General features: G+C 70.5%; 175 protein-coding genes, 8 tRNA genes, 1 other RNA gene and 1 pseudogene. 52 read left to right on the top strand and 133 right to left on the bottom strand.

The window, feature by feature from the left end; translation table 11 throughout:
- Window positions 1-96 precede the first annotated feature (96 nt).
- The 6 genes from ACPEH2_RS09655 to ACPEH2_RS09630 form a co-directional block, all read right to left on the bottom strand.
- A complete protein-coding gene (locus ACPEH2_RS09655) occupies window positions 97-378 on the bottom strand; it encodes a YgaP-like transmembrane domain (RefSeq protein WP_016465082.1) in 282 nt (93 codons plus the stop codon).
- Window positions 375-752, bottom strand: coding sequence for a thioredoxin family protein (locus ACPEH2_RS09650; RefSeq protein ID WP_016465083.1), 378 nt, complete (start codon window positions 750-752; stop codon window positions 375-377). The genes ACPEH2_RS09655 and ACPEH2_RS09650 overlap by 4 nt, the downstream gene beginning before the upstream one ends.
- A gap of 45 nt (window positions 753-797) precedes the next feature.
- On the bottom strand, window positions 798-1,163 hold the full coding sequence (locus ACPEH2_RS09645) for a rhodanese-like domain-containing protein (protein ID WP_359918644.1): 366 nt from the start codon (window positions 1,161-1,163) through the stop codon (window positions 798-800).
- 25 nt (window positions 1,164-1,188) lie between these two features.
- On the bottom strand, window positions 1,189-1,962 hold the full coding sequence (locus tag ACPEH2_RS09640) for a sulfite exporter TauE/SafE family protein (RefSeq protein ID WP_033107195.1): 774 nt from the start codon (window positions 1,960-1,962) through the stop codon (window positions 1,189-1,191).
- Between the two features lie 22 nt (window positions 1,963-1,984).
- Window positions 1,985-3,397 carry an MBL fold metallo-hydrolase gene (locus tag ACPEH2_RS09635; protein ID WP_033107194.1) on the bottom strand — a complete coding sequence of 471 codons (1,413 nt, stop codon included), beginning with the start codon at window positions 3,395-3,397 and terminating at the stop codon, window positions 1,985-1,987.
- 175 nt (window positions 3,398-3,572) lie between these two features.
- On the bottom strand, window positions 3,573-3,758 hold the full coding sequence (locus ACPEH2_RS09630) for a hypothetical protein (protein WP_016465088.1): 186 nt from the start codon (window positions 3,756-3,758) through the stop codon (window positions 3,573-3,575).
- Between the two features lie 98 nt (window positions 3,759-3,856).
- Between ACPEH2_RS09630 and ACPEH2_RS09625 the strand changes: the two genes are divergently transcribed.
- Entirely contained in the window at window positions 3,857-4,141 is a 285-nt protein-coding gene (locus ACPEH2_RS09625; RefSeq protein WP_016465089.1) for a metal-sensitive transcriptional regulator, read from the top strand.
- 162 nt (window positions 4,142-4,303) lie between these two features.
- Here ACPEH2_RS09625 and ACPEH2_RS09620 read toward each other — a convergent pair.
- The 4 genes from ACPEH2_RS09620 to ACPEH2_RS09605 form a co-directional block, all read right to left on the bottom strand.
- A tRNA-His gene (locus ACPEH2_RS09620) sits at window positions 4,304-4,376 on the bottom strand.
- A 34-nt stretch (window positions 4,377-4,410) separates the two neighbouring features.
- Window positions 4,411-5,031 (bottom strand): oligoribonuclease, encoded by a 621-nt coding sequence (orn, locus tag ACPEH2_RS09615; protein WP_082886092.1) that lies wholly within the window; start codon window positions 5,029-5,031, stop codon window positions 4,411-4,413.
- Between the two features lie 45 nt (window positions 5,032-5,076).
- Window positions 5,077-5,149 (bottom strand) — tRNA-Arg (locus tag ACPEH2_RS09610).
- Between the two features lie 27 nt (window positions 5,150-5,176).
- A complete protein-coding gene (locus ACPEH2_RS09605) occupies window positions 5,177-5,785 on the bottom strand; it encodes a YczE/YyaS/YitT family protein (RefSeq protein ID WP_359918647.1) in 609 nt (202 codons plus the stop codon).
- Window positions 5,786-5,845: 60 nt separating this feature from the next.
- Between ACPEH2_RS09605 and ACPEH2_RS09600 the strand changes: the two genes are divergently transcribed.
- Entirely contained in the window at window positions 5,846-7,270 is a 1,425-nt protein-coding gene (locus ACPEH2_RS09600; RefSeq protein WP_217531814.1) for a PLP-dependent aminotransferase family protein, read from the top strand.
- Between the two features lie 8 nt (window positions 7,271-7,278).
- On the opposite strand, the gene ACPEH2_RS09595 is transcribed toward ACPEH2_RS09600, so the two are convergent.
- Entirely contained in the window at window positions 7,279-7,524 is a 246-nt protein-coding gene (locus ACPEH2_RS09595) for a hypothetical protein (protein ID WP_359918648.1), read from the bottom strand.
- Window positions 7,525-7,646: 122 nt separating this feature from the next.
- On the opposite strand from ACPEH2_RS09595, the gene msrA reads away from it, so the two are divergent.
- The 5 genes from msrA (at window position 7,647) to ACPEH2_RS09570 (ending at window position 11,558) form a co-directional block, all read left to right on the top strand.
- Complete coding sequence (gene msrA, locus ACPEH2_RS09590; protein WP_359918650.1) at window positions 7,647-8,171, top strand: peptide-methionine (S)-S-oxide reductase MsrA; 525 nt, start codon at window positions 7,647-7,649, stop codon at window positions 8,169-8,171.
- A gap of 168 nt (window positions 8,172-8,339) precedes the next feature.
- Window positions 8,340-8,813, top strand: a complete 474-nt coding sequence (locus ACPEH2_RS09585) for a single-stranded DNA-binding protein (protein WP_217531820.1) — start codon at window positions 8,340-8,342, stop codon at window positions 8,811-8,813.
- A 45-nt stretch (window positions 8,814-8,858) separates the two neighbouring features.
- Entirely contained in the window at window positions 8,859-9,356 is a 498-nt protein-coding gene (locus ACPEH2_RS09580; protein WP_359918652.1) for a DUF6993 domain-containing protein, read from the top strand.
- A 50-nt stretch (window positions 9,357-9,406) separates the two neighbouring features.
- Window positions 9,407-11,086 carry an energy-dependent translational throttle protein EttA gene (gene ettA, locus ACPEH2_RS09575; protein ID WP_217531822.1) on the top strand — a complete coding sequence of 560 codons (1,680 nt, stop codon included), beginning with the start codon at window positions 9,407-9,409 and terminating at the stop codon, window positions 11,084-11,086.
- Complete coding sequence (locus tag ACPEH2_RS09570; protein ID WP_217531824.1) at window positions 11,079-11,558, top strand: acyl-CoA thioesterase; 480 nt, start codon at window positions 11,079-11,081, stop codon at window positions 11,556-11,558. The genes ettA and ACPEH2_RS09570 overlap by 8 nt, the downstream gene beginning before the upstream one ends.
- Window positions 11,559-11,564: 6 nt before the next feature.
- Here ACPEH2_RS09570 and ACPEH2_RS09565 read toward each other — a convergent pair whose 3' ends face one another.
- The gene (locus ACPEH2_RS09565) at window positions 11,565-12,437 is read right to left on the bottom strand and encodes an acyl-CoA thioesterase (RefSeq protein WP_359918654.1); all 873 of its coding nucleotides are present in this window, start codon (window positions 12,435-12,437) and stop codon (window positions 11,565-11,567) included.
- Between the two features lie 53 nt (window positions 12,438-12,490).
- Between ACPEH2_RS09565 and ACPEH2_RS09560 the strand changes: the two genes are divergently transcribed.
- The gene (locus tag ACPEH2_RS09560; protein ID WP_359918656.1) at window positions 12,491-13,165 is read left to right on the top strand and encodes a hypothetical protein; all 675 of its coding nucleotides are present in this window, start codon (window positions 12,491-12,493) and stop codon (window positions 13,163-13,165) included.
- Window positions 13,166-13,178: 13 nt separating this feature from the next.
- Here the strand turns inward: ACPEH2_RS09560 and ACPEH2_RS09555 are convergent, their stop codons facing one another.
- The 7 genes from ACPEH2_RS09555 to pepN (ACPEH2_RS09525) form a co-directional block, all read right to left on the bottom strand.
- Window positions 13,179-13,628: a globin gene (locus ACPEH2_RS09555; RefSeq protein ID WP_359918657.1), complete on the bottom strand. Its 450-nt coding sequence runs from the start codon at window positions 13,626-13,628 to the stop codon at window positions 13,179-13,181.
- A complete protein-coding gene (locus ACPEH2_RS09550) occupies window positions 13,625-14,689 on the bottom strand; it encodes a mechanosensitive ion channel family protein (RefSeq protein ID WP_359918659.1) in 1,065 nt (354 codons plus the stop codon). The genes ACPEH2_RS09555 and ACPEH2_RS09550 overlap by 4 nt, the downstream gene beginning before the upstream one ends.
- Before the next feature lie 44 nt (window positions 14,690-14,733).
- Complete coding sequence (locus ACPEH2_RS09545; protein ID WP_359918660.1) at window positions 14,734-15,396, bottom strand: response regulator transcription factor; 663 nt, start codon at window positions 15,394-15,396, stop codon at window positions 14,734-14,736.
- Window positions 15,393-16,643 carry a sensor histidine kinase gene (locus ACPEH2_RS09540; RefSeq protein ID WP_359918662.1) on the bottom strand — a complete coding sequence of 417 codons (1,251 nt, stop codon included), beginning with the start codon at window positions 16,641-16,643 and terminating at the stop codon, window positions 15,393-15,395. The genes ACPEH2_RS09545 and ACPEH2_RS09540 overlap by 4 nt, the downstream gene beginning before the upstream one ends.
- Before the next feature lie 9 nt (window positions 16,644-16,652).
- Window positions 16,653-17,471 carry an ABC transporter permease subunit gene (locus ACPEH2_RS09535; protein WP_359918663.1) on the bottom strand — a complete coding sequence of 273 codons (819 nt, stop codon included), beginning with the start codon at window positions 17,469-17,471 and terminating at the stop codon, window positions 16,653-16,655.
- Window positions 17,468-18,382, bottom strand: coding sequence for an ABC transporter ATP-binding protein (locus ACPEH2_RS09530; protein ID WP_359918665.1), 915 nt, complete (start codon window positions 18,380-18,382; stop codon window positions 17,468-17,470). Before ACPEH2_RS09530 ends, ACPEH2_RS09535 begins: the two co-directional genes overlap by 4 nt.
- Window positions 18,383-18,488: 106 nt before the next feature.
- A complete protein-coding gene (pepN, locus tag ACPEH2_RS09525) occupies window positions 18,489-21,038 on the bottom strand; it encodes an aminopeptidase N (protein WP_359918666.1) in 2,550 nt (849 codons plus the stop codon).
- Between the two features lie 124 nt (window positions 21,039-21,162).
- Between pepN (ACPEH2_RS09525) and ACPEH2_RS09520 the strand changes: the two genes are divergently transcribed.
- The 6 genes from ACPEH2_RS09520 to lnt are packed head-to-tail and all read left to right on the top strand — an operon-like array spanning window position 21,163 to window position 27,000.
- Window positions 21,163-21,699: a ribose-5-phosphate isomerase gene (locus ACPEH2_RS09520; protein WP_217531842.1), complete on the top strand. Its 537-nt coding sequence runs from the start codon at window positions 21,163-21,165 to the stop codon at window positions 21,697-21,699.
- Entirely contained in the window at window positions 21,699-22,691 is a 993-nt protein-coding gene (locus ACPEH2_RS09515; protein ID WP_217531844.1) for an Fpg/Nei family DNA glycosylase, read from the top strand. The genes ACPEH2_RS09520 and ACPEH2_RS09515 overlap by 1 nt, the downstream gene beginning before the upstream one ends.
- Window positions 22,692-22,713: 22 nt before the next feature.
- Window positions 22,714-23,358, top strand: a complete 645-nt coding sequence (locus ACPEH2_RS09510) for an FMN-binding negative transcriptional regulator (RefSeq protein ID WP_217531846.1) — start codon at window positions 22,714-22,716, stop codon at window positions 23,356-23,358.
- A complete protein-coding gene (locus ACPEH2_RS09505) occupies window positions 23,355-24,857 on the top strand; it encodes an amidohydrolase (RefSeq protein WP_359918669.1) in 1,503 nt (500 codons plus the stop codon). Before ACPEH2_RS09510 ends, ACPEH2_RS09505 begins: the two co-directional genes overlap by 4 nt.
- Before the next feature lie 11 nt (window positions 24,858-24,868).
- On the top strand, window positions 24,869-25,399 hold the full coding sequence (locus tag ACPEH2_RS09500; protein WP_217531850.1) for a gamma carbonic anhydrase family protein: 531 nt from the start codon (window positions 24,869-24,871) through the stop codon (window positions 25,397-25,399).
- A 47-nt stretch (window positions 25,400-25,446) separates the two neighbouring features.
- A complete protein-coding gene (gene lnt / locus ACPEH2_RS09495) occupies window positions 25,447-27,000 on the top strand; it encodes an apolipoprotein N-acyltransferase (protein WP_217531852.1) in 1,554 nt (517 codons plus the stop codon).
- A 3-nt stretch (window positions 27,001-27,003) separates the two neighbouring features.
- Here lnt and ACPEH2_RS09490 read toward each other — a convergent pair whose 3' ends face one another.
- The 4 genes from ACPEH2_RS09490 to ACPEH2_RS09475 form a co-directional block, all read right to left on the bottom strand.
- Window positions 27,004-27,375, bottom strand: a complete 372-nt coding sequence (locus ACPEH2_RS09490; protein ID WP_217531854.1) for an RNA polymerase-binding protein RbpA — start codon at window positions 27,373-27,375, stop codon at window positions 27,004-27,006.
- A gap of 109 nt (window positions 27,376-27,484) precedes the next feature.
- Window positions 27,485-28,258 carry a glycerophosphodiester phosphodiesterase family protein gene (locus ACPEH2_RS09485; protein WP_359918671.1) on the bottom strand — a complete coding sequence of 258 codons (774 nt, stop codon included), beginning with the start codon at window positions 28,256-28,258 and terminating at the stop codon, window positions 27,485-27,487.
- On the bottom strand, window positions 28,255-29,199 hold the full coding sequence (locus tag ACPEH2_RS09480) for an SPFH domain-containing protein (protein WP_217531858.1): 945 nt from the start codon (window positions 29,197-29,199) through the stop codon (window positions 28,255-28,257). The genes ACPEH2_RS09485 and ACPEH2_RS09480 overlap by 4 nt, the downstream gene beginning before the upstream one ends.
- Window positions 29,196-29,666, bottom strand: a complete 471-nt coding sequence (locus tag ACPEH2_RS09475) for an NfeD family protein (RefSeq protein ID WP_217531859.1) — start codon at window positions 29,664-29,666, stop codon at window positions 29,196-29,198. Before ACPEH2_RS09475 ends, ACPEH2_RS09480 begins: the two co-directional genes overlap by 4 nt.
- Window positions 29,667-29,802: 136 nt before the next feature.
- Between ACPEH2_RS09475 and ACPEH2_RS09470 the strand changes: the two genes are divergently transcribed.
- A complete protein-coding gene (locus ACPEH2_RS09470) occupies window positions 29,803-30,564 on the top strand; it encodes an SDR family oxidoreductase (RefSeq protein WP_359918672.1) in 762 nt (253 codons plus the stop codon).
- A 13-nt stretch (window positions 30,565-30,577) separates the two neighbouring features.
- Here ACPEH2_RS09470 and ACPEH2_RS09465 read toward each other — a convergent pair whose 3' ends face one another.
- Complete coding sequence (locus ACPEH2_RS09465; RefSeq protein WP_359918674.1) at window positions 30,578-31,510, bottom strand: AEC family transporter; 933 nt, start codon at window positions 31,508-31,510, stop codon at window positions 30,578-30,580.
- A gap of 85 nt (window positions 31,511-31,595) precedes the next feature.
- Here ACPEH2_RS09465 and ACPEH2_RS09460 point away from each other — a divergent pair, with 85 nt between their 5' ends.
- Together ACPEH2_RS09460 and ACPEH2_RS09455 are read left to right on the top strand one after the other, a co-directional pair.
- Entirely contained in the window at window positions 31,596-32,060 is a 465-nt protein-coding gene (locus tag ACPEH2_RS09460; protein WP_359918676.1) for a DUF2975 domain-containing protein, read from the top strand.
- The gene (locus ACPEH2_RS09455) at window positions 32,060-32,281 is read left to right on the top strand and encodes a helix-turn-helix domain-containing protein (protein WP_359918677.1); all 222 of its coding nucleotides are present in this window, start codon (window positions 32,060-32,062) and stop codon (window positions 32,279-32,281) included. The genes ACPEH2_RS09460 and ACPEH2_RS09455 overlap by 1 nt, the downstream gene beginning before the upstream one ends.
- A gap of 326 nt (window positions 32,282-32,607) precedes the next feature.
- Here ACPEH2_RS09455 and ACPEH2_RS09450 read toward each other — a convergent pair whose 3' ends face one another.
- Complete coding sequence (locus tag ACPEH2_RS09450; RefSeq protein ID WP_064002032.1) at window positions 32,608-32,910, bottom strand: DUF427 domain-containing protein; 303 nt, start codon at window positions 32,908-32,910, stop codon at window positions 32,608-32,610.
- A 66-nt stretch (window positions 32,911-32,976) separates the two neighbouring features.
- On the opposite strand from ACPEH2_RS09450, the gene ACPEH2_RS09445 reads away from it, so the two are divergent.
- Window positions 32,977-34,290 (top strand): MFS transporter, encoded by a 1,314-nt coding sequence (locus tag ACPEH2_RS09445; protein ID WP_359918679.1) that lies wholly within the window; start codon window positions 32,977-32,979, stop codon window positions 34,288-34,290.
- Between the two features lie 58 nt (window positions 34,291-34,348).
- Here ACPEH2_RS09445 and ACPEH2_RS09440 read toward each other — a convergent pair whose 3' ends face one another.
- The 6 genes from ACPEH2_RS09440 to polA all read right to left on the bottom strand — a co-directional run bounded on the left by ACPEH2_RS09440 (window position 34,349) and on the right by polA (window position 42,313).
- Window positions 34,349-34,606: a DUF6458 family protein gene (locus tag ACPEH2_RS09440; RefSeq protein WP_064002034.1), complete on the bottom strand. Its 258-nt coding sequence runs from the start codon at window positions 34,604-34,606 to the stop codon at window positions 34,349-34,351.
- Window positions 34,607-34,696: 90 nt separating this feature from the next.
- Entirely contained in the window at window positions 34,697-35,458 is a 762-nt protein-coding gene (locus ACPEH2_RS09435) for an SGNH/GDSL hydrolase family protein (protein ID WP_359918680.1), read from the bottom strand.
- A 20-nt stretch (window positions 35,459-35,478) separates the two neighbouring features.
- On the bottom strand, window positions 35,479-36,828 hold the full coding sequence (locus tag ACPEH2_RS09430; protein ID WP_359918682.1) for an MFS transporter: 1,350 nt from the start codon (window positions 36,826-36,828) through the stop codon (window positions 35,479-35,481).
- A 35-nt stretch (window positions 36,829-36,863) separates the two neighbouring features.
- Complete coding sequence (locus tag ACPEH2_RS09425) at window positions 36,864-37,895, bottom strand: LLM class flavin-dependent oxidoreductase (RefSeq protein ID WP_217531871.1); 1,032 nt, start codon at window positions 37,893-37,895, stop codon at window positions 36,864-36,866.
- Window positions 37,896-37,977: 82 nt separating this feature from the next.
- Window positions 37,978-39,654, bottom strand: coding sequence for a DUF885 domain-containing protein (locus ACPEH2_RS09420; RefSeq protein ID WP_359918684.1), 1,677 nt, complete (start codon window positions 39,652-39,654; stop codon window positions 37,978-37,980).
- A 31-nt stretch (window positions 39,655-39,685) separates the two neighbouring features.
- Window positions 39,686-42,313 carry a DNA polymerase I gene (polA, locus tag ACPEH2_RS09415; RefSeq protein ID WP_359918685.1) on the bottom strand — a complete coding sequence of 876 codons (2,628 nt, stop codon included), beginning with the start codon at window positions 42,311-42,313 and terminating at the stop codon, window positions 39,686-39,688.
- 83 nt (window positions 42,314-42,396) lie between these two features.
- Here polA and ACPEH2_RS09410 point away from each other — a divergent pair, with 83 nt between their 5' ends.
- Complete coding sequence (locus tag ACPEH2_RS09410; RefSeq protein ID WP_359918687.1) at window positions 42,397-42,843, top strand: PaaI family thioesterase; 447 nt, start codon at window positions 42,397-42,399, stop codon at window positions 42,841-42,843.
- Between the two features lie 6 nt (window positions 42,844-42,849).
- On the opposite strand, the gene ACPEH2_RS09405 is transcribed toward ACPEH2_RS09410, so the two are convergent.
- Window positions 42,850-43,362, bottom strand: a complete 513-nt coding sequence (locus tag ACPEH2_RS09405) for a GNAT family N-acetyltransferase (protein ID WP_359918689.1) — start codon at window positions 43,360-43,362, stop codon at window positions 42,850-42,852.
- Window positions 43,363-43,372: 10 nt separating this feature from the next.
- On the bottom strand, window positions 43,373-43,996 hold the full coding sequence (locus ACPEH2_RS09400) for an ANTAR domain-containing response regulator (RefSeq protein ID WP_064002042.1): 624 nt from the start codon (window positions 43,994-43,996) through the stop codon (window positions 43,373-43,375).
- Window positions 43,997-44,053: 57 nt separating this feature from the next.
- On the opposite strand from ACPEH2_RS09400, the gene ACPEH2_RS09395 reads away from it, so the two are divergent.
- Window positions 44,054-44,139: transfer RNA gene (locus ACPEH2_RS09395), tRNA-Leu, on the top strand.
- Window positions 44,140-44,188: 49 nt separating this feature from the next.
- On the opposite strand, the gene ACPEH2_RS09390 is transcribed toward ACPEH2_RS09395, so the two are convergent.
- The 34 genes from ACPEH2_RS09390 to pyrR all read right to left on the bottom strand — a co-directional run bounded on the left by ACPEH2_RS09390 (window position 44,189) and on the right by pyrR (window position 82,090).
- Window positions 44,189-44,455: a GlsB/YeaQ/YmgE family stress response membrane protein gene (locus ACPEH2_RS09390; protein ID WP_064002043.1), complete on the bottom strand. Its 267-nt coding sequence runs from the start codon at window positions 44,453-44,455 to the stop codon at window positions 44,189-44,191.
- A gap of 148 nt (window positions 44,456-44,603) precedes the next feature.
- Window positions 44,604-46,052, bottom strand: a complete 1,449-nt coding sequence (gene pyk / locus ACPEH2_RS09385; RefSeq protein ID WP_217531877.1) for a pyruvate kinase — start codon at window positions 46,050-46,052, stop codon at window positions 44,604-44,606.
- Window positions 46,053-46,101: 49 nt separating this feature from the next.
- Window positions 46,102-47,568, bottom strand: coding sequence for a glutamate synthase subunit beta (locus tag ACPEH2_RS09380; protein WP_217531879.1), 1,467 nt, complete (start codon window positions 47,566-47,568; stop codon window positions 46,102-46,104).
- Complete coding sequence (gene gltB / locus ACPEH2_RS09375; RefSeq protein WP_217531881.1) at window positions 47,561-52,165, bottom strand: glutamate synthase large subunit; 4,605 nt, start codon at window positions 52,163-52,165, stop codon at window positions 47,561-47,563. Before gltB ends, ACPEH2_RS09380 begins: the two co-directional genes overlap by 8 nt.
- Window positions 52,166-52,218: 53 nt before the next feature.
- Window positions 52,219-53,190: a prolipoprotein diacylglyceryl transferase gene (gene lgt / locus ACPEH2_RS09370; RefSeq protein ID WP_359918692.1), complete on the bottom strand. Its 972-nt coding sequence runs from the start codon at window positions 53,188-53,190 to the stop codon at window positions 52,219-52,221.
- 10 nt (window positions 53,191-53,200) lie between these two features.
- Entirely contained in the window at window positions 53,201-54,001 is an 801-nt protein-coding gene (gene trpA / locus ACPEH2_RS09365) for a tryptophan synthase subunit alpha (RefSeq protein WP_217531885.1), read from the bottom strand.
- Window positions 53,998-55,257 carry a tryptophan synthase subunit beta gene (trpB, locus tag ACPEH2_RS09360; RefSeq protein ID WP_359918694.1) on the bottom strand — a complete coding sequence of 420 codons (1,260 nt, stop codon included), beginning with the start codon at window positions 55,255-55,257 and terminating at the stop codon, window positions 53,998-54,000. The genes trpA and trpB overlap by 4 nt, the downstream gene beginning before the upstream one ends.
- Window positions 55,254-56,030: an indole-3-glycerol phosphate synthase TrpC gene (gene trpC, locus ACPEH2_RS09355; RefSeq protein ID WP_359918696.1), complete on the bottom strand. Its 777-nt coding sequence runs from the start codon at window positions 56,028-56,030 to the stop codon at window positions 55,254-55,256. Before trpC ends, trpB begins: the two co-directional genes overlap by 4 nt.
- Before the next feature lies 1 nt (window position 56,031).
- Window positions 56,032-56,259: a DUF6704 family protein gene (locus ACPEH2_RS09350; RefSeq protein ID WP_217531891.1), complete on the bottom strand. Its 228-nt coding sequence runs from the start codon at window positions 56,257-56,259 to the stop codon at window positions 56,032-56,034.
- Window positions 56,260-56,345: 86 nt separating this feature from the next.
- Entirely contained in the window at window positions 56,346-56,936 is a 591-nt protein-coding gene (locus tag ACPEH2_RS09345) for a Trp biosynthesis-associated membrane protein (protein WP_359918698.1), read from the bottom strand.
- On the bottom strand, window positions 56,933-57,292 hold the full coding sequence (gene hisI, locus ACPEH2_RS09340; protein ID WP_359918700.1) for a phosphoribosyl-AMP cyclohydrolase: 360 nt from the start codon (window positions 57,290-57,292) through the stop codon (window positions 56,933-56,935). Before hisI ends, ACPEH2_RS09345 begins: the two co-directional genes overlap by 4 nt.
- The gene (gene hisF / locus ACPEH2_RS09335) at window positions 57,289-58,053 is read right to left on the bottom strand and encodes an imidazole glycerol phosphate synthase subunit HisF (RefSeq protein WP_064002053.1); all 765 of its coding nucleotides are present in this window, start codon (window positions 58,051-58,053) and stop codon (window positions 57,289-57,291) included. Before hisF ends, hisI begins: the two co-directional genes overlap by 4 nt.
- 1 nt (window position 58,054) lies before the next feature.
- Window positions 58,055-58,897 carry an ATP phosphoribosyltransferase gene (hisG, locus tag ACPEH2_RS09330; protein ID WP_217531897.1) on the bottom strand — a complete coding sequence of 281 codons (843 nt, stop codon included), beginning with the start codon at window positions 58,895-58,897 and terminating at the stop codon, window positions 58,055-58,057.
- Between the two features lie 46 nt (window positions 58,898-58,943).
- Window positions 58,944-59,207 carry a phosphoribosyl-ATP diphosphatase gene (locus ACPEH2_RS09325; RefSeq protein ID WP_359918702.1) on the bottom strand — a complete coding sequence of 88 codons (264 nt, stop codon included), beginning with the start codon at window positions 59,205-59,207 and terminating at the stop codon, window positions 58,944-58,946.
- A 52-nt stretch (window positions 59,208-59,259) separates the two neighbouring features.
- Window positions 59,260-59,943 (bottom strand): ribulose-phosphate 3-epimerase, encoded by a 684-nt coding sequence (gene rpe, locus ACPEH2_RS09320; RefSeq protein ID WP_217531899.1) that lies wholly within the window; start codon window positions 59,941-59,943, stop codon window positions 59,260-59,262.
- Between the two features lie 32 nt (window positions 59,944-59,975).
- Entirely contained in the window at window positions 59,976-61,331 is a 1,356-nt protein-coding gene (locus tag ACPEH2_RS09315) for an RsmB/NOP family class I SAM-dependent RNA methyltransferase (protein WP_217531901.1), read from the bottom strand.
- A complete protein-coding gene (gene fmt / locus ACPEH2_RS09310; protein WP_359918704.1) occupies window positions 61,328-62,260 on the bottom strand; it encodes a methionyl-tRNA formyltransferase in 933 nt (310 codons plus the stop codon). Before fmt ends, ACPEH2_RS09315 begins: the two co-directional genes overlap by 4 nt.
- An 8-nt stretch (window positions 62,261-62,268) precedes the next feature.
- On the bottom strand, window positions 62,269-64,218 hold the full coding sequence (locus tag ACPEH2_RS09305; protein WP_359918706.1) for a primosomal protein N': 1,950 nt from the start codon (window positions 64,216-64,218) through the stop codon (window positions 62,269-62,271).
- 4 nt (window positions 64,219-64,222) lie between these two features.
- Window positions 64,223-65,416, bottom strand: coding sequence for a methionine adenosyltransferase (gene metK, locus ACPEH2_RS09300; protein ID WP_359918707.1), 1,194 nt, complete (start codon window positions 65,414-65,416; stop codon window positions 64,223-64,225).
- 116 nt (window positions 65,417-65,532) lie between these two features.
- Window positions 65,533-65,787 (bottom strand): DNA-directed RNA polymerase subunit omega, encoded by a 255-nt coding sequence (gene rpoZ / locus ACPEH2_RS09295; protein ID WP_064002061.1) that lies wholly within the window; start codon window positions 65,785-65,787, stop codon window positions 65,533-65,535.
- A gap of 108 nt (window positions 65,788-65,895) precedes the next feature.
- Window positions 65,896-66,435 carry a CoA-binding protein gene (locus ACPEH2_RS09290; protein WP_423718627.1) on the bottom strand — a complete coding sequence of 180 codons (540 nt, stop codon included), beginning with the start codon at window positions 66,433-66,435 and terminating at the stop codon, window positions 65,896-65,898.
- On the bottom strand, window positions 66,432-67,769 hold the full coding sequence (locus ACPEH2_RS09285; protein ID WP_359918711.1) for an O-acetylhomoserine aminocarboxypropyltransferase/cysteine synthase family protein: 1,338 nt from the start codon (window positions 67,767-67,769) through the stop codon (window positions 66,432-66,434). Before ACPEH2_RS09285 ends, ACPEH2_RS09290 begins: the two co-directional genes overlap by 4 nt.
- A 25-nt stretch (window positions 67,770-67,794) precedes the next feature.
- A complete protein-coding gene (acs, locus tag ACPEH2_RS09280; RefSeq protein ID WP_359918713.1) occupies window positions 67,795-69,813 on the bottom strand; it encodes an acetate--CoA ligase in 2,019 nt (672 codons plus the stop codon).
- Complete coding sequence (locus ACPEH2_RS09275) at window positions 69,810-70,634, bottom strand: ABC transporter permease (protein WP_359918715.1); 825 nt, start codon at window positions 70,632-70,634, stop codon at window positions 69,810-69,812. Before ACPEH2_RS09275 ends, acs begins: the two co-directional genes overlap by 4 nt.
- A gap of 2 nt (window positions 70,635-70,636) precedes the next feature.
- Complete coding sequence (locus ACPEH2_RS09270) at window positions 70,637-71,659, bottom strand: aliphatic sulfonate ABC transporter substrate-binding protein (RefSeq protein WP_359918717.1); 1,023 nt, start codon at window positions 71,657-71,659, stop codon at window positions 70,637-70,639.
- Window positions 71,656-72,495, bottom strand: a complete 840-nt coding sequence (locus tag ACPEH2_RS09265) for an ABC transporter ATP-binding protein (RefSeq protein WP_359918718.1) — start codon at window positions 72,493-72,495, stop codon at window positions 71,656-71,658. The genes ACPEH2_RS09270 and ACPEH2_RS09265 overlap by 4 nt, the downstream gene beginning before the upstream one ends.
- A gap of 76 nt (window positions 72,496-72,571) precedes the next feature.
- Entirely contained in the window at window positions 72,572-73,468 is an 897-nt protein-coding gene (gene gmk, locus ACPEH2_RS09260; protein ID WP_064002068.1) for a guanylate kinase, read from the bottom strand.
- Window positions 73,461-74,324, bottom strand: coding sequence for an orotidine-5'-phosphate decarboxylase (gene pyrF / locus ACPEH2_RS09255; RefSeq protein ID WP_359918720.1), 864 nt, complete (start codon window positions 74,322-74,324; stop codon window positions 73,461-73,463). The genes gmk and pyrF overlap by 8 nt, the downstream gene beginning before the upstream one ends.
- Entirely contained in the window at window positions 74,321-77,608 is a 3,288-nt protein-coding gene (carB, locus tag ACPEH2_RS09250) for a carbamoyl-phosphate synthase large subunit (protein ID WP_359918722.1), read from the bottom strand. Before carB ends, pyrF begins: the two co-directional genes overlap by 4 nt.
- Window positions 77,601-78,764, bottom strand: coding sequence for a glutamine-hydrolyzing carbamoyl-phosphate synthase small subunit (gene carA, locus ACPEH2_RS09245; RefSeq protein ID WP_359918724.1), 1,164 nt, complete (start codon window positions 78,762-78,764; stop codon window positions 77,601-77,603). Before carA ends, carB begins: the two co-directional genes overlap by 8 nt.
- The gene (locus tag ACPEH2_RS09240; protein WP_253035574.1) at window positions 78,761-79,294 is read right to left on the bottom strand and encodes a hypothetical protein; all 534 of its coding nucleotides are present in this window, start codon (window positions 79,292-79,294) and stop codon (window positions 78,761-78,763) included. The genes carA and ACPEH2_RS09240 overlap by 4 nt, the downstream gene beginning before the upstream one ends.
- A complete protein-coding gene (locus ACPEH2_RS09235; protein WP_359918725.1) occupies window positions 79,291-80,595 on the bottom strand; it encodes a dihydroorotase in 1,305 nt (434 codons plus the stop codon). Before ACPEH2_RS09235 ends, ACPEH2_RS09240 begins: the two co-directional genes overlap by 4 nt.
- Entirely contained in the window at window positions 80,592-81,563 is a 972-nt protein-coding gene (locus tag ACPEH2_RS09230) for an aspartate carbamoyltransferase catalytic subunit (protein WP_217531931.1), read from the bottom strand. Before ACPEH2_RS09230 ends, ACPEH2_RS09235 begins: the two co-directional genes overlap by 4 nt.
- Window positions 81,560-82,090, bottom strand: coding sequence for a bifunctional pyr operon transcriptional regulator/uracil phosphoribosyltransferase PyrR (pyrR, locus tag ACPEH2_RS09225; RefSeq protein WP_064002075.1), 531 nt, complete (start codon window positions 82,088-82,090; stop codon window positions 81,560-81,562). The genes ACPEH2_RS09230 and pyrR overlap by 4 nt, the downstream gene beginning before the upstream one ends.
- Window positions 82,091-82,198: 108 nt before the next feature.
- Between pyrR and ACPEH2_RS09220 the strand changes: the two genes are divergently transcribed.
- Together ACPEH2_RS09220 and ACPEH2_RS09215 are read left to right on the top strand one after the other, a co-directional pair.
- Window positions 82,199-82,717, top strand: a complete 519-nt coding sequence (locus tag ACPEH2_RS09220; protein ID WP_359918728.1) for a hypothetical protein — start codon at window positions 82,199-82,201, stop codon at window positions 82,715-82,717.
- A 167-nt stretch (window positions 82,718-82,884) separates the two neighbouring features.
- Entirely contained in the window at window positions 82,885-83,697 is an 813-nt protein-coding gene (locus ACPEH2_RS09215) for an endonuclease domain-containing protein (RefSeq protein ID WP_359918730.1), read from the top strand.
- Between the two features lie 115 nt (window positions 83,698-83,812).
- On the opposite strand, the gene nusB is transcribed toward ACPEH2_RS09215, so the two are convergent.
- The 15 genes from nusB to ACPEH2_RS09140 form a co-directional block, all read right to left on the bottom strand.
- Window positions 83,813-84,220: a transcription antitermination factor NusB gene (nusB, locus tag ACPEH2_RS09210; RefSeq protein WP_359918732.1), complete on the bottom strand. Its 408-nt coding sequence runs from the start codon at window positions 84,218-84,220 to the stop codon at window positions 83,813-83,815.
- A gap of 7 nt (window positions 84,221-84,227) precedes the next feature.
- Window positions 84,228-84,788 (bottom strand): elongation factor P, encoded by a 561-nt coding sequence (gene efp / locus ACPEH2_RS09205; RefSeq protein WP_217531939.1) that lies wholly within the window; start codon window positions 84,786-84,788, stop codon window positions 84,228-84,230.
- Window positions 84,789-84,879: 91 nt separating this feature from the next.
- The gene (locus tag ACPEH2_RS09200; RefSeq protein WP_359918734.1) at window positions 84,880-85,323 is read right to left on the bottom strand and encodes a type II 3-dehydroquinate dehydratase; all 444 of its coding nucleotides are present in this window, start codon (window positions 85,321-85,323) and stop codon (window positions 84,880-84,882) included.
- A gap of 9 nt (window positions 85,324-85,332) precedes the next feature.
- The gene (locus ACPEH2_RS09195) at window positions 85,333-85,866 is read right to left on the bottom strand and encodes a GNAT family N-acetyltransferase (protein ID WP_359918736.1); all 534 of its coding nucleotides are present in this window, start codon (window positions 85,864-85,866) and stop codon (window positions 85,333-85,335) included.
- Window positions 85,863-86,942 carry a 3-dehydroquinate synthase gene (gene aroB, locus ACPEH2_RS09190; protein ID WP_064002082.1) on the bottom strand — a complete coding sequence of 360 codons (1,080 nt, stop codon included), beginning with the start codon at window positions 86,940-86,942 and terminating at the stop codon, window positions 85,863-85,865. Before aroB ends, ACPEH2_RS09195 begins: the two co-directional genes overlap by 4 nt.
- A complete protein-coding gene (locus ACPEH2_RS09185; RefSeq protein WP_359918738.1) occupies window positions 86,939-87,484 on the bottom strand; it encodes a shikimate kinase in 546 nt (181 codons plus the stop codon). Before ACPEH2_RS09185 ends, aroB begins: the two co-directional genes overlap by 4 nt.
- On the bottom strand, window positions 87,471-88,697 hold the full coding sequence (gene aroC, locus ACPEH2_RS09180) for a chorismate synthase (protein WP_359918740.1): 1,227 nt from the start codon (window positions 88,695-88,697) through the stop codon (window positions 87,471-87,473). Before aroC ends, ACPEH2_RS09185 begins: the two co-directional genes overlap by 14 nt.
- Window positions 88,698-88,701: 4 nt before the next feature.
- Window positions 88,702-89,532, bottom strand: coding sequence for a shikimate dehydrogenase family protein (locus ACPEH2_RS09175; RefSeq protein ID WP_359918742.1), 831 nt, complete (start codon window positions 89,530-89,532; stop codon window positions 88,702-88,704).
- Window positions 89,532-90,884: an endolytic transglycosylase MltG gene (mltG, locus tag ACPEH2_RS09170; RefSeq protein ID WP_359918743.1), complete on the bottom strand. Its 1,353-nt coding sequence runs from the start codon at window positions 90,882-90,884 to the stop codon at window positions 89,532-89,534. Before mltG ends, ACPEH2_RS09175 begins: the two co-directional genes overlap by 1 nt.
- Before the next feature lie 20 nt (window positions 90,885-90,904).
- Complete coding sequence (gene ruvX, locus ACPEH2_RS09165) at window positions 90,905-91,357, bottom strand: Holliday junction resolvase RuvX (RefSeq protein WP_359918745.1); 453 nt, start codon at window positions 91,355-91,357, stop codon at window positions 90,905-90,907.
- Window positions 91,354-94,020, bottom strand: a complete 2,667-nt coding sequence (alaS, locus tag ACPEH2_RS09160; RefSeq protein WP_359918747.1) for an alanine--tRNA ligase — start codon at window positions 94,018-94,020, stop codon at window positions 91,354-91,356. The genes ruvX and alaS overlap by 4 nt, the downstream gene beginning before the upstream one ends.
- Window positions 94,021-94,088: 68 nt before the next feature.
- A complete protein-coding gene (locus ACPEH2_RS09155) occupies window positions 94,089-94,340 on the bottom strand; it encodes an ATPase (RefSeq protein ID WP_217531957.1) in 252 nt (83 codons plus the stop codon).
- Window positions 94,341-94,415: 75 nt separating this feature from the next.
- Window positions 94,416-95,045, bottom strand: a complete 630-nt coding sequence (gene rpsD / locus ACPEH2_RS09150; RefSeq protein ID WP_082886095.1) for a 30S ribosomal protein S4 — start codon at window positions 95,043-95,045, stop codon at window positions 94,416-94,418.
- Window positions 95,046-95,211: 166 nt separating this feature from the next.
- Window positions 95,212-96,114, bottom strand: coding sequence for a tetratricopeptide repeat protein (locus tag ACPEH2_RS09145; protein ID WP_359918748.1), 903 nt, complete (start codon window positions 96,112-96,114; stop codon window positions 95,212-95,214).
- Window positions 96,107-97,426 carry a replication-associated recombination protein A gene (locus ACPEH2_RS09140; protein WP_423718625.1) on the bottom strand — a complete coding sequence of 440 codons (1,320 nt, stop codon included), beginning with the start codon at window positions 97,424-97,426 and terminating at the stop codon, window positions 96,107-96,109. Before ACPEH2_RS09140 ends, ACPEH2_RS09145 begins: the two co-directional genes overlap by 8 nt.
- A 129-nt stretch (window positions 97,427-97,555) precedes the next feature.
- On the opposite strand from ACPEH2_RS09140, the gene ACPEH2_RS09135 reads away from it, so the two are divergent.
- The 3 genes from ACPEH2_RS09135 (at window position 97,556) to ACPEH2_RS09125 (ending at window position 99,848) form a co-directional block, all read left to right on the top strand.
- Window positions 97,556-97,882 (top strand): dioxygenase, encoded by a 327-nt coding sequence (locus ACPEH2_RS09135; RefSeq protein ID WP_359918751.1) that lies wholly within the window; start codon window positions 97,556-97,558, stop codon window positions 97,880-97,882.
- A 58-nt stretch (window positions 97,883-97,940) separates the two neighbouring features.
- Window positions 97,941-99,203, top strand: coding sequence for a DUF349 domain-containing protein (locus ACPEH2_RS09130; RefSeq protein WP_423718624.1), 1,263 nt, complete (start codon window positions 97,941-97,943; stop codon window positions 99,201-99,203).
- Between the two features lie 93 nt (window positions 99,204-99,296).
- Complete coding sequence (locus ACPEH2_RS09125) at window positions 99,297-99,848, top strand: type IV toxin-antitoxin system AbiEi family antitoxin (protein ID WP_423718623.1); 552 nt, start codon at window positions 99,297-99,299, stop codon at window positions 99,846-99,848.
- Here ACPEH2_RS09125 and ACPEH2_RS09120 read toward each other — a convergent pair.
- The 10 genes from ACPEH2_RS09120 to pdxS form a co-directional block, all read right to left on the bottom strand.
- A complete protein-coding gene (locus ACPEH2_RS09120) occupies window positions 99,827-102,094 on the bottom strand; it encodes a RelA/SpoT family protein (RefSeq protein WP_359918755.1) in 2,268 nt (755 codons plus the stop codon). The genes ACPEH2_RS09125 and ACPEH2_RS09120 overlap by 22 nt on opposite strands.
- Window positions 102,095-102,163: 69 nt before the next feature.
- Window positions 102,164-103,153, bottom strand: a complete 990-nt coding sequence (secF, locus tag ACPEH2_RS09115) for a protein translocase subunit SecF (RefSeq protein ID WP_217531645.1) — start codon at window positions 103,151-103,153, stop codon at window positions 102,164-102,166.
- The gene (secD, locus tag ACPEH2_RS09110; RefSeq protein ID WP_217531646.1) at window positions 103,153-104,868 is read right to left on the bottom strand and encodes a protein translocase subunit SecD; all 1,716 of its coding nucleotides are present in this window, start codon (window positions 104,866-104,868) and stop codon (window positions 103,153-103,155) included. The genes secF and secD overlap by 1 nt, the downstream gene beginning before the upstream one ends.
- 38 nt (window positions 104,869-104,906) lie before the next feature.
- The gene (locus ACPEH2_RS09105; protein ID WP_064002096.1) at window positions 104,907-105,356 is read right to left on the bottom strand and encodes a preprotein translocase subunit YajC; all 450 of its coding nucleotides are present in this window, start codon (window positions 105,354-105,356) and stop codon (window positions 104,907-104,909) included.
- A gap of 76 nt (window positions 105,357-105,432) precedes the next feature.
- On the bottom strand, window positions 105,433-106,464 hold the full coding sequence (ruvB, locus tag ACPEH2_RS09100) for a Holliday junction branch migration DNA helicase RuvB (protein WP_359918757.1): 1,032 nt from the start codon (window positions 106,462-106,464) through the stop codon (window positions 105,433-105,435).
- Entirely contained in the window at window positions 106,457-107,068 is a 612-nt protein-coding gene (gene ruvA / locus ACPEH2_RS09095) for a Holliday junction branch migration protein RuvA (protein ID WP_359918758.1), read from the bottom strand. The genes ruvB and ruvA overlap by 8 nt, the downstream gene beginning before the upstream one ends.
- 61 nt (window positions 107,069-107,129) lie before the next feature.
- The gene (gene ruvC / locus ACPEH2_RS09090) at window positions 107,130-107,693 is read right to left on the bottom strand and encodes a crossover junction endodeoxyribonuclease RuvC (RefSeq protein WP_359918759.1); all 564 of its coding nucleotides are present in this window, start codon (window positions 107,691-107,693) and stop codon (window positions 107,130-107,132) included.
- A gap of 53 nt (window positions 107,694-107,746) precedes the next feature.
- The gene (locus ACPEH2_RS09085; RefSeq protein WP_217531651.1) at window positions 107,747-108,511 is read right to left on the bottom strand and encodes a YebC/PmpR family DNA-binding transcriptional regulator; all 765 of its coding nucleotides are present in this window, start codon (window positions 108,509-108,511) and stop codon (window positions 107,747-107,749) included.
- 58 nt (window positions 108,512-108,569) lie between these two features.
- Window positions 108,570-109,163, bottom strand: a complete 594-nt coding sequence (pdxT, locus tag ACPEH2_RS09080) for a pyridoxal 5'-phosphate synthase glutaminase subunit PdxT (protein ID WP_359918760.1) — start codon at window positions 109,161-109,163, stop codon at window positions 108,570-108,572.
- Complete coding sequence (gene pdxS / locus ACPEH2_RS09075; protein ID WP_359918762.1) at window positions 109,157-110,047, bottom strand: pyridoxal 5'-phosphate synthase lyase subunit PdxS; 891 nt, start codon at window positions 110,045-110,047, stop codon at window positions 109,157-109,159. The genes pdxT and pdxS overlap by 7 nt, the downstream gene beginning before the upstream one ends.
- Window positions 110,048-110,086: 39 nt before the next feature.
- On the opposite strand from pdxS, the gene ACPEH2_RS09070 reads away from it, so the two are divergent.
- Both ACPEH2_RS09070 and pdxY read left to right on the top strand, forming a co-directional pair.
- Complete coding sequence (locus ACPEH2_RS09070; protein ID WP_359918764.1) at window positions 110,087-111,439, top strand: aminotransferase class I/II-fold pyridoxal phosphate-dependent enzyme; 1,353 nt, start codon at window positions 110,087-110,089, stop codon at window positions 111,437-111,439.
- Window positions 111,436-112,287 (top strand): pyridoxal kinase PdxY, encoded by an 852-nt coding sequence (pdxY, locus tag ACPEH2_RS09065; protein ID WP_217531657.1) that lies wholly within the window; start codon window positions 111,436-111,438, stop codon window positions 112,285-112,287. Before ACPEH2_RS09070 ends, pdxY begins: the two co-directional genes overlap by 4 nt.
- Before the next feature lie 21 nt (window positions 112,288-112,308).
- Here the strand turns inward: pdxY and ACPEH2_RS09060 are convergent, their stop codons facing one another.
- Both ACPEH2_RS09060 and thrS read right to left on the bottom strand, forming a co-directional pair.
- Complete coding sequence (locus ACPEH2_RS09060; protein WP_359918765.1) at window positions 112,309-112,857, bottom strand: HIT family protein; 549 nt, start codon at window positions 112,855-112,857, stop codon at window positions 112,309-112,311.
- Complete coding sequence (gene thrS / locus ACPEH2_RS09055) at window positions 112,854-114,863, bottom strand: threonine--tRNA ligase (protein ID WP_359918766.1); 2,010 nt, start codon at window positions 114,861-114,863, stop codon at window positions 112,854-112,856. The genes ACPEH2_RS09060 and thrS overlap by 4 nt, the downstream gene beginning before the upstream one ends.
- Before the next feature lie 155 nt (window positions 114,864-115,018).
- Here thrS and ACPEH2_RS09050 point away from each other — a divergent pair, with 155 nt between their 5' ends.
- Window positions 115,019-116,185, top strand: coding sequence for an SLC13 family permease (locus ACPEH2_RS09050; protein ID WP_359918768.1), 1,167 nt, complete (start codon window positions 115,019-115,021; stop codon window positions 116,183-116,185).
- Between the two features lie 2 nt (window positions 116,186-116,187).
- On the opposite strand, the gene ACPEH2_RS09045 is transcribed toward ACPEH2_RS09050, so the two are convergent.
- Both ACPEH2_RS09045 and ACPEH2_RS09040 read right to left on the bottom strand, forming a co-directional pair.
- A complete protein-coding gene (locus ACPEH2_RS09045) occupies window positions 116,188-116,844 on the bottom strand; it encodes a DNA alkylation repair protein (RefSeq protein WP_359918770.1) in 657 nt (218 codons plus the stop codon).
- A 1-nt stretch (window position 116,845) separates the two neighbouring features.
- Complete coding sequence (locus ACPEH2_RS09040) at window positions 116,846-117,358, bottom strand: glycine cleavage system protein R (protein ID WP_311862038.1); 513 nt, start codon at window positions 117,356-117,358, stop codon at window positions 116,846-116,848.
- A gap of 76 nt (window positions 117,359-117,434) precedes the next feature.
- Between ACPEH2_RS09040 and ACPEH2_RS09035 the strand changes: the two genes are divergently transcribed.
- Window positions 117,435-118,478, top strand: a complete 1,044-nt coding sequence (locus ACPEH2_RS09035; RefSeq protein ID WP_359918772.1) for an NAD(P)-dependent alcohol dehydrogenase — start codon at window positions 117,435-117,437, stop codon at window positions 118,476-118,478.
- Window positions 118,479-118,496: 18 nt separating this feature from the next.
- On the opposite strand, the gene ACPEH2_RS09030 is transcribed toward ACPEH2_RS09035, so the two are convergent.
- Entirely contained in the window at window positions 118,497-118,847 is a 351-nt protein-coding gene (locus tag ACPEH2_RS09030; protein ID WP_064002111.1) for a YnfA family protein, read from the bottom strand.
- Window positions 118,848-118,983: 136 nt separating this feature from the next.
- Between ACPEH2_RS09030 and ACPEH2_RS09025 the strand changes: the two genes are divergently transcribed.
- Entirely contained in the window at window positions 118,984-119,298 is a 315-nt protein-coding gene (locus ACPEH2_RS09025) for a hypothetical protein (protein WP_217531671.1), read from the top strand.
- Between the two features lie 90 nt (window positions 119,299-119,388).
- Here the strand turns inward: ACPEH2_RS09025 and ACPEH2_RS09020 are convergent.
- The 3 genes from ACPEH2_RS09020 to ACPEH2_RS09010 all read right to left on the bottom strand — a co-directional run bounded on the left by ACPEH2_RS09020 (window position 119,389) and on the right by ACPEH2_RS09010 (window position 119,685).
- Window positions 119,389-119,460: transfer RNA gene (locus ACPEH2_RS09020), tRNA-Val, on the bottom strand.
- Between the two features lie 24 nt (window positions 119,461-119,484).
- Window positions 119,485-119,558: transfer RNA gene (locus ACPEH2_RS09015), tRNA-Cys, on the bottom strand.
- Between the two features lie 55 nt (window positions 119,559-119,613).
- Window positions 119,614-119,685, bottom strand: a tRNA-Gly gene (locus ACPEH2_RS09010).
- Between the two features lie 159 nt (window positions 119,686-119,844).
- Between ACPEH2_RS09010 and ACPEH2_RS09005 the strand changes: the two genes are divergently transcribed.
- Window positions 119,845-119,917: transfer RNA gene (locus ACPEH2_RS09005), tRNA-Val, on the top strand.
- A 52-nt stretch (window positions 119,918-119,969) separates the two neighbouring features.
- Here ACPEH2_RS09005 and ACPEH2_RS09000 read toward each other — a convergent pair.
- The 5 genes from ACPEH2_RS09000 to zapE all read right to left on the bottom strand — a co-directional run bounded on the left by ACPEH2_RS09000 (window position 119,970) and on the right by zapE (window position 124,163).
- A complete protein-coding gene (locus ACPEH2_RS09000; protein WP_308210385.1) occupies window positions 119,970-120,674 on the bottom strand; it encodes an MBL fold metallo-hydrolase in 705 nt (234 codons plus the stop codon).
- Between the two features lie 44 nt (window positions 120,675-120,718).
- Window positions 120,719-121,165 (bottom strand): DUF6098 family protein, encoded by a 447-nt coding sequence (locus ACPEH2_RS08995; RefSeq protein WP_359918774.1) that lies wholly within the window; start codon window positions 121,163-121,165, stop codon window positions 120,719-120,721.
- A 100-nt stretch (window positions 121,166-121,265) separates the two neighbouring features.
- The gene (locus ACPEH2_RS08990; protein WP_359918776.1) at window positions 121,266-121,613 is read right to left on the bottom strand and encodes a hypothetical protein; all 348 of its coding nucleotides are present in this window, start codon (window positions 121,611-121,613) and stop codon (window positions 121,266-121,268) included.
- 105 nt (window positions 121,614-121,718) lie between these two features.
- The gene (locus ACPEH2_RS08985; protein WP_359918778.1) at window positions 121,719-122,936 is read right to left on the bottom strand and encodes an ammonium transporter; all 1,218 of its coding nucleotides are present in this window, start codon (window positions 122,934-122,936) and stop codon (window positions 121,719-121,721) included.
- Between the two features lie 195 nt (window positions 122,937-123,131).
- Window positions 123,132-124,163: a cell division protein ZapE gene (zapE, locus tag ACPEH2_RS08980; RefSeq protein WP_359918779.1), complete on the bottom strand. Its 1,032-nt coding sequence runs from the start codon at window positions 124,161-124,163 to the stop codon at window positions 123,132-123,134.
- Between the two features lie 64 nt (window positions 124,164-124,227).
- Here zapE and ACPEH2_RS08975 point away from each other — a divergent pair, with 64 nt between their 5' ends.
- Window positions 124,228-124,932, top strand: coding sequence for a dihydrofolate reductase family protein (locus ACPEH2_RS08975; protein WP_359918781.1), 705 nt, complete (start codon window positions 124,228-124,230; stop codon window positions 124,930-124,932).
- Here ACPEH2_RS08975 and ACPEH2_RS08970 read toward each other — a convergent pair.
- Complete coding sequence (locus ACPEH2_RS08970; protein WP_359918783.1) at window positions 124,904-126,124, bottom strand: alpha/beta hydrolase family protein; 1,221 nt, start codon at window positions 126,122-126,124, stop codon at window positions 124,904-124,906. The two genes, ACPEH2_RS08975 and ACPEH2_RS08970, sit on opposite strands and share 29 nt — an antisense overlap.
- Before the next feature lie 25 nt (window positions 126,125-126,149).
- Between ACPEH2_RS08970 and ACPEH2_RS08965 the strand changes: the two genes are divergently transcribed.
- The 4 genes from ACPEH2_RS08965 (at window position 126,150) to ACPEH2_RS08950 (ending at window position 131,351) form a co-directional block, all read left to right on the top strand.
- On the top strand, window positions 126,150-126,731 hold the full coding sequence (locus ACPEH2_RS08965) for a DUF3000 domain-containing protein (protein WP_217531682.1): 582 nt from the start codon (window positions 126,150-126,152) through the stop codon (window positions 126,729-126,731).
- Window positions 126,724-127,920, top strand: a complete 1,197-nt coding sequence (locus tag ACPEH2_RS08960) for a ribonuclease D (protein WP_359918785.1) — start codon at window positions 126,724-126,726, stop codon at window positions 127,918-127,920. Before ACPEH2_RS08965 ends, ACPEH2_RS08960 begins: the two co-directional genes overlap by 8 nt.
- 72 nt (window positions 127,921-127,992) lie before the next feature.
- Entirely contained in the window at window positions 127,993-129,198 is a 1,206-nt protein-coding gene (locus tag ACPEH2_RS08955; protein ID WP_064002119.1) for a thiolase family protein, read from the top strand.
- Window positions 129,199-129,209: 11 nt separating this feature from the next.
- Window positions 129,210-131,351: a 3-hydroxyacyl-CoA dehydrogenase NAD-binding domain-containing protein gene (locus tag ACPEH2_RS08950; RefSeq protein WP_359918787.1), complete on the top strand. Its 2,142-nt coding sequence runs from the start codon at window positions 129,210-129,212 to the stop codon at window positions 131,349-131,351.
- Window positions 131,352-131,407: 56 nt separating this feature from the next.
- Here the strand turns inward: ACPEH2_RS08950 and pepN (ACPEH2_RS08945) are convergent, their stop codons facing one another.
- The 8 genes and pseudogenes from pepN (ACPEH2_RS08945) to dut form a co-directional block, all read right to left on the bottom strand.
- The gene (pepN, locus tag ACPEH2_RS08945; protein WP_359918789.1) at window positions 131,408-133,930 is read right to left on the bottom strand and encodes an aminopeptidase N; all 2,523 of its coding nucleotides are present in this window, start codon (window positions 133,928-133,930) and stop codon (window positions 131,408-131,410) included.
- Window positions 133,931-133,958: 28 nt separating this feature from the next.
- Window positions 133,959-135,926, bottom strand: coding sequence for a 1-deoxy-D-xylulose-5-phosphate synthase (dxs, locus tag ACPEH2_RS08940; RefSeq protein WP_311862023.1), 1,968 nt, complete (start codon window positions 135,924-135,926; stop codon window positions 133,959-133,961).
- A 74-nt stretch (window positions 135,927-136,000) separates the two neighbouring features.
- Window positions 136,001-138,865 carry an aconitate hydratase gene (locus tag ACPEH2_RS08935; protein ID WP_359918791.1) on the bottom strand — a complete coding sequence of 955 codons (2,865 nt, stop codon included), beginning with the start codon at window positions 138,863-138,865 and terminating at the stop codon, window positions 136,001-136,003.
- A 150-nt stretch (window positions 138,866-139,015) separates the two neighbouring features.
- Window positions 139,016-139,276 (bottom strand): hypothetical protein, encoded by a 261-nt coding sequence (locus ACPEH2_RS08930; RefSeq protein ID WP_423718631.1) that lies wholly within the window; start codon window positions 139,274-139,276, stop codon window positions 139,016-139,018.
- A 61-nt stretch (window positions 139,277-139,337) separates the two neighbouring features.
- Window positions 139,338-139,649 (bottom strand): annotated as a pseudogene (locus ACPEH2_RS08925) (LON peptidase substrate-binding domain-containing protein); the annotation flags it as partial.
- 57 nt (window positions 139,650-139,706) lie between these two features.
- Window positions 139,707-140,486: a DUF3159 domain-containing protein gene (locus ACPEH2_RS08920; protein WP_217531696.1), complete on the bottom strand. Its 780-nt coding sequence runs from the start codon at window positions 140,484-140,486 to the stop codon at window positions 139,707-139,709.
- Complete coding sequence (locus tag ACPEH2_RS08915; RefSeq protein WP_064002126.1) at window positions 140,483-141,067, bottom strand: DUF3710 domain-containing protein; 585 nt, start codon at window positions 141,065-141,067, stop codon at window positions 140,483-140,485. The genes ACPEH2_RS08920 and ACPEH2_RS08915 overlap by 4 nt, the downstream gene beginning before the upstream one ends.
- On the bottom strand, window positions 141,064-141,513 hold the full coding sequence (gene dut / locus ACPEH2_RS08910) for a dUTP diphosphatase (RefSeq protein ID WP_359918795.1): 450 nt from the start codon (window positions 141,511-141,513) through the stop codon (window positions 141,064-141,066). Before dut ends, ACPEH2_RS08915 begins: the two co-directional genes overlap by 4 nt.
- 12 nt (window positions 141,514-141,525) lie before the next feature.
- Here dut and ACPEH2_RS08905 point away from each other — a divergent pair, with 12 nt between their 5' ends.
- Window positions 141,526-141,996 (top strand): DUF3093 domain-containing protein, encoded by a 471-nt coding sequence (locus tag ACPEH2_RS08905; protein ID WP_359918796.1) that lies wholly within the window; start codon window positions 141,526-141,528, stop codon window positions 141,994-141,996.
- Window positions 141,997-142,016: 20 nt separating this feature from the next.
- On the opposite strand, the gene ACPEH2_RS08900 is transcribed toward ACPEH2_RS08905, so the two are convergent.
- The gene (locus ACPEH2_RS08900; RefSeq protein ID WP_018186686.1) at window positions 142,017-142,310 is read right to left on the bottom strand and encodes a DUF4193 domain-containing protein; all 294 of its coding nucleotides are present in this window, start codon (window positions 142,308-142,310) and stop codon (window positions 142,017-142,019) included.
- Between the two features lie 218 nt (window positions 142,311-142,528).
- On the opposite strand from ACPEH2_RS08900, the gene sepH reads away from it, so the two are divergent.
- Window positions 142,529-143,551: a septation protein SepH gene (gene sepH / locus ACPEH2_RS08895; RefSeq protein WP_217531700.1), complete on the top strand. Its 1,023-nt coding sequence runs from the start codon at window positions 142,529-142,531 to the stop codon at window positions 143,549-143,551.
- A gap of 3 nt (window positions 143,552-143,554) precedes the next feature.
- Here sepH and ACPEH2_RS08890 read toward each other — a convergent pair whose 3' ends face one another.
- Window positions 143,555-144,685, bottom strand: coding sequence for an alkaline phosphatase family protein (locus ACPEH2_RS08890; RefSeq protein WP_359918797.1), 1,131 nt, complete (start codon window positions 144,683-144,685; stop codon window positions 143,555-143,557).
- A 75-nt stretch (window positions 144,686-144,760) separates the two neighbouring features.
- Here ACPEH2_RS08890 and ACPEH2_RS08885 point away from each other — a divergent pair, with 75 nt between their 5' ends.
- From ACPEH2_RS08885 to ACPEH2_RS08875, 3 genes are all read left to right on the top strand, one after another.
- The gene (locus tag ACPEH2_RS08885; RefSeq protein ID WP_423718618.1) at window positions 144,761-147,214 is read left to right on the top strand and encodes a DNA gyrase/topoisomerase IV subunit A; all 2,454 of its coding nucleotides are present in this window, start codon (window positions 144,761-144,763) and stop codon (window positions 147,212-147,214) included.
- A gap of 12 nt (window positions 147,215-147,226) precedes the next feature.
- Entirely contained in the window at window positions 147,227-147,835 is a 609-nt protein-coding gene (locus ACPEH2_RS08880) for an SRPBCC family protein (RefSeq protein ID WP_359918801.1), read from the top strand.
- Window positions 147,836-147,947: 112 nt separating this feature from the next.
- Window positions 147,948-148,499: a DUF4166 domain-containing protein gene (locus tag ACPEH2_RS08875; RefSeq protein ID WP_423718617.1), complete on the top strand. Its 552-nt coding sequence runs from the start codon at window positions 147,948-147,950 to the stop codon at window positions 148,497-148,499.
- A 1-nt stretch (window position 148,500) separates the two neighbouring features.
- Here the strand turns inward: ACPEH2_RS08875 and ACPEH2_RS08870 are convergent, their stop codons facing one another.
- Together ACPEH2_RS08870 and ACPEH2_RS08865 are read right to left on the bottom strand one after the other, a co-directional pair.
- Window positions 148,501-148,749: a DUF4287 domain-containing protein gene (locus ACPEH2_RS08870; RefSeq protein WP_359918804.1), complete on the bottom strand. Its 249-nt coding sequence runs from the start codon at window positions 148,747-148,749 to the stop codon at window positions 148,501-148,503.
- A gap of 31 nt (window positions 148,750-148,780) precedes the next feature.
- Window positions 148,781-150,853 (bottom strand): DNA gyrase/topoisomerase IV subunit B, encoded by a 2,073-nt coding sequence (locus tag ACPEH2_RS08865; protein ID WP_423718616.1) that lies wholly within the window; start codon window positions 150,851-150,853, stop codon window positions 148,781-148,783.
- A 194-nt stretch (window positions 150,854-151,047) separates the two neighbouring features.
- On the opposite strand from ACPEH2_RS08865, the gene ACPEH2_RS08860 reads away from it, so the two are divergent.
- A complete protein-coding gene (locus ACPEH2_RS08860) occupies window positions 151,048-151,269 on the top strand; it encodes a DUF7455 domain-containing protein (RefSeq protein ID WP_018186680.1) in 222 nt (73 codons plus the stop codon).
- A 61-nt stretch (window positions 151,270-151,330) separates the two neighbouring features.
- On the opposite strand, the gene ACPEH2_RS08855 is transcribed toward ACPEH2_RS08860, so the two are convergent.
- The 5 genes from ACPEH2_RS08855 to ACPEH2_RS08835 form a co-directional block, all read right to left on the bottom strand.
- On the bottom strand, window positions 151,331-152,344 hold the full coding sequence (locus tag ACPEH2_RS08855; protein ID WP_217531711.1) for a sugar-transfer associated ATP-grasp domain-containing protein: 1,014 nt from the start codon (window positions 152,342-152,344) through the stop codon (window positions 151,331-151,333).
- 24 nt (window positions 152,345-152,368) lie between these two features.
- Window positions 152,369-153,382 (bottom strand): sugar-transfer associated ATP-grasp domain-containing protein, encoded by a 1,014-nt coding sequence (locus ACPEH2_RS08850; protein WP_359918807.1) that lies wholly within the window; start codon window positions 153,380-153,382, stop codon window positions 152,369-152,371.
- Between the two features lie 11 nt (window positions 153,383-153,393).
- A complete protein-coding gene (locus ACPEH2_RS08845; RefSeq protein ID WP_359918809.1) occupies window positions 153,394-154,098 on the bottom strand; it encodes a coenzyme F420-0:L-glutamate ligase in 705 nt (234 codons plus the stop codon).
- Window positions 154,095-155,414 carry an RNA polymerase sigma factor gene (locus ACPEH2_RS08840; RefSeq protein WP_064002136.1) on the bottom strand — a complete coding sequence of 440 codons (1,320 nt, stop codon included), beginning with the start codon at window positions 155,412-155,414 and terminating at the stop codon, window positions 154,095-154,097. The genes ACPEH2_RS08845 and ACPEH2_RS08840 overlap by 4 nt, the downstream gene beginning before the upstream one ends.
- A gap of 222 nt (window positions 155,415-155,636) precedes the next feature.
- The gene (locus tag ACPEH2_RS08835; RefSeq protein ID WP_064002137.1) at window positions 155,637-156,566 is read right to left on the bottom strand and encodes a proteasome assembly chaperone family protein; all 930 of its coding nucleotides are present in this window, start codon (window positions 156,564-156,566) and stop codon (window positions 155,637-155,639) included.
- A gap of 86 nt (window positions 156,567-156,652) precedes the next feature.
- Here ACPEH2_RS08835 and ACPEH2_RS08830 point away from each other — a divergent pair, with 86 nt between their 5' ends.
- The 3 genes from ACPEH2_RS08830 to sucB all read left to right on the top strand — a co-directional run bounded on the left by ACPEH2_RS08830 (window position 156,653) and on the right by sucB (window position 161,268).
- Complete coding sequence (locus tag ACPEH2_RS08830; RefSeq protein ID WP_359918811.1) at window positions 156,653-158,125, top strand: leucyl aminopeptidase; 1,473 nt, start codon at window positions 156,653-156,655, stop codon at window positions 158,123-158,125.
- Window positions 158,122-159,492 (top strand): dihydrolipoyl dehydrogenase, encoded by a 1,371-nt coding sequence (gene lpdA / locus ACPEH2_RS08825; RefSeq protein ID WP_359918813.1) that lies wholly within the window; start codon window positions 158,122-158,124, stop codon window positions 159,490-159,492. Before ACPEH2_RS08830 ends, lpdA begins: the two co-directional genes overlap by 4 nt.
- 63 nt (window positions 159,493-159,555) lie before the next feature.
- Window positions 159,556-161,268 (top strand): 2-oxoglutarate dehydrogenase, E2 component, dihydrolipoamide succinyltransferase, encoded by a 1,713-nt coding sequence (gene sucB, locus ACPEH2_RS08820; protein ID WP_359918815.1) that lies wholly within the window; start codon window positions 159,556-159,558, stop codon window positions 161,266-161,268.
- A gap of 14 nt (window positions 161,269-161,282) precedes the next feature.
- Here sucB and ACPEH2_RS08815 read toward each other — a convergent pair whose 3' ends face one another.
- The gene (locus ACPEH2_RS08815; protein WP_359918817.1) at window positions 161,283-162,557 is read right to left on the bottom strand and encodes a hypothetical protein; all 1,275 of its coding nucleotides are present in this window, start codon (window positions 162,555-162,557) and stop codon (window positions 161,283-161,285) included.
- 117 nt (window positions 162,558-162,674) lie between these two features.
- Here ACPEH2_RS08815 and ACPEH2_RS08810 point away from each other — a divergent pair, with 117 nt between their 5' ends.
- On the top strand, window positions 162,675-163,385 hold the full coding sequence (locus ACPEH2_RS08810; protein WP_217531720.1) for a DUF4191 domain-containing protein: 711 nt from the start codon (window positions 162,675-162,677) through the stop codon (window positions 163,383-163,385).
- A gap of 9 nt (window positions 163,386-163,394) precedes the next feature.
- Here ACPEH2_RS08810 and ACPEH2_RS08805 read toward each other — a convergent pair whose 3' ends face one another.
- Complete coding sequence (locus tag ACPEH2_RS08805; protein WP_359918819.1) at window positions 163,395-163,823, bottom strand: RDD family protein; 429 nt, start codon at window positions 163,821-163,823, stop codon at window positions 163,395-163,397.
- Between the two features lie 131 nt (window positions 163,824-163,954).
- On the opposite strand from ACPEH2_RS08805, the gene glnA (ACPEH2_RS08800) reads away from it, so the two are divergent.
- Window positions 163,955-165,379 (top strand): type I glutamate--ammonia ligase, encoded by a 1,425-nt coding sequence (gene glnA / locus ACPEH2_RS08800; protein ID WP_253034587.1) that lies wholly within the window; start codon window positions 163,955-163,957, stop codon window positions 165,377-165,379.
- Between the two features lie 63 nt (window positions 165,380-165,442).
- On the opposite strand, the gene ACPEH2_RS08795 is transcribed toward glnA (ACPEH2_RS08800), so the two are convergent.
- The 5 genes from ACPEH2_RS08795 to ACPEH2_RS08775 form a co-directional block, all read right to left on the bottom strand.
- Window positions 165,443-165,709 (bottom strand): hypothetical protein, encoded by a 267-nt coding sequence (locus tag ACPEH2_RS08795; protein ID WP_253034586.1) that lies wholly within the window; start codon window positions 165,707-165,709, stop codon window positions 165,443-165,445.
- A gap of 48 nt (window positions 165,710-165,757) precedes the next feature.
- Window positions 165,758-166,666: a DUF808 domain-containing protein gene (locus ACPEH2_RS08790; protein WP_359918821.1), complete on the bottom strand. Its 909-nt coding sequence runs from the start codon at window positions 166,664-166,666 to the stop codon at window positions 165,758-165,760.
- Window positions 166,667-166,693: 27 nt separating this feature from the next.
- Window positions 166,694-169,675: a bifunctional [glutamine synthetase] adenylyltransferase/[glutamine synthetase]-adenylyl-L-tyrosine phosphorylase gene (locus ACPEH2_RS08785; RefSeq protein ID WP_253034584.1), complete on the bottom strand. Its 2,982-nt coding sequence runs from the start codon at window positions 169,673-169,675 to the stop codon at window positions 166,694-166,696.
- 4 nt (window positions 169,676-169,679) lie between these two features.
- A complete protein-coding gene (glnA, locus tag ACPEH2_RS08780; RefSeq protein ID WP_064002148.1) occupies window positions 169,680-171,017 on the bottom strand; it encodes a type I glutamate--ammonia ligase in 1,338 nt (445 codons plus the stop codon).
- A gap of 78 nt (window positions 171,018-171,095) precedes the next feature.
- Window positions 171,096-171,278 (bottom strand): hypothetical protein, encoded by a 183-nt coding sequence (locus ACPEH2_RS08775; RefSeq protein ID WP_064002149.1) that lies wholly within the window; start codon window positions 171,276-171,278, stop codon window positions 171,096-171,098.
- A 92-nt stretch (window positions 171,279-171,370) separates the two neighbouring features.
- Here ACPEH2_RS08775 and ppgK point away from each other — a divergent pair, with 92 nt between their 5' ends.
- Window positions 171,371-172,192, top strand: coding sequence for a polyphosphate--glucose phosphotransferase (ppgK, locus tag ACPEH2_RS08770; protein ID WP_217531734.1), 822 nt, complete (start codon window positions 171,371-171,373; stop codon window positions 172,190-172,192).
- Window positions 172,193-172,208: 16 nt separating this feature from the next.
- On the opposite strand, the gene rnpB is transcribed toward ppgK, so the two are convergent.
- The 3 genes from rnpB to ACPEH2_RS08755 form a co-directional block, all read right to left on the bottom strand.
- An RNA gene (rnpB, locus tag ACPEH2_RS08765) (RNase P RNA component class A) lies at window positions 172,209-172,573 on the bottom strand.
- A gap of 58 nt (window positions 172,574-172,631) precedes the next feature.
- Entirely contained in the window at window positions 172,632-174,329 is a 1,698-nt protein-coding gene (locus ACPEH2_RS08760; RefSeq protein ID WP_423718630.1) for a bifunctional 3'-5' exonuclease/DNA polymerase, read from the bottom strand.
- Window positions 174,326-175,057 (bottom strand): zinc ribbon domain-containing protein, encoded by a 732-nt coding sequence (locus ACPEH2_RS08755; RefSeq protein ID WP_217531803.1) that lies wholly within the window; start codon window positions 175,055-175,057, stop codon window positions 174,326-174,328. The genes ACPEH2_RS08760 and ACPEH2_RS08755 overlap by 4 nt, the downstream gene beginning before the upstream one ends.
- Window positions 175,058-175,163: 106 nt before the next feature.
- On the opposite strand from ACPEH2_RS08755, the gene ACPEH2_RS08750 reads away from it, so the two are divergent.
- The 4 genes from ACPEH2_RS08750 to ACPEH2_RS08735 all read left to right on the top strand — a co-directional run bounded on the left by ACPEH2_RS08750 (window position 175,164) and on the right by ACPEH2_RS08735 (window position 180,866).
- Window positions 175,164-176,645 (top strand): amino acid permease, encoded by a 1,482-nt coding sequence (locus ACPEH2_RS08750; RefSeq protein ID WP_217531736.1) that lies wholly within the window; start codon window positions 175,164-175,166, stop codon window positions 176,643-176,645.
- Between the two features lie 45 nt (window positions 176,646-176,690).
- Window positions 176,691-176,763: transfer RNA gene (locus tag ACPEH2_RS08745), tRNA-Val, on the top strand.
- Window positions 176,764-176,928: 165 nt separating this feature from the next.
- Window positions 176,929-179,655, top strand: coding sequence for a pyruvate dehydrogenase (acetyl-transferring), homodimeric type (gene aceE, locus ACPEH2_RS08740; protein ID WP_423718612.1), 2,727 nt, complete (start codon window positions 176,929-176,931; stop codon window positions 179,653-179,655).
- 8 nt (window positions 179,656-179,663) lie between these two features.
- Entirely contained in the window at window positions 179,664-180,866 is a 1,203-nt protein-coding gene (locus tag ACPEH2_RS08735) for a PucR family transcriptional regulator (RefSeq protein ID WP_359918830.1), read from the top strand.
- The last annotated feature ends 8 nt before the right edge of the window (window positions 180,867-180,874 follow it).

The following is a 180,874-nucleotide window of genomic DNA, read 5'->3' as shown; positions in this document are numbered from 1 at the left end:
GGCCTGGCTCGACCACTACAACCTAGACAGGCACCATCTCGGCATCGGAGGCCACCCACCCATCGACCGAATCAACAACGGTCGAGGTCAGTACATCTAGCGGGGGCCTCGCTGGTCGAGCGGCTGGCGGGCTTCGGGGATGCCAAGCGTGTTGTGCTCTGCGGCGGTGGCACTGACTCGCGCGAGCAGCGATGCCGGGCACCAGCCGCGGACTGCGCCGGTGAGGAGGAGCGCAGCGCCGAGCGTGGCGGCGATGGCGAGCGGCGCGTCGTGCAGGTTGCTGAGCGCGAACGCGCCGGTCAGCGCGCCGACAGCGGCCTGCACGACGCGTTCGATGCTTCCCGGAGCGCAGACCGGGGCGCGGCGGCGGGAAGTCACGGCGCCTCGGCGGCTGCGCGCTGCTCGGCGACCTGGCGGCGCACGTCGTCCATGTCGAGCGCGCGGACGCCGGCGATGAGGCTGTCGAGCTGGGCCTGGCCCAGCGCGCCGGGCTGCGAGAAGACGAGGATCCCGTCGCGGAAGGCCATGAGCGTCGGGATGGACGTGATGCGGAACGCCGCGGCCAGCTGCTGCTGGTCCTCGGTGTCGACCTTACCGAACACGATGTCGGTGTTCGACGCGGCAGCTCGGTCGAAGACGGGCGCGAAGCTGCGGCAGGGGCCGCACCATGCCGCCCAGAAGTCGAGGAGCACCATGCCGTCGCCGGCGATGGTCGAGTCGATCGTTTCGATGGTGATGTCACGCGTGGTCATGTTCGGGGTTGCTCCCTGGATCGGTGATGGTCGGATGGGCCGGCGTCAGCGCCCGATTGCGAGGCCGGTCGCCGCTGACGCGCTCTTGAGCGCGCCGAGGTCGGTGACGTCCGCGAAGCCGGCCTCGCGCATGAGCGCGACCGCCTGTGCTGACCGGCTGCCGGACCTGCAGTGGACGAAGTAGGGCGCATCAGGGTCGAGCGAGGGCAGTGCCGCGGTGAGGTCGCCGTTCGACACGTCGAGGAGGACCGCGCCGTCGAGGTGACCGGATGCCAACTCGGGCGCGGTGCGCACGTCGATGACGACGGCGTCCGCTGGAGCTGCGACGCTGCCAGGGGGCGTTGATGCGCAGCCTGTCGTGACGGCGGCGAGCGCGAGGCCGGCGAGGCCGGCGAGCTGGGTTCTGGTCATGGTGTTCTCCGGTGAGCGGTGTCGTTCAGGTGAGCGGGAGGTGGAGCGCGAGCTGCTGCACGAGCAGCGCGACGGCCACGCTGAGCACGAGCACCGCGAATCCGGTGCGCAGTGCCCGTTCGGGGATGCGGCCGGTGAGCGCCGAGCCGAGGAAGGAGCCCGCCACGGCGATTGCGGTGAACGGCAGCACCAGCGCCCAGGGGATGTCGGGGAGTGCTGGTTGGGCCGCGAGCCCGGCGAGCGATTGCATCGCGATGACGAGCAAGGATGTGCCGATCGCGGCCGACGCGGGCAGGCCGGCGAGCAGGATCAGCGCGGGGACGATGAGGAAGCCGCCCCCCGCGCCGACCAGCCCGGCGAGTGAGCCGACAACCGTTCCGAGCACGAGGACGAGGGCGATGCGCGGCCGAGCGGGCTCCGCCCGGTCGTGACGCGGGCGCCGGCGAAGCATCGCCACCGCGGCGGCGATCATCGTGCCGGCGAGCAGCACCATGAGCACGCCTGGGGGCAGCGTGCGGCCGAGCAGCCCGCCGACGAGCGCGCCGACGACACCGGCCGCTCCGAAGACTACCCCGACACGCCAGCGCACGCGGCCCGCGCGAGCGTGCTGCAGCAGTCCGAGGGCGCTCGTCGTGCCGACGATGAGCAGTGACGACGCGATGGCCGCTCGCGGCTCCACGCCGCCGACGGCGGTCAGGATGGGCACGGCGAGGATCGAGCCGCCGCCGCCCAGCAGGCCGAGGCTGATGCCGACCAGCAGGGCGAGCGCAAGAACGGCGATGGTGGCGGTCGGCGTCATCGGGCGCCTCGATCCTCGGCGGTCAGCTGGTCGCCGGCTCGCGCCCGGTTGTCTGGAGCCACCCGAGGTAGGAGCCGTCGAGCTCGACGACGTCGACGCCGGCCCGGCGCAGTGCGCTGGCGACGACGCTGTTGCGCACGCCGCTCTGGCAGTACGTCACGACGGTGCCGTCCGCGGGCAACTCGTCGAGGTGCCACAGCGCGCGGCCGCCGCTGAGGTGCGCGGAGCCGGGGATGTGCCCGTCGGCGTGCTCGGAGCTGCCGCGCACGTCGACCAGGTTCACGTCGGCGAGGCCGTCGAGCTCCTCCGGCTGCAGCAGTCGGGGCTGCACCAGCTCGAGCCCGTCGAGGGAGCGGATGAAACCGTCGACGGCGTCGATGCCGACCCGCACGAGGTGGTCGCGCATCCGCTCCGCCTCCTCGCGGTCGTCCGCGAGGAGAACGAGCGGCCGGTGCTCCGCCTCCGGATCGTAGACCCACGCCCCGTAGGTCGCGGCCTTCGCTGCGCCCGGGATGTTGAGGGAACCGACCACGGTGCCGTCGTGCACCTGCCGGCGGTCCCGAGTGTCCACCAGGATCGCGAGGTCGCGCTCCAGGAGGTGCTGCACCTCCGCAGTGGACCGCTCGGGGAGCGGTGCGCGGGGGTGGAGCACCGCGGGGCCGGTGCGGTTCTGGGACTTCATTCGGGCGAAGTACGCGTGGGCGTCGGGCTGGCCGGAGAGTAGCTCGTCGACGAAGCCTTGCTCGTCGTCGGCGGCGAGGTAGGGAGCCCACCACGAGAAGGCGCGCTCGTAGCCGACGGTCGTCGCCGCGATCGCGCCGAGCGACTTGCCGCACGCGCTGCCGGCACCGTGCGCTGGCAGCACCTGGACGTAGTCGGGCAGTGTCAGGAAGCGGTCGCGCAGGCTCGCGAAGAGTTGGTGAGCGCCCTCGAAGCGGGTGTCGACGCCGCCGGCCGCCTCGTCGAGCAGGTCCGGTCGGCCGACGTCGCCGACGAACACGAAGTCGCCGGTGAGCATGAAGCCCGGCTCCTGGGCCTGCGCGCCGTCGGTCACGAGGAACGACAGGTGTTCGGGCGTGTGGCCGGGGGTGTGCACCGCTCGCAGCGTCACGTTGCCGACGACGATCTCGTCGCCGTCGTGCATCCGGTCGGCGTCGTCGAAGCCGGTGCCGTAGGTCCAGTCGGGTCCGCCCTCGTCGGAGACGTGCATGCGGGCACCGGTGCGCGCCGCGAACTCGCGGGTGCCTGAGAGGTAGTCGGCGTGGATATGGGTCTCGGTGACGTGCGCGATGCGCAGGCCGTGCTTGTCGGCCAGTCGCATGTACTCGTCGACGTCGCGGCGGGGGTCGATCACGATCGCCTCGCCGGTCGCCTGGCAACCGATGACGTAACTCGCCTGTGCGAGGTCCTCGTCGTAGATGCGCTCCAGCAGCATGATGCTCTCCTTGTTCGTCGTCGTCGTCGTTGTAGTCGTCAGCAGTGGCAGCGGTCGGCCGCCGGGACGCCCCCGAGGGCCTCCTCGACGTGCTGGCCGCATCCGGCCCAGCTCGGCTTGCCGCAGCGGTCGCAGGTGATGCGTGCGCACATGGTGATGTCCTCTCGTCAGTGGATCAGCGGCCGAACAGGCGCGCGAGGAAGCCGGGTCGCGAGGCCTTCGCCTCATCGATGTCGCGCTGCGTGTGCCGGCCGGGGCACCAGTCGGATGCCGGGACCGTGCGGCGCACGTCGTTCACGTGCTGGCCGCAGCCAGCCCAGGTCGTCTTCCCGCAGATGTTGCACTTCGCGGCTCTGCACATCTCGCCCTCCTGGCGGTGTCGATGAAGGTTGAATACCCCGGGGGGTATCCAAACTATACCCTGGGGAGTATGGTGGATGTCAACCCAGGAGGAATCCGATGAGCATCAGCCCAGACATCGTCGCGGCGCACGACCCGGAGGCGAAGCGCAAGATCGTGAATCGGCTGCGGCGCGCGCACGGCCAGCTGGCAGCCGTCATCGCTGCGGTCGAGGACGAGGCCCACTGCCGCGACGTCGTGCAGCAGCTCTCCGCAGTGTCGAAGGCCGTCGACCGGGCTGGCTTCCTGGTGGTCGCCGGTGCCCTGAAGGAGTGCCTAGCCGAGGAGCCGGGCGACGGCGAGCGCATCGACGAGCTGGAGAAGCTCTTCCTCTCGCTCGCTTAGAGATTCCGGCGGGCGTCTCCGTGCCTCGGTAAGCACGCCGAGCAAGTGTGGCCCTCGCCATGCTTTTCCCTGGTGGGCCGCCGAGGCAAAGAAATAGGGCCAGGTGCGAACTTCCTCCAAGGGTGGTCCCTTGGTCGAAAGTTCACACCTGACCCGTCTGTGGGTGAGTAACGGGACTCGAACCCGCGACCCCCTGGACCACAACCAGGTGCTCTACCAACTGAGCTATACCCACCATGTGCCCGTCTCCGGGCAACCACACAAGTGTATTACAGACCCGAGGCGAACGAGGACACCGTCGCGGCCGCGGCGCTCCGCGCGTCGTCGCTCGTCGGTCCGGGGGCGGCGACGAAGACCGTCTCGCGGTAGTACGCGAGTTCGCGGATGCTCTCGCGGATGTCGGCGAGGGCGCGGTGTCCGCCGTCCTTCGCGGGGGCGTTGAAGTACGCGCGGGGGTACCACCGCCGGGCCAGTTCCTTCACGCTCGACACGTCCACGTTGCGGTAGTGCAGCCACCGGTCGACACGCGGCATGTAGCGGGCGAGGAACATCCGGTCCGTGCCGATCGTGTTGCCCGCCAGCGGCGCCTTGCCCTCGGGCACGAAGCGCTGGATGTACTCGAGCACCTGGAACTCGGCGTCGGCGAGGCTGACGCCGTTCGGGATCTCGGTCAGCAGCCCCGAGCTCTCGTGCATCTTCGTGACGAAGTCGTTCATGTGGGCGAGGGCCGAGTCGTCCGGCTTGATGACGATCTGGAACCCCGGGTCGAGCACGCGGAGGTCGAAGTCGGTGATCACGACGGCGACCTCGACGAGCTCGTCCACCGACAGGTCGAGGCCCGTCATCTCGCAGTCGATCCAGACGAGGCGGTCGTTCTCCGCAGCTGACACGTGGTCTCCTCCCACAGGAGTCGGCGTGGTCACGGCGACTCGGAGCCCCTCCAGGAGGATTCGAACCCCCGACCTGGCGGGTAGAAACCGCTCGCTCTGTCCACTGAGCTATGGAGGGAAGGATGCTCGTTCCCCAGGCTACCGCTCAGACCGCGATGGTCGCTCGGCGCACACGCAGCGCCCGCCAGCGTGCCGACAGGGCGAGGGCGAGGTGGACGCCGGGGCCGATGAGCACGGCGAACAGGACGGTCCCGAGCCCGACCGTGCCGCCGAGGAGCCATCCGGTGACGAGCACGCTGCCCTCGACCGCGAACCGGCACACCCAGATCGGCCAGCCGAACCGCGCGTGCAGCCCCGTCATGAGTCCGTCCCGAGGGCCCGGCCCGAGGTCGGCCCCGAGGTAGATCCCGGATGCGGCGGCGATGAGCGCGATGCCCAGGAGGAAGACGACGACGCCCCAGAGGTAGTTCCCGACCGGGGGGATCACGGCCAGCGCGCCCTGCATGACCGTCCCGACGACGAGGATGTTCGCGATCGTTCCGATCCCGGGCTTCTGGCGGAGCGGGATCCACGCCACGAGGACGAGGGCGCCGGTGAGGACGACGATCCAGCCGATGCCGATGCCGGTCTGCAGCGCGAGTCCCTCTGCGAGCACCGTCCAGGGGTCGAGGCCGATGCCGGCCTGGACGAGCACGGCGCATCCGACGCCGAAGAGAGCGAGGCCGACGACGAGACGGATGAGGCGGAGGCTCATGAGTCCATTCCAGCGTACGATTGGCCTCCTGCACACAGTCCAATCTCGGATCGGTGGACCATGGACTCTCGAATCGGCGCCCGGACCCTCGCCGGCGCCCTCGGCGGCTGGCGGACGCGGACGCCCACCTACGAAGCCCTCGCCGACGGCATCCGGCTGCTCTGCCTCGACAACCGCATCCCGGCCAACACCGCCCTTCCCGCCGAGCGGGAACTCGCCGTGACCCTCGGACTCAGCCGCGCGACCGTCGCCGCCGCGTACCGCTCGCTGCGCGACAGCGGTCACATCGAGAGCACCCGCGGATCGGGGAGCGTGACGCTCCCGCAGGTGCGTCGCGGGACGGGCCGGGTCTTCGACGACGGGGACGGCATCGATCTGCAGCAGGCGAGTCCGGCCGCGTGGCCCGGCCTCGCGGGGATCATCGCCGACGTCGGTGCCGATGCGGCATCCCTCGTCGGCCGGCCGGGCTACGACATCGTCGGCAGCAGCGAGCTGCGCACGGCGATTGCGGACCGGTACACGATGCGCGGCCTCCCGACTGCTCCCGACGAGATCCTGGTGACGAACGGCGGCCAGCACGCCATCCATCTCGTCACCTCCGCCCTCCTGCGTCCGGGCACGACGGCGCTGCTCGAGACGCCCACCTACCCGCACGCGACCGAGGCGATCAAGGCGACGGGCGCGAGGGTGACGGGGACACCGGTCACGGTGGAGGACGGCTGGGACCTCGACCGAGCGGTCCAGGCCTTCCGCCGCGCCCGGCCCACCCTCGCGTACCTCATGCCGTGGTTCCAGAATCCGACGGGACGGAGCATGACGACGGCGGATGCGGCGACGTTCCGCTCCGCGGCCGCCGGCGCGGGCACCGTGCTCGTGATCGACGAGACGACGGCGGAGCTCTCCATCGACGGCGACACCCCCGCCGCGCTCGACTTCGGCCCGCGCGCCGTCCGGATCGGATCCCTCGGCAAGACGGTCTGGGGCGGACTGCGTGTGGGGTGGGTCCGCGCCGAGCGGGCGTTCGTCCGCCGCCTCGTCGCGTCGCGGCCGCGGCGGGACCTCGGGACGGCGGAGTTCGAGCAGGCCGTCGCGACGCGCCTGGTCCGTTCGATGCACGAGATCCTGCCCCAGCGGGCGGAGCTCCTCGGGCGGGGGAGGGATGCCGCCGTCGCCGCGCTGCGCGAGACGGTGCCGACCTGGTCGGTGCCGGTGCCCCGTGGCGGTGTCTCGCTCTGGGTCGGGCTGGACGCGCCGCGCAGCGGCGGCCTGGTCCTGGCGGCTCGTCGCGAGGGGGTGCTCCTCTCGGCGGGTCCGCGCTTCTCGGTGGACGGCGGCTACGACGGACACCTGCGCCTGCCCTTCACCGCACCGCCGGAGCAGATCCGTCAGGCGGTCGCCGTCCTGGCACGCGTGTGGCCGGAGGTGACCGGTCGCACCGCGCTTCACCCCGTCGAGGAGCGCGAAGCGATGGCCGCAATCGTCTGATTCGTCGCTCAGCGGGAATCGTGGAGGGCCGCGACGGCGTCGTCCATACGCCAGAACTCCCCGACGTCGACGAAACCGCCCGCCGAGGCGCGGTAGCGTCGGGCGAGGTAGCGGCATCCGTCGCCGTCACCGGTCCGTGCGACGTGGCCGATCACGCGGCCCGACCCGTCGACGACACGGGCCACGCGGTCGGACACCGCGACCAACCGGTACGCACGGAGCCGGTGGGCGGTGCTCGCTGCGATGGTGCTCATGGACCCTCCTCCGACGGTTCCACACGGTACGCTCGGCCTCCGACACTCCTCCCTCGGGGAACAGCGCAGCCGTCGCGCGCGTTGTCACCGGTGACGATCCCACAGTGAAAGGAAGGTCTCGCATGCAGACCTATGTGCTTGCCGGAGGCTGCTTCTGGTGTCTCGACGCCGCCTACCGCGCTCTCAACGGAGTCGTCTCGGTGGAGTCGGGATACGTCGGCGGATCGGTGCCGTCGCCCACCTACGAGCAGGTGTGCACCGGGACCACCGGGCACGCCGAGGCGGTCAAGGTGACCTTCGACGAGGAGGTCATCCCGTCGGACGTCATCCTCGATGCGTTCTTCACGATGCACGACCCGCGGCAGCTGAACCGTCAGGGCAACGACGTCGGCACCCAGTACCGCTCGGCGCTGTTCCCCGCCGACGACGCGCAGCGCGAGACGTTCGAGCATGCCGCCGAGCGCGCGGCCGACTGGTGGGGCGGCGGACTCGTCACCACCATGGAGCCGCTGACGGAGTGGTACCCGGCCGAGGACTACCACCAGGACTTCTTCGCGAAGAACCCCGGTCAGGGCTACTGCCTCGCCGTCGCCGTCCCGAAGGTGAACAAGGTCCGGGCGCGGTTCGGCGAGTACGCCCGCAGCTGAGCCTCCTCCACAACGCCTCGGCCCCCGATCGGATCCACCGGTCGGGGGCCGAGGCGTTCGTGCGTGCGGCTCCGGCGCGATTCTGAGGGGGCTCCGACGCCCGCCGGGCACGCGGGCGTCGGAGCATCATCCGGGCACGCCGTGCCCCCGACCTCTCAAGGAGTCGCAATGAAGGATCACATCACGATCGTCGGCAACGTCGGCGCGGACCCCGAGTTCCGGCGGCTGCCCGACGGCACACCGGTGGTCTCCCTGCGGGTGGCGAGCACCGAGCGCCGGTACGACGCGAAGGCCGGCGCGTGGGTCGACGGACACACGAGCTGGTACCGGGTGTCGGTGTTCCGCGCCCTCGGCGAGCACGTGGCCGCCTCCGTCCGACGGGGACAGCGCGTCGTCGTGCTCGGCACCCTCGCGATCAAGCGGTGGGAGGCCGGGGAGAAGTCGGGGACGGATGCCGAGATCGACGCTCTCGCCGTCGGGCACGACCTCGCGTTCGGGACGACCGTCTTCACCGGAACGAGTCGGCCGCGGGAAGAGGCCCGACCGGTCGAGGCGGATGCCGAGTGGGCACCGGCCGGGCCGGTCGAGGACTCCGCGGACGACCGCGTCGACCGCCCCGAACCGGTCGCGACGCCGTTCTGAGGGGACCCAGCCGGCTCGGAGGGCGCACGCCCTAGACTCTGGCCCGTGCGCCGACACCAGTCCCCGCGGGGAACCCGCCTGCTTCTCATCGCGTTCGCCCCCGCCGTGGCCGTGTCCCTCGTCGCGTGCGCGCCGGAAGCGGCGCCGCGTGCCTCCGAGCCGGCCTCTCCTTCGCCGTCGGTGTCGTCGCCCGGTCCCACGCCCACGGGGACCCCGGGTCCTGCGGACGGCTCGGCGGAGGCGCTCCTGCCGACCTTCACCTCCGTCATGGACGAGGTGTGGCGCGGATCGAAGTCCGTGAAAGGCCGCGACTACGTCGACGCGCTCGTCGCCGCCGGATTCGCGAAGGACGCCATGCAGGTCACCTTCGACGAGACGTCCGTCGGCCTCCCGGCCGACAGCATCCAGTTCTCGGTGCGCATCGATGACGAGTGCCTCGTCGGGCAGGTCGGTCCGTCGGTGCCGGGCCCGACCGCGCTCGTGATGCCGGGGCTTCCCGCGGGGGAGTGCCTGGTGGGGGAGACCCGCCCGATCGACTGGTGACCGCTCCGCGGTGCCGCAGGACGAAGCGTCGCCCGTAGACTTGGGTCGTTATGGCCGAATACATCTACTCCATGGTCCGCGCCCGCAAGGCCGTCGGCGAAAAGCTCATCCTCGACGACGTCACGATGGCGTTCCTGCCCGGTGCCAAGATCGGCATGGTCGGCCCCAACGGCGCCGGTAAGTCGACGATCCTGAAGATCATGGCGGGCCTCGACACCCCGTCCAACGGCGAGGCGAAGCTCTCCCCGGGCTTCTCGGTCGGCATCCTCATGCAGGAGCCCGAGCTCGACGAGTCCAAGACGGTCCTCGAGAACATCCAGGACGGCGTGGCGATCAAGCCCAAGCTCGACCGCTTCAACGAGATCTCCGCCCTCATGGCGGACCCCGACGCCGACTTCGACGCGCTCCTGGCCGAGATGGGCACCCTGCAGGAGGAGATCGACGCCGCCGACGGCTGGGACCTCGACTCCCAGCTGGCGCAGGCCATGGACGCGCTGCGCACCCCGCCGGCCGACGCCGCCATCGCGCCGCTGTCCGGTGGTGAGAAGCGCCGCGTCGCCCTCGCCAAGCTCCTGCTCCAGAAGCCGGACCTCCTGCTCCTCGACGAGCCCACCAACCACCTCGACGCCGAGAGCGTCCTGTGGCTCGAGCAGCACCTGCAGGCCTACAAGGGCGCCGTCATCGCCATCACCCACGACCGGTACTTCCTCGACAACGTCGCGGAATGGATCGCCGAGGTCGACCGCGGGCGCCTCATCGGCTACGAGGGCAACTACTCGACCTACCTGGAGAAGAAGGCCGAGCGCCTCGACATCCAGGGCAAGAAGGACGCCAAGCTCGCCAAGCGCCTGAAGGAAGAACTCGACTGGGTGCGCTCGAGCGCCAAGGGCCGCCAGACCAAGTCGAAGGCGCGCCTGGCCCGCTACGAGGAGATGGCCGCCGAGGCCGAGCGCACGCGCAAGCTCGACTTCGAGGAGATCACGATCCCGCCCGGGCCGCGTCTGGGCAACGTCGTCATCGAGGCGAAGAAGCTGCAGAAGGGCTTCGGCGACCGTTCGCTCATCGACGGGCTCAGCTTCAGCCTGCCGCCGAACGGTATCGTCGGCGTCATCGGCCCCAACGGCGTCGGCAAGACGACCCTCTTCAAGACGATCGTCGGTCTCGAACCCCTCGACGGCGGCGACCTGAAGATCGGCGAGACCGTCAAGATCAGCTACGTAGACCAGTCGCGCGCCAACATCGACCCCAACAAGACGCTGTGGGAGGTCGTCTCGGACGGGCTCGACATCATCACGGTCGGCAAGACCGAGATCCCCTCGCGCGCCTACGTGTCGAAGTTCGGTTTCAAGGGACCGGACCAGCAGAAGAAGGCCGGGGTGCTCTCCGGTGGTGAGCGGAACCGCCTGAACCTCGCCCTCACCCTCAAGGAGGGCGGCAACCTGCTCCTCCTCGACGAGCCGACGAACGACCTGGACGTCGAGACCCTGAGCTCGCTCGAGAACGCCCTGCTCGAGTTCCCCGGCTGCGCCGTGGTCATCACCCACGACCGGTGGTTCCTCGACCGCATCGCGACGCACATCCTCGCCTACGAGGGCACGGCCGAAAAGCCCGACCAGTGGTACTGGTTCGAGGGCAACTTCGAGGCGTACGAGGCGAACAAGGTCGAGCGACTGGGCGCGGATGCCGCCAACCCGGCCAAGTCGACCTACCGTAAGCTGACGCGTGACTGAGGCCCGCATCCGGGTCCCCATCCACCTCCGGTGGGGGGACCTGGACGCGTACAACCACGTCAACAACGCGTCCATGCTGAAGCTCCTCGAGGAGGCGCGCGTCCGCGCCTTCTGGATGCCGGGCGCCACCGAGCGCGCCGTGCCCACCGCGGTCATCGACGCGAGCCACGGTGCGGCGCAGCTGACGCTCATCGCGCGGCAGGAGATCGAGTACCTCGCGCCGGTGCCGTACCAGCGGGACCCGATCGACGTGCAGATGTGGTTCGGCAAGATCGGCGGATCGAGCGCCGAGGTGCACTACGAGGTCTTCACGCCCGAGGGCCACGAACCGCGCACGCTGTACGCACAGGCATCCACCGTCATCGTCCAGGTGGATGCGGTCACCGGGCGCCCTGTGCGGCTGTCGCCAGAGACGCGTGCCGCTTGGGAGCCCTACCTCGGCGAACCGCTGCCGCCGCTCGGACGCCGCTGAGGCGGCTCACTCGGGTGCGGGCACCCGGATCATGATCTCCTGCGCGACCGAGGCCACCAGCTGACCGTCGCGGGAGAAGATCCGGCCCGTCGCGAGCCCGCGACCGCCCTGCGCGCTCGGCGACTGCTGCACGTACAGCAGCCACTCGTCGACCCGCGCCGGGCGGTGCCACCACATCGCGTGGTCGAGGCTCGCGACCTTGAGGCCGGGGGTGGACCACGACGTGCCGTGCGCCCGCAGCACCGACTCCTGGATCGTGAGATCGCTCATATAGGCGAGGGCGGCCCGGTGCAGGCGCGGGTCGTCGGGCAGGTCGCCGCGGGTGCGGACCCAGACGGATTGCTGCGCCACCTTCTCCTCGCCCGCCGTCGCGTAGAGGGGCTGCTCGACGTGACGCACCTCGATGGGACTCTGGTCGAAGTGCCGCTTGCTCATCGGGTGGAGTCCGGCGAGCACCGCGTCGTCCGAGAGGTCCTCGGGTCCGGGGATGCCCGCCGGCATCTCGTCCTGGTGCTCGAGCCCCATGGCATCCGTCTCGAACGACGCGATCATCGAGAAGATCGGGACGCCCTCCTGGAACGCCTGAGTGCGGCGGGTCGAGAACGACCGGCCGTCGTGGATGCGGTCCACGGAGAAGGTCATCCCGCGCGTCGAGTCACCTGGCCGCAGGAAGTAGCCGTGCATCGAGTGGGCGGCGCGATCGTCCTCTACGGTGCGCTCCGCGGCGATGACCGCCTGTGCGAGGACCTGCCCGCCGAACACCCGTCCGAGCGGCATCGACTGCGAGACCCCGGTGAAGATGTCCTCGGTCGTGCGGGCATCGCTCGACGCGAGATCCAACACCGCCAGCAAACCGTCGACGTGATCCGATTCGCGCACAGCGTCCCCTCCCAGGCGACCCGAGGCGGCGCCCGGTTGGTAGTTTAGGTCGGATGGCCCCGCAGCTCGTTTTCCCCGACCCGCTCTCGGCGGCAGACCTCCTCACGTTCGCCGGACGCGCCGCCCGACTGGGCGATCCCGCCGTTCGCCTCCGCGCCGCCGCCGGCACGCTCGCCGTCTCCGCGGCCCCGCTCTCGCCGCGCGGGTTCGGGGAGGACACCCCGACGGTGCTCGGCATGCGGTTCCTGCGCATCGACCCCGAGCTCGCCTGCGATCTGGTGGTGGATGCCGGTGCCCTCCGCGCGGGGGACGACGCCACCCGTGTCGCCCTGCCCGACAGCGGCGTCTCAGCGGCGTGGGCGGGCATCTCCCCGCCGCGCGGAGGATGGGTGCCGGGCGATCCGGTGCCGGTCGAGAACCTCGCGCGCGCCGTGCGTCGCGGCGTCGACGAGGTGGCCCGTGCGCTCCCCGCGTCCCCCGGGGAGGACCTCGTCCGCACCGTCCGCGCCGCCGTCTGGGGCGCCGTGGACACCGAGTTGAACGGGCTCATCGCCGGGGTCGCCTTCGCGGCCGACGCACTCGGGTTCCTCGGACCGGATGCGGGAGGGGAGGCATCCGTCCTCCGGACCGGCACGTGGACACGTGTCACGCTGCCCCGCGGTCACGTCCTCGTCCGGGCGGGCAACCCGACGGGGCTGACCGCCGTGCGCGCGACCGGCATCCGCTGAGCGGACGACGGGCTCAGGACTCGGGACGCACCGGCAGCGTCGATCCGCCGTGCGGCTTCGCGGTCGGTCCGATGCCCGTCGGCTCGAAGGTGTTCACCATGGCGTGGGCGGCACGCTGGAGGTAATCCCACAGCGTCGCCTCGTGCAGCGGCGACAGGTGCGCCTCGTCGACCGCGATGCGCATGGCTCGCAGCCAGCGGTCCCTGGCGTCCGGGTTGACGTGGAACGGCGCGTGGCGCATCCGCAGGCGCGGGTGACCGCGCGTCTCGCCGTAGGTGGTCGGACCGCCCCAGTACTGCTCGAGGAAGAGCAGCAGCCGTTCGGCGGCGGGACCGAGGTCCTCCTCCGGGTACATGGGTCGGAGCACGTCGTCGGCGGCGACCTCGCGGTAGAACACGTCGACGATGCGCCGGAACACGTCGTGCCCGCCGACCGCGTCGTAGAAGCTCACGGTCTCGCTCACGGAGCCGAGCTCCCCTCGGGTGCGTCCCCGTCGGTGCGCCCGCGCTTCTTCGGCCGCCACGCCAGCCGCGGCGGGGCGATGGGAGCGACCTGCTGGGGCTTGGTCTTCGGCGGGTTCGCTCCGAGGATGCTCTGCACGGCGTCCGCACCCTCGAGCAGGGTGGACTGGAGCTGGGGGAGCGGCACACCGAGCGTGTCGAGCGCCGACTTCAGGCGCTTGCGCAGCGCACGCGAGACGTCGTCCTTCGCGTTCGGACGGGTCTTCAGCACGAGACGCGTCACGAGGGTGTCCCCGTCGATCGATTCGAGCCCCCAGATCTCGGGCTTGTCGATGATGCGCGTACGCCACTTCGGTTCGCGGACGAGATCCTTCGCCGCGGTGAGCATGGCGTCCTCGACGGCGTCGATGTCGGCATCGGCCGGGACCCCGACGTCGATCACGACGCGCGCCCAGCCCTGCGACATGTTGCCGATGCGGGTGATCTCGCCGTTGCGGACGAACCAGAGCGTGCCGTTGACGTCGCGCACGTGGGTGACGCGGACGCTCACGTACTCGACGATGCCGGTCGCGAGCCCCACATCGACGACGTCGCCGATGCCGATCTGGTCCTCGGCCACGATGAAGATGCCGTTGAGGACGTCCTTGACGATGTTCTGCGCGCCGAAGCCCAAGCCCGCACCGATGGCCGCGGACAGCAGGGCGAAGGAGCCGAGCACCCCCTGGTTGATGATCGACACGATCGTGAGCACCGCGACGATCACGATCGCCACGTTGACGATGTTGGTGAGGATCGATCCCAGCGTGCGGGTGCGCTGGACGAGCCGGACCCGCGCCAGCGGCGACATGTCGATCGCGCGCGTGTCCTCGGCGGCCGCGCGGGACTTGGCGCCCGTCACGATCCGGTCCACGACGCGGGCGATGAGCCGTCGCATCAGCCACGACGCGGCGAGGGCCACCACGACGGTGACCGCCACCCACAGGATGTTCCAGCCCGCATCGACGAGGAAGCGGAGGAAGCCGTCGCGGACGGTCTCCCAGTCGACAGCACCCGTTCCGTTCATCCCACCGATCCTATCGAGCCCGTCCCGGACCGGCCTGAGACGCGTTAGGAGTCGCCCGGGTCCGCCAGCCCGTGGGCGATGAGCACAGCGTGCACCCGGTCGCGCGCCGGGAGCTTGGCGAGGATCCGCCCGACGTGCGTCTTGACGGTGGATTCGCCGAGGAACAGCGCCGCGGAGATCTCCGCGTTCGTGAGCCCGCGCGCCATCGCGTCGAGCACCTCCTGCTCGCGGGCCGTCAATGCGGCGCTCCGGTGCGGCTCGGGGTGCGGTCGCCCTCCCGCGGTGACCAGCTCGATCATCCGGCGTGTGACGCGGGGCGAGAGCGTGGCCTCGCCGGCAGCGACCGCCCGGACGGCCGCGACGAGCTCTTCCCGCTCGGCATCCTTCAGAAGGAAGCCGCCGGCACCGGCGCGGAGCGCTCCGAAGGCGTACTCGTCTAGGTCGAACGTCGTCAGGACGAGCACGCGGGTGCCGGGATGGTCGCGACGGATGCGGCGGGTCGCCTCGATGCCGTCCATCCCCGGCATCCGCACGTCCATCAGGACGACGTCGGGCGCGAGCGCGGCGACGGCGTCGACGGCCGCGGCTCCGTCCGCGGCCTCGCCGACCACCTCGACGTCGTCGGCGGCCTCGAGCACCATCCGGAACCCCAGGCGGATGAGGGACTGATCGTCGGTGATGACCACGCGGATCGGTCGCTCGCTCATCCCTGCTCCTCCCGCGGCAGCCACGCCCGCACCGTCCATCCTCGCTGCTCGCCGGGGCCGGCCGTCACGGTACCGCCCGCGAGTTCGACGCGCTCGCGCACACCCTGGAGGCCGAAGCCTCCCGCCGCCGAGGGAATCGGGGCGGACAGGCCGTCGTCGACGACCGAGACCGTGACTCCTTCGTCGGTGTACCGGATGTCCACGTCGATGCGGGTGGCCGCACGGGCATGGCGCAGCACGTTGGTCACCCCCTCCTGGACGATCCGCGACACCGCCAACCGCGTCGCCGTCGGCACGTCGGGCTCGCCCACCACCGTGAGGTGCGTCTCGAAGCCCGCAGCGCGGGCGGAGGCGACCGTCTCCGCCGTCGTGTCACGGACGAGGGGCGCGAGGGGAGCGGCATCCGTGTCCCGCAGGACGCCGAGGGTCGCCCGCATGTCGCGGAGCGCCTCGCGACCCGTCGCCGAGATCGCCTCCGCACCGGGACGGGCCTGCGCGGCATCCTTCGACGCGGCCACCCCCTCGGCCAACGCGACCATCACCGTCAGCGAGTGGGCGACGATGTCGTGCAGCTCGCGGGCGATCCGCTCGCGCTCGGCTGCGGCGGCGAGCTGCGCCTGCTGATCCCGCTCGACGAGGAGGCGGCGGGAGTGCGCGATGAGGGCTTCGACGTAGCGTTTGCGGCCGCCGACGTTCGCGCCGACGAGCCCTCCGATCAGCATCAGAAGCGCTTCGCCGATGAGGACGTTCCAGGCGATGTCGGGGGCGATGATGCCGCTGAACCCGAGCGCACCCGCCACGACGACCAACAGCGAGAGCCCCGCTCCCACGGCGATCAGGCAGACCCGATTGCCGCGGTAGACCGCGACGGTGTAGGTCGCGATCCCGACGAGCGGCCCGCCCAGCGACACCGGGGAGAAGAGGTAGGCCGCCGCGACGAGGACGGTGATCGCGAAGACCCCGACGGGGTTGCGACGACGGACGAGGAGGGCGAAGCTCCCGAGGACGACGACCGACGCGAGGACCGGCCAGATGCGGTCCCAGGTCTGCGGGTCGATCCGATCGTCTGCGACGGCCCGGTCCGGCAGGGCGACGACCGGAGCGACCGAGAGGAGCAGACAGAAGCCCGCGATCGCGATGTCGGTGAGGACCGGGTGACGCGCCCAGAACCGCCGGAGGACGCCGGGGGGACGCGGAAGCCGCGGCTCGGCCTCGGGAGAGGCGTCGCCACGGCTTCCGGTGATCACCCGATGACCTTACGCGTCGCGGGTGCGCAGCACGGCCCAGCCGAGGAGCAGGGCGCCCGCGGGCCAGGCGACGGTCGCGGCGAGAGAGGGCCAGAAGACCTCTCCGTCCAGGTCCGTGAGCGCCGCGGCCGCGTTGCCCGGCAGCCAACGGCCGAGATCGACGATCCACTGCCACGACTCGCCGAACAGCATGAACAGCTGCAGCACGAGGGGCAGGACGAACAGGATGCCGACGGTCGTCGCGATCGCCCCGGCACCGTTGCGGACGATGAACCCCCACCCGAGGCCGAGCAGGCCGAACGTGGCCATGGCCAGCACGCTGAGCAGCAGCGGCAGCCACAGCTCCTTCGCGTCGCCCCAGGCGTAGGCGTCGGCGCCGAGGATCGGCATGATCACGAGCCCGGCGATCGCCGACGTCACGGCCGCGAGCAGGGCGAGGGTCGTCGCGATCACGACGGACTTGGCCACGAGCACCCGACCACGGCGGGGCTCGGCCGTGAGGGTCGAGCGGATCATCCCGGTCGAGTACTCGCCGGTGATCGCCATGGCGCCCAGGATGCCGGCCACGAGCATTGTGAACTGGACGGGCAGGGTGATGGCGGCGACGGGGCTCAACCCAGGACCGAAGCTCGACGACGCACCGGCGATCATCGCCGCCAGTCCGACAGTGAGGAGGGCGGCGATGCCCAGGGACCACCAGGTCGAGCGCAGCGTGAACAGTTTGAGGAACTCGCTGCGCACGAGGCGACCGAACGACAGCCGGGCGGACGGGTGACCCGGGGCGGAGGTCTGACGGGTCAGGGGAGCGGGCGGGGCGACGGCGGTCATCGCGCGACCTCCTTGGTCTGGTACTCGACGGCACCCTCGGTGAGGGCGAGGTAGGCGTCTTCGAGCGATCCGCTGCGCGGAGTCAGCTCGTGGAGCGGAATGCCGGCACGGGCGGCGGTGTCGCCGATCGCCGCGGCGGTGAGGCCGGTGACCTCGAGCACGCGGTCGGCACCGGACGAGACGGTGACGTCCGCGGCGGCCAGCGCGTTCGCGAGCTCGGCCGCGCGGGGGGAGCGCACCAGCACGGTGGTCCGGGTCCATGCGCGGACGATCTCATCGATGCCCGCATCGGCGAGCACGCGCCCGCGACCCAGGACGATGACGTGGTCCGCCGTCTGCGACATCTCGCTCATCAGGTGGCTCGACAGCAGGACGGTCCGCCCCTCGGCGGCCTGCGCTCGCACGAATTGGCGGACCCAGCGGACACCCTCGGGGTCGAGTCCGTTGACGGGCTCGTCGAGGATGAGGGTGCGCGGGTCGCCGAGCAGGGCGGCGGCGATCCCGAGGCGCTGGCCCATGCCGAGCGAGAACCCGCCGGCGCGTTTGCCGGCGACGCTCTGGAGACCCGTGATCTCGATCACCTCGTCGACGCGCGAACGCGGGATGCCGTGGGTCGCGGCCATGGCCCGCAGGTGACTGCGCGCGCTGCGGCCGGTGTGGACCGCCTTCGCGTCGAGGAGGATGCCGACCTCCGTCAAGGGCGAGCGCATCGACCGGTACTCGCGTCCGTCCAGGGTGACCCGGCCGGCCGTGGGCCGGTCGAGCCCGACGATCATGCGCATCGTCGTCGACTTCCCGGCGCCGTTCGGGCCGAGGAATCCCGTCACCTTGCCGGGTTGGACGGCGAAGTCGATCCCGTCGACGGCGGTCTTGTCTCCGTACTTCTTCGTGAGGCCTTCTGCAACGATCATGACCTCGACGTTACGGACCGGATGCGTCCGCCGCGTCCCCCGTGAGGGCGATATCGACGAGGGGGCGTCGTACCACGGTACGACGCCCCCTCGTGTGTCCTGCGGCTCAGTCCTGGCGGTCGCGCTCCTGCACGGAGAGGGCACGCTCGACGCCGGCGAGGTTCTCGTTCACCAGGCGTCGGAGGGCAGCGGGCGCGTCCCGGTGCTCGGCGAGCCAGCCGCGCGTGGCGTCGCGCAGGGCGGCATCGGCGAGGGGAGCCGGGTACAGCCCCACGATCAGGTACTGCGCGATCTGGTAGGTGCGCGACTCCCACACCGGCAGCAGCATGTCGAAGTACGCGTCGACGAACTCGCGGAGCGCAGGCACGCCCGCGGGGTGTACGAATCCGGCCGCGGCCGAACGCACCACGGTGTTGGGCAGGTCGGCGCTGTCGACGAGGGACTGCCAGGCGGCGCGCTTGGCCTCCACTGACGGGAGCGCCGCGCGCGCCTGTGCGGCGAACTCGCCGCCCTTCGCGGTGTTGTCGGCCGCCAGGGCCTCGTCGATCTCCGCTGCGGAGACGACTCCGCCGGCGGCGAGCGACACGAGGAGCGCCCACGAGAGGTCGGCGTCGATCTCGAGCCCGGGCAGCTCCTGCGCGCCGGAGCGCAACTGCGCGACGCGCTCCCACTGAGCGGGGGTGGATGCCGCCGACGCGTACGCCGTGACGAACTGCAGCTGGCTGTCGCTGCCGGCCTCGGCATCCTGCGCGAGGGCCCAGAGGCCCTCGGCGACGCGCTCACGAGCGGCGTCCCGGGTCGCCGGGTCCACGTACGAGTTCGCGGCGAGCTGCAGCTGGGCGAGAGTGGTGCGCACGGTGGTCGACTCGGTCTCGGTGCCGATGTTCTGCAGCACCAGGTCGAGGTACTCGGTCGCCGACGCCTCTCCGTCGCGCGTCTGGTCCCACGCCGCGCCCCAGACGAGCGAGCGGGCGAGCGGGTCGCTGATCTTGCTGAGGTGCGCCGTGGCGGTGCGCAGCGACTTCTCGTCGAGGCGGATCTTGGCGTACGCGAGGTCGTTGTCGTTCAGCAGCACGAGGTCCGGCTGCCGGTGCCCCACGAGGTCGGGGACCTCGGTGAGGTCGCCGTCGACGTCGAGCTCGAGGTGGTGCGTCCGGACGAGCTCCTCGCCCTGCAGCGTGTAGAAGCCCACTCCCAGGCGGTGCGGGCGGATCGTCGGGTAGTCGGCCGGGGCTGTCTGGACGATCGCGAAGCGCGTGATCACACCGTCGCCGTCGACGCGGATCTCGGGAGCGAGCGTGTTGACGCCGGCCGTCTCGAGCCACTTCTTGGACCAGGTGGTGAGCTCGCGCCCGCTCGTGCTCTCGAGCTCCACCAGGAGGTCGCTGAGCTCGGTGTTGCCCCACGCGTGCTTCTGGAAGTACGCCGACACCCCGGCGAAGAACGCCTCGATGCCCACCCAGGCGGCGAGCTGCTTGAGGACGGATCCGCCCTTGGCGTACGTGATGCCGTCGAAGTTGACCTGCACGTCCTCGAGATCGTTGATCTCGGCGAAAACGGGGTGCGTCGAGGGGAGCTGGTCCTGACGGTACGCCCAGGTCTTCTCCATGGCGTTGAACGTCGTCCACGCCTCGGTCCACTCCGTCGCCTCCGCCGTGGCGATGGTCGACGCCCACTCGGCGAACGATTCGTTCAGCCAGAGGTCGTTCCACCACTTCATGGTGACGAGGTCGCCGAACCACATGTGCGCGAGCTCGTGGAGGATCGTGACGACGCGGCGCTCCTTGACGGCATCCGTCACCTTCGAGCGGAACACGTAGGTCTCGGTGAAGGTGACGGCGCCGGCGTTCTCCATGGCGCCCGCGTTGAACTCGGGCACGAACAGCTGGTCGTACTTCGCGAACGGGTAGGGGACGCCGAACTTGTCCTCGAAGTAGGCGAAGCCCTGGCGGGTCTTCTCGAAGACGTAGTCGGCGTCGAGGTACTGCCACAGGCTCTTGCGCGCGTAGACGCCGAGCGGGATCGTGCGCCCGTCCGAGCTCGTGAGCTCCGAGAACACCTGCTCGTACGGACCGGCGACGAGGGCCGTGATGTACGACGAGATGCGCGGCGTCGGCTCGAACGACCAGGTCGCGAGGCCCTCACCCGCGGGCTGCGGCTCGGGGGTAGGGGAGTTGGAGACCACCTTCCACGCGTCGGGAGCCGTCACGGTGAAGCGGAACGTGGCCTTCAGGTCGGGCTGCTCGAAGACCGCGAAGACGCGACGCGAGTCCGGCACCTCGAACTGCGTGTAGAGGTAGACCTCGCCGTCGACGGGGTCGACGAAGCGGTGCAGGCCCTCCCCGGTGTTCGTGTACTCGCAGTCGGCGACGACGACGAGCTCGTTCTCGTCGGTGAGTCCCTCGAGCGCGATGCGCGAATCGGCGTACACCGCGGCGGGGTCGAGCGAGCGACCGTTGAGCGTGATCTCGCGGACGGTGCGGGCGATCAGGTCGACGAAGGTCGACGCGCCGGCGGTGGCGGCGAAGCGGATGACGCTCCGCGACGCGAAGACCTCGTCACCGGTGGTCAGATCGAGGGCGACGTCGTACGCGTGCGTCTCGACGGTCGCGCGGCGCTCCTGCGCTTCGATGCGGGTGAGGTTCTCTCCAGGCACGTTCGTGTCTCCCAGGGGTGAGGGTGGGGTGCCGTGGACAGGCGCTGCTGGCGCCGACGGCAACCGTCCCAGCCTACGCCGACGACTCGCCGGAACGGGGGATCCGCCTCCCTAGAATCGTCACATGCGCATCCACATCGCGACCGATCACGCGGGCATGGAGTTCTCGACCCGCCTGCAGCACCACCTGGCCGAAGCCGGTCACGACGTCGTCGACCACGGTCCCGTCACCTACGACCCCCTCGACGACTACCCGGCCTTCTGCATCCGCGCCGCCCAGGCGGTCGCCGAGGACCAGGCGCGCGGCATCCCGACGCTCGGTGTCGTGTTCGGCGGTTCCGGCAACGGCGAGCAGATCGCCGCGAACAAGGTGCGCGGCATCCGCGCGGCCCTCGTGTGGAACATCGCGACGGCCGAACTCGCGCGCGAGCACAACGACGCCAACGTCATCGCGATCGGCGCGCGCCAGCACACGTTCGACGAGGCGGTCGGGTTCATCGACCGCTTCATCGCGACCCCGTTCCCGGGGGAGGAGCGTCACGCGCGTCGCATCGCGCAGCTCGCGGCGTACGAGACGGACGGCACCCTCGAGGCCGATCCGCGCGCCGCGAAGCCCGACGTGCTCGACGCCTCGGAGACCTTCGACCCGGAAGCGGGCTGATGCCCGAGGGTCATTCCGTCCATCGCATCGCCCGTCAGTTCGACCGCAACTTCGTCGGCCGCCCGGTCGCCGCCTCGAGCCCGCAGGGACGTTTCGCGGAGGGCGCCGCCGTCCTCGACGGCCGGACCCCCACGCAGGTGCGCGCGGTCGGCAAGCAGATGTTCCTCGAGTTCGATGCTGACGTGTGGCTGCGGGTGCACCTCGGGATCTACGGCGCGTGGGACTTCGCGGGTGAGATCCTCCTCGACCCCACGATCGCGTCGGCGAACGGACGGATGGGGCAGACGAACCAGCGCGGGGTCGATCCGGTCTACGACGACGCGGGCGAGAACTCGCTGTCGTCGATCGGAGCGCCCCGTCGCACGCGCGGCGCGGTGCGGATGAGCGAGCAGACCCGCGGACTCGACGAGACGACGGATGCCGAGTGGCCGCCGCCCGTCGTCGGGCAGGTGCGCCTGCGACTGCTGACCGCGTCGACCTCCGCGGACCTGCGCGGCCCCACAGCGTGCGAGCTGCAGACCGTGGACGAGATGCTCGCCACCGTCGCCGCACTCGGACCCGACCCGTTGGTGGACGACGTGGCGGAGGGCGAGGAGCGTTTCGTCGCCGCCGTCCGGCGCAAGCCGACGCCCATCGGCCAGGTGCTGATGGATCAGAAGGTCGTGAGCGGGATCGGGAACGTCTATCGGGCCGAGCTGCTCTTCCGCGCAAACCTCAACCCGCACACGCCGGCGCGCGACGTGCCCGAGGAGACGGTGCGGGTTCTGTGGCAGGACTGGGTGCGCCTGCTCGCGATCGGTGTCGAGACCGGCCAGATGATGACGATGGACGACCTCGACCCGGAGGCGTACCGCCGTGCCATGGCGCACCGCGACGACCGCCACTGGGTCTATCACCGCGCAGGGCTCCCATGCCGTGTGTGCGGCACGGCGATCGTCCTCGAGGAGATGGCCGCGCGGAAGCTGTACTGGTGCCCGCGGTGCCAGGCATGATCCGGGACGGGAAGGGCGCACGGTGAGGCAGAACCCGAGTTTCACGATGACGGATGCCGCCGAGCTCCGCCGCGTGATCGACGAGAACCCCTGGGTCACGATCGTGAGCGACACTGAGGCGGGACTGGTGGCGTCCCACTACGCGGTCCTGCTGGACCCGACACGCGAGGACCTGACGATCGTCGGGCACGTCGGACGCCCGGACGATCTCATCCACGGCCTCGGCGAGGCCGAGATCCTCGTCGTCGTCCAGGGCCCGCACGGATACATCTCGCCCGGCTGGTACGGCGACGGCCCCGCCGTCCCCACCTGGAACTTCGTCTCGGTGCACCTGCGCGGTGTACCCGAGATCCTCTCGGCGGAGGAGAACCTCGCTGTCCTCGACCGTCTCGTCGACCGGTTCGAGGGGTCGATGCCGCAGCCGCGCCGCATGTGGGAGGCGCCGAACGACGACGAGTTCGTGCGCCGGCTGGAGAAGGGCACGGTCGGCTTCCGACTGACTCCGACGCACGTGACGGCTAAGCGCAAGCTCAGCCAGAACCGTCCCGACGAGGTCGTCGACACGATCATCGACCGCCTCGACGCCGGTGACAGCCCGTATGCCGATCCGCGTCTGGCCGACGAGATGCGACGCGCCCACGACGCGATCCGGGCGGCACGCTCGTGACGGCGTCGTGCGGCGAGCAGGTCGACGTCATCGCCGGCGTCCGGTTGACCGGCGCCGGGCGGGTCGACCCGTTCGGCGACGCGCCGGTCGACGTGCACCTGCGCGGCGGCGTCATCACGGACATCGCCCCGGCCGGTGCGCTGCCCCGCCGTGGTGTCGTCGTCGAGGGCGACGGCGGATGGCTCGTCCCGGGGCTGTGGGACCACCACGTCCACACCGTGCAGTGGGCCCTCGTCGCGCAGCGGACGCCGCTCGGCGGCGTGACGAATGCGGTGCAGGCGGCATCCGTCATGGGGCACTCTCCCGTCCTCGACGACGGACGACGCGTCGGCACCGGCTTCCGTGACGCGCTGTGGCCCGACACCCCCTCGCTCCGTCTGCTGGACGAGCACACCGGCGAGGTCCCGACGTATCTCATCAACGCGGACGTCCACAGCGTCTGGCTGAACAGCGCCGCGTTCCGCCGCGAGTCGATCGCCCCGACCGCGGACGGCATCCTCCGCGAAGGACCGGCGTTCGAGATCTCGCGCCGGCTCAACGACGTGGATCCCCCCGTCTCGGACGGCTTCGTCCGCGACGCCCTCGACCGTGCCGCCGCCCGCGGCGTGACGGGCATCGTCGACCTCGACATGGCGTGGAACGCGGATGCCTGGGCCCGCCGCCTGGATGCCGGCTTCGACAGCCTGCGCGTCTCGTTCGGCGTGTACCCCGACCTCCTCGACCGCGCGATCGCCGTCGGACTGGCCACCGGCGACGCCGTCGACCCGCTCGGGCTGGTGCGCATGGGCTCCCTGAAGGTCATCACCGACGGCTCCCTCGGCACGAGGACCGCCGCGTGCTCGCATCCGTACCCCGACGATCCGCACAACACGGGTGTCCTGACGGTGGCTCCCGACGAGTTGGTGGAGCTGATGATCCGGGCCACCGGCGCCGGGCTCTCCTGCGCGATCCACGCGATCGGCGACGTCGCGAACTCGCACGCGTTGGACGCCTTCGCCCTCACCGGCGCCACGGGCACGATCGAGCACGCTCAGCTCGTCGCGCACGCCGACATCCCACGCTTCGCCCGACTCGGCGTCGGTGCCAGCGTGCAGCCCGAGCACGCCGTCGACGACCGGGACCTGACCGATTCGGTGTGGGCGGCGCAGACCGCGCTGCCGTACCCGCTGCGCGCCCTCGCCGAATCGGGGGCGAATCTGCTCTTCGGATCGGATGCCCCGGTGTCGCCGCTCGACCCGTGGGCCGCGATGGCGGCCGCCGTCCACCGCACCCGCGGGGGACGCGCCCCGTGGCGCCCCGAGCAGGGTCTCGACGCGGCGACCGCGCTCGCGGCGTCGACGGCGGGCGGCTCCGCCACCGGGAGTGCGCTCGAGCCCGGCCTGACCGCGGACCTCGCCCTGATCGACCGCGATCCTCTCGCCGCCGACGACCCCGGTCTCCGCGCGACACGCGTGGGCGCGACGACGGTCGCAGGCCGGCTCACCCACATCGCCCCCTGAGGAGACCCCCGATGACCGTGTCCGACCAGGCCACCCTGCTCGCCCTCCCGGAGGCGACCCCCGAGGTCGCCGAAACCGCCTTCGTCGCCGCCGGCGCGCGCGTGGTCGGCGCGGTCACCCTCGGCGACCGCGCGAGTGTCTGGTACAACGCGGTCCTCCGTGGCGACAGTGCGCCGATCTCGATCGGTGCCCGCAGCAACGTGCAGGACGGCGTCGCCGTCCACGTCGACGCCGAACACGGCGTCGAGGTGGGGGAGGACGTCTCGATCGGCCACAACGCCGTCGTCCACGGCTGCCGCATCGGCGACGGCACCCTCGTCGGGATGGGCTCGGTGATCCTCTCCGGCGCGGTCATCGGTGCGGGATGCCTCATCGCCGGGGGAGCGGTCGTGCTCGAGGGCGCCGTCATCCCCGACGGCTCGCTGGTCGCGGGAGTCCCCGCGACGGTGCGTCGCCCCCTCACCCCGGAGGAGCGGGCGGGGATCCTCCGCAACGCCGCGATCTACCTCGACCACTCCGCCCGTCACGGCGACGCGGCGTGAGGCGGCTTCTCAGCGTCGCCATAGCGGGTCTCATCTAGGCTTCCTCCATGCGCGACCGCCCCCTCCTCCCGCTCTGGCTGGCCCTGCCCGTGGCGGTCGCCGGCGGCGCCGTCCTGGACCTCGCCTTCCCCGACATCGGGGTCTGGCCGCTCGCCTTCGTCGGCGCGGCGATGACCCTGGTGACGCTCATCGGCCGGTCCGCATGGGGTGCGGTCGCTGTCGGTGCGGCGTTCGCGGCATCCTTCTACCTGCTGCACATCGCGTGGATCACCCGCTACCTCGGCCCGGTCCCGTGGTTCGCCCTCGCCGGGGTCGAGACGGTGCTGAATGCCGTGGGCGCGATCGCCATCACGCTGGCCTACAGATGGTTGCCGAAGGTGCTGCCCGGCCCGTGGGCGCGCGTCGCCGCACTGCCTGCCCTCGTGGCCGCCGCCTGGACGGCGCGCGAGCAGTTCGTCGGATCGTGGCCGTACACGGGGTTCCCGTGGGCGCGGCTCGGGATGAGTCAGTCCGACGGTCCGCTCGCCGAGCTCGCCTCGTGGCTCGGCGTCAGCGGCCTGACCTTCGTCATGGTCTTCCTGACGGCCGCCGTCATCGAGGCCGTCCGCCTGCGGGTGTGGCGTCGCGTACGGCTCGCCGTGCCCGCGGCCGTCGCCGCCGCCCTTCTCCTGCTGGTACCGCAGTTCCCGACGACGGATGCCGGGACGATGCGTGTCGGCGCGGTGCAGGGGAACGGCCCGTCGGGGTACTTCGACCAGCGCGAGCCCTACGCCGTCTTCCGCGCCCAGCTCGCCGCCACGCAGCCCCTGATCGGCCAGGACCTCGACCTCCTGCTGTGGCCGGAGGGAGGCGTCGACGCCGACCCGATCAACAACTCCTCCATCGCCGATGCGCTCGACGACCTCTCCACCCAGGTCGACGCGCCGCTCCTGGTGAACGCCGCGACCGAGCGCGGCGACAAGATCTACAACACCTCGATGCTATGGCAGGCCGGCGCGGAGAACCCGCTCGCACTCCACGACAAGACGCGTCCCGTCCCGATGGGGGAGTACGTCCCCGACCGATGGTTCTTCGAAGCGCTCGCGCCCGACCTCGTCGGGTTGATCCAGCGTGAGTACACCCCGGGCACGAACCCGCCCTTCTTCGACGTGGACGGCGTCGGCGTCGGGCTGGCCATCTGCTTCGACGTGATCTACGACGACGTCATCTGGGACGGTGCCCGCGACGGCGCCGAGGTCTACATGTTCCAGACGAACAATGCCGACTTCCGCGGGACCGACGAGAACGTTCAGCAGCTCGGTTTCGCCCGCATGCGCGCCATCGAGACGGGCCGCTCGGTCGTCAACATCTCCACCGTCGGGACCAGCCAGGTGATCGCCCCGGACGGCTCCGTCATCGACGGCCTCGCCGCCGACACGGCCGGGGCGCTCCTGGTCGACGTGCCGCTACGATCCGGACTCACCCCCGCGGTCGTCCTCGGTCCGGCCCTCCAGTGGCTGCTGGGGTGGTCGGCGCTTCCGATGCTCGTCCTGCTCGGGATCCTCGCCCGCCGGCGCACAAAAGCGGCGCCGTCCGAAGAGGACGACGCCGCTGGAGTGTGAGGGTCAGGCGCTCAGCTTGTCCGAGCTGCCGCCGCGACGGGCGCGCAGCAGAGCGAGCCGCTCCTCCAGGAGCTCCTCGAGCTCGGGGATGGTGCGACGCTCCATCAGCATGTCCCAGTGGGTGCGTGCGGCCTTGTCACCGGAGTGGTCGATCACGGCGACCGTGTCGCCGATGCGTCGAACGGCCTCGGAACCGCAGGTGCGGCACTCCCAGGCCTCGGGAACCTCGGCGTCTGCCGCGAACGTGAGAACAGTCTCGCGCTCGCACTGGGTGCAGACGTAGGTGTGGTTGGTGCGCTCCACGAACACGACGCCCTCTTCGCTCTGTAGGCTCGAAGCGCCGAGACGCATGCCGCGCAGGCTGCGATCTGCCATTGTGTGGTCCTCTCGTCGTCGTCCTCAGGTATAACGAACTCACCTGTGCGGATCATCCGAGAAGACCTCAACGAGTGTGCTATTCACAGCCGATCTCCAGGACCGCCGGTTATACGCGAGATGCCCTCGTCGAAACGCCGACATCGGTTCGATCGGTCACGACGCCGTCGACGCCCATGTTCCACAGATGGTGCATGCGAGCGGGGTCGTCGACGGTCCACACGTGCACCTCGACGCCCGCCGCGTGCGCGGCGTCGATGAGGCGCGGGGACAGGATCCGGATGCCGCGATGACGCTCCGGGATCTGGAGCGCGTCGAGCCCCTCGAGGTGCCGCGCCGCGAGGCGGGGGAGTCGGGCCGTGACAGCCGCCAGCACCAGCGCGAGCGTGCGAGACCCCGCGGACGTCGCCGGCTCGCCACCGCGCGCGCGAGCCGCGGTGAGGGCCGCGGCGCGGCGGGCATCCGAGAAGCTCGTGAGGAGCACGCGGTGCGACTCGCGCGCGGTGAGCCTGCCGACGGGTTCGGCCGCGGCATCCGCCTTCACGTCCAGATTGAACCGCGCGTCCGGGAACGCATCGAGGACATCGGGCAGCACGGCGAGGCCGCCGCGCGTCGACATGATCTCGACGAGTTCGCGGGTGCGGACGGTCGCGACGGGGCGGGGGTCTCCGGTGACGCGTCGCAGATCGTCGTCGTGGAAGAGGATCACGTCGCCATCGGCGGTGACGTGGCAGTCGGACTCGAGGTAGACGGTGCCGGTCGCGCGCGCGGCGGCGAGGGCGGCGACGGAGTTCTCGACGACCTGCTCGGAGTCCGGCGGCACGAACCCGCGATGGGCGAGTACCCGCGGGGCCTCCTCACCGAGGAACCACGAATGCGTCATGGTGCCGGTGTCGTCCCGTCCGTCGGCCGGGCGGGTCCGCCGAACGCGGTGCTGAATGACTTGAGGGCATCGGTGAACTCGCTGGGGATGACCCAGAGCTTGTTCGACGCCCCTTCGCTGATCTTCGGCAAGGTCTGCAGGTACTGGTAGGCGAGCAGCTTCTCGTCGGGGTCGCCCTTGTGGATCGCGTCGAAGACGTACTGGATCGCCTGGGCCTCGCCCTCGGCGCGGAGGACGGCTGCCTGCTTGTCACCCTCGGCCCGGAGGATCTCGGCCTGCCGGCGGCCCTCCGCTTCGAGGATCTGGGACTGCTTGGACCCCTCGGCGGTGAGGATCGCGGCACGCCGGTCGCGTTCGGCGCGCATCTGCTTCTCCATGGAGTCCTGGATGGACACGGGCGGATCGATCGCCTTCAGCTCGACGCGCGAGACGCGGATGCCCCACTTGCCGGTCGCCTCGTCGAGGACGACACGCAGCTGCGTGTTGATGTTGTCGCGGCTGGTGAGGGCCTCTTCGAGGTTCAGACCACCCACCACGTTGCGGAGCGTCGTCGTCGTGAGCTGTTCGACGGCACCGAGGTAGTTGTTGATCTCGTACGTCGCCGCGCGTGCGTCGGTCACCTGGAAGTAGACGACCGTGTCGATGGAGACGACCAGGTTGTCCTCGGTGATGACGGGCTGCGGCGGGAAGGACACCACCTGTTCGCGCATGTCCACCAGCGGGAGGAGCCGGTCGATGAAGGGAACGAGGAGGTTCAGGCCGGGGGAGAGGGTGCGCTGATAGCGACCCAACCGCTCCACGACACCCGCGTACGCCTGCGGGATGATCCGGATGGAGCGGAACAGGACGACGACGACGAAGATCGCGACGACGACCAGGAGGACGACGACGAAGATCTGGCCGACGAACGCGCCGACGTCGACGCGGGCGGGGAAGGTCATGCGGGGTTCCCTTCTTCGGGTGCCACCACGACGGTGGCGCCGCGGACGGCGGTGACGGTCACACGTTGACCCGGTATGACGGATGCCGTGGCGTCGAGCAGACGGGCGGTCCAGGTCTCGCCGTTGTCGAGCTTGACCGAGCCGTCGCCGTCCACGAACGCCGAGACCGCCCGCGCCGACATCCCGGTGAGCGCGTCGACGTTGGTCGGGACGTGCTGGCTGGAGCGATGCAGGGCGCGCAGCAGGAGCGGGCGGATCGTGAAGAGGAGGAGCGCCGACACCGCGGCGGCGGCGAGCACCTGGAGCCACCACACCCCTCCGGCGAGGTTCGCGCCGAGGCCGCCGATGAGGGTGCCGGCGGCGAGCATCAGGAACGTGAACTCGAGGGTGAGCAGCTCGATGATGACGAAGAGGACCGCGAGCACCAGCCAACCGATCCACAGGTACTGGATGAGATCGGGGAACATCGTCGGCTCCTTCGGTGAGCGTGTCCTCGCACCCTACCAACCGGGGTCGACGGCCAGGCCGAACCGCCCCCGATTGATAGGCTCGTCCCCGTCCCGTCCGTCTCGTGCACCCGCCGAGCACCCCGCAGGAGTCCCCATGTCGCAGCCCGTTCCCGCCGCATCCCTGACCGGCCAGACCGCCCTCGTCACCGGATCGTCCCGCGGGATCGGCGCCGACACCGCCCGCTACCTCGCGCAGGCGGGCGCGAACGTCGTCATCAACTTCCGCAACAAGGCACCGCGCGCCGAGAAGCTCGCGACGGAGCTGCGCGGCCTCGGAGTCGATGTGCTCACGGTCGGTGCGGACCTCACGGATCCGGCATCCGTCTCGGAGATGTTCGCCGCGGTGAAGGAACGCTTCGGTTCTCTCGACATCCTCGTGCTCAATGCCTCCGGCGGCATGGAAGGCGGCATGGCCGAGGACTACGCGCTGACGCTCAACCGCGACGCGCAGGTTGGCACCCTCGAAGCGGCGCTGCCGCTGATGTCCGAAGGCAGCCGGGTCGTGTTCGTGACGAGCCACCAGGCCCACTTCATCGAGACCACGCCGACCATGCCCGAGTACGAGCCGGTCGCGAAGTCCAAGCGCGCCGGCGAGGACGCCCTCCGCGAGCGGATCCCGGCCCTGACCGAGAAGGGCGTCGAGTTCGTCGTCGTCTCGGGCGACATGATCGAGGGCACGATCACGGCGACCCTGCTCGAGCGCGCGAACCCCGGAGCGATCGCGGAGCGCCGCGAGAGCGCCGGCAAGCTCTACAACGTCGCGGAGTTCGCCGCCGAGGTCGCCCGGGCCGCCGTCGAGCCGATCCCGGCCGACCACACGCGTCTCATCGGCGACACCAGCTCCTTCGGCGCCTGAGACCGCCGGCCGGTCAGGCCGAGGGCCCCAGCAGCAGCACCACGAGGAAGAGCACGGGGACGCATCCGATCGTCGTCAGGAAGACGGTGTCGCGCGCGATGGTCCTCCCCGTCGCGTACCGCTGCGCGTAGTTGAAGACGTTCTGCGCGGTCGGGAGGGCCGCCAGCACGGTGACGACGAGGACCTCGGCAGAGGAGAGGCGGAACAGTAGCGCCGCCACGACCCATGCCACCGCCGGCATGGCGAGCAGCTTGAGCCCGCTCGCCAGGAGGATGTCGCGGCGTCGTCCCGTCGTCCCCAGCACGCGTTGACCGTTGAGCGAGATGCCGTAGCTGATGAGCAGGATCGGGACCGCGGCGTTCGCGACCAGCTGCAGCGGGTCGAGGACGATCGGCGGGAGCGGGATGCCGGTGGCCGACACGATCGTGCCGAGGAGCGAGCCGACGACGATCGGGTTGGTGATCGTCCGCCGCAGGATCGGCCAGGGCCGCCGCCCGGTGGGGGAGGTGAGCGCCTCGAAGATCGCCATCGTGATCGGGGTGAGCACGAGGAGCTGGAACAGGATGACAGGAGCGGGGTAGGCCGCGCTTCCGAGGACGTAGAGCGACAGGGGGATGCCGATGTTGTTCGAGTTCACCTGCCCCGCCGACAGCGCGCCGATGAGCACCTCGCCGGCCGGGCGCCGCCAGATGGCGCGCGCGACGAGAACGTAGACGGCGAACATGGCGACCGCCGCGATCGCCGAGACCGGCAGCAGCGACGAGAAGAGCGTGCGGACGTCGGCTTGGGACAGGACCACGAACAGCAGGAACGGGCTCAGGACGAAGAAGGTCAGCCTGCTGAGCACCTGCCCACCGGTCGGGCCGAGCAGATCGATGCGCCCGATCAGCCATCCCACGGCGATCGCGACGCCGATGACGAGGAATCCCGTGAGGACTGCGAGCACCCTTCGAGCCTAGGGCGGGTCTCCGGTTGCGGAGGACCGGGGGAGAGGCTATCGTTTTTCGATAGATTGAGATCGAAAGACGATGATGAGCACAGCAACGATCCTGACGCTCCGAACGGCGCTGGTGGCGTCCCTCGTGGGCTCGCTCCTCGTGCAGGTCGGCATCCTTCCCGCGATCTGGCGGGACCTCGAGACCGTGCCGCTCGCGTGGCGGGTGGCCGCCGTCTCGATCCTCGCACTCTGGGTCGTGTGCCTGCAGGTCGTCGCGGTGTGCATCTGGCGGCTCGTCTCGATGGCCGCCATGGAGGCCGTGTTCTCGGTCGGTGCTTTCCGCTTCGTCGACATCATCATCGGTGCGATCACGGTCGCCGCCGTCCTGACCGCCGGCCTCGCCACGCTGCTCGTGCCCGGAGACGTCGCCCCGGGTGTCGTCGGCCTCATCTACGGAGCCGCCGTGGCGACCGCGGGAGTCGCGCTCGTCGTGGTCGTCATGCGCTCACTGCTGCGCAAGGCGATCGAGATGCGCACCGAGCTGGACGAGGTGGTCTGATGCCGATCATCGTCGACATCGACGTCATGCTCGCATGGCGGAAGATGGCCGTCGGGGACCTCGCCGCACGCATCGGCATCACGCCGGCCAACCTCGCCGTCCTGAAGAACGGTCGCGCGAAGGCGGTGCGCTTCACCACCCTGGATGCGCTGTGCGAGGTGCTGGAGTGCCAGCCCGGCGACCTCCTGCGCTGGGAACCGGAGACGGATGCCGACGGATGAGAGAGCCCCTCGCCTCGGACGACGACCCGCCGGCGGGTCCGACGGCCGAACGGATGGAGACCTCGGGGCCGTATCGGGAAGCGTACGCTCTGGCTCGCCACTGGGTGAGAGAGGTCGAGAGCGGCATCCGCGCGAGGTCGAGACGCGATCTGCCGGATTGCCGATAATGTACATTATGTCAACTCAATGATGCGAGCGCTCGGCCCCGCTCTCCTCGACCGAGTGCGCTGCGGACGGTGATCGAGCTCGAGCAGCCGCTCCCCGTCACCGCCCGGTTCGTCCGCGCCGCCGAGCTCGGCCCGCTGCACGAGTGAGCGGATGCGGCGTCAGGCGCCGACCGTGACCCCCGGCGAGAAGGCGACGTAACCCGAGAAGTCCGCACCGACGCGGTCGAACGCCGACGGGTACGGGTTCGGGTACGACCAGGCGCCGTCCGCGAGGCGCTCGGAGCCCGCTTCGATGTGGAAGTACTGGCACTCGCCCTTCCACGGACACGTGTACGGGGTCGGACTCTCGACGAGCACGCCGTCCTTCACCGACGAGGGCGGGAAGTAGGCGTTCCCCTCGATGCGGATGATCTGGTCGTCGTCCGCCTCCGCGATGACGGTGTCGCCGATGGTGGCCTTCATGTCGTCCTCCGTTCCCCCGGGTGGGGTGGAGCCAGCGTACGCCCACCGGAGAGTAGCGTGGGCGGGGTGAGTCGAACCGGTCCGAGCGTGCGCGCATGGATCATCTGGGGCACCGGCGTCGCCGCGTACGTCCTCGCCGTCACCAACCGCACCTCGCTCGCCGCGGTCGGCGTCGACGCGGCGGAGAGGTTCCAGGCGGATGCCGCGACCCTGTCGTTGTTCGCGGTCGTCCAGCTGGCCGTCTACGGCGGGATGCAGATCCCCGTCGGCATCCTCCTCGACCGCTTCGGCTCGCGTCCGATCATGACCGCCGGCATGATCCTCATGGCCATCGGTCAGCTGACGATGGCCCTCTCCCCCAGCGTCGGTGTCGCGATCGTCGCGCGCATGCTCCTCGGTGCGGGTGATGCGGCGGTGTTCCCGGGTGTGCTCCGCCTCGTCGCGACCTGGTTCCCCGCGCAGCGCGGACCGCTCATGGTGCAGCTCACCGGCATCCTGGGTCAAGCGGGTCAGCTCGTCGCCGTCATCCCCATCGCGACGATCCTTCACGCGACCTCCTGGTCGGTCACCTTCGGCGGGATCGCCGGACTGTGCGTCCTGTTCGCCGTCCTCGTGTTCGCGCTCGTCCGCAACCGTCCACCGGACCTCGCGCGCGACGTCAGCGTCGACACCGACACGGGGGCGATCCGGGTCGTGACCTCGACGATCGACACCGGTGTCGGCATCCGCGCCGCCCTCGCGCATCCGGGCACACGTCTCGCGTTCTGGTCCCACTTCACGACCCCCTTCGCGGGCACGGCGTTCATCCTCCTGTGGGGTTTCCCGTACCTGACGGCGGGCGAGGGGCGGACGGTCGCCGAGGCGGGCGCCCTCACCTCGCTCTACGTGTTCGCCGGCATGGCCCTCGGTCCCGTCCTCGGCGAGCTCTCGCGGCGCGTTCCGCACCGGCGCTCCCGCGCGCTCGTCCTGCCGGCCGTCGGCTTCCAGTTCGCGGCGTGGTCGGCCGTCATCCTGTGGCCGGGCCCCGCGCCCCTCTGGCTGCTGATCGTCCTCCTCGTCGCCCTGGCGATGGGAGGACCGGCGTCGATGATCGCCTTCGACCACGCCCGCACGCACAATCCGTCGCACCGGCTCAGCACCGCGACGGGCGTCACGAACGCCGGCGGCTTCCTCGCCGCGCTGCTGGCGATCTTCGCGATCGGCCTCGTCCTCGACCTCCAGGGCGCGGGCACCCCCGACACCTACCGGCTCGAGGCCTTCCGCATCGCCTTCCTCGTCCAGATCCCGCTCTGGCTCGTGGGCGCGACGTTCATCAGCATCGAGCGGCGGCGCACCCGCATCCGCCTCGGGATGGATCCGCCCCGCCGGCCGCGCCGGTGACCGCCCGCACGACGAAGGCCCGCCCCCTGGGGGACGGGCCTTCGAAGTCTGTCACGCGTCAGTACGTGCCGTCTCCCGACGTGCGCGTCTCGGAGCGGGTGACCCGCTCCCCCGCAACAGGGTCGACCGTTCGGACGGTCGACTCGCTGGAACGCCGCCGCAGCATCAGCACGAGTCCGATGATGAAGACGACAGCGCCGGCGGCCATCAGGATGTAGCCGATCATGTCGAGGTTGACGTACTGGACGTCGACGTTGACGGCGAACACCAGGATGGCCCCGATGACGAACAGCACGATTCCGGTTCCGATGCTCATGCGCACACTCCCTTTCTAGGCTGTGTGCTCCGATCATCCCGGATGCTGCAAAGATCCTGGATCCTCTTGACAGGACGGTCGAATCCGGTTTCAGCGCGGCTCGACCGTCAGCCAGTCGGCGAACTTCGGCTCGCGTCCGTCTCCCGACGACGTGCCCGTGAGCCGGCGCCGCAACCACGGCCCGAGATGCTCGCGGAAGTAGCGTCCGCGACCGAGGGCGACCGCCGTGTCCTCCTCCTCCAGGCGCCACCACTCGGTCGGGGGCTGCTCCCCCAGCGCCTCCAGCACGCGCGCAGCGACGCGGTGATGCCCGCGCGCGTTCATGTGCAACCGGTCCGCCGACCAGAACGACGGGTCCGAGAGCTCGCTGTCGGGCCAGTTCAACGCGACGACCAGGTCGTGGCGTCCGCGGATGCGGTCGGCCACCGCGCGAGACAGTTCGTCGCCGCGCCGCTGGATGAGGCCCGCCAGCGGCAACTGCGCGGACGGGTTCGCCCCCGACAGGACGATCATCGTGACGCCCTCCTCGTCGCAGCGGCGGAGCACGTGCGAGAACGCGTCGGCGATGCGCGCGATCGGCGTGCGCGGACGCAGCATGTCGTTGCCGCCGCCGTTGAAGGACAGGTGAGTCGGCCGGAGGGCGAGCGCGCGTTCGAGCTGCTCCTCGACGATCGGCTGCATGAGCTTGCCGCGGATGGCCAGGTTCGCGTACGAGATCGCTGCGGCGCGGGAATCCGCCCAGCCCTGCGCCACGAGGTCCGCCCAGCCGCGAACGCTCCCGTCCTGCAGCTCGTCGCCGACACCCTCCGTGAACGAGTCCCCGATCGCGACGTAGCGGATGTCCTGCGGCATCCCTCCAGCGTAGGACGCGCTCACTCGGCGAGGCTCCGCCCGCGGGACTCGGCGAGCCCCCACGTCGCCGCGGCGGCGACGGCGAAGAACGCGCTGAGGACGACGAAGACCACCGGGACGCCGCCCATCGCCTGAAGTGCGGGCACGGCAGGCGGCGCCAGGATCGACGCGATCCGGCCGATGCCGGCGGCCCAGCCCGCGCCCGTCGCGCGCAGCGACGTCGGATAGGTCTCGGGGGTGACGGCGTACAGGGCGCCCCACGCGCCCAGGTTGAAGAAGGACAGCGCCATCCCGGCCCCGAGGATCATGGGCACGGTCGTGGCCTGGCCGAACACGATCGCCGCCACCGCGGAGCCCGCGAGGAAGACCGACAGTGTCGCGCGGCGGCCCCACACCTCGATGAGCCAGGCGGCGACCGCGTACCCCGGTACCTGGGCGAGCGTGATGATGAGGGTGAACTCGAAGCTGCGCACGAGACCGAACCCCTGCGAGACGAGGAGCGTCGGGATCCAGATGAACGCGCCGTAGTAGGAGAAGTTCACGCAGAACCACACGGCCCATAGCGCAGCGGTGCGTCGCCGCATCCCCGGCGCCCAGAGTCCTCGGAGCCGCATCGCCACGGTCGTGGCCGGAGCGGCCGGCGCCTCGACCACGTCGACCGCGGCCGGAGCGAGGCGTCCGAACACCGCGGGAGAGGACTCGAGCCCCGCCACGACCCGTTCGGCGTCCGCCGTCCGCCCGCGGGAGGCGAGCCAGCGCGGCGACTCCGGCAGCCCCCAGCGCACGACGAGCGCGTAGACCGCGGGGATCGCGCCGATCGCGAGCGCCCACCGCCACCCCTCCGCGGCCGTCGGGATCACGAGGTACCCGATGAGCGCGGAGGCCGTCCACCCGACCGCCCAGAACGCCTCGAGCACGACGATGGTGCGTCCCCGCATCCGTGCCGGTGCGAACTCGCTCACGTAGGTGCTCGCCACGGGCAGTTCGGCGCCGAGACCCAGGCCGACGACGAAACGCAGCGCGATGAGCGCGACGAGACCGCCCGCGAGCGCACTCGCGCCCGTCGCGATGCCATAGACGAGGAGCGTCAGCGCGAAGACGGAGCGGCGTCCGATGCGGTCGGCGAGCAGTCCGCCGACGGTGGCGCCGACCGCCATGCCGGCGAAGCCCGCCGAGGCGATCCACGACGTCTGCGAGGTCGACAGCTGCCACTGCTCCACGAGGGCCGCGATCACGAAGGAGATGAGCCCGACGTCCATCGCGTCGAGCGCCCAGCCCGTTCCCGATCCGGTGAGGACGCGCAGGTGGGTGCGCGTGAACGGCAGCCGATCGAGACGGGCGGTCAGCGTGCCGGTCGAGGTCGAGGTCATCCCTGCATCGTATGAGGGCCGGGGCCGCGCCCGGGTCACTCGCCGAGCATCTCGCGCACGAGTGGGATGACCTTCGTGCCGTAGAGCTCGACCGAGCGCATGAGCTTGTCGTGGCCGAGGGTGCCGTTGGCGTACTTCAGGTCGAAGCGGCCGGCCCCCAGGGTCCTCACCGTGTCGGCGATCTTCCGCGCGACGGTCTCGGGCGAGCCGGCGTAGATCGACCCCTCGGGTCCGATCTCGTGCTGGAACCGCATCCGGCTGTACGGCGGCCAGCCGCGGTCGCGGCCGATCGTGTTGTTCTGCGCCTCGAAGCCCGGGTACGCCTCCTCCCACGCCTGTTCGTCGGTGTCGGCGATGTGACCGGGCGAGTGGATGCCGATGGGCTGCGCCTCGGTGCCGAGCTCGCCGATCGCTCGGTGGTAGAGGTCCACGTACGGGCGGAAGCGCGCGGCCGGGCCGCCGATGATGGCGAGCATGAGGCCGTACCCGTAGCGCGCGGTGCGGATCACCGATTCGGGGGATCCCCCCACGCCTACCCAGGCGCGTATGCCCGCCTCGGTCTTCGGGAAGACGTCCGCCTGCTGCAGTGCGGGGCGGGTCGTCCCCTGCCACGTCACCGGCTTCTCCTGGCGCAGGAGCGAGAACAGCTCGAGCCGCTCCTCGAAGAGCGTCTCGTAGTCCGACAGGTCGAAGCCGAAGAGCGGGAAGGACTCGATGAACGACCCGCGCCCGAGGATCACCTCAGCGCGCCCCTCGGAGATCGCCGCGAGCGTCGCGAAGCGCTCGTAGACGCGTACCGGGTCGTCGCTGGAGAGGACGGTCACGGCCGTCCCGACCCGGATCCGTTCGGTGCGCGCGGCGATCGCGGACAGCACGATCTCGGGGCTCGAGACGGCGTACTCGGCGCGGTGGTGCTCCCCGACCCCGATGAAGTCGACCCCCACCTGATCGGCGAGTTCCGCCTGCGCCAGCAGGTTGCGGATCGCCTGCGCGCCCGACACGCGCTCGCCCCGCTCGTCGACGGTGATGTCCCCGAAGGTGTCGAGGCCCAGCTCCACTGCGGTCATGTCCGCCCCTTTCATTCAGCTGAATGAACGATAACGGGGATGCCGGCTATTCCCGGCATCCCCGTTCGTCTGTCCGCGTCGCTCAGTCGTCGCGCAGAGCGGCCCGCAACGTGTCGAGACCGACGCCGCCGAGGCGGAGTGCCCGCATGTGGAACTGCTTGATGTCGAAGTCGGCGCCCCCGCGCTGCGCCGCCTCGTCGCGGATCTGCTCCCAGATACGCTGGCCGACCTTGTACGACGGGGCCTGGCCGGGCCAGCCGAGGTAGCGGTTCACCTCGAAGCGGATGAACTCGTCCGACATGTTGACGTTGCGACGCATGAACTCGAGCGCGTAGTCGGCATCCCACACCCCGGTGCCGTCCAGACGCGGCTTGCCGAGGTGCACGCCGATGTCGAGGACGACACGGGCGGCGCGCATCCGCTGACCGTCGAGCATCCCGAGGCGGTCGGCCGGGTCGTCGAGGTAGCCGAGCTCAGCCATCAGGCGTTCGGCATAGAGCGCCCAGCCCTCGGCGTGGCCGCTCGAGCCCGCCAGGAGTCGACGCCACGAGTTGAGCTCTGCGCGGTTGTAGACGGCCTGGGCGATCTGCAGGTGATGCCCGGGGACGCCCTCGTGGTAGACGGTCGTGAGTTCCCGCCAGGTGTCGAACGAGTCGACGCCCTCGGGGACCGACCACCACATGCGGCCGGGCCGCGAGAAGTCGTCGGTGGGCCCGGTGTAGTAGATACCGCCCTCGTTCGTGGGGGCGATCATGCACTCGAGGCGACGGATCGGCTCGGGGATGTCGAAGTGCGTGCGGCCGAGTTCTTCGACGGCCCGGTCGCTGGTCTCCTGCATCCAGGCCTGCAGAGCCTCGGTGCCGTGGAGCTTGCGGCTCTCGTCCTGCTCGAGGAAGGCGACCGCCTCCTCGACGGTGGCGCCGCTCTTGATCTCGTTCGCGATGGCCTCCTGCTCGGCGACCATGCGGGCCAGTTCCTCGACCCCCCACTCGTAGGTCTCGTCGAGGTCGATCGTCGCACCCAGGAAGCTGCGGGAGTGGAGGGCGTAGAGCTCCCGGCCGACGGCGTCGGTCTCGGACGCGACGGGTACCAGCTCGTCGCGCAGGAATGCGGCGAGCTGATCGTAGGCGACCCGCGCGGCGCCGGCGTTGTCGGCGAGGTCGCGGGCCAGCGAGGCGGGGAGGTGCCCTTCGGCGGGCGCGGCCTCACCGACGAAGGACGCGAAGAAGCCCGTGTCGCTCGTGTAGCGCGCGATCTGCGTCACGACCTCCCGGACCTGCCGCTGCGCGGGGACGACACCCTCCGAGATGCCCTGTCGGAGTGTCTCGACGTAACCGGCGAGGGCCCCCGGGATGGCGGCGAGGCGTGTGGCGACGACCGACCAGTCGTCGACCGTGTCGGTCGGCATCAGATCGAAGACGGAGCGGATGTCCTGCGACGGCGACGCGATGACGTTCAGGTCGCGCAGGTGCGACTTCGCCGCGTGGAGGTCGAGGTGGAGCCCCAGCTCGGCCGAGAGGTCCATCTTCGTGACCTCGTCGACGTCGTCGACCGCGTCCGCAGCGTCGAGCGCGCGGAGCGTCTCGGCTGCAGCGGCGGCCAGACGCTCGTGCCCGGCGGGCGAGTAGTCGTCCAGTCGGCCGTTGTGCTCCGTGCGCCCGATGTAGGTCGCGAGGCTCGGGGAGAGTTCGGCCAGCGTGTCCACCCAGCGGTCCGCGATCGTGTCGATCGGAGTGGGTGTGCGTTGTGCGTCGGTCATCCTCCGAGCGTAGAGCGTCGCACGCTCCGCGTCAGTGAGCCGCCTCGTCCCAGTCGCCGCCCCGGCCGATCTGCACCTCGAGCGGCACCGAGAGGTCGGCCGCGTCGCCCATGCGCGTGCGGACGATCTGCTCCACGGCATCCCACTCCCCCGTGGCCACCTCGACGACGAGTTCGTCGTGGATCTGCAGCAGCACGCGTGAGCCGAGACCCTGATCGAGGAGGTCCTGGTGGATCTCGACGAGGGCGATCTTCATGATGTCCGCGGCGCTGCCCTGGATGGGAGCGTTGAGCGCGGCCCGCTCGGCGTTCTCGCGGAGCACCCGGTTGGGGCTCGTCAGGTCGGGGAACGGGCGGCGGCGACCGAAGATCGTCTCGGTGTACCCGTCGATGCGGGCCTGCTCGACCGAGGACCGCAGGTAGTCCCGCACGGCGCCGAACCGCGCGAAGTACTCGAGCATGAGCTGCTTCGCCTCGGACTGCTCGATGCGCAGCTGCTTCGACAGGCCGAACGCGCTGAGGCCGTAGACGAGCCCGTAGGACATCGCCTTGACCTTGGTCCGCATCGGAGCCGTCACCTCGGCGGGCTCGACGCCGAACACGCGGGCGCCCACGAACCGGTGCAGGTCCTCGCCCGAGTTGAACGCCTCGATGAGGCCGGGGTCGCCGGACAGGTGCGCCATGATGCGCATCTCGATCTGCGAGTAGTCGGCCGTCAGGAGGGTCTCGTACCCCGCCCCGACCTCGAACGCCGCGCGGATCCGGCGCGACTCCTCGTTGCGGATCGGGATGTTCTGCAGGTTCGGATCCGTGCTCGAGAGCCGCCCCGTCTGGCTGCCGGTCTGGACGTAGGTCGTGTGGATGCGGCCGTCGTCGGCGATTCCGACCGTCAGCGACTCGATGATCTGGCGCAGTTTCGTGGCCTCGCGGTGCTGCAGCAGCAGGCCGAGGAACGGGTGCGGGTGGGTGTCCTGCAGGTCGGCAAGGACCGCGGCATCCGTCGAGTACCCGGTCTTGGTCTTGCGGGTCTTCGGCAGTTCGAGCTGGTCGAACAGCACCTCCTGCAACTGCTTCGGCGAGCCGAGGTTCACCTCGCGCCCGATGATCGCGTACGCGTCCTGCGCGATCGCGTCGGCGCGGGCGGCGAGCTCACCCGAGAAACCCGACAGCTTGTCGCGCGAGACCGAGACGCCCGCGAGCTCCATGTCGGCCAGGGCGTCGAGGGTCGGGAGCTCGATGTCGGTCAGCACCGCGGAGACGGATGCCGGGAGTTCCACCCGCTCGGCGGCCGCGACGCGCAGGGCGAACCAGGCGAGCTGACCCGGGGTCGCGCCCTCGGTCTCGGGCACCAGCTGCGACGGGTCGGCCTCGGGGAGCTTCTCGTCGAGGTAGCGGTCGACGAGGTCCGCGAGGTTCTTGTCGGGCAGGCTCGGCCGCAGCAGCCACCCGGCGAGGAGGACGTCGAACGCGAGCCCGCCGAGGCGCACGCCCGCCCGGCGCAGCGCCTTCACCTGCGGCTTCGCGTCGACCATCACCTTCGGCGCGTCGCCCTCGAGCCACGGGGCGAGCGCGGTGCGGGCGGACTCATCCCACGCGGTCTCGCGCACCGCATCCGTCGTCGCGACGCCGACGCGGGTCGGGAGCCCGCCCGTGACCGCGACGGTGAGGGCGAGCTCGCCGCTCTGCTCCGCCAGCCACGCCGCGAGGGTCGCGGCATCCGTCTCCTGCGGTTCGGGGGCCGCCACCTCGGGAGCCGGCGGCTCGGCGTCCGCACCGAACGCGTCGAAGACGCGTGGCAGGAGGGTCCGGAACTCCAGGCGGGCGAAGATGTCGCGGACCGCCTGCGTGTCCATGGGCTGGACGGCGAGGTCCTGCGGGGTGAGCTCGAGCTCGACGTCGCGCAGGAGGGCGTTGAGCTGACGGTTGCGGCGGACGTCGTCGAGGTGCTCGCGGAGGTTGCCGCCGACGACCCCCTTGATCTCGTCGGCGCGGTTCAGCAGTTCGTCGAGCGACCCGAACTGCGTGAGCCACTTGACGGCCGTCTTCTCGCCGACCTTGGGGACGCCGGGGAGGTTGTCGCTCGTCTCGCCGACGAGCGCCGCGATGTCGGGGTAGTTCTCGGGCGGCAGGCCGTACTTCTCGACGACGGCGTCCGGGGTGTAGCGCTTCAGCTGCGAGACCCCCTGCACGCTCGGGTAGAGCAGCGTCACGTCGTCGGTGACGAGCTGAATCGTGTCGCGATCGCCCGAGCACACGAGCACCTGGAAGCCGCTCTCGACACCCTGGGTCGCGAGCGTCGCGAGGATGTCGTCGGCCTCGACGTCCTCCTTCGTGAGGACCGGCACGCCCATCGCCGCGAGGCAGTCCTGCAGCAGCGGGATCTGCCCCTTGAACTCGGCCGGCGACTCGGACCGGTTCGCCTTGTACTCCTCGTAGACGCGGGTGCGGAACGACTGCCGCGAGGTGTCGAACGCGACCGCGAGGTGCGTGGGACGTTCGGCCTTCACGAGGTTCACGAACATCGACAAGAAGCCGTAGATGCCGTTGGTGTGCTGGCCGTCCTTGGTAGAGAAGTTGTCGACCGGGAGCGCGAAGAACGCCCGGTAGGCCAGCGAGTGGCCGTCGACGACGAGCAGAGTAGGCTGTGCGGAGTCGCTCACCCAGCCAGCCTAGTTCGGGCGTGCGACATCGACTCCCCCGCATCGGCGCCGGGTCGGCGCCACCCGAAGCCGAGGTTCGAGCCATGTCCGAGAACGCCCCCTCCCCCGATGCCCTTTCCGCCGGCGACGGCCTGAGCTGGGCGAAAGAGCGCGGCCTCGGCGCCCTCGCCGACAAGATGGGGATCGAGCTCGTCGAGTTCACCCTCGAGAAGGCGGTGGCACGGATGCCGGTGGCCGGCAACACCCAGCCGGTCGGTCTCCTGCACGGCGGCGCCTACGTCGTGCTCGGCGAATCGCTCGGATCGATGCACGCCAACCTGCACGCGGGACCGGGGCGCCTCGCCGTCGGCATCGACATCAATGCGACCCACACCCGCTCCGCGACGGAGGGCTGGGTGACGGGCGTGTGCACCCCGCTGCATCTCGGCCGCAGCCTCACGGTGCACGAGATCGTGGTGACCGACGACCGGGGCAGGCGGTGTTCGACGGTCCGGATCACCAACATGGTGCGGGACCGGCCGGCATCCTGACCCGGCTCAGCGCGAGACGGGGTACTTGAAGCCGATGTGCGAGTCGACGAAGCCCAGCCGCGTGTAGAACCGGTGCGCCTCGGTGCGCGCCGCATCCGACGTGAGCTGGACGAGGGACGCGCCTACGGCACGCGCCGCGACGTCGGTGACCCACGTCATCATCGCGGCTCCGATCCCGCCCGAGCGCTGCGAGCCGGCGACACGCACGGCCTCGACCATGAGGCGTGTGCTCCCCCGCCGCGCCATGCCCGGCACCACGGTCAGCTGCATCGTCCCGACGATGCGACCCTCGCGCTCGACGACGAGCAGGTCGTTGCCCTCCGCGGCGAGGATGCGCCGCAGCCCCCGCAGATAAAGCGGGCGGTCATCCGATGCCGCGACGTCGCCGCGTCCCGCGCTCACGGGGTCGTCCGACAGCAGCACGATGATCGCGTCGAGGTCGCCCTCCTCCGCACCGCGAAGCGTGACCGACCCGCGACGCGAGGCGAGGTCGACCGGGAGATCGAGCTCGTCGATCACGGCGACCGCGTCAGGACTTCTTGGGCGCGAGCTGCTCGATGATCGCCTTCGCGACGTCCTGCATGGTCAGTCGGCGGTCCATCGACGCCTTCTGGATCCAGCGGAAGGCCTCGGGCTCGGACAGGCCCATCTTCTCGTTGAGCAGGCCCTTGGCGCGGTCGACGAGCTTGCGGGTCTCGAAGCGCTCGACCATGTCGGCGACCTCGGCCTCGAGCGTGATGATCTGCTCGTAGCGTGCGAGGGCGATCTCGATGGCCGGCAGGAGGTCGTTCGGGGTGAACGGCTTCACGACGTAGGCGAGGGCGCCCGCCTCGCTCGCCCGCTCGACGAGCTCCTTCTGACTGAAGGCCGTGAGAAGGACCACGGGGGCCACGTGGTTCTTGCTGAGCTTCTCCGCCGCGCTGATCCCGTCGAGGATCGGCATCTTCACGTCCATGATGACGAGGTCGGGACGCAGCTCGGTGGCCAGCTGGACGGCGGTCTCACCGTCGCCCGCCTCGCCGACGACGTCGAAGCCGCTGTCACGCAGGATCTCGACGATGTCGAGGCGGATCAGCGACTCGTCCTCCGCGACGACGACGCGTCGGGGAGCCGGGGCAGCCTGGGGGGCGGTGGAGGGTTCCTGCTCAGTCACCCGTCCATCCTAGGCCAGGGCGACCCGCCATCCTGCGGTATCGTCGTTGAGGCTCGCGCCGGTGTGGCGGAATGGCAGACGCGACCGACTCAAACTCGGTTGCCCGAAAGGGCGTGTGGGTTCGACTCCCACCACCGGCACCACAGCGGAACGGCGCCCCCGCAGGGGCGCCGTTCCGTGTTCTCCGCGTCGTCAGGTGGTCCGACGACGGCCGACGATCAGGCCGTAGATCAGCAGGACGATGAGCGAGCCGCCGATGGCGAGCAGCCACGTCTGGATGCTGAAGAACTCTTCGAGGGGCGCGTTGAACAGCACGCTGCCCAGCCACCCTCCCAAAAGCGCTCCGACGACGCCCAGGATGAGCGTGACGAACCAGCCCCCGCCCTGCTTGCCCGGAAGGATCAGCTTGGCGATGGCGCCGGCGATGAGCCCCAGGATCAGAAAACCGAAGAACCCCATGATGACCTCCTGCGATCGGGTGGTGACTACTTTCCGCCCGACCCTACGCCCGCCGGAATCTCCGGCCGGGGGCCTTCCGCCGCGGCATCCCGAGTGCTAGAAAGCGGGCAGTCCCGAAGGACTGCCCGCTTCCGACGACCGTGAGGCGTCAGCTCTCCGCCTTGTAGATCGGTGCCTTGCCGTGGACGGCGTCGCCGATCTTGTGGATGCGGATGTCGTTGGTCGCCCCGATGATCCCGGGAGGGGAACCGGAGATGACCACGACCTTGTCGCCCTCCTCGAGGAGGCCGCGCGAGAGGAAGTAGTCGTCGACCTGCAGGAACATGAGGTCCGTGTGTGCCACATGCTCGACGAGGGCCGACTGGATGCCCCACGTGATCGCCATACGGCGACGGATCGCCGGGTCGATCGCGAACGCCAGCATCGGGATGCCGGGGCGCAACCGCGACATGCGGCGGGCGGTGTCTCCCGACTCGGTGAACAGGCAGATGAACTTCGCCTCGACGAACTCGGCCACCTCGTTGGCAGCGAGGGTGATGATGCCACCCTGCGTGCGGGGCTTGGCCGTCAGCGGCGGGATGCGCTCGAGCCCGTGGGTCTCGGTGGCATCGATGATGCGCGCCATCGTCTCGACGACGCCGACGGGGTGCTTGCCGACGCTCGTCTCGCCCGAGAGCATGACGGCGTCCGCACCGTCGAGGACGGCGTTGGCGACGTCGCTCGTCTCGGCGCGGGTGGGGACCGGGTTCTCGATCATCGTCTCGAGCATCTGCGTCGCGACGATGACGGGCTTGGCCATGCGGCGGCAGAGCTCGACCGCGCGCTTCTGCACGATGGGCACCGCCTCCAGCGGGAGTTCGACGCCCAGGTCGCCGCGGGCGACCATGATGCCGTCGAACGCGTCGATGATCTCCTCGAGCGCGTCGACCGCCTGCGGCTTCTCGATCTTGGCGATGACGGGGACCTTGCGTCCCTCCTCCGCCATGATCTCGTGCACGCGCGTCACGTCGGCGGCGTTGCGCACGAACGAGAGGGCGATGATGTCGGCACCGGCCCGCAGACCCCAGCGGAGGTCGGCCTCGTCCTTCTCGGAGAGAGCCGGGACGTTGACGGCGACACCGGGCAGGTTGATGCCCTTGTTGTTCGACACGTAGCCCGCGACGATGACCTCCGTCGTGACGACGGGGCCCTCGACACCGGTGACCTGGACGCGGACCTTGCCGTCGTCGATCAGGAGGAAGTCACCCTTCTTCACGTCGTCGGGCAGCCCCTTGAAGGTCGTGCCGACGATCTCCTTCGTGCCCGCGATGTCCTCGGTCGTGATCTTGAAGACGTCGCCCACGGCGAGGAAGTGGGGGCCTTCGGCGAAGCGACCGAGACGGATCTTCGGTCCCTGAAGGTCCACGAGGACGGCGACGGCACGGCCGGCGTCGTCCGACGCCTTCCGGACGTTGGCCAGTCGGGCGTCGTGGTCGGCGTAGTCGCCGTGGCTGAGGTTGAAGCGGGTCACGTCCACACCGGCGTCGATGATCGCGCGGACCATCTCATAGCTCTCGGTGGCGGGACCCAGCGTGGCGACGATCTTCGCGCGTCTCACAGAAATAGCTCCGTCGGGTAGTGATTCGGGATCTGGGATCGGTTCCAGCCTAGGCGTGCGGGAGACCGATCGCGACGTCGGTCGGACGGACCGGCGCCGGGAGGCTGGTCGACCCCATGAGGTACTCGTCGACAGCCGAAGCGGCCGCGCGTCCCTCCGCGATCGCCCAGACGATGAGGGACTGGCCACGCCCGGCATCCCCCGCCACGAACACGCCCGGGGCGGTCGACTGCCAGTCATCGGCACGCTCGACGTTGCCGCGCGTGTCGAACACCGTGCCGAGCTGCTCCTCGAGGGCGGTGCGTTCGGGGCCGGTGAAGCCCATCGCGATGAGGACGAGGTCGGCGGGGATCTCGCGCTCGGTCCCGCTCTTGGGGACGCGGCGGCCGTCGACGAACTCGGTCTCGGCCACGCGCAGGGCACGCACCTCGCCCGCCTCGTTGCCGAGGAACTCGACCGTCGAGGCGAGGTAGGAGCGTTCGCCGCCCTCTTCGTGCGCCGAGGCGACCTCGAAGATCGTGGGCATCATGGGCCACGGCTGGTGGTCCGGCCGCGACTCCGGCGGCTGCTTGCCGATCGCGAGGTTGGTGACGCTCAGCGCGCCCTGGCGGTGAGCGGTGCCGATGCAGTCCGCACCGGTGTCGCCACCTCCGATGACGACGACGTGCTTGCCCTCGGCGTGGATCTGGTGGGCAACCTGGTCGCCCGCGACGGCCTTGTTGGACTCGACGAGGTACTCCATGGCGAAGTGCACCCCGTCGAGGTCGCGCCCGGGGATCGCCAGGTCGCGCGGAACGGTGGCGCCGGTGGCGACGACGACCGCGTCGTAGCGGGCGCGCAGGTCCGCCCACGACAGGTCCTTGCCGATCTCGACCCCCGCGCGGAAGCGGGTGCCCTCGTCGCGCATCTGACGCAGGCGCGTCTCGAGGTGTCGCTTCTCCATCTTGAAGTCCGGGATGCCGTAGCGCAGCAGACCGCCGATGCGGTCGTCGCGCTCGTACACGGCCACGGTGTGACCGGCGCGGGTCAGCTGCTGAGCGGCGGCGAGACCCGCGGGCCCCGAGCCGACGACCGCGACCGTCTTGCCGGTGAGGCGCCCGGGGGGCTCGGCCTCGACCCAGCCGTTGGCGAAGGCCTCGTCGATCGTCGAGACCTCGATCTGCTTGATCGTGACGGCCGGCTGGTTGATGCCGAGCACGCAGGAGCTCTCGCAGGGGGCCGGGCACAGTCGACCCGTGAACTCGGGGAAGTTGTTCGTCGCGTGCAGCCGCTCGATGGCCGCACGACCCTCGCCGCGCCACGTGAGGTCGTTCCACTCCGGGATGAGGTTGCCGAGCGGGCAGCCCTGGTGGCAGAACGGTACGCCGCAGTCCATGCAGCGGCCGGCCTGTCGGCGGAGCACGGCCTGGTCGCCCTGCTCGTACACCTCCTTCCAGTCCATGATGCGGACGGGAACGGGCCGGCGCGGCGGCAGCTCGCGCTCGGTGACTTTGAGGAAGCCCTTCGGATCAGCCACCGGTCACCTCCAGGATGCGGGTCCAGACGACGTCGCTGTCGGGGTCGAGCCCCTCAGCGGCCGCCTCTTGGCGGGTTTTCAGAACGGCCGCGTAGTCCCGCGGCAGGACCCGAGTGAAGTTCGCGACCTCGGTGTCGAGGTTCGCGAGCAGTCGCTCGGCGAGGTCCGATCCGGTCTCCTCGGTGTGACGGCTCAGCAGGTCGCGGAGGATCTCGACGTCGCCGGCACCCAGCTCGAGCAGCTCGAGTTCGCCGGTCGCGAGCGCCTCGCGGTTGATGAGCGCCCGGTCGAGCCGGTAGATGTAGGCCGAACCGCCCGACATGCCCGCCCCGAGGTTGCGCCCGGTCGGGCCGAGGATGACGGCGAGTCCCCCGGTCATGTACTCGAGCGCGTGGTCGCCGACACCCTCGACGACCGCGGTCGCGCCGGAGTTGCGGACGAGGAACCGCTCGCCGACCACGCCGCGCAGGAACATCGAGCCCCGCGTCGCGCCGTAGCCGATGACGTTGCCGGCGATGACGTTCTTCGACGCGTCGAAGGTCGCCGCACGCGGCGGCCGGACGACGATCTCGCCGCCGGAGAGTCCCTTGCCGACGTAGTCGTTCGAGTCGCCCTCCAGGCGCAGCGCGATCCCCGACGGGAGGAACGCGCCGAAGGACTGCCCCGCCGACCCGGTCAGGTTGACCTCGATCGTGCCGGAGGGCAGACCGTTCTCGCCGTGCACCTTGGTGACGTGGTGGCCGAGCATCGTGCCGACGGCGCGCTCGGTGTTGCGCACCGGCAGGTCGATCGTCAGGTGGCCGCCGTGCTCGACGACGTCGCGCGCCCGGTCGAGCAGGGCGACGTCGAAGTGCTCCTCGAGCTCGTGCTCCTGCTCCTGCACCCGGCGTCGCGGCGCGTCGTCGGAGAAGGCGGGACCCCGCAGGATGGGCGACAGGTCGAGGCCGTGCGCCTTCCAGTGGTCGACGGCGGGCTGCACGTCGAGGACCTCGGTGTGCCCCACGGCCTCGTCGATCGAGCGGAAGCCGAGCTCGGCGAGGTACTCGCGGACCTCCTGGGCGATGAACTCCATGAAGTTGACGACGTGCTCCGCCTTGCCCGTGAAGCGCTTGCGCAGCTCGGGGTTCTGCGTCGCGACACCCACGGGGCAGGTGTCGAGGTGGCAGACGCGCATCATGATGCACCCCTCCACCACGAGCGCGCTCGTCGCGAAACCGAACTCCTCGGCGCCCAGGAGCGCGGCGATGAGCACGTCGCGCCCGGTCTTGAGCTGACCGTCGGCCTGCACGACGACGCGGCCGCGCATGTCGTTGATCATCAGCGTCTGCTGCGTCTCCGCAAGACCGAGCTCCCACGGGGTGCCCGCGTGCTTGAGGGAGTTGAGCGGGCTCGCGCCCGTCCCCCCGTCATGACCGGAGACGAGGATGACGTCGGCCAGCGCCTTCGCGGTGCCGGCCGCGACCGCGCCGATGCCCGACTGGCTCACGAGCTTGACGTGCACCCGCGCGGACGGGTTGGCGCGCTTCAGGTCGAAGATGAGCTGCTTGAGGTCTTCGATCGAGTAGATGTCGTGGTGCGGCGGCGGCGAGATCAGGCCGACGCCCGGGGTGCCGCCGCGCGTGCGGGCGATCCACGGGTACACCTTGCCGGGGGGCAGCTGACCGCCTTCGCCGGGCTTGGCGCCCTGGGCGAGCTTGATCTGGATGTCGTCGGCGTGCGTCAGGTACATGCTCGTGACACCGAAGCGTCCCGACGCGACCTGCTTGATGGAGCTGCGCCGCTCGGGGTCGAGCAGACGATCGACGTCCTCGCCGCCTTCACCCGTGTTGGACTTCGCGCCGAGACGGTTCATCGCGATCGCGAGGGTCTCGTGCGCCTCCTTCGAGATCGAGCCGTAGCTCATCGCGCCCGTCGAGAAGCGCTTGACGATCGAGGACACCGGCTCGACCTCGTCGATCGGCACCGCCGGACGCACCCCGGTCTTGAGGCGGAACAGTCCGCGGAGCGTCTTGAGCTCGGCGGCCTGCTCGTCGATCAGGTGGGTGTACTCGCGGAAGATGTCGTACCGACGGGTCCGCGTCGCGTGCTGCAGACGGAAGATCGTATCGGGGTTGAAGAGGTGCGGCGAGCCGTCGCGACGCCACTGGTACTCGCCACCGGTCCACAGCCGCTCGTGCGCACGGGCGGCCTGGTCCGCAGGGTAGGCGAACTCGTGACGGGCCAGGTTCTCGCGCGAGATCTCCTCGATCCCGATTCCGCCGAGCTTCGTCTCGGTGCCGGTGAAGTAGGTGTCGACGAACTCCTGCGACAGGCCGACGGCCTCGAAGACCTGCGCTCCCGCGTACGAGGACACCGTCGAGATGCCCATCTTCGACATGATCTTCAGCACGCCCTTGCCGAGCGCGTAGATCAGGTTCCGGACGGCCTTCTCGGGCTCGACACCGGTGATGTATCCGGCGCGGACGAGGTACTCGACCGTCTCCATCGCGAGGTACGGGTTGACCGCCGACGCGCCGTAGCCGATCAGGGTCGCGACGTGGTGCACCTCGCGCACATCACCGGCCTCGACGACGAGACCGACCTTCATGCGGTTCTCGTTGCGGATGAGGTGGTGGTGCACCGACGAGAGCGTCAGCAGGGACGGGATCGGAACCAGGTCCGAGGTGGAGTCGCGGTCGCTGAGGATGATGAACTCGACACCGTCGGCGATGGCGGCATCCACTTCGGCGTTGATCTCGTCGAGGCGCGCACGGAGCGAGTCCGCGTCGTCGTCGGCGCGGTAGAGACCGCGGATCGTGATGGAGCGCCGACCGGGCAAGGCGCGGTCGATGTTCTGCAGCTTCGCGAGTTCGTCGTTGTCGATGACCGGGAAGTCGAGCGTGATGACACGGGTGTGGTCCGGTCCGGATGCCAGCAGGTTGCGCTCGGGACCGAGGCCGAGCCCGAGCGAGGTGACGACCTCTTCACGGATGGAGTCCAGCGGCGGGTTCGTCACCTGGGCGAACTGCTGCACGAAGTAGTCGAACAGCAGGCGGGGACGCTCACTGAGGACGGCGATGGGCGTGTCGGAGCCCATCGCTCCCAGCGGCTCGGCGCCCGTCTGGCCCATCGGCGTCAGGAGGATGCGGACCTCCTCCTCGGTGTAACCGAAGGTGCGCTGGCGGCGCGTGATCGAGGCGATGGGGTGCACGATGTGCTCGCGCTCGGGGAGGTCCTTGAGGCGCACGCGACCCTCGTCGAGCCACTCCTGCCAGGGGTGGAGGGTGGCGAGGTCGCGCTTGATCTCGTCGTCCTCGACGATGCGGCCCTGGGCCGTGTCGACGACGAACATGCGCCCGGGTTGCAACCGGCCGCGGCGCTTGATGCGCTCGGGCTCGAAGTCGAGCACACCGGTCTCACTGCCGATGACGACGAGTCCGTCGGTGGTCTCGGTCCACCGACCCGGACGCAGACCGTTGCGGTCCAGCGTCGCCCCCACGAGCGAGCCGTCGGTGAAGATGAGGGCGGCCGGACCGTCCCACTGCTCCATCTGCATCGAGTGGTACTCGTAGAAGGCGCGCAGGTCGGCCGGGATGTCGGCCTGCTTCTCGTAAGCCTCGGGCACCATCATCATGATGGCGTGCGGCAGGCTGCGCCCGGTCAGCGTCAGCAGCTCGAGCACCTCGTCGAACGAGGCCGAGTCGCTCTGGCCCGGGCTGCAGATCGGCAGGAGCGGACGGATGTCGCCGAGCAGCTCGGACTCGAGTTGCGACTGACGCGCCCGCATCCAGTTGCGGTTGCCGTTGACGGTGTTGATCTCACCGTTGTGCGCCAGCATGCGCAGCGGCTGCGCGAGCGGCCACGATGGGAACGTGTTGGTGGAGTACCGCGAGTGGACGACGGCGAGCTCGGTCGCGAACCGCTCGTCCTGCAGGTCCGGGTAGAACGGCTCGAGCTGCAGGGTCGTGACCATGCCCTTGTAGCCGAGGGTGCGGCTCGAGAGCGAGACGAAGTAGGCGTCCAGCTCGTGCTGGGCGCGCTTGCGGAGGCGGTAGGTCCGCCGGTCGAGCGCGATGCCCGACAGCGCCGGCGCGTCGCCGACCGCCGGCCGCGACACGAACAGCTGCTCGAAGGCCGGACGGGCGTGGAACGCCAGCTTGCCGAGGTTCTCGTCGGCCGTCGGCACCACGCGCCAGCCGAGGACGGTGAGGCCCTCGCTCCGCGCGATCGCCTCGATCGCGCTCTTCTGGGCCGCGCGCTCGTCGTGGTCCGTCGGGAGGAACGCGAGACCCGCGGCGTACTCCCCCACGGGCGGCAGGTCGATGTCGACCACCGCGCGCAGGAACGCGTCGGGCATCTGCGTCAGGATGCCGGCGCCGTCACCGGTACCGGCATCCGACCCGATCGCGCCGCGGTGCTCGAGGTTGCGCAGCGCGGTGAGGGCGAGGTCCACGATGTCGTGGCCCGCCTCACCGCGCAGCGTCGCGACCATCGCCAGACCGCAGGCGTCCTTTTCGAACGCCGGGTTGTACATCCCCTGTTTCGCAGGGAACGAACCACCGGTGATGGTCCCGGCCGACCGGGTCGTGGTGTCTTCGTGACGGGAGCTCGAGGGCATGCCTACCGTCCTCACATGGGTGCTCAACCTGGGACGACGTCGGCCCTGCGGTGCTATCGGGTGGTGACTGAGCTTGTGGCCGAGTCGGAGGATTCTTCGGACGCGGGGGGTGCGCTCACGTCGACGAAGTCATCGGTTCCCTGCGAGTGTACCGCGCCCGGAGGCGTCCATTCGCGTCCCGGCTGATACGGCGACGGCTCGAACCCGGGGTGCCGGCGCTTCTGCACGATCATGATGACCAGACCCACGACGACGCCGAGGAACGATGCCCACACGTTCGTGCGCAGGCCGAGGAAGACCTCGCTCGGATCGATGCGGATGGACTCCCACGCGATGCGGCCGGCGGAGTACCACACGAGATACAGGCCGAACAGGCGACCCCACTGCAGCCGGAAGCGGCGACCCGCCGCGGCGATGATGATCACACCCATGACGTTCCAGATGACCTCGTAGAGGAAGGTCGGGTGGAAGAGGGTGCCTTCGGGCAGACCCGCCGGCCAGGCCGGGTTCGGGTACCTGATCTCCAGGCCCCACGGCAGGTCGGTGGGCAGGCCGTAGAGCTCCTGGTTGAACCAGTTGCCGAAGCGGCCGAACGCCTGCGCCAGCAGGAGCGCGGGCGCGAGCGCGTCGGCGAAGGTCCAGAAGCGGATGCCGCTCCACTTGCAGCCGAGCCACGCACCCACGGCGCCGCCGATCAGGGCGCCGAAGATGGCGATGCCGCCCTCCCAGATGCGGAAGATCGCCCACAGGTCCTTGTCCTCGCCGAAGTAGAACCCCGGGTGCGTGAGGACGTGGAAGATGCGTGCGCCGATGATGGCCAGCGGCACCGCGAGCAGCGCGATGTCGATGACGACCCACGGCTCCGCGCCGCGCTTGGTCAGACGGCGGTTGGTCCAGAACGTGGCCACCACGATGCCCGCGAGGATGCAGAGGGCGTAGAAGTAAATCGTCAGTGGGCCGAGCTGGAACGAGTTGATCGGCGGGCTGGGGATGCTCGCGACGACGGAGAGGGCTGCAGAAGTCACGACGGCGAGTCTACGCGGTGCCCGGACGCGGACCTGCGCCGCGGGACAGCTCACGGGTCGTCGCGGCGAGGCCGTCCACACCGCCGTCGCGGAGCGCGCGCACGAGCGCGGTGCCCACGATGGCGCCGTCGGCGTAGTCGAGGACACCGTCGACTTGGTCGGCCGTCGAGATGCCGATGCCGACGCAGGCGTTCTCGACGCCGTGCGCGCGCAGGCGATCGACGAGGGCGCGGGCCGCGGCATCCAATTCCGTCCGCTCCCCCGTGATGCCCATCGTCGAGACGGTGTACACGAAACCGGTGGAGTGCTCGGCGATCATCCTGATGCGCTCGTCGGTCGAGGATGGTGCCGCGAGGAAGATGCGATCGAGCCCGGTGCGCTCGGACGCGGCGATCCACTCGGCCGCTGCGTCGGGCGTGATGTCGGGGGTGATGAGTCCCGCACCGCCGGCGGCGGCGAGGTCGTCGGCGAACCGGTCCACGCCGTACTGGAACACGGGATTCCAGTACGTCATGACGACGATCGGCACATCGACGCGTTCGGCGATGGCGCGGACGGCCGTGAACGTGTCGCGGAAGCGGAAGCCCGCCGCGAGGGCGGCCTGCGTGGCCTCCTGGATGACGACGCCGTCCATGACGGGGTCGGAGTAAGGCGGGCCGAGCTCGAGGATGTCCGCGCCGTTGTCGGCCAGGGCCACGGCGGCGTCGATGCTCGTCTGCAGGTCGGGGTATCCGATCGGGAGGTAGCCGACGAACGCGCCCCGACCGGATTCCTTCGCGGCGGCGATCGCGGCGGCGACGCGCGAGGTCACAGCTCGACCCCTTCGCCGCTGCCGTGCTCGGGGTCGGCCGGGATCTCGACGGGCTCCTTGTCGGCGTCGTACAGCTCGAACCAGCGCGCGGCGGTGTCCATGTCCTTGTCGCCGCGGCCGGAGAGGTTGACGGCGAGGATCGCGTCCGGACCGAGCTCGCGGCCGATGCGGAGTGCGCCGGCGAGGGCGTGCGCCGATTCGATCGCGGGGATGATGCCCTCGGTGCGGCTCAGCAGGCGCAGCGCCTCCATGGCCTCGGTGTCGGTCGCGGGGATGTACTGCGCGCGGCCGATGCTCGCGAGCCACGCGTGCTCGGGCCCGACGCCCGGGTAGTCGAGGCCGGCGGAGATCGAGTGCGACTCGGTCGTCTGCCCGTCCTCGTCCTGCAGGACGAAGGTCTTCGCACCGTGGAGGATGCCGGGACGGCCGCGTTCGATGGACGCCGCGTGCTTCGGCGTGTCGACGCCGTCACCGGCAGCTTCCACTCCGTACAGCGCGACGCCTTCGTCGTCGAGGAACGCGTCGAACATGCCTATCGCGTTCGACCCGCCGCCGACGCACGCGATGACGGCGTCGGGGAGGCGGCCGGTCTCGTTGAGGAGCTGCTGACGCGCCTCCTCGCTGATGACCTTCTGGAAGTCGCGCACCATCGCGGGGAACGGGTGCGGGCCCGCGGCGGTGCCGAAGATGTAGTTGGTCGTCTCGACCGAGGCGACCCAGTCGCGGTACGCCTCGTTGATGGCGTCCTTGAGGGTGCGGGAGCCGGTCGTGACCGGCACGACCTCAGCGCCCAGCAGCCGCATCCGAGCGACGTTGAGGGCCTGGCGCTCGGTGTCGACCTCGCCCATGTAGATCGTGCACTCGAAGCCGAACAGCGCGGCGGCGGTCGCGGTGGCGACGCCGTGCTGGCCGGCGCCGGTCTCGGCGATGACCCGCTTCTTGCCGAGCTTCTGCGTGATGAGCGCCTGACCGATCACGTTGTTGATCTTGTGCGACCCGGTGTGGTTGAGGTCCTCGCGCTTGAGGAAGATGCGTGCGCCGCCGGCGTGCTCGGCGAACCGTGGCACCTCGGTGAGGGCGGAGGGCCGCCCCGCGTAGACGTTCAGCAAGCGGGCGAACTCGGCCGCGAAGGCGGGGTCGGCCTTCGCGTCCTCGTAGACCGCCGTGAGCTCGTCGATCGCCGCGATCAGCGACTCGGGCATGTATCGCCCGCCGAACTCGCCGAAGAAGGGACCGTTCACTGCGCGAAGACTCATGAGCCTGCCTCCAGGAAGGCGGCGAGCGTCGACACGGGGTCGTTCGTGACGAGCGCTTCGCCGATCAGGACGACGTCGGCGCCGGCGCCGTGGTAATGGGCGACGTCGGCGGGTGAGAGCACGGCGGACTCGGCGATCTTGATCACGCCGTCCGGCAGCTCGGGGGCGAGCCGGCCGAAGAGGTCCCGGTCGAGCTCGAAGGTGGAGAGGTTGCGGGCGTTGACACCCACCAGGCGCGCGCCGATGTCGCCCGCGCGCGCGACCTCTTCGGCGGAATGGGTCTCGACGAGCGGCGTCATGCCGAGTTCGACGACGAGGTCGTACAGCTCGGCCAGCACGCGCTGCTCGAGACCCGCCACGATGAGGAGAACGAGGTCGGCGCCGGCGGCGCGGGCCTCGAACACCTGGTACGGCGTCGCGATGAAGTCCTTGCGGAGCACCGGGAGGGTGACGGCTGCCCGCACCGACTCGAGGTCGGCGAGCGAACCCTTGAACTTGCGCCCCTCGGTGAGCACCGAGATCGCGGACGCTCCCCCGATCTCGTAGCGACGCGCCTGCAGCGCGGGATCGGGGATGTCAGCGAGATCACCGCGCGACGGGCTCGCGCGCTTGACCTCGGCAATGATCTTGACGCTGTCGGCGGGGGCGAGAGCGGCCAGCGCATCGATGGCGGCAGGCTGCGCGAGCGCGAGCTTCTCCACCACGGCCAGGGGGCGGACGGTCTCCCGCTCCCGTGCATCCTCCACCGCGCCGGCCGTCAGGTCGGCGAGCACGTCAGTGCTGCTTCGAGACGGTCTTGGATCCGCCGACGCCGTAGCCCGCCTTGGTCATGATGTAGCCGACGATGAGGCCGATGACCAGCAGGACGACCGAGAGCCAGACCATGAGCGGCATCTCGAGGAAGAAGAAAACGGTGCCGATCGTCAGGGCGATGAGCATGATGACGACCGTCGTCCATGCCGCCGGGGAGTGTCCGTGGCCGGGGTCCTCGATGCCGCTCATTGTTCTCCTTCGCATGCAGGTTCGGGGCGGCCGGAGCCGCACCACCAGTCTAGCGGGGCGGGCACCCTCCCCCCGCCCCGGACGCGTCAGCTCGTCGGATCCTCACCGCGGGACAGGTCGTCCCAGGAATCGATGCTGTCGCGGGGGCCGGTCCCCGCGGCCCCCGTCGTGCGGTACTTGCGGCCGCCGGCGCTCCACCGGTGGGCGGTCGCGAGGATGAGGACGCCGCCCAGCACGATGAGGACGGATGCCGCGGCCGTCACCCCGGGCCAGGGCGTCGCCGTGATCCCGGACACGATGCCGGAGATACCCTGCGCGCCGCTGAGGCCCGTGGCATCCGTCACCGGCCCTGCGACGGCGTCGATGGGCTGCTCCGCTGCGATGCGGTACGAGCCCCCGCCGAGCCCCGCCCCCAGGCCGATCGCGACGACCGCGAAGACGTAGCGGAGCGCACGCCCGACGATCGTGAGCGCGAGGCCGAGCGCGAGCGCGGCGAGGCTGAGCGGCGCGAGCACCGCCAGCGCGTCGGCGCCGGGGACCGGGACCGCGAGCTGCGAGCCGTCGTTCAAGGTCGCGTTCAGCCAGGTCTGGGTCGACCCGATGATGCCGACCGCGCCGCCGAGGAGGATCGCCAGCACGGCGGACAGCCGCATCCGGCGCGCGGTGGCCTCGCTCACGAGAACTCTCCGATCACGGGGTCGAGGTCGTCGGCGTCGAAGCACGTGCGGTCGCCGGTGTGGCAGGCGGCCCCGACCTGCTCGACGCTCACGAGGAGGGTGTCGCCGTCGCAGTCGAGGCGCACGCCGCGGACGAACTGCGCGTGGCCGGAGGTGTCGCCCTTGCGCCAGTACTCCTGCCGGGACCGCGACCAGAACGTCACGCGACCCTCGGTCAGCGTGCGGCGGAGGGCCTCGGCATCCATCCACCCCAGCATGAGGACCTCGCGCGTGTCGTGCTGCTGCACGATCGCGGGCACGAGGCCGTCGGCGTTGTAGACGACCCGCGCCAGGCGTTCGTCGATCGATCCGGTCATCGCCGCACCTCCACACCCGAGGCCGCGAGGGCCTGTTTCACGTCGCCGACGGTCAGCTGGCCGGAGTGGAAGACGGATGCCGCGAGCACCGCGTCGGCGCCGGCCTCGATCGCCGGGGCGAAGTGCGCCGCGTCGCCGGCGCCGCCCGAGGCGATCACGGGCACGGACGAGACCTCGCGCATGAGGGCGACGAGCTCGAGGTCGAAACCGTCCTTCGTACCGTCCGCGTCGATCGAGTTGACGAGGAGCTCGCCCGCACCGCGCTCGATCGCCTCACGCGCCCAGGCGAGCGCGTCGAGGTCGGTCAGGGTGCGGCCGCCGTGGGTCGTGACGGCGAACCCGGAGGCAGTGTGCGGTGCGCGCTTGACGTCGAGCGACAGGACGAGCACCTGCGCGCCGAACCGGTCAGCGATCTCGCCGAGGAGCTCCGGCCGCGCGATGGCCGCCGAGTTCACGCCGACCTTGTCGGCACCGACGCCGAGGAGGCGGGCGACGTCCTCGGCCGAGCGCACGCCGCCGCCGACCGTGAGTGGGATGAAGACCTGCTCGGCGGTGCGCTGCACGACGTCGTAGGTCGTGTCGCGCGCGTCGACGGTCGCGGTGACGTCGAGGAAGGTGATCTCGTCCGCACCCTGCTCGTAGTACCGGCGGGCGAGTTCGACGGGGTCGCCCATCTCGCGCAGGTTCTCGAAGTTGACGCCCTTCACGACCTTGCCGGCGGCCACGTCGAGGCACGGGATGACCCGGCAGACGAGCGACACGTCAGAGCCTCGCGTTGTGGATCGCCGTCACGAGGATCGCGCGGGCGCCGATCTCGTACAGCGCGTCCATGACCTGGTTCACGGTCTTGCGCGGGCTCATAACGCGCACGGCCACCCACTCCGGGTCGCGCAGCGGCGAGATCGTCGGGGACTCGATGCCCGGGGTCAGCGCGACCGCCTGATCGACGAGGTGCGCCGGCAGGTCGTAGTCGATGAGCACGTAGCGGCGGGCGACCATCACGCCGCGCAGGCGCCGCAGCAGCGTCTCGGTGCCGGGCGCCTCGGTCGGGGCGCCGATGAGGACCGCCTCGGACTCGAGCAGGACGGGGCCGAAGATCTCGAGCCCGGCCTGGCGGAGCGTCGTCCCCGTCGAGACGACGTCGGCGACGGCATCCGCCACCCCCAGCTGCACGGCGGACTCGACCGCTCCGTCGAGGGGCACGAGGTCCACAGCCACGCCGTGCTCGTCGAGGTAGCCGTCGACGAGGCCCGGGTAGGCCGTCGCGACACGCAGACCATCGAGGTCGGAGAGCTCGGTGAAGCGTCCCGGAGGACCGGCGAATCGGAACGTCGAGCCGCCGAAGCCGAGCTGCTCGATCTCGCGGGCCCCCGGCATCCGGGCGTCCAGCAGCAGGTCGCGGCCGGTGATCCCGACGTCGAGCGCGCCGGAACCGACGTAGGTCGCGATGTCCTTCGGACGGAGGTAGAAGAACTCGACGTCGTTGACGGGGTCGATGACGTGAAGGTCCTTGGGGTCACGTCGGCCGGTGTACCCGGCTTCGGCGAGCATCCCCGCCGTGGTCTCGGCGAGCATGCCCTTGTTGGGGACGGCGATGCGCAGCATGGAACGTCTTTCGGTGTGGAGGTATGCGGACGGCGGGAAGGACCGATCAGAGATGTCGGTACACGTCCTCGAGCGTCAGCCCCTTCGCGAGCATCAGCACCTGCAGGTGGTACAGCAGCTGCGAGATCTCCTCGGCCGTCTCGGCGTCGGACTGGTATTCGGCGGCCATCCAGACCTCGGCCGCCTCTTCGACGATCTTCTTGCCGATCGCGTGGACGCCCCGGTCGAGCTGCGCGACGGTTCCGGATCCCTTGGGACGGGTCTGCGCCGTCTCGGTCAGCTCGGAGAACAGTCCGTCGAAGGTCTTCACACCATCCAGGGTACCGGCACGGCGCCGCGGTCCGGTTCCCGTGACGAGGCCGTCAGTGCCGGTGAGCGGATGCCGCGGCCGACCGGAGGGCGCGGATCGCCGCGCCGGGGTCCTCGGCGCCGAACACCGCGGAGCCCGCCACGAACGTGTCGGCCCCGGCCTCCGCCGCCTGCGCGATGGTCGACTCGCCGATACCGCCGTCGACCTGCAACCAGACCTGCGACCCGCGCCGGCGCGCCTCGTCGGCCAGGCGACGGAGCTTCGGCATCTGGTCGGCCATGAAGCTCTGCCCGCCGAAGCCGGGCTCGACGGTCATCACGAGGATCTGGTCGAACTCGTCGAGCACGTCGAAGAGCTGCTCGACGGGGGTCGCCGGCTTCACGGCGACACCGGCGCGCGCCCCGATGTCACGCAGGCGCCGCGCGAGCGCGACGGGTTCGGCGGCCGCTTCGAGGTGGAAGGTGACGGATGCCGCGCCGATCTCGGCGTAGCCCGGCGCCCACCGGTCGGCGTCGCTGATCATGAGGTGCACGTCGAGCGGCACCGGACTGGTCGCCTGGATGCGCTCGACCATCTGCGGGCCGAACGTCAGGTTGGGGACGAAGTGGTTGTCCATCACATCGACGTGGACGAAGTCCGCCGACGCGATGCGGGCGAGCTCGGCCTGCATGTTCACGAAGTCGGCGGCGAGGATGCTGGGGTTGATGCGTACGTCGGAATGGGCCACGTCAGCCATTATCCCGGCGCCCCGTCGTCTTTCCTGCAGGGTCACGAACGGCGCAGGAGCCAGATCGACATGGCGTCGGTCGCGTGACGGTGCGGCCACAGCTGCGCGCGACCGGAACCGTCGGCCGGTGCGGCGAGATCGATGTCGCCGCCGGAGATCTCACGGAGCACCGCGCGAGCGTCGAGCTGGGTGATCTCGGCGCCGAAACGACGCTCCACCTCGGCCACCACGCCCGCCGTCTCGGCCAGGTGCGGGGAGCACGTGACGTAGGCGACGACCCCGCCGGGAGCGAGCGCATCGACCGCCGCGGTGAGGAGCTCGGTCTGCAACTGCGTGAGCTCGGGGACGTCGGCGGGGGCCTTGCGCCACCGCGCCTCGGGGCGCCGACGGAGGGCACCGAGTCCGGTGCACGGCGCGTCGACGAGGATGCGATCGTAGACGCCCCGCCCGGCACGCGAGCGGCCGTCCTCCTCCGACACCGGCACCTCGAGCGGGACCGCGGCGACCGACTGGCGCACCAGTCGCGCGCGTGCCGGGGAGAGCTCGTTCGCCTCGAGCCGGGCGTCGTGCGCGACCGCCTCGGCCGCGAGGACCGCCGTCTTGCCGCCCGGAGCGGCGCACAGGTCGAGCCAGCGCTCGCCCTTGCGGACGGGCAGCGCACGGGACAGCGCGAGGGCGGCGAGCTGGGACCCCTCGTCCTGGACGCGCACAGCGCCGCCCGAGGCGCGCACGATGCGATCGGGGTCACCGCCGGCGAGCCGGAAGCCCAGCGGCGAGAACGGCGTGCGATCGGCGTCCGCCGGGATCTCGCCCACGCCCGGGAGGGCCGACAGCGTCACCGTGGGCGCGGCGTTGTCCGCCGCCAGCAGGTCGAGCAGCTCCGCCTCGCGCCCCTCCGCGGCGAGAGCGCGTCGGAAGGCGCGGATGATCCAGACGGGATGGGCAAAGCGCACCGACAGCCGCTCGTCGTCGGAGCGGGCAGCATCCTCGATGCGCGACAGCCACTCCTCCTCGTCCCGCTCGGACACGCGGCGCAGGACGGCGTTCGCGAAACCCGTCGCACGACGTCCGGCGACGCGCCCCACGAGGTCGACCGTCTCGTGGACCGCGGCGTGCGCGGGGACGCGCGTCGCCAGCAGCTGATGCGCCCCCAGCCGCAGCGCGTCCAGGACGGCGGGGTCGATGCCCGAGACCGGGCGTGCCGCGGCGATCTCGATGATCGCGTCGTAGGTGCCCACCCGGCGGAGCGTGCCGTAGGTGAGTTCGGTGGCGAGGGCGGCATCCGCCGTCGAAAGCCGGGCACGCTCGAGTTCGCGCGGGAGCAGGAGGTTGGCGTAGGCGTCCTCCGCACCGACCGCGTGGATGACGGTGTACGCGACGTCGCGTGCGGCGGTCACGACGACTCCCCCGGCAGGTCGACGCGCGGATCGTCGGACCGGAGGCCACGCCACCAGTCCGCGGCGGGCATGGCGCCCTTGCCGGCGGGCTGCACGGTGCGCAGGAGCAGCGTCCCCTCCCCCGTCCCCACGAGCACGTCACGGCCGACGAGGGCGAGCCGGCCGACCTCGAGGCCGGTGTCGGGACCGCGCAGGGCCGCGTGGACCTTCACGCGGGCGCCGCCGACGGAGAGGTGCGCGCCGGGTTCGGGGGTCGTCCCGCGGAAGCGGTCGACGACCCGGTCGGCGGGCTGCGTCAGGTCGAGCGCACCGTCCGCCTGCGTGAGCTTGGGGGCGAGCGTCGGCTCCCCCTGCTGCGGGGTCGGGGCGGCGGTGCCGTCCTCGATCGCGTCGACGACGCGGGACACCAGCTGGGCACCCGAGACCGCCAGGTCGGCGAGCACGTCACCCGCGGTCGCCCCGCGCGGGACGTCGTAGCGCAGCTCGTCGTACACGTCGCCCGCATCCAGGGCCGGGACGAGCTGGAACACGGCGGCGCCCGTCACCCGGTCGCCCGCGATGAGCGCGTGCTGCACCGGCGCGGCGCCGCGCCACTTGGGAAGGAGCGAGAAGTGCAGGTTGATCCATCCGTGCCGCGGCGTCGAGAGCAGGGGCTCTCGCACGAGACCGCCGTACGCGACGATGACACCGAGGTCCGCGCGGAGGGCGGCGATCTCGGCGGTCGCCGCTTCGTCGAGCCGGTCGGCCTTGACGACGGTCAGTCCGAGCTCCTCGGCCGCCACCGCGACCGGGGACGGCGTCAGCACGCGCTTGCGTCCGACGGGAGCATCGCGACGGGTGACGACGCCGACGATCTCGTGGGACGAAGCCGCGAGGGCGCGGAGCGAGGGGACGGCCGGTTCGGGGGTTCCGGCGAAAACGACGCGCATTCAGGTCCTCACAGATCGAGCTCGGGCACATCGAGCCGAACCCTGAGTGTAGTCCGCGGCCCCGGACCCCGCCGTCTACCGCGGACGGCGTCGGCGACGACCGAGGCCCGCAGCTGCTCGGCCACCGCCCGCCCGTGCGCGTAGTCGACCCGCACCAGCGCCCGCGCGCCGTCGTCGGTCGGCACCGGCCCCAGCACGCTGAGGGGACCCAGGCCCGGAACCGCCTCGCGCAGCTCGGCGAGGGCGCGGTCGACGGATGCCGCGGCCCCCTCGACGGCGGCGACCCGGACCGTCGGCGGCATGAGCAGCGGCGCCCGATCGGACAGTTCCGCGCGGGCGTAGGCCGCGTGCGTCCAGGTCGCCAGCGCGCGCGCGACCGGACCGGTGACCCCGACGAGGTGGACCGGAGCGCCGGGCCCCGCGAGTGCGGCGGCGTTCGACCACCACCGGAGGCACGACTCGCCGATGCGCAGCTGCTCGGCCATGAGCATCTTGTCGCCGTCCAGGAGGATCACCGCGCGGTACCCGCCCTCCGCAGGCGGCTCCGCGCCCCGCGTCGCGATGACGAGGGCGGGACGGGCGTCGACGGACACGACGGGGTGATCGCCGTCGGCGACGACGACCCGGATGCCGGGGAACGCCCGCCCGAGCTCGTCGGCGGTGCGCTCGCTGCCCGACGACGCCATCCGGAACCGCGTTCCCTGGCAGTTCGCGCAGGTCCAGTTCGGCGCCGGCCGACCGCACCAGCCGCAGTCCGGGGTGGCTCCCGGCCGGCGCGCGCGGAGTGGGCCCGCGCAGTGCCGACACCGCGCCGGGTGACGGCACTCGGCGCACACGAGCACGGGCGAGTACCCCGGACGGGCGACCTGCACGAGCACGGGACCGTGCTGCAGGGCTTCGCGCGCGGCGGCGAAGGCCGCGGACGGCACGCGGGCGCCCCGGTACTCGGCCTCGTGCGTGGCCGACAGGACGACCCGCGGGCTGACGCGGCGCTGCGCGGGCACCTCGCGCACCCAGCCGAGCTGGACGAGGCGTTCGATGTCCGTCGTGCGCGTGTGACCGGCGAAGACGAGGGCGGAATGCTCCTCCTCCTGCCGCACGAGCGCCGCATCGCGGGCGTGGACCCCGGGACTCAGCGGCTCGGCGAGCAGCGGGTCGCCGTCGTCCCACAGGAGAACCGCACCGACGTCGTGGGCCGGAGCGTAGACGCTCGATCGGTTGCCCACCACGATGCAGGGCGCGGGGCTCAGCATGCGGAGGTAGGTCGCGAAGCGCTCCGGACCCGACCGCCGGGCGTCGTCGCGGACGACGGCGTCCGCCGGCACGAGCGCCGCGAGCGCCTCCAGGACCTGCGACTGGTCGCGGTGGTCCGGCACGACGATGAGCGCGCTCCGGCCGCCGTCCAGGACGAGGGTCGCGAGCGACGCGAGCAGATCCGCCCACGCGCCGCGCAGCTGCCCGGGCGAGGGATGCGGGGGCGCATCCACCGCGAGCCGCTCCCCCGCGAGGACCGCATCGGCGAGCCCGGGGTACGCCGATGCCACCGCGCGTGCGCGGATCGCGGCATCCGGGTCCACCGTCGGCGCCGCGGGGGGCTCGGCTGCGACCCACGCCTTCTCGGCGCGCACCATCCGTTTGGGGACAGCCAGACGCAGGATGTCACTCGCCGAGCCGGCAGCACGGTCCGCCACCCGTCGGGCGAGTCGGTAGAGCCCGTCGGGGAGGATCGGGACGAGGGAGACGACCGCAGCGACCTCGGACAACGGCCGCCCGCCCGGCTCGACCTGGGCGCGCTCGATGACCCAGGCCTCGACCACGCGTCCGGCGCTCCGAAGCGGCACCTTCACACGCACCCCCGGGCGGACATCCTCTCGGAGGGCGCTCGGGACCGCGTAGTCGAAGAGCCGATCGAGCTGCGGCAGCGGCGAGTCGATGAGGACCCGCGCGACGTCGATCACGGGGTCAGAGACCGGCGGCGGCCCGCAACGCGTCGACGCGGTCGGTGCGCTCCCAGGTGAACTCGGGGAGTTCGCGCCCGAAGTGGCCGTACGCGGCGGTCTGCGCGTAGATGGGACGCAGCAGGTCGAGGTCGTCGATGATCGCCTGCGGACGCAGGTCGAACACGTCGCGGATCGCGGCCGTGATCGTCTCGTCGGAGACGTGACCGGTGCCGAACGTCTCGACGTAGAGCCCGACCGGCGCGGCGCGGCCGATGGCGTACGCCACCTGCACCTCGAGACGATCCGCCAGACCCGCCGCGACCGCGTTCTTGGCGACCCAGCGCATCGCGTAGGCCGCCGAACGGTCGACCTTGGACGGGTCCTTGCCGCTGAACGCCCCGCCGCCGTGTCGGGCGGCGCCGCCGTAGGTGTCGATGATGATCTTGCGTCCCGTCAGGCCCGCATCGCCCTTCGGACCGCCGACGACGAAGGGGCCGGCAGGGTTGATGACGTACCGGACGTCCGAGACGTCGAGCCCCGTCTGGGCGAGGACGGGGTCGATGACCTCGGCCTGGACCGCAGCGCGGAGCGCCGGCAGGGAGATGTCGGGGTGGTGCTGCGTCGACAGCACCACGGTGTCGACGGTGCGCGGCGTCGTGCCGTCGTACCCGAGGGTCACCTGCGTCTTGCCGTCGGGACGGAGGAAGGGCAGGGCGCCGCTGCGGCGGGCGTCGGTCAGCCGCTCGGCGAGGCGGTGCGCCGTCCAGATCGCGGTCGGCATGTACTGCGGCGTCTCGTTCGTGGCGTAGCCGAACATGATGCCCTGATCGCCCGCCCCGAGCGCGTCGACGGGGTCCACCGAACCGCCTTCGCGGTGCTCGAGCGCGTTGTCGACACCCGCGGCGATGTCGCCGGACTGCTCGCCGATCGAGACCGTCACGCCGCAGGAGTCGCCGTCGAAGCCGGTCTCGGACGAGGTGTAGCCGATGCGGTTCACGACACGACGGACGATCCCGGGGATGTCGACGTAGCCGTCGGTGCGCACCTCGCCCGCGACATGGACGAGCCCCGTGGTGACGAGGGTCTCGACGGCGACGCGGCTGCCGGGGTCGACCTCGAGCAGGGCGTCGAGGATGCTGTCGGAGATCTGGTCGCAGATCTTGTCGGGGTGACCTTCGGTCACGGACTCCGACGTGAACAGGCGCAGCGCGGTCATCGGTCCTCCAGAGGGCGGATCGGGGGTGTGGAAACCATCATGCCCGCGGTCCCCGACACCGGGGATTCGCGGGCATGAGGATGACGCCGTGTGGCGCCCGGGTCATGACGTCGAGGTCACTCGGCCGCGCGCAGGCGCAGCTTGTCCTCGTGGATCTCGTGGAGGGCGATCGTGAGGGGCTTGTCCTCGACGTTCGAGTCGACGAGGGGGCCCACGTTGTCGAAGAGGTTGCCCTCGTGGAGGTCCGAGTAGTAGTCGTTGATCTGACGCGCACGCTTGGATGCGTAGATCACGAGCTGGTACTTCGAGTCGACCTTGTCGAGCAGTGCGTCGATGGGCGGGTCGATGATGCCCTGGTCACGGTTGGCCATGGTGGTCCTCCAGGATCGGTGAGGCGAGAAGACTGCACGGACGCGCGTGTGCGCGGCGCGGCATCCCGCCAGTCTACAGGGCGCGCGGTGGTTCCGCCGCGCGGGCGGTCACCGGCTGAGCAGCTGCCGCTTCGAGCTCAGCACTCCGGTGTCGAACCCGGCGAGGTGGAGCCCGCCGTGGAAGCGCGCGTGCTCGATCTTGACGCAGCGGTCCATGACGACCGACAGTCCCGCGTCCGCGGCGATCTTCGCGGTTCCCTCGTGCCACGAGCCGAGCTGCAGCCAGAGGGTCGAGGCACCGGCATCCACCGCCTCCTGGGCGACGCCCGGCAGGTCGTCGTGCTTTCGGAACACGTCGACGATGTCGGGGGCGACGGGGAGGTCGGCGAGCGAGGCGTACGCGGGCTGCCCGAGGATCTCAGTGGCCCGCGGGTTGACGTAGTACACGTCGTACGGCGAACTCCCCCGCAGGTAAGTCGCGACGAAGTAGCTCGCCCGCGCCGGGTTGTCGGAGGCGCCGACGATCGCGATCGTCTTCGCGCGGCGGAGGATCTCGAACCGCTCCTGCACTCCGGCCGACGGCCACGTGCGGGGGGCGGAGTGGTGCCCGGCGGGCGTGGGCAGGGCGCACGCGTTCGTGTCGCTCATCGGCTGACTCCTGTGGCTCGGGTGAGGGCCTGATCGAGGTCCCAGATGATGTCCTCGGGGTCTTCGAGACCGACCGAGATGCGGATGAGGTCGGCGGGGACGCCGGCGGCGACGAGCTGCTCGGCGCTCAGCTGCTGGTGCGTCGTCGAGGCGGGGTGGATGACGAGGGTCCGCGCGTCGCCGATGTTGGCCAGGTGGGAGGCGAGCTGCAGCGCGTCGATGACGGCCTCACCGGCGCGGCGTCCCGCGGCCACCCGCTCCGCCTCGGTCGACGTCTCGTCGCCCGCATTCACGCCGAACGCGAAGACCGACCCCGGTCCGAGCGGCAGGTACTTCTGCGCCCGTGCATGGTGCGGATGACCGGGAAGCCCCGCCCACGTCACGAACGAGACGCGGGGGTCGGAGTCCAGCCACTCGGCGACGATGCGCGCATTCGCGAGATGCGCGTCGATGCGCTGCGGCAAGGTCTCGACGCCCTGCAGCAGCAGGAACGCGGAGTGCGGGCTGAGCGCCGCACCGATGTCGCGGAGCTGCTCGGTGCGGAGCTTGGTGAGGAAGCCGTACTCGCCGAAGTTGTCCCACCAGCGGATGCCGCCGTAGGAGGCCACCGGCTCGGTCATCTGCGGGAACTTCCCGTTGCCCCAGTCGAACGTCCCCTTCTCGACGACCACGCCGCCGAGGGTGGTGCCGTGCCCGCCGAGGAACTTGGTGACCGAATGGATGACGATGTCCGCGCCGTGCTCGAGCGGCCGGGCGAGGTAGGGGGTCGCGAGGGTCGAGTCGACGACGAGCGGGATGCCGGCCGCGTGAGCGACCTCGGCGAGCCCCTCGATGTCGGCGATCTCGCCCGACGGGTTGCCGATCGTCTCGACGTAGAGGACCTTCGTCTCGGGCCGGATCGCGGCGGCGTAGTCGGCCGGATCGCTCGAGGCGACGAACGTGGTGTCGACGCCGAAGCGGCGGAGCGTCACGTCGAGCTGCGTGACGGTGCCGCCGTAGAGCTGCGCCGACGCGACGACGTGGTCGCCGACGCCGACGAGGGCGGCGAACGTGATGAACTCCGCACTCATCCCCGACGCCGTCGCGACCGCGCCGATCCCACCCTCGAGCGATGCGAGGCGCTCCTCGAGCGCGGCGACGGTGGGGTTGCCGATGCGGGAGTAGATGTTGCCGTACTTCTGCAGCGCGAACAGGTTCGCGGCATCCGTCGCGTCGTCGAAGACGAACGAGGAGGTCTGGTAGATCGGCACGGCGCGGGCGCCGGTAGCGGCATCCGGGGTCCCTCCAGCGTGAAGGGCGCGGGTGCGGAAGCCGAAGCGGTGTTCGTCGGTCATGTCTTCTCTCTCGGGATGCCGCGTGTCAGGCCGCGGCGAGGGCGGCGGCGATCTCTGCGACGGCGTCGGGGTTCTGCAGCGACGTGGTGTCGCCGAGCGGCGCGGGCTCGCGGCCGGCACGGCGGTCCTGCTCCGCCTGCCACAGCTGGGCGAGCAGGCGGCGGAGGATCTTGCCGGAACGGGTCTTCGGCAGGTCCGGGACGACGAGCACATGGCGGGGCTTGGCGACCGGCCCGATCTCGCGCGCGACGTGCGCGCGGAGGTCGGCGGCATCCGGCCTCCCCGCCCCGGACGGGACGACGAAGGCCGCGACCGCGTGGCCGGTGACGGGATCGGCGACACCCGTCGTGCCCGCCTCGCCCACCGTCTCGTGCGCCACGAGCACCGATTCGATCTCGATCGTCGACAGACGGTGACCGGAGACGTTCACGACGTCGTCGAGTCGTCCGAGGATGCGGATGTGGCCGTCGGCGTCGCGGGTCGCGCCGTCGCCGGCGACGTAGTAGCCGCCGTACTCCCCGTGCCCGGCGTAGGCCGACCAGTACGCGTCGCGGTAGCGGTCCGGGTCACCCCACACGGTCCGCGCCATGCCCGGCCAGGGGCGGCGCACGACGAGCGTTCCCGAGCGTCCCGGCGGGACCTCGCGGCCTTCGGCGTCCACGACGGCCGCGTCGATCCCCGGCAGCGGGACGGTCGCGGAGCCGGGCTTCAGGGTCGTGACGCCGGGCAGCGGGGCGATCATCGCCGCACCGGTCTCGGACTGCCACCACGTGTCGACGACGGGCACCTCGTCGCGGCCGAACGTGCGACGGAACCACACCCACGCGGCGGGGTTGATCGCCTCGCCCACGGTGCCGAGCAGGCGGATGCGAGACAGGTCATGACCGGCCGGGAGCGCGTCGCCGAACCAGGTCATGAAGGTGCGGATGAGGGTGGGAGCCGTGTAGTAGACGGTGACCCCGTAGCGCTCGATGATCTCCAGATGACGCTCGCGGTGCGGCGTATCGGGCGTCCCCTCATAGATGACCTGCGTGAGACCGTTCGAGAGCGGCCCGTAGATCTCGTAGGTGTGCGCGGTGACCCAGGCGAGGTCGGCGGTGCACCAGTGCACGTCGTCGGGCTTCGCGTCGAAGTGGGCCCAGTGCGCCCAGCTCGCGTGCGTGAGGTACCCGCCAGAGGTGTGCACGAGGCCCTTCGGCCTGCCCGTCGTGCCGGAGGTGTAGATGATGAAGAGCGGATGCTCCGCCTCGAACGCCGGCGCCGCGTGGACGGGCGCCGCCGTGTCGACCACGTCGTGCCACCAGACGTCGCGACCCGGGGTCCACGCGACCTCGTCGCCGGTGCGCCGGACGACCAGCACGTGCTCGAGGGCCGGAAGTCCCGCAGCCGCGCTGTCGGCGGCGGACTTCACCTCGACCGCTCCCCCGCGGCGGAACTGCCCGTCGCTCGTGACGAGCAGCTTCGCGCCCGTGTCCTCGAGGCGGAACCGCAGCGCCTCGGCCGAGAACCCGCCGAACACGAGCGAATGCACGGCGCCGATCCGTGCGCACGCGAGGGTGATCACGACCGTCTCGACGAGGACCGGCAGGTAGACGACGACGCGATCGCCCGGACGGATGCCGAGGGCGGTGAGCGCGTTCGCCGCCTGCGACACCCGACGCTGCAGGTCCGCGTACGTGACGGCGGTGCGGTCGCCGGGCTCGCCTTCGAAGTAGAGAGCGACCTTCTCACCTCGCCCGGCGGCGACGTGGCGGTCGACGCAGTTCACGGCGACGTTCAGGGTGCCCCCGTCGAACCAGCGGGCGACCGGGACGGCCAGTGTGCCGTCGTCGGAGCGGGCGGGGGGCTGCCAGTCGAGCGCGGTGTGCCAGGGGGTCGTCCAATCCAGGCGCCGCGCGGCACGCTCCCAGAAGGCCAGGGGATCCGCGGCAGCCTCCCCGTACGCATCGGCGGTCACGTTGGCCTGCGCGGCGAACGTGGGCGGCGCCGGGTAGGCGCGGGTCTCGACGAGGCGCAGCTCGTCGTCTGCGGTCGTCGAAGTCATGACCACTTCCGCAGGACACGGCGCTGGAGCAGGGTGACGAGCGCGTTCGAGAGCACCCCGAGGCCCGCCAGGATCACGATCGCCAGGAAGATGCGGTCGACGCGTCCCGTGCTCTGCGAATCGGTAAGCAAGTATCCGAGACCCATCGAGGCGGAGATGAGCTCCGCGGCGACGAGGAACAACCACGCCTGCGCGAGCGCCAGGCGCAGACCCGAGACGAGGGAGGGGACGGTCGCCGGCAGCTGGACGGTGCGGAACAGCTCCCACCCGCGGAGACCGAACGAGCGCGCCATCTCGACGAGGTGCGGATCGACATGGCGGAGGGCGCCCGCGACGGTCGTGAAGACCGGGAAGAACGCGCCGATCGCCACCAGCGTCACCTTCGGCTCCTCGCCGATGCCCATCCACAACAGCAGGAGCGGCACCAACGCCAGCGACGGGATCGCGCGGAAACCCGCGAGGATCGGGCTGAGGAGGACGTCCCCGGAACGGGTCAGCCCGACGACCGCGGCGACGGCGAGGCCCACGACGGACCCGACCGCGAAGCCGAGGACGACGCGCTGCACCGAGATCGCGATATGACGCCAGAGCGTGCCGTCCTCGGCGAGACGGACCGCCGCGTTCACCACGTCGACTGGGGCCGGCAGGCGATAGGTCGGGATCACCCCGAACGCCGTCGCCGCCTGCCACAGCGCGAGGAGGGCGACGGGGACGACGAGACCGCCTACGACGCGGACGCTCGTGCGGGACCAGAACGGCCGCACCGCCGCCGCGCCCGAGGGCGCCGCGGCGGTGGTGGTCGCCTCTGCGGAGGCCGTCACGATCAGCCTGCGGCCTTCTCGGCGAACGTCGGCTCGATGATCGTGTCGAGCGCCGTGTCCACGGCATCCTGCCCACCGGTCACCGCGTCGGAGTCGACGAGCACCGGAGCGATCTTCTCGAGGACCGCCAGCTGGGCGTCGCCGGGGATGGCGCTGACGTCGAGGTTCGAGCGCTCGGAGATGACGGTGGTCGCGACGGCGGGGTCGATCCCGGCGACCTCGGCGAGGAGCGCCGCGGTCTCGTCGGGGTTCGCCAGAGCCCACTCGCGGGCTTCCTCGTATGCGTTGACGACGACCTGCGCGACGTCGGCGTGGTCGGTGAGGAACTCCTCGGTCGCGTTGAGGAAGCCGTACGAGTTGAAGTCGACGTTCCGGTAGATCAGCTTGTCGCCCGACTCGACCTCGGCGGCCGCCATGATCGGGTCGAGACCGGCCCACGCGTCGACCGATCCGCCGTCGAGGGCCGAGCGGCCGTCGGCGTGCTGCAGGTTCTGCACCTCGACGTCGGAGACGCCGAGTCCGGCCGTCTCGAGCGCCTGCAGCAGGAAGAAGTACGGGTCGGTGCCGCTGGTGGCCGCGACCTTCTTGCCCTTCAAGTCGGCGATCGAGGTGATGTCGCTGTCGGGGCCGACGACGATCGCCGACCATTCGGGCTGCGAGTAGACGTCGATGACCTTGATCGGCGAACCGTTGGCGCGGGCCAGCAGCGCGGCGGAGCCGGCCGTGGAGCCGACGTCGAGCGAACCGGCGCGCAGCAGCTCGTTGGCCTTGTTCGACCCGGCGGACTGCGTCCACTCGACGTCGACGTCGTCGCCGAGCGCTTTCTCGATGAGGCCCTGGTCCTTCACGACGAGGCTCAGCGGGTTGTAGGTCGCGAAGTCGATCGACAGCGTGTCGGTGGACCACTCCCCCGTGCTCTCGGTGGTGGAGGCGGCGTTCTCGCCGGCCAGGCACCCCGTGGCCATGAGCATCACCGCTCCCGCCACGACGATCGTGGGGACGGTGCGGCGGATGACGGTGCTCATCGGGTCTCCTGAGGGGTCGAGCGGTGGGTGTCGACGCCGAGTCCGTCGAGGAGCTCGGCGCGGAGGTCCGTGAAGCCGCGATCGGCGCGGTCACGGGGGCGGATGCCGGGGACCTCGATCACGCGTGCGATCGAGGATCCCCGGGATCCGGCGTCGATCGCACGCAGCTGCAGCACGCGGTCGGCGAGGTAGAGGGCCTCCTCGACGTCGTGCGTCACGAGGACGACGGTCGTCGGTTCGGCGGAGTGGATGTCGAGGAGGAGGTCCTGCATCCGCAGCCGCGTGAGCGCGTCGAGGGCGCCGAACGGCTCGTCCAGCAGCAGCACCTCGGGTCCGCGGGCGAGGGCACGGGCGAGGGACGCGCGCTGCGCCATCCCCCCGGAGACCTCGCTCGGGCGACGCGCCGCCGCGGTGGTCAGCCCCACGAGGTCGAGCAGCTCGGCGACGCGGGCTCTCGTCGCGGCGCGCGCGGTGCCGCGCGGCATCCCGAGTTCGACGTTCTCGGCGATGCTGCGCCACGGCAGCAGGCGCGGCTCCTGGAAGGCGACGGCGGTGCGCTCGTCGGTGTCGCGGAGCGGCGTGCCGTCGACCGTGACCGACCCCGCGGTCGGGGTGTCGAGGCCTGCCAGCAGACGCAGGAGCGTGGACTTGCCGCACCCGGACGGGCCGACCACGGCGACGATCTCCCCGGGGTCGATCGTCAGGTCGACGCCGCGGAGCACCGGGACCGCGCCGTTCACGCCGGCGAAGGTGCGTTCCACACCCGCGAGCGACACCGCTCCGGGTGCCGCGGCGGGACTCGACGCAGGCGCGGTGGCGGTCAGAACGGTGGACATGCGTCCAGCTTTCCGGACCGCCGCCGTCCCGCCTCATCGGCTGTAACGGTCTGAAACGAATCGTTCCCGGCGGGCGTCAGCGGGCGAGGTCCGCCACTTCGGCGGCAGCCCGGGCGACGTCGTCGTTCACGACGCGGTAGTCGAACTCGCCCTGCGAGGCCAGCTCGACCCGGGCGGTCTTCAGGCGGCGTGCCCGCTCCTCCTCGCCCTCGGTGCCCCGCCCCACGAGGCGGTTCACGAGCTCGTCCCAGCTCGGCGGCAGAAGGAAAACGAGCGTCGCGTCCGGCGCGGCGGCCCGCACCTGACGCGCACCCTGCAGGTCGATCTCGAGCAGCACCGTCCGTCCTTCGGCGAGGGCGGCGTCGATGGGACGACGCGGCGTGCCGTACCGGTAGGCGTTGTGGACCGTCGCGTGCTCGAGGAGCTCGCCGTCGCGCACCATCCGGTCGAACTCCGCGTCGTCGACGAAGAAGTAGTGCTCCCCCTCGACCTCGCCCGGCCGGGGCGGCCGCGTCGTGGCCGAGACCGACAGCAGGATCTCGGGGTGGTGCTCCTTGATGTGCGCGGCGACGGTGCCCTTGCCGACCGCGGTCGGGCCGGCCAGGACGATCAGCCGACTGCGCTCGGCGCGCGCGCGGGGCTCGGGCAGGCGACGGTCGAGGTACTCCTGCAGCACCTGACGCTGACGGATGCCGAGACCGCCGATCTTCTTCACCGGTGCGATCTGCAGGTCGGCGAGGATCCGGTCGCGCTTGCCCTCGCCGATGGCCGGGATCGCGGTCAGGAACTCAGTCACGCGCATGGCGGCCGCCGCGGACTGGGGCTCGGCCCACGCGCGTCGCAGGAGGTCCTGCGGGCTGATGACGCGCGTCGAGACGTCGCGCTTGAGCGCGGCACGCTCGCGGCGTGCCGCGACTGCGCGTCGCGATGCGGCGGCGCGGTCGACCTCGGGAGGGGTGCGGGAGTCAGGCATGTCGTGCGTCCTGGAGTTCGGAGTTGTGTGTGTCGATGGCCGCGCCGATCCCGTCGGGACCCGCGCCGAGGATGCTGCGGCTCGCACTGGCGAGCACCTGCGGAGCGAGCGGACCGAACCGCTCGGTGAGGTCGCGCAGGCGGGCACCCTGCGCGCCGAACCCCGGGGCGAGGATCGATGCGCGGTGCAGCGAGGCATCCGACAGTCCGAGGTCGGCGCGTTCCACTGTAGCCCCGACGACGAACCCCACCGGTCCGAACCTGTCGTCCCCGACGACGGCCGACGCGTTGGCGGCTCCGGCACGCTGCGCGACCCAGTCGGCCACCGTCTGGCCGCGCTCCGCGTCGACCGCCGTGACCTCGGCGGACTGGAGGCCGGCCGCCTCGGGGTTGCTCGTGGCGGCGAGGACGTAGACGCCCTTGCCCGCACGCACGGCGGTCGCGATCGTGCCGCGCAGGGAGTCCGGGCCGAGGTACGGGCTGACCGTCACGGCATCCGATTCCAACGGGGATCCGGCTGCGAGCCACGCCTCGGCGTAGCCGTCCATCGTCGTGCCGATGTCGCCGCGCTTGGCGTCGGCGATCACGACGAGGCCCGCGGCGCGCGCCGTGCCGATGACCTCCTCGAGGGCGGCGAACCCCGCCGACCCGTACCGCTCGAAGAACGCCACCTGCGGCTTGACGACACCGACGCGGGTGCGCGCGGCATCCACCACTCGAAGGCCGAACTCGCGGACGCCCGCAGCGGATGCCGGGAGCCCCCACGCGTCCAGGAGGGACGCGTGGGGGTCGATCCCGACGCACAGCGGGCCGCGGGCGTCGACCGCCGCGGCCAGCCGTGAACCGAATGAGGTCACACCGTCGCCTTCCGGTCGGCGGCGTACTCCTGCAGGCTCCGGACCGCGAAGCCCTCGCGGAGGACCGGCATCGCGGACACCGCCGCGCCGAGGACGGCCATCGTCGTGAACAGCGCCTTGTCGGCGGCCACGGCGGCGGCGCGGATCTCGTACCCGTCGGCGCGGGCGATGCCGCCCGAGGGCGTGTTCACGACGATGTCGATCTCGCCCGCGTTGATGAGGTCGACGACGTTCGACTCACCGGAGTCCTGCGTCTCGGAATACTTCGAGACGACCTCCACCCGGATGCCGTTGCGGGCCAGGATCTCGGCCGTGCCCTCGGTGGCGATGAGCGTGTAGCCGAGCTCCTGCAACCGGTGGGCGGGCAGGATGACGGCGCGCTTGTCGTCGTCGGCGACCGACAGGAACACGGTGCCCGAGGTCGGCATCCCGCCGTACGCGGCCGCCTGGCTCTTCGCGAACGCCGTCGGGAAGTCCCGGTCGATGCCCATGACCTCGCCGGTCGAGCGCATCTCGGGGCCGAGCACGGAGTCCACGGTGCGGCCGTCGGCGGTGCGGAACCGCTTGAAGGGCAGCACGGCCTCCTTCACGGCGACGGGGGCGTCGAGCGGAACGCGAGAGCCGTCCTGCTCGGGCAGGAGGCCTTCGGCGATGAGCTCGGCGATCGACGCGCCCGCCATGATGCGGCTGGCGGCCTTCGCCATCGGGATGCCGAGGGCCTTGGACACGAACGGCACGGTGCGCGATGCGCGCGGGTTGGCCTCGATGACGTACAGGACGCCGGCCGAGACCGCGAACTGCACGTTCAGCAGGCCACGCACCCCGACGCCCTCGGCGATCGCGTGGGTCGCGGTGCGCACGCGGTCGATCTCGCCGCGTCCGAGCGACATCGGCGGCAGGGTGCACGACGAGTCGCCGGAATGGATGCCGGCCTCCTCGAGGTGCTCCATGACGCCGCCGATGTAGAGCTGCTCGCCGTCGAAGAGCGCGTCGACGTCGATCTCCACGGCGTCGTCGAGGAATCGGTCCACGAGCAGCGGCGCGTCCTCGCGGATGATCGCCTGGTCGGCGATGCGGACGAAGTAGTCGCGCAGGCTCTCGGTGTCGTAGACGATCTCCATGCCGCGTCCGCCGAGCACGAAGCTCGGGCGCACCAGGACGGGGTACCCGATCTCCTCGGCGATCGCGATCGCCCCCGCCTCGTCGGTGGCCGTGCCGTGGCGCGGCGCCATGAGTCCCGCCCGGTCGAGCAGCTGCGAGAACTGCTCGCGCTCCTCGGCGATGTCGATCGCGGCGGGCTTCGTGCCGAGGATCGTGTAGCCGGCGGCCTCGATCCCCTTCGCGAGTCCGAGCGGGGTCTGACCGCCGAGCTGGCAGACGACGCCGACGATCTCGCCCGACTGCGCCTCGGCGTGCAGGACCTCGAGGACGTCCTCGAGCGTGAGCGGCTCGAAGTAGAGCCGGTCGCTCGTGTCATAGTCGGTCGAGACCGTCTCGGGGTTGCAGTTGACCATGATGGTCTCGAAACCGGCATCCGACAGCGCGAAGGACGCATGGACGCACGAGTAGTCGAACTCGACGCCCTGGCCGATGCGGTTCGGGCCCGAGCCGATGATGACGACCTTGCGGCCCTCGCTCGGCGTGACCTCGGTCTCGCGGTCGTACGAGGAGTAGTGGTACGGCGTGAGTGCGGGGAACTCGCCCGCGCACGTGTCGACGGTCTTGTAGACCGGGCGCAGTCCGATACCGTGACGGATGCCGCGCACCTCCGCTTCGCCGAGGCCGCGGATCTCCGCGATCTGGGCGTCGCTGAAGCCGTGGTCCTTCGCGAGGCGCAGGACGTCCTCGGTCAGGTCGTCGGCCTCGCGGATGTACTCGGCCACCTCGTTGATGAGGATCATCTGGTCGAGGAACCACGGGTCGATCGCCGTCGCCTCGAACGCCTGCTCGAGCGTCGCGCCCTTGCGGAGCGCCTGCTGCAGCACGACGATCCGGCCGTCGGTCGGGATCTTCGCGATCTCGAGGAGCTCCTCCACCGAGCGCTCCTCGGGGCCCCAGTGGAAGCTCGAGCCGCGCTTCTCGAGGGAGCGCAGCGCCTTCTGCAGGGCGGTCGTGTAGTTGCGGCCGATCGCCATCGCTTCACCGACCGACTTCATGGTGGTCGTGAGCGTCGTGTCGGCGGCGGGGAACTTCTCGAAGTTGAAGCGGGGCACCTTGACGACGACGTAGTCGAGCGTCGGCTCGAAGCTCGCGGGCGTCGCCTTCGTGATGTCGTTCGGCACCTCGTCGAGGCGGTAGCCGATCGCGAGCTTCGCGGCGAGCTTGGCGATCGGGAAGCCGGTCGCCTTCGAGGCGAGCGCCGAAGAGCGCGAGACACGCGGGTTCATCTCGATGACGATGATGCGGCCGGTCTGCGGGTCGACGGCGAACTGGATGTTGCAGCCACCGGTGTCGACGCCGACGGCGCGGATGATGTCGATGCCGATGTCGCGGAGCTTCTGGTACTCCCGGTCGGTCAGCGTCAGCGCCGGCGCCACGGTGATCGAGTCGCCCGTGTGCACGCCGACCGGGTCGACGTTCTCGATCGAGCAGACGACGACTGTGTTGTCGGCGGTGTCGCGCATGAGCTCGAGCTCGTACTCCTTCCAGCCGAGGATCGACTCCTCAAGGAGCACCTCGGTCGTGGGAGAGTCGCGCAGACCCGCGCCGCCGATGCGGCGGAGGTCCTCCTCGTCGTACGCGAAGCCGGAGCCCAGCCCGCCCATCGTGAAGGAGGGACGGACCACGAGCGGGTAGCCGAGCTCGGCGGCACCGGCGAGCAGGTCGTCCATGGTGTGGGCGATGACGCTGCGGGCGACATCGGCGCCGGACTCGAGGACGAGCTCCTTGAAGACCTGGCGGTCCTCGCCCTTGCGGATGGCGTCGACCTTCGCGCCGATGAGCTCGACGCCGTACTTCTCGAGGATGCCGCGGTCGTGCAGCGCCATCGCGGCGTTGAGCGCCGTCTGGCCGCCGAGGGTCGGCAGGATCGCGTCGGGCTTCTCCTTGGCGATGATCGTCTCGATGACCTCGGGGGTGATCGGCTCGACGTAGGTGGCGTCGGCGAAGTCGGGGTCGGTCATGATCGTCGCGGGGTTCGAGTTGACGAGGATGACGCGCACGCCCTCCTCGCGGAGGACACGGCACGCCTGGGTGCCGGAGTAGTCGAACTCGCAGGCCTGACCGATGACGATCGGGCCCGATCCGATGACGAGGACGCTGTTGATGTCGTCGCGCTTAGGCATTCTGGGTCGTCTCCTGAGTGGCGATCACGAGGTCGCGGAAGCGGTCGAAGAGGTAGTTGGCGTCGTGCGGGCCGGCGGCGGCCTCGGGGTGGTACTGCACGCTGAACGCCGGGAGATCGAGGGCGCGCAGGCCCTCCACCACGTTGTCGTTGAGACCGACGTGGCTCACCTCGACGCGGCCGTAGCCGTTCGGGCTGTCGATGACGCCCTCGATGGGCGCGTCGACGGCGAACCCGTGGTTGTGCGCCGTGATCTCGACGCGACCGGTCGTCTTGTCGAGGACGGGCTGGTTGATGCCGCGGTGCCCGAAGGGCAGCTTGTACGTGCCGAACCCGAGAGCGCGGCCGAACAGCTGGTTGCCGAAGCAGATGCCGAAGAAGGGCAGGCGCGCATCCAGCACCTCGCGCAGCAGCGCGACGTGACGGTCGGATGCCGCGGGGTCGCCGGGGCCGTTCGAGTAGAAGACCGCCACCGGGTCGATCGCCTGGATGTCGGCGAAGGTGATCGACTGCGGGAGGACGTGCACCTCGAACCCGCGGGCGGCGAGGTTGTTCACGGTGGCCTGCTTGACGCCGAGGTCGAGGATCGCGAGGTTGCCGACCTTCTCCCCCACCGCCGGGGTCACCTCGGCGGCGGCGACCGAGACGTCGGCGGACAGGTTCTGCCCGCTCATCTCGGGCGCCTCGCGCACGATGCGCAGCTGCTCGTCGTCGGTGAGGGATGCGGCATCCCCCGAGAACACGCCACCGCGCATCGAGCCGGCGGAGCGGAGCACACGCGTCACCGCACGGGTGTCGACGCCGCTGATCCCGACGATGCCGTCGCGGACGAGGGCGTCTTCGAGCGAGTGGTCGGCGCGCCAGTTCGAGACGATGCGCGACGGGTCCCGGAGGACGTAGCCCGACACCCAGATGCGGCGCGACTCGTGGTCCTCGCCGTTCATGCCGGTGTTGCCGATGTGGGGCGCGGTCTGCAGGACGATCTGACCCGCGTAGGACGGGTCGGTGATCGTCTCCTGGTAACCGGTCATCGCGGTGGCGAAGACGACCTCGCCGAGGGTGGTGCCGCGCGCGCCGTAGGCGTGACCGGGGTGGCGGGAACCGTCTTCGAGGACGAGAACGGCGGGTTCGGGAGCCTGGAATCTCTGAATGCTCATGCGTCGCTTCCGGGAGTCTGCTGGGGGGAGGTGGGAGTGGGGGTGGCGGGGAGGATCCCGGCGATCGCGTCGGCGAGCGAGCGGGCCGAGGTGTCCTGCGGGCGGAGGTAGCTGTCGACGAGAGTGCCCTCGGGCGTCGTCCACGCGACGCGGACGAGCCCGTCGCGCTCGACGACCCGGTCGATGGCGACCGTGGCCTGTCCCGCGTCGACGAGGCGGTCCGCCGCGAGGAAGACGCGCGGCTGGCCGGTCAGATCGAGCGCGACGCCGCGGTCGGTGACGGTGACGTCGACGCGCGAGCGGAAGGCGAGCCCGCGGATCGCGAGCCGCTCGAGCGGCTCGTCGTGGCGCGTCGTCGCGACGTACAGTCCCTCGGACCGCAATCGCGTCGTGGCGCCGGCCGGCGCCTCGCCGACGGGAGCGGTCAGGCCCGCATCCCGCCGGGATCGTCGTCGCCACGCGAGGAGGCCCGCGAGGATCAGGAGCGCCGCGACCGCCGCCATGATGAGGCCGGCGGCCTCGCGGCTCACGGGGCGACCTCGTCGACGACAACGCCGTCCGCCACGGTCTGTCGCCCGCGGAAGAACGTCGCACGCACCTCGCCCGGCAGCTCCCGCCCGAGGTAGGGCGAGTTGACGCTCCGGCCCCGCAGGTCGTCGGTGCCGAACGCCCGGACCGGGGCCGCGTCGTAAAGGGTGAGGGATGCCGGCGCTCCGACCGCGAGCGGCGTGCCGGCGTCGGCGAGGCGGCCGATGCGGGCCGGAGCGGTCGACATGACGCGCGCCACGTCGGCCCACTCCAGCAGACCGGTCTCGATCATCGCGGCGTGGACGACGCGGAGCGCCGATTCGAGCCCCACCATGCCGTTCGCCGCCGCCTGCCACTCGCACGTCTTCGCCTCGGCGGGGTGCGGCGCGTGGTCGGTCGCGACGATGTCGATCGTGCCGTCGGCGAGACCCTCGCGAACGGCCATCACGTCCTCGTCGCGCCGCAGCGGCGGGTTCACCTTGAACCGCGGGTCGTAGCCGCGGACGAGCTCCTCGGTGAGCAGCAGGTGGTGGGGCGTGACCTCGGCGGTCACGTGGATGCCGCGCTTCTTGGCCCACCGGATGAGGTCGACCGATCCCGCGGTGGAGAGGTGGCACACGTGCAGGCGCGATCCGACGTGCTCGGCCAGCAGCACGTCGCGGGCGATGATCGACTCCTCGGCGACCGCCGGCCAGCCTGTGAGCCCGAGCTCCGCCGAGACGGTGCCCTCGTTCATCTGCGCGCCCTCGGTGAGCCGCGGGTCCTGCGCGTGCTGCGCGACGACGCCGTCGAAGGACTTCACGTACTCCAGCGCGCGCCGCATGATGAGCGGGTCGAACACGCAGAAGCCGTCGTCGCTGAAGACGCGGACGCGGGCCCGCGACGACGCCATGGCGCCGAGCTCGGCGAGCCGCTCCCCCTTCTGCCCGACCGTGACGGCGCCGATCGGCTGCACGTGGACGTAACCCGCGGCCTCGCCGAGGGCGAGCTCCTGCTCGACGACGCCGGCCGTGTCGGCAACGGGTGAGGTGTTCGGCATCGCGAAGACGGTCGTGTAGCCGCCCGCGGCAGCCGCCCGCGATCCGGTGAGGATCGTCTCGGACGCCTCGTAGCCGGGCTCGCGGAGGTGGGTGTGCAGGTCGACGAGTCCCGGCAGCGCGATCAGGCCGTCGGCATCCACCGTCCGCGCCCCGGCGGCGCTGAGTCCGGAACCCAGCTCGGCGATGACACCGTCCCGGATCAGGATGTCGGCGGCGATGCCGCCGTCGATCCGCGCTCCGCGGATGAGGGTGGTCTCGGTCATCGGGCCTCCTCCTGTGCGTCGTGGGTGGGTCGCTCCCCCGCCAGGAGCAGGTAGAGCGCCGCCATGCGCACCGACACCCCGTTCGCGACCTGTTCGAGAACGGTCGAGCGTGGCGAATCGGCGGCGTCGGCGGAGATCTCCAGACCCCGGTTCATGGGTCCGGGATGCAGCACAATGCTATCGGTCGGCAGGGCGGCCATCCGCGCGGCATCCAATCCCCAGCGCCGCGAATACTCCCGCTCAGTCGGGAAATAGGCGGCGTTCATCCGCTCGAGCTGGATGCGGAGCATCATGACCGCGTCGGGGGCGTCGGCGATGGCCTGATCGAGGTCGTAGAGGACGGTGACCGGCCACGCCGTCACGTCCTGCGGGACGAGGGTCGGCGGCGCGACGAGGGTGACGCGCGCCCCGAGGGTCGTGAGCAGCCAGACGTTCGACCGGGCGACGCGTGAGTGCAGGATGTCGCCGACGATCGCGACGTGCAGGCCCGACAGGTCGCGACCCCGGCTGTCGTCGCCGAAGAAGCGCTTGCGGATCGTGAAGGCGTCGAGCAGCGCCTGCGTCGGGTGCTCGTGGGTCCCGTCACCCGCGTTCAGGACGCCGGCGGAGATCCATCCGCTCGTCGCGAGCGTGTGGGGGGCACCGGAGGCGCCGTGGCGGATGACGACGGCGTCGGCCCCCATCGCCTGCAGGGTCTGGGCGGTGTCCTGGAGTGACTCGCCCTTGGAGACGGACGACCCCTTCGCCGAGAAGTTGATGACGTCGGCGGAGAGTCGCTTGGCCGCCGCCTCGAAGGAGATGCGGGTGCGGGTCGAGTCCTCGAAGAAGAGGTTCACGACCGTCTTGCCGCGGAGCGTCGGGAGCTTCTTGATCTCGCGCGACTGCGTGTCGCGCATGTCCTCGGCGACGTCGAGGATGCGGAGGGCGTCGGCGCGGCCGAGCGTGCGGGTGTCGAGCAGGTGTCTCATGACGCGATCGTCACCTCCTCGGCGCCGTCGACGTCGGCGAGGCGGACGTTGACGCGCTCGTCGCGCGAGCTCGGCAGGTTCTTGCCCACGAAGTCGGGCCGGATCGGCAGTTCGCGGTGACCGCGGTCGACGAGGATCGCGAGCCGCACGGCGGCGGGACGGCCGATGTCCTGCAGCGCGTCGAGCGCCGCGCGGATGGACCGCCCCGAAAAGAGCACGTCGTCGACGAGGACGACCGTCTTGGCGTCGATCCCGCCGGCGGGGATCTCCGTCGGGCGCGGGGTGCGGGTCGGGTTGCGGTGCAGATCGTCGCGGTACATGGTCACGTCGAGCGCGCCGACCGGGACGGTGGCTCCGGTGAACGAGGCGATGAGTGCCGCGATCCGCTCGGCGAGGGTGACGCCGCGGGTGGGGATCCCGAGGAGCACGAGCCCGTCGGGGCCCTTGTTCGACTCGAGGATCTCGTGAGAGATGCGCGTGAGTGCGCGGGCGATGTCGCTGTCGTGCAAGACGATGCGCGAAGTCATCCGCCGCTCCCTTCTCCGCCTCACAGGACGGTGTTAAAGGTTGCTTGTGTGCGACCAGTCTAGCGGGGTGCGCCCGCTCGGCATGCCAGGATGACTCCGGGGGAAGACATGACACCTGTACGCACGACCATCGTGGTGAGCGGGACGGTCCTCGTCGTCCTGTACGCGCAGCTGATGTACGTCGTCACCCAGATCCTCACACCGCTGTCGACCGTGCCGGGGCGGACGCTCGGCCAGATCGCCGTCGCCGCCGAGGCGGCCGGTGAGCCCGTCCTCACGCCCCTCGCCGTCGCCCTCCCGCTCGTCGGGGTCGCGCTGGCGGCGGCCGTCCTCGTCGCCGCGATCATGTTCCGCGTGTTCCGGACGGAGTGGGTCGCGCTCGCGTACCTCGCGCTGCTCGTCTGCGGTCTGCCCGCCTACTTCGGCGTGGCCTTCGGAGTCGGGATGTCCCTCGGCGACCTCGGTGACGTGCTGCCCATCGACGGCTCGGACTCCGAGGTCGGGCTCGTCCTCGTGAGCACGAGCTTCGTCGCCTGCTTCCTCGTCCTCGGCGTTGGGGCGGGGGTCCTCGTGCACCGCGCCGGGCGCGGTGTCGGGAAGCTCGCCGCCTTCCGCCCCGCACGCTGAGATCTGCGTTCGAGCGGAGGGATGGCGGCCCGCGCGTCCGCTGGAAGGCCGATCTCCGCTCGAGGGCCGGCCCCTGGGTCCCTCCACACCCGCTGCGGGCGGATCACTCGCCCACAACGAACACGCGCGCGCATGATCGCATGCGGCCATCGGGGCACGCTCGACGGATGGATATCCGCGAGTGGGTGCGGCACCGCGGCGGCGTGGTGCGGACTTCAGATCTTCGGGATGCCGGGTTCTCCCGACATCGGATCGGCACGGCGGGCCTGGAACGACCGCGCCGCGGCTGGGTCGCCGAGCAGGGAGCCGATCCCCTCCTCTACAGCGCGGCACGCGCGGGCGTGGTCCTGACGTGCGTCACGCAGGCGCGGCGGCTCGGTCTCTGGACGCTGGACGACTCCTCACGGCCGCACGTGAGCGCGCCACCGGCATCCGGCGCCGTTTCTGCGCGCGGCGCGCGCGTCCACTGGAGCGCGCCGCTGATCGCACGCGTGCCGGGCGCGCTGGAGGACCCCATCGAGAACGTCCTCGCGATCGTCGCGGAGTGCCGGCCGTTCGAACAGGCGCTCGCCGTCTGGGACTCCGCGCTGCGGCAGGGCCTGGTGTCCGCGGCGGTCATGCGACGCTACGCCCTCCGTCCGGCCGCGCGGCGCGTGCTCGAGGATGCCTGTGCTCACCTCGATTCCGGCCTCGAGACCTTCGTCTCGGTCCGTCTCCGCTGGATTCCGGCCACCGTCCACCCCCAGGTGTATCTGCACGGTCACCGGGTCGACTTCCTCATCGGGGCCAGGCTCGTGCTGCAGATCGACGGAGGCCATCACGTCGGAGCACAACGCGATGCCGACAACGCGCACGACACCCTCCTCGCCCTGCACGGCTACACCGTGGTCCGAGTCGGATACACCGACGTCGTGGAGCGGTGGCCCGACGTCCAGGATCGGATCCTCCGGGCGCTGGCGCAGGGCCTCCACCTCGCCTGACCGGGCTTCCGTCCGGCGGAGATCTGCGTTCCCGCGGACGGATGCCGCCGCAAACGTCCTCGCGAAGGCGGATCTCCGCTCGAGCGCAGCGACGCCGCCCGCCGGATGCCGCGTGTCAGCTCCGCGCGATGCGGGCGAGCACGCCGTGCACGAACGAGCCGGAGTCGTCGGTCGAGAACTCCTTCGCGAGCTCGACGGCCTCGTCGATCGCGACGGCCGTGGGCACGTCGGCGTTGTGGAGGATCTCCCACACGCCGATGCGGAGGATCGCGCGGTCGACCGCCGGCATCCGCTCGAGCTTCCAATCGCGGGCGTGGGTGACGATCTGCTCGTCGATCTCGCTCTGCGTGTCGATGACGCCGTCGACGATCTCGCGCGCGTAGAGCCACGACGCCTCGCGGGCGGGCTCGCTCGCGGCGCGCTTCGCCTCAGCGGCGAGGGTCACGGCGAGCTCGTCGCCGCGGATGTCGGCCTGGTACAGGATGTCGAGGGCGCGCTTGCGCGCCTTACTGCGTGCGCTCATTGACGGGTCAGCTCACGCGGCCGAGGTAGTCCCCGGTGCGCGTGTCGACCTTGACCTTCGTGCCCTGCTCGACGAAGAGCGGGACCTGGATCTCGTAGCCGGTCTCGAGGGTGGCGGGCTTCGTGCCGGCCGACGAACGGTCGCCCTGCAGGCCCGGCTCGGTGTAGGTGATCTCGAGAACGACCGACGCGGGCATCTCGACGTACAGCGGGTTGCCGTTGTTCAGCGCGATCTGGACCTGCTGGTTCTCGAGCAGGTAGTTCGCGGCGTCACCGACGACCGTCGAGGACACGCTCAGCTGGTCGTAGTCCGACACGTCCATGAAGACGTAGCTGTCACCGTCGTTGTAAAGGTAGGTGAAGTCGCGGCGGTCGACGTTCTCGATCTCGATCTTCGCGCCCGCGTTGTAGGTGCGGTCGACGACCTTGCCCGAGACGACGTTCTTGAGCTTGGTGCGGACGAAGGCGCCGCCCTTGCCCGGCTTCACGTGCTGGAACTCGACGACGTTCCAGAGCTGTCCGTCGATGGACAGGACGACGCCGTTCTTGATGTCTGCAGTGGATGCCATGAGAGTGCGGTTTTCCGTTCGATGAGTTCGGGGGCCGGAGCGGCCGACGATCGATTCTACGGGATGCCGCGGCATCCGCCCCGGGAACGGGTCAGTCCGCGAGCCGGGCGAGCAACGCGCGGGTCGCCTCGGCGTACCCCGCCACCCCGCGACCGACGACGTGGACCACCGCGACGTCGGCGACGTAGGAGTGGTGGCGGAACGCCTCGCGCGCCATCACGTCGGAGATGTGCACCTCGGCGACGGGCAGGGCGACACCCGCGAGGGCGTCGCGCAGGACGACGGAGGTGTGCGTCAGTCCCCCGGGGTTGATGACGATGCCGGCGCAGTCGGTGCGTGCCGCGTGGATCGCGTCGATCAGCACACCTTCGTGGTTGCTCTGCACGGCGCGCACCTCGTAGCCGGACTCCGCCGCGCTCCTTGCGACCAGGGATTCGACGTCGGCGAGCGTCTCGGTGCCGTAGACATCGGGTTCGCGGATGCCGAGCAGGTTCAGGTTCGGTCCGTTGACGAGCAGGAGGCGGCGGGTCGACACGTCAGCACCCTATCGGGCGGCCCGGTGCATCTGGATCTCGTACCCCGCTGCGGTGTCGACGCCGAGCCCCGTCGGCGTGAACCCGAGCCGGCGGTAGGCCGCCTGCGCCCGCGCGTTGTCGGTGTGGACGTCGAGCGTCAGTCCGTTTGCGCCCGCTTCCTCCGCCCACGCGGCGGCCGCCTCCACGAGTGCGTCGAGGATGCCGCGGCCGCGGTGATCGGCGTCGACGAAGACCCCGACGAGGTCGGCCTGGGGCGCGTCGACGGTCCGGCCGAGGGTGTCGGTCGAGCCCGCCGCGCGCAGCAGCACGGTCACCGAGCCCACCCACCGCTCCCCCGCGACGGCGACGAACTGCGCGGCGTCTTCGCCCATCGCGGCATCCGCGGTGCGCTGCTGCCAGAAGTCGTCGGCCTGGGCGAGCGCCTCCTCGGCGGTGGAGAGGAAGGCGATCGATGCCACCGGGTCCCGCAGTGCCCTCAGACGCAGATCCCGGACCTGTCGCCACTCCTGCAGGCGCACCCGCCGGACGACGGCATCCGTCACCCCGCGACCTCCTGGTACGCCGCGAACAGGATCGACTCGTCGGGCGCCTGCATGACCGTCGGCTTGCCGATCGCGTCGAGGACGATGAAGCGCAGCATCCCGCCGCGGGCTTTCTTGTCGCGCTGCATGACGCCGAGCAGGTGCTGCCACCCGTCCATGCGGTAGCTCACGGGGAGCCCGAGCAGATCGAAGATGCGGCGGTGCCGGGCGACGTCCTCGTCGGAGAGGCGGCCGGCGAGGCGCGAGAGCTCCGCGGCGTACATCATGCCGATCGAGATGGCGGCGCCGTGGCGCCAGCGGTAGCGCTCGGCGTGCTCGATGGCGTGTCCGAGCGTGTGGCCGTAGTTGAGGATCTCGCGCAGGCCCGCCTCGCGGAAGTCCTCGCTCACCACCCGCGCCTTCATCTCGATGGCGAGCTCGATGCAGCGGCGGAACTCCGCGGTCGTCGGGTCGACCGCGGCCTCCGGGTCGCGCTCGACGATGTCGAGGATCTCGGGGAACCAGATGAAGCCCGCCTTGACCACCTCCGCGAAGCCCGCCACGGTCTCGTTGCGGGGCAGGGTGTCGAGCACGTCGAGGTCGCAGATCACCGACCGCGGCGCCCAGAAGGCGCCGACGAGGTTCTTCCCCTCAGCCGTGTTGACCCCGGTCTTGCCGCCGACGGCGGCGTCCACCATGCCGAGGACGGTGGTCGGGATCTGCACGATCTGCACGCCGCGCAGCCAGGATGCCGCGACGAACCCGGCGAGATCGGTGACCGCGCCGCCGCCGAAGCCGATGACCGCGTCCGAGCGGGTGAAGTCGGCCTGGCCCATGACCTGCCAGCAGAAGGCGGCCACCTCGATGCGCTTGCCGTCCTCGGCGTCGGGCACCTCGGCGGTCAGGACCTCGAGGGTGCCGTCGGCGAGGAGCGTTTCGCGCAGGTCGGCGGCCTTCGCGCCGAGCCGCGGCGTGTGCACGACGAGCACCTTCTTCACCGTGGGCGCGAGGTGCTCGCGGACACCGGCGAGGAGCCCGCGTCCGACGTGGATGTCGTACGGCGTCGCTCCCGTGACGCTGATGGTGGTGTGGCTCATTCGTGTGCTCCGGGGGGGTCGGCGGAGGGGGCTGCCCACTCCGCGATGGCGGTCACGATGTTCTCGAGCGGGCCCGACGAGGTGTCGAAGGTCGCATCGGCGACAGCCTCGTAGACGGGACGCCGCTCGGCGTAGATGCGCTCCCAGCGGGCGATCGGGGTCTCGTCGCCCGCGGCGAGCAGGGGGCGGGTCGCCGCCTCGCCGAGCCGACGCGCGACGACGCGCGGTGCGACCGTCAGGAGGGCGACCCGGTGCGCCTGCAGCCGCTGCCGGGTGGTCTCGTCGAGCACCGCGCCCCCGCCGAGCGACACGACGCCCCCGGCCTCGAGCGCCGCCGCGACGGCGTCGCGCTCGAGCACGCGGAAGTGACTCTCGCCGCGCGTCGCGAAGATCTCGGCGATCGGGCCGTGCTGACGGACGATCGCGGCGTCGGTGTCGGTGAAGCTGCGGCCCAATCGCTTCGCGACGCGCTTGCCGACGCTCGTCTTGCCGGCCCCCATGGGGCCGATGAGGACGATCGCCTGGCGCTCAGGCGAGGTCATGCGCGAGCAGCGCCGCCTCTGACGCAGGGGTCGTCTTCAGCGTCTCGGGGATCGCCGCGAGGTAGGTCTCGAGGTTCCGCCGCGTCTCGCGCACGCTGTCACCGCCGAACTTCTCGAGGACGGCATCGGCCAGGACGATCGCGACCATCGCCTCGGCGACGACGCCGGCCGCGGGGACCGCGCAGACGTCCGAGCGCTGGTGGTGCGCGGCTGCGGTGTCGCCGGTGGCGACGTCGACGGTGCGCAGCGCGTGCGGGATCGTCGCGATCGGCTTCATGCCCGCGCGGACGCGCAGGACGGTGCCCGTCGACATGCCGCCCTCGGTGCCGCCGGCGCGGTCGGACGCGCGGGTGATGCCGTCCGCCGTTGCGAAGAGCTCGTCGTGGGCCGCGGATCCGCGGCGGCGCGTGGTCTCGAACCCGTCGCCGACCTCGACGCCCTTGATCGCCTGGATGCTCATGAGCGCCTGGGCGAGCTTGCCGTCGAGGCGGCGATCCCAGTGCACGTGGGAGCCGAGGCCCGGGGGCAGTCCGTAGGCGAGCACCTCGACGATGCCGCCGAGGGTGTCGCCGTCCTTCTTGGCGGCATCCACCTCTGCGACCATGCGCTCGGAGGTCTGCGGGTCGAAGCAGCGCAGCGGATCGGCGTCGAGGGTCGCGACGTCGTCCGGACCGGGGAGCGCGGAGCCCTCGGGCACCTGCACGGGACCGATCGACAGGGTGTGGCTGACGAGGCGGATGCCGAGCTCGGAGAGGAAGCCGCGGGCGATCGCGCCGAGCGCGACGCGCGCCGCGGTCTCGCGGGCGCTGGCGCGCTCGAGGATCGGGCGGGCCTCGTCGAAGTCGTACTTCTGCATGCCGACGAGGTCGGCGTGGCCGGGACGGGGGCGCGTCAGAGCGGCGCCGCGCCCGCGCGAGCGCTCGGTCATCTCGACCGGCTCCGGGTTCATGACCTCGACCCACTTCGGCCACTCGGTGTTGCCGATGCGCAGGGCGATCGGGCTGCCCAGCGAGAGGCCGTGCCGCACGCCTCCGGAGAGGTTCAGCTCGTCCTCCTCGAACTTCATCCGCGACCCGCGTCCGTAGCCGAGCTTGCGGCGGGCGAGGTCGGCGCGGATCGCGTCGAGCGAGACGGGCACGCCGGAGGGCAGACCCTCCATGATGGCGACGAGTTCGGGGCCGTGGGATTCGCCGGCGGTGAGCACGCGGAGCATTGCCCTAGTCTCCCACGAGCGCGCGGCGCATGACGGCCACCACCTCGTCCTCGCGCGGCAGCGGCTGATCGACGCCCCCCGAGGCGAACGCGCGGATCTGCAGCACGGCCTGATGCAGCAGCATCCCCGCCCCGCCCTGCGCGGGCGCGCCGATGCGGTCCCACGCCCGCGACAGGTCCGTCGGCCAGTGGCCGTAGACGACGTCGAGGAGTGCGCCGCCGGCGGCGGCGAGACGATCCGCGACGGACCCGTCCACCGAGACACCGCCGGGGAGCGTCGCGATCGTGACGTCCACGGACGCGTGAGTCGCCGAGTCGAGCGGCACCGCGTCGACGCGGAGCCGGAGCCGCTCCCCCAGGTCCTGCAGCGAGGCGGCCGCGGCGGGACGGCGTGCCGCGATCCACACCTGCCGCACGCCGATCTCCGACAGCGCGACGAGCGCAGCGGATGCCGTCGCCCCCGCACCGACGATGCGTGCGCGGTCGGCGGCGACGACACCGGCCTCCGCCAACGCGGCGACGATGCCCCCGGCATCCGTGTTGAAGGCATGCCACCCGGAGCCGGACCGGAAGAGCGTGTTCGCCGCGCCGGTCAGTGCCGCGCGGGCGTCGTGCTGCCCGGCGGCGGCGTAGGCGACGTGCTTGAGGGGCATCGTGAGCGAGAGCCCGCGGTGCTCGGGGCCGAGCGAGGCGAGCTCATCGGCGAAGGAGGCCTCGTCGACCCGCCGCCGACCGTAGGTCCAGTCCCACCCCAGCAGCGCGTAGGCGGCCGTGTGCATCGCCGGCGACAGGCTGTGCTCGATCGGATCGCCCCAGACCTCCAGGGCGACCGGCATCAGGAGCAGCCTCCGTCGGGGTTGTCCCGGCACCACTTCTGGTACTGCGCGACGGCCTTCTCGTGCTCGGCGAAGGTCGCGGAGAACACGGTCTCGCCGGTGTCGAGGTTGACGGTGACGAAGTACTGCCACGGCCCTTCGGCAGGCTCCAGCGCCGCCTTGATGGCGAGTTCACCGGGGTTGGCGATGGGCGTCACCGGCAGGCCGGGGTTGACGTAGGTGTTCCACGGGTTGTCGTCCTCGAGCTCCTCCGCGCGCGAGCTCGTGCCACCCTCCCGATCGGCGAAGGGGTACTGCGCGGTCGAATCCATCTGCAGCTTGCCATTCGTGTCGCTGATCGACGGGTCAAGCCGATTCTCGATGACGCGCGAGACCTTGTAGAAGTCGTCCTCGTAGCGGGCTTCCTTCTCGATGATCGAGGCGACGGTGAGGATGCGCTCCCGCTGGTCGGCCGGGACGCCGGCATCGTCGAGGGCTGTCACCGTCCGGTCGACCATCGTCTGGATCACCTGCGTCGCCGTGACGTCGGGGTCGAAGGTGTAGGTCGCCGGGAACAGCCAGCCCTCGAGGCTCTGCGCCTTGACACCGTAGGCGGCCGGATCCTTCACGGCGGCCTCGACCTCCTCCACCGGCAGGCCGATGCCCTCCGCGATGCGCGGGACGGACTGCGCGACGGTGAGGCCCTCACGCAGCTGCGCGGTGTACTCCTGCTTGTTCGCGGGATCGAGGAGCGCCGTGAACGCCGCCTCCGAGGTCATCTTCTGCTGCAGCGAGTAGACGCCGGGCTTCAGGACGTTCGGGTCCTCGCCGCTGTCGATCAGGTACGAGTAGAACGCGTCCGAGGTCTTTGTGACACCCGCGTCGAACAGGGCGCGCGAGATGTCGGCGCCCGTCTGACCAGAGAGGATCGTGACGCTCGCCTCGCCCTCGGCGAGACCCGCGTCGTAGTCCTTGGGTTCCTCCCAGCCCATGACGGCGCGGATCTGGTCCTCGTAGGTGTTCCAGACGTAGAAGCCGCCGGCGACGAGACCGCCGAGGATCGCGAGGACGATCGCGAAGACCCCCCAGGCGGCGACGCGGCTCTTCCGTCGGTCACGATCGTGTCGCTTCGTGGAGCTGGAGGGTGCGGCCAGCCCCTTCTCCTCGAAGAGGGCGTCGATCGGTGCCGTCGAGGAGACGGATGCGCGCGGCGTCGTCTGCGGCCGCGTCGGGGCGGGAGCACCCGTCGGTGCGTCACCGCTCGCGCCCTGCTGAGCCTGACGCGCGGCGCGCCGGGACACGGGGGCGCCGGTGGTCGCGGTCTCGTCCGCGGGGGCGCCGGAATGGTCGTCGCGCGAAGGCGTCTCGGGCATCGGTGGACTCCTGCGTCTTCCTACAGCGCCGCACCGGCCGGGTTACCGGTGCTCTTCTCGACGTCGATCGCCTGCTGGAGGAGGACGACCGCGGCGATCTGGTCGACAATCCTACGAGATGACTTCTGCGAACGCCCGTTCTGCCGGAGAACGGCGTTGGCCGACACGGTGCTCAGGCGCTCGTCGACGAGGCGCACGGGCACCTCCACCGCGGCATCCAGAGCGATCGCGAACTCGCGGGCGTCGGTCGTCGAGGCGGTCTCCGCTCCCCCGAGACTGATCGGCAGACCGACCAGCACCTCCAGCGCGTCGTACTCGCGGGCGATCTCGACGATGCGGGCGACCGAGGTCTCCGCACGCGGCACCGTCTCGACCGGAACGGCGAGCAGGCCGTCGGGGTCGCACCGCGCCACGCCGACACGGGCGCGCCCGACGTCGATCCCGAGGCGCACCCCGCGGCGGAACCCGCTCACGCGGCAGCGCTCTCCAGCACCGACACGATGCCCTGCAGCGCCGCCGGCAGTGCCGAGGCATCCGTCCCGCCGCCCTGCGCGACGTCGTCGCGTCCACCGCCGCCGCCGCCGAGCACACCCGCCGCGGAGCGTGCGAGCAGGCCCGCCTTGGCGCCCGCGGCGCGGGCAGCCTCGTTCGTGGCGACGATGACGACGGGGCGCCCGCCGACCTCGCCGCCGAGCGCGACGACGGCCGCGTCGGTGCCGAGGCGCTCGCGCACCTGCAGGGCGAGCGAGCGCAGGTCGTCGGCGGAACCGACGGTGCCGACGGACTGGGCGACGACGCTGTGCGCACCGGTGCGGACGGCGGATGCCGCCAGCGTCGGGACGCGCTCGCCGAGGGCCTTGGCCTCGAACTGGGCGATCTTCTTCTCCGCCGCTTTGAGGCTCGCCTGCAGTTCCGCGATGCGCGCGGGCAACTGGTCGCGGGGGATCTTCAGCCCCGACGTGAGCTGCGACACGATCGCGCGCTCGGCGGCGAGCTCGCGGAAGGCGTCCTGACCCACGAGAGCCTCGACACGACGGTTCGACGCACCGACGGAGGACTCCCCCACCAGGTTGATGAGACCGATCTGCGCGCTCGAGGACACGTGCGTCCCGGCACACAGCTCACGCGACCAGGGTCCGCCGATGTCGACCATGCGCACACGGTCGCCGTACTTCTCGCCGAACAGCGCCATCGCGCCGGCCGACTTGGCCTCGTCGAGCGAGAGGACGCGCGTCGTGACCTCGAGGTCGTCGCGGACCGCGTTGTTGGCGATCTCCTCGATCTCGCTGCGGGTCTCGGGCGAGAGCGCCTGACCCCACGAGAAGTCGAAACGCAGGTAACCGGCGCGATTGAGCGAGCCCGCCTGCGTCGCCCCCTTGCCGAGGGTGTCGCGGAGCGCGGCGTGGACGAGGTGGGTCGCCGAGTGCGCCTGCGCGGCCGCGCGGCGGTTGGCGGCATCCACCACCGTCGTCGCGGCGTGACCGACGGCGACCTCACCCGTCGTCACCTCGACGGTGTGGCTGACCAGTCCCGGCACGGGCTTCTGCACGTCGAGGACCTCGAGCTCGTAGCCCGGGCCGACGATGACGCCCTTGTCGGCGACCTGGCCGCCGGACTCGGCGTAGAGCGCGGTCTCGGCGAGGATCACCTCGGCGATCTGGCCCTGGGAGGCGCGGTCGGCGGGTGCGCCGCCGACGAGGATGCCGAGCACGCGGGACTCGGTCTCGAGGTCGGTGTACCCCGTGAAGACCGTCTCGCCCAGCGCGCGGAAGTCGCGGTAGACGCTCGTGTCGGCCAGCTGGCCCTTGCGGGAGCGCGCATCGGCCTTCGCGCGCTCGCGCTGCTCCTTCATGAGGGCGTCGAAGCCGGAGCGGTCGACCGTGAGCCCGGCCTCTTCGGCGATCTCGAGGGTGAGGTCGATCGGGAAGCCGTAGGTGTCGTGCAGCAGGAACGCCTGCGAGCCGCTGAGCGACGTCGACTGGGACGACTTCGCGGACTCGATCGAGGTGTCGAGGATCTCGGAACCGCTCGCCAGGGTCCGGAGGAACGTCGCCTCCTCCGCGAGGGCGTACTGCGACAGCCGCGCGTAGTCGGTCTCGACGATCGGGTACGACTCCTTCATGGCGTCGCGGGAGACGGCGAACAGCTCGGCGAACGTCGGACCGTCGACGCCGAGCAGGCGCATCGAACGGATGGCGCGTCGCATCAGACGGCGCAGGATGTAGCCGCGGCCGTCGTTGGCGGGCGTCACCCCGTCCGAGAGCAGCATGAGCGAGGACCGGATGTGGTCGGCCACCACGCGGAAGCGCACGTCGTCGTCGTGGTTCTCGCCGTAGCGCTTACCCGACAGCTCGACGGCCTTGTCGAGGACGGGACGCACCTGGTCCGTCTCGTACATGTTGTCGACGCCCTGCTTGATGAAGGCGACCCGCTCGAGGCCCATGCCGGTGTCGATGTTCTGCGCCGGGAGGTCACCCACGATGTCGAACTCGTACTTCGAGCGGACGTTCGTGATCTCGTACTGCATGAAGACGAGATTCCAGATCTCCACGTACCGGTCGTCGTCGGTCGCGGGACCACCGTCGACGCCGTAGGCCGGGCCGCGGTCGAAGAAGATCTCCGAGCAGGGGCCGGCGGGGCCCGGAAGACCGGTCGTCCAGTAGTTGGTGTCCTTGCCGAGTCGCTGGATGCGCTCCTCGGGCAGCGTGGAGAGCTCGAGCCAGAGCTTGATCGCCTCGTCGTCCTCCTCGTAGACGGTGACCCACAGATCCTTCGGGTCGAAGCCCAGGCCGCCCTCCTCCTCGGACGTCGTGAGCAGCTCCCAGGCGTAGCGGATCGCGCCTTCCTTGAAGTAGTCGCCGAACGACCAGTTGCCGAGCATCTGGAAGAAGGTGCCGTGGCGAGGGGTCTTGCCGACCTCTTCGATGTCGTTCGTGCGGATGCACTTCTGGTTGTCGGCGGCGCGCTTGTAGGGCGCGGGCACATCGCCGGACAGGTACGGGATGAAGGGGACCATGCCCGCCACCGTGAACAGCAGCGCCGGGTCGTCGCTGACGAGGGATGCCGAGGGCACGATCGTGTGCCCCTTCTTCTCGAAGTAGTCCAGGTAGCGCCGGGCGATCTCAGCGGTCTTCATCGTGTGTCCTCAACTGCAGGCGGGATCGGTCGCATCCGCGAGGAGGCGACCGGGAGATGTGGGGGTGGTCAGTCGTCGAGCTTCGCTGCGGCCGAGCGGCCGGCGGCGGCGACGTCGGCGGCGAGGTCCTTCGCGTCGGCGACGATGCCGTCGATCTTCGCTTCCTGCGCCCGGTAGGCGTCGGCCATCCGGTCGGTGAACTCGGAGATCCGGAGATCGACCTCGGAGAGCAGCTCCTGACCTCGGGGGTCCTTGTTGACCAGGTGCGCGACGACGAAGCCACCGGCGATGCCCAGCAGGAACCAGAGGACGCTCTTCATGGGATCCATGTTAGGTGCAAAGCAGAAGGGGCGCCGGGTGAACCCGACGCCCCTTCTGGCGGTGATGAGCTTCGCTCAGCGCGCGGCGTAGTACTCGACGACGAGCTGGACTTCACAGGTCACGGGGACCTCGGCGCGCTTCGGGCGACGCTCGAGACGTGCCTGGAGCTTGTCGAGCTCGACCGAGAGGTAGCCGGGAACCGGAGGCAGGACCTCGGCGTGACCGCCGGCTGCTGCGACCTGGAACGGCTCGAGAGCCTCGCTCTTGGGCTTGACGTGGATCGTCTGGCCCGGCTTCACGCGGAAGGACGGGCGGTCGACGAGCTGGCCGTCGACGAGGATGTGACGGTGCACGACGAGCTGGCGAGCCTGTGCGGTGGTGCGGGCGAAGCCGGCACGCAGCACGAGCGAGTCGAGACGCATCTCGAGGAGCTCGACGAGGTTCTCACCGGTCAGCCCTTCGGTGCGGCGGGCCTCGTTGAACGTGTTGCGCATCTGCTTCTCGCGGATGCCGTACTGCTCGCGCAGACGCTGCTTCTCGCGGAGACGGACGGCGTAGTCGCTGTCCTGCTTGCGCTTGGTGCGGCCGTGCTCACCGGGAGCGTAGGGACGCTTCTCGAGGTAGCGGGCGGCCTTGGGGGTCAGTGCGACGCCGAGGGCGCGCGAGAGGCGCACCTTGCGGCGGTCCTGGGACTTCGTTGCCACGAAATCTTCCTTCCATGACGTGGCCATGTCTTTCACGGCTCACGGGCGTATCGCCGTCTCTCGCCCTTCCGGACTGCACGCCGGGGCACGCCGAAAGGTGGGAAAGAGAGAAGAGGATGCCCGAAAACACGGTTTCGAGCCGGTCAAGTCTAACAGACGGGCCGGATCATCCCCGGCCGCGTGCCAGTTCGAGGGCACCGGGCGGATAGAACGGCAGGGATTTCTCCGACACGTCCTCGAGGCGGTACCACCCGACGGTCGTGTCGCCGTCGAGTACGGGCAGGCGGTCGCCCTGCGGGTGGGCCTCCAGCTCGGGGCTCCGGACCGCGAAGACGTAGGCGATCTCGTGCCCCGGCCGGCCCTCGTTGTCGAAGATGTTCTCGACCACCCCGACGAGTCGGGTCTCGGTGACGGTCGCCCCCAGCTCCTCGGCGATCTCGCGTCGGACGGCCGCCTCCGCGGTCTCGCCCGGCTGCACTCCTCCGCCGGGAGCGCGGAGGAACGCGGGACGGGCCTGCGTCGCGGCGTACTCCTCGGCGAGGAGGTGGCCGTCGCGGATCAGCACTGCGACGGCGATGACCCGGATGCGGGGGCGTGTGCGGACGTCCGCCGCATAGGCGCGCAGCGCACGACCGTAGAGGGGAACCTCGTCCGCGAGAGCGCCGAGAGCGGTCCGCAGGGCACGCGCGGGCTTGTCGTCGTCGTAGAGCGCGAGGGCCTCGAATCCTGCCGCTGCCGCGGACAGCGGGTCGGCGGGATCGATCCCCTTGAGGGCCGCCATCGCCCCGGAGGCATCGCCGACGTTCCGGAGCGAACTCGCGAGCTGGATGATCGCCTGACTGCGGAAGGGCGGGCGGAGTCCCGCATCCAGCGCGCGCCGGTACAGCGGGATGGCGGCCGTCTCCTCCCCGAGGAAGTCCTCGACCGAGGCCCGCTCGAACAGGCACCGCGCGTCGTCCTCCGGGCGCCCGGCGAGGGCGTCCGCCATCGCCGATCGCAGCGCTTCCGGCTTCCCGTCGTCCGCACCCTCCCAGACCGACTCGATGCGGCGCTCCCAGGGGTCACTCACCGAGGATCTTCCGGATCTTCTCCAGGCGGGCGGAGATGTCGCGCTCGACGCCGCGCGAGGTCGGCTCGTAATAGCGTCGGCCGCGCAGCTCGTCAGGGAGGTACTGCTGGGTCGCGACGCCCACGTCGAGGTCGTGCGGGTAGACGTAGCCTTTGCCGTGACCGAGGCGTTTGGCTCCCGCGTAGTGCGCGTCGCGCAGGTGCACCGGCACCCGCCCGAAGCCGCCCGCGCGGACGTCCGCGATCGCGGCGTTGATGGCGTTGTACGCCGCGTTCGACTTGGCCGTCGTCGCCAGGTACGCCGTCGCCTCCGCGAGAGGGATGCGGCCCTCCGGCATCCCGATGAAGGCCACGGCGTCGGCGGCCGCGACCGCGATCTGCAGCGCCTGCGGATCGGCGAGGCCGATGTCCTCTGCGGCCGAGATCACGAGCCGTCGCGCGATGAAGCGCGGGTCCTCCCCCGCTTCGATCATGCGGGCGAGGTAGTGCATGGCGGCATCCGGATCCGAACCGCGGATCGACTTGATGAACGCGCTGATGACGTCGTAGTGCTCGTCGCCCTGCCGGTCGTAACGCAGGAGAGCGCGGTCGACGGCCTGGGCGACGTGCTCGGCGGTGATGACCGGCGCCTCCTCCCCGGGCTCCGCCATGGCCGCGGCGGCCTCCAGCGAGGTGAGCGCGCGGCGCGCGTCACCCGAGGCGAGGTGGACGAGCGCCGCCCGTGCGTCGTCCGAGAGCTCGACGGCCCCGGCGAGTCCGCGAGCGTCGGTCACGGCGCGGTCGATCAGCATGCCGAGGTCGGCGTCCGTCAGCGGCTGCAGGGTGAGCAGGAGCGAGCGCGACAGGAGCGGCGAGATCACCGAGAACGAGGGGTTCTCGGTGGTCGCGGCGATGAGGATGACCCATCCGTTCTCGACGCCGGGCAGCAGGGCGTCCTGCTGCGCCTTGGTGAACCGGTGGATCTCGTCGAGGAACAGGATGGTCGACGTCCCGTACATGTCGCGCTGGGTCATCGCCTCCTGCATGACCTCGCGCACGTCCTTCACGCCCGCGGTCACCGCGGAAAGTTCGACGAACCGACGGCCCGACGTCCGCGCGATGGCCTGGGCGAGCGTCGTCTTGCCCGTGCCGGGCGGGCCCCAGAGGATCACCGACACGGCTCCGGTCGTCGCACGGCCGGGGTCGGCGAGAGCCACGAGCGGAGAGCCGGGGCGCAACAGGTGCGTCTGCCCTGCGACCTCGTCGAGCGATGCGGGCCGCATCCTCACGGCCAGCGGCGTCGCACCGGGGAAAAGCGCGTCACTCTGGGCCATCCCCCCAGGCTAACCGCCCCCACCGACATCGTGCCGAGGCTGCGGGGCTCCGGTTTGGAATGGATGCCGGGGACTGAATACTCTGCAGATGGCCGCGCGGGCGTGTGCGGCGCCGACGAGAGGATCACCGTGGCAGCGGGCAGGGGCAAGGGGCGCGACAGCGCGCAGGGGCGCGAGCGTGCCCGACTGTATGACGCGCGGCGCCGGTTCCACGCCTCCGTCATCCAGCGCAGGCGCCGGGACAACCTGATCGCGGGCGTCGCCGGCGGCCTCCTGATCGCCGCCTTGCTGGGTGCGCAGGTCGCCTATTACACGCTCGGGCCGGGCATGCCGGAGCCAGCGCCGACACCGACCGCGCCCACCTCCCCCAGCGGGACACCCACCCCGGGACCGAGCGGGTCGCCGACGCCGTCCCCCTCGCCGTCGGGCTCGCCGACCCCCTCTCCGACCCCGTGACCGCCGTACTAGGCTGAGTCACTAATCCGACCCCCATGCGGCGCATGCCGCCGACGAGGTGACCCCCGTGAGTTCCGCCACCCCTGAATCCGCCGAGACCCAGCCGTGGGGCCGCGTCGACGACGACGGCACCGTTTCCGTCCGTGAGGGCGACCAGTGGCGTGTCGTCGGGCAGTACCCCGACGGCACCCCCGAAGAGGCGCTGGCCTACTTCGAGCGCAAGTTCGCCGACCTCGCCTCCGAGGTGACGCTCCTCGAAGTGCGCCACCGTCGCGGCGGCGCCTCCGCATCCGACCTCCGTTCCACGGCACGCACCATCCGGGAGCGCCTGGACGGTGCCGCCGCCGTCGGCGACCTGGCCGCGCTCGAAGCCCGCGTGACGGCACTCGAAGGCGCCCTCTCCGAGGCGAGCGCCGAGGAGGCCCAGGCGCAGCGTGCCGCAGTGGATGCCGCGGTGGCCGAGCGCGAGTCGATCGTCGCCGAGATCGAGGCGATCGCGGCGAAGGACCCCCGCTCCATCCAGTGGAAGCAGACGACCGCGGACGTGGCCGCCCTGTTCGCCCGCTGGCAGGAGCACCAGAGCAGCGGCCCGCGCCTGCCGAAGGCCGTCGGTCAGCAGCTCTGGAAGCGGTTCCGCGACGCGCGCGCGGTGATCGACAAGAACCGCCGCGAGTTCTACTCGAGCCTCGACGAGCAGCACAAGGCCGCCCGCGACGCGAAGACCCGACTGGTCGAGCGCGCCGAGGCCCTCGCGCCGCAGGGTGAGGACGGCATCGCCGCCTACCGCACGCTGCTCGACCAGTGGAAGTCCGCCGGCCGCGCGGGCAAGAAGGCCGACGATGCGCTGTGGGCCCGCTTCAAGGCCGCCGGCGACGTGCTCTACGGTGCGCGCATCGAACGCGAGCACGCCGACGTCGAGGCATCCAAGGAGAAGATCGAGGCCAAGCGCGCTCTTCTCGACGAGGCCGCGGGCGTCGCGAAGGAGAAGGACAACGGCAAGGCGCGAGCTCTCCTCACCAACATCCAGCGCCAGTGGGATGAGATCGGTCGGGTCTTCCCGCGTGACACCGAGCGCGGCCTGGACGACCAGCTCCGCAAGGTCGAGACCGCGCTGAAGGCGCGCGAGGACGAGGACTGGAAGCGCAACAACCCCGAGACGAAGGCGCGTCAGAACGACATGACGAGTCAGCTCCAGGATGCGATCTCCAAGCTCGAGGACGAGCTCGCCGCCGCCGAGGCCTCGAAGGACAAGGCTGCGATCGCCAAGGCGAAGGACGCGCTCGAAGCCCGCAAGGGCTGGCTGCGCGCCCTCGGCGGCTGACCGCCTCCGACACAGCACCGACGCCGCGGCGGGATTCTCCACAGAGTCTCGCCGCGGCGTCGTCGTCTCGGCGCGGTGTCGCAGACTGCCCTCATGTGGCCGTTCCTCTACTTCGCCGATGACCGCCTGTCGACCGCCGAGTTGACCGCGGCCCGGCTGGATGGTGACCTCGTCGAGATCGGCGAGGCGTTCATGCCCGCCGACGCCGTCGAGACGCGCGAACTGCGGGCGGCCTCGTTCCGCGCGGTTGCCGGGATCCACCGGGCCGTCACGCACGCGAGCGCGGCATGGGTGCACGGGGCGATCCCCGAACCGCCCCTCATCCAGACCCTGCAGCGCGCTGGCCGGACGCGGGCCGCCGTCCCCCTCGACACCCGCATCCGCTTCCGCGACGTGGCCCTCCCCGCCTCCGACGTCGAGACCATCAGCGGCGTGGCTGTGACGACGCCGGTGCGAACGCTCGTCGACCTCGTCCGGGACGCCGTCGTCGGCGCCAGTCCGTCACAGCTGGTCGACGACGTCCTGGCGTGGCGCCCGGAGCTCCTCGCGGATGCGCTGAGCTGGATCGAGACCTCCGGACCCGTCCACCACAAACGGGCGGCCGCCACCGAGCTCCGGAGGCGTCAGGACGAGGTGACCCGGTAGACGTCGTACACGGCGTCGATCCGGCGGACGGCGTTCAGCACGCGGTCGAGGTGCACCGTGTCGCCCATCTCGAAAACGTAGCGGCTGAGGGCGAGGCGGTCGTTGGTCGTCTGAACGGATGCCGAGAGGATGTTCACGTGGTGCTCGCTGAGCACCCGCGTGATGTCGCTCAGCAGGCCCGACCGGTCGAGCGCCTCGACCTGGATGTGAACGAGGAACACGCTCTTCGACGTCGGCGCCCACGACACCTCGATCATCCGATCGGGCTGGTCGCGCAACGCCGCCGCGTTCGTGCAGTCCGCGCGATGGACCGAGACCCCGCTGCCGCGCGTGACGAACCCGACGATCTCGTCGCCCGGCACCGGCGTGCAGCACTTGGCGAGCTTCACGAGGATGTCGGGAGCACCCCGCACCAGCACGCCGGAGTCGCCGCCGCGCGGCGCCTTAGACCGACCGACGGCGGGCAGGTCGATCGGACCGGTGGAGGTGTCCTCCTCCTCCGAGCGCACGAGCGCGGTGACCTTCTCGATCACGGACTGGGTCGAGACGTGTCCTTCGCCGACTGCGGCGTAGAGGGCGGTGACGTCCTCGTAGCGCAACTGGTGAGCCACCGCGGTGAACGAGTCCTGGCTCATCAGACGCTGCATCGGCAGGTTCTGGCGGCGCATCGCACGGGCGATCGCGTCCTTGCCCTGCTCGACCGCCTCGTCGCGGCGCTCCTTCGTGAACCAGCCGCGGATCTTGTTGCGCGCCCGGGTGCTCTTGACGAACGCCAGCCAGTCCTGGCTCGGCCCGGCATCCGGGTTCTTCGAGGTGAACACCTCGACGACGTCACCCGAGTGGAGTTCGGACTCGAGCGGCACGAGGCGGCCGTTGACCTTCGCGCCCATCGTGCGGTGGCCGATCTCGGTGTGGACGGCGTACGCGAAGTCGACGGGGGTCGCCCCGGCCGGAAGACCGATGACTCGTCCCTTCGGCGTGAAGACGTAGACCTCCTTCGCACCGATCTCGAACCGGAGCGAGTCGAGGAACTCCCCCGGATCGGCGGTCTCGGCCTGCCAGTCCGAGATGTGCGCCAGCCAGGCCATGTCCTGGTCGATGGCCTTGGAGTCGGCCTTGCCGCCGGCGATCTGCTCCTTGTACTTCCAGTGCGCCGCCACACCGTACTCGGCCTGCTGGTGCATCTCGTGGGTGCGGATCTGGATCTCGACCGTGCGCCCGCCGGGACCGATCACGGTCGTGTGGAGGGACTGGTAGAGGTTGAACTTCGGCGTGGCGATGTAGTCCTTGAACCGCCCGGGGATCGGGGTCCACCGCGCGTGGATCGCGCCGAGCACGGCGTAGCAGTCGCGGACCGTGTTCACCATGATCCGGATGCCGATGAGGTCGTAGATGTCGTCGAACTCGCGACCGCGGACCACCATCTTCTGGTACACGGAGTAGAGCTGCTTCGGCCGACCCATGACACGACCGCGGATACGGAGATCGCGTAGGTCCGTCTCCACGGCGTCGATGACCGTGTGCACGTACTGCTCGCGCTGCGGGGTGCGCTGCTTGACCAGCGAGTCGATCTCGGCGTAGAGCTTCGGGTGCAGGACGGCGAACGAGAGGTCCTCGAGTTCGCTCTTCGCGGTCTGGATGCCGAGGCGGTGCGCCAGCGGCGCGTAGATCTCGAGGGTCTCGCGGGCCTTCTTGGCGGCCTTCTCGGGCGGAACGAAGCCCCACGTGCGCGCGTTGTGGAGGCGATCGGCGAGCTTGATGAGGAGCACGCGGATGTCCTTCGACATCGCGACGATCATCTTCCGCACGGTCTCGGCCTGTGCCGCATCGCCGTACTTGACCTTGTCGAGCTTCGTGACGCCGTCCACGAGCATCGCGACCTCGTCGCCGAAGTCCGCCGTCAACTGGTCGAGCGAGTAGTCGGTGTCCTCGACCGTGTCGTGCAGGAGGGCCGCCGCGATGGCGCGGGGGCCGAGGCCCAGCTCGGCGAGGATCTGCGCGACGGCGAGGGGGTGCGTGATGTACGGCTCGCCGCTCTGACGCTTCTGCGACGCGTGCGCCTTCGCGGCGGTGCGGTAGGCCCGCTCCACGATCGCGATGTCGCCCTTGGGGTGGTGCATGCGCACCGTGCGCATGAGCTCCTCGAGCGCGTCCCGCGAGGGGGCGCGGGAGAAGATGCGCGGCACGAGTCGGCGCAGCGACTGGCCCCCGTTCGCGGTTCCTGTCGGGGTGACCGCCTCAGCCATGCGATCGCCTCCCGTCTGTCCGCACGCGCGTGGAACTGGAGGACAATCCTACGCCCGCGCGCATCCGGCTCAGACCGCGGCGACGGCGGCCGAACGGGCCTCGATGACGCGCTGATCCCGCGCCTTGAGGTCGGACTCGTTCTCGCGCAGCAGCGAGTACAGCGGGGCCGCGACGAACAGCGTCGAATAGGCCGCGACGATCGTTCCGACGAAGATCGAGAGCGAGATGTCGGTGAGCGTCTGCGCACCGAGCCACAGGGCGCCGATGAAGAGGATCGCTCCCGTCGGCAGCACGGCCACGACGGTCGTGTTGATCGAGCGGACGAGCGTCTGGTTCACCGCGAGGTTGACCGACTCGCCGAACGTCCTCCCGGACTTCTCCCCGTCTTCGAACGTGTTCTCGCGGATCTTGTCGAACACGACCGTCGTGTCATACAGCGAGTACGACAGGATCGTGAGGAAGCCGATGACGGCCGCCGGGGAGATCTCGAACCCGAATAGCGCGTACACCCCGACCGTCACGACGAGCACGTCGACGAGACCGATCATCGCCGCGACGGACATCTTCCACGTGCGGAAGTACAGCGCCAGGATCAGGAACGTCAGCACGAGGAAGATCGCCAAACCCCACAACGACTGCCGGGTGACGCTCTCACCCCAGCTCGGACCGATGAAGGACGAGCTCACGCTGTCATCCGGAACGTTGAACGCCTCGACGAGGGCGGAGGTCACTTGGCGCGTTTCCAGCTCACCCAGCTGGTCGGTCTGGATGCGCAGGCTGTCGTCGCCGACCGTCGTGACGCGGGTCGCGGCATCCGGGACCACTGACTGCACCGCATCGGTCGCGCGCAGCTGATCCGGAGACGCGACGTCGTTGACCGTGAACTGCGAGCCGCCCGTGAACTCGATCGAGAACTGGATGGGGCGGAAGACCGGCACCAGCGCCGAACCGATCACGAGGATCGCCGCGATGAGGAACCAGAGGCGCCGACGGCCGACGAACGGAAAGGAGACCTTCCCCGTGTACAGGTCGTTACCGAAATCGTTCATGGAGCGCATCAGTCGTCCCCCTCCCCTGCGGAGCGGGTATCGCCGCTCTGCTGCGCGAGCTTGCGCTCGGCGATCGTCTGGCGGCGGACCGCCTCACTGCGGGACCTCGACGACCGCTTCTCGGATTGCGACTTTCCGCCCGCGGCCACCGGGGCGCGGAACTGCGCACGGCCGCGATACACCGCGCCGAGCGCGGTCGGGTCGAGCCCGGACAGCGGGTGTCCGCCCCCGAAGAACGACGTGCGCGCGAGCAGCTGCAGCACCGGGTGGGTGAAGAGCACGAAGATGAGCACGTCGATGACGGTCGTGAGACCCAGCGTGAAGGCGAAGCCCTTCACGGTCGCGTCGGCGAGGATGTAAAGCACCACGGCGGCGAGGATGTTGATCGACTTCGAGATGTAGATCGTCCGCTTGGCGCGTGCCCAGCCGTCCTCCACCGCACTCGTGATCGACTTGCCGTCACGGAGCTCGTCTCGGATGCGCTCGAAGTAGACGATGAACGAGTCGGCGGTGAAGCCGATCGTCACGATGAGGCCCGCGACACCGGCCAGCGACAGGCGGAAGCCCATGCGCCAGGCGAGGATGCAGAGCGTGATGTAGGTCAGGATGCCCATCACGGCGAGCGAGGCGATGATGACCGACCCGAGCGCGCGGTAGACCACGAGCGAGTAGACCGCGACGAGGGCGAGACCGATGAGCCCCGCGACGAGGCCGATCAGCAGCTGCTGGGAACCGAGCGTCGCCGAGATCGCGTTGCTGCTCTGCACCTCGAAGCTCAGCGGCAGGGCACCGTACTTGAGCTGGTCGGCGAGGGTCTTCGAGGTCTCCTGGTCGAAGTTGCCGGTGATCTGCGGCTTGCCGTCGGTGATGACCGCGTTCATCGACGGGGCCGAGATGACCTCGCCGTCGAGCACGAAGGCGAACTGGTTCTGCGGCGGCTGCAGGTTGAACAGACGCTGGCTGATCTCGCCGAAGGTCTCCGTCCCGGCGCTGTCGAAGACGATGTTGACGGCCCACTGACCGTTCTGCGAGTTGAGACCGTTCGACGCGTCCGAGATGGCCGAACCGTCGAGTTCGACCGGTCCGAGCAGGTACTTCGCCGACCCGTCGGCGTCGCACGTGATGAGCGGCTGGTCGGCGGGCTCCTGTGCGGCGTCGTTCGCGGGGTTCGCGCAGTCGTAGGCGAGGAACTCGGCCTGGACCTCCTCCGTCGCCCACGACAAGTCGCTGCCGTTGGTCGGCGACGGGGTGGGCGTCGCGTTCAGCGAGGGGCCCGGGGTCGGGTAGGGCGTCTCCTTGCCGTCCTCGCCGATGAAGGTGTTCGTCGGAGCGGCGGTGTAGAGCACCGCGCGCAGCTGCATCTGCGCCGAACGGCCGATGCGGTCGCGGGTCTCCTCGTCGGCGATGCCCGGGAGCTGGACGACGATCTGGTTGCCCGCCTGCGTGGTGATGTCGGTCTCACCGACACCCGAGGCATCCACGCGCTGGCGGATGATCGAGACCGCCTGCTGCATCTGGTCGGCGGTGGGCTGCGCCCCCTCCTCCGTCTGCGCCTGCAGGATGATCTGCGTGCCGCCCTGCAGGTCGAGGGCGAGCTCGGGAACCCACGAGCTCCGCTCGAACAGGTAGACGCCCGCGGCGTTCACGCCGAAGAGGACGGCCGTCAGGGCCAGGAGTCCGATCAGTGCGCGCCACGCGCGCCGGACGGGGGTGGATGAAGCCACGGAGGGAACTTTCGTGAGGGGCCGCCGGAGCGGTGAGGTCAGGCCTTGGGCTTGTCGTCCGCGTCGGGCGTACCGTCGACGGGACGGATCTCCGCATCGGTCTCGTCGCGCGAGACGATCACGTCGTCGCCGGGAACCTGCTCGGTCTCATCGACGACGGGCTCCTCCTCCTCGACGGCGCGCAGGATCGCCTGGCTGTGGACCTCGACGACCATGCCCGGGGCGAGCTCGACGTGGGCGGGCTTCGAGAGGTCGGTCGGGTCGTACTCGACGATCGTCCCGTAGAGGCCGCCCTGGAGCAGCACCTTCACGCCGGGCACCATCTGCAGGGCCTTCTTCTCCTGCTCCTCCTTCATCCGCTTCGTGCGACGACGCGAGCTGATGAACATGAAGACGAGCAGACCCGCCAGCAGGATGAGCAGGCCGTAGTCCGTGAAGAAGTTGCCTCCGGTGGCCTGCGTGGTGTTCTGCTGGGAGAGAAGCAACATGAACGGGTGTCCGCCTTTCGGGTGGGCACGCCGCAGCGATGCGGCGAAGAGGGTGGGAGGCCGGAGCCTTCAGCGATTATAGGTCATCGAGGGTCAGCGCCCCGTCGTGGCGGGGGATGCCCAGGTGCGCGTACGCGTCGGGGGTCGCGACGCGCCCGCGAGGGGTGCGCCCCATGAAGCCGATGCGCACGAGGTAGGGCTCGACGACCGACTCGATGGTGTCGGCCTCCTCCCCCACCGTCACCGCGAGGGTGTTGAGCCCCACGGGGCCGCCGCGGAAGCGGCGTACGAGGGCGTCGAGCACCGCGCGGTCGAGCCGGTCGAGTCCCAGATCGTCGACGTCGTACAGGTCGAGCGCGGCGGACACGTCCGCCGTCGTCGCCTGCGTCGAGGAACCACCGTGGACCACGACGTAGTCCCGCACCCGGCGCAGCAGCCGATTCGCGATGCGGGGTGTGCCGCGCGACCGACGCGCGATCTCGGCGCGGGATGCCGCCGGCAGGTCGACGTCGAGCATCACCGCCGAACGGGCGATGACCTGCTCGAGCTCGATCGGCTCGTAGTACTCGAGGTGGGCGGTGAAGCCGAACCGGTCGCGCAGCGGGTTCGGCAGCATTCCCGACCGCGTCGTCGCGCCGACGAGGGTGAAGGGAGCGAGATCGAGCGGGATGCTGGTGGCCCCGGCCCCCTTGCCGACCATGATGTCGACCCGGAAGTCCTCCATCGCGAGGTACAGCATCTCCTCGGCCGAGCGCGCCATCCGGTGGATCTCGTCGATGAAGAGGACCTCGCCGGGCACCAGGCTCGACAGCAGGGCGGCGAGATCTCCGGCGTGCTGGATCGCGGGACCGCTCGACATCCGCAGAGGACGCTCGCTCTCGTGCGCGACGATCATCGCGAGGGTGGTCTTGCCGAGCCCCGGAGGGCCCGACAGCAGGATGTGGTCGGCCGGACGCTGCTGGATGCGGGCGGCATCCAACAGCAACTGCAGCTGCCCGCGCACCTTCATCTGACCGACGAACTCGGCGAGCGACCCCGGGCGCAGCGCGCCTTCGACGGCGAGTTCGCCCTCGTCCTCGGGAAGGCGCTGGTCGCGGGCCTCAGACACCGGTGCGCTCCGCACGTGCGGGACCGAGATGGGCGAGAGCGAGCTTGAGCAGCGCCGGCACGGTGGCTCCCGCGGGCGCCTCGGCCAGGACGTTCTCGGCGGTCTCCGTCGCGACGCGCTCGCTCCACCCCAGCGCGACGAGCGCCGCCGCCAGCTGCACGCCGAGACCCTGCGCGGCGGGGACGCCGGGCGTCGCGCGAGCCGGCGCGGTGAGCTTGCCGGCGAGCTGCACGACGATCAGTTTGGCGGTCTTCGGGCCGATGCCCGAGACGCGGCGGAAGGGCGCGTCGTCCTCATCGGCGACCGCGGTCGCGATCTGATCGACTGTGAGGGCCGAGAGCACCCCGAGCGCGGACTTCGGTCCGACACCCGAGACACTGAGCAGATGGCCGAACACGTCGAGTTCGGACCGGTCCTCGAAGCCGAACAGCAGCATGGCATCCTCGCGGACGATCATCGAGGTGTGCACGAAGACCTCATCGCCGAGGTGCAGCTGCCGCGCGTACTGCGCCGTGACGGCGACCGCGTAACCGACCCCGTGCACGTCGATGACGACCGAGTCGGGTTCGAGGTGCAGCACACGGCCGCGCAGCGAGGAGATCATGATCCGAGCCTAAGCGAGCCTTCGGACCTATGTTCGAGCGACACACCTGGGACGTGCGGTCTCAGCGTCGCGTCGCCTTCTCCGCGGCGGCCCACGCACGCTGGGCGGGGGTGAGCGCCGCGGCGGCGCCTCCAGCGGCCGGACCGCGACGCCACGCGTGGCAGAGCGCGAGGGCCAGCGCGTCGGCGGCGTCGGCGGGCTGAGGCAGCGCGTCGAGGCGCAGCACCCGCGCGACCATCGTCTGCACCTGCAGCTTCTCGGCGTTGCCGTACCCCGTGATGGCGGCCTTGACCTCGGACGGCGTGTGCGTCGCGGCGGGCAGCCCGTGCTCGGCGGCGAGCAGCAGCGCGATGCCGCTGGCCTGCGCCGTCCCCATGACCGTGCTGCGGTTCTGCTGGGCGAAGACCCGCTCGACGGCCACGACGTCAGGCCCGTGATCGGCGATCACCGCGCGGATGCCGGCCGCGATGCTCGCGAGCCGCTGCTCGATCGGCGCATCGGTCGCCGAACGGACGACACCGACGTGCACGAGCGTGGCCGATCTGTCGGCGCGCACGTCGACGACCCCCACGCCGCAGCGGGTGAGTCCCGGATCGATGCCGAGGACGCGAAGAGCGGATGCCACTCCCCCACGCTAGGCGGGAGGTGCGGCATCCGCTCGTCGGCGCGCCTGCGGAGTCAGTCCTCGTCGTCGGTTTCGAGCTCGGCCTGGACCTCGGGCGTCAGGTCGAAGTTGGCGTAGACGTTCTGCACGTCGTCGCTGTCCTCGAGGGCGTCGATGAGGCGGAAGATCTTGCGCGCGGTGTCGGCGTCGATCTCGACCTTGAGGTTCGGGACGAACTCGACGTCGGCCGAGTCGTACTCGATGCCGGCGTCGGTGAGCGCGGTGCGCACCGAGACGAGATCGGATGCCTCGGTGACGACCTCGAAGCCCTCGGCCCGCGGCTCGATCTCCTCGGCACCGGCTTCGAGAGCCGCCATCATGAGGTCGTCCTCGGTCGTCCCCTCACCGGAGACGACGATGACGCCCTTGCGCGTGAAGTTGTAGGCGACCGATCCGGGATCGGCGAGGGTGCCGCCGTTCCGGGTGAGGGCCGTGCGGACCTCCGCGGCGGCACGGTTCTTGTTGTCGGTCAGACACTCGACCATGAGCGCCACGCCGTTGGGTCCGTAGGCCTCGTACATGATCGAGGTGTACTCGACCGACTCGCCGCCAATGCCGGCGCCGCGCTTGATGGCGCGGTCGATGTTGTCCTTCGGGACCGAGGTCTTCTTCGCCTTCAGGACGGCGTCGAAGAGGGTCGGGTTGCCCTGCAGGTCGGCGCCACCCAGCTTGGCGGCGACCTCGATGTTCTTGATGAGCTTCGCCCACGACTTCGCACGACGCGCGTCGATGACGGCCTTCTTGTGCTTCGTGGTGGCCCACTTGGAATGTCCGCTCACGGGACTCCTCTCGGAAAAAGCGCGGGGTCCAGTCTACGACCGTGCCGACATGGGGCCGCTACGCGTCCTGCACGCTCGCAAGGAACAACTCGTGGAAACGCGTCTCGGCATCGAGCTCCGGGTGGAAGGAGAGGCCGATGACCGCACCCTGGCGCACCCCCACGACCCTGCCGTCGGGGAGGGCGGCGATCGCCTCGGCCGCCGGTCCGACCTCTTCGACGACGGGGGCGCGGATGAAGGTCGCGCGCACCGGCGGCTCGCCGACCGCCGGCACCGAGAGCTCGGTCTCGAAGGACTCGACCTGGCCACCGAACGCGTTCCGGCGCACCGTCACGTCCAGGCCGCCGAACGTCTGCTGCCCGGCGATCCCGTCCGCGAGGCGATCGGCGAGGAGGATGAGGCCGGCACAGGTGCCGTACACCGGCATCCCCTCCGCGATGGCGGAACGGATGGGCTCTTGCATCCCGAACGCGCGGGAGAGCTTGTCGATGACACTCGACTCGCCCCCGGGGAGCACGAGCCCCTGCACCTGCGCGAGCTCCTCCGGCCGCCGGACCGGGACGACGTCGGCGCCGAGCTCGGCGAGCACGCGCGTGTGTTCGCGGACGTCGCCCTGGAGGGCGAGGACGCCGACGCGGGGAGCGGTCACCATCCCCGCTCAGCGAGCCGGTGCGGCGCGGCGAGGTCGGAGACGTTGATGCCGACCATCGCCTCACCGAGCCCACGCGAGACGTCGGCGATGACCTTCGCGTCGTCGTGGAACGTCGTCGCCTTGACGATCGCCGCGGCACGTTCGGCGGGGTTGCCGCTCTTGAAGATGCCCGAGCCCACGAAGACGCCGTCGGCTCCGAGCTGCATCATCATGGCCGCGTCCGCGGGTGTCGCGACACCGCCGGCGACGAAGAGGACGACGGGCAGGTTGCCGGTCTCGGCGACCTCGGCGACGAGCTCGTAGGGCGCCTGCAGTTCCTTGGCCGCGACGTAGAGCTCGTCCTTCGGCAGCGCGGCGAGGGCGGCGATCTCACCGCGGATCTTGCGGATGTGCTTCATCGCCTCGGACACGTCGCCGGTACCGGCCTCGCCCTTCGAGCGGATCATGGCCGCACCTTCGGTGATGCGTCGCAGGGCTTCGCCGAGGTTCGTCGCTCCGCAGACGAACGGCACCGTGAAGTCCCACTTGTCGATGTGGTTCACGTAGTCGGCGGGTGAGAGCACCTCGGACTCGTCGATGTAGTCGACGCCGAGCTCCTGCAGCACCTGCGCCTCGACGAAGTGCCCGATGCGCGCCTTGGCCATCACCGGGATGGAGACCGACGCGATGATGTCGTCGATGAGGTCGGGGTCGCTCATACGGGCGACGCCGCCCTGGGCACGGATGTCGGCGGGCACGCGTTCGAGCGCCATGACGGCGACGGCGCCGGCGTCCTCGGCGATCTTGGCCTGGTCGGCGGTGACGACGTCCATGATGACGCCGCCCTTGAGCATCTCGGCGAGGCCGCGCTTCACCCGCGCGGTTCCAGTCGTGTTCGTTGGCATAGGCCAAAAGTTAGCATGACTCGGACATAGACTCGTCCCGTGGCAGACGATGTCCTGACGATCGGCGGCGAGACCGCCGCCGAGATCGCGGACAGCATCCGTGCCCTCATCGACCGCGGCGACCTCACCCCCGGCGCCGCGCTCCCCTCCGTCCGCGCACTCGCCGACCTCGTCGGGGTGAACCGCAACACGGTCGTCGCCGCGTACCGCCTCCTCGCCGCCGCCGGAGCGGTCGAGACCGCCGGCCGCGCCGGTACCCGCGTCGCGCCGCGCTCCGACCCGGCACAGGAGGGCTTCGCCGCCGACACCGTGCTGCGCGACATCGGGACGGGGAACCCGGACCCCGCGCTCATCCCGGACCCCTCGCATGCGCTGTCGAGCCTCGCGGGTCGGCCCGTCCTCTACGGCGAACCGACGATCGACCCCGACCTCGAAACGTGGGCGTCTCAGTGGATCGCGAAGGATCTGCCCGAACGCGCCGAGCTGCGTCTCACCATCACGGGAGGCGCGGTCGACGCGCTCGAGCGCCTCTTCGCCGACGCCCTCACCCGCGACGACGCCGTCGGGCTCGAGGATCCCTGCTTCCTCTCCGCCCTCCGCACGGTGCGGATCGGCGGTTACCGGCCGGTCCCGATTCCCGTCGACGACCAGGGGATGACGGTCGCCGGGCTGCGCGCCGCGCTCGACGCCGGCGTGCGCGCCATCGTGTGCACCCCGCGGGCGCAGAACCCCACCGGTGTGAGCCTGACCGCCGAGCGGGCGGCGCAGCTGCGCGCCGTGCTGGAGCAGCATCCGTATGTCCTCGTGATCGAGGACGACCACTTCTCGATGCTCTCGCGCGAGCCGTACCACTCGATCATCGGGCCCGGGCACCGACGGTGGGCCCTCATCCGCTCGGTGTCGAAGTTCCTCGGGCCCGACATGTGCCTCGCGGTCACCGCGAGCGACACCGAGACCGCCGAGCGCCTGGCGCGCCGACTGAGCCCCGGGTCCACCTGGGTGAGCCACCTGCTGCAGCGTCTCGTGCTCGCGCTCGTCTCCGACGACGCCGTCCTGGCCGGGGTGGAGCGCGCCGCACGCCATTACCGCGCACGTAACGACCGCTTCGCCGCGGAGCTCACGCGACTCGGCCTGCCCACCGCGGCGGGCGACGGGCTGAGCGTGTGGGTGAGTGTCCCCGCTCCCGCCCGCGCCGTCGCCGAGCAGCTCATGCGTCGTGGGTGGCTCGCCCGTCCCGGCGACGAGTTCGTCCTCGCCGATCCCGCGGCGACCCACCGCCTGCGCCTGACCGTCCACGATCTGTCCGACACCGACCTCGCGCGCCTGGCCGCCGACGTCGCCGCCTCGGCGCGAGCCATCGCGCCCTCACCGGAAGCGAGTACCGCCCCGTGAAGATCCTCTCCATCCAGTCCGCCGTCGCGTACGGTCACGTCGGAAACTCCGCCGCGGTATTCCCGCTGCAGCGCATCGGCGTCGAGGTGTACCCGGTGTACACCGTGAACTTCTCGAACCACACCGGGTACGGCGCGTGGCGCGGCCCGCTCATCAGCCCGCAGGACGTCGCCGACGTCATCACCGGCATCGAGGAGCGCGGCGCGTTCGGCGAGATCGACGCCGTCCTCTCGGGGTACCAGGGCGGTGAGGGCATCGGCGACGTCATCCTCGACGCGGTCGCCCGGGTCAAGGCCGCCAACCCGAGCGCGATCTACGCCTGCGACCCCGTCATGGGCAACGCGAAGAGCGGATGCTTCGTGGCCCCCGCCATCCCGGTCCTGCTGCGCGAGCGGGTCGTCCCGGCCGCCGACCTCATCACCCCGAACCAGTTCGAACTGGGGTTCCTCACCGGGACCGAGCCGTCGGACCTCGAGTCGACGCTCGCGTCGGTCGACGCCGCCCGGGCGATGGGCCCGTCGACGGTCCTCGTCACGAGCGTCGAGCGTCCCGACCGCCCCGAGGGGACGATCGAGATGCTCGCGGTCACGGACGACGGCGCGTGGATCGTCCGCACCCCCCACATCCCGATGAAGGCCAACGGCTCGGGTGATGTCACGGCAGCCCTGTTCACGGCGCACTTCCGCCGCACCGGCGACGCGGCGGACGCCCTCGCGCGGACGACCTCGAGCGTCTTCGACCTGCTGCAGCAGACGTACGACGCGGGTTCGCGCGAGCTCCGACTGATCGAGGCGCAGGAGGCCTACGCCCACCCGCGGATGCAGTTCGAGGTCACGCAGGTCCGCTGACGTGGCGGGGCGGCCGGCTCGTCAGATGACGGGCCAGCCGTCGGCCACGGCCTGCCGAACCTCGCCGAGCAACTGCGGCAGGGCCTTCGTCTTGGCGATGATGGGGAAGAAGTTCGCGTCCGTCGCCCAGCGCGGCACCACGTGCTGGTGCAGGTGCTCGGCGACACCGGCGCCGGCGACCGCCCCCTGGTTCATTCCGAGGTTGAACCCGTCGCAGTTCGCGACGGTCCGGAGAACCCGCATCGCGATCTGGGTCAGCGCGCCGATCTCGGCGACCTCCTCGGGGGTCGCATCGTCGTACGTCGCGAAGTGACGGTACGGGCACACCAGCAGATGACCCGAGTTGTACGGGAACAGGTTCAGCAGCACGTAGGCCGTCTCGCCGCGCGCGACGATCAGCCCCTCCTCGTCGGACTTGTCCGGCGCGGCGCAGAACGGGCAGTCGTGCTTCAGTGGCTCGGGGCCCGCCTGGATGTACGCCATCCGGTGCGGCGTCCACAGGCGCTGGAACTCGTCGGGCACGCCGGCGAGCTGAGCGGCATCCTCCACACGACGGTCGTCGTCCGTCATGACAGGTCCGCGGCGGCGTTCACGAGCGTGCGGTCCGCGATCGCCGCGACGATCTTGTCGATCGCCTCGTCGACGGGGATGCCGTTGGTCTGCGAGCCGTCGCGGAACCGGAACGACACGGTGCCCCCCGAACGGTCCTGCTCCCCCGCGATGAGCTGAAGGGGGACCTTCTGGGTCGTGTGGGTGCGGATCTTCTTCGGCATGCGGTCGTCGGAGTGGTCGACCTCGGCGCGGACGCCCTCGGCGCGCAGGCGCGCCACGATCTCGTCGAGGTACGGCCCGTACTCCTCGGCGACGGGGATGCCGACGACCTGGACCGGAGCGAGCCACACCGGGAACGCACCCGCGTAGTGCTCGAGGAGGATCGCGAAGAACCGCTCGATCGACCCGAACAGCGCACGGTGGATCATGACCGGACGGTGCTTCTCACCGTCGGGACCGGTGTACTCGAGCTCGAACCGCTCGGGCTGGTTGAAGTCGAGCTGGATCGTCGACATCTGCCAGGTGCGTCCGATCGCGTCCCGCGCCTGGACGGAGATCTTCGGGCCGTAGAACGCGGCGCCGCCCGGGTCGGGCACGAGTTCGAGACCGGAACCCTCGGCGACCTCCCGCAGGGTTTGCGTCGCCTCGTCCCACAGACTGTCGTCGCCGATGAACTTGGGGTTGCCCTCCTCCTTCGTCGACAGCTCGAGGTAGAAGTCGTTCAGCCCGTAGTCGCGCAGGGTCTTCAGCACGAATTCGAGGCTGTGCTCGAGTTCGCCCTTGACCTGGTCGGACGTCACGTAGATGTGGGTGTCGTCCTGCGTCATCCCCCGCACGCGGGTCAGGCCGGCGAGCGTGCCGCTCTTCTCGTAGCGGTAGACCGAGCCGAACTCGCTGAGCCGCAGCGGCAGTTCGCGGTAGCTGCGCCCGCGCGAGCGGAAGATCAGGTTGTGGAACGGGCAGTTCATGGGCTTGAGGTAGTACTCCTGGCCCTCGCGCGAGACGTGGCCGTCGGCATCCACCACCTCATCCAGCACCATCGGGGGGTACATGCCGTCGGCGTACCACTGCAGGTGACCGCTCGTCATGAACAGGTCGCCCTTGGTGATGTGGGGCGTGTTCACGACCTGGTATCCGTTCGCGAGGAGACTCTCGCGCATGTAGCGCTCGATCTCGTACCGGATGATCCCGCCCTTGGGGTGGAACACCGAAAGGCCGGGCCCGATCTCCTCTGGGAAGGAGAAGAGGTCGAGGTCCTTGCCGAGCTTGCGGTGGTCGCGTTTGGCGGCCTCCTCGAGGCGGTGCTGGTAGGCGCGCAGCTCGTCCTTGGACGGCCACGCGGTGCCGTAGATGCGCTGCAGCTGCGGGTTCTTCTCGCTGCCGCGCCAGTAGGCGCCGGCGACGCGGGTGAGGTCCCAGCCGTTGCCGGCGACACGGGTGCTCGGCACGTGCGGCCCGCGGCAGAGGTCCTTCCACGCGGTCTCACCGTCGCGGGTGACGTTGTCGTAGATGGTGAGTTCGCCGGCGCCCACCTCGACGGACGCGCCCTCGGCCGCCTCCTGCGACCCGCCCTTCAGCCCGATCAGCTCGAGCTTGAACGGCTCATGGGCGAGCTCGGCGCGGGCCTCGTCATCGGTCACCACTCGGCGGACGAAACGCTGTCCTTCACGGACGATGCGCTCCATCTCCTTCTTGATGGCCTTGAGGTCCTCGGGGGTGAAGGGCTCCTCGACGCCGAAGTCGTAGTAGAAGCCGTCGGTGATCGGCGGGCCGATCCCGAGGTTCGCCTGCGGGCGGACGCGCTGCACGGCCTGCGCGAGGATGTGGGCCGTCGAGTGGCGCAGGATGTTCAGCCCGTCGGGGCTCGACACGGTGACCGGCTCGACGCCGTCGAGAGAGTCGACGACCGTCGCGAGGTCCTTCAGCTCGCCGCGGATGCGGAGCGCGACGATGGAGCGGTCGGGGAACAGGGCGAAACCGTCGGCGGGAAGGGCGACATCCGCCGGGGCGATCGGATCAGACAAGGGGAGATCTCCAGAAGGTGGCTCGGATCACGGTGACTCAGCTTCGAGCGCTGTACGCGCTCCGCCCGCTCAGGCCCGCGGCGTTCGCGTGCCGGCGAGGTGGGACACCCGGCTGTTCTGCATCCTGCGAGTCTACTGGGCCGCCGGGAGAGGCGATGATGGATGCCGTGAAGCTCACTCTCGCGGGGCTCGTCCTGCTCGTGGGCGCGATCGTCGCCGTCGCCACCGGCATCCTGCCTCTCTCCGAGCTCGGCGTGGTCGCCGAGCGCGTGCTCCCGATCCTCGCGTTCGTCGTGGCGGTCACCGTCGTCGCGGAGCTCGCGGCGAAGGCCGGGGTCTTCGACGTCACCGCGTCGTGGCTGGCCCGGATGTCGCGTGGACGCACCACTCTGCTCTGGGCACTCGTCGTGGCCCTCGCGATCGTGACCACCGCCTTCCTGTCGCTCGACACGACCGCCGTCCTCCTCACCCCCGTCGTGATCGCCGTCGCACGCGCGAACGGGCTGCCGCCGCTGCCGTTCGCCCTCGCGACGGTGTGGCTGGCGAACACCGCGTCGCTCCTGCTGCCGGTGTCGAACCTGACGAACCTCCTCGCCCTGGCCCGGATGCCGGGGGCCGCCGACCCGACGTCGTTCGTGCTCCTGCTCGGACCGTCCGCCGCCGTCGCCGTCCTCGTGACCGTCGCCCTCCTATGGGTCATCCATCGGCGCTCGCTGGTCGGCTCGTTCACGGTGGCCCCGCCGCCGCGGGTGAGCGACCGGGTGCAGCTCCTTGCGGCATCCGTCATCGTCCTCGCCCTGCTGCCGTTGCTCGTGAGCGGGATCGAGCCGTGGATCCCCGCGACGGTGGCGGCGCTCGCCCTGATCGGTCTGTTCGCGTGGCGCTCGCCGAAGGCGCTGCGGCTGCGGGTCGTGCCGTGGTCGCTGCTCGTGTTCGCCGCCGGACTCTTCTCGGCCGTCGCCGCCCTCGAGGCGTGGGGGTCCGGGCAACTGGCGACGGCTGTCGCCGGTTCGGGGTCGGCGCCGGTCGATCTGCTGCGGATGTCGGGAACGGCGTTCGTGACCGCGAACGCGCTCGACAACCTTCCCGCGTATCTGCTGCTCGAATCGACGGCGGACACGCCGGGGCGCCTGGCTGCCCTGCTGATCGGCGTGAACGCCGGGCCGCTCATCACGCCGTGGGCGTCGCTGGCCACCCTGCTCTGGCATCAGCGGCTCGTGGCGGCGGGGGTGCACCTGCCGTGGCGTCGCTTCATCCTGTGGGGTCTCGTCGCGGCTCCCCTCGTCGTCGCCGCCGCGACCGTCCCGCTGCTGCTGCGCTGACCTCAGAGGTGCTTCAGCGCCTCGCGACGGCTGAGTGGACTCAGCGCGTGGGCGGACACGTAGGCGGACACCCACTCCGGGTACGCCCGGGCGGCGTCGCGCAACGCCCAGCCGATGGCCTTGCGGATGAAGAACTCGCCGTCGCGGAGGTTCGGCTCGAGCGCGTCGGTCAGCAGGCGCAGGTCCGTCCGCTCGCGGCGACCGAGCTGGCTGAGGATCGCGAGGCGTCGCAGCCACAGCTCCTCGCTCACACACCACCCGCGGACGAGGGCGTCTCCGTCGCGGGGATGCTCGTCGAGGAGTTCGCGGACGCGGCCGCTCAGCTCGTCGGTGACATCCCACCAGCGGCCCGTCCGCACCATGTGCTCGACGAGCGGGACGATCCGCAGGTCCGCGCGGGCGGGAGGCACGGCCAGGAGCATCATGGCCGCGTACCGCTCCTCGCGATGGGATGCCGCATCCCACAGCTCCCGCGCGTCGTCGAGGATGCGCAGGGGGTCGGTCTCCCCCGCGGCCGCCGCCCGCGCGATCCGTCGCGTCTCCGGCACCCGCACGCCCAGGAACGGAAGGTCGGACTTCATGTACGCCTGCTGGCCGGCCGCGCGGGACGGGTCGGCTGCGGCCCGCAGGCGGGAGCGGATCTCGTCGACGCAGTGCACGTCAGGCGACGGTGAGGTCCACCTGGATCTCGCCCGCGAGCTCCTCCAGCGCGGCCGTCACCGGCGCGGCATCCGCTCCGGCCGGCACGCGGAACGCGACCGTCGCCTCGAAGAGGGTCCCGCCCGCCATCGGCGCGTCGAGCGTCCGACTGCGGAAGGTGTCGATGCTGAGCGCATGGGCGGCGATCGCCGCGGTCACGTCGCGCACGATCCCGGGGCGGTCGTTGCCGAGGACGGTGACCTCCATCGCACGCTCGACGGGTTCGGTCACCGAGGCCACGCGTCCGCCGTGGACGGTGACGCGCAGCATCCCGTCGAGTCCTTCGAGCGCCGTGACGAGGTCGGCCTCACGGTCGTCGTCGATCGAGACGAGCACGATGCCGGCGAAGGCGCCGGCCAGCTCGGCGAGCTCGCTGCGCTCCCAGTTGCCTCCCGCGGCCGAGACCTGCTCGGCGAGGGCGTTGACGAGTCCGGGACGGTCGTCGCCGACCACAGTGAGCACGAGGTGGGCCATGGCGGGATCCTATCGGTCGGGATGCCGCGGCGCAGGGGCATGCGCCGCGAGACGCATGCGGCGTAGCGTGCCACGCATGAAGGCACTCCAGTACACGCGCATTGGTTCACCCCCCGAGGTCGTCGAGATCGAGAAGCCGACTGCAGGGCCCGGGCAGGTGCTGCTCAAGGTCACCGCGGCGGGCGTCTGCCACTCGGACGAGTTCGTCATGGGGCTGAGCGAGGAGGAGTACACCGCCGCGGGGTACCCCCTGCCGTTGACCCTCGGGCACGAGGGGGCGGGCATCGTCGAAGAGCTCGGCGAGGGCGTCGAGCACCTGCAGGTCGGGGACGCCGTCGCTGTGTACGGTCCGTGGGGATGCGGGCGCTGCCGCAACTGCGCGCAGGGCAAGGAGAACTACTGCACGAACGCGCAGTCCGAAGGGATCATGCCTCCCGGCCTCGGCGCACCCGGATCGATGGCCGAGCACATGATCGTCGACAGCGCCCGTCACCTCGTTCCGCTCGGCGATCTGGACCCCGTGAATAACGTCTCCCTGACGGATGCCGGGCTCACCCCGTATCACGCGATCAAGACCTCGCTGCCGAAGCTCGGCGCCGGCACGACCGCCGTGGTGATCGGGACGGGCGGTCTCGGGCACGTCGCGATCCAGATCCTGCGTGCGGTGTCGGCGACGACGGTCATCGCGTTGGACGTGAACGACGAAAAGCTGGCGCTCGCGCGCGAGGTCGGCGCGCATCACGCCGTCCTGAGCGATGAGAACGCCGTCGACGCCATCCGCGACCTCACCGGCGGCCTGGGGGCGAATGCGGTGTTCGACTTCGTCGGTGCGGAACCGACAATCGCCACCGCGGTCGGCGCAGCGGCCGTCGACGCCGACGTGACCATCGTCGGGATCGGCGGGGGCACGGCTCATGTGGGCTTCGGATCCATCGCCTACGACGCCGCCGTCCGCATCCCGTACTGGGGATCGCGCAGTGAGTTGATCGAGGTGCTCGACCTCGCACGATCGGGTCAGGTGTCGGTCGAGGTGCAGCGGTACTTCCTCGACGACGGCCCGAAGGCCTATGAGGCGCTCGCGGCCGGGAAGGTGCGGGGGCGCGCGGTCATCGTTCCCTGATCCGCCGCGGGGTCGCGATCATCCGTCGACGGCGTCGGTCACCACCGGCGCGAAGATGATGATCGCGGCCCCGACCAGGGCGACACCGGAGCCCACGTAGTCCCACACGGTGGGGCGGAACCCGTCGACGACGATCCCCCAGGCCAAGGATCCCGCGACGAACACTCCGCCGTACGCGGCGAGCACCCGTCCGAAATGAGCGTCGGGCTGCAGGGCGGCGACGAAGCCGTAGGCGCCGAGGGCGACGATCCCGAGCAGCGCGAACCACCATCCTCGGTTCTCCCTCACGGCCTGCCAGATCAACCAGGCGCCGCCGATCTCGGCGACGGCGGCGAGGACGAAAAGGACGATGATCCGGGCGGTGGTCATGTCCGCATTGTCTCAGCGACCTGTGACGACCCTGCGACACGTCCGGCCGGTGCGCGGGGATGGCCCGCGCGGGTGAGAGGATGACCGTGGAGACCGCAGCTCCGCCCTTCTGTACGCCTCGACCAGGGTCGGTTCCATGGGACTCCTCGCCTACAACAGCACCACACGCTTCGACATCGACGATCGCACTCTCGCGCACCTCGAAGCCGTCATCTACGCCAAGCTCCGCCGCGGCGAAGCCTTCCTCTTCACGTGGTCGCGGGCCGCGGGTGAAGGCACCGGCCGCACGACCGTGTGGATGAACCGGGCATCGAGCCTCGCCTTCCGCCGGCGGGGCGACGCCCGCATCCCGCTCAACCACGAGTGGGTCGAGCGCCTGATGGCTGCCGCGAACTCCCCCGCCGGACTCCACGAGCTGCCCGAGACGGAGCAGGTCGCAGCCGTCGGCTGAACCCTCGCTGCGCGGGCCCGGGGCGCCTCGGGCCCGCACAGCGCCGCACGCGCACAACAAAAAACCCCCGGATGACCGGGGGTTTGTCTGTGCGCGATACTGGGATCGAACCAGTGACCTCTTCCGTGTCAGGGAAGCGCGCTACCGCTGCGCCAATCGCGCCTGTGAAGGCTGTTGAGTTGTGAGTGGAGGTGGCGACGGGATTCGAACCCGTGTGGACGGCTTTGCAGGCCGCTGCCTAGCCACTCGGCCACGCCACCGTGTGTGGTTTGACCCACGTGACGCGATCTCCCCGGAGGAAGATCCCCACACTCGAGCGGATGACGAGATTCGAACTCGCGACCCTCACCTTGGCAAGGTGATGCGCTACCACTGCGCTACATCCGCATTTCGTTCCGGATCTCTCCGGCACTCGTTAAACATTAGACGATTCCGGCGCCAGCGCAAAACCGAGTACGCCCCGCGCGTGTCACCCGATCGGGCTTCCGTCGGTTCGGTCGGAGCCTCGCGATCCGGTATGCTCGGACACCGGCCCGAGTGTCATTCGGGCGATTGGCGCAGTTGGTAGCGCGCTTCCTTCACACGGAAGAGGTCGTCGGTTCGAGTCCGGCATCGCCCACCGAACAAGCCCCGGCAGGTCCCAGACCGCCGGGGCTTCGCCCTTGTCCGGATCAGTGTGGACCGACGACCCGGGCCCGTCGAGCAGCTGAGGCGATCCCCGAGATCCAGGGGTCCCCATGCCCCGTCAGCACCACGCCCGCCTCGGTCGCCTCGAGCGCGTCGAGGGAGTGCAGCGCGGTCGCTGCATTCTTCGTGGCCGCATTCGCGACGATCTGCGGACCGCGCTTGCCGGTATACGGATCCAGAGTGACGAGCGCGTCGCCGGACAACAGGACGCCGCGCGTCGCGAAGTAGAACGCACAGTGCCCGTCGGTGTGACCGGGTGTGTGCACGACCGTGGGACGACCCGGCACATCCAGGACGCCGCCGGATGGAAGGGATGCCTCCGCGTCCACCCCGCGCACCGCCAGCGCACCCGCCGCTGCCATCCGACCGATCACAGGGATGCCGCCCGGGTGGGTGAGCAGATACGGGATCCGAGCCACGGCCGGACGATACCGGTACGGATGCCGCGCCAGCCGACGATCATCCGGGTGGACACGCACGGGGACCCCCGACGCCCGCAGTCCGTGAGCGAGGCCGACGTGGTCGAAGTGCGCGTGTGTGAGGAGGACGGCATCGATGTCCTGGCGTCGCAGGCCCAGGTCGCCGAGGAGGACGTCGAGGACCCTTCCCGTCGCCGGCAGTCCGGCATCGACGAGCGTCACGCCGTCGGTATCCCTGATCAGGTAGCAGTTCGTGGCCGCCACTGTCATACGGAAGAATCCGGGACGATCCTCCACCCAGGCCGTCGACGCCTTCATCCCTCCGGCCCCCGACCCGCGTCGAACTCGCCGCGGTAGCGATCCTCCGCTTCCTGGAGCAGCTGCTCGTCGAGGATCGCGATCGCTTCGGGATTCGAAAGCAGCGGCTCACAGTCGGGACCCCGACCGGCGAGCTCACCCCGCAGGACCCATGCGAAGCGGTCCGGGTTCTCGTCCTGCAGATGCCGATACTGCGACAGCTGGCGCGCGAGCCAGTCCTCGAGCGGCCGGGTCCACCAGCTTTCGGCGTCCAGCGGATTGACCGAGAGTCCCGGCAGTCTGCGCCCGCTCTCGGTATCGATGCTCGTCCGCTCCGCATCCTGCGCGGGGCCTTCCGACCAGCGCACGTGAAGGCCCGGGCTGGCGCGCACCAGAGCGGCGAGTTCGGCCAGGCGGTGGATGACGAGCAGGGTGGAGGTGGGACGATCGGCGGCCGCGGACATGCGACGCAACGTACGGATCGGCTTGCACCGCCCGGAGGGCCTTGACATCGCCGCTCCGCGCCGTCGCCGTGTGGACGGCGCGGACCAGCGATGCAGTTCCTCAGTTGGCGAGGATCACCTCCGCCTCGGTGAAGAACTCGCTCACCGCGGCATCCACGGTCTTCGTTCCGAGACCGAGCTCCTTTTCGAGATCCCAGAACTTCTGCTCGAGGGAGCCGTAGCCCACCACGGCCGCCGGGGGTGCGTCACCGATGGGGTTTGACACGGATTCGATGTAGTCGGCGACCTGCTGATCCGAACCTTCGAGCGTTGCGCCCTCGAGCTTGCTCGTGGATGCCGGGAATCCCAGGGTCGTACCGAAGATCTCGCCCGCCTCGGGGCTGTTGACCACGTGGTCGAGGAACAGGGCTGCGGCTTCGGGGTGCTCTGTGCGCGAGGAGATCGCCACCGCCAACCTAGGGCGGAAGACGGAACGAGCGCAAGACTCCGGCCCCTGCACAGAGGAGGGGGCGCCGCGGATGGTCCGCGGCGCCCCTTCGGTGCGAGGTGCGTATCAGTCGACGAGAGCGTAACCCTCTTCGCCGTGGACGACGGTGTCGATGCCGGCGATCTCGTCCTCGTTCTTCACCCGGAAGCCGATCGTCTTCTCGATCGCAAAGCCGATGACGAAGGCGACCACGAACGAGTAGATGAGGACCGCGAAGGCGGCGACGGTCTGCGAGATCAGCTGGCCCGCGTCACCACCGGTGAACAGGCCGGTGCCGGTCGCGAAGAAGCCGAGGTACAGGGTGCCGATGACACCGCCGACGAGGTGCACGCCGACCACATCGAGCGAGTCGTCGTAGCCAAGCTTCCACTTCAGCTCGATCGCGAGGGCACAGACCGCGCCGGCGATGACACCGAGCAGGAGCGCCCATCCCGGCGCCAGAGCGGCGCACGCGGGGGTGATGGCGACGAGACCGGCGACTGCACCGGAGGCTGCCCCGACCGACGTCGCCTTGCCGTCCTTGAGCTTCTCGACGAGAGTCCAACCCAGGATCGCGGCGGCGGTGGCGCCGAGCGTGTTGATGACGATGGTGCCCACGGCCTGGTCCTCGGTGCCGAGCAGACCGAAGGTGCCCTCGGCACCCGCGTTGAAGCCGAACCAACCGAACCAGAGGATCGCGGCACCGAGCATGACGAGCGGCACGTTGTGGGGCTTGTGGATGCCCTTCTGGAACCCGACCCGCTTGCCCAGAACCAGCGCGAGGGCGAGAGCGGCTGCACCGGCGTTGATGTGGACAGCGGTACCACCGGCGTAGTCGATGACTCCGGGCAGCCCCGTGTTGTCACCCCAGTTGAAGATCCAGCCGTCGCCCCACACCCAGGCGGCGACGGGGAAGTAGACGACCGTGGCCCAGATGCCCGCGAAGATCATCCACGCGCCGAACTTCGCGCGGTCGGCGATCGCACCCGAGATGAGGGCCACCGTGATGATCGCGAAGGTGGCTCCGTACGTGGCGCCGACGAGGGTGTCGCTGTCCGCCGCGGCGAGCCCGAAGTCGGCGAACGGGTTACCGGAGAAGGCGAACGTGCCTCCGCCGAGGCTCATGTTGAACCCGAACAGGATCCAGAGGACGCCGATGAGACCCATGGCGCCGAAGCTGAGCATCATCATGCTCACGACGCTCTTGGCCTTGACGAGACCTCCGTAGAAGAACGCGACGCCCGGCGTCATGAAGAGTACGAGGGCTGTCGCGACGACAGACCACGCGAGGTTTCCGCTGTCCATGAAGTTCCTCACTCATGTGTTGTGTAACTCGGTCCCGGCGCGCCTGTTCATTCGGGTAGGCAGTGCTGTCGGGCGCGATCAGTTTGGCGCCGTCGAGTTTCCGCGGCGGGATGCGTCGTGTTTCGCGCCGGTTACGAGCGGGTCGAGCAGGTAAACATCAGGTTTCCCGGCTCTGCGAGTGAGGCGAGATGCGCCCTAGGAGTGAGTGAGAGCCACCAGGCGCGAGACGGCGCGGAGGTACTTCTTGCGGTATCCGCCCGCGAGCATGTCCTCGCGGAACACGGAATCGAGCGGAGTCCCGGTGGCGCGGACCGGGATCTGCGCGTCGTACGCGCGGTCGACGAACGCCACGAAGCGCAGGGCGGCGGACTGGTCGTCGAATCCGACCACGTTCCGCAGGCCGATGGTCCCGATCCCCTCGATGAGGCGGATGTACCGCGACGGGTGCACCGAGGCGAGGTGTCGGATGAACGCCCCGAAGTCGTCATCGGAGACGAGAGCGGATGCCGCGGCATCCGTCATCGCGCTCTCGTACCCGGCGTCGTCGAGGACGACCGCGTGACCGTCTACGGCGCGCTGGCGGTAGTCGGTGCCGTCGATCCGGATGGTCTGGAAGTGCTCCGCCATCGCGTGGATCTCGCGCAGGAAGTCTTGCGCGGCGAATCGCCCCTCCCCCAGGGCATTCGGCGGGGTGTTGGAGGTGGCGGCGAGCTTCGTGCCGGTGGGGACGAGCTCGGCGATGAGTCGTGTCATCACCATGGTGTCGCCCGGGTCGTCGAGCTCGAACTCGTCGATGCACAGCAGATCCGCGCCGCGGAAGAGTTCGACGGTCTTCTGATAGCCCAGCGCCCCGACGAGCGCCGTGTACTCGATGAACGAGCCGAAGTACTTCCGGCGTGCCGGCATCGCGTGGTAGATCGCCGCGAGCAGGTGGGTCTTGCCGACACCGAAACCGCCGTCGAGGTACACGCCCGGCTTCATCGGCGCTTCGCGCTTGGCGCGTCGGAAGAAGCCGCCCCGCGCGGCGGGTGCGCCGCGACCCGAGCTGAAGACCTCGAGCAGGTCCTTGGCCTCCTGCTGCGAGGGATACGCATCGTCCGCGCGGTAGGTCGCGAACGTCGCCTCGTCGAACTGCGGCGGCGGCACGAGAGCGGCGACCATCTCGGCACCGCTCACCTTCGGATCGCGTTCGCTCAGGTGCGTGGTTCCGGAGGAGGTGAGGGGCACCCGACCAGCCTAGCCGCCGGGCGCAGTCCCCTTCGCGGCCCGCAGCGCGTGCGAGGATGGCGGCGTGTGGGTGACCGAGGTGCTGCCGTCGACCGGGGAGCGGGTGGATGCCGCGACGCCCGAGGGGCGCGCATGGTTGGCCGACCGGTACGCGCCGGCCGCGGACGCCTGGGTCCGCCTCAACATGATCACCTCCTTGACGGGGTCGGCCGTCGGCCCGGACGGCACGAGTGACACCCTCACGAACCGCGCCGACCGCGCGATCCTGGGCGTCATCCGCGCGGGCGCGGACGCCGTCGTCGTGGGAGCGCAGACCGTGCGAGCCGAGGGGTACGTCCTCCCCCGTCGCTCCCGCCTCGTGGTCGTGTCGCGAGCGGGTGACCTCGCCGGGCACCGACTCGAACCCGCCGCCGACGGACCCGACGACCAGGTCCTCCTCCTGCTGCCCCCGGACGCGCCGACCCCGCGCCCCGTGCCCGGTGTCACCATCGTCCGCGTCACGCTGGACGACGGACGGATGCCGGTGCCCGGCATCCTCTCCGCACTCGCCGACCGCGGCATCCGACGCATCGTCTGCGAGGGCGGCCCGTCGTTGGCCGGACAGTTCGCCGCGGCCGACGTCGTCGACGAGTACTGCATCACGGCAGCGCCCCGGTTGGTCCCGAGCGCCGGACCGTTCCTGCCGCTGGCGGACGCCGTCGACACGACACCCGCGGGCGTGCTCGTCGACGACGACGGATTCAGTTACCTGCGTCTGCGTCGCCGGTGAGGCCCCGCGCCGACAGCCAGTCGCGGATGTCCGAGGTCCAGCGCTCCTCGTCGTAGTTCCACAGCTTCGTGTGCCGGGCCCCCTCGAACTCATCGAGCGTGACGAGGTCGGGACGTCGATCCCGCAGCGCACGGGAGGCCGCCGGCGGCACGAAGTCGTCCGCCGCGCTGTGCAGGATCAGGATCGGTGCGACGAGCTCGTCCGCCCGGGCGAGGACGTCCAGACGGTCCCACGGGATCGGGTCGCCCGCCCCCGTCAGCGACGACGCCCACGGGCGGGTCAGCGCGTCGAGGGCGAGATGCGTCAGCGGGCGCGGGATGCGGGTGAGGTCGGCGTGGTGCGTCAGCACGCGGCGCCAGTCGACGACGGGCGAGTCGAGGATGACGCCGACGATGAGGTCGCGGTGGGCGGATCCCGCCGCCAGCTGCAGCGCGATCGCGCCGCCCATCGACCACCCCATGAGGATGATGCGCCGCGCCCCGGCGCGACGGGCGTAGCCGATCGCGCGGTCGACGTCGCGCCACTCGGTCGCGCCCAGTGCCGAACTCCCTCCGCGGCTGCGCGGGGCGTCGGCATCGTTGCGGTAGGAGGTGAGCATCGAGGTGATCCCCGCGGCATGGAAGACCGGCACGGCACGCAGGGTCTCCGCACGCGTCGTGCCGCGTCCGTGGATGTGCACCGCCCAGACGTCGCTCCCGCCGCCCGCGGGGAACACCCACGCGGGGCACGACCCGAGCGAAGTGCTGACCGAGACCTCCTCGAACGGGAGGTGCAGTTCGGCGGGATCGGAGAAGTACCACCCGCTGAAGGCTGCGGCGGCGTCGAGGCGATCCGACTCGTCGATCTGGGTGAGGAGCTTCCGGGTGACGGTGTCCGTCCCCGCGGCGAGCACGGTGCCGAGCTTGATGTAACTCTGCGTCCCGGTGGTGAACAGGCCGTAACGCCCCGGGAGGACGGTGTCCGCCGAGCGCGAGAGCGTGATGGTCTGCGCGACGACGTCGACGTCGACGAGGGTCGTGTCCGGCACCCGAGCGGAGAGCGTCACGACGCGCCGCGCGACGCGACCGGCGAGGAGGGCCAGCAGTCCCGTCGTGCTGACGAGCGCCGTGGTGAGTGCGACGACCGTGCTGCGCATCGTGGGAACGGTCCCGGGTCGGGCCGCGTCGGGGACGGCGCGCCTGGAAGCCTTCATGGTGCCCTCACTCTAGTCTGTCGCCGTGACCGAACCCCCGACCGGGACGCCGGAGTTCCTCGCTGTGAGCGACGCGTTGCGCGCCCTGCACTTCCGCGAGGACTTCGTCGTGCGCGAGATCGCCGCACCGGCATCCCTCGCTCCCGAGGCCATCGCCTTCGCGGGCGACGTGCGTCCGGACGACGACGGTGAATCCCCTTACGGGACGGGCCGGATCGTCATCCTCCACGACGCCTCGGAACCGGATGCCTGGGGCGGCCCCTGGCGGATCGTCTGCTTCGCGCAGGCCCCTCTCGAACCCGAGATCGGCACCGATCCCCTGCTGGCCGACGTAGCCTGGTCATGGCTGGTCGATGCCCTCGCAGCGCGCGGAGCGACGTTCCACGCGGCATCCGGCACAGCGACCAAGACCCTCTCGAAGGGTTTCGGGACGCTGGCCGCCGAGGGCGACGGAGCGCAGATCGAACTCCGCGCGTCGTGGTCCCCCGACGGGGATCCGACCGGTCACATGGACGCCTGGGGCGAGCTGGTCTGCATGTTGGCAGGGCTCCCCCCGGGTTCGGAGAACATCGCCGTGTTCGGCGGACAGCGGAGTACACGTGGCTGAATACGAGGTCATCGCCGATCTGGATGCGGCGGCGGCCGCAGCGTCGCGCCTGGCGGCCGGTCACGGTCCCGTGGCCGTCGACGTCGAGCGGGCGTCGGGCTTCCGCTACTCGCAACGCGCCTACCTCATCCAGGTCTACCGGCGCGGCAGCGAGGTGTTCCTGTTCGACCCGCCCGCGATCGGTGACCTCTCCGCCCTGCAGGCGGCGATCGGCGACGAGGAGTGGGTGCTGCACGCAGCCAGCCAGGATCTGCCGTCGCTGCGCGAGGCCGGACTCGAGCCGCCCCGCATCTTCGACACCGAACTCGCCGCCCGACTGCTCGGTCACGATCGGGTGGGTCTGGGCGCCGTCGTCGAGGACACGCTCGGCATCACCCTGGCCAAGGCGCACTCAGCGGCGGACTGGTCGACCCGGCCGCTCCCCCAGGGGTGGCTCGAGTACGCCGCTTTGGACGTGCTGCACCTGATCGACGTCCGCGACGCCTTGGCGACCGAACTCGATGAACAGGGCAAGACCGCCTTCGCCCAGGAGGAGTTCGAGGCAGTGCGCACCCGCGCCCCCAAGCCGCCGCGCGAAGAGCCGTGGCGCCGGCTGAGCGGGCTCCACACGGTGCGCGGTCGCCGCGCGCTCGCCGTCGCCCGTGCGCTGTGGCAGGCCCGCGAGGACTACGCCCGCGAAGAGGACGTCTCCCCGGGAAGGCTCGTGCCCGACCGCGCGCTGGTCGCGGCCGTCATCGCAGACCCCGCGACCAAGCAGGACCTCGCCCGCGTGAAGGAGTTCACGGGACGCGCGAGCCGCAGCCAGCTGGACCGCTGGTGGGCGGCCATCGAGGCGGGGCGCGCAGATCCCGCCCTGCCCGCCGAGCGGGGCCCGGGTGACGGAATGCCGCCGCCTCGCGCATGGGCCGACCGCAACCCCGCGGCTGACGCGCGCCTGAAGGCCGCCCGGCCTCTCGTGGAGGCGCGCGCCAAAGAGCTGGGGATGCCGACGGAGAACCTCCTGACGCCCGACCTGCTCCGCCGCGTGGCCTGGCATCCGCCGGCCGAGGTGACGGCCGAGTCGATCGGCGACGCCCTCGGGGAGCTGGGCGCGCGCCCGTGGCAGATTGCACAGACTGCACAGGTGATCGCCACGGCCTTTGTCGATTCCGTGCAGGTGCCCGACGCGGCATCCGAGACCGCTTCGTAGGTTCGACCCAACCGATTTTCGCGGTATCGCGGCCTCCTTAGGCTGGGTGGGAACCCAATCATTGGAGGCAGTGTGGCCGAGCTTTCGGACGTCTATTTCGTCGACGGAATGCGCACCCCATTCGGGCGTGCGGGCGAAAAGGGCATGTATTGGAACACGCGCGCCGACGACCTCGCCGTCAAGGCGACGATCGGCCTCATGGAACGGAACCCCGACGTCCCGGCTGAGCGCGTCGACGACGTCGCGATCGCCGCGACGAGCCAGACCGGCGAGCAGGGGCTGACCCTGGGGCGGTCGGTGGCGATCCTCGCGGGGCTCCCGCAGACGGTCCCCGGCTTCGCCATCGACCGGATGTGCGCGGGCGCCATGACGAGCGTCACCACGATGGCCGGGGCGATCGGCGTCGGCATGTACGACGTCGCGCTCGCAGGCGGTGTGGAGCACATGGGGCACTACCCGATCGGCGGCAACGCCGACCCCAACCCGCGGTTCGTCGCCGAGAAGATGGTCGACCCCGGCGCCCTCAACATGGGGGTCACGGCGGAACGCATCTTCGACCGGTTCCCGCAGCTCACGAAGGAGCGCTCCGACCGGTTCGGCATGCTGAGCCAGCACAAGGCGCAGGCCGCCTACGAAGCCGGCAAGTTCCAGCCCGACCTCGTCCCCGTCGCGGTGAAGGATGCCGAAGGCGCGTGGGGACTGGCGACCGAGGATGAGGGCCGTCGTCCGCAGACGACGATGGCCGACCTCGCCGCCCTCAAGACGCCGTTCCGCCCGCACGGTCGCGTGACGGCCGGCACCTCCTCCCCGCTCACCGACGGCGCGACCATGTCGCTCCTCGCCGGCGGCGGCGCGGTCAAGGAACTGGGGCTCACGCCGAAGATGCGGATGGTCTCATTCGCCTTCGCGGGCGTCCAGCCCGAGATCATGGGCATCGGCCCGATCCCCTCGACCGAGAAGGCGCTGAAGAAGGCGGGCCTCACGATCGACGACATCGGCCTGTTCGAGCTGAACGAGGCCTTCGCCGTGCAGGTCATCTCGCTGCTCGACCACTTCGGCATCGCCGACGACGATCCGCGCGTGAACCCCTGGGGCGGCGCGATCGCACTCGGGCACCCGCTGGCGGCATCCGGTGTCCGCCTCATGATCCAGCTGGCGGCGCACTTCGCGGAGCGACCCGACGTCCGTTACGGCCTCACCGCGATGTGCGTCGGCCTCGGACAGGGAGGCTCCGTCATCTGGGAGAACCCGCACTACAACGGCAAGAAGAAGAAGTGAGGCAGCCGACCATGACGAACTACGACCGGATCGACTTCTCGCCCCTTCTCGCCCTCTCCGACAGCGAGGTCGTGACCCACTCCCCCGTCCGCGACATCACGCTCGCCAGCGGCAAGGTCCTCGCCCTCATCACGCTCGACAACGGCCGCGACCACACCCGCCCCAACACGCTGGGCCCGGCGACGCTCACCGAGCTCGGCGCGACGCTCGACACCCTGGCGACGCGCGCGGCCGCGGGCGAGATCGACGCCGTCGGCATCACCGGCAAGCAGTACATCCTGGCCGCCGGCGCCGACCTCAGCGAGGTCAGCAACGTCGGTTCGGTGGAGAACGCGCGACTCATCGCCCAGCTCGGCCATTACGTGCTCGGCAAGCTGTCCGACCTCGGCGTGCCCTCGTTCGCGTTCGTGAACGGGCTCGCGCTCGGCGGCGGCCTCGAGATCGCGCTGAACTCGACCTACCGGACGGTGGATGCCTCGGCTGCGGCGATCGCCCTCCCGGAGGTCTTCCTCGGGATCATCCCCGGCTGGGGCGGCGCGTACCTGCTGCCGAACCTCATCGGCATCGAGAACGCCCTCGAGGTCGTCATCTCGAACCCGCTGAAGCAGAACCGGGTGCTCAAGCCGCAGCAGGCGTACGACCTCGGCATCATGGACGCGATCTTCCCCGCCTCGAGCTACCTCGAATCGTCGCTGCGCTGGGCCGACGACGTCCTCACCGGCGCCGTCAAGGTCGAGCGTAAGAACGCCCCCGGCAAGATCGAGCGCCTCACCAAGTGGCCCATCGCGATCAAGATGGCCCGCGGCATGCTCGAGTCGAAGATCGGAACGGTGCCCCGGTCGCCGTACGTGGCTCTCGACCTGCTCGACAAGGCCAAGAGCGGCACCAAGGCCGAGGGCTTCGCGCGGGAGGATGAGGCGCTCGCCTCGCTCGTCACGGGCGACCAATTCGCGGCATCCATGTACGCGTTCGACCTGATGCAGAAGCGCGCGAAGCGGCCGGTCGGTGCGCCCGACAAGGCTCTCGCGAAGAAGGTCACGAAGGTCGGCGTCATCGGTGCGGGACTCATGGCCAGCCAGTTCGCGCTGCTGTTCGTGCGCAAGCTGCAGGTGCCCGTGCTCATCACGGACCTCGACCAGGCGCGCGTCGACAAGGGTGTCGCGTACATCCACGACGAGATCGGCAAGCTCGAGGCGAAGGGCCGGCTCGACGGCGACACCGCCAACAAGCTGCGCGCCCTCGTGACCGGGACGACGGACAAGTCCGCGTACGCGGACTGCGACTTCGTCATCGAAGCCGTCTTCGAAGAGGTCGGCGTCAAGCAGGCCGTCTTCGCCGAGATCGAGGCCGTGGTGGCCGAGGACGCCATCCTCGCGACGAACACCTCGTCGCTGTCGGTCGAGGAGATCGGCGCGAAGCTCGCTCACCCCGAGCGGCTCGTCGGCTTCCACTTCTTCAACCCGGTCGCGGTCATGCCGCTCATCGAGGTCGTGAAGACGCCGAAGACCTCGGATGCCGCCCTGTCGACCGCGTTCGTCGTGGCGAAGGGCCTCGGCAAGAACGCGGTCCTCACTGCCGATGCGCCCGGCTTCGTCGTGAACCGACTGCTCGCCAAGGTCATGGGCGAGGCGGCCCGCGCCGTCTACGAGGGCACACCCGTCGCCGATGTCGAGAAGGCGTTCGCTCCGCTGGGCCTGCCCATGGGGCCGTTCCAGCTGATCGACCTCGTCGGCTGGAAGGTCGCCGCCCACGTGCAGGACACGATGGTTCGCGCCTTCCCCGACCGGTTCTACGCGAACGAGAACTTCCACGAGCTCGCCGCGCTCGACGCGGTCGTCGAGAAGGACAAGGGGGGCCGGGTGACCGGCTTCACGAAGGCCGCCGAGAAGGTCGCGAAGAAGGCGACCGGATCGACACCGGCATCCGCTGAGGAGATCCTCCGCCGGGTGCAGGACGGCCTCGCGCAGGAGATCAAGCTGATGCTCGACGAGGGCGTCGTGCCCGAGGTCGAGGACATCGACCTCTGCCTCATCCTCGGCGCGGGTTGGCCCTTCATCGACGGTGGCGCCACGCCGTACCTCGACCGCGAGGGAGCCAGCGAGCGGGTGTTCGGTGACACGTTCCACCACCCGCCGATCCGCGGCATCGCCTGATCGGACGGCAGGACGGGAGCGGCCCCGGGGTGGATCCCCGGGGCCGCTTCCGTGTGTCAGCGTGCCTCGAGCACCGCCTGGGCCGCACGGACCCGCAGGTCGCGCGCCAGGTGGTCGCGCTCCTCGAGGACGATGCGGCGGAGCGAGCCCGGCGCGTCCGGATGTTCGGCCAGCCACGCGTCGACCGCCGCGGTGTCCTCCGTGGCGGGGAACAGCCCCCGCACCAGACGCGCCGCGATCTCGATGCTGCGCGAGCGCCAGACCGGCAGGATGCGGGCGAAGTAGTCGTCGTCGAACGCCGCGACGAGCGACCGGCTCTGGCCCGCCCGGACACCCCGGATGACCGCGTCCAGATGATCGTTCGTCAGCGTCGGGTCGTCCCACGCCGCGCGCCACGCATCGGCACGGACGGATGCCTCGGGCCGGGCCGCGAGGGCGGCGAGACGCGCCGTACGGCCCGACGACGTGGCATCCCGCGCCGCCTCCTCCTCGATCCGCGTCGCGTCCGCCCGGCCCGAGGCGGCGAGTCCGAACACCCACCCCCAGCGCAGGTCGGGGTCGAGCGCGAGCCCCTCGGGAGTCGGGGCCCGACCGTCGAGGATCGCCGTCATCAGCTCGGCGCGACCGTCCGACAGCTCAGCGGCCACCCCGACGGCACGAGCCCAGATGAGCTGCGCGTCCGAACCGGGGGCCGCGGCGTCCATCGCGGCCCCGGCGGTGTCGAGCCACGCATCCGCCGCCGCGGCACGGGCGGCGTCCGGGACGTAGTGGCGGACCGCGAAGGCCGCGTGCGCGAGGACGTCCGCCAGCAGGGCGGGGTGCGGTTCCTGCGGCGCATGCCGTGCCGCGATGGCGAGGTAGACGGATGCCGCGAGCTCGCCGTCCCGGACGGCGTTCCACAGCGCAGCCCAGACGACGCCCCGCGCGACCGCATCCGGCACGGTCGACAGACCCTCCTGGACCGCGGCGAGCGACCGGTCGTCGAGCCGCACCTTCGCGTACGACCGGTCGTCGACGTTCGCCACGACCACAGCGGCGTCGGGGAGGACGGGGGCGGTCACGACCGTCCGCTCCTCGAACAGGTCGACGGCGACGTCGCCGCGGGCCACGAGCCGCCCGCCCTCGTCGTCCCAGAGCCCGACGCGGACGGCATGGGGCCTCGCGACGTCCTGCACGACTGCGAGGGGGGCGCGCTCGGTCCTGAGGGTGGGCAGACCCGTCGTCTCGAGCCACGCGGCACTCCACGACCGCAGGTCGCGGCCCGAGGCCTCTTCGAGGGCCGCCAGGAGGTCCTCCAGCGTCGTGTTGCCGTAGGCGTGCGACGCGAAGTAGCGGCGCGCCCCGCGGAAGAACGCCTCCTCGCCGACGAAGCCCACGAGCTGCTTCAGGACCGAGGCGCCCTTGGCGTAGGTGATCCCGTCGAAGTTGAGCTTGGCCGCCTCGAGATCGGGGATGTCGGCGACGATCGGATGCGTCGTCGGCAGCTGGTCCTGCACGTACGCCCAGCCCTTCCGCCGGCTCGCGAAGGTGACCCAGGCATCCGGGTGGAGCCCCGTCGCGACGTTGGCGTGGGTCCCCATGAAGTCGGCGAACGACTCCTTGAGCCACAGGTCGTCCCACCACCGCATCGTCACGAGGTCGCCGAACCACATGTGGGCCATCTCGTGCAGGATCGTGTTCGACCTGGCTTCGCGCTGGGCCGCCGTCGCCGCTCCCCGGAAGACGTACGCCTCGGTGAAGGTCACCAGTCCGGGGTTCTCCATCGCGCCGAGGTTGTACTCCGGGACGAAGATCTGGTCGTACTTGCCCCACGGGTAGTCCTGGTCGAACGCGCTCGTGAAGAAGTCCAGGCCGCGACGGGTGATGTCGAGGATCTCGTCCGCGTCGAGGTGCTCCGCGAGCGAGGCACGACAGAGCACCCCGAGGTCGACGCTCTGGCGTTCGCCTCGCCACACACCGTCCACACGGTGGTACGGGCCCACCGCGACCGCGGTGACGTAGCTCGAGAGCGGCGGCGTCTCGGCGAACGAGACCCGGACGCCGCCGTCGACGTCGGTGCGCCCGGTCTCCGCACCGCCGGAGAGGATGACACCGTCGCCCGCGGCCGTGACGTGGAAGGTCCACCGCGCCTTCAGATCGGGCTGCTCGAAGCAGGGGTAGACCCGGCGGCTGTCGGCGGGCTCGTACTGCGTGTAGAGGTACACCGCGCCGTCGACCGGGTCGGCGAAGCGGTGCAGACCCTCACCCGACCGGCTGTACCGGCCGCGCGCGCGGATCCGCACCGTGTTGCGTTCAGCCAGGCCCGTCAGTCGGATGCGGGCGCCGTCCCAGTCGACCTTTCGGGTCTCCCCGTTGATCTCCACCTCGTCGACCGACGCGCCCAGGAAGTCCACCCAGGTCTCCGGGGTCGCCGCGTCGAAGCGGAGGATGCTCTGCGTCTCGAAGTCCTCGCGCGCCGGGTCGGACGCCGATCGCACGTCGAGGTCGACCTCGATCGTTTCTAACGTGACGACGGATGCGCGGCCCGCGGCATCCTCTCGACTCAGGTTCTCATCGCCGGGATGCTGCGGTGTCTGCATCCCTCCATGCTGTCACGCAGGCGCGACGTCAGTCCGACGCGGAGTCGGCGGGGCCGCGCAGTTCGACGTCCTGCGAGGACCACACCGCGTCGTCGGTCGATTGCCGGGCGATCGGCACGCGGGTGCCGAGGACCTGAGCGACCACGTCCTGCGCGATCTTCGGTGCCGTGAGCCCCGCATCCGCGAGGATCTGCTCGCGACTCGCGTGGTCGATGAACTCGTCGGGGAGCCCCAGCTCATCGACCGCGGTCGACACACCGGCCTCGCGCAGCACCTGCCGGACGCGGGTGCCGACGCCGCCGACGCGGATGCCGTCCTCGATCGTGATCACGAGGCGGTGGGATGCCGCCAGGTCGACGATCGCGGGGCGGATGGGCACGGCCCATCGAGGATCCACGACGGTCGACCCGATGCCCTGCGCGCGCAGACGTTCGGCGACGTCGACGGCGAGGTGGGCCATGGGTCCGATCCCGACCAGGAGCACGTCCTCCGCACCGCTGCGGTAAAGGACGTCGGTACCGTCCTCGAGCCGCTCGATCGCCTCGAGGGCGTCGGGTACGGATCCCTTCGGGAAGCGCACGACGGTCGGGGCGTCCTCGACCGTGATGGCCTCGTCGAACAGTTCGCGCAGCCGCTCGCCGTCGCGGGGTGCCGCCAGACGGATGCCGGGGACGAGCTGCAGCATGGCGAGGTCCCAGATGCCGTGGTGGCTGGGGCCGTCGGGGCCCGTGACACCCGAGCGGTCGAGGACGAAGGTGACGCCCGCCTTGTGGAGGGCGACGTCCATCATGACCTGGTCGAACGCGCGATTCATGAAGGTCGCGTAGATCGCGACGACGGGGTGGAGTCCGCCGAAGGCGAGACCGGCGGCCGAGGCGACCGCGTGCTGCTCGGCGATGCCCACGTCGTACACGCGGTCGGGGAACCGCTGCGCGAACGGTTGCAGACCTGTCGGGCGGAGCATCGCGGCGGTCATCGCGATGATGTCCTCGCGCCGGTCGCCGGCGTCGACGAGGGCGTCCGCGAACACGTCGGTCCACGCCACGGCATCCGAAGCTCCGATGGGCTCACCCGTGACGGGGTCGATCTTGCCAACCGCGTGGAACTGGTCGGCCTCGTCACGCCGGGCCGGCTCGAAGCCGCGCCCCTTGTCGGTGATCGCGTGCACGATGACGGGGGCGCCGTACTCCTTCGCGAGGCGGAGGGTCTCCTCCATCGCGTCGAGGTCGTGCCCGTCGACGGGACCGAGGTACTTGATGTCGAGGTTGGAGTAGAGCGCGATGTTGTTCGTGAACCGGGAGAGGAACCCGTGGGTGCCGCCGCGCACACCGCGGTAGACCGCGCGCCCGACCGGGCCGAACAGGCGTGAGACGTGCGCGGAGCTGCGACGGAGCGTCTTGTAGCTGTCGGCGGTGCGCACGCGGTTGAGGTAGCGGGCCATGCCACCGATGGTCGGCGCGTACGACCGGCCGTTGTCGTTGACGACGATGACGAGGTTGCGGTCGTTGTCGTCGGAGATGTTGTTGAGCGCCTCCCACGTCATCCCGCCCGTCAGCGATCCGTCACCGACGACGGCGACGACGTGACGGTCCTTGCGCCCGGTGCGGGTGAGGGCACGCGAGACGCCGTCGGCCCAGCTCAGCGAGCTCGACGCATGCGAGGACTCGACGACGTCGTGCGGGCTCTCCGACCGCTGCGGGTAGCCGGCGAGGCCGCCGCGGGAGCGGAGCTTCGAGAAGTCCTGTCGCCCGGTCAGCAGCTTGTGGACGTAAGACTGGTGCCCCGTGTCGAAGATGATGGGGTCGTTCGGCGAGTCGAACACACGGTGGAGCGCGATCGTGAGCTCGACCACGCCGAGGTTGGGCCCGAGGTGGCCACCGGTCCGCGAGACGTTCTCGACGAGGAAGGTCCGGATCTCGTCGGCGAGGATGTGGAGCTCCTCGCTCGAGAATCGGTCGAGGTCACGTGGACCGGTAATTCCCTCGAGAAGACTCATGTCCAGAGTCTACGTGGCCGTACGCGAGAGGACCCCGACTCCACGCGGAGCCGGGGTCCTCTTGACAACGGAGCTCAGACGAGCGAACGCAGCACGTACTGCAGGATGCCGCCGTTGCGGTAGTAGTCGGCCTCACCGGGGGTGTCGATACGGACGACCGCGTCGAACTCGATCGTTTGCTTGCCCTCGGGCGAGAACTCGCTGGGCTCGGCGACGACCTTCACCGTCTTCGGGGTGACGCCCTCGTTGAGCTGCTCGAGACCCGTGATCGAGACGATCTCGGTGCCGTCGAGGCCGAGCGACTTCCAGCTCTCCCCCTCGGGGAACTGGAGCGGCACGACACCCATGCCGATGAGGTTCGAGCGGTGGATGCGCTCGAAGCTCTCGGTGATGACCGCCTTGACGCCCAGCAGGCTGGTGCCCTTGGCCGCCCAGTCGCGCGACGAGCCCGAGCCGTATTCCTTGCCGCCGAAGACAACGAGCGGGGTGCCCTGCGCCTGGTAGTTCTGGCTCGCGTCGTAGATGTACGACTGCGGGCCGCCCGGCTGCGTGAAGTCGCGAGTGAACCCGCCCTCGACGACCTTGCCGTCGTTGACGGCGGCCACGAGCTCGTTCTTCAGGCGGATGTTGGCGAAGGTGCCGCGGATCATGACCTCGTGGTTCCCGCGGCGCGAGCCGTAGGAGTTGAAGTCCTTCTGCGCGACCCCGTGCTGGGTCAGGTACTGCGCGGCGGGGGTGCCCGCCTTGATGTTCCCGGCCGGGCTGATGTGGTCGGTCGTGACCGAGTCGCCGAGCGTCGCCATGACGCGCGCGCCGGAGATGTCGGTGACCGGTGCGGGGGTGCGCTCCATGCCGTCGAAGTATGGCGCCTTGCGGACGTACGTCGAGTCCTCGTCCCATTCGAAGACGGGACCAGTGGGCGTGGGCAGGTTCTTCCAGCGCTCGTCACCGTCGAAGACGGTCGAGTACTGCTTGATGAACTGCTCGCGGGAGATCGAGTGGTCGATGACCTCCTGCACCTCGTCGGGCGAGGGCCAGATGTCCTTCAGGAACACGTCGTTGCCGTCCGCGTCCTTTCCGAGGGCGTCGGTCTCGAAGTCGAAGTTCATCGACCCGGCGAGGGCGTAGGCGACGACCAGCGGCGGCGACGCGAGGTAGTTCATCTTCACGTCGGGGCTGATGCGACCCTCGAAGTTGCGGTTGCCCGAGAGCACCGCGGTGACGGCCAGGTCGTTCTCGTTGATGGCCGCCGAGACCTCGTCGATGAGCGGGCCCGAGTTGCCGATGCAGATCGTGCAGCCGTAGCCGACCGTGTAGAAGTCGAGCGCCTCGAGCGCCTTGTCGAGCCCGGACTTCTCGTAGTAGTCCGTGACGACCTTCGAGCCGGGGCCGAGCGTCGTCTTGACCCACGGCTTGCGCTTCAGGCCCTTGTCGGTGGCCTTCTTGGCGAGCAGTCCCGCTGCGATCATGACCGACGGGTTCGACGTGTTCGTGCACGAGGTGATGGCCGCGAGGGTCACCGCGCCGTTGTCGAGGAGGTAGGACTGCCCGTCGGGCGTCGTGACCTTGACCGGCTTGGATGCCGCGTGGCGGGCACCGCTCGAGATCATCGAGGGGACGTGCTCGTGGTCGTGCTGGTGCGAGACGCCCTCGGCCGAAACCGTCTCGTGCTCGACACCCGGGGTGGTACCCGGGTCGGAGGCGGGGAACGTGCCCTCGATCTCGACCGAGTCCTCCTCGGCGGCATCCGCGTAGTTGAGGATGTCCTTCTCGAACTGGCTCTTCGCCTCGGATAGCAGGATGCGGTCCTGCGGGCGCTTCGGGCCGGCGATGGAGGGGACGACCGTCGAGAGGTCGAGCTCCATGAACTCGCTGAAGCTGAGGTCGCGCGCCGGGTCGTGCCACAGCGACTGCGCCTTCGCGTACGCCTCGACGAGCGCGACGGTCTGCTCGTCGCGACCGGTCAGACGCAGGTAGTCGAGCGTGACGTCGTCGACGGGGAACATGGCGGCGGTCGAGCCGAACTCGGGGCTCATGTTGCCGATGGTGGCGCGGTTGGCGAGCGGCACCTGGGCGACGCCCTCGCCGTAGAACTCGACGAACTTGCCGACGACGCCGTGCTTGCGGAGCATGTCGGTGATCGTGAGGACGACGTCCGTGGCGGTCACGCCGGCGGGGATCTCACCGGTCAGCTTGAAGCCCACGACGCGCGGGATCAGCATGGAAACGGGCTGGCCGAGCATCGCGGCCTCGGCCTCGATGCCGCCGACACCCCAGCCGAGCACGCCCAGGCCGTTGACCATCGTGGTGTGCGAGTCGGTGCCGACACAGGTGTCGGGGTAGGCGCGCAGCACACCGTCGACGGTGCGGTCGTAGACGACCTTGGCCAGGTGCTCGATGTTGACCTGGTGGACGATGCCGGTGCCGGGCGGGACGACCTTGAAGTCGTCGAAGGCGGTCTGGCCCCAGCGGAGGAACTGGTACCGCTCGCCGTTGCGCTCGTACTCGATCTCGACGTTGCGCTCGAGAGCGTTCTCGCTGCCGAAGAGGTCGGCGATGACCGAGTGGTCGATGACCATCTCGGCGGGCGAGAGCGGGTTGATCTTGTTGGGGTCGCCGCCCAGGGCGGTCACGGCCTCGCGCATCGTGGCGAGGTCGACGATGCACGGGACACCGGTGAAGTCCTGCATCACGACGCGTGCGGGCGTGAACTGGATCTCGGTGTTCGGCTCGGCGTCGGGCTGCCAGTTCCCGAGAGCCTCGATCTGCTCCTTCGTGACGTTCGCACCGTCTTCGGTGCGGAGCAGGTTCTCGAGGAGGATCTTGAGGCTGTACGGAAGCTTCTCGTAGCCGGGAACGGTGTCGATGCGGAAGATCTCGTAGTCGGTGTCGCCGACCGTGAGTGTGCTCTTCGCACCGAAGCTGTCAACAGTGGACACGTGTGCTCTCCTTCGTCGGCGGGCGCGGCGTGAGCCGGCCCTCCCATCTTCGCCCCGCCCGGTCCCGGCGGCTAGTGAGGTCTGCCTTACCGTGACGGGCGAAATCTATCTTGATATCAAGATACCTCACGGACGCCTCCGGCACGTGTGTCAGACGTCCCCGTCGTCCGTATCGGCCGCATCCGCGATCCGCGCGATGAGGACCGGTTCCTCCTCGAGACACATCCCGCTCAGCCGTTCGAGCAGATCCGCGACGCTCGTAGAACCCAGCAGGCGGAACCGGTCGTACTCCCCCAGCGGGGCCATGGCGGCCAGCTGCCACGTCGAGACGACGGGATCGTCGGCCACCTCGGCATCCGGGTCCCACCGCGCTTCGTCGAGGACCGCAGCCAACGTTGCGACACGACGCACGACGCACGACGCGCTCCACCTCACGGCGCAGCGGCAGGAGGTCCTCGTCCCAGGCGAGCGGCGCGACCGGTGACACGTCCGCCACGGGATGCGGGTCGTCCTCACCCCACCTGTCGACGGCGATCCGCTCCCCTCCCACCGCGATCACGAACAGGTCCTCCGCGCCCGCCTCGACCCGGACGATGCGCGCCAGGGTTCCGAGCATCGCGCGCTCGTCGCCGCCCCCGGCCTCGAATCCGCGCTCGATCAGGACCACCCCGAACGACGGGTCGTCGGCATCGAGCAGCCGCCCGATCATCGTGAGGTACCGCGGCTCGAAGACGCGCAGCGCGAGCGGCGTGTGCGGGAGCAGCACGCTTCCCAGCGGGAACATGGGCACGGCGTCCATGGGCTCAGTCAATCAGCCCCGCGGCGCCGGTGGGGTCGTTCCTCAGCTCTCGTCGAGGCGCGGGACACGGGGCGGGTACAGCGCCCGGACCGCGAGCCATGTCACGGCGACCATCGGGGCGAACAGCGGCAGACCCATGACGAGTTTGAGCGTGCCGAGTGCTGCGACCTCTCCCGCGAGGTACAACGGGAGCTGCACGGCCAGCCGGGCGTAGAACAACGCCGCCCACGCGATCGTGAGCCAGAAGAAGGCACGACGCTTGCGTCGGTCGGCGCGCCACGCGGTGCCCTCGTTCATGAGGAAGCCGACTGCGAGTCCGATGAGCGACCAGCCGATCAGTGCCGAGATCAGCAGACCGGTGCCGTACGCGGCGTTCGTGATCAGCCCGGGGACGAAGTTGTCCTCGCCGCGACCGGTGAACAGCGCGAGCGCGGCAGCGACACCCGTCGCGACGAGACCGCCGAAGGCGGCGGCCGCCGGCGACCGCTGGAGGAGGCGGATGATCGTGAACACGGCCGCGAGCCCGACCGACGCCACGAGCGACAGCACGAGGTCCTGCCCGGTGACCGTGAAGAGGACGACGAAGACGAGACCGGGGAGGACGGATTCGGCGATGCCGCGCCATCCCCCCATCGCCCGCCAGACGACGTGACCGGTCGTCGCATCCTCGGCCGGATCCAGTCCGGCCCGCTTCGCCGCACCGCCCAGGGCCTGCCCGAGCAGCTCGGACGCCGTCGCACCCTCGGATGCGACCGGGGGGACGAGGTCGGGGCGGGGCGTCGAGGGCTCGTCGGATCCGCCCTGGTCCTGCGACGCGGTCATGCGCTGCCGGGAGAGGCGGGCATCTTCAGCGGGATCAGGTCGCGCGGCGGCATGGGGGTCGCTCCCCGCACCACGACGATCGATCGGAAGAGGTCCTCGACCTGCGCCGCAGCGTCGATGTCGCTCGCGGCGGCTCCGCCGATGACGCCGCGCAAGAACCACCGGGGACCGTCGACACCCACGAACCGGGCGAGACGCTTGCCGGCCGCGCCGTCGGCTCCCGCGACGGGGACCTCGGCGAGCAGCTCGGGACCGAGCGGGCCCTCGCGCTCCTCGACGCGACCGCCCTGCTGGCGCACCTGCTGTCGGATCTGCTCACGCGTCTCCTCCCACAGGCCGCTCGAGCGCGGCGCGGCGAAGGGCTGGACCTGCAGCGTGGAGCCGGCGTAATCGAGGCCGACGGCCACGATGCGCTTGGTCTGCTCCTCGACCTCGAGACGCAGGTTCAGGCCCTCGCGGGGCAGCACCTTCACGCCGCCGAGATCGATGTACGGACGGACGGGATTGGCTTCCGCCTCGTCGAAGGGACCGTTGCTGGCACGATCGCTCGGTGCCGACTTGGGGGCGAGCTCGTCGCTCATGCGGGTTGTCCTGTCGTATAGCCGGTGGATCCGAATCCCCCGTCGCCGCGCACACTGTCGGGAAGCGCGTCGACGGGGAGGAAGGTCGCCCGCGAGACGGGCATGACGATGAGTTGGGCGATGCGGTCGCCGGGCGCGACGTCGAACGCCTCTGCGGCATCCGTGTTCAACAGCGTGACCTTGATCTCGCCGCGGTAGCCGGCATCCACCGTCCCCGGGGAGTTGACCACCGTGATGCCGCGCTTCGCCGCGAGACCGCTGCGCGGCACGACGAAGGCGACGTAGCCGTCGGGCAACGCGATGCGCACGCCGGTGCCGATCAGGGCGCGCTGCCCGGGGGCGAGTCGGACCCGCTCCGTGGCGACGAGGTCGGCGCCCGCGTCGCCCGGGTGCGCGTAGACGGGGACCTGAGCCGAGATAATGGGAACGTCCACGGTATCCATCACCCCCCGAGGCTAATGCACAACACCGACCGCTCCACTCCCCCCTCGTACCGCGAGCGGCTGAGCCCGTCGCTGTGGCTGCTGGTCAGTGCCGCGGTGTGCGCACCGATGGCCGCGGTGACCTTCGCGCCGATCGACACGACCCTCGCGCTCGTGGTCGGTCTGGCCGTCGGCGTGGGCCTCGTCTCGGCACTCATCGCCGGCGCTCCGGTCGTCTCGGTGAGCGACGGCGAACTCCGCGTGGGCCGCGCGCACATCGCCGTCAGCGACCTCGGTGAGCCCGAGATCCTCGCCGGCGAGGCCGCCCGGGCCGCCCGCGGCAGCGACCTCCGCCGCGACGACTGGCACCTCCTGCGCGGAGGCATCGACGGTGTCGTCCGCGTTCCCGTCGCAGACGAGGACGACCCCACGGCGCGGTGGGTGTTCTCGTCCCGCACCCCCGAGAGGGTGGCGGCGATGATCACCCGCGCGCAGCGGGGTCGCTGAGACCTGAAGGTCGGGGCCGGTCAGGCCGCGCACTCGGTGCAGATGGCACCGATCGAGGTCTGGTGGTCGATCTGGGTGCGGTGCTTCACGAGGAAGCACTCGACACAGGTGAACTCGTCCTCCTGCGGAGGCAGGACGACGACGTCGAGGTCGACGTCGGAGAGGTCGGCGCCGGGCAGTTCGAAACCGCTCGGGTTGTCGGAGTCCTCGACGTCGACCGAGCCGGACATCTTGTCCGGGACGCGTTCCTTCAGAGCCTCGATCGACTCGCTGTCGTCTTCGGTCTTGCGGGGGGCGTCGTAATCCGTGGCCATGCGAGAACGTCTCAACTTTCGGGGTGTTGCAGTGGGTGCGGCCCGTTCGGGCGGCCATAGTTTGCATCACGCACCCGTGAATCGCAAATGGGCCGCCGGGTCGCCGCCGCCTTTCGGAGGGGCCTCACCGCAAACTCGCGGCACGCCCCGGATATTCCCGTCGCCGGGCGCCCGCCGTGACACCATGGGCGCACACGCTGGATCTGGAGGACGTCCGCATGGAACAGCTCAAAGTGATCGGCACCGAGGACGGTCGCCTCATGCTCGCGACCGACGCCGGCGACCGCTTCTCGCTCGCCGTCGACGAGGCGCTGCGCACGCAGTTGCGCCGCCTGCAGCGCGACGCCGAACCTCGACTCGCCCGCCCCAACCCCCGCGACATCCAGGCGCACATCCGTGCCGGGATGTCGGCTGAGGACGTCGCCCAGCTGCTCGGAGTCCGCGTCGAGGACGTCCAGCGTTTCGAAGGGCCCGTCCTCGCCGAGCGCGAGCACGTCGTCGACCAGGCCCTCGCCGTGACCGTGCTGATCGGCGGCGAGCTCGACCCCGGGGCGCAGCCCACGTTCGGCAACGCCGTGCGCGCGAAGCTCGCCGAGGCGGGCGCGACCGGCGAACGGTGGACGAGCTGGAAGGACCAGAACGGCTGGACCGTGAAGCTCGAGTTCACCGTCGGCGAGGTCGAGCACGACGCGCGGTGGTCGTTCGACCCCCGCCGATCCTCGCTCGCACCCCAGAACTCCGACGCGACGCAGCTCTCCCGGCAAGGCTCCCTCCCGGAGGGCCTCATCCCTCGCCTGCGCGCCCTCGACACCGCTCCGCAGAAGGATGCCTCGCGGTTCGACAGCGGATCGTTCGGTCCCCGCGGGCTCGTCGCCCCCGACGGCGCGGCCGAAGCGACCGACGATCGCCCCTCCTCCTCGGCGGCTGTACAGCAGGCCGCGATCAAGCGTGCCCCGGACGCCCCGGTGACCTCCGCGGAGACAGCCGACCTCCTCGAGGCGCTCCGCCGCCGCCGCGGACAGCGCGAGCCGATGCCGACGGAGCAGACCGAACAGCGGTCGTCGAGCCCGGTCGCCCTGTTCGACGCGCTCGAGACGCCCGAGGAGTCCGCCCCCGACGAGCCGGCACCCACCGAGACCGAGGCGAGCGAGGCTCCGGCCGAGCAGACGCGCCGCCGCGGACGCACGTCGATGCCGTCGTGGGACGAGATCGTCTTCGGCGCCCGCACCGAGGACGGCTGAGCGTCAGGCGAACGACCCCAGTCGCAGCATCGGGACGACGCGCTCCTGATCGGTGAGTGATCCGTGCTGCCCGATCATGCTCTGCGGCCGCTTGTCCGACTCCCGGTCGTCGTAGTACGCGACCGCTGAGCGGGCGGCCACCAGGACGTCGCCGATGCGAGGGAGCACCCCCGCGTCCACGACCTCGCCGAACAGGCCCGCCGCGACCGCCTCGTCGCGCGACAGCACCCAGGACCTTCCGGACTCGGCCTCGTGCCACCGACGCAAGACGTCGTCCGCGCGTCCCTCCTCCGCGTAGAGATGGAGCATGCGCGGCTCGCCGCCCACGATGCGGACGTCGTCCACCAGCGGATCGCCGTCCTGCAGGAGCAGGTGACGGTGCCGCGGGACGTCGACCACCCCGTGGTCGGCCGTGACGACGGCACCCGCGTGGGCGCCCATCGCCGTGTCGAGATCGCGCGCCGCCACGTCGACGGTCTCCAGCGCGGCCGACCATTCGTCGCTCTCCCACCCGCGCGCGTGCGCGATCGTGTCGAGCTCGGGGATGTAGGTGTAGACGAGGGCGCCAGGATGCCGCAACGCGAGATCCGCGGAGCGCTCCATGCGCTCCGCGATGGTCGTGGCCCCGATGAACTCCGCGCCGCGCTGCAGCGCGCGGGTGAACCCGGTCGCGGCGTACCGCGGCGACGAGACGACGAAGCAGGGTCGCCCGGCTGCGGTCTCGCGTTCGAGTATCGGCGCGCAGCGCTGCCACGTGAGCGGATCGAGACCGTCGGTCTCCCAACCCTTGAGCTGATTCGGTGCCAGGTCGGTGCCCGGCACCCGCACGCGGTAGCCGACGAGGCCGTGCCGGCCCGGCGACTCCCCGGTGAGCAGACTCGTCAGCGCCGCTGCGGTCGTCGCGGGGAAGACGGTGCGCGCGGCATCCTTCTTCGTCATGCGTCCGGCGAGAAAACGGGCGTACCCGGCGCGGGCGGTGAGGTTCGATCGACCGAGTCCGTCGACCATGACGACTATCGCCGATCGCGCCGGCGCGAACCACTCGCCGCGCCCCTGCAGCGACGCCAGGATCTGCGGCACGACACCGGTGAGGCTCCGGGCCGTGGGCGGGTCCGCGGGTAGGCTGGCAGTCATCCGGGTCAGTCTTCCACACGGTGCCCCGCCGCCGTCCTGACCCCTGGCAGCATCTCCCGAAGACCGATCGAGGCCATGGCATCGCGCACTCCCCCTCCCCCTCCCGCCGTTGAACGCATCGAGGACGTCGATCTCGCCGACGAGATGCAGGGGTCCTTCCTGGAGTACGCCTACTCGGTCATCTACTCGCGCGCCCTGCCCGACGCGCGGGACGGCCTGAAGCCGGTGCAGCGCCGCATCCTCTTTCAGATGTCGGAGATGGGGCTGCGCCCCGACCGCGGGCACGTCAAGAGCGCGCGCGTCGTCGGCGACGTCATGGGAAAGCTCCACCCGCACGGAGACTCCGCGATCTACGACGCGCTCGTGCGTCTCGCCCAGGACTTCGCCCTGCGCGTCCCGCTCGTCGACGGCCACGGCAACTTCGGCTCGCTCGACGACGGCCCCGCCGCGGCGCGGTACACGGAGGTCCGACTCGCGGCATCCGCCCTCGCACTCACCGAGAACCTCGACGAGGACGTCGTCGACTTCATCCCGAACTACGACGGCCAGTTCCAGCAGCCCGAGGTGCTGTCGGCCGCCTTCCCGAACCTCCTCGTCAACGGCGCGACCGGCATCGCCGTCGGCATGGCGACCAACATGGCGCCGCACAACCTCATCGAGGTCGTCTCGGCCGCCGTCCACCTGCTCGAGCACCCCGACGCGACCCTCGACGAGCTCATGGAGTTCGTGCCGGGTCCCGACCTCCCCGGCGGCGGCGTCATCGTCGGACTCGACGGCATCAAGGAGGCGTACGAGACCGGGCGCGGCTCCTTCCGCACCCGCGCGAAGACGTCGATCGAATCGCTCGGCCCGCGCCGCACCGGCATCGTCGTCACCGAGCTCCCCTACATGGTCGGCCCCGAGCGGGTGATGGAGAAGATCCGCGACGCCGTCACGGCGAAGAAGCTCACCGGCATCTCGGACCTGACCGACCTCACCGACCGCAACAACGGTCTGCGGCTCGTGATCGGCATCAAGACGGGCTTCGACCCGAACGCCGTGCTCGAGCAGCTGTACCGCCTGACTCCGCTCGAGGACTCGTTCGGCATCAACAACGTCGCCCTCGTCGCGGGTCAGCCGCAGACGCTCGGGCTGAAGGACCTCCTGCGGGTGTACCTGGACCACCGCATCCAGGTCGTCACGCGGCGCAGCCGCTACCGGCTCGCCCGCAAGCAGGAACGCCTCCACCTCGTCGAGGGCCTCCTCATCGCCATCCTCGACATCGACGAGGTCATCCAGGTGATCCGCACCTCGGACGACAGCGATCAGGCCCGCACGCGACTCATGGACGTGTTCGACCTCTCGCAGCCGCAGGCCGAGTACATCCTCGAACTGCGCCTGCGCCGGCTGACGAAGTTCTCGCGTGTGGAGCTCGAGAGCGAGCGCGACACCCTGAAGGCCGACATCGCCGCCTTGGAGGAGCTGCTGGCCAGCGACGTGCTCCTGCGCCGTCAGGTCGCGAAGGAGCTGGATGCCGCGGCCGAGGCCTTCGGCACGCCGCGTCGCACCCTGCTCATGAACGGCGGACCGGTCACCCCGCGCGGCCGCGCCGCTGCCCCCGCCGATCTGCAGATCGCCGACGCCCCATGCCGCGTCTTCCTCTCCGCGACCGGCCGCATGGTGCGCGCAGAGTTGGTACCCGACGCACCAGGAGGCGGCATCGTGCCGCCGGCACGCCGGTCCAAGCACGACGCCATCCGGTCGGCGGTCGACACGACGACCCGCGGCGACCTGGGCGCGGTGACCACGCTCGGACGCCTCGTCCGGTTCACCCCCGTCGACCTCCCCTCGGTCCCGGCGAACTCGGTACAGCTGGCGGCCGGCACGCGCGCCGCGCAGTACCTCGGGCTGGGCGCGAACGAGCACGTGCTCGCCCTCGTCCCGTTGACGGCCGACGCGCCGATCGCGCTGGGCACGGCGCAGGGCGTCGTCAAGCGGGTCGCGGCGACCGAGCTCCCGGCCGGTAAGCCGGACGTCGAGATCATCGCGCTCAAGCCCGGCGACACCGTCGTCGGGGCGGCGCTCGCGGCGGACGGGACCGAACTCGTCTTCGTCACGACCGATGCGCAGCTGCTGCGGTTCGATGCCGCGGCCGTGCGTCCCCAGGGCCGCTCGGCGGGCGGCATGGCCGGCATCCGTCTCACAGGCGACGCCCGTGTGATCGCCTTCACCGCCGTGGCCGCGACCGACGACACCGTCGTCGCGACCGTCGCCGGATCCACCGCGGCCCTGCCGGGAACGGATGCCGGGTCCGCGAAGGTCTCCGCCTTCAGCGATTTCCCCGCCAAGGGTCGTGCGACCGGCGGCGTGCGCGCGCAGCGATTCCTCCGCGGCGAGGACGCGCTCATCCTCGCCTGGGTGGGCGATGCCCCCCGCGCCGTGGGTGCGGACGGCTCGGTCCGGCAGCTGCCCGAACCGAGTGCGAAACGCGACGCCTCCGGCCAGGCCCTCGACGCCGTCATCGGCGCCATCGGCACCGCGGTCTCCTGAGGCGGCACGGGCGTGGCTCGGCGCGGCATCCATGTGGAGACCGACATCGTCGCGCCGATGGAGCACCTCTGGGCGCTCACCCAGGACCCCGAGCTGCACCCGCGCTGGGACGTCCGGTTCTCGCGCATCCAGCCGACGGGCACCGACGCGTCCGGGAGGCAGCGGTTCACGTACGAACGCCGGACGCCGCTCCACACGGTGCGGGGCACGGGTGTCAGCCTGGGCGAGCGCCTGCGGCCCGACCGCACCCGGACGTCGGCGCTGCGTTTCTCGACGACCGATCGACTCTCACCGATACGCCGCGGACGGGGGTACTGGCGGTACATCCCCCTGCGCGACGGCAGGGTGCGATTCGTGACGGGGTACGACTACGACCCCGGGTGGGGCCCCGCCGACGTCCTCGTGCGTCCGCTCCTCGGCTGGGCGACGGCGTGGAGCTTCGACCGGCTGCGCATCTGGGCCGAGACGGGGGTCGCTCCGGAGCGCTGGGGCCTCGTGTCCGTCTTGGCCTGGTGGCGCGCGGACCGACCTCGCGCGGCGCGGTGCGGTCGTCGACCCGCCGGCCGACACGCCCTCGACGACGCGCCGGCAACCCTCGCCGACCTTCGGGAGCCGACATGACCTCGCTGTTCCGCACCGCGATGGGGAAAGACTTCGATCGCCTGCACCCGCAGCTCCAGCGTCGTTTCACGTCGGGCTGACGGGCGGCATGGCTTGCGTGGGACGCGGGGTCATGACGCAGATCACGCGCGGCCCGTGGTGGACGGTGCCGTTCCTGCAGATCGGGCGCCTTCGCAACATCCTCGTCCCCGACGTGGGCGCCGACGTCCCCTTCACGATCGCCAACTACCCCTACCTCGATCCGTACGGACGGGAGACGGTCACCTTCGTGCGCGAGTACCGGGTCCGCGGCAGGAGGCGCCGGTTCGACGCGACGATGGTGGCAGGGCACGACGGGATCGTCGACTACCTGGGGACCCACCAGCACCTCGCGGTCGACCTCGACGTGTCGGCGGAGCCCGACGGGTCACTCCTCCTGCGCAGCGGCGCGCAGCGCTTCTACGAGGGGCCGGTCGCCTTCCGCTTCCCGATGCTGTTCAGCGGCCGCGCGACTCTCCGCGAGCGGTTCGACGAGACCGACGGACTGTTCCACGTCGACCTCCGCGTCGACAACGACCGCTTCGGGTACCTCTTCGGCTACCGAGGGTCCTTCACGTGGGAGTGGATGCCGGCATCCGACGCCCCGGCCCATCTGAAGCCGCGTCGCCACGAGCGGCGCCTCTGAGTCAGGCGGTCAGCTTCGCCTTGACGTAGGCGACGATCGCGTTCGCGTGGCCGTGGCCGAGGCCGTGCTCCTCCTTGAGGAGCCCCACCGTCTCCATGTGCGTCCTCGTGTCGAGCGCGTCGGCCGCGATGTCGAGCCAGTGCTGCACGGACTGCCCATACGTCTTCTCGATGCTCGGGAAGTACGACGCCGGCCCCTTCGGCTTGTCGCCGGGGGCGATCACGGGAGCGACGACGCGGTGGGAGGTCATGAGCCCAGGGTAGACCCGAGGAGGCGCCGGGTCAGGCGTCGATCCGCTCGCGATCCAGCCGTTCGCTCGAGGTGACGATGAAGTCCCGGCGGGGCGCCACCTCGGATCCCATGAGCAGCTCGAACACGGTGGAAGCGACTTCGGCGTCCTGCACCCGGACGCGGCGGAGAGTGCGTCCCGCGCGGTCCATCGTCGTCGTCGCGAGCTGGTCCGCGTCCATCTCGCCGAGGCCCTTGTAGCGCTGCACCGGCTCCTGCCACCGCTTGCCCGACTTCGTCAGCTTCGCAAGCAGCGTGTGGAGTTCCTGCTCGCTGTAGGTGTAGATCGTCTCGTTGGGCTTGGCGCCGGGGTTCATGACGACGACGCGGTGCAGCGGCGGCACGGCGGCGTACACCCGACCCTCTTCGATGAGGGGCCGCATGTACCGGAAGAAGAGGGTGAGCAACAGCGTGCGGATGTGTGCGCCGTCGACGTCGGCGTCGCTCATCAGGATGATCTTGCCGTAGCGGGCGGCCTCGAGGTCGAAGGAGCGGCCCGAACCGGCACCGATCACCTGGATGATCGCGGCGCACTCGGCGTTCGAGAGCATGTCGCTGATCGACGCCTTCTGGACGTTGAGGATCTTGCCGCGGATCGGCAGCAGTGCCTGGTACTCGCTGTTGCGGGCGTGCTTGGCCGTCCCGAGCGCCGAGTCCCCCTCGACGATGAACAGTTCCGACTCGGCGACGTCGTTCGTCCGGCAGTCGGCGAGCTTCGTCGGCAGCGAGGACGACTCGAGCGCGTTCTTCCGGCGCTGGGTCTCCTTGTGCGTGCGCGCCGAGATCCGGGCCTTCATCTCGGAGACGACCTTCTCGAGCAGCAGGGCGGTCTGCGCCTTGTCGTCCCGCTTCGTCGAGGCGAACTTGGCGGCGAGCTCCTTCGAGACCACCGATGTCACGACGTTGCGGACGGCCGGCGTGCCCAGGATCTCCTTCGTCTGGCCCTCGAACTGGGGCTCCGGCAGACGGACGGTCAGCACCGCCGACAGTCCCGCGAGGATGTCGTCCTTCTCGATCTTGTCGTTCGCACCGACCTTGAGCTTGCGGGCATTCGACTCGATCTGCCCGCGCAGCGTCTTCATGAGGCCCTGCTCGAAGCCCTGCTGGTGCGTGCCGCCCTTCGGCGTCGCGATGATGTTCACGAACGAGCGGGTGACCGTCTCGTAGCCCGTCCCCCATCGCAGCGCGATGTCGACCTCGCACTCGCGCTGCACCTCGGTGGGGACCATGGCTCCGGAGGCCTGCAGGACGGGCACCGTCTCGGTGAACGTGCCGGTGCCGGTCAGACGCCACGTGTCCGTGATCGGCGCATCCGGGGCGAGGAAATCGGCGAACTCCGAGATGCCTCCGTCGAAGCGATAGCTCGTCTCGACGGTGTCCGCTGTCCGCTGGTCGACGATGACGATCTCGAGACCGGGGACGAGGAACGCGGTCTGACGCGCGCGCTGCTCCAGCTCGCTGAGATCGAACGCTGCGTCCTTCGTGAAGATCTGCCGGTCCGCCCAGTAGCGGATGCGGGTACCCGTGACACCCTTCGCCGCCTTGCCGACGACGCGCAGCTCGCTGGACTTCTCGAACGGCCGGAATCCGGATGACGGCGAGTCGCCCTCGAACACGCCCGGCTCACCCCGGTGGAACGACATGGCGTATGTCTTGCCCGCCCGGTCGACCTCGACGTCGAGCCGCTCCGAGAGGGCGTTGACGACGGACGCGCCGACACCGTGGAGACCACCGGATGCCGCGTACGACCCACCGCCGAACTTGCCACCCGCGTGCAGCTTGGTGAACACGACCTCGACACCCGTCAGGCCGGTGCGCGGTTCGACGTCCACCGGAATGCCGCGCGCCCGATCACGGACCTCGACGCTGCCGTCGGCGTGCAGGATGATCTCGATGCGGTCGCCGTGTCCGCCGAGGGCTTCGTCGACCGAGTTGTCGATGATCTCCCAGAGGCAGTGCATGAGTCCGCGGGAGTCGGTCGAGCCGATGTACATACCGGGCCGCTTGCGCACGGCCTCGAGCCCTTCCAGGACCTGGAGATGATGGGCGGAATACTCGGCTGTCACGATCTCCCATCGTATGCGGCACCCCCGACACCACGCCGACCGACACACACGCCGTCACGAGGTCGCCACGCACAGCGGGCACATACCGTACGCGCACAGCGAAATGTCATGCAATGGCGGCATACCCGCAACATCGACGTGGTTGTATTGCGTGACAGTTCACCCGTCATGAGCAGTACGAGGAGGCACCTGACATGAGCACGTCGACCACCACCGAGCCCGGAGCCGTCCTCGAACACCGCCTGACGGCGATGGATCGCTGCGACTCCTGCGGAGCCCAGGCCTACATCGCCGCCGAGGTCAACGGGAGCGAACTCCTGTTCTGCGCCCACCACGGCCGCAAGTACGAGGAGAAGCTCCGCGCCGTCGCCACCTCGTGGCACGACGAAACCGCCCGCCTGACCGAGTCGGTCTGAGCCGCGGCATCCCGATCACGACGAAAGCCCCCTGCCCTGCAGGGGGCTTTCGCGTTGCCGGTCAGAACCCGACGGCCGCCTGGTACACCGGGAGGAGGCCCGTCCGCACACCCGACGCGGAGGGTTTCGGCTGGAAGACGCTGGAGTTGTGGTTGCCCTCGATGACGACGGGACCGTTCGCGGTGATCGCGATGTCCCACCCCACGTAGGGCGCCTCGGGCGTCCGACGGGCGAGGGCGGCGACCAGATCGAGGACCTCGCTGTAGAGCGGCACCCGGAATCCGACGATCGGCGTTCCCGTCACGGGGTGCTCGCGGTAGACGTTGCTGTTCTTGTCGACACCGGGGTACAGCGCGACGCCCTCGTCGTCGAGCATCGTGAACATCCCGCCCGAGGCGAAGTTGTCGATGACGTCGCCGTTGCCGATGCGCAGCACGGCCGCCAGCAGGTGCACACGGTCGTCCTTGTCGAGGAACGTGATGAGCCGGACGGTGTTGACGGCGTCCGGGTACAGCGCCGACATCTCGGGGTGCTGCACGATGAACTCGTCGAGCACCGTCTGGCCCTGGGCGGTCACCTCGGCCCGGAACCGCGCCGGGTCGACGTCGGGGCCGACCTCGTGGAGCTCGATCCCCCCGCCGCCGTGACCCTCGTTGGGCTTGGCCAGCACACGCGGGTGCCGGGAGAGGAACGCCGCCAGCTGCGCGTCGTCGACGTCCCGCAGATCGATCGTCTCGCGACCGAGCAAATCGGCGTACTCGCGGGCGAACCGGCGCTTGTCCTCGAGCTTCGAGCGCCCCTCGGGCGTGTTGTACATCTTCGTGATGCGGAAGGACTTCGGATGCGTCATCCACGTCTTCCGCTCACGCGCGTTCAGGAGCCGGATGTCCCACACCGCGTAGTCGCGGAACGCCATGTCGTAGCGCACCGAGCACCACAGCATGTCCGCGATGATCACCGGCAGCGGCGCCTTCGACACCCGCTGGACGGTCCGCGCGAACTCGACGAGGTTGCCCGGGCGGAGCTTGCGTGCGCGACGGATCAGGTACTGCAGGCGGACGCGGATGCGGCGCATGTCGGTCCCTTCGGTTGGGGTCGGTCAGAAGCGCATCGCAGCGCGGTAGCGGGGCAGCAGACCGCGACGGATGCCGGAGACCGAGGGCTTCGACTGGAAGACGCCGGAGTTGTGGTTGCCCTCGATGACGACGGGGCCGTCGGGCGTGATGGCGATGTCCCACCCGATGTACGGGAAGGCCGGCACGCGACGCGCGAGCCGGTCGACGAGCTCGAGCACCTCGTCGTAGAGCGGCACCTGGAACCCCGTGATGGGTGTTCCCGTCGCGGGGTGCTCGGCGAAGGGGCACCCCTCCTCGTCGCTGGCGGCGTGGAGGGCACGACCCTGCTCGTCGAGCATCGTGTACATGCCGCCGTTGCTGAAGTTGTCGATGACGCCGCCGTTGCCGATCTTCAGCACACCCGCGAGGACGTGCACTTCGCCGTCGGGATCGAGGTAGGACACCATCCGGAGCGAGTTGACGCTCCCGGGGTACAGCGCCGCCATGTCGGGATGCTGCACGAGCACCTCCTCGACGAGCGTCTGACCGTCGGCGAGCAGCCGATCGCGGAAGGCGTCGACGTCCCCGATGTCGGCGGAGTCGACGAGCGTGATCCCGTTGCCGCCCACGCCGCCGGGGTTCTTGGCGATGATGCGCGGGTGGCGGGCGACGAAGGCGGCGAAGGCCGCGGCATCCGACTCACCGAGGTCGAGCCACTCACGACCCAACTCGGGCCCGAAACGGGTGGCGAACTGGAGCTTGTCGTCGAAGATCGCCCGCTGCGCGTTGTCGTTGAGGCGTCGCGAGAGGTGGAACGACTTGGGGTCGGTCATGTACGTCTTGCGCTCACGACCCTTGAGGATGCGGAAGTCCCACTCCGAGTAGTTCTCGAACGTCGTCTCGTACCGCACGGAGCACCAGGCCATGTCGGCGACGACCCACCACAGCGGCGCCTTCGACAGCCGCGCGGACTGACGGGCGAACTGCAGCACACGCTCGGTGTCGAAGTTGACCACCCGGCGCACGAAGAAGCGGGCACGGCGGTAGAGCCTGTTCACAGCGCCCACGGTCAGCCCTTCGACGGACGGATGATGCCGAGCGGCGTGGACTGGTGTCCTTGGCCGAGCGGGTTGTCCGAGAGGATGCGGACGAGCCGCTGCTCCCCCGCCTTGTCGAGCGTCGACCCGAGGATGTTGCCGCCGATGTCGTTGATGTCGACGACCGCCACCTCGAACACGCCGCCGAGACGGGACTTCAGGCGCGCAGCCACGGCGGCCGGCTCCTTCGGACCGAGCACGACCGCCTTGTTGTACGGCGGGATCGTGTGCGGAGTCGGGCCGTCGATCGAGCGCGCCTTGTCGCCGGCGATCCGGTAGAAGTCACCGCGTCGTCCGAACAGCTTCGTGATCGCGGCGACGCCGGCGGCGAACAGGATGCGGGGCGTCCCGCATTCGCGCAGCGCCATCTCCATCGTCTCGGGCATGCCCAGGCCGATGCCGTACTTCGTCTTGACGACGTAGCGCGAGAGGAAACGCGCGAGCGGGCGCGGCGCGATGTCCTCGACGAGGTACGACCTGCCCTGCGTGATCGCGACGATCTTCTCCGTCACGAACAGCAGATCACCGGGCTGGAGCTCGGGCGAGGCGTAGGTCGCGACGATCTCGTCGATGTCCTCGCCCGGCATGACGACGTGCGTCCGGATCGGGATCCGGGCGTACGTCGCGCCGTCGACCGCTCGCGTGAGCTCCTTGCCCTCGTTCGCGGCGCCGCTCATTCGAGGTAGTCCCGCAGCGACTGCGACCGAGACGGGTGCCGCAGCTTCGCCATCGTCTTGGACTCGATCTGACGGATCCGCTCACGCGTGACGCCGAACGTGTCGCCGATCTGGTCGAGCGTCTTGGGCTGACCGTCGCCCAGGCCGAACCGCATCCGGATGACACCCGCCTCGCGCTCGCTGAGCGAGTCGAGCAGGGACTCCAGCTGACGCTGCAGCATCGTGAAACCGACGGCGTCGGCGGGGACCACGGCCTCGGTGTCCTCGATGAGGTCACCGAACTCGCTGTCGCCGTCCTCACCGAGGGGCGTGTGGAGCGAGATGGGCTCGCGGCCGTACTTCTGGACCTCGATGACCTTCTCGGGCGTCATGTCGAGCTCGCGGCTGAGCTCCTCGGGCGTGGGCTCGCGACCCAGGTCCTGGAGCATCTGCCGCTGCACGCGGGCCAGCTTGTTGATGACCTCGACCATGTGGACGGGGATGCGGATCGTGCGCGCCTGGTCGGCCATCGCGCGGGTGATCGCCTGACGGATCCACCAGGTGGCGTAGGTCGAGAACTTGAAGCCCTTGGTGTAGTCGAACTTCTCGACGGCACGGATGAGGCCGAGGTTGCCCTCCTGGATGAGGTCCAGGAACTGCATGCCGCGACCGGTGTAGCGCTTGGCCAACGAGACGACCAGTCGCAGGTTCGCGCCGAGCAGGTGGCTCTTGGCGCGCTGCCCGTCACGGGCGACCCACTGCAGGTCGAGACCCAGCTGCGACGACTTCTCGGCCGCCGTCATGTGCGAGAGCTTCTCCTCGGCGAACAGGCCCGCCTCGATCCGCATCGCGAGCTCGACCTCTTCGGCCGCGTTGAGGAGCGGGACCTTGCCGATCTGCTTCAGGTAGTCCTTGACCGGGTCGGCGGTCGCACCGGTGATCTGCGTCGAGTAGACCGGGACCTCGTCGTCGTCCGAGGAGGAGATGACGATCGCGCCCGTCGGGAGCGGCTCGGTGAAGGCAGGCTTCGCGGGCTCGTCCTCGTCCTCGCCGTCCGCCTTCTCGGCATCCTTCTTCGTGTCGTCGTCCGAGGCATCGTCGGCGGCGTCGACGTCGATCTCGACCTCGTCGACTTCTTCGTCTTCGTCCTCGTCGTCGGCTGCCTTCTTGGCGCGTGCCTTGGCCGGGGACGCCTTCGTCGCGGCCGGCTTCTTCGCCGCGGCCTTGCGAGCCGGGGCCTTCTTCGCCGGGGTGGTCGCCGCCTCGGGCTCGACCGCTTCGGCGTCGTCGACCGTGTCGGCCGCGCGTGTACGGGTGGTCCTCGTGCTCGAAGTCACGTTTCGCCTTTCACCGACGGCACTCCGCCGGGTTTCGGACACTAGTAAGACCCTTGTCAAGTCCGCCGGACTCGCACGGAAGCGACTCCACGGGCCCGACAACGGGTCATTTCGTCCATTCTCTCATACGTCTCGGATGCATGAAGGACGTACCCGTGTCAACACCGAATACCTTGTGCGCATTCCCCGGCGGAATGCTGTCACGGCGGCGCGGGGTGCGACTCAGCCGAGCCCGGGGCGCCGGTCGTCGTCGCCGGAGGGACGGTTCGCGAGGAACCGCTCGAGCTCGGCGGCCAGCTCGTCGGCGGACGGCAGATCGCCGGTGTGGATGATCGGCTGGGCCTGCGTCGAGCCCGCCATGTAAGCGTCGTAACGGTTCTCGAGGTTGCCGAGCATGGCGGTCAGTTCCTCACTGGCCGCGACCTGGTCGTCCACCTTCTCGAGGTACTCCCGGTTCTCCTCACGGAGGGTGTCGCTGTCGAAGACGAGACCGGTCGCGACGGAGACGCTGTCGAGCGCGGCGATCGCCGCCGCGGGGAAGTCCGTCTCCGCGAGGTAGTGCGGCACCAGCAGGGCGAACCCGGACACCGAGACACCGGCATCCGAGAGCCGGTACTCGAGGAGATGCCCGGCGGTCGAGGGGACCTGGGTGCGGGGCTTCCACACGGAGTGCGCCTCGGTGAGGTCGGCGCGGTTGCCGCTGACCGTCGTCCCCAGCGGCCGCGTGTGGGGCACCGGCATCGGGATCGCGTGCACCCACGTGACCGACCGGACCTGCAGCCCTTCGGCGAGTCCGACGACGGTGTCGACGAAGGCCTCCCAGGCGAAGTCGGGCTCGTAGCCGGACAGCAGGACGAAGGGCTGACCCAGCGAGTCGTGGACCAGCGCGAGGTCGAGACGGGGCGGCTGGTAGTCCTCGAGGTGGTCGCCGTTGAAGGTGATGAGGGGCCGGCGGGCGCGGTAGTCGAACAGCACGTCCGGGTTGAAGGTGATGACCGGTTGCGGGTCGAGCTCGGTGTGCAGGTGGTCGACGACGCGGGTGACCGCGGAACCGGCATCCGTGAAGCCGGTCAACGCGACGACCAGCGGAAGGCCCGCGGGCACGGGCGGCGCCGTCGTGATGCGCTCGTAGAGGGGGCCAGACAGGGGCATGTCTCCACTGTAGGAGCACGCCCGAAGCACGCGTCGCGCCACCCGTCCCGCTCTGAGCGAACGCCCCCGTCCATAGGATGGAGTCCATGCCGTACCCCGAGCTGACCGTGTCCACTTCTCCTGCACGCGACGGCGGTGCCGACGCGATCATCCTCGCCCTCCCGCCGCTCGACGACGCGGCGTCGGTCCTCGCGGACTGGCCGGGTGTCGAGGAGGTCCTCCGCGGCATCGGATTCAGCGGCACCCCCGGGACCACGACCCGGGTCTTCGCCCCCGCCGCCACCGCGCTCCCCCTCTTCGTCGTGGGGACCGGCTCAGCGCCCTCGGCCGAGGCGATCCGGGATGCCGTCGGTGCCGCCGTGCGCACGACGACGGGGTTCGCCCGGCTCGCCGTCGCCCTCCCGCACGCCGAAGCGCACTGGCGCGCCGCGGCCGAAGGCGCGGTCCTCGGCGGATACCGCTTCGAGGGATACAAGTCCTCCGAGTCCGGGAAGGCCCGCGCCTCCCACGTCGTCCTGCATCTGTCGGCCGACGTCGACCCGGAGGAGCTGCGCGCGGTCGACGTCACCGGGTCCGCCGTCGCCCTCGTGAAGGACCTCGTCAACGTGCCCGCGGAGTGGCTCGGACCCGCCGATCTCGCCGAGCGCGCCATCGAGGCCGTCGCGGGGCTCCCCGTCGACGTCGAGGTGCTCGACGAGACCGAGCTCGCGGCGCAGGGATACGGCGGCATCCTGGGCGTCGGCAAAGGATCCGACCGTCCGCCCCGCCTCGTCCGCCTGACCTACGCCCCCGCGGGCGCCGACCGCCACATCGCCCTGGTGGGCAAGGGGATCACGTTCGACACCGGCGGACTGTCGCTGAAGCCACCGGCATCCATGGTCGGGATGAAGTTCGACATGGCGGGCGCGGCGACCGCACTCGCCGTGGTGCGCGCCGCCGCGCAACGCGAACTGGCGATCGCGGTGACCGCGTGGCTGTGCATCGCCGACAACATGCCCTCCGGGCGCGCGACCCGCCCCGGCGACGTCCTGCGGATGCTCGACGGGACGAGTGTCGAGGTCCTCAACACGGATGCCGAGGGCCGCCTCGTCCTCGCCGACGGACTCGTCGCGGCGAGCCGGACGCGACCCGATGTCATCGTCGACGTCGCGACGCTCACGGGTGCCGTGATCGTCGCGCTCGGCAACCGCCACACGGGGGTCATGGGCGACGACGCGACCGTGGCGCGCTACCTCGAGGCGGCAGCATCCGCCGGTGAGGCCGCATGGCAGCTGCCGCTCCCCGACCACATGGAGGACGAGCTCGACTCCCCCATCGCGGACCTCCGCAACGCCAAGGTCGGCGACCCGGCGGGCGGCACGATGTTCGCCGGGCTCTTCCTGCGCCGCTTCGTCGGCCGCACGGGAGAGGCTGCCGACGCCCCCCGCATCCCGTGGGTGCACCTCGACATCGCGGGCAGCGGCGAGAACAAGGCCTCGCCCTTCGGCCCGACCGACAAGGGACCCACGGCGGCGACGGTCCGTTCGCTGCTCGCCTTCCTCGAGGCGGAGATCCGATGAGCCGCCACGAGTTCGACGTCGTCGTCCTGGGCGGCGGCAGCGGCGGGTACGCCGCCGCGATCCGCGCGAGCGAGCTGGGCAAGAAGGTCGCCCTCATCGAGAAGGACAAGGTCGGGGGAACCTGCCTGCACCGCGGCTGCGTGCCGACCAAGGCGCTCCTCCACACCGCGGAGATCGCTGACCACGTGCGGGAAGCCGCCGCCGTCGGCGTCGACGCCTCGCTGACGGGGTTCGATCCGGCGCGGATGACCGCTTACCGCGAAGGCATCGTCGCCAAGAAGTACCGCGGCCTGCAGAGCCTGCTGTCCACGCGCGGCATCACCGTGGTCGCGGGCGAGGGCCGGCTGAGCGCGGACCGGTCCGTGATCGTCGGCGAGGACGAGTACGCGGGTGCGGATGTCATCCTCGCGACGGGCTCGCAGACGAGGTCGCTCCCGGGGATCGAGGTCGGCGGACGGGTGCTCACCAGCGAGACCGCGCTGACGCTCGACACCGTCCCCGGCTCGGTGGTCGTCCTGGGCGGCGGGGTCATCGGGGTCGAGTTCGCGAGCGCGTGGCGTTCGCTCGGCGTCGACGTCCTCATCGTCGAGGCCCTCGACCGACTGCTCCCGGCAGAGGATGCCGCATCGAGCAAGGCCCTCGAACGCGCTTACCGCAAGCGCGGCATCCGGACCGCCCTCTCGACCCGCTGCGAGGGCGTCTCGCAGCGCGAGGACGGCGTGGCCGTCGCGCTCTCGGACGGAGCCGTCGTCGAGGCGGACTACGTCCTCGTGGCGGTCGGACGAGGTCCCGTCACCGACGGCCTGGGCCTGGACGAGGCGGGTGTCACCCGCGACCGCGGGTTCGTCGTCGTGGGCGACGACCTGCAGACCTCGGTCCCCCACGTGTGGGCCGTGGGCGACATCGTCCCCGGGCTCCAGCTCGCGCACCGCAGCTTCCAGCAGGGCATCTTCGTGGCGGAGCGGATCGCCGGTCTCGCGCCGGTCGCCGTCCCCGAATCGACCATCCCGCGCGTGTCGTACTCCCACCCGGAGGTCGCCTCGGTCGGCCTCACCGAGGAGCAGGCGCGCGCCGCGCACGGGGATCGCGTCGCGGCCTACGAGTTCAACCTCGCCGGCAACGCGAAGAGCGAGATCCTCGGGACCGCGGGCTTCGCCAAGGTCGTCCGCATCGTGGACGGCCCCGTCGTGGGCGTGCACCTCGTCGGCGACCGCGTCGGCGAGCTCATCACCGAGGGGCAGCTCGCGATCGGATGGGAAGCCCACCCCGAGGACATCGCACCGTTCGTCCACGCGCATCCGACCCAGAGCGAAGCCCTCGGCGAGGCGTTCCTCGCGCTGGCGGGCAAGCCCCTCCATACCGTCTGACCCCGTCGCACGGGCGACACTAAGCTAGACAGCACATCGCACTTTCTTGAAGGAGACACAGTCATGAGCACATCCGTGGTCCTCCCCGCGCTCGGTGAGAGCGTCACCGAGGGAACGGTCACCCGCTGGCTCAAGAAGGTCGGTGATTCCGTCCAGGCCGATGAAGGACTCCTGGAGATCTCGACCGACAAGGTCGACACCGAGATCCCCTCGCCCGTCAGCGGCGTCATCGAGGAGATCCTCGTGCAGGAGGACGAGACCGTCGAGATCGGCGCCGTGCTCGCGAAGATCGGTGACGGCTCGTCCGCGCCGGCCGAGTCCGAGCCCGCCGAGTCCGCTCCGGCCGAGTCCGCACCTGAGCAGTCCGCGCCCGCCGAGCCCGCCCCGCAGGAGACTCCCGCCGAGTCCGCACCGGCACCGGCACCGGCGGCATCCGGCGACGCGAAGGACGTCGTCCTCCCCGAGCTCGGTGAGAGCGTCACAGAGGGCACCGTCACCCGCTGGCTCAAGCAGGTCGGCGACGACGTCGCGGTCGACGAGCCCCTCCTCGAGATCTCGACCGACAAGGTCGACACCGAGATCCCCTCGCCCATCGCCGGCACGCTGACCGAGATCCTGGTCCAGGAGGACGAGACCGTCGAGGTCGGCGCCGTCCTGGCCCGCGTCGGATCCGGCGCCGCCGCGGCACCCGCTGAATCGGCCCCCGCGGCACCCGCCGAGGAGAAGGCCCCCGAGGCCCCGGCGCCCCAGAGCGAGGCGCCCGCCGCCGAGCAGCCCAAGGCCGAGGAGCCGAAGGCCGAGCAGCCGAAGGCCGAGCAGCCCGCTCCGGCCGCACCGGCGCCGGCCGAGTCGGCGTCGGACGACGAGGGCGTCACCTACGTGACTCCTCTCGTGCGCAAGCTCGCCCAGCAGCACGGCGTCGACCTGTCGAACGTGCGTGGCAGCGGCGTCGGTGGACGCATCCGCAAGGAGGACGTCCTCAAGGCCGCCGAGGCCCCCAAGGCCGAGTCCGCGCCCGTCGCTACCGCCGCGCCGGCGCCTGCCGCCGTCGAGGTCTCGCCGCTGCGCGGGACCACCCAGGCGATGTCGCGTCTGCGCAAGGTGCTCGCCAGCCGTGCCGTCGAGTCGATGCAGCAGACCGCTCAGCTGACGACGGTCGTCGAGGTCGACGTCACGAAGCTCGCGAACTACCGCGACTCGGTGAAGAACTCGTTCCTCGAGAAGACCGGCGACAAGCTGTCGTTCCTGCCGTTCTTCGCGCTGGCGGCCGCCGAAGCCCTCAAGGCGTTCCCGATCATCAACGCGACCGTCGACGGCGACCAGATCGTCTACCCGGCGAGCGAGAACCTCTCGATCGCGGTCGACACCGAGCGGGGTCTGCTGACGCCCGTCCTGCGTGACGCGGGCGACAAGAACATCGCACAGATCGCGCACGAGATCGCCGACCTCGCCGACCGGACGCGTAACAACAAGCTGAAGCCCGACGAGCTGGCCGGCGGCACGTTCACGCTCACCAACACCGGTTCGCGTGGCGCGCTGTTCGACACCCCCGTGGTGTTCCTGCCGCAGTCGGCCATCCTGGGCACGGGCGTCGTCGTGAAGCGTCCCGGAGTCGTCTCGGTCGACGGGAAGGACGCGATCAGCGTCCGCTCCTACGTCTACCTGGCGCTGTCCTACGACCACCGCGTCATCGACGGTGCCGACGCCGCGCGCTTCCTCAGCGCGGTGAAGGCTCGCCTCGAGGCGGCGCAGTTCGAAGGTCAGCTCGGCGTCTGACACCCCCAGCGGGATCATGGCTGGTCCGCGAGGTCGTACACCTCGCGGACCAGCCATCGCTTTTCCACCCGCACCATGACGAGCACCTGGGTCACCTCGGCCGTCACGATCCGGACGGCCGCGGCACCGCCGTACTCGTCGACCACCTCCACCGCGTAGTCCCCACCCGCGGCGTCGATCGGTCGGGCCGCTCCGGGCTCCTCCCAGAGCTTTCCGAGACAGGCGTCGTCACCACAGGCAGCCAGCGCGTCCACCAGGCCGCGAGCCGCGTCGACGATCTCCGCCGGCCCCTCATCGGACCGGACGGCGTCCTCCGTCGCAGGATCCTCGTCGCGCACCGGAGTGGCGGATGCCGACGGCGCCGCCGCGCGCGTCGGATCAGCGGACCCGCCGGCCGCCGCTGCCGGGCGCTCCCCTTCCCCTGACGGCCACAGGGCGCCCCCGGCGATGACCGCCGTGGCCACGGCTGCCGCGACGAGGAGGACACGGCGCCGTCCCCCCGTGGGCCGGTCTGCCTGCCGATCACCCGCGCGCGGCGTCGCACGGGTGCGACGGACGACCGCGGCCCACGCGCGCCCGACCCGCTCGGCGACCCCCACGTCCACCAAGCGCGCGAGCAGGTCCCGCACGGTGCCGGCGACGCTCCCACTCGCGTGCGGTGGAGCCACGGCGCGTTCGCGTCTCTTGGGCAGGTGCCCGTCCTCGCGCCGTTCCGTCGGAAGCGGTTCGGGATCCGCCGCGGCGAACAACGCGCCTTCGATCGCCTCGCCCTCTCGGCGCAGGAGCCGGGGGTCGCCGATCGCCGCTGCGGCGCTCTCGAGTGCTCGCTGCAGCGGCGGGTCTGCGGCATCCACCCGCCGGAGGAGGTCGACGGTGTCCTCGCGCCAGGCGAGCGTGCCGGTCAACGCGAGGACGGGTCTGCCCTCGGTGGTGACCCACCATCGTCCGGCCTCGGCACCGAGTCCGTCCGCCTCGCGTGCGCCTCGGAGGGCGCTGACCGCCAGCGTGACGAGGACACCCGGCGGAGGCGAGCCGTCCGTCAGCACCTCGTCGAGCCTGACGGGACAGTGCGGCAGGACGACACGGGGACCTTCCGGCGTCCCCGCGGCGTCCATCGGGGCGAGGAGGTGCTCGGCCCCGTGCGCCGCCCACGCGGGCGAGGCGCCGAAGGCAGCGGCGTCCACCCACACGGTCGGCGGGTCACCGGCGCGCAGTACCCCGGCGAACGGGGCCTCGGCCGCGGTGAGCTCGCGCAGCGCCGGCGGGATGTCCAGAGCGACGGGTTCCATTCCTCCACCCTCCGCCCGCGCCCACCATCATCGGCTGCGCTTCGACGACCGGTGGACAGCCGCCCGCCGCCGACGACGTGTGAAGAAGTCCGCGGGCCGCGAAGGTAGGCTGAGCACATGGCATCCCGCAGTACCGCACCTGAGAAGCGCCCCGGATTCTTCTCCCAGATCCGCTCGCTGTACACGTTCACCCGGAGCGAGTTCCGGTGGTTGCCGTGGGCCTTGATCGGTGCCCTGCTCCTCGGTGTCGCCCTGGGCGTCGGCCTCGGCTTCCTCGTGCCGCCGGTGGAGATCTGGAGCGTCATCCTCTGGGGTGTCAGCGGCCTGCTCATGGGCTTCCTCTTCGCGATGATCCTGCTGACGCGCCTGTCGACGCGGGTCATGTACAAGAAGCTCGACGGGATGCCGGGTGCCACCGGGCACATCCTCTCGACCGGTCTCGGTCGGAGCTGGGTGACGTCCGACATGCCCGTGGGTGTCAACCCGCGGACGCAGGACGCCGTCTACCGGGCCGTCGGTCGCGGCGGGGTCGTCATCATCGGAGAGGGTGCGCGTGGGCGACTGACGCGCCTCGTGAACGACGAGCGCAAGAAGGTCGCGCGGGTCGCCTCGGGCATCAACATCGAGGTCCTCTACGTCGGCGACGGCGAGGGTGACGTCCACATCTCCAAGCTCGCCAAGACCATCAAGGCGCTGCCCAAGACCGTCGATCGCGCCACCCTCGCGGCCGTCGTCAAGCGCATCGACTCGGTGTCGCAGTCGGTGACGTCGCTGCCGATCCCCAAGGGCATCGACCCGACGCGCGCCCGCGCTCCGCGACCCCGGTAAGCAGCCGCGTCAGCCGCGGACGAGGACGGTTCCGACCACCTTGTCGTGGAGGCCACGCTGGTCGGCGTCCCAGATCACCGCGGGCAGCACGACCACGAGCAGTGCCGTGCGGACGATGGGACGCCAGAGGCCGGGCCATCCGCCGCGCGCCAGCTCCACCCGCATCCCGAGGATCCGGTGACCCGGACTCCCGCCGATCGTGGGGATGAACAGGATCTGGAGGGCGGCGAACACGATCATCGGCGCGAACAACGTCCAGCCGGCCTTCTCAGGCAGGGCGAACTGGTCGTATCCGAAGAACGCCGTCGCCAGCACCGTCGCCGCCGCGTAGTCGATGAACAGGGCGCCGATGCGCCGGCCGGGCCGGCCGATGCTGCCGCGGCCGGTGGCGGGACGTCCGAGCCGTTCGCCGGGGTAGTCGGGCAGGGTCGATGACACCGTCTCAGCGTAATCCGGACCGCGTAACATCCTCGAAACATCGGGGACACTGCCGGGCAACTGCACCCCGATAGGTTCGAGGAGCGCCTGATCCGACGGGCGACGACAACGCACCCGATCTTGGAGACTCCATGTTCAAAGATTCTTCCGAGGTGCTCGCGTTCATCAAGGACGAGGACGTCAAGTTCCTCGACATCCGTTTCACGGACCTCCCTGGTGTGCAGCAGCACTTCAACATCCCGGCCTCGACCGTCGACGAGGAGTTCTTCACGGTCGGCCAGCTCTTCGACGGCTCCTCGATCCGCGGCTTCGCGAACATCCACGAGTCGGACATGCAGCTCATCCCGGATGTCACGACGGCCTACCTCGACCAGTTCCGCGAGGCGAAGACGCTCGTCATGATCTTCGACATCTACAACCCGCGCACCGGCGAGATCTACCACAAGGACCCGCGTCAGGTCGCCAAGAAGGCGGAGAAGTACCTCGCGTCGACCGGCATCGCCGACACCGCATTCTTCGCCCCCGAGGCGGAGTTCTACATCTTCGACGACGTCCGCTACGAGGTGAAGCAGAACTCGAGCTTCTACTCCGTCGACTCCGAAGAGGGCGCCTGGAACACCGGCCGCGCCGAAGAGGGCGGCAACCTCGCCAACAAGACGCCGTACAAGGGCGGATACTTCCCGGTCAGCCCGGTCGACAAAACCGCCGACCTGCGTGACGACATCTCGCTGAAGCTGATCGAGGCCGGTTTCGCCCTCGAGCGCTCGCACCATGAGGTGGGCACCGGCGGCCAGCAGGAGATCAACTACCGCTTCGACACCATGGTGCACTCGGCGGACGACATCCTGAAGTTCAAGTACATCGTCAAGAACACCTGCGAGCAGTGGGGCAAGGTCGCGACCTTCATGCCCAAGCCGCTCTTCGGCGACAACGGCTCCGGCATGCACACGCACCAGTCGCTGTGGCTCGACGGCAAGCCGCTCTTCTACGACGAGAAGGGCTACGGCGGGCTGTCGGACACCGCTCGCTGGTACATCGGCGGCCTGCTGGCTCACGCCCCCGCGGTCCTCGCGTTCACCAACCCGACGATCAACTCGTACAAGCGACTGGTCAAGGGCTACGAGGCGCCGGTCAACCTGGTCTACTCGGCCGGCAACCGCTCGGCGGCCATCCGCATCCCGATCACCGGGTCGAACCCGAAGGCCAAGCGCATCGAGTTCCGCGCACCGGATGCCTCCGGTAACCCGTACCTCGCCTTCGCCGCGCAGATGATGGCCGGCCTCGACGGCATCATCAACCGCATCGAGCCGCACGAGCCGGTCGACAAGGACCTGTACGAGCTTCCCCCCGAGGAAGCCAAGAACATCCCGCAGGTCCCGAACTCGCTCCTCGACTCGCTCGAGGCGCTGCGCGCCGACCACGAGTTCCTGACGCGGGGCAACGTGTTCACGCCCGAGCTCATCGAGACGTGGATCGAGTACAAGATCGAGAACGAGATCAAGCCGATCGCGGCGCGTCCGCACCCGTTCGAGTACGAGCTGTACTTCGGGGTCTGATCGCCCGACTGTGAAGGCCCGCCGGCATCGCGCCGGCGGGCCTTTCACGTGTGCGGCCGCGGGTCAGAACCCGGGGAGGTTGATCTCCTTCGGGTCGACCTCGACCTCGCCGACGTCGTCGGGTCCCCCGGTGCCCGGTGCGACCTGCACCTGATCCTCGTCGATGTCGCCCGCCACCTCGTCGGAGACGTGCTCGTCCTGCTTCTGCTGCGTCTCGGTCTCGCTGCCGGGGCTGTACGCGGTGTCGTGATCGATCTGGTCGTCCTGCGAGTGGGCGGTGTCGGTGGCCTCGGTGGGCTCGACCGGAGCGGAGTTCTGATCGTTGGTCATGACTGGACGGTACGGCCCCGCTTGGTAGCCGCCGGACCCCTTGACAGGTCAGTGAACGGAGGCGGACGAACTGCCGCTGTGCTCCTGGTGGCCTCCGCGGAGCCGGCCGACGAGCATGATCACCCCGACGATCACGAGGCCGAGGAGAAGGCCGGCGATCGCGGAGACCAGCGTCTCGCCGACCCAGACCACGACCGGACCGGCAGCCTCGAGCAGGTGCTCGACGCCGTGCAGGAGGTCGGTCGTCCAGTGCCATCCGACCTTGCCCACGTTCTCCAGGACGAGGTATCCACCGACCCACAGCATCGCCACGGTCCCCAGGATGCTGATCCCGCGGAACACCGCGGGCATGGACCGCACGATGCGGGCGCCGTTGTGGCGGACGCGCCTGACCGGGCTCTTCGCCATCCGCAGACCGATGTCGTCGATCTTCACGAGCAGGGCGACGGCCCCGTAGACGAGCAGCGTCATCATGAATCCGATGACAGCCAGGATGGCGAGGGTCTGCCAGATCCCGAGCCCTTCCTCCAGGCTGTCCAGCGAGATGAGCATGATCTCGCTCGAAAGGATGAGGTCGGTGCGGACGGCGCCCAGCACGAGCTTCTTCTCGTCGCGCTCCGCCTCCTCCTCCGCGTGGAGGTGGAACCCGAACCACTCGAGGACCTTCTCCGCACCCTCGAAGCAGAGGAAGGCGCCGCCCAGGATCAGGAGGTAGGGCAGCACCCACGGCGCGAAAGCGGTCAGCACGAGGGCGATCGGGATGATGATCAGGAACTTGTTGATCAACGAGCCGAGGGCGATCTTGCCGACGATCGGCAGTTCGCGGGCCGGGGTCACACCCTGCACATACTGCGGGGTCACCGCGGCGTCGTCGATGACGACGCCCGCAGTCTTGGACGACGCCTTCAGGGCGGCACTCAGGATGTCGTCGACGACGGCCAGCAGTCCAACGGACATGGGGGAAGCCTTTCGGTGGGTCGGCGCTCAGCCGTAGAAGAGATTCTCGAAGGCGCGGCGGGCTCGCCGCGCGGTCCGCAGCCAATCCTCCTCCACCTGCGTGGCCGAGCGCGGTTCATACTCCAGGAGGCGGCCGATCCCGTCGAGTTTGCCACGGTCGCTCGGCAGCACGTCGCTCGTCTGTCCGGACAGCAGGGTGTTCGCCGATCGAAGCCGGCTCGCAAGCCACCATGCCGCGGCCAGGCGCTCGGCTGCGGCATCCGGGATCAATCCGGCGCCCTGCGCTGCCGCGAGTGCTTGTGTCGTTGAAGTCGTCCGAAGACCCTCGACCTGCGCGGCGTGCTGCAACTGCAGCAGCTGCACGAGCCACTCAACGTCGCTGAGGCCGCCGGGGCCGAGCTTCAGGTGACGCGACCGGTCGGCCCCCTGCGGCAGCCGCTCGTTCTCGACGCGCGCCTTGATGCGTTTGATCTCGCGCAGGCCCTGCGGGTCGGGATCGAGCGGATAACGGACCTCGTCCGCCAACGCCATGAACCGCGCGATCAGCTTGACGCTGCCGGCGACACCCCTCGCCCGCAGCAGGGCCTGAGCCTCCCACGACAGGGACCAGCGCCGGTAGTACTCGGCATAGGCGTCGATCGAGCGCGCCATGGGTCCGTTCCGACCCTCGGGCCGCAGCCCCGCGTCGAGGTCGAACGGCGCGCGATGGTCCTCGGAATGCGTGCGCAGACCCTGCACGATCTTCAGCGCGAGATCGTGGGCGCGCTGCGGCGGCACACCGTTGGGGTCGTAGACGAACATGACGTCGGCATCCGATCCGAAGCCCAGCTCGCCGCCGCCGAAGCGCCCCATCGCGATCACCGCGAAATCGAGCGAATCGTCCTCGGGGGGCACGACCTCCCGCCAGACGGCCCGCAGCGTCGCCTGGATCGTCACCTCGCTGATGGAGGTGAGACCGTCGGCGAGCTCGGCCATCGTCAACTCGCCGAGCAGGCCGCCGAGAGCGAGACGCAGCAGTTCCCGGCGTCGCAGCGCACGGACCGACCGCATCGCGTCGCCGATCGACTCGTGACGGGCCTGGATGGCGCGAGCCTCCTGCTGCAGGGCGAACCCGGACCTCGGGCGCAGCTGTTCGGACGAGTCCAGCCACGCGACCGCCTCGGGGATCCACTCCATGAGGTCGGCGGCGTAGCGGGAGCCGGAGAGCACGTGGGTGAGCCGTTCGGCCGCGCCCGACGAGTCCCGGAGCATGCGGAGGAACCACGGCGTGTCGCCGAGGCGTTCGCTGATGCGGCGGAACGAGACCATCCCGTAGTCGGGGTCGACGCCGTCGGCGAACCACCGGATCATCACCGGCATGAGGTGCCGTTGGATGGTGGCCTTGCGGCTGAGTCCACTCGTCAGTGCGCCGATGTGGCGGAGCGTGCCGGCGGGATCGCGGAAGCCGATGGCCGCGAGACGATCGTGCGCCTGCGTGGACGACAGCGCCCCCTGCTCCTCGGCCGGGAGGGCCGCCACGGCCGACAGCAGCGGCCGGTAGAACAGACGGATGTGGATCTCGCGTACCTGCTGCTTGATCCGCTCCCAGACCGCGCCGATGCCCGCCGCGTCGGTGGCGAGGCCCGTGGCCCGCGCCAGGACGCGCAGCTCGTCGTCCGTGGTCGGCATGAGGTGCGTGCGCTGCAGGCGGCGCAGCTGCAGTCGGTGCTCCATGACCCGGAGGGTGCGGTAGTGCTGGCCAAAAGCCGCGGCATCCGTCCGTCCGATGTACCCCTCGCCGACGAGCGCGACGAGGGCCCCGAGCGTGCTCTGCTGCCGGATCCCCTCGTCGGCCAGACCGTGGACCAGTTGCAGCAGCTGCACTGTGAACTCGATGTCGCGGATGCCGCCCGGCCCGAGCTTCAACTGCCGCGCGACCTCGTCGGCGGGGATGTGATCCGTCACGCGTTCGCGCATCCGCTGGACGCTGTCGACGAAGTTCTCGCGCGCGCTGCTCGTCCACACCTGCGGCTGCACGGCCGCGCAGTACTCCTCCCCCAGCGCCAGGTCGCCCGCGAGCGGGCGCGCCTTGAGGAGGGCCTGGAACTCCCAGCTCTTCGCCCACCGGGCGTAGTAGGACAGGTGCGAGTCGAGGGTCCGCACGAGCGCACCCTGCTTGCCCTCGGGTCGCAGGTTGGGGTCGACCTCCCACAGCGGCGGTTCGATCTCGACGTCCGAGATGCCGCGCATCGTGAGGGTGGCGAGACGGGTCGCGATGTCGATCGCGCGCCCCTCCGCCAGGTCGGCGCCGTCGGCGACCCCGGCGACGAAGATCACGTCGACGTCGCTCACGTAGTTCAGTTCGCGGGCCCCGGTTTTGCCCATCCCGATGACGGCCAGCCGCGTCGCCGCGACCTGCTCGCGCGGGAACATCGCGAGCGCCGCACGCGTCCGCGCCGCGCACAGCGAGGCGTCGAGGGCGGCGCCGGCGGCGTCGGCGAGAGCGGCCGCCACCTCGGGCAGGACGTCGGTCGCGTCGGGCGCGGCGAGATCGTACGCCGCGATGAGCGCGACGATCCGCCGGTAGCGGACGCGCAGGGCGACCCACGCGGATTCATCGGATGCCGCCGCGAAACCGTCGGCATCCGCTCCGATCGCCTCGAGCAGCCCCTCCCGCATCGCCTGCGGCGAGGGGAGCATGCGACCGGCCCCGACGAGGTGGGTGAGCTCCTCGGGGTGGCGGAGGAAGAAGTCCGCGAACCCCGACGAGGCACCGAGCAGCGACCACAGCACCGCGCCCGCGTCGTCCATGGCGGTGCGCAGTGCGGCGGCATCGCGCCGGCCGATCCGCACGCAGGCCTGAACCGCGCCGTCGGGATCCGCCGCTCGCTGGGCGCTCTCGACGAGGTGGCCGCGGTCGATCCCGGTGAGGGAGCTCAGCTCGTCGAGGGCGTCGGAGGATGGCTCGAGGTCAGAAAAGCCCGCACGGGCCAGATCGGTGAGTGCTGCGCGTCGCTCGGTGGAGGCCATCGCCTCAGAGCATCTCGAGGTTCTTCTGCAGCTCGAACGGGGTGACCTGCGACCGGTACTCCTGCCACTCGCGGCGCTTGTTCAGCAGCACGTAGTTGAACACCTGCTCGCCGAGGGTCTCGGCGACGAGCTCGGACTCCTCCATGTACTCCAGGGCGTGGTCGAGGCTCGAGGGAAGCGGACCGTAGCCGAGGGCCCGGCGCTCGGCATCCGTCAACGACCACACGTTGTCCTCGGCCTCGGGCGGGAGCTCGTACTCCTCCTCGATGCCCTTGAGGCCGGCGGCGAGCATGAGCGCGTACGCGAGGTACGGGTTGGCGGCGGAGTCCAGTGCGCGGTACTCGACGCGCGTCGACTGGCCCTTGTTGGGCTTGTACATCGGCACCCGCACGAGGGCGGAGCGGTTGTTGTGGCCCCAACAGATGAAGCTTGGCGCCTCGTCCCCGCCCCAGAGGCGCTTGTAGGAGTTCACGAACTGGTTCGTGACGGCCGAGATCTCGTTCGCGTGACGCAGGAGGCCGGCGATGAACTGGCGGCCGGTCTTGGAGAGCTGGTACTGCGCGCCCTCCTCGTAGAACGCGTTCATGTCGCCCTCGAACAGGGACATGTGCGTGTGCATGCCGCTGCCCGGCTTGCCACTGAGGGGCTTCGGCATGAACGTCGCGTAGACGCCCTGCTCGATCGCCACCTCCTTCACGACGGTGCGGAACGTCATGATGTTGTCGGCCGTCGCCAGCGCGTCGGCGTACCGGAGGTCGATCTCGTTCTGACCCGGCCCACCCTCGTGGTGGCTGAACTCGACGGAGATGCCGAGGTCCTCGAGCATCCGCACCGAGCGGCGGCGGAAGTCGTGCGCCGTGCCGCCGGGGACATTGTCGAAGTAGCCCGCCGAGTCGACGGGCTCGGGTCCCTCGGGACCGAAGGACGACGACTTGAGCAGGTAGAACTCGATCTCGGGGTGCGTGTAGAAGGTGAAGCCGGCGTCCCCCGCCTTGGCGAGGGCGCGCTTGAGCACGTTGCGCGGATCGGCGACCGCGGGCTGCCCGTCGGGGGTCGTGATGTCGCAGAACATGCGCGCCGTCGGGTCGATCTCGCCGCGCCAGGGCAGGGTCTGGAACGTGGAGGGGTCCGGGTGGGCCAGCAGGTCGGACTCGTAGGAACGGGTCAGACCTTCGATCGCGGACCCGTCGAAGCCGAGTCCCTCCGCGAAGGCGCCCTCCACCTCGGCGGGGGCGATCGCGACCGACTTGAGGGTTCCGGTCACATCGGTGAACCACAACCGGATGAACTTGACCCCCCGTTCCTCGATCGTCCTCAGAACGAAGTCACGCTGCTTGTCCATCGCATCCTTCCCGGTGCCGAGCCGACTGCAAGACTATCGGTCCGCCACGGCGCCGCACTCACGCGACGCGGGCGCGCCTCAGTCGTCTTCGGCCGCGTCCTCCGCCGCCCACGCGCGGGAGCGTTCGCGCATGATCTCGGGAGCGCGCGCCGCCTCTTCGGCGGTGTCGAACGGGCCGGCCCGATCGGCCGACGGCACCTCGAACCCCTGCTGCACCTCGCCCGTCTTCAGGTTGTACCAGTACTTGTCGGCGTCGCTCATGGGGTCCTCCTCGGCCTCGTGTGCTTCATCCTACGAAGGCGGCGCCCCGCATCCTACGATTCCCATCGCGCGGTCGCAGTAGGCTCGGAGGCATGACTGGGACCGCCACCACCGCCGTCGGCATCGACATCGGAGGGACGGGCATCAAGGGTGCCCTCGTCGACCTCTCGCAAGGAACGCTCCTCACCGACCGGATCAAGGTCCCGACGCCCAAGGGCGCCGAACCCGACGACGTGCTCACGGCCGTGCGCGAGGTGCTCGAGAAGCTCGAGGTCACCGACGCCGACGTCCCCCTGGGCGTCGCGTTCCCGGCGATCGTGAAGAACGGCCGCACCCTGTCCGCCGCGAACGTCGCCGACACGTGGATCGACTTCGAGGCCGAGGCGTTCTTCGAGAAGGGACTCGGCCGCCAGATCCACTTCGCCAACGACGCGGACGTCGCCGGCGTCGCCGAGATGCGCTACGGCGCCGCGAAGGACCGCAACGGCCTCGTCCTGCTGACGACCCTCGGCACCGGCATCGGCACCGCGATGATCTACAAGGGCGTCCTCGTTCCGAACACGGAGCTGGGCCACCTGCACCGCCCCGGTCACAAGACGGACTTCGAGCACTTCGCCGCCTACTCGGCGATGGAGCGCGAGGAACTCGAATGGGATGCCTGGGCCGGCCGTCTGCAGCAGTACTACAGCCACCTCGAGTTCCTGTTCACGCCCGACCTGTTCGTCGTCGGCGGCGGCGTCTCGAAGCACGCCGACAAGTTCCTGCCGCTGCTCGATCTGAAGACCGAGATCGTCCCCGCCGTGCACCGCAACAACGCGGGCATCATCGGCGCGGCGGCGCTCGCTCTCGCGGGCGAGCGTGAGGACGTATCGGCCGAGCAGGGCGGCGACCTGGCGGACACCACCGCGCGCTGACGCGTCGTCCGGAGGGCGAATGGGCCGGCCTGTACGCCGGGTTCTGTCCGGGGGTCCTCGCGGACCCCGTGGACGGTCATCTCTCTCGGCGACACGTTGCCGTGCCGCTCCAGCGGTCTACCCGGGGACTCAGCGGGCCGCGTCGGCATCCCCTGTCTGACCTTGCTCCGGGCGAGGTTTACCGTGCGGGTCGTGTCACCACGACCCCGGTGGTCTCTTACACCACCCTTTCACCCTTACCCCGGTCGGAACCGGGGCGGTCTACTCTCTGTGGCACTGTCTCGCGGATCACTCCGGGTGGGTGTTACCCACCGCCCTGCCCTGTGGAGCCCGGACGTTCCTCGGTGCGCTCTCGCGCCACGCGACCGTCCAGCCGACCCATTCGCGGGGTCGAGTCTATCCGGCCGGCCGGTCACTCCTTCGCGGCGTCGACCCGCACCTACAGGTCGAGGCGGAAGTCCAACGGGATGTCGCCGAAGAGCAGGCGCGTGGCCGCGTCGGCCGCGAGCGACACCGCCTCGGCCGCGAGCGCCGCGTGCGCGGCCGGCGTGTGGACGATGACCTCGTCGTGCAGGAAGAAGGCCAGGTGCGCCTGCCGTGCGTGGAGCGGACCCGACCGGGGCGCAGCATCCGCCTCGTCGACGAGCGGCAGCGCGGCGAGGCGCGCACGCAGGTCGCCCAGCCACGCGAGGGCCCACTCCGCTGCCGTCCCCTGCACGACGAAGTTACGCGTGAAGCGCCCACGGTCGCGCGCGGCGCGGCGGGCGCGCGTCCTGTCCGCCTCGGTCGCCTCGGGGTCCCCCGCGCTCCCCTGCAGCGCTCGCCACCCCGGCGACGGCGGCGGGCTGCTGCGCCCCAGCCACGTCGAGACGACACCGCCCTCTTCGCCGACTCGCGCGGCGTCGTCGACGAGCCCCATGGCGCGCGGGTAGGCGCGGCGGAGGGCCGGCACGAGTCGTCCGCTGTCCCCCGTCGTCGCGCCGTACATCGCGCCGAGCAGCGCGAACTTCGCCTCGGACCGGGTGCTCACGACGCCGCGCGAGACGATGCCCTCGTAGAGGTCCGTGTCCCTCGCGCTGTCGGCCAGGGCGGCATCCCGCGACATCGCGGCGAGCACCCGCGGTTCGAGCTGCGCCACGTCGGCGACCACGAGCGACCACCCGGGGTCGGCCCGCACCGCGGGGCGCAGCTGACGCGGCATCTGGAGTGCACCTCCCCCGGACGACGCCCACCGTCCCGTGACCACGCCGCCCGGCACGTACACCGGGCGGAACCGGCCGTCGGGTGCCCACTCGTCGCGCCAGGCCCACCCGTTCGCGGTGAACAGCCGCATGAGGCGCTTGTACTCGAGCAGCGGCGCGATCACCGGATGGTCGTACTCGCGCAGCTCCCACTTGCTGGTCGACGCCGCCGCGACCCCCACGCGGTGCAGCGCGCGCAGGAGCTTCGGCTGCGAGTCGAGGCTGACACCGGGGTCGCCGAGGAGCGCACGGATCTCGGCGCCGAGCGCCTCGATGCGCGCGGGCAGGCGCCCGGCGGCTTCCCGAGGCCCCAGCATTCCGGTCAGGATCCCGTCGTGCACCTCCGCGTCCCAGGGCACGCCCGCCGCGTGCATCTCGGTCGCGACGAGGGCACCGACCGATTCCGCCGCCACCAGCAGGCGCAGCCCCGCCGCGCTCGCGGCGATCACCTCGCGCTGACGTTCGAACTCCGCCAGGGCCGAGTCCAGGTCGCGGGGCACCTCGCGCGTGCCCGGATCGATGTCGAAGAGCGCGCTCGGTCCGTCATCGACGACGGATGCCGCGGCATCCCACTCCGTCGCAGAGCGCAGGCGGTCCGCTGCCACCGCACGCGCGCTGTCGCGCAGGATCGCGTGCGCGAGGCGCAGGTCGTGACACCGCGCGACGCGGACGCCTCCCGCGAGGAGGGCCGGGTACCACGCGGTCGTGTCGCTCCACACCCAGCGGGTGGTGCCCTCCGTGCGCCGCACCCGCTCGGCGAAGTCGCGCCTGTCGAGGTGGGTCGTGTCGCCGCGTGATCCGTCGGCGGCGACGGGGACGAGGGCGACACCGTCGCCGATGGCCCCCACCACGATCCAGGGGACGGCGTCCCCGGCGGAGGCGCCCGGGACGGTCAGAGCCCGGAGTCCTCGCCGCGGACGAGGATGCAGCCGCACTCGGGACACGTGACGACGTCGTCCTCGGCCGCCGCGCGGACGGTGTTCAGGTCGGTCCCCGACAGCACCATGCGGCACCCGCCGCAGGTGCGGTGCTGCAGGAGACCGGCGCCGACGCCCCGGGCCGCGAGGCGGTCGTACATCGCGACCAGGTCGGCCGGCAGGCTCGCCGCGATCGCGGCGCGGTCACGCGTGGCGGCCTCGTGGCGGGCGGTCGCGTCGGCCACGACCTCCTTGGCCTCGGCGCTCAGGCGGGCACCCTCCTCGTTGACCGAGGCGATGAGCGCCTCCTGGGCGGCGACCGCAGCCTCCGCCTCCTCGAGGCGCTCCATGACCTCGAGCTCGGCGTCCTCGAGGTCGGACTTGCGCTTGGCGAGCGAGGCGATCTCGTGCTCGAGCCCCTGCGCGTCCTTCGCGCTCGACGTCGACGCGAGCCGCTCGTTGTCGCGGGCGGTCCGGGCGTCGACGACGGCGACGTCGGACTGGATGCGGGCGAGCTCCGCCTTCGCGTCGTCACGGGCACCGAGTCGACGGGTGAGCTCGGCCGAGTGCGTCGCGCGCTCGGCGAGCAGCTCCTTCACGCGGGCGGCCTGCGCGGGGTTGCGGCGAGCGTGATCCGCCTGCTGCGCGGCGAGGTCCGCGTCGGCGAGATCGAGGAGGCGGCGCTGGTCGGCGAAGCTGGCTTTCACGCCCTCCAACCTACCCTCGGCCGACAGGCCGCCGGGGCGTCGGCGACGAGCGGGATGCCGCAACGCGCGAGCATGACGTGCCGGAATCGCGCGGGAGGAGATCAGCATGAGCATGCTGCGCACCAAGACGGTCGAACAGTCGATCGCCGACACCGAGGAGCCGGAGTTCCGCCTCAAGAAGTCGCTGTCCGCGCTCGACCTCACCGTCTTCGGCGTCGGTGTCGTCATCGGCGCCGGCATCTTCACCCTGACGGGGCGCGCCGCGCACGAGGTCGCCGGGCCCGCGATCGTCATCAGCTTCGTCGTCGCGGCCATCGCGTGCGGCCTGGCCGCCATGTGCTACGCCGAGTTCGCCTCCACCGTCCCGGTGTCGGGATCGGCGTACACCTTCTCCTACGCCTCCCTCGGCGAGCTCTTCGCCTGGATCATCGGGTGGGACCTCATCCTCGAGATGTTCCTCGGGGCGAGCGTCGTGGCGCAGGGGTGGAGCGCCTACCTCGGGTCGCTGATGGAACAGCTCGGCGCACCGATCCCCGCGGCCATCGGCTACGGCGGGACCGTCGACGTGATGGCCGTGCTGCTCGTCGTCGTGCTGGGCGTGCTCATCACCCTCGGCATCCGGGAATCCCTGCGCGTCAACCTCGTCCTCGTCGCGGTCAAGCTCTTCATCGTCCTCTTCGTGATCATCGCCGGTCTCCTGTTCGTGAACCCCGCGAACTACTCCCCCTTCATCCCGGATGCCGCGCCGCGCGAGACGGCGTCGGGGCTCACGCAGCCCCTCCTGCAGTTCTTCTCCGGCATCGAGCCGACCGCCTTCGGCGTGGGCGGGATCTTCGCCGGCGCCGCGCTCGTCTTCTTCGCCTACATCGGGTTCGACGTCGTCGCCACGACGGCCGAGGAGACCAAGCGCCCGCAGCGCGACCTCCCGATCGGCATCATCGCCTCGCTCGTCATCTGCACGATCCTCTACGGCGCCGTCGCCCTCGTCGTCACCGGCATGGTGCCGTACCAGGACCTCGACCCGGCCGCCGCGCTCGCGAACGCCTTCGCCTTCCACGGCCAGACCTGGATGGCCACCGTCATCTCCGCCGGCGCCGTCGCCGGGCTCACGACGGTCGTCCTGACGCTCATGATCGGCGCGACCCGCATCATCTTCGCGATGTCGCGCGACGCGCTCCTGCCCCGCGGACTCGCGAAGGTGCACCCCCGCTTCCGGACCCCGTGGGTGATCTCGATCATCGTGACGGTCATCGTCGCCGTGGTCGCCGGGCTCACCCCCGTCGGCGTGCTGGAGGAGATGGTCAACATCGGCACGCTGTCGGCGTTCGTCCTCGTGTCCGTCGGTGTCATCATGCTGCGCCGGCGTCGCCCCGACCTGCCGCGCGGGTTCCGCGTGCCGCTGAACCCGTGGCTGCCCGCCCTGTCGGCCGTCGTCTGCATCTACCTGATGCTGAACCTCACGGTCGAGACCTGGCTGCGCTTCCTCATCTGGCTCGCGCTCGGCTTCGTCATCTACTTCGCGTACTCGCGCCGGCACTCGCGGCTGGCGAAGGGCGGCGACCTGTACACCGCGCCCACCGCGCGGTGACGGCGCACCGGGCCTACGGCTTCCGCCCGTAGACTCGGTCCGTCAGGGCCTTTAGCTCAGCTGGTAGAGCGCCACGCTTACACCGTGGATGTCGTCGGTTCGATCCCGGCAGGGCCCACTCCCGGCATCCGCCCTCCGCTGTCTCATCTCGCCGTCTCGAACGGCGAACGCCGCCGGGCGCAATGGGTAGGCTGAGGACAAGCGAGTTGTGCGCGGCGAACAAGCGCGCCCTCGCTCGAACCCTCCTTCCTGGCACGATCTGCCAGGCGACGAAAGGCCTCTTGTGACTGTCAACGATCAGGATCCGTACTCGCAGGGCCCGCAGGACAGCGACCCGGAAGAGACGTCGGAGTGGCAGGAATCCCTGCGCCAGCTCGTCGACGCCCGGGGCGCCGGCCGCGGCCGCGAGATCATGCTGAGCCTGCTGCAGAGCTCGCGCGAACTGCACCTGAATGTCCCGCAGGTCCCCACCACGGACTACATCAACACGATCCCGGCAGACAGCGAGCCCGAGTTCCCCGGTGACGAAGAGATCGAGCGTCGCTACCGCCGCTGGATCCGCTGGAACGCCGCGTTGACGGTGCACCGCGCTCAGCGTCCCGGCATCGGCGTCGGCGGTCACATCTCGACCTACGCCTCGTCGGCGGCCCTCTACGAAGTCGGTTTCAACCACTTCTTCCGCGGCCCCGACCACTCCAGCGGCGGCGACCAGGTCTTCTTCCAGGGCCACGCCTCCCCCGGCATGTACGCCCGCTCCTTCCTCGAGGGCGGGCTCACGAGCCAGCAGCTCGACGGCTTCCGCCAGGAGGCATCCGCTGCCCCCCACGGTCTGCCGTCGTACCCGCACCCGCGTCTCATGCCGGACTACTGGCAGTTCCCGACCGTGTCGATGGGTCTCGGTCCGATCAACGCCATCTACCAGGCGATGACGAACAAGTACCTCACCAACCGCGGGATCAAGGACCTCTCCGACTCGCACGTCTGGGCCTTCCTCGGCGACGGCGAGATGGACGAGGTCGAGAGCCGCGGTCAGCTGCAGGTCGCGGCGAACGAGGGGCTCGACAACCTCACCTTCGTCGTCAACTGCAACCTGCAGCGACTCGACGGCCCGGTGCGCGGCAACGGCAAGATCGTGCAGGAGCTCGAGAGCTTCTTCCGCGGCGCCGGCTGGAACGTCATCAAGGTCGTCTGGGGCCGCGAGTGGGACGACCTGCTCTCCCGCGACACCGACGGCGCGCTGCTGAACCTCATGAACAGCACCCCCGACGGTGACTTCCAGACGTACAAGGCCGAGAACGGCGCGTACGTCCGCGAGCACTTCTTCGGCCGCGACGAGCGCGCCGCCGCCCTCGTGAAGGACTACTCCGACGAGCAGATCTGGAACCTCAAGCGCGGCGGGCACGACTACCGCAAGGTGTTCGCGGCGTACAAGGCCGCCGTCGAGCACAAGGGCCAGCCCACCGTCATCCTCGCCAAGACGGTCAAGGGATACGGCCTCGGTCCGCACTTCGAGGGGCGCAACGCGACGCACCAGATGAAGAAGATGACCCTGGACGACCTCAAGCTCTTCCGCGACCAGATGCACATCCCGCTGACGGACGCGCAGCTGGAGGAGAACCCGTACGAGCCGCCGTACTACCACCCGGGTGAGGGTGACGAGACGATCGAGTACATGGTCGAGCGCCGTCGCGCGCTGGGCGGCACGCTCCCGCAGCGTCGCAGCACGCACACCGCGATCAGCCTCCCCGACGACAGCGTCTACGCGCTGCCGAAGAAGGGCTCGGGCACGCAGGAGGTCGCCACCACGATGGCGTTCGTCCGCCTGCTCAAGGACCTGCTGCGCACGAAGGACTTCGGCCACCGCATCGTGCCGATCATCCCCGACGAGGCGCGCACGTTCGGTATGGACGCCTACTTCCCGACCGCGAAGATCTACAACCCGAACGGACAGAACTACACGTCCGTCGACCGCGAGCTGCTCCTGGCCTACAAGGAGAGCCCGCAGGGCCAGATCATGCACGTCGGCATCAACGAGGCCGGCGCCGTCGCCGCCTTCACGGGTGTCGGCACCTCCTACGCGACGCACGGCGAACCGCTCATCCCGGTCTACGTCTTCTACTCGATGTTCGGCTTCCAGCGCACGGGCGACGCCCAGTGGGCGGCGGGCGACCAGATGGCGCGCGGCTTCATCATCGGCGCCACCGCCGGACGGACCACGCTGACCGGCGAGGGCCTCCAGCACGCCGACGGCCACTCGCACCTGCTCGCCTCCACCAACCCGGCGACGGTCTCCTACGACCCGGCCTACGGCTACGAGATCGCGCACATCGTGCAGTCGGGACTCGAGCGCATGTACGGCGGGGAGCACGAGGACCCGAACGTCATGTACTACATCACGGTCTACAACGAGCCGATCGTCCAGCCGAAGGAGCCGGAGGATGTCGACGTCGACGGCATCATCCGCGGCATCCACCGCGTCGCGACCGGGTCGGGTGAGGGCCACCGTGCCCAGATCCTCGCCTCGGGCGTGGGTCTGCCGTGGGCGCTCGAGGCGCAGGAGCTGCTGCAGAAGGACTGGGGCGTGAGCGCCGACGTCTGGTCGGTCACCAGCTGGACCGAACTGCGTCGTGACGGTCTGGCGGCGGACGAGCACAACTTCCTGCACCCGACCGAAGAGCCCAAGACGGCCTATGTCACCGAGAAGCTGCGCGACTCCGAGGGACCGATCATCGCCGTCAGCGACTTCATGCACGCCGTGCAGGACCAGATCCGCCAGTGGATCCCCCGCCGGTACGCGACGCTCGGTGCCGACGGCTTCGGCTTCTCGGACACGCGCGCCGCGGCCCGTCGCCAGTTCAAGATCGACGGCCCGTCGATCGTCGTGCGCACGCTGCAGGCCCTGGCCGAGGACGGCGTCGTCGACCGCGGCCTGTCGGCTCAGGCGATCGAGAAGTACCGTCTGCACGACGTCAACGCCGGCACCTCCGGCAACGCGGGCGGCGAAGCCTGACCCGCGCGATGACCGAACGGCCGACCGCCCAGGAGAAGGCGGAGACACTGGCGTGGCTCCGTCGCATCTCGGGTGATCTCGCGAGCACCACACTGCGCAGGCTCGAAGAGTCCCTGCCGTGGTACGCCGAGATGCCCCCCGGGCGGCGGTCGGCCGTCGGTCTCGTCGCGCAGTCCGGCATCTCGTCCTTCATCGACTGGTACGACGACCCGAACTCGACGCCGTGGATCGCGGCCGACATCTTCGCCTCCGCTCCCCGCGAGCTGCTGCGGAGCATCAGCCTGACCCAGACGCTCCAGCTGATCCGCGTGACGGTGGAGACGACCGAGGAACGTGTCGCGGGGCGCGGCAACGGGCTGCGCGAGAGCATCCTGCTGTACTCGCGCGAGGTCGCCTTCGCCGCCGCGGACGTGTACGCCCGCGCGGCCGAGGCGCGCGGGCTGTGGGATGCCCGCCTCGAGGCGCTCGTCGTCGACTCGATCCTGACGGGCGAGGCCGACGAGGAGCTGCCGAGCCGCATCGCGGCGCTCGGCTGGCACGGCCACGGCGAGGTCGCCGTCCTGGTGGGGACGACACCGCCTCAGCTGGACGTCGACCAGGTGCGCCGGACGGCCCGCAAGCTGGGCGTCGACGTCCTCATCGGCGTGCAGGGTTCGCGCCTGGTGCTCGTCATCGGGCGGGCCGACCAGACGGGCCGGGAGGATGCCGAGGAGCTCCCGTTCACCGAGATCGCGACGCGTCTCGAGCCGGGGTTCGGGAGCGGTCATCTCGTGCTGGGCCCGACGGCGCCCGCCCTGTTGGATGCCGGCATCAGCGCGCGTGCCGCCCTCGCCGGCTTCGCGGTGGCGAAGTCCTGGCGTCACGCGCCGCGGCCGGTCGACGCCGACGACCTGCTGCCCGAACGCGCCCTCGCCGGTGACCCCCTCGCGAAGGCTGCCCTCATCGACAAGATCTACCGACCGCTGCAGGCGCACTCGACGGACCTCGTGACGACCCTCTGGAGCTACCTCGACAACGGTCGCTCCCTCGAAGCGACGGCCCGCGAGCTCTTCGTCCATCCCAACACCGTGCGCTACCGCCTGAAGCGGGTTTCGGACGTGATCGGGTGGGATGCCACCGGTCCCCGTGAGGCGCTCATCCTCCAGACGGCGCTGATCCTCGGCTCGATCGGCGCCGAGGTGACCCGCCGACGCCCGGCGCGCCGCGGCTGATCCTGTAC

The organism is Microbacterium sp. NPDC064942 (assembly GCF_049545525.1).
Classification (GTDB): domain Bacteria; phylum Actinomycetota; class Actinomycetes; order Actinomycetales; family Microbacteriaceae; genus Microbacterium; species Microbacterium gawkjiense.
The sequence above is the reverse complement of the archived record's forward strand: the minus strand, read 5'-3'. Positions and strand labels throughout refer to the sequence as shown.

Coding starts and splice junctions, on each gene's coding strand:
- ACPEH2_RS09350 (WP_217531891.1), bottom strand. CDS start 56,259: ATGAGCGGCATCGAGGACCCCGGCCACGGACACTCCCCGGCGGCATGG.
- ACPEH2_RS09290 (WP_423718627.1), bottom strand. CDS start 66,435: ATGAGCGACACGAACGCGTGCGCCCTGCCCACGCCCGCCGGGCACCAC.
- ACPEH2_RS08795 (WP_253034586.1), bottom strand. CDS start 165,709: ATGACCAACGATCAGAACTCCGCTCCGGTCGAGCCCACCGAGGCCACC.
- dxs (WP_311862023.1), bottom strand. CDS start 135,926: ATGAGTCTTCTCGAGGGAATTACCGGTCCACGTGACCTCGACCGATTC.
- hisI (WP_359918700.1), bottom strand. CDS start 57,292: ATGACCGGATCGATCGACGAACGCCTGGCGCGGGTCGTCTACAACGCC.
- ACPEH2_RS09560 (WP_359918656.1), top strand. CDS start 12,491: ATGGCCCCGCAGCTCGTTTTCCCCGACCCGCTCTCGGCGGCAGACCTC.
- ACPEH2_RS09430 (WP_359918682.1), bottom strand. CDS start 36,828: ATGACCTCGACCTCGACCGGCACGCTGACCGCCCGTCTCGATCGGCTG.
- ppgK (WP_217531734.1), top strand. CDS start 171,371: ATGACTGGGACCGCCACCACCGCCGTCGGCATCGACATCGGAGGGACG.
- ACPEH2_RS09420 (WP_359918684.1), bottom strand. CDS start 39,654: ATGACCGACGCACAACGCACACCCACTCCGATCGACACGATCGCGGAC.
- secF (WP_217531645.1), bottom strand. CDS start 103,153: ATGCGCTCCATGAACGATTTCGGTAACGACCTGTACACGGGGAAGGTC.
- ACPEH2_RS09125 (WP_423718623.1), top strand. CDS start 99,297: ATGTGGCCGTTCCTCTACTTCGCCGATGACCGCCTGTCGACCGCCGAG.
- ACPEH2_RS08830 (WP_359918811.1), top strand. CDS start 156,653: ATGCCGTACCCCGAGCTGACCGTGTCCACTTCTCCTGCACGCGACGGC.
- ACPEH2_RS09425 (WP_217531871.1), bottom strand. CDS start 37,895: ATGACCGCAGTGGAGCTGGGCCTCGACACCTTCGGGGACATCACCGTC.
- ACPEH2_RS09270 (WP_359918717.1), bottom strand. CDS start 71,659: ATGAGCACCGTCATCCGCCGCACCGTCCCCACGATCGTCGTGGCGGGA.
- ACPEH2_RS08750 (WP_217531736.1), top strand. CDS start 175,164: ATGAGCATGCTGCGCACCAAGACGGTCGAACAGTCGATCGCCGACACC.
- efp (WP_217531939.1), bottom strand. CDS start 84,788: ATGGCATCCACTGCAGACATCAAGAACGGCGTCGTCCTGTCCATCGAC.
- ACPEH2_RS09390 (WP_064002043.1), bottom strand. CDS start 44,455: ATGGGGTTCTTCGGTTTTCTGATCCTGGGGCTCATCGCCGGCGCCATC.
- ACPEH2_RS08890 (WP_359918797.1), bottom strand. CDS start 144,685: ATGACTGCCAGCCTACCCGCGGACCCGCCCACGGCCCGGAGCCTCACC.
- ACPEH2_RS08775 (WP_064002149.1), bottom strand. CDS start 171,278: ATGAGCGACGCCGACAAGTACTGGTACAACCTGAAGACGGGCGAGGTG.
- ACPEH2_RS09025 (WP_217531671.1), top strand. CDS start 118,984: ATGGGACTCCTCGCCTACAACAGCACCACACGCTTCGACATCGACGAT.
- ACPEH2_RS09040 (WP_311862038.1), bottom strand. CDS start 117,358: ATGGCCCACCTCGTGCTCACTGTGGTCGGCGACGACCGTCCCGGACTC.
- ACPEH2_RS09175 (WP_359918742.1), bottom strand. CDS start 89,532: ATGCCGGTCGCCCTGGAGGTCTGGGGCGATCCGATCGAGCACAGCCTG.
- ACPEH2_RS08835 (WP_064002137.1), bottom strand. CDS start 156,566: ATGCCCCTGTCTGGCCCCCTCTACGAGCGCATCACGACGGCGCCGCCC.
- ACPEH2_RS09450 (WP_064002032.1), bottom strand. CDS start 32,910: ATGAAGGCCACCATCGGCGACACCGTCATCGCGGAGGCGGACGACGAC.
- ACPEH2_RS09035 (WP_359918772.1), top strand. CDS start 117,435: ATGAAGGCACTCCAGTACACGCGCATTGGTTCACCCCCCGAGGTCGTC.
- sucB (WP_359918815.1), top strand. CDS start 159,556: ATGAGCACATCCGTGGTCCTCCCCGCGCTCGGTGAGAGCGTCACCGAG.
- rpe (WP_217531899.1), bottom strand. CDS start 59,943: ATGGCTGACGTGGCCCATTCCGACGTACGCATCAACCCCAGCATCCTC.
- trpB (WP_359918694.1), bottom strand. CDS start 55,257: ATGAGTCTTCGCGCAGTGAACGGTCCCTTCTTCGGCGAGTTCGGCGGG.
- pyrR (WP_064002075.1), bottom strand. CDS start 82,090: ATGACTTCGCGCATCGTCTTGCACGACAGCGACATCGCCCGCGCACTC.
- ACPEH2_RS09460 (WP_359918676.1), top strand. CDS start 31,596: ATGAGCACAGCAACGATCCTGACGCTCCGAACGGCGCTGGTGGCGTCC.
- ACPEH2_RS09640 (WP_033107195.1), bottom strand. CDS start 1,962: ATGACGCCGACCGCCACCATCGCCGTTCTTGCGCTCGCCCTGCTGGTC.
- glnA (WP_064002148.1), bottom strand. CDS start 171,017: ATGGACAAGCAGCGTGACTTCGTTCTGAGGACGATCGAGGAACGGGGG.
- ACPEH2_RS09475 (WP_217531859.1), bottom strand. CDS start 29,666: ATGTTCCCCGATCTCATCCAGTACCTGTGGATCGGTTGGCTGGTGCTC.
- carB (WP_359918722.1), bottom strand. CDS start 77,608: ATGCCTAAGCGCGACGACATCAACAGCGTCCTCGTCATCGGATCGGGC.
- ACPEH2_RS08855 (WP_217531711.1), bottom strand. CDS start 152,344: ATGCGCCGCATCCGCGTCCGCCTGCAGTACCTGATCCGTCGCGCACGC.
- ACPEH2_RS09050 (WP_359918768.1), top strand. CDS start 115,019: ATGATGGATGCCGTGAAGCTCACTCTCGCGGGGCTCGTCCTGCTCGTG.
- ACPEH2_RS09030 (WP_064002111.1), bottom strand. CDS start 118,847: ATGACCACCGCCCGGATCATCGTCCTTTTCGTCCTCGCCGCCGTCGCC.
- ACPEH2_RS09500 (WP_217531850.1), top strand. CDS start 24,869: ATGACCGTGTCCGACCAGGCCACCCTGCTCGCCCTCCCGGAGGCGACC.
- ACPEH2_RS09605 (WP_359918647.1), bottom strand. CDS start 5,785: ATGAGCCTCCGCCTCATCCGTCTCGTCGTCGGCCTCGCTCTCTTCGGC.
- ACPEH2_RS08950 (WP_359918787.1), top strand. CDS start 129,210: ATGACGAACTACGACCGGATCGACTTCTCGCCCCTTCTCGCCCTCTCC.
- ACPEH2_RS09235 (WP_359918725.1), bottom strand. CDS start 80,595: ATGACCGAGACCACCCTCATCCGCGGAGCGCGGATCGACGGCGGCATC.
- ruvA (WP_359918758.1), bottom strand. CDS start 107,068: ATGATCTCCTCGCTGCGCGGCCGTGTGCTGCACCTCGAACCCGACTCG.
- mltG (WP_359918743.1), bottom strand. CDS start 90,884: ATGCCCGAGACGCCTTCGCGCGACGACCATTCCGGCGCCCCCGCGGAC.
- ACPEH2_RS09545 (WP_359918660.1), bottom strand. CDS start 15,396: ATGAGCGAGCGACCGATCCGCGTGGTCATCACCGACGATCAGTCCCTC.
- lnt (WP_217531852.1), top strand. CDS start 25,447: ATGCGCGACCGCCCCCTCCTCCCGCTCTGGCTGGCCCTGCCCGTGGCG.
- gltB (WP_217531881.1), bottom strand. CDS start 52,165: ATGCCCTCGAGCTCCCGTCACGAAGACACCACGACCCGGTCGGCCGGG.
- ACPEH2_RS09480 (WP_217531858.1), bottom strand. CDS start 29,199: ATGACCTTCCCCGCCCGCGTCGACGTCGGCGCGTTCGTCGGCCAGATC.
- pepN (WP_359918789.1), bottom strand. CDS start 133,930: ATGCAGACACCGCAGCATCCCGGCGATGAGAACCTGAGTCGAGAGGAT.
- aroC (WP_359918740.1), bottom strand. CDS start 88,697: ATGCTCCGCGTGCTCACCGCCGGCGAATCCCACGGCCCCGAACTCGTC.
- lpdA (WP_359918813.1), top strand. CDS start 158,122: ATGAGCCGCCACGAGTTCGACGTCGTCGTCCTGGGCGGCGGCAGCGGC.
- ACPEH2_RS09630 (WP_016465088.1), bottom strand. CDS start 3,758: ATGTGCAGAGCCGCGAAGTGCAACATCTGCGGGAAGACGACCTGGGCT.
- ACPEH2_RS09470 (WP_359918672.1), top strand. CDS start 29,803: ATGTCGCAGCCCGTTCCCGCCGCATCCCTGACCGGCCAGACCGCCCTC.
- ACPEH2_RS09120 (WP_359918755.1), bottom strand. CDS start 102,094: ATGGCTGAGGCGGTCACCCCGACAGGAACCGCGAACGGGGGCCAGTCG.
- ACPEH2_RS09155 (WP_217531957.1), bottom strand. CDS start 94,340: ATGAAGAGCGTCCTCTGGTTCCTGCTGGGCATCGCCGGTGGCTTCGTC.
- ACPEH2_RS09490 (WP_217531854.1), bottom strand. CDS start 27,375: ATGGCAGATCGCAGCCTGCGCGGCATGCGTCTCGGCGCTTCGAGCCTA.
- ACPEH2_RS09585 (WP_217531820.1), top strand. CDS start 8,340: ATGAAGGATCACATCACGATCGTCGGCAACGTCGGCGCGGACCCCGAG.
- ACPEH2_RS08875 (WP_423718617.1), top strand. CDS start 147,948: ATGACGCAGATCACGCGCGGCCCGTGGTGGACGGTGCCGTTCCTGCAG.
- msrA (WP_359918650.1), top strand. CDS start 7,647: ATGCAGACCTATGTGCTTGCCGGAGGCTGCTTCTGGTGTCTCGACGCC.
- ACPEH2_RS09625 (WP_016465089.1), top strand. CDS start 3,857: ATGAGCATCAGCCCAGACATCGTCGCGGCGCACGACCCGGAGGCGAAG.
- sepH (WP_217531700.1), top strand. CDS start 142,529: ATGGAACAGCTCAAAGTGATCGGCACCGAGGACGGTCGCCTCATGCTC.
- ACPEH2_RS08735 (WP_359918830.1), top strand. CDS start 179,664: ATGACCGAACGGCCGACCGCCCAGGAGAAGGCGGAGACACTGGCGTGG.
- ACPEH2_RS09485 (WP_359918671.1), bottom strand. CDS start 28,258: ATGACGCATTCGTGGTTCCTCGGTGAGGAGGCCCCGCGGGTACTCGCC.
- ACPEH2_RS08995 (WP_359918774.1), bottom strand. CDS start 121,165: ATGTCCGCGGCCGCCGATCGTCCCACCTCCACCCTGCTCGTCATCCAC.
- gmk (WP_064002068.1), bottom strand. CDS start 73,468: ATGCCTGACTCCCGCACCCCTCCCGAGGTCGACCGCGCCGCCGCATCG.
- aroB (WP_064002082.1), bottom strand. CDS start 86,942: ATGAGCCACACCACCATCAGCGTCACGGGAGCGACGCCGTACGACATC.
- ACPEH2_RS08900 (WP_018186686.1), bottom strand. CDS start 142,310: ATGGCCACGGATTACGACGCCCCCCGCAAGACCGAAGACGACAGCGAG.
- ACPEH2_RS08785 (WP_253034584.1), bottom strand. CDS start 169,675: ATGGCCTCCACCGAGCGACGCGCAGCACTCACCGATCTGGCCCGTGCG.
- pdxS (WP_359918762.1), bottom strand. CDS start 110,047: ATGCCAACGAACACGACTGGAACCGCGCGGGTGAAGCGCGGCCTCGCC.
- ACPEH2_RS09550 (WP_359918659.1), bottom strand. CDS start 14,689: ATGAACGGAACGGGTGCTGTCGACTGGGAGACCGTCCGCGACGGCTTC.
- ACPEH2_RS08985 (WP_359918778.1), bottom strand. CDS start 122,936: ATGGACAGCGGAAACCTCGCGTGGTCTGTCGTCGCGACAGCCCTCGTA.
- ACPEH2_RS08915 (WP_064002126.1), bottom strand. CDS start 141,067: ATGAGCGACGAGCTCGCCCCCAAGTCGGCACCGAGCGATCGTGCCAGC.
- metK (WP_359918707.1), bottom strand. CDS start 65,416: ATGACCGCGCTGCGCCTGTTCACGTCGGAGTCCGTGACCGAAGGTCAC.
- ACPEH2_RS09060 (WP_359918765.1), bottom strand. CDS start 112,857: ATGACGGACGACGACCGTCGTGTGGAGGATGCCGCTCAGCTCGCCGGC.
- ACPEH2_RS09265 (WP_359918718.1), bottom strand. CDS start 72,495: ATGTCCACCGTTCTGACCGCCACCGCGCCTGCGTCGAGTCCCGCCGCG.
- nusB (WP_359918732.1), bottom strand. CDS start 84,220: ATGAGCGCACGCAGTAAGGCGCGCAAGCGCGCCCTCGACATCCTGTAC.
- ACPEH2_RS09410 (WP_359918687.1), top strand. CDS start 42,397: ATGTCCGAGAACGCCCCCTCCCCCGATGCCCTTTCCGCCGGCGACGGC.
- ACPEH2_RS09520 (WP_217531842.1), top strand. CDS start 21,163: ATGCGCATCCACATCGCGACCGATCACGCGGGCATGGAGTTCTCGACC.
- ACPEH2_RS08905 (WP_359918796.1), top strand. CDS start 141,526: ATGCACAACACCGACCGCTCCACTCCCCCCTCGTACCGCGAGCGGCTG.
- ACPEH2_RS09000 (WP_308210385.1), bottom strand. CDS start 120,674: ATGACAGTGGCGGCCACGAACTGCTACCTGATCAGGGATACCGACGGC.
- ACPEH2_RS08860 (WP_018186680.1), top strand. CDS start 151,048: ATGAGCACGTCGACCACCACCGAGCCCGGAGCCGTCCTCGAACACCGC.
- ettA (WP_217531822.1), top strand. CDS start 9,407: ATGGCCGAATACATCTACTCCATGGTCCGCGCCCGCAAGGCCGTCGGC.
- glnA (WP_253034587.1), top strand. CDS start 163,955: ATGTTCAAAGATTCTTCCGAGGTGCTCGCGTTCATCAAGGACGAGGAC.
- ACPEH2_RS09645 (WP_359918644.1), bottom strand. CDS start 1,163: ATGACCAGAACCCAGCTCGCCGGCCTCGCCGGCCTCGCGCTCGCCGCC.
- fmt (WP_359918704.1), bottom strand. CDS start 62,260: ATGCGCGTCGTTTTCGCCGGAACCCCCGAACCGGCCGTCCCCTCGCTC.
- rpoZ (WP_064002061.1), bottom strand. CDS start 65,787: ATGGCCAACCGTGACCAGGGCATCATCGACCCGCCCATCGACGCACTG.
- ACPEH2_RS09600 (WP_217531814.1), top strand. CDS start 5,846: ATGGACTCTCGAATCGGCGCCCGGACCCTCGCCGGCGCCCTCGGCGGC.
- ACPEH2_RS08920 (WP_217531696.1), bottom strand. CDS start 140,486: ATGACCGCGTCGCAGGACCAGGGCGGATCCGACGAGCCCTCGACGCCC.
- ACPEH2_RS09595 (WP_359918648.1), bottom strand. CDS start 7,524: ATGAGCACCATCGCAGCGAGCACCGCCCACCGGCTCCGTGCGTACCGG.
- ACPEH2_RS08885 (WP_423718618.1), top strand. CDS start 144,761: ATGGCATCGCGCACTCCCCCTCCCCCTCCCGCCGTTGAACGCATCGAG.
- alaS (WP_359918747.1), bottom strand. CDS start 94,020: ATGAAGACCGCTGAGATCGCCCGGCGCTACCTGGACTACTTCGAGAAG.
- ACPEH2_RS09530 (WP_359918665.1), bottom strand. CDS start 18,382: ATGATCGTTGCAGAAGGCCTCACGAAGAAGTACGGAGACAAGACCGCC.
- ACPEH2_RS08790 (WP_359918821.1), bottom strand. CDS start 166,666: ATGTCCGTTGGACTGCTGGCCGTCGTCGACGACATCCTGAGTGCCGCC.
- ACPEH2_RS09440 (WP_064002034.1), bottom strand. CDS start 34,606: ATGAGCATCGGAACCGGAATCGTGCTGTTCGTCATCGGGGCCATCCTG.
- ACPEH2_RS08845 (WP_359918809.1), bottom strand. CDS start 154,098: ATGAGCGGCGCCGCGAACGAGGGCAAGGAGCTCACGCGAGCGGTCGAC.
- ACPEH2_RS09535 (WP_359918663.1), bottom strand. CDS start 17,471: ATGACCGCCGTCGCCCCGCCCGCTCCCCTGACCCGTCAGACCTCCGCC.
- pdxT (WP_359918760.1), bottom strand. CDS start 109,163: ATGGTGACCGCTCCCCGCGTCGGCGTCCTCGCCCTCCAGGGCGACGTC.
- ACPEH2_RS09215 (WP_359918730.1), top strand. CDS start 82,885: ATGGATATCCGCGAGTGGGTGCGGCACCGCGGCGGCGTGGTGCGGACT.
- ACPEH2_RS09285 (WP_359918711.1), bottom strand. CDS start 67,769: ATGACCGACGAACACCGCTTCGGCTTCCGCACCCGCGCCCTTCACGCT.
- ACPEH2_RS09515 (WP_217531844.1), top strand. CDS start 21,699: ATGCCCGAGGGTCATTCCGTCCATCGCATCGCCCGTCAGTTCGACCGC.
- ACPEH2_RS09650 (WP_016465083.1), bottom strand. CDS start 752: ATGACCACGCGTGACATCACCATCGAAACGATCGACTCGACCATCGCC.
- ACPEH2_RS09185 (WP_359918738.1), bottom strand. CDS start 87,484: ATGACCTCGCCTGAGCGCCAGGCGATCGTCCTCATCGGCCCCATGGGG.
- ACPEH2_RS09140 (WP_423718625.1), bottom strand. CDS start 97,426: ATGGCCCAGAGTGACGCGCTTTTCCCCGGTGCGACGCCGCTGGCCGTG.
- ACPEH2_RS08810 (WP_217531720.1), top strand. CDS start 162,675: ATGGCATCCCGCAGTACCGCACCTGAGAAGCGCCCCGGATTCTTCTCC.
- ACPEH2_RS09230 (WP_217531931.1), bottom strand. CDS start 81,563: ATGAGACACCTGCTCGACACCCGCACGCTCGGCCGCGCCGACGCCCTC.
- carA (WP_359918724.1), bottom strand. CDS start 78,764: ATGAGCATTCAGAGATTCCAGGCTCCCGAACCCGCCGTTCTCGTCCTC.
- ACPEH2_RS09635 (WP_033107194.1), bottom strand. CDS start 3,397: ATGCTGCTGGAGCGCATCTACGACGAGGACCTCGCACAGGCGAGTTAC.
- acs (WP_359918713.1), bottom strand. CDS start 69,813: ATGACTTCGACGACCGCAGACGACGAGCTGCGCCTCGTCGAGACCCGC.
- ACPEH2_RS09105 (WP_064002096.1), bottom strand. CDS start 105,356: ATGTTGCTTCTCTCCCAGCAGAACACCACGCAGGCCACCGGAGGCAAC.
- ACPEH2_RS09220 (WP_359918728.1), top strand. CDS start 82,199: ATGACACCTGTACGCACGACCATCGTGGTGAGCGGGACGGTCCTCGTC.
- ACPEH2_RS08870 (WP_359918804.1), bottom strand. CDS start 148,749: ATGACCTCCCACCGCGTCGTCGCTCCCGTGATCGCCCCCGGCGACAAG.
- ACPEH2_RS09435 (WP_359918680.1), bottom strand. CDS start 35,458: ATGCCGCAGGACATCCGCTACGTCGCGATCGGGGACTCGTTCACGGAG.
- ACPEH2_RS08970 (WP_359918783.1), bottom strand. CDS start 126,124: ATGAAGGCTTCCAGGCGCGCCGTCCCCGACGCGGCCCGACCCGGGACC.
- hisG (WP_217531897.1), bottom strand. CDS start 58,897: ATGCTGCGCATCGCCGTCCCCAACAAGGGCATGCTCGCCGAGACCACG.
- ACPEH2_RS08815 (WP_359918817.1), bottom strand. CDS start 162,557: ATGGAACCCGTCGCTCTGGACATCCCGCCGGCGCTGCGCGAGCTCACC.
- ACPEH2_RS09455 (WP_359918677.1), top strand. CDS start 32,060: ATGCCGATCATCGTCGACATCGACGTCATGCTCGCATGGCGGAAGATG.